The 226,342-nt window shown below is 71.7% G+C and carries 205 protein-coding genes, 2 tRNA genes and 1 pseudogene (2 of these 208 cut by a window edge); 98 read left to right on the top strand and 110 right to left on the bottom strand.

From position 1 onward, the window contains the following. The 3 genes from ACWEOH_RS06550 to ACWEOH_RS06560 form a co-directional block, all read right to left on the bottom strand. Window positions 1–1,160, bottom strand: the 5' portion of a protein-coding gene (locus tag ACWEOH_RS06550) for an ABC transporter substrate-binding protein (RefSeq protein WP_452029311.1). 199 nt of this gene lie to the left of the window's left edge; only the first 1,160 of its 1,359 coding nucleotides appear in the window; its start codon is at window positions 1,158–1,160; its stop codon lies off the left edge, out of view. Window positions 1,161–1,236: 76 nt separating this feature from the next. Beyond that, on the bottom strand, window positions 1,237–2,919 hold the full coding sequence (locus ACWEOH_RS06555; RefSeq protein WP_452031874.1) for a glycoside hydrolase family 13 protein: 1,683 nt from the start codon (window positions 2,917–2,919) through the stop codon (window positions 1,237–1,239). A 306-nt stretch (window positions 2,920–3,225) separates the two neighbouring features. Further along, window positions 3,226–4,233, bottom strand: coding sequence for a LacI family DNA-binding transcriptional regulator (locus tag ACWEOH_RS06560; protein WP_452029313.1), 1,008 nt, complete (start codon window positions 4,231–4,233; stop codon window positions 3,226–3,228). 102 nt (window positions 4,234–4,335) lie between these two features. Here ACWEOH_RS06560 and ACWEOH_RS06565 point away from each other — a divergent pair, with 102 nt between their 5' ends. From ACWEOH_RS06565 to ACWEOH_RS06590, 6 genes are all read left to right on the top strand, one after another. Then, a complete protein-coding gene (locus tag ACWEOH_RS06565) occupies window positions 4,336–4,824 on the top strand; it encodes a hypothetical protein (RefSeq protein ID WP_452029315.1) in 489 nt (162 codons plus the stop codon). Continuing rightward, window positions 4,821–6,050, top strand: a complete 1,230-nt coding sequence (locus tag ACWEOH_RS06570; RefSeq protein WP_452029317.1) for an Nramp family divalent metal transporter — start codon at window positions 4,821–4,823, stop codon at window positions 6,048–6,050. The genes ACWEOH_RS06565 and ACWEOH_RS06570 overlap by 4 nt, the downstream gene beginning before the upstream one ends. After that, window positions 6,047–6,463 (top strand): hypothetical protein, encoded by a 417-nt coding sequence (locus ACWEOH_RS06575; RefSeq protein ID WP_452029319.1) that lies wholly within the window; start codon window positions 6,047–6,049, stop codon window positions 6,461–6,463. Before ACWEOH_RS06570 ends, ACWEOH_RS06575 begins: the two co-directional genes overlap by 4 nt. Next, the gene (locus tag ACWEOH_RS06580) at window positions 6,450–6,800 is read left to right on the top strand and encodes a PRC-barrel domain-containing protein (protein WP_452029321.1); all 351 of its coding nucleotides are present in this window, start codon (window positions 6,450–6,452) and stop codon (window positions 6,798–6,800) included. Before ACWEOH_RS06575 ends, ACWEOH_RS06580 begins: the two co-directional genes overlap by 14 nt. Before the next feature lie 116 nt (window positions 6,801–6,916). Then, entirely contained in the window at window positions 6,917–7,189 is a 273-nt protein-coding gene (locus ACWEOH_RS06585; protein WP_452029323.1) for a hypothetical protein, read from the top strand. A 138-nt stretch (window positions 7,190–7,327) separates the two neighbouring features. Then, window positions 7,328–7,651, top strand: coding sequence for a DUF7882 family protein (locus tag ACWEOH_RS06590; RefSeq protein ID WP_148732755.1), 324 nt, complete (start codon window positions 7,328–7,330; stop codon window positions 7,649–7,651). Between the two features lie 47 nt (window positions 7,652–7,698). Here ACWEOH_RS06590 and ACWEOH_RS06595 read toward each other — a convergent pair whose 3' ends face one another. The 3 genes from ACWEOH_RS06595 to ACWEOH_RS06605 form a co-directional block, all read right to left on the bottom strand. Next, the gene (locus ACWEOH_RS06595) at window positions 7,699–7,914 is read right to left on the bottom strand and encodes a hypothetical protein (protein ID WP_452029325.1); all 216 of its coding nucleotides are present in this window, start codon (window positions 7,912–7,914) and stop codon (window positions 7,699–7,701) included. 63 nt (window positions 7,915–7,977) lie between these two features. After that, a complete protein-coding gene (locus ACWEOH_RS06600) occupies window positions 7,978–8,370 on the bottom strand; it encodes a DUF7882 family protein (protein ID WP_452029327.1) in 393 nt (130 codons plus the stop codon). A gap of 145 nt (window positions 8,371–8,515) precedes the next feature. Continuing rightward, window positions 8,516–8,680, bottom strand: a complete 165-nt coding sequence (locus ACWEOH_RS06605; protein ID WP_187432516.1) for a hypothetical protein — start codon at window positions 8,678–8,680, stop codon at window positions 8,516–8,518. A 268-nt stretch (window positions 8,681–8,948) separates the two neighbouring features. Here ACWEOH_RS06605 and ACWEOH_RS06610 point away from each other — a divergent pair, with 268 nt between their 5' ends. From ACWEOH_RS06610 to ACWEOH_RS06620, 3 genes are read left to right on the top strand one after another with little or no spacing between them, the layout of a single operon-like run. Continuing rightward, on the top strand, window positions 8,949–9,830 hold the full coding sequence (locus ACWEOH_RS06610) for an SDR family oxidoreductase (protein ID WP_452029329.1): 882 nt from the start codon (window positions 8,949–8,951) through the stop codon (window positions 9,828–9,830). Window positions 9,831–9,870: 40 nt separating this feature from the next. After that, entirely contained in the window at window positions 9,871–10,137 is a 267-nt protein-coding gene (locus tag ACWEOH_RS06615) for a DUF7218 family protein (protein ID WP_452029330.1), read from the top strand. A gap of 7 nt (window positions 10,138–10,144) precedes the next feature. Beyond that, window positions 10,145–11,122, top strand: a complete 978-nt coding sequence (locus tag ACWEOH_RS06620) for a DNA topoisomerase IB (protein ID WP_452029331.1) — start codon at window positions 10,145–10,147, stop codon at window positions 11,120–11,122. A 77-nt stretch (window positions 11,123–11,199) separates the two neighbouring features. Here ACWEOH_RS06620 and ACWEOH_RS06625 read toward each other — a convergent pair whose 3' ends face one another. Further along, window positions 11,200–11,541 (bottom strand): DUF7882 family protein, encoded by a 342-nt coding sequence (locus ACWEOH_RS06625; RefSeq protein WP_452029333.1) that lies wholly within the window; start codon window positions 11,539–11,541, stop codon window positions 11,200–11,202. A gap of 33 nt (window positions 11,542–11,574) precedes the next feature. Then, window positions 11,575–14,124 carry an ATP-dependent DNA ligase gene (locus ACWEOH_RS06630; RefSeq protein ID WP_452029335.1) on the bottom strand — a complete coding sequence of 850 codons (2,550 nt, stop codon included), beginning with the start codon at window positions 14,122–14,124 and terminating at the stop codon, window positions 11,575–11,577. A gap of 82 nt (window positions 14,125–14,206) precedes the next feature. Here ACWEOH_RS06630 and ku point away from each other — a divergent pair, with 82 nt between their 5' ends. Next, window positions 14,207–15,157, top strand: a complete 951-nt coding sequence (gene ku / locus ACWEOH_RS06635) for a non-homologous end joining protein Ku (RefSeq protein ID WP_452029337.1) — start codon at window positions 14,207–14,209, stop codon at window positions 15,155–15,157. A 78-nt stretch (window positions 15,158–15,235) separates the two neighbouring features. On the opposite strand, the gene ACWEOH_RS06640 is transcribed toward ku, so the two are convergent. Then, entirely contained in the window at window positions 15,236–15,664 is a 429-nt protein-coding gene (locus ACWEOH_RS06640; protein ID WP_452029339.1) for a hypothetical protein, read from the bottom strand. A 145-nt stretch (window positions 15,665–15,809) separates the two neighbouring features. Here ACWEOH_RS06640 and ACWEOH_RS06645 point away from each other — a divergent pair, with 145 nt between their 5' ends. Further along, window positions 15,810–16,172: a hypothetical protein gene (locus ACWEOH_RS06645; protein ID WP_452029341.1), complete on the top strand. Its 363-nt coding sequence runs from the start codon at window positions 15,810–15,812 to the stop codon at window positions 16,170–16,172. Window positions 16,173–16,175: 3 nt separating this feature from the next. Here the strand turns inward: ACWEOH_RS06645 and ACWEOH_RS06650 are convergent, their stop codons facing one another. The 5 genes from ACWEOH_RS06650 to ACWEOH_RS06670 all read right to left on the bottom strand — a co-directional run bounded on the left by ACWEOH_RS06650 (window position 16,176) and on the right by ACWEOH_RS06670 (window position 23,033). Beyond that, window positions 16,176–17,852: a dipeptide ABC transporter ATP-binding protein gene (locus tag ACWEOH_RS06650; RefSeq protein ID WP_452029343.1), complete on the bottom strand. Its 1,677-nt coding sequence runs from the start codon at window positions 17,850–17,852 to the stop codon at window positions 16,176–16,178. After that, the gene (locus tag ACWEOH_RS06655; protein WP_452029345.1) at window positions 17,849–18,709 is read right to left on the bottom strand and encodes an ABC transporter permease; all 861 of its coding nucleotides are present in this window, start codon (window positions 18,707–18,709) and stop codon (window positions 17,849–17,851) included. Before ACWEOH_RS06655 ends, ACWEOH_RS06650 begins: the two co-directional genes overlap by 4 nt. Next, window positions 18,706–19,644: an ABC transporter permease gene (locus ACWEOH_RS06660; protein WP_452029347.1), complete on the bottom strand. Its 939-nt coding sequence runs from the start codon at window positions 19,642–19,644 to the stop codon at window positions 18,706–18,708. The genes ACWEOH_RS06655 and ACWEOH_RS06660 overlap by 4 nt, the downstream gene beginning before the upstream one ends. A gap of 64 nt (window positions 19,645–19,708) precedes the next feature. Beyond that, window positions 19,709–21,361 (bottom strand): ABC transporter substrate-binding protein, encoded by a 1,653-nt coding sequence (locus ACWEOH_RS06665; protein ID WP_452029349.1) that lies wholly within the window; start codon window positions 21,359–21,361, stop codon window positions 19,709–19,711. Between the two features lie 16 nt (window positions 21,362–21,377). Beyond that, window positions 21,378–23,033 (bottom strand): amidohydrolase, encoded by a 1,656-nt coding sequence (locus tag ACWEOH_RS06670; RefSeq protein ID WP_452029351.1) that lies wholly within the window; start codon window positions 23,031–23,033, stop codon window positions 21,378–21,380. A gap of 191 nt (window positions 23,034–23,224) precedes the next feature. Here ACWEOH_RS06670 and ACWEOH_RS06675 point away from each other — a divergent pair, with 191 nt between their 5' ends. Then, window positions 23,225–23,959 (top strand): TetR/AcrR family transcriptional regulator, encoded by a 735-nt coding sequence (locus tag ACWEOH_RS06675; RefSeq protein ID WP_452029353.1) that lies wholly within the window; start codon window positions 23,225–23,227, stop codon window positions 23,957–23,959. Here the strand turns inward: ACWEOH_RS06675 and ACWEOH_RS06680 are convergent. Both ACWEOH_RS06680 and ACWEOH_RS06685 read right to left on the bottom strand, forming a co-directional pair. After that, entirely contained in the window at window positions 23,956–25,857 is a 1,902-nt protein-coding gene (locus ACWEOH_RS06680) for an adenylyl cyclase (RefSeq protein ID WP_452029354.1), read from the bottom strand. The two genes, ACWEOH_RS06675 and ACWEOH_RS06680, sit on opposite strands and share 4 nt — an antisense overlap. Before the next feature lie 90 nt (window positions 25,858–25,947). Further along, window positions 25,948–26,406 (bottom strand): Lrp/AsnC family transcriptional regulator, encoded by a 459-nt coding sequence (locus tag ACWEOH_RS06685; RefSeq protein WP_452029356.1) that lies wholly within the window; start codon window positions 26,404–26,406, stop codon window positions 25,948–25,950. A gap of 80 nt (window positions 26,407–26,486) precedes the next feature. On the opposite strand from ACWEOH_RS06685, the gene ACWEOH_RS06690 reads away from it, so the two are divergent. From ACWEOH_RS06690 to ACWEOH_RS06700, 3 genes are all read left to right on the top strand, one after another. Continuing rightward, window positions 26,487–27,254 (top strand): AzlC family ABC transporter permease, encoded by a 768-nt coding sequence (locus ACWEOH_RS06690; protein WP_452029358.1) that lies wholly within the window; start codon window positions 26,487–26,489, stop codon window positions 27,252–27,254. After that, window positions 27,247–27,585 carry a branched-chain amino acid transporter permease gene (locus ACWEOH_RS06695; protein WP_452029360.1) on the top strand — a complete coding sequence of 113 codons (339 nt, stop codon included), beginning with the start codon at window positions 27,247–27,249 and terminating at the stop codon, window positions 27,583–27,585. The genes ACWEOH_RS06690 and ACWEOH_RS06695 overlap by 8 nt, the downstream gene beginning before the upstream one ends. A gap of 160 nt (window positions 27,586–27,745) precedes the next feature. After that, window positions 27,746–29,866, top strand: coding sequence for a M1 family aminopeptidase (locus ACWEOH_RS06700; protein ID WP_452029362.1), 2,121 nt, complete (start codon window positions 27,746–27,748; stop codon window positions 29,864–29,866). A gap of 99 nt (window positions 29,867–29,965) precedes the next feature. Here the strand turns inward: ACWEOH_RS06700 and ACWEOH_RS06705 are convergent, their stop codons facing one another. Then, window positions 29,966–31,072, bottom strand: a complete 1,107-nt coding sequence (locus tag ACWEOH_RS06705) for a ThuA domain-containing protein (RefSeq protein ID WP_452029364.1) — start codon at window positions 31,070–31,072, stop codon at window positions 29,966–29,968. Window positions 31,073–31,323: 251 nt separating this feature from the next. Continuing rightward, window positions 31,324–33,918, bottom strand: coding sequence for an ATP-binding protein (locus ACWEOH_RS06710; RefSeq protein WP_452029366.1), 2,595 nt, complete (start codon window positions 33,916–33,918; stop codon window positions 31,324–31,326). Between the two features lie 64 nt (window positions 33,919–33,982). Here ACWEOH_RS06710 and ACWEOH_RS06715 point away from each other — a divergent pair, with 64 nt between their 5' ends. Continuing rightward, the gene (locus ACWEOH_RS06715; protein ID WP_452029368.1) at window positions 33,983–34,444 is read left to right on the top strand and encodes a methyltransferase family protein; all 462 of its coding nucleotides are present in this window, start codon (window positions 33,983–33,985) and stop codon (window positions 34,442–34,444) included. A gap of 34 nt (window positions 34,445–34,478) precedes the next feature. On the opposite strand, the gene ACWEOH_RS06720 is transcribed toward ACWEOH_RS06715, so the two are convergent. The 11 genes from ACWEOH_RS06720 to serS all read right to left on the bottom strand — a co-directional run bounded on the left by ACWEOH_RS06720 (window position 34,479) and on the right by serS (window position 43,994). Next, window positions 34,479–35,117 (bottom strand): DUF1345 domain-containing protein, encoded by a 639-nt coding sequence (locus ACWEOH_RS06720; RefSeq protein WP_452029370.1) that lies wholly within the window; start codon window positions 35,115–35,117, stop codon window positions 34,479–34,481. A gap of 53 nt (window positions 35,118–35,170) precedes the next feature. Further along, window positions 35,171–35,431, bottom strand: coding sequence for a hypothetical protein (locus tag ACWEOH_RS06725; protein ID WP_452029372.1), 261 nt, complete (start codon window positions 35,429–35,431; stop codon window positions 35,171–35,173). Window positions 35,432–35,555: 124 nt separating this feature from the next. Beyond that, entirely contained in the window at window positions 35,556–36,146 is a 591-nt protein-coding gene (locus ACWEOH_RS06730) for a dihydrofolate reductase family protein (RefSeq protein ID WP_452029374.1), read from the bottom strand. Between the two features lie 63 nt (window positions 36,147–36,209). Continuing rightward, complete coding sequence (locus tag ACWEOH_RS06735; RefSeq protein ID WP_452029376.1) at window positions 36,210–37,085, bottom strand: helix-turn-helix domain-containing protein; 876 nt, start codon at window positions 37,083–37,085, stop codon at window positions 36,210–36,212. A 74-nt stretch (window positions 37,086–37,159) separates the two neighbouring features. After that, the gene (locus ACWEOH_RS06740; RefSeq protein ID WP_452029378.1) at window positions 37,160–38,437 is read right to left on the bottom strand and encodes an ATP-binding protein; all 1,278 of its coding nucleotides are present in this window, start codon (window positions 38,435–38,437) and stop codon (window positions 37,160–37,162) included. Window positions 38,438–38,642: 205 nt separating this feature from the next. After that, window positions 38,643–38,731 (bottom strand) — tRNA-Ser (locus tag ACWEOH_RS06745). A gap of 215 nt (window positions 38,732–38,946) precedes the next feature. Continuing rightward, entirely contained in the window at window positions 38,947–40,251 is a 1,305-nt protein-coding gene (locus ACWEOH_RS06750; protein WP_452029380.1) for an LCP family protein, read from the bottom strand. Between the two features lie 37 nt (window positions 40,252–40,288). Beyond that, window positions 40,289–40,373: transfer RNA gene (locus ACWEOH_RS06755), tRNA-Ser, on the bottom strand. Window positions 40,374–40,558: 185 nt separating this feature from the next. Continuing rightward, window positions 40,559–41,779, bottom strand: a complete 1,221-nt coding sequence (locus ACWEOH_RS06760; protein WP_452029382.1) for an LCP family protein — start codon at window positions 41,777–41,779, stop codon at window positions 40,559–40,561. Between the two features lie 119 nt (window positions 41,780–41,898). Further along, on the bottom strand, window positions 41,899–42,723 hold the full coding sequence (locus ACWEOH_RS06765; protein ID WP_452029384.1) for an HAD family hydrolase: 825 nt from the start codon (window positions 42,721–42,723) through the stop codon (window positions 41,899–41,901). Between the two features lie 2 nt (window positions 42,724–42,725). Then, complete coding sequence (gene serS / locus ACWEOH_RS06770) at window positions 42,726–43,994, bottom strand: serine--tRNA ligase (RefSeq protein WP_452029386.1); 1,269 nt, start codon at window positions 43,992–43,994, stop codon at window positions 42,726–42,728. Window positions 43,995–44,115: 121 nt separating this feature from the next. On the opposite strand from serS, the gene ACWEOH_RS06775 reads away from it, so the two are divergent. After that, window positions 44,116–45,135, top strand: a complete 1,020-nt coding sequence (locus ACWEOH_RS06775) for a diacylglycerol/lipid kinase family protein (RefSeq protein ID WP_452029388.1) — start codon at window positions 44,116–44,118, stop codon at window positions 45,133–45,135. A gap of 51 nt (window positions 45,136–45,186) precedes the next feature. Here the strand turns inward: ACWEOH_RS06775 and ACWEOH_RS06780 are convergent, their stop codons facing one another. From ACWEOH_RS06780 to pheA, 5 genes are all read right to left on the bottom strand, one after another. After that, on the bottom strand, window positions 45,187–45,498 hold the full coding sequence (locus ACWEOH_RS06780; RefSeq protein ID WP_452029389.1) for a hypothetical protein: 312 nt from the start codon (window positions 45,496–45,498) through the stop codon (window positions 45,187–45,189). After that, window positions 45,495–46,073 carry a hypothetical protein gene (locus tag ACWEOH_RS06785; protein ID WP_452029391.1) on the bottom strand — a complete coding sequence of 193 codons (579 nt, stop codon included), beginning with the start codon at window positions 46,071–46,073 and terminating at the stop codon, window positions 45,495–45,497. The genes ACWEOH_RS06780 and ACWEOH_RS06785 overlap by 4 nt, the downstream gene beginning before the upstream one ends. A 106-nt stretch (window positions 46,074–46,179) precedes the next feature. Then, the gene (locus ACWEOH_RS06790; RefSeq protein ID WP_452029393.1) at window positions 46,180–48,024 is read right to left on the bottom strand and encodes a carboxypeptidase regulatory-like domain-containing protein; all 1,845 of its coding nucleotides are present in this window, start codon (window positions 48,022–48,024) and stop codon (window positions 46,180–46,182) included. Between the two features lie 142 nt (window positions 48,025–48,166). Then, entirely contained in the window at window positions 48,167–50,605 is a 2,439-nt protein-coding gene (locus ACWEOH_RS06795; RefSeq protein ID WP_452029395.1) for a carboxypeptidase regulatory-like domain-containing protein, read from the bottom strand. 135 nt (window positions 50,606–50,740) lie between these two features. Next, a complete protein-coding gene (gene pheA / locus ACWEOH_RS06800) occupies window positions 50,741–51,694 on the bottom strand; it encodes a prephenate dehydratase (RefSeq protein WP_452029397.1) in 954 nt (317 codons plus the stop codon). 79 nt (window positions 51,695–51,773) lie between these two features. Here pheA and ACWEOH_RS06805 point away from each other — a divergent pair, with 79 nt between their 5' ends. The 12 genes from ACWEOH_RS06805 (at window position 51,774) to treZ (ending at window position 72,703) form a co-directional block, all read left to right on the top strand. Beyond that, window positions 51,774–53,075, top strand: a complete 1,302-nt coding sequence (locus ACWEOH_RS06805; protein ID WP_452029399.1) for a DUF445 domain-containing protein — start codon at window positions 51,774–51,776, stop codon at window positions 53,073–53,075. Window positions 53,076–53,148: 73 nt separating this feature from the next. Then, entirely contained in the window at window positions 53,149–54,759 is a 1,611-nt protein-coding gene (locus ACWEOH_RS06810; protein ID WP_452029401.1) for an HD domain-containing phosphohydrolase, read from the top strand. A gap of 68 nt (window positions 54,760–54,827) precedes the next feature. Continuing rightward, window positions 54,828–56,219, top strand: a complete 1,392-nt coding sequence (locus tag ACWEOH_RS06815; protein WP_452029403.1) for an FAD-binding oxidoreductase — start codon at window positions 54,828–54,830, stop codon at window positions 56,217–56,219. A gap of 89 nt (window positions 56,220–56,308) precedes the next feature. Further along, a complete protein-coding gene (locus ACWEOH_RS06820) occupies window positions 56,309–60,028 on the top strand; it encodes a nitrate reductase subunit alpha (protein ID WP_452029405.1) in 3,720 nt (1,239 codons plus the stop codon). A gap of 74 nt (window positions 60,029–60,102) precedes the next feature. After that, window positions 60,103–61,863, top strand: coding sequence for a nitrate reductase subunit beta (gene narH / locus ACWEOH_RS06825; protein WP_452029407.1), 1,761 nt, complete (start codon window positions 60,103–60,105; stop codon window positions 61,861–61,863). After that, window positions 61,860–62,486 carry a nitrate reductase molybdenum cofactor assembly chaperone gene (gene narJ / locus ACWEOH_RS06830; protein ID WP_452029409.1) on the top strand — a complete coding sequence of 209 codons (627 nt, stop codon included), beginning with the start codon at window positions 61,860–61,862 and terminating at the stop codon, window positions 62,484–62,486. The genes narH and narJ overlap by 4 nt, the downstream gene beginning before the upstream one ends. Next, the gene (gene narI, locus ACWEOH_RS06835) at window positions 62,483–63,298 is read left to right on the top strand and encodes a respiratory nitrate reductase subunit gamma (RefSeq protein WP_452029411.1); all 816 of its coding nucleotides are present in this window, start codon (window positions 62,483–62,485) and stop codon (window positions 63,296–63,298) included. Before narJ ends, narI begins: the two co-directional genes overlap by 4 nt. Further along, window positions 63,295–64,515 (top strand): MFS transporter, encoded by a 1,221-nt coding sequence (locus ACWEOH_RS06840; protein ID WP_452029412.1) that lies wholly within the window; start codon window positions 63,295–63,297, stop codon window positions 64,513–64,515. Before narI ends, ACWEOH_RS06840 begins: the two co-directional genes overlap by 4 nt. An 86-nt stretch (window positions 64,516–64,601) precedes the next feature. Then, window positions 64,602–66,227: a phosphoglucomutase (alpha-D-glucose-1,6-bisphosphate-dependent) gene (gene pgm, locus ACWEOH_RS06845; RefSeq protein WP_452029414.1), complete on the top strand. Its 1,626-nt coding sequence runs from the start codon at window positions 64,602–64,604 to the stop codon at window positions 66,225–66,227. Window positions 66,228–66,302: 75 nt separating this feature from the next. Continuing rightward, window positions 66,303–68,558 carry a glycogen debranching protein GlgX gene (glgX, locus tag ACWEOH_RS06850; RefSeq protein WP_452029416.1) on the top strand — a complete coding sequence of 752 codons (2,256 nt, stop codon included), beginning with the start codon at window positions 66,303–66,305 and terminating at the stop codon, window positions 68,556–68,558. Window positions 68,559–68,585: 27 nt separating this feature from the next. Next, window positions 68,586–70,916 carry a malto-oligosyltrehalose synthase gene (gene treY, locus ACWEOH_RS06855; RefSeq protein ID WP_452029418.1) on the top strand — a complete coding sequence of 777 codons (2,331 nt, stop codon included), beginning with the start codon at window positions 68,586–68,588 and terminating at the stop codon, window positions 70,914–70,916. After that, complete coding sequence (gene treZ, locus ACWEOH_RS06860; RefSeq protein ID WP_452029420.1) at window positions 70,913–72,703, top strand: malto-oligosyltrehalose trehalohydrolase; 1,791 nt, start codon at window positions 70,913–70,915, stop codon at window positions 72,701–72,703. Before treY ends, treZ begins: the two co-directional genes overlap by 4 nt. Before the next feature lie 136 nt (window positions 72,704–72,839). Here treZ and ACWEOH_RS06865 read toward each other — a convergent pair whose 3' ends face one another. The 3 genes from ACWEOH_RS06865 to ACWEOH_RS06875 form a co-directional block, all read right to left on the bottom strand. Next, window positions 72,840–74,252, bottom strand: a complete 1,413-nt coding sequence (locus ACWEOH_RS06865) for an amidase domain-containing protein (protein WP_452029422.1) — start codon at window positions 74,250–74,252, stop codon at window positions 72,840–72,842. A gap of 384 nt (window positions 74,253–74,636) precedes the next feature. Further along, window positions 74,637–76,085, bottom strand: a complete 1,449-nt coding sequence (locus ACWEOH_RS06870) for an MFS transporter (protein ID WP_452029424.1) — start codon at window positions 76,083–76,085, stop codon at window positions 74,637–74,639. A gap of 4 nt (window positions 76,086–76,089) precedes the next feature. Further along, the gene (locus ACWEOH_RS06875; RefSeq protein ID WP_452029426.1) at window positions 76,090–76,902 is read right to left on the bottom strand and encodes a M15 family metallopeptidase; all 813 of its coding nucleotides are present in this window, start codon (window positions 76,900–76,902) and stop codon (window positions 76,090–76,092) included. Between the two features lie 342 nt (window positions 76,903–77,244). On the opposite strand from ACWEOH_RS06875, the gene ACWEOH_RS06880 reads away from it, so the two are divergent. The 6 genes from ACWEOH_RS06880 to ACWEOH_RS06905 all read left to right on the top strand — a co-directional run bounded on the left by ACWEOH_RS06880 (window position 77,245) and on the right by ACWEOH_RS06905 (window position 84,404). Next, entirely contained in the window at window positions 77,245–78,525 is a 1,281-nt protein-coding gene (locus tag ACWEOH_RS06880) for an ABC transporter substrate-binding protein (protein WP_452029428.1), read from the top strand. Window positions 78,526–78,609: 84 nt separating this feature from the next. Continuing rightward, window positions 78,610–79,746 carry a carbohydrate ABC transporter permease gene (locus tag ACWEOH_RS06885; RefSeq protein ID WP_452029430.1) on the top strand — a complete coding sequence of 379 codons (1,137 nt, stop codon included), beginning with the start codon at window positions 78,610–78,612 and terminating at the stop codon, window positions 79,744–79,746. After that, a complete protein-coding gene (locus ACWEOH_RS06890) occupies window positions 79,743–80,654 on the top strand; it encodes a carbohydrate ABC transporter permease (protein ID WP_452029432.1) in 912 nt (303 codons plus the stop codon). Before ACWEOH_RS06885 ends, ACWEOH_RS06890 begins: the two co-directional genes overlap by 4 nt. Further along, window positions 80,651–82,123, top strand: coding sequence for a GH1 family beta-glucosidase (locus ACWEOH_RS06895; protein WP_452029434.1), 1,473 nt, complete (start codon window positions 80,651–80,653; stop codon window positions 82,121–82,123). Before ACWEOH_RS06890 ends, ACWEOH_RS06895 begins: the two co-directional genes overlap by 4 nt. A 126-nt stretch (window positions 82,124–82,249) precedes the next feature. Next, entirely contained in the window at window positions 82,250–83,275 is a 1,026-nt protein-coding gene (locus ACWEOH_RS06900; RefSeq protein WP_452029436.1) for a LacI family DNA-binding transcriptional regulator, read from the top strand. Window positions 83,276–83,339: 64 nt separating this feature from the next. Further along, the gene (locus ACWEOH_RS06905) at window positions 83,340–84,404 is read left to right on the top strand and encodes a DUF418 domain-containing protein (RefSeq protein ID WP_452029437.1); all 1,065 of its coding nucleotides are present in this window, start codon (window positions 83,340–83,342) and stop codon (window positions 84,402–84,404) included. Between the two features lie 30 nt (window positions 84,405–84,434). On the opposite strand, the gene ACWEOH_RS06910 is transcribed toward ACWEOH_RS06905, so the two are convergent. The 3 genes from ACWEOH_RS06910 to ACWEOH_RS06920 all read right to left on the bottom strand — a co-directional run bounded on the left by ACWEOH_RS06910 (window position 84,435) and on the right by ACWEOH_RS06920 (window position 88,636). Further along, window positions 84,435–85,328: a DNA-methyltransferase gene (locus ACWEOH_RS06910; protein WP_452029439.1), complete on the bottom strand. Its 894-nt coding sequence runs from the start codon at window positions 85,326–85,328 to the stop codon at window positions 84,435–84,437. 90 nt (window positions 85,329–85,418) lie between these two features. Next, on the bottom strand, window positions 85,419–87,143 hold the full coding sequence (locus ACWEOH_RS06915; protein ID WP_452029441.1) for an amidohydrolase: 1,725 nt from the start codon (window positions 87,141–87,143) through the stop codon (window positions 85,419–85,421). After that, complete coding sequence (locus ACWEOH_RS06920) at window positions 87,140–88,636, bottom strand: APC family permease (protein ID WP_452029443.1); 1,497 nt, start codon at window positions 88,634–88,636, stop codon at window positions 87,140–87,142. The genes ACWEOH_RS06915 and ACWEOH_RS06920 overlap by 4 nt, the downstream gene beginning before the upstream one ends. Window positions 88,637–88,742: 106 nt before the next feature. Here ACWEOH_RS06920 and ACWEOH_RS06925 point away from each other — a divergent pair, with 106 nt between their 5' ends. Together ACWEOH_RS06925 and ACWEOH_RS06930 are read left to right on the top strand one after the other, a co-directional pair. After that, entirely contained in the window at window positions 88,743–89,345 is a 603-nt protein-coding gene (locus ACWEOH_RS06925; RefSeq protein ID WP_452029445.1) for a TetR/AcrR family transcriptional regulator, read from the top strand. 74 nt (window positions 89,346–89,419) lie between these two features. Next, window positions 89,420–89,899 (top strand): flavodoxin family protein, encoded by a 480-nt coding sequence (locus tag ACWEOH_RS06930; RefSeq protein WP_452029447.1) that lies wholly within the window; start codon window positions 89,420–89,422, stop codon window positions 89,897–89,899. Window positions 89,900–89,915: 16 nt separating this feature from the next. On the opposite strand, the gene ACWEOH_RS06935 is transcribed toward ACWEOH_RS06930, so the two are convergent. Both ACWEOH_RS06935 and ACWEOH_RS06940 read right to left on the bottom strand, forming a co-directional pair. Next, window positions 89,916–90,239, bottom strand: a complete 324-nt coding sequence (locus ACWEOH_RS06935) for a hypothetical protein (RefSeq protein ID WP_452029449.1) — start codon at window positions 90,237–90,239, stop codon at window positions 89,916–89,918. A 202-nt stretch (window positions 90,240–90,441) separates the two neighbouring features. Beyond that, complete coding sequence (locus ACWEOH_RS06940) at window positions 90,442–91,491, bottom strand: lipoate--protein ligase family protein (protein WP_452029451.1); 1,050 nt, start codon at window positions 91,489–91,491, stop codon at window positions 90,442–90,444. 100 nt (window positions 91,492–91,591) lie between these two features. Here ACWEOH_RS06940 and ACWEOH_RS06945 point away from each other — a divergent pair, with 100 nt between their 5' ends. Further along, on the top strand, window positions 91,592–92,233 hold the full coding sequence (locus tag ACWEOH_RS06945) for a histidine phosphatase family protein (protein WP_452029453.1): 642 nt from the start codon (window positions 91,592–91,594) through the stop codon (window positions 92,231–92,233). A 12-nt stretch (window positions 92,234–92,245) separates the two neighbouring features. On the opposite strand, the gene ACWEOH_RS06950 is transcribed toward ACWEOH_RS06945, so the two are convergent. Continuing rightward, complete coding sequence (locus ACWEOH_RS06950; RefSeq protein WP_452029455.1) at window positions 92,246–93,094, bottom strand: alpha/beta fold hydrolase; 849 nt, start codon at window positions 93,092–93,094, stop codon at window positions 92,246–92,248. A gap of 203 nt (window positions 93,095–93,297) precedes the next feature. Between ACWEOH_RS06950 and ACWEOH_RS06955 the strand changes: the two genes are divergently transcribed. Beyond that, window positions 93,298–97,122 carry an NPCBM/NEW2 domain-containing protein gene (locus ACWEOH_RS06955; protein ID WP_452029456.1) on the top strand — a complete coding sequence of 1,275 codons (3,825 nt, stop codon included), beginning with the start codon at window positions 93,298–93,300 and terminating at the stop codon, window positions 97,120–97,122. Window positions 97,123–97,200: 78 nt separating this feature from the next. Here the strand turns inward: ACWEOH_RS06955 and ACWEOH_RS06960 are convergent, their stop codons facing one another. Genes ACWEOH_RS06960 through ACWEOH_RS06970 form a run of 3 tightly spaced genes read right to left on the bottom strand, consistent with a single transcriptional unit; the run spans window position 97,201 to window position 100,684 of the window. Next, entirely contained in the window at window positions 97,201–98,046 is an 846-nt protein-coding gene (locus ACWEOH_RS06960) for a transglutaminase family protein (RefSeq protein ID WP_452029458.1), read from the bottom strand. Beyond that, entirely contained in the window at window positions 98,043–98,972 is a 930-nt protein-coding gene (locus ACWEOH_RS06965; RefSeq protein ID WP_452029460.1) for an alpha-E domain-containing protein, read from the bottom strand. Before ACWEOH_RS06965 ends, ACWEOH_RS06960 begins: the two co-directional genes overlap by 4 nt. Further along, window positions 98,966–100,684 (bottom strand): circularly permuted type 2 ATP-grasp protein, encoded by a 1,719-nt coding sequence (locus tag ACWEOH_RS06970; protein ID WP_452029462.1) that lies wholly within the window; start codon window positions 100,682–100,684, stop codon window positions 98,966–98,968. The genes ACWEOH_RS06965 and ACWEOH_RS06970 overlap by 7 nt, the downstream gene beginning before the upstream one ends. 113 nt (window positions 100,685–100,797) lie before the next feature. Between ACWEOH_RS06970 and ACWEOH_RS06975 the strand changes: the two genes are divergently transcribed. Both ACWEOH_RS06975 and ACWEOH_RS06980 read left to right on the top strand, forming a co-directional pair. Beyond that, complete coding sequence (locus tag ACWEOH_RS06975; protein ID WP_452029463.1) at window positions 100,798–101,220, top strand: MarR family winged helix-turn-helix transcriptional regulator; 423 nt, start codon at window positions 100,798–100,800, stop codon at window positions 101,218–101,220. Window positions 101,221–101,225: 5 nt separating this feature from the next. Next, complete coding sequence (locus ACWEOH_RS06980) at window positions 101,226–102,734, top strand: MFS transporter (protein ID WP_452029465.1); 1,509 nt, start codon at window positions 101,226–101,228, stop codon at window positions 102,732–102,734. Here ACWEOH_RS06980 and ACWEOH_RS06985 read toward each other — a convergent pair. Continuing rightward, complete coding sequence (locus tag ACWEOH_RS06985; RefSeq protein WP_452029466.1) at window positions 102,684–103,931, bottom strand: RNA polymerase sigma factor; 1,248 nt, start codon at window positions 103,929–103,931, stop codon at window positions 102,684–102,686. The two genes, ACWEOH_RS06980 and ACWEOH_RS06985, sit on opposite strands and share 51 nt — an antisense overlap. A 153-nt stretch (window positions 103,932–104,084) precedes the next feature. Between ACWEOH_RS06985 and ACWEOH_RS06990 the strand changes: the two genes are divergently transcribed. Both ACWEOH_RS06990 and ACWEOH_RS06995 read left to right on the top strand, forming a co-directional pair. After that, a complete protein-coding gene (locus tag ACWEOH_RS06990; protein ID WP_452029468.1) occupies window positions 104,085–105,725 on the top strand; it encodes a M20/M25/M40 family metallo-hydrolase in 1,641 nt (546 codons plus the stop codon). A 204-nt stretch (window positions 105,726–105,929) separates the two neighbouring features. Beyond that, entirely contained in the window at window positions 105,930–107,186 is a 1,257-nt protein-coding gene (locus tag ACWEOH_RS06995) for an FAD-binding protein (protein WP_452029470.1), read from the top strand. 283 nt (window positions 107,187–107,469) lie between these two features. Here ACWEOH_RS06995 and ACWEOH_RS07000 read toward each other — a convergent pair whose 3' ends face one another. The 5 genes from ACWEOH_RS07000 to ACWEOH_RS07020 all read right to left on the bottom strand — a co-directional run bounded on the left by ACWEOH_RS07000 (window position 107,470) and on the right by ACWEOH_RS07020 (window position 113,885). Beyond that, window positions 107,470–108,483, bottom strand: coding sequence for a LacI family DNA-binding transcriptional regulator (locus ACWEOH_RS07000; RefSeq protein ID WP_452029472.1), 1,014 nt, complete (start codon window positions 108,481–108,483; stop codon window positions 107,470–107,472). 98 nt (window positions 108,484–108,581) lie between these two features. After that, window positions 108,582–110,735, bottom strand: coding sequence for an alpha-L-rhamnosidase-related protein (locus tag ACWEOH_RS07005; protein WP_452029474.1), 2,154 nt, complete (start codon window positions 110,733–110,735; stop codon window positions 108,582–108,584). After that, a complete protein-coding gene (locus tag ACWEOH_RS07010) occupies window positions 110,732–111,562 on the bottom strand; it encodes a carbohydrate ABC transporter permease (RefSeq protein WP_452029476.1) in 831 nt (276 codons plus the stop codon). Before ACWEOH_RS07010 ends, ACWEOH_RS07005 begins: the two co-directional genes overlap by 4 nt. After that, the gene (locus ACWEOH_RS07015) at window positions 111,559–112,413 is read right to left on the bottom strand and encodes a carbohydrate ABC transporter permease (RefSeq protein WP_238476247.1); all 855 of its coding nucleotides are present in this window, start codon (window positions 112,411–112,413) and stop codon (window positions 111,559–111,561) included. The genes ACWEOH_RS07010 and ACWEOH_RS07015 overlap by 4 nt, the downstream gene beginning before the upstream one ends. A 149-nt stretch (window positions 112,414–112,562) precedes the next feature. Next, window positions 112,563–113,885: an ABC transporter substrate-binding protein gene (locus ACWEOH_RS07020; RefSeq protein WP_452029478.1), complete on the bottom strand. Its 1,323-nt coding sequence runs from the start codon at window positions 113,883–113,885 to the stop codon at window positions 112,563–112,565. 238 nt (window positions 113,886–114,123) lie between these two features. Between ACWEOH_RS07020 and ACWEOH_RS07025 the strand changes: the two genes are divergently transcribed. The 7 genes from ACWEOH_RS07025 (at window position 114,124) to ACWEOH_RS07055 (ending at window position 124,216) form a co-directional block, all read left to right on the top strand. Next, complete coding sequence (locus tag ACWEOH_RS07025; RefSeq protein ID WP_452029480.1) at window positions 114,124–115,155, top strand: LacI family DNA-binding transcriptional regulator; 1,032 nt, start codon at window positions 114,124–114,126, stop codon at window positions 115,153–115,155. A gap of 73 nt (window positions 115,156–115,228) precedes the next feature. Beyond that, window positions 115,229–117,895, top strand: coding sequence for a family 78 glycoside hydrolase catalytic domain (locus tag ACWEOH_RS07030; RefSeq protein ID WP_452029482.1), 2,667 nt, complete (start codon window positions 115,229–115,231; stop codon window positions 117,893–117,895). A 200-nt stretch (window positions 117,896–118,095) separates the two neighbouring features. Then, window positions 118,096–118,476: an L-rhamnose mutarotase gene (locus tag ACWEOH_RS07035; protein ID WP_452029484.1), complete on the top strand. Its 381-nt coding sequence runs from the start codon at window positions 118,096–118,098 to the stop codon at window positions 118,474–118,476. Between the two features lie 36 nt (window positions 118,477–118,512). Then, on the top strand, window positions 118,513–119,679 hold the full coding sequence (gene rhaI / locus ACWEOH_RS07040; RefSeq protein ID WP_452029486.1) for an L-rhamnose isomerase: 1,167 nt from the start codon (window positions 118,513–118,515) through the stop codon (window positions 119,677–119,679). A gap of 135 nt (window positions 119,680–119,814) precedes the next feature. Next, on the top strand, window positions 119,815–120,756 hold the full coding sequence (locus ACWEOH_RS07045) for an alpha/beta hydrolase (protein ID WP_452029488.1): 942 nt from the start codon (window positions 119,815–119,817) through the stop codon (window positions 120,754–120,756). Beyond that, a complete protein-coding gene (locus ACWEOH_RS07050) occupies window positions 120,753–122,789 on the top strand; it encodes a bifunctional aldolase/short-chain dehydrogenase (protein ID WP_452029490.1) in 2,037 nt (678 codons plus the stop codon). The genes ACWEOH_RS07045 and ACWEOH_RS07050 overlap by 4 nt, the downstream gene beginning before the upstream one ends. Beyond that, window positions 122,786–124,216: a rhamnulokinase gene (locus ACWEOH_RS07055; protein ID WP_452029492.1), complete on the top strand. Its 1,431-nt coding sequence runs from the start codon at window positions 122,786–122,788 to the stop codon at window positions 124,214–124,216. The genes ACWEOH_RS07050 and ACWEOH_RS07055 overlap by 4 nt, the downstream gene beginning before the upstream one ends. Window positions 124,217–124,232: 16 nt before the next feature. Here ACWEOH_RS07055 and ACWEOH_RS07060 read toward each other — a convergent pair whose 3' ends face one another. Then, on the bottom strand, window positions 124,233–124,823 hold the full coding sequence (locus ACWEOH_RS07060; protein WP_452029494.1) for a hypothetical protein: 591 nt from the start codon (window positions 124,821–124,823) through the stop codon (window positions 124,233–124,235). A 33-nt stretch (window positions 124,824–124,856) separates the two neighbouring features. Beyond that, window positions 124,857–125,354 (bottom strand): pyridoxamine 5'-phosphate oxidase family protein, encoded by a 498-nt coding sequence (locus ACWEOH_RS07065; RefSeq protein ID WP_452031876.1) that lies wholly within the window; start codon window positions 125,352–125,354, stop codon window positions 124,857–124,859. A gap of 96 nt (window positions 125,355–125,450) precedes the next feature. Here ACWEOH_RS07065 and ACWEOH_RS07070 point away from each other — a divergent pair, with 96 nt between their 5' ends. The 8 genes from ACWEOH_RS07070 to ACWEOH_RS07105 all read left to right on the top strand — a co-directional run bounded on the left by ACWEOH_RS07070 (window position 125,451) and on the right by ACWEOH_RS07105 (window position 134,805). After that, window positions 125,451–126,062, top strand: coding sequence for a TetR/AcrR family transcriptional regulator (locus ACWEOH_RS07070; protein WP_452029496.1), 612 nt, complete (start codon window positions 125,451–125,453; stop codon window positions 126,060–126,062). Window positions 126,063–126,091: 29 nt separating this feature from the next. Next, complete coding sequence (locus tag ACWEOH_RS07075) at window positions 126,092–127,018, top strand: 2-hydroxyacid dehydrogenase (RefSeq protein WP_452029498.1); 927 nt, start codon at window positions 126,092–126,094, stop codon at window positions 127,016–127,018. Window positions 127,019–127,109: 91 nt separating this feature from the next. After that, window positions 127,110–128,096 (top strand): serine hydrolase domain-containing protein, encoded by a 987-nt coding sequence (locus ACWEOH_RS07080; RefSeq protein ID WP_452029500.1) that lies wholly within the window; start codon window positions 127,110–127,112, stop codon window positions 128,094–128,096. Window positions 128,097–128,366: 270 nt separating this feature from the next. Further along, window positions 128,367–130,046: a CHAT domain-containing protein gene (locus ACWEOH_RS07085; RefSeq protein ID WP_452029502.1), complete on the top strand. Its 1,680-nt coding sequence runs from the start codon at window positions 128,367–128,369 to the stop codon at window positions 130,044–130,046. An 84-nt stretch (window positions 130,047–130,130) separates the two neighbouring features. Then, a complete protein-coding gene (locus tag ACWEOH_RS07090; RefSeq protein ID WP_452029504.1) occupies window positions 130,131–132,059 on the top strand; it encodes a CHAT domain-containing protein in 1,929 nt (642 codons plus the stop codon). Window positions 132,060–132,080: 21 nt separating this feature from the next. Next, on the top strand, window positions 132,081–132,488 hold the full coding sequence (locus ACWEOH_RS07095; RefSeq protein WP_452029506.1) for a CU044_2847 family protein: 408 nt from the start codon (window positions 132,081–132,083) through the stop codon (window positions 132,486–132,488). Window positions 132,489–132,495: 7 nt separating this feature from the next. Then, window positions 132,496–134,559, top strand: coding sequence for a CHAT domain-containing protein (locus tag ACWEOH_RS07100; RefSeq protein ID WP_452029508.1), 2,064 nt, complete (start codon window positions 132,496–132,498; stop codon window positions 134,557–134,559). A gap of 54 nt (window positions 134,560–134,613) precedes the next feature. After that, window positions 134,614–134,805 (top strand): hypothetical protein, encoded by a 192-nt coding sequence (locus ACWEOH_RS07105; protein ID WP_452029510.1) that lies wholly within the window; start codon window positions 134,614–134,616, stop codon window positions 134,803–134,805. Between the two features lie 73 nt (window positions 134,806–134,878). Here ACWEOH_RS07105 and ACWEOH_RS07110 read toward each other — a convergent pair. Continuing rightward, window positions 134,879–134,971: pseudogene (locus ACWEOH_RS07110) on the bottom strand (DUF1707 domain-containing protein); the annotation flags it as partial. Window positions 134,972–135,187: 216 nt separating this feature from the next. Between ACWEOH_RS07110 and ACWEOH_RS07115 the strand changes: the two are divergent. Next, complete coding sequence (locus ACWEOH_RS07115; protein WP_452029512.1) at window positions 135,188–137,302, top strand: CHAT domain-containing protein; 2,115 nt, start codon at window positions 135,188–135,190, stop codon at window positions 137,300–137,302. A 67-nt stretch (window positions 137,303–137,369) separates the two neighbouring features. Next, window positions 137,370–138,338: an NYN domain-containing protein gene (locus ACWEOH_RS07120; protein ID WP_452029514.1), complete on the top strand. Its 969-nt coding sequence runs from the start codon at window positions 137,370–137,372 to the stop codon at window positions 138,336–138,338. Window positions 138,339–138,363: 25 nt separating this feature from the next. On the opposite strand, the gene ACWEOH_RS07125 is transcribed toward ACWEOH_RS07120, so the two are convergent. Continuing rightward, complete coding sequence (locus tag ACWEOH_RS07125; RefSeq protein WP_452029516.1) at window positions 138,364–138,888, bottom strand: DUF1707 SHOCT-like domain-containing protein; 525 nt, start codon at window positions 138,886–138,888, stop codon at window positions 138,364–138,366. Window positions 138,889–139,017: 129 nt separating this feature from the next. On the opposite strand from ACWEOH_RS07125, the gene ACWEOH_RS07130 reads away from it, so the two are divergent. Together ACWEOH_RS07130 and ACWEOH_RS07135 are read left to right on the top strand one after the other, a co-directional pair. After that, window positions 139,018–139,800, top strand: coding sequence for a FadR/GntR family transcriptional regulator (locus ACWEOH_RS07130; RefSeq protein WP_452029518.1), 783 nt, complete (start codon window positions 139,018–139,020; stop codon window positions 139,798–139,800). 83 nt (window positions 139,801–139,883) lie between these two features. After that, window positions 139,884–141,257 carry an alpha-hydroxy acid oxidase gene (locus ACWEOH_RS07135; protein WP_452029520.1) on the top strand — a complete coding sequence of 458 codons (1,374 nt, stop codon included), beginning with the start codon at window positions 139,884–139,886 and terminating at the stop codon, window positions 141,255–141,257. On the opposite strand, the gene ACWEOH_RS07140 is transcribed toward ACWEOH_RS07135, so the two are convergent. The 6 genes from ACWEOH_RS07140 to ACWEOH_RS07165 form a co-directional block, all read right to left on the bottom strand. Further along, the gene (locus ACWEOH_RS07140) at window positions 141,247–141,759 is read right to left on the bottom strand and encodes a methyltransferase family protein (RefSeq protein WP_452029522.1); all 513 of its coding nucleotides are present in this window, start codon (window positions 141,757–141,759) and stop codon (window positions 141,247–141,249) included. The genes ACWEOH_RS07135 and ACWEOH_RS07140 overlap by 11 nt on opposite strands. Beyond that, window positions 141,756–142,097, bottom strand: a complete 342-nt coding sequence (locus tag ACWEOH_RS07145; protein WP_452029524.1) for a hypothetical protein — start codon at window positions 142,095–142,097, stop codon at window positions 141,756–141,758. Before ACWEOH_RS07145 ends, ACWEOH_RS07140 begins: the two co-directional genes overlap by 4 nt. 149 nt (window positions 142,098–142,246) lie before the next feature. Then, window positions 142,247–142,780: a hypothetical protein gene (locus ACWEOH_RS07150; RefSeq protein ID WP_352175273.1), complete on the bottom strand. Its 534-nt coding sequence runs from the start codon at window positions 142,778–142,780 to the stop codon at window positions 142,247–142,249. A gap of 5 nt (window positions 142,781–142,785) precedes the next feature. Next, complete coding sequence (locus tag ACWEOH_RS07155; protein WP_352175272.1) at window positions 142,786–143,133, bottom strand: hypothetical protein; 348 nt, start codon at window positions 143,131–143,133, stop codon at window positions 142,786–142,788. Window positions 143,134–143,315: 182 nt separating this feature from the next. Beyond that, window positions 143,316–143,939: a hypothetical protein gene (locus tag ACWEOH_RS07160; RefSeq protein WP_452029527.1), complete on the bottom strand. Its 624-nt coding sequence runs from the start codon at window positions 143,937–143,939 to the stop codon at window positions 143,316–143,318. A 188-nt stretch (window positions 143,940–144,127) separates the two neighbouring features. Next, window positions 144,128–144,814 (bottom strand): RraA family protein, encoded by a 687-nt coding sequence (locus ACWEOH_RS07165; protein WP_452029529.1) that lies wholly within the window; start codon window positions 144,812–144,814, stop codon window positions 144,128–144,130. Between the two features lie 124 nt (window positions 144,815–144,938). Between ACWEOH_RS07165 and ACWEOH_RS07170 the strand changes: the two genes are divergently transcribed. Together ACWEOH_RS07170 and ACWEOH_RS07175 are read left to right on the top strand one after the other, a co-directional pair. Then, on the top strand, window positions 144,939–145,514 hold the full coding sequence (locus ACWEOH_RS07170; RefSeq protein WP_452029531.1) for a TetR/AcrR family transcriptional regulator: 576 nt from the start codon (window positions 144,939–144,941) through the stop codon (window positions 145,512–145,514). A 185-nt stretch (window positions 145,515–145,699) separates the two neighbouring features. After that, entirely contained in the window at window positions 145,700–146,983 is a 1,284-nt protein-coding gene (locus ACWEOH_RS07175) for an ROK family protein (RefSeq protein ID WP_452029532.1), read from the top strand. A gap of 13 nt (window positions 146,984–146,996) precedes the next feature. Here ACWEOH_RS07175 and ACWEOH_RS07180 read toward each other — a convergent pair whose 3' ends face one another. Next, on the bottom strand, window positions 146,997–147,776 hold the full coding sequence (locus ACWEOH_RS07180) for a polyprenol monophosphomannose synthase (protein ID WP_452029534.1): 780 nt from the start codon (window positions 147,774–147,776) through the stop codon (window positions 146,997–146,999). 164 nt (window positions 147,777–147,940) lie between these two features. Here ACWEOH_RS07180 and ACWEOH_RS07185 point away from each other — a divergent pair, with 164 nt between their 5' ends. Further along, window positions 147,941–148,675 (top strand): DUF4097 family beta strand repeat-containing protein, encoded by a 735-nt coding sequence (locus ACWEOH_RS07185; protein ID WP_452029535.1) that lies wholly within the window; start codon window positions 147,941–147,943, stop codon window positions 148,673–148,675. A 15-nt stretch (window positions 148,676–148,690) separates the two neighbouring features. Here the strand turns inward: ACWEOH_RS07185 and rocD are convergent, their stop codons facing one another. Continuing rightward, entirely contained in the window at window positions 148,691–150,001 is a 1,311-nt protein-coding gene (gene rocD, locus ACWEOH_RS07190; RefSeq protein ID WP_452029537.1) for an ornithine--oxo-acid transaminase, read from the bottom strand. Then, the gene (ddaH, locus tag ACWEOH_RS07195; RefSeq protein WP_452029539.1) at window positions 149,998–150,858 is read right to left on the bottom strand and encodes a dimethylargininase; all 861 of its coding nucleotides are present in this window, start codon (window positions 150,856–150,858) and stop codon (window positions 149,998–150,000) included. The genes rocD and ddaH overlap by 4 nt, the downstream gene beginning before the upstream one ends. 344 nt (window positions 150,859–151,202) lie before the next feature. Here ddaH and ACWEOH_RS07200 point away from each other — a divergent pair, with 344 nt between their 5' ends. Continuing rightward, a complete protein-coding gene (locus tag ACWEOH_RS07200; protein ID WP_452029541.1) occupies window positions 151,203–151,991 on the top strand; it encodes a hypothetical protein in 789 nt (262 codons plus the stop codon). A 52-nt stretch (window positions 151,992–152,043) separates the two neighbouring features. Beyond that, complete coding sequence (locus tag ACWEOH_RS07205; protein ID WP_452029543.1) at window positions 152,044–152,541, top strand: hypothetical protein; 498 nt, start codon at window positions 152,044–152,046, stop codon at window positions 152,539–152,541. Window positions 152,542–152,555: 14 nt separating this feature from the next. On the opposite strand, the gene ACWEOH_RS07210 is transcribed toward ACWEOH_RS07205, so the two are convergent. The 3 genes from ACWEOH_RS07210 to ACWEOH_RS07220 all read right to left on the bottom strand — a co-directional run bounded on the left by ACWEOH_RS07210 (window position 152,556) and on the right by ACWEOH_RS07220 (window position 156,500). After that, window positions 152,556–153,356, bottom strand: a complete 801-nt coding sequence (locus ACWEOH_RS07210; RefSeq protein ID WP_452029545.1) for an LLM class F420-dependent oxidoreductase — start codon at window positions 153,354–153,356, stop codon at window positions 152,556–152,558. A 113-nt stretch (window positions 153,357–153,469) separates the two neighbouring features. Then, complete coding sequence (locus ACWEOH_RS07215; RefSeq protein WP_452029547.1) at window positions 153,470–154,831, bottom strand: APC family permease; 1,362 nt, start codon at window positions 154,829–154,831, stop codon at window positions 153,470–153,472. A gap of 13 nt (window positions 154,832–154,844) precedes the next feature. Further along, window positions 154,845–156,500: an amidohydrolase gene (locus ACWEOH_RS07220; protein WP_452029549.1), complete on the bottom strand. Its 1,656-nt coding sequence runs from the start codon at window positions 156,498–156,500 to the stop codon at window positions 154,845–154,847. Window positions 156,501–156,599: 99 nt separating this feature from the next. Here ACWEOH_RS07220 and ACWEOH_RS07225 point away from each other — a divergent pair, with 99 nt between their 5' ends. The 3 genes from ACWEOH_RS07225 to ACWEOH_RS07235 all read left to right on the top strand — a co-directional run bounded on the left by ACWEOH_RS07225 (window position 156,600) and on the right by ACWEOH_RS07235 (window position 158,190). Then, on the top strand, window positions 156,600–157,223 hold the full coding sequence (locus ACWEOH_RS07225; protein ID WP_452029550.1) for a TetR/AcrR family transcriptional regulator: 624 nt from the start codon (window positions 156,600–156,602) through the stop codon (window positions 157,221–157,223). A 119-nt stretch (window positions 157,224–157,342) separates the two neighbouring features. Next, a complete protein-coding gene (locus ACWEOH_RS07230) occupies window positions 157,343–157,780 on the top strand; it encodes an Lrp/AsnC family transcriptional regulator (protein ID WP_148732865.1) in 438 nt (145 codons plus the stop codon). A 2-nt stretch (window positions 157,781–157,782) separates the two neighbouring features. Continuing rightward, on the top strand, window positions 157,783–158,190 hold the full coding sequence (locus ACWEOH_RS07235; protein ID WP_452029553.1) for a GntR family transcriptional regulator: 408 nt from the start codon (window positions 157,783–157,785) through the stop codon (window positions 158,188–158,190). A gap of 158 nt (window positions 158,191–158,348) precedes the next feature. On the opposite strand, the gene ACWEOH_RS07240 is transcribed toward ACWEOH_RS07235, so the two are convergent. Then, window positions 158,349–159,542 (bottom strand): RimK family alpha-L-glutamate ligase, encoded by a 1,194-nt coding sequence (locus tag ACWEOH_RS07240; protein WP_148732866.1) that lies wholly within the window; start codon window positions 159,540–159,542, stop codon window positions 158,349–158,351. A 26-nt stretch (window positions 159,543–159,568) separates the two neighbouring features. Between ACWEOH_RS07240 and ACWEOH_RS07245 the strand changes: the two genes are divergently transcribed. Continuing rightward, entirely contained in the window at window positions 159,569–160,048 is a 480-nt protein-coding gene (locus tag ACWEOH_RS07245; RefSeq protein ID WP_452029555.1) for an ATP-dependent zinc protease family protein, read from the top strand. Here the strand turns inward: ACWEOH_RS07245 and ACWEOH_RS07250 are convergent, their stop codons facing one another. Further along, entirely contained in the window at window positions 160,049–161,620 is a 1,572-nt protein-coding gene (locus tag ACWEOH_RS07250; RefSeq protein ID WP_452029557.1) for an FG-GAP-like repeat-containing protein, read from the bottom strand. A gap of 162 nt (window positions 161,621–161,782) precedes the next feature. Beyond that, window positions 161,783–165,415: a proline dehydrogenase family protein gene (locus tag ACWEOH_RS07255; RefSeq protein WP_452029559.1), complete on the bottom strand. Its 3,633-nt coding sequence runs from the start codon at window positions 165,413–165,415 to the stop codon at window positions 161,783–161,785. Window positions 165,416–165,570: 155 nt separating this feature from the next. On the opposite strand from ACWEOH_RS07255, the gene ACWEOH_RS07260 reads away from it, so the two are divergent. Further along, window positions 165,571–166,539: a LysR family transcriptional regulator gene (locus ACWEOH_RS07260; protein WP_452029561.1), complete on the top strand. Its 969-nt coding sequence runs from the start codon at window positions 165,571–165,573 to the stop codon at window positions 166,537–166,539. 31 nt (window positions 166,540–166,570) lie between these two features. After that, entirely contained in the window at window positions 166,571–166,978 is a 408-nt protein-coding gene (locus tag ACWEOH_RS07265) for an META domain-containing protein (protein WP_452029563.1), read from the top strand. A 53-nt stretch (window positions 166,979–167,031) separates the two neighbouring features. Here the strand turns inward: ACWEOH_RS07265 and ACWEOH_RS07270 are convergent, their stop codons facing one another. Together ACWEOH_RS07270 and ACWEOH_RS07275 are read right to left on the bottom strand one after the other, a co-directional pair. After that, window positions 167,032–167,517 carry a glyoxalase gene (locus tag ACWEOH_RS07270; RefSeq protein ID WP_452029565.1) on the bottom strand — a complete coding sequence of 162 codons (486 nt, stop codon included), beginning with the start codon at window positions 167,515–167,517 and terminating at the stop codon, window positions 167,032–167,034. 58 nt (window positions 167,518–167,575) lie between these two features. Next, window positions 167,576–168,574: a helix-turn-helix transcriptional regulator gene (locus ACWEOH_RS07275; RefSeq protein ID WP_452029567.1), complete on the bottom strand. Its 999-nt coding sequence runs from the start codon at window positions 168,572–168,574 to the stop codon at window positions 167,576–167,578. A gap of 60 nt (window positions 168,575–168,634) precedes the next feature. Here ACWEOH_RS07275 and ACWEOH_RS07280 point away from each other — a divergent pair, with 60 nt between their 5' ends. Both ACWEOH_RS07280 and ACWEOH_RS07285 read left to right on the top strand, forming a co-directional pair. Beyond that, window positions 168,635–169,633, top strand: a complete 999-nt coding sequence (locus ACWEOH_RS07280) for an ATP-binding cassette domain-containing protein (RefSeq protein WP_452029569.1) — start codon at window positions 168,635–168,637, stop codon at window positions 169,631–169,633. 124 nt (window positions 169,634–169,757) lie between these two features. After that, window positions 169,758–170,576 carry an ABC transporter permease gene (locus tag ACWEOH_RS07285; RefSeq protein ID WP_452029571.1) on the top strand — a complete coding sequence of 273 codons (819 nt, stop codon included), beginning with the start codon at window positions 169,758–169,760 and terminating at the stop codon, window positions 170,574–170,576. 65 nt (window positions 170,577–170,641) lie between these two features. Here the strand turns inward: ACWEOH_RS07285 and ACWEOH_RS07290 are convergent, their stop codons facing one another. Beyond that, window positions 170,642–172,645 (bottom strand): adenylyl cyclase, encoded by a 2,004-nt coding sequence (locus ACWEOH_RS07290; RefSeq protein WP_452029573.1) that lies wholly within the window; start codon window positions 172,643–172,645, stop codon window positions 170,642–170,644. Window positions 172,646–172,862: 217 nt separating this feature from the next. Here ACWEOH_RS07290 and ACWEOH_RS07295 point away from each other — a divergent pair, with 217 nt between their 5' ends. The 3 genes from ACWEOH_RS07295 (at window position 172,863) to ACWEOH_RS07305 (ending at window position 175,570) form a co-directional block, all read left to right on the top strand. Then, complete coding sequence (locus ACWEOH_RS07295; RefSeq protein WP_452029575.1) at window positions 172,863–174,536, top strand: phytoene desaturase family protein; 1,674 nt, start codon at window positions 172,863–172,865, stop codon at window positions 174,534–174,536. Window positions 174,537–174,604: 68 nt separating this feature from the next. Continuing rightward, window positions 174,605–175,177 (top strand): TetR/AcrR family transcriptional regulator, encoded by a 573-nt coding sequence (locus ACWEOH_RS07300; RefSeq protein ID WP_452029577.1) that lies wholly within the window; start codon window positions 174,605–174,607, stop codon window positions 175,175–175,177. A 33-nt stretch (window positions 175,178–175,210) separates the two neighbouring features. Then, window positions 175,211–175,570 (top strand): DoxX family protein, encoded by a 360-nt coding sequence (locus ACWEOH_RS07305; RefSeq protein ID WP_452029579.1) that lies wholly within the window; start codon window positions 175,211–175,213, stop codon window positions 175,568–175,570. Window positions 175,571–175,595: 25 nt separating this feature from the next. Here ACWEOH_RS07305 and ACWEOH_RS07310 read toward each other — a convergent pair whose 3' ends face one another. Together ACWEOH_RS07310 and ACWEOH_RS07315 are read right to left on the bottom strand one after the other, a co-directional pair. Further along, window positions 175,596–175,973: a TfoX/Sxy family protein gene (locus tag ACWEOH_RS07310; protein ID WP_452029580.1), complete on the bottom strand. Its 378-nt coding sequence runs from the start codon at window positions 175,971–175,973 to the stop codon at window positions 175,596–175,598. A 64-nt stretch (window positions 175,974–176,037) separates the two neighbouring features. After that, window positions 176,038–176,433: a hypothetical protein gene (locus ACWEOH_RS07315; RefSeq protein WP_148732875.1), complete on the bottom strand. Its 396-nt coding sequence runs from the start codon at window positions 176,431–176,433 to the stop codon at window positions 176,038–176,040. A gap of 67 nt (window positions 176,434–176,500) precedes the next feature. Here ACWEOH_RS07315 and ACWEOH_RS07320 point away from each other — a divergent pair, with 67 nt between their 5' ends. Then, window positions 176,501–177,013 (top strand): SRPBCC domain-containing protein, encoded by a 513-nt coding sequence (locus tag ACWEOH_RS07320; protein ID WP_452029582.1) that lies wholly within the window; start codon window positions 176,501–176,503, stop codon window positions 177,011–177,013. A 117-nt stretch (window positions 177,014–177,130) separates the two neighbouring features. Next, a complete protein-coding gene (locus ACWEOH_RS07325) occupies window positions 177,131–178,255 on the top strand; it encodes an AI-2E family transporter (RefSeq protein ID WP_452029584.1) in 1,125 nt (374 codons plus the stop codon). Here ACWEOH_RS07325 and ACWEOH_RS07330 read toward each other — a convergent pair. The 5 genes from ACWEOH_RS07330 to prpB all read right to left on the bottom strand — a co-directional run bounded on the left by ACWEOH_RS07330 (window position 178,252) and on the right by prpB (window position 183,142). After that, window positions 178,252–178,830, bottom strand: coding sequence for a thioesterase family protein (locus ACWEOH_RS07330; protein ID WP_452029586.1), 579 nt, complete (start codon window positions 178,828–178,830; stop codon window positions 178,252–178,254). The genes ACWEOH_RS07325 and ACWEOH_RS07330 overlap by 4 nt on opposite strands. 145 nt (window positions 178,831–178,975) lie before the next feature. Next, complete coding sequence (locus ACWEOH_RS07335) at window positions 178,976–179,614, bottom strand: dihydrofolate reductase family protein (RefSeq protein ID WP_452029588.1); 639 nt, start codon at window positions 179,612–179,614, stop codon at window positions 178,976–178,978. A 4-nt stretch (window positions 179,615–179,618) separates the two neighbouring features. Next, window positions 179,619–180,782: a bifunctional 2-methylcitrate synthase/citrate synthase gene (locus tag ACWEOH_RS07340; protein WP_452029590.1), complete on the bottom strand. Its 1,164-nt coding sequence runs from the start codon at window positions 180,780–180,782 to the stop codon at window positions 179,619–179,621. Between the two features lie 61 nt (window positions 180,783–180,843). Further along, window positions 180,844–182,235, bottom strand: a complete 1,392-nt coding sequence (locus ACWEOH_RS07345; RefSeq protein WP_452029592.1) for an amidase — start codon at window positions 182,233–182,235, stop codon at window positions 180,844–180,846. Window positions 182,236–182,242: 7 nt separating this feature from the next. Further along, window positions 182,243–183,142 (bottom strand): methylisocitrate lyase, encoded by a 900-nt coding sequence (gene prpB, locus ACWEOH_RS07350; RefSeq protein WP_452029594.1) that lies wholly within the window; start codon window positions 183,140–183,142, stop codon window positions 182,243–182,245. 70 nt (window positions 183,143–183,212) lie between these two features. On the opposite strand from prpB, the gene ACWEOH_RS07355 reads away from it, so the two are divergent. Continuing rightward, complete coding sequence (locus tag ACWEOH_RS07355) at window positions 183,213–183,731, top strand: N-acetyltransferase family protein (protein WP_452029596.1); 519 nt, start codon at window positions 183,213–183,215, stop codon at window positions 183,729–183,731. On the opposite strand, the gene ACWEOH_RS07360 is transcribed toward ACWEOH_RS07355, so the two are convergent. The 3 genes from ACWEOH_RS07360 to ACWEOH_RS07370 form a co-directional block, all read right to left on the bottom strand. Beyond that, on the bottom strand, window positions 183,706–184,536 hold the full coding sequence (locus tag ACWEOH_RS07360) for an oxidoreductase (protein WP_452029598.1): 831 nt from the start codon (window positions 184,534–184,536) through the stop codon (window positions 183,706–183,708). The two genes, ACWEOH_RS07355 and ACWEOH_RS07360, sit on opposite strands and share 26 nt — an antisense overlap. Before the next feature lie 2 nt (window positions 184,537–184,538). Continuing rightward, window positions 184,539–186,077: an MmgE/PrpD family protein gene (locus ACWEOH_RS07365; RefSeq protein ID WP_452029600.1), complete on the bottom strand. Its 1,539-nt coding sequence runs from the start codon at window positions 186,075–186,077 to the stop codon at window positions 184,539–184,541. Window positions 186,078–186,154: 77 nt separating this feature from the next. Continuing rightward, entirely contained in the window at window positions 186,155–187,282 is a 1,128-nt protein-coding gene (locus tag ACWEOH_RS07370; RefSeq protein WP_452029602.1) for an enoyl-CoA hydratase/isomerase family protein, read from the bottom strand. 56 nt (window positions 187,283–187,338) lie between these two features. On the opposite strand from ACWEOH_RS07370, the gene ACWEOH_RS07375 reads away from it, so the two are divergent. Then, window positions 187,339–187,719, top strand: coding sequence for a VOC family protein (locus ACWEOH_RS07375; protein WP_452029604.1), 381 nt, complete (start codon window positions 187,339–187,341; stop codon window positions 187,717–187,719). Window positions 187,720–187,737: 18 nt separating this feature from the next. On the opposite strand, the gene ACWEOH_RS07380 is transcribed toward ACWEOH_RS07375, so the two are convergent. Then, a complete protein-coding gene (locus tag ACWEOH_RS07380) occupies window positions 187,738–188,427 on the bottom strand; it encodes a GNAT family N-acetyltransferase (protein WP_452029606.1) in 690 nt (229 codons plus the stop codon). Beyond that, complete coding sequence (locus ACWEOH_RS07385) at window positions 188,424–188,921, bottom strand: MarR family winged helix-turn-helix transcriptional regulator (RefSeq protein ID WP_452029608.1); 498 nt, start codon at window positions 188,919–188,921, stop codon at window positions 188,424–188,426. Before ACWEOH_RS07385 ends, ACWEOH_RS07380 begins: the two co-directional genes overlap by 4 nt. Before the next feature lie 86 nt (window positions 188,922–189,007). Here ACWEOH_RS07385 and ACWEOH_RS07390 point away from each other — a divergent pair, with 86 nt between their 5' ends. Continuing rightward, window positions 189,008–189,646, top strand: coding sequence for a LysE family translocator (locus tag ACWEOH_RS07390; protein ID WP_452029610.1), 639 nt, complete (start codon window positions 189,008–189,010; stop codon window positions 189,644–189,646). A gap of 61 nt (window positions 189,647–189,707) precedes the next feature. Further along, complete coding sequence (locus ACWEOH_RS07395) at window positions 189,708–190,034, top strand: PLD nuclease N-terminal domain-containing protein (RefSeq protein WP_452029612.1); 327 nt, start codon at window positions 189,708–189,710, stop codon at window positions 190,032–190,034. Window positions 190,035–190,180: 146 nt separating this feature from the next. Here the strand turns inward: ACWEOH_RS07395 and ACWEOH_RS07400 are convergent, their stop codons facing one another. Both ACWEOH_RS07400 and ACWEOH_RS07405 read right to left on the bottom strand, forming a co-directional pair. Beyond that, on the bottom strand, window positions 190,181–190,759 hold the full coding sequence (locus ACWEOH_RS07400) for a helix-turn-helix domain-containing protein (protein ID WP_452029614.1): 579 nt from the start codon (window positions 190,757–190,759) through the stop codon (window positions 190,181–190,183). 20 nt (window positions 190,760–190,779) lie between these two features. Continuing rightward, window positions 190,780–191,316: a YbhB/YbcL family Raf kinase inhibitor-like protein gene (locus tag ACWEOH_RS07405; protein WP_452029616.1), complete on the bottom strand. Its 537-nt coding sequence runs from the start codon at window positions 191,314–191,316 to the stop codon at window positions 190,780–190,782. A 175-nt stretch (window positions 191,317–191,491) separates the two neighbouring features. Between ACWEOH_RS07405 and trhO the strand changes: the two genes are divergently transcribed. Continuing rightward, entirely contained in the window at window positions 191,492–192,415 is a 924-nt protein-coding gene (trhO, locus tag ACWEOH_RS07410) for an oxygen-dependent tRNA uridine(34) hydroxylase TrhO (protein WP_452029618.1), read from the top strand. Here trhO and ACWEOH_RS07415 read toward each other — a convergent pair. Continuing rightward, complete coding sequence (locus ACWEOH_RS07415; RefSeq protein WP_452029620.1) at window positions 192,390–192,854, bottom strand: serine hydrolase; 465 nt, start codon at window positions 192,852–192,854, stop codon at window positions 192,390–192,392. The genes trhO and ACWEOH_RS07415 overlap by 26 nt on opposite strands. A 47-nt stretch (window positions 192,855–192,901) precedes the next feature. On the opposite strand from ACWEOH_RS07415, the gene ACWEOH_RS07420 reads away from it, so the two are divergent. Further along, window positions 192,902–194,008 carry a DNA glycosylase AlkZ-like family protein gene (locus ACWEOH_RS07420; protein ID WP_452029622.1) on the top strand — a complete coding sequence of 369 codons (1,107 nt, stop codon included), beginning with the start codon at window positions 192,902–192,904 and terminating at the stop codon, window positions 194,006–194,008. 42 nt (window positions 194,009–194,050) lie between these two features. On the opposite strand, the gene ACWEOH_RS07425 is transcribed toward ACWEOH_RS07420, so the two are convergent. From ACWEOH_RS07425 to ACWEOH_RS07440, 4 genes are all read right to left on the bottom strand, one after another. Then, window positions 194,051–195,244, bottom strand: coding sequence for a fumarylacetoacetate hydrolase family protein (locus ACWEOH_RS07425; protein ID WP_452029624.1), 1,194 nt, complete (start codon window positions 195,242–195,244; stop codon window positions 194,051–194,053). Window positions 195,245–195,374: 130 nt separating this feature from the next. Beyond that, complete coding sequence (locus ACWEOH_RS07430; protein WP_452029626.1) at window positions 195,375–195,911, bottom strand: hypothetical protein; 537 nt, start codon at window positions 195,909–195,911, stop codon at window positions 195,375–195,377. Then, complete coding sequence (locus ACWEOH_RS07435; protein WP_452029628.1) at window positions 195,908–196,846, bottom strand: LssY C-terminal domain-containing protein; 939 nt, start codon at window positions 196,844–196,846, stop codon at window positions 195,908–195,910. The genes ACWEOH_RS07430 and ACWEOH_RS07435 overlap by 4 nt, the downstream gene beginning before the upstream one ends. Window positions 196,847–196,907: 61 nt before the next feature. Next, window positions 196,908–197,993 (bottom strand): serine hydrolase domain-containing protein, encoded by a 1,086-nt coding sequence (locus tag ACWEOH_RS07440; RefSeq protein ID WP_452029629.1) that lies wholly within the window; start codon window positions 197,991–197,993, stop codon window positions 196,908–196,910. Window positions 197,994–198,071: 78 nt separating this feature from the next. On the opposite strand from ACWEOH_RS07440, the gene ACWEOH_RS07445 reads away from it, so the two are divergent. The 6 genes from ACWEOH_RS07445 to ACWEOH_RS07470 all read left to right on the top strand — a co-directional run bounded on the left by ACWEOH_RS07445 (window position 198,072) and on the right by ACWEOH_RS07470 (window position 203,516). Continuing rightward, complete coding sequence (locus ACWEOH_RS07445) at window positions 198,072–199,292, top strand: cysteine desulfurase-like protein (RefSeq protein WP_452029631.1); 1,221 nt, start codon at window positions 198,072–198,074, stop codon at window positions 199,290–199,292. A gap of 9 nt (window positions 199,293–199,301) precedes the next feature. Next, window positions 199,302–200,075, top strand: coding sequence for an isocitrate lyase/PEP mutase family protein (locus tag ACWEOH_RS07450; RefSeq protein WP_452029633.1), 774 nt, complete (start codon window positions 199,302–199,304; stop codon window positions 200,073–200,075). Between the two features lie 108 nt (window positions 200,076–200,183). After that, a complete protein-coding gene (locus tag ACWEOH_RS07455) occupies window positions 200,184–201,131 on the top strand; it encodes an ABC transporter ATP-binding protein (protein ID WP_452029635.1) in 948 nt (315 codons plus the stop codon). After that, complete coding sequence (locus tag ACWEOH_RS07460; RefSeq protein WP_452029637.1) at window positions 201,128–201,955, top strand: ABC transporter permease; 828 nt, start codon at window positions 201,128–201,130, stop codon at window positions 201,953–201,955. The genes ACWEOH_RS07455 and ACWEOH_RS07460 overlap by 4 nt, the downstream gene beginning before the upstream one ends. A 2-nt stretch (window positions 201,956–201,957) precedes the next feature. Next, entirely contained in the window at window positions 201,958–203,100 is a 1,143-nt protein-coding gene (locus ACWEOH_RS07465) for a winged helix DNA-binding domain-containing protein (RefSeq protein WP_452029639.1), read from the top strand. A gap of 35 nt (window positions 203,101–203,135) precedes the next feature. After that, the gene (locus ACWEOH_RS07470; RefSeq protein ID WP_452029641.1) at window positions 203,136–203,516 is read left to right on the top strand and encodes a DUF1304 domain-containing protein; all 381 of its coding nucleotides are present in this window, start codon (window positions 203,136–203,138) and stop codon (window positions 203,514–203,516) included. A gap of 57 nt (window positions 203,517–203,573) precedes the next feature. On the opposite strand, the gene ACWEOH_RS07475 is transcribed toward ACWEOH_RS07470, so the two are convergent. The 15 genes from ACWEOH_RS07475 to hemE form a co-directional block, all read right to left on the bottom strand. Further along, on the bottom strand, window positions 203,574–203,954 hold the full coding sequence (locus tag ACWEOH_RS07475; RefSeq protein ID WP_452029643.1) for a hypothetical protein: 381 nt from the start codon (window positions 203,952–203,954) through the stop codon (window positions 203,574–203,576). A gap of 98 nt (window positions 203,955–204,052) precedes the next feature. Beyond that, window positions 204,053–205,411, bottom strand: coding sequence for a glutamate-1-semialdehyde 2,1-aminomutase (hemL, locus tag ACWEOH_RS07480; RefSeq protein ID WP_452029645.1), 1,359 nt, complete (start codon window positions 205,409–205,411; stop codon window positions 204,053–204,055). After that, window positions 205,411–206,406: a porphobilinogen synthase gene (hemB, locus tag ACWEOH_RS07485; RefSeq protein ID WP_452029647.1), complete on the bottom strand. Its 996-nt coding sequence runs from the start codon at window positions 206,404–206,406 to the stop codon at window positions 205,411–205,413. The genes hemL and hemB overlap by 1 nt, the downstream gene beginning before the upstream one ends. Before the next feature lie 55 nt (window positions 206,407–206,461). Further along, a complete protein-coding gene (locus ACWEOH_RS07490) occupies window positions 206,462–207,271 on the bottom strand; it encodes a uroporphyrinogen-III synthase (RefSeq protein WP_452029649.1) in 810 nt (269 codons plus the stop codon). Beyond that, entirely contained in the window at window positions 207,268–208,227 is a 960-nt protein-coding gene (gene hemC / locus ACWEOH_RS07495) for a hydroxymethylbilane synthase (protein WP_452029651.1), read from the bottom strand. Before hemC ends, ACWEOH_RS07490 begins: the two co-directional genes overlap by 4 nt. Further along, a complete protein-coding gene (locus ACWEOH_RS07500; RefSeq protein ID WP_452029653.1) occupies window positions 208,224–209,489 on the bottom strand; it encodes a ferrochelatase in 1,266 nt (421 codons plus the stop codon). Before ACWEOH_RS07500 ends, hemC begins: the two co-directional genes overlap by 4 nt. Continuing rightward, on the bottom strand, window positions 209,489–210,226 hold the full coding sequence (hemQ, locus tag ACWEOH_RS07505) for a hydrogen peroxide-dependent heme synthase (RefSeq protein WP_452029655.1): 738 nt from the start codon (window positions 210,224–210,226) through the stop codon (window positions 209,489–209,491). The genes ACWEOH_RS07500 and hemQ overlap by 1 nt, the downstream gene beginning before the upstream one ends. Window positions 210,227–210,268: 42 nt before the next feature. Next, window positions 210,269–211,540 (bottom strand): wax ester/triacylglycerol synthase domain-containing protein, encoded by a 1,272-nt coding sequence (locus ACWEOH_RS07510; protein WP_452029657.1) that lies wholly within the window; start codon window positions 211,538–211,540, stop codon window positions 210,269–210,271. 117 nt (window positions 211,541–211,657) lie between these two features. Then, window positions 211,658–212,800, bottom strand: a complete 1,143-nt coding sequence (locus ACWEOH_RS07515) for a class I SAM-dependent methyltransferase (protein WP_452029659.1) — start codon at window positions 212,798–212,800, stop codon at window positions 211,658–211,660. A gap of 37 nt (window positions 212,801–212,837) precedes the next feature. Next, window positions 212,838–213,494, bottom strand: a complete 657-nt coding sequence (locus tag ACWEOH_RS07520; protein ID WP_452029661.1) for a GntR family transcriptional regulator — start codon at window positions 213,492–213,494, stop codon at window positions 212,838–212,840. A 21-nt stretch (window positions 213,495–213,515) separates the two neighbouring features. Continuing rightward, window positions 213,516–213,824: a hypothetical protein gene (locus tag ACWEOH_RS07525; RefSeq protein ID WP_452029663.1), complete on the bottom strand. Its 309-nt coding sequence runs from the start codon at window positions 213,822–213,824 to the stop codon at window positions 213,516–213,518. Then, the gene (locus ACWEOH_RS07530; RefSeq protein WP_452029665.1) at window positions 213,811–214,215 is read right to left on the bottom strand and encodes a phage holin family protein; all 405 of its coding nucleotides are present in this window, start codon (window positions 214,213–214,215) and stop codon (window positions 213,811–213,813) included. The genes ACWEOH_RS07525 and ACWEOH_RS07530 overlap by 14 nt, the downstream gene beginning before the upstream one ends. A 15-nt stretch (window positions 214,216–214,230) precedes the next feature. Further along, complete coding sequence (locus tag ACWEOH_RS07535) at window positions 214,231–214,713, bottom strand: hypothetical protein (RefSeq protein WP_452029667.1); 483 nt, start codon at window positions 214,711–214,713, stop codon at window positions 214,231–214,233. A gap of 112 nt (window positions 214,714–214,825) precedes the next feature. Further along, window positions 214,826–216,436: a protoporphyrinogen/coproporphyrinogen oxidase gene (locus tag ACWEOH_RS07540; protein ID WP_452029668.1), complete on the bottom strand. Its 1,611-nt coding sequence runs from the start codon at window positions 216,434–216,436 to the stop codon at window positions 214,826–214,828. Next, on the bottom strand, window positions 216,433–217,581 hold the full coding sequence (hemE, locus tag ACWEOH_RS07545) for a uroporphyrinogen decarboxylase (RefSeq protein ID WP_452029670.1): 1,149 nt from the start codon (window positions 217,579–217,581) through the stop codon (window positions 216,433–216,435). The genes ACWEOH_RS07540 and hemE overlap by 4 nt, the downstream gene beginning before the upstream one ends. 78 nt (window positions 217,582–217,659) lie before the next feature. Between hemE and ACWEOH_RS07550 the strand changes: the two genes are divergently transcribed. The 4 genes from ACWEOH_RS07550 to ACWEOH_RS07565 all read left to right on the top strand — a co-directional run bounded on the left by ACWEOH_RS07550 (window position 217,660) and on the right by ACWEOH_RS07565 (window position 221,442). Next, entirely contained in the window at window positions 217,660–218,202 is a 543-nt protein-coding gene (locus ACWEOH_RS07550) for an N-acetyltransferase family protein (protein WP_452029672.1), read from the top strand. Window positions 218,203–218,528: 326 nt separating this feature from the next. After that, entirely contained in the window at window positions 218,529–219,251 is a 723-nt protein-coding gene (locus tag ACWEOH_RS07555; protein ID WP_452029674.1) for a hypothetical protein, read from the top strand. A gap of 74 nt (window positions 219,252–219,325) precedes the next feature. Beyond that, a complete protein-coding gene (locus ACWEOH_RS07560) occupies window positions 219,326–220,750 on the top strand; it encodes a glutamyl-tRNA reductase (protein ID WP_452029676.1) in 1,425 nt (474 codons plus the stop codon). Further along, the gene (locus ACWEOH_RS07565) at window positions 220,747–221,442 is read left to right on the top strand and encodes a GNAT family N-acetyltransferase (RefSeq protein ID WP_452029678.1); all 696 of its coding nucleotides are present in this window, start codon (window positions 220,747–220,749) and stop codon (window positions 221,440–221,442) included. Before ACWEOH_RS07560 ends, ACWEOH_RS07565 begins: the two co-directional genes overlap by 4 nt. 107 nt (window positions 221,443–221,549) lie before the next feature. On the opposite strand, the gene ACWEOH_RS07570 is transcribed toward ACWEOH_RS07565, so the two are convergent. Continuing rightward, entirely contained in the window at window positions 221,550–222,167 is a 618-nt protein-coding gene (locus tag ACWEOH_RS07570; protein WP_452029680.1) for a hypothetical protein, read from the bottom strand. Between the two features lie 149 nt (window positions 222,168–222,316). Continuing rightward, complete coding sequence (locus tag ACWEOH_RS07575) at window positions 222,317–223,702, bottom strand: glycine--tRNA ligase (RefSeq protein WP_452029682.1); 1,386 nt, start codon at window positions 223,700–223,702, stop codon at window positions 222,317–222,319. A gap of 112 nt (window positions 223,703–223,814) precedes the next feature. Here ACWEOH_RS07575 and ACWEOH_RS07580 point away from each other — a divergent pair, with 112 nt between their 5' ends. After that, entirely contained in the window at window positions 223,815–225,116 is a 1,302-nt protein-coding gene (locus ACWEOH_RS07580) for an alpha/beta hydrolase-fold protein (RefSeq protein WP_452029684.1), read from the top strand. Then, window positions 225,113–226,342, top strand: the start of a protein-coding gene (locus tag ACWEOH_RS07585) for a rhomboid family intramembrane serine protease (protein WP_452029686.1). It continues 1,326 nt past the right edge of the window; only the first 1,230 of its 2,556 coding nucleotides appear in the window; the start codon lies at window positions 225,113–225,115; its stop codon lies beyond the right edge, outside the window. Before ACWEOH_RS07580 ends, ACWEOH_RS07585 begins: the two co-directional genes overlap by 4 nt.

The raw sequence follows: 226,342 nt of genomic DNA on the forward strand, positions 1-226,342 counted from the left end.
TTGACGTAGGGCGCGATCCACTCCTGCTGCTGGTCCCAGGTGTCCTTGTCGAGCACCGGCAGCACGGGGGTTCCGACGGCCTGGTCGGAGGCGGCGAGCGCCTTGGCGTCCGCGACCGCGGCATCCTCGTTCAGGAGCTTCTGCATGTAGTACCAGTCGATCCACTCGACGGCCGCGGCCTTGGTCTCGTCGTCGAGCGTCGGCGGCATCACGGCGATGTCGCCGCCGCCGAGCACCCCGCCGCCGTCCTCCGTCGGGATGACGGTAAGGCCGTACTGGGCGGGCTCCATGCCGAAGTCGCGCACGAGTGCCGTGTAGACGTCGGAGCCCGACGTGTACATGCCGATGTTGCCCGCGGCGAACTCCTGGTTGATGCTGCCCCAGTCGAGGTCGAAGTTCGCGCCCATCGAGTCGTCCTCCCAGCGGAGGTCGTGGAGGAACTCGAGCGTGGCCTTCGTGGCGTCGTTGTCGATCGTCGACGTGTAGGTGCCGTCGCCGTTGTCCTCCTGGAGCTGGGCGCCGCGCGAGTCGGCCTGCACCGAGAGCTGCCAGCCGCCCGTGTTGCCGGTCGCCATCGTCGCATACCCGGCCTTGCCGGTCTTCTCGGCGATGGTCTTCGCGGCCTCGCGGACCTCATCCCAGGTCGCCGGCGGCTGCTCGGGGTCGAGGCCGGCCTGCTCGAACAGGTCGCGGTTGTAGTGCAGGCCGTTCGCGTACGCTTGGCGCGGGAAGCCGTAGATCCGGCCGTCGGCGTCGGTGACCTCCGAGATGATGATCGGGTTGAACTTGTCGGCGTAGCCGAGCTCCTCCAGCTCGTCGGTCACGTCCATGAGCTGGTCGTTCTCGAGGAGCGTCTTCGAGTCGGTGAACGGCACCGTGAACACGTCGGGCAGGCTGCCGCCCGCGAGCTGCGCCGCGAAGGTCGGGGCGGTCCACTCGTACTCGAGACCGACGATGTCGATGTCGGGGTGCAGCTCCTCGAACTGCTGCTCCTGCTCGGCGAAGGCGTCGTAGGCGGCCTGGTCGGCTCCGGGCGGGAACGTGGCGACGCGCAGCTCGAGCTTCCCGTCGTCGGCGGCGCCCTGGCTGCACGCGGAGAGCGCGCCCACCATCGCGACGGCGGCGATGCCCGCGATCGCGATGCTGCGTGGTGACTTCATTGTCCAGTCCTTTCGGTGCTGTGTTGAGGTGTGGTGTGGGACTGCCGCGGCGTGGTGCGGGCCGCGGCCTCGACGGTCAGGCGGTTCGGTGGAGCCAGGCCGTGGAGTCGGGTGGCAGCAGCCCGCCGACGAGCGGGGTGCTTGCGAGGAGGATGCGGTCGTGGTCGGGCAGGGCCATCGGTTCGCTGCCGAGGTTCGTGACGTTCACCACGTCGGCGCCGCGCCGGAACACGAGCGCCGTGGGCTCGCTCGGGAGCCAGGTCAGCGTGCCGTCGCCGAGCGACGCCTCGCGCTTGCGGATGCGGAGCGCCTGCCGGTAGAGCCAGAGCATCGAGCCCGGGTCCGCCTCCTGCGCCTGCACGGTGAGGGCGGCCCACTCGGCCGGCTGGGGCAGCCACGGTGCAGCGACCCGGCCGTCGCCCTCGGATGCCGCAGCCGGGCTGAATCCGAAGGGCGGCTCCGTGCCCCGCCAGGGCAGGGGCACGCGGCATCCGTCGCGGCCCGGGTCGACGCCGCCGGAGCGGAAGTGCATCGGATCCTCGAGCACATCGCGCGGCAGCTCGACCTCGGGCAGGCCGAGCTCGTCGCCCTGGTAGAGGTAGAGCGAGCCGGGCAGCGCCGCGGTGAGCAGCGCCGCAGCACGGGCGCGGCGACGGCCGAGCTCGAGATCGGTCGGGGTGCCGAACCGCTTCCGCGCGAACGCGAAGCCGGAGTCCTCGCGCCCGTACCGCGTGACCGGCCGGGTGACGTCGTGGTTCGAGAGCACCCAGGTGCTGGGCGCGCCGACGGGCGCGTGCGCATCGAGCATGAGGTCGATCGAGGCGCGGAGCTCCGTGGCATCCCACGGCCGGGCCATGAAGTCGAAGTTGAACGCCGTGTGCATCTCGTCGGGGCGCAGGTAAGCCGCGAAGCGGGCGGCGTCGGGCACCCACACCTCGCCGACGAGCACCCGGCTGCCCTCGTACGAGTCGGCGACGCTCCGCCACGAGCGGTAGACGTCGTGCACCTCGTCGCGGTCCTCGGTGGGATGCTGGCCCGGCGCGACCACCTCTGGCACCTCGGGCAGCGCGGGGTCCTTGATGAGCAGTCCCGCCGAGTCGATGCGCACGCCGGCGACGCCGCGGTCGAACCAGAACCGCAGGATGTCCTCGTGCTCGGCGCGCACGTCGGGGTGGTTCCAGTTGAGGTCGGGCTGCTCGGGCGTGAAGAGGTGCAGGTACCACTCCCCCGGCGTGCCGTCGGGGTTCGTCGTGCGGGTCCACGTGTCGCCCTGGAAGTTCGAGACCCATTTCGTCGGCATCTCGTCGCCGCCCTCGCCCGTGCCCGGGTGGAACCAGAACCGGGCGCGCTCGGGGCTTCCCGGCCCGGCCGCCAGCGCCTGCCGGAACCACGGGTGCTCGCTCGAGACGTGGTTCGGGACGACGTCGATGATCGTGCGGATGCCGAGTTCGAGTGCCTCGCTGATGAGCTGTTCGGCGTCGTCGAGGGTCCCGAAGGTCGGGTGGATGCCGCGGTAGTCCGAGACGTCGTAGCCGCCGTCGGCGAGCGGCGACGGGTACCAGGGGGTGAACCAGAGCGCGTCGACGCCGAGCTCCTTGAGGTAGCCGAGCCGGCTTCGCACGCCGCGGAGGTCGCCCGTGCCGTCGCCGTCGGAGTCGGCGAAGCTGCGCACGTAGACCTGGTAGATCACGGCGTCCCGCCACCACAGTGGGTCCTCCACGAGTGCGGGGGGCACCGTGCCGGGTTCCGTGAGTGGCATGGTCACGCTGTCGTTCTCCTCGGTGCGGGGCGGGCGGCGCGCCGGTTCCCGGGGGACGACGGCGTCGATACCGGGAAACGTAATGAGAGCAACAGATTGATGCAACTTTTCAACAATCAAGCATCAGCTTGCGGTTGGTTTCGTGAAGTTGCGAGAGTGCCTTGCGCATTTCCGGCACGTAGCGCGCTTGTCATGTGCCTTCTGCAGGAAGAACCGGAGGACACGCCGTGGCGGAAGTGGCGGCACGCCGCGTTCGGCGCCGTTCTTCCTGCAGAAGGGAAGGGACGGTCTGAGGGCGAGGAGCGGTCAGCGCGGCGCGGGCGCCGTCGAGGCGCGCACCACGAGCTCGGGCGCGAAGAACACCTCGTCGCCGATCGCGCCCTCGCTCGACATCTGCCGCATGAGCAGCTCGATGACCATGCGACCCATCGCCTCGATCGGCTGGCGCACGGTGGTGAGCGGCGGCTCGGTGCAGTTCATGAGCGCCGAGTCGTCGTAGCCGATGACCGACACGTCCTCGGGCACGCGCATCCCGGCCCGGCGCACCGCGCGGATCGCGCCGAGCGCCATCGGGTCGCTCGCGCAGATGATCCCCGTGACGCCGGCGGCGAGCAGCTTGGTCGCCGCGGTCTGCCCCGACTCGAGGGAGTACAGCGAGTGCACCACCCGGTCTTCACCGAGCTCGACCCCGTGTCGCTCGGCCATGCGGAGGGCGGCGGCGTGCTTGCGCCGGGACGGGATGTGGTCGCTCGGCCCGAGGAGGATGCCGATGCGCTCGTGCCCGAGCTGCACCAGGTGCCCGAACGCCTGCTCCATCGACGTGACGTCGTCGCACGACACCGTCGCGAAGCCGAGGTCGTCGATCGGCGCGTTCACGAGCACCGTGGGGAGCTTCAGCTCGGTCAGCCTCGCGTAGTGGTCGTGGTTCACGTCGGCCTGCGAGTACGCGCCGCCGGCGAAGATCACGCCCGACACCTGCTGGTGCAGCAGGAGCTCGACGTAGTCCGACTCCGAGATGCCGCCCGCGGTCTGGATGCAGAGCACCGGCGTGTACCCGTTCTGGGCGAGCCCGCCGCCGATCGCCTCGGCGAGCGCCGGGAAGATGGGGTTCTGCAGCTCGGGCATCACGAGGCCCACGAGCCGGGCGCGCTCGCCCCGCAGCTTCGTCGGCCGTTCGTAGCCGAGCACGTCGAGCGCGGTGAGCACGGCCTCGCGCGTCGAGGCCGAGACGCCGGGCTTGCCGTTCAGCACGCGACTCACCGTCGCCTCGCTCACGCCGACCTTGCGCGCGACGTCCGCCAGCCTCCTCGACATGAGCGACATGCTACGGCAGGGAACGCAAGAACTCGACGATCCGTTGCGAGCATCGACGTCAAGCCCTTGCCGGTGCGGGATGCCGGGGCCAGCATCAGGAGCATGCAGGCGTCCGGTCGAGCACACGCGGCGCGCGTCGCGGCATCCGGCACCCTCGTGCTGGCCGCGGCGCTGCTGGCCGGCTGCACGAGCCCCGACGCGACCTTCGAGGCCGCCGTCGGCCAGGGCGTCGCCGCGATCGAGACCGCCCGGCTCGTGGTCGACCAGGAGCTCGACGGCCGCACGTTCCCGACGACCGCCCTCGCGACCCTCGGCGACGCGCGCCGCGAGCTCGTCGACGCGACCGACCAGGTCGCCGAGACGGATGCCGCGGCCCCCGCCGAAGCCGAGACCCGCACCGAGGTGCTCGACGCCCTCGACGCGGCGCTCGACGCGGTGAACGCGGCCCGCGACGCACTGGCCTCGGGTGTCGGATCCCTCGAGGCCGTCGTGCCGCAGCTCGACGCGGCCGCCGAGGGGCTCACAGCCCTTGAACCGACCGCCGATGCCGCCGAAGGCGCCGCCCGAGATGCGGCCGGGAGCGACGGATGAAGCGGCTCTTCGCCGTCGCGCTCGGCATCCTCACCGCCATCGGCGGGTTCGTCGACATCGGGGACCTGGTGACCAACGCGGTGGTCGGATCGCGATTCGGGCTGGGCCTCGCGTGGGTCGTGCTCGTCGGCGTCGTCGGCATCTGCATCTACGCGCAGATGTCGGGTCGGGTCGCCGCGGTGAGCGGTCGGGCGACCTTCGAGATCATCCGCGAACGGCTCGGCCCCCGGGCGGGGCTCGCGAACCTCGCGGCCTCCTTCCTCATCAACCTGCTCACCGTCACCGCGGAGATCGGCGGCGTCGCCCTCGCGCTCCAGCTGGCCACCAGCGTGGACCCGATGTGGTGGATCCCCGTGGCCGCGTTCGGCGTGTGGATCGTGATCTGGCGGGCGCGGTTCGAGCTGCTCGAGAACGTGACGGGCATGCTGGGGCTCGCCCTGATCGTCTTCGCGGTCGCGCTGTTCATGCTGTCGCCCGACTGGGGGCAGCTCGCCGGGCAGGCGCTGCAGCCCGGGCCGCCGTCCGACGAGCCGGTGGCGACGTACTGGTTCTACGCGATCGCCCTGTTCGGCGCGGCGATGACACCCTACGAGGTGTTCTTCTTCTCCTCGGGCGCGATCGAGGAGCGCTGGACGGAGAAGGACCTCGCGAAGTCGCGGCTCAACGTGCTCGTGGGCTTTCCCCTCGGGGGCCTGCTGTCGATCGCGATCGCCGGCTGCGCCGCAGTGGTGCTGCTGCCCCGGGCGATCGACGTGACGAGCCTCAGCCAGGTCGTGCTGCCCGTCGCCGAGGCGGGCGGCAAGCTCGCGCTGGCGTTCGCGATCGTGGGCATCCTCGCCGCGACGTTCGGCGCCGCCCTCGAGACCACCCTCTCGAGCGGGTACACGCTGGCGCAGTACTTCGGCTGGTCGTGGGGCAAGTTCCGCAAGCCCGCGAAGGCCGCGCGCTTCCACCTCGCGATGATCATCGGCCTGCTCATCGCCGTCGGGATCCTCGCCACCGGCGTCGACCCGATCCTCGTGACCGAGTACTCGGTCGTGTTCTCGGCCGTCGCGCTGCCGCTCACCTACCTGCCGATCCTCATCATCGCGAACGACCGCGAGTACATGGGCGACCGGGTGAACGGCCGCGTCATGAACTTCGTGGGCCAGGTCTACCTGGTCGTCATCCTGGCCGCGGCCCTCGCGGCCATCCCCCTGCTCATCGTGACGGGAGCCGGCGCATGAACGATGACCCGAAGGCATTCGAGACGGATGCCGCGCCCCCACCGGCGGGCCGCGTGCTCGACGCCCGCCTGCACGTGCTCGACCGGCAGGTGCTCGACCGCGACGAGGTGCCCGTGACCACGGCCGACGACCTCGAGCTCGACGGGATCGAGCTCGGCGCGCGCATCGAGCCCGGCTCGCCGCCGCCGACCGTGTCGGCGATCCTCACCGGGCCGCAGCTCATGATGCGCCTGTTCGGCGGTCACGCGCCGGCCGCGAGACGGGTGAGCATCCCCTGGCGCCTCGTGGCCGAGGTCGGCACCGTCATCCACCTGGGCGTCGCGGGCGACTCGCTCGACGCCGGCTGGGCCGAACGCTGGGTGAGCCGCCACATCATCGGGCGCGTCCCCGGAGGACGCCATGCTCCTGAGTGACCTGCTCGGATCCGACGCCGTCGACGCCGACGGTCGGCGGCTCGGCGCCGTCATCGACGTGCGGCTCGAGATCTCCGGCGCGCCCGGCCAGCTGCTCGCGGCCACGGTGGTCACGGGCGTGCTCGTGAGCCCGCACAGCCGGTTCTCGACGTGGGGGTACGAGCGACGCGACGAGGACGGCCCCAACCTCATCGCCCGGTTCCAGCGCTGGCTGCACCGCGGCACCTTCCTCGTGGCATGGGACGACGTCGCGCGGGTCGACGAGGGTCGGGTCGTATTCCGAAGCGGGCGCACGGCACGCGATGCCACGCTCCCGCGCGCGCCCCGGTCCCGCTGAGTCCGTAACCGGGCAGACTGGTGTCGTCAAGGGCTCGCCGCCGGACACCGCGCGGCGTAGCGTGAAGACGACGCGGATGCCCCGAAGCATCCGCGTGCACTGGAAGGAGCAACACCATGGATCAGTCGATCGGTCGCGTCGCCGCACCGACGACGGAGGCGGGCGCACCCGACGCCCCCGACACAGCATCAACCACCGACGAACCCGACGCGCCGACCCCCCCGCCCGGCGTGCTCGGACGCGTTCGGGACCTCCCGCCGTCGGGTCGCTACGACGACACCGGCATCACCGACCTCGACGAACTGCAGCGCGCGATGGATCCGCTGGACCCGCGCAAGCCGGGTCGTGAGAACGGTGATCCGCTCGATCCCGACGGTCACGTGATCTGACGATCGCTCCTCCATCGCATGGCGGATCCCGGCCGTCATGCCCGCTTGCGGCGCGCCCCGCATAGCACGAACGACCCGGTTGCGCGCCCCCTTCGGCCCGACGTTTCCCTCGCTGTCGACGGCGACTAGAGTCGCCGCATGGGCAAGCTCATCTACAACTCCTCGACACGCGAGATCGAGATCGACGATCGCACCCTCGCCCACCTGCGCGTCGCCATCCTGAACAAGCTGCGCCGCTCCGAGAGCTTCGCCATGACGTGGGAGCACGGGGTGGAGAACGGCAGCGGTCGAACGACGATGTGGCTGCACGAGTCCATCCCGCTGCAGTTCATCTTCAGCGGAAACCGCGCACCCAAGCTCAACCGGTTCTGGATCGAGCAGATGCTCCTGTCGGCGAACAGCACCGCGGGCCTGCAGTACGTGCCCGAGCCCGCGGAGGACGACCCTATGGAGGCCGAGTAGCGGCATCCGTCGTCGTCGACTCGACGAACGGGCGGATGCCGCTACGCTCAGTCGACCGGCTCGATCTGCGTGAGCACGTAGCGCTGCTCGGCCGGCGTGAGCCGGTCGGGTGCGGGCTCGCCCGTGATCGACTCGATCTCCGCAGCCGTCTCGGCATCGATCGGCGCCGTGAGCTCCGCGAGCAGGCGGTGCTTCCCCTCGATGGAGAGGTGAGGCCACCAGCGCTCGATGGCTCCGCGGTCCGTGTCATGCGTGGTGCTCATGACTCCTCCTCGTCCCGATCCCCACTTCCCGTTTAGCAGCCCGACGGAGGCGCGGCAAGCCCGTCAGGCGGGCTGCGTCTCGGTGGAGGTCTCGACCTCCTGCACATCGACGCCGACCTGCACCGGCTGGTCGGCCGACGTGGGGATGGGATCCGTGTCGAGGTGCTCGGGCACGAGCTGGATGCCGCCCGTGCTGTTGGCCGAGCGCATGAGGTCCTCGATCCAGCCACGGCTCAGCTCGGGGGCCTCGGGCTCGTCGAACACGAACCGCAGCGGGATGGACGGATGCAGCCACAGCGTGCTGCGGCCGCGCGGCTGGTCGTCGGTGTGACGCCACGACAGGGTGAAGCTCTCACCCCGGCGGAGCTTGGTGGTGATGGCGATCTTCAGGTGCGCCAGCGCCCGGTCCTCGATGCCGATGGGGGTGCCTGAATCCCCGTAGTACAGCGTTCCCACGGCATCAGCATACGTCGCAGTCGTCCATCGCGATGCACGTCTTCGGGACATCGGGAACGGCCCCCCGGCACGAGGTGCCGAGGGGCCGTGTGAGAGTGGGAGCGCGCGACGGGGGTCGCCCGTTCCCGTGGGGGGATCCCAGGGGTCAGACCGTCCGGTTCCCGCCGATGAAGCGCACGAGGAACACGATGGCCGCGATGATCAGCAGCGCGATTCCGACCCACAGCAGGAAGTTCAGCGTGGGCACCACACCACCGGTGATGAGCAGGATGATGGCGGCGATGGCGATAACGGCGACGAGGATGTTCATGATCTCTCCTTCACGGTGATCCGCACCCGTGTTCGACGAGGCGGATCCGCCCGACGGGTGCGGGCGGGGCATCCGGACGCAGGTACGTCCGTGTCTCCGACGGTAGGGGTCAGTGGCGACACCGGCCTAGGGGTTGACCCCCGTTCGAGGGGAGTGCTAGATCCGCGGGCGCGATCCCCATGATTCCGGGGTCCCGATGTCAACCCCGCGCGGCTCCCCTCGGCGCCGCGTAGCGTGGCAGGCCTGACCGAAGGGGGGCTTCATGGTCATGAACGAGCAACTGATCGATCCGACGACCAAGCACACGACCGATCCGTTCCCGAAGCAGGAGCAGGCTCCGCCCGGGCTCACCGAACCGATGACGCCGCAGCCCGACCACGGCGAGCAGAGCTACCGCGGCAGCGGGCGCCTGGTCGGCCGTCGCGCGCTCATCACCGGCGGCGACTCCGGCATCGGCCGCGCGGTCGCCATCGCGTTCGCGCGCGAGGGCGCACGCGTGGCGATCGCCTACCTGCCGGGCGAGCAGCACGACGCGGAGGAGACCGCGCATTGGATCACCGATGCCGGCAGCGACCCGCTGCTGCTCCCCGGTGACCTGCGCAGCGAGCAGCACTGCAAGGACCTGGTCGCGCACACGGAACAGGCGTTCGGCGGACTCGACCTCCTCGTGCTGAACGCGGCGCACCAGCGCAACCGGGGCGGTATCGACGAGATCCCGACCGCGGACTTCGAGGCCGTGGTGCGGGTCAACCTGTTCGCCCCGGTGTTCCTCGCGCGCGCTGCGGTGCCGCTCATGGACGCCGGGTCGAGCATCATCACCACGACCTCCATCCAGGGCTTCGACCCGTCGAGCGCGCTCGTGGACTACGCCATGACGAAGGCGGCGCTCGTCGCGTTCACGAAGGCGCTGGCCGAGGAGCTCGGGCCCCGCGGCATCCGCGTGAACGCCGTGGCCCCCGGGCCGATCTGGACGCCGCTCATCCCCGCGACGGGATGGCCCGACAAGCTGCCCGAGTTCGGGCACAACACCCCGCTCGGACGAGCGGGCCAGCCGGCGGAGCTCGCGGGCGCCTACGTGTACCTTGCGTCGGACGAGGCGTCGTACGTGTCGGGCGCCGTGCTGCCGGTGACGGGCGGCCGGGCGCTCTGACCGAGCGCGGCCGGACGCAGAGGAGAGGAAGGAGAACCGCATGCCGGGGCGCAGGAACGCATCGCTGAAGGATCCGGAGCTCTACGAGGAGCTGCGTGACGACGGCGCGTCGAAGGAGAAGGCCGCGCGCATCTCGAATGCGGCGGCGAACCGGGGTCGCAGCGCGGTCGGCCGCACGGGCGGCAAGGCCGGCGACTACGAGGACTGGACCGTCGAGCAGCTGCGAAAGCGCGCGAAGGAGCTCGGCCTCACCGGGTACAGCGGCAAGCGCAAGTCCGAGCTGATCTCGGCACTGCGCAACCACTGAGCCGCGGATGCCGCGCCTCAGGCGGGTCGAACCCTACGTGTCACCCGGGTTCACCCGGCTCCGGCGCGGCCGCGGGTTCGCCTACGTGCACTCCGGCGGCGGTGCGGCAGGACGCGCCGAGCGCGCCCGCATCGCCGACCTGGCCGTGCCGCCCGCGTGGGAAGAGGTGTGGATCTCGGACGCCCCGAACGCGCACATCCTCGCGGTGGGCGTCGATGCGGCGGGCCGACGCCAGTACATCTACCACCCGGTCTGGCGCGAGCAGCAGGATGCGGAGAAGTTCCTGCGGATGACGGCGCTGGCCGAGGTGCTGCCGGCGGCGCGCCGCACGGTCCGGCGCGACCTCGCGCGCGCGGAGCTGCCGCGCGAGCGCGTACTCGCCGCCGCGTTCCGCACGCTCGACCTCGGCGCGATCCGCATCGGATCGGAGGAGTCGCTCGCCGGATTCCGCAGCCGCGGGCTCACCACGCTGCTCGTGCGCAACGCGCGACTCGACGATGACGACGCCGACACCGTGCGCTTCCGCTTCCGGGCCAAGGGCGGCATCGCGCAGGACATCCGGGTGACGGATGCCGCGCTCGCGATGTTCGTGGAGCAATCGGGTGAGCGCTCGCCCGCGTCGCGGCTCTACGCCTGGCTCGACGGCCGGCGGATGCGCGCCGCGATCGCGTCCGACGTGAACGACGACATCCGCGAGCGCACGGGCGGCGACTTCACCGCGAAGGACTTCCGGACGCTGCGCGGCACGATCGCCGCGGCCGACCGGCTCGCCGAGCTCGGCGTCGCGGGCACGGCCCGGGCGCGAGCGACGGCCGTGCGCGACGCCGTCGAGTTCGCGAGCACGGTGCTGGGGAACACCCCGACGATCGCGAAGGCGAGCTACGTCGACCCGCGCGTGGTGGACGCGTACGAGCACGGGCGAACGATCAGCCTGCGTGGTGGGCGCGAGACGGCGCTGCTGGCGCTGCTCGTCGACGAGGCGTGAGGTCGCGACCGAGCTCGGCCGGGCGTTCGACCTCCGGCAAGGCCGGATGGCCGGCGCCGGGCGTCGCCGGCGGGCGGTCAGGCCGCGATGACGGGCGGCAGGTCGGGCTCGGGCTCCACGTCGACGTGCTCCTCGACGAGCGTGATGCCGCCGGTGCTGTTCGCCGAGCGCATCAGGTCCTCGACCCACTCCCGGCTCAGCTCGGCGGCCTCGGGCTCGTCGAACACGAAGCGCAGCGGGATGGTCGGGTGCACCCAGAGGGTGCTGCGACCGCGCGGCTGGTCGTCGGGGTGCTTCCACGACAGGGTGAAGCTCTCACCGCGGCGGAGCTTGGTCGTGATCGCGAACTTGAGGTGCGCCAGCGCGCGGTCCTCGATGCCGATGGGGGTGCCGGAATCGCCGTAGTAGAGTGTGCCCACCGACGAAGCGTACCCCGTCGAGGGGCCATCGGATTACGCTTCCCTCACGACCTCATCGGGGGATTTGTCGCTGCGGAGACCGCGCCACCTCGGGTGCCGCGCGACGCCCGTGCGGGTCCACTCGCCGAACTCGATCTCGCCGACGATCTCGGGTCGCACCCAGACCGCGTCCTTCGCGTCGATGGCCGGCACCGCCAGGAACGGCGGCGCGGGCTGCTCGAGCTCGCCGAGCCGCTGCAGGAGCCGGTCGAGCTCCACCTCGCGGAAGCCGCTGCCGACCCGTCCCGCGTACTCGAGCCCGTGGTCGCCCGGGATGCCCACGAGCAGCGAGCGGATATGCCCCGTGCGCGTGCCGACGCCCTTGCGGTAGCCGCCGATCACGACCTCCTGCGTGCGCGTGAGCTTCAGCTTCAGCCAGTCCTCCGAGCGAACGCCGGGCCGGTACGGCGAGTCGGGTCGCTTGGCCACGAGGCCCTCCAAGCCGAGGCGGCGGCTCTCCTCGAAGGCCTCGGCGGGTTCGCCCGGCGCGGCGGCCGGCACCTCCACGGGCACGCCGGCGCGCGGGCGAAGCAGCCGCTCGAGCAGCTCGCGCCGCCGACGATAGGGCAGCTGCATCACGGGCGAGCCGGCGATCTCGAGCACGTCGAACAGCAGCAGCCGCACCGGCACGGATGCCGCGAGCCGCTCGATCTCGCGGACGCGGGTCAGGTTCATCCGCTGCTGCAGCAGCTCGAAGCTCGGACGCCCCTCCTCGTCGAGCGTGACGATCTCGCCGTCGACGAGCGCATCGCCGCGCAGCACGGTCGGCAGCCCGGCGAGCTCGGGGTATCGCGCGGTCACGTCGTTCCCGTTGCGGCTGAGCAGGCGGAGTCCGCCGCCGTCGGTGCGGGCGAGCACGCGGATGCCGTCCCACTTCCACTCGAGCGCCCACTCCTCCCCCGTCAGGCGGCCGAGCGTGCCCGAGGTGGCGAGCATCGGGCGGACGAGGATGGGCTCGACGCCGTCGGTGGGTCGAGGAGCAGGCTCACCCGTTTGCGCGAGGGGGTTTCGAGACGTGTCCGGCCTCGCCGGGCGCTCCTCGACCACCGGAGTCTTCGCACGCTCCTCAACCCCCGGGGGGTCGTCCGCTTCGTCCGCGGCATCCGTTGCGACCGAGCTCGCGTGCCGCGCCTTCGACGACGGGCTCCAGTGCCCGGGGCGCTGGTCCTTCATGCGGTGCAGCAGCCACTGCGACTTCTCGCCCTCGCCCTCGGTGCGGATGAGCGCGAGCCGCACCTCGCCGAGCGGTCCGCCGGGCCGCCCCGTGAGCGTGAAGATGACCTCCTCGTCGCGCCACTTCTCGGTCTCGTAGGTGCCGGTGTCCCAGACCGTCATGCTGCCCGCGCCGTACTGCCCGCCGGGGATCGTCCCCTCGAACACGAGGTACTCCATCGGGTGGTCCTCGGTCTGCACGGCGAGGTTGTTGCGGTCGGTCCCCTCGGGAATGCCCCTCGGGACCGCCCAGCTCTTCAGCACGCCGTCGCGCTCGAGCCGCAGGTCGTAGTGCAGTCGCCGAGCGTGGTGCTCCTGTATCACGAACCGCGGCAGGCCCTCACTCGGCGCGCCCCAGGCCGACGAGGGCATCGGCTCGGGCGTCGCGCCGGCCTCGCGCATCGAGAGGTAGGTGGCGAGCGGGCCATGCGCGCCGCCGCCCGATGCCGCGAGCGGCGCGGTCGGGTCGATGCCTGCGGCGACGCGCTCCAGCACCTCGCGCGCCTCGAGGTGCCGCAGGTCGGGGTCCGCGAGCTCCTCCCACGTGCGCGGCGCGGCCACGGTCGGGCGGAACCGCCCGCGCAGCGAGTACGGCGCGATCGTGGTCTTGTTCCGGTTGTTCTGGCTCCAGTCGATGAGCACGCGTCGCTCGCGCAGCGTCTTGCGCATGCTCGACACGATGAGCTCGGGGTGGTCGGCTTCGAGGGCGCGGGCGAGCTCGTGCGCGACGGCCGAGATCTGCTCCGAACTCTGCGCGCCGTCGAGTGGGGCGTAGAGGTGGATGCCCTTGCTGCCGCTCGTCACGGGGTAGGCGTCGAGCGACATCCCGTCGAGGATCGCCCGCACGAGCCGGGCCACCTCGGCGCACTCGGCGAGGCCCATGCCCGGGCCGGGATCCAGGTCGAACACCATGCGGTCGGGGTTGCCGCGTTCGCCGTCGGGACGGAAGCGCCACTGCGGCACGTGCACCTCGAGCGACGCCTGCTGCGCGAGCCAGACGAGCGTCGCCCGGTTGGCGGCGATCGGGTAGGTCTTGGGCCCGTCGGAGTGCTGGATGACCCCGCGGCGCACCCAGTCGGGCGCATGCTCGGCGAGGTTCTTCTCGAAGAAGACCTGGCCCGGGGCATCCGGTGTGCCGACGCCCTGCACCCAGCGCTTGCGCGTGACCGGCCGGCCGGCCGTGAGGGGCACCATGACGGGGGCGACCTCCGCGTAGTAGGAGATCACCTCGCCCTTGGTCATGCCCGTCTCGGGATACATGACCTTGTCGAGGTTCGTCAGCCGGAGCCTCCGACCGTCGACCTCCACGAGCTGGCGCGTGCCCTCGGCCACGCGTCCATCCTCGCGCACCGCGGCGAGTCACCGCGAGGGCAGGGGCTTCCGCCCGCGCGGGGCGGGGGTGTGTACTTGAGGCATGCGAGCCGTCTGGAAGGGGGCGGTCACATTCGGCCTGGTCAATGTGCCCGTCAAGTTGTACAGCGCCACCGAGGACCACGACGTGTCACTGCACCAGGTGCACGACGCGGACGGCGGGCGCATCCGCTACCAACGCATCTGCGAGATCGACGGCAAGCCCGTCGACTACAAGAACATCGACAAGGCGTACGACGACGGCGAGCGCACGGTGATCATCACCGACGAGGACCTGAAGTCGCTGCCCGCCGAGCGCAGCCGTGAGATCGAGGTCGTCGAGTTCGTGCCGACCGAGCAGATCGACCCGATCATGTTCGACAAGAGCTACTACCTCGAGCCCGACTCCGCGTCGAACAAGGCGTATGTGCTCCTGCGGCGCACGCTGGAGTCGACCGACCGCACCGCGATCGTGCGCATGGCGCTGCGGCAGAAGACCCGGCTCGCGGCGCTGCGCGTCTACGGCGACGTGCTCATGGTGCAGACGCTGCTCTGGAGCGACGAGGTGCGCGAGGCCGCCTTCCCGTCGCTCGACGAGCCGGTGAAGATCTCGTCGCAGGAGCTCCAACTGTCGAAGCAGCTCGTCGAGAGCCTGGTCGCCGACTTCGAGCCGGCCCAGTTCGTCGACGAGTACCAGCAGGAGCTGCGCACCCTCATCACGGCGAAGCTCGAGCAGGGCGACGCGATCGACACGGCCGCGACCTTCGGCGAGCAGCCCGAGGAGGAGGCCGGCGGCGAGGTCATCGACCTCATGGAGGCGCTGCGCCAGTCCATCGCGTCGAAGCGGGGCGGGGCGGATGCCGCGACGTCGGGCGGCTCGTCGGGCTCGAAGACCGGCTCGGGCGCGAAGTCGGCATCGAAGTCCGCGTCAGGCGGCTCCAAGTCGTCGGGCGACGGCGCGAAGAAGAAGGCCCCGGCCAAGAAGGCTCCGGCGAAGAAGGCCGCGGCGTCCTGACGTCGCCCCGCGGCCGAACGACGACGGCGCGCGGCATCCGATGAGCGAATGCCGCGCGCCGTGCGCGTGGGGCGGGTGTCAGCCCGCGTCGCAGGAGTTGGTGACCTCGGTCGCCGCCTCGGAGATCGCGCCCTGCTGCTCGGCCACGGCCTCCGCGTCGACCTCCGCCTCGGGGTCGGCCGGGAGCGTCGACGCGAACTCGGACGCGGCGTCGATCTGCTCGCCGAGCACGCCGAGCGCCTCAGACGTGCCGGTGTCGGCGCCGTACTCCTCGTCGAGCGCGGTGACCCGCTCGCTGTAGCCGTCGAGCGAGTCCTGCATCTCGCTCGGGTCACCGCCGGCGGCGAGCACGTTCTGCGCGCCGTTCGAGATGTCGCGGACCTCCGAGCTGACCGCCTGGCACGGGTCGTCGGCGGCGGTCGTGGAGCCGCCTCCACCGGCGGTGCAGCCGGCCAGCAGCAGCGCGCCGGCGAAGACCAGCGCTGCGGACGTCATGATTCGTTGCATGGTTGCAATCCCCCTGATCGTGGTGTCGTCCAGCCTAGCCACGACCCTCCGACACCCGACGGGTTGCATGCGTCGGCATGGAGGCGGGCGGGCGGCGCATGTCAAGGGCCTGCCGGCGCGGCATCCGTCGACCTACGCTCGCGGCATGAGCACGCCAGACGACACCGGTTCCGGTCGCAACCCCGACGCGGGCCCCGAGGAGCGGGGAGCGCTCGATGACGCGGGGCAGACGCGCAAGGACGTGAGCTACAGCCCGGCGAGTGAGGCCGAGACCGCCGCGAAGCAGCACGATCCGCTCCCCGACGGGCTCGACGACGACCTCGACACGTCGCGCGTGCGGGCCGTGCCGGGCACGGGCGGTCCCGACGACGCCGGCGACGTCGACCTCGCCCGCGAGGAGGTCGAGGACGGACCGCTCCCTCGCTCGGGCCGCGACGGCTCCGAGGTGACGAGCGCGAGCGAGGGCGACCCGCTCGACGAGACGACGCCCGTCGACAACCTCGAGTAGTGCTCAGGCGGGCACGCGCTCGCCGGCACCGGCGACCGCCGGCTCGTCCCACGCGGGCCGCGGCACCGAGTCGAGCAGCAGCCGGGTGTACGGATGCCGCGGTGCGTCGAGCAGCTCGGCCGTGTGCCCCCGCTCGACGATCTCGCCTCGCCGCATCACGACGGTCTCGTCGCACACCCGCCGCACGACCGCGAGGTCGTGGCTGATGAACAGGACGGTGAGGCCGCGCTCCCGCCGGATGCGCGCGACGAGGTCGAGCACCTGCGCCTGCACCGAGACGTCGAGCGCGCTCGTCGCCTCGTCCATCACGAGCAGGTCGGGCTCGACGGCGAGCGCGCGGGCGATCGCGACGCGCTGGCGCTGGCCGCCCGACAGGGTCTTCGGCCGCGCGTTCGCGTGGCGGGCGTCGAGGCCGACCTGCTCGAGCAGGTCGAGCACCCGGGCTCGGGCGTCGGCGGTCGACAGCCGGGCGTGCAGCTTCAGCGCGTCCTCGATCGCGCGGCCCGCGGGGATCCTCGGGTCGAGCGAGAGGTACGGGTCCTGGAACACCATCTGCACCGATCGGGCGTGCGCCAGTCGCTCGGCCCGCGTGCGCGGCGCGGCGGTGCGTTCGCGTCCGTCGACCAGGATGTCACCGGCGTCGGCCTGCTCGAGGCCGACGATCATGCGCGCGAGCGTGGACTTGCCCGAGCCCGACTCGCCCACCACGCCGAGCGCCCCGCCGCGCGGGATCGCGATCGACGCGTCGGCCACGGCGCGCACGGGCGTCCGCCCGCGCGGGTGGTACGTCTTCTCGAGCGCGGTCACGACGAGCATCGGGTCGGGTGCAGCGGATGCCGCTGGCGCGGCGTCGCCCGCCGAAGCCGTGCCAGGCGCGGCATCCGTCGCCGCCGCGGCATCCGTCGCCGCCGCGATGGTCGGCGTCGCCGCGACGAGCCGCTTGGTGTAGTCGGTCTGCGGGGCTGACAGGACGCTGCGCGCGTCGCCGCGCTCCTCGATCCGACCCTGCCGCATGACGACGATCCGATCGCAGAGGGATGCCGCGAGGCTGAGGTCGTGCGTGATGAAGAGCATGCCCATGCCGCGGCGCGCACGCTGCTCGGTCAGCACGGTGATGATCTCGGCCTGGGTCGTGACGTCGAGCGCGGTCGTCGGCTCGTCGCAGATGAGCAGCGGCGGCGAGCCCATCAGGGCGCCGGCGATCATCACGCGCTGCAGCATGCCGCCCGACAGCTCGTGCGGATGCTGCGAGAGGTGCTCCTCCGGGCGCGGCAGGCGCACGGCCCCGAGGAGCTCGATCGCGCGGGCACGGGCCTCGGCGGCGGGACGCCGCTCGCCGATCCGCGCGGCCTCCGTGAGGTGGTCGCCGATCGTGCGCACCGGGTTGATGCCCGCGCGCGGGTCCTGGAAGACCATCGCGGCACTGCGACGGCGCAGGTTGAGGAGATCGCGCGTGGACGCGCCGAGCACCTGCCGGCCCTCGAGTCGCACGGACCCGCCGGTCGTCGCCCGGTCGGGGAACAGGCCGAGCACCGAGCGCGCGGTGAGCGACTTGCCCGAGCCCGACTCGCCGACGAGGCCGACCGTCTCGCCGGCGGCGACGCTGAGCGAGATGCCGTCGAGCAGCCGGGTGCCGTCGGGGAGGTCGAGCGTGAGGCGTTCGATGTCGAGGAGCGTCATGCGGGGACCCCTCCTCCGATGCGGTCGGACAGTTCCTCGCCGATCACGTTCACCGCGACCACGGCGACGACCACGGCGACCGCCGGCACGATGGCGGGCAGAAGGTAGCCGCCGATGACACCCGCCTGCGCCTCGTTGATCATGGCGCCCCAGTCGGCGGTGGGCGGCTGCACGCCGAGGCCGAGGAATGACAGCGCCGCCAGTTCGGCGAGCACGTAGCCGAAGTTCAGCGTCGACTGGGCGCCCACGATCGGGGTCACGTTCGGGAGCACCCGGCGGAACGCGATCCACGCGCCGCCGAAGCCCTGCACGCGGTAGGCCGCGACGTAGGGACGGCTCCGCTCGGAGGCGACCAGCGACCGCGTGAGCCGGGCCACGAACGGCGCGTACGCGATGCTCATGGCGATCACGGGTGCGACGAGGCCCTTGCCGAACAGCGCCACGGCCATGATCGCGATGAGCAGCGACGGGAAGGCGAACACGACGTCGAAGATGCGCCCGAGCACGGCGTCGAGCCAGCCGCCGCGCCATCCGGCGAGGAGTCCCAGCAGGATGCCGAGGATCGTCGACGCGACGACGACGAGGAGCGGTCCGAGCAGGGCGGTGCGCGCGCCGTAGATGGTCCGGCTGAGCAGGTCGCGGCCGAGCGCGTCGGTGCCGAGCCAGTGCGCCGAGCTCGGGCCCGCGTTGACGGCCGACAGGTCCACCTGGTCGGGCGGGTACGGCGCGACGAACGGGGCCAGGATCGCGGCGAGCGTCATGACGCCGAGGATGCCGACGCTGACGAGGAACGTGGCGTTCGCGCGTCGGGCGCGCGGTGCGCGCAGCACCTCGACGGCGAGGGTGGGGGTGGTCATCGGGCATCAGCTCCGGCGGCGGATCGCGGGTCGATCCAGGGTTCGAGGAGGTCGATGATCGCGTTCACCACGACGAACGCGGTGACGACGAGGAGCACGATCGCCTGCACGACGGGGAAGTCGAGCCGGTCGACCGACTGCACGAGGAGCGAGCCGATGCCCGCGAGGCCGAACGCGGACTCGACGATCGAGCTGGCCACGAGCAGGCCGGCGACGAGCACGCCGCTCACGGTGAGGATCGGGCCGATCGCGTTGCGGAACACGTGGCGTCGCACCACGGTGGAGCGCCGCAGCCCGCGACTCGTCGCCACCTCGACGTGCTCCCGGCCGAGCTGCTCGACCATCGAGGAGCGGGTCACCTTGGCGACGAGCACGATGAAGACGATCGCGAGGGCGATCGACGGGAGCACGAGGTGGTAGGCGGTGTCGAGACCGCCGTCGCCCGATCCGAACGACGGGAACCAGCCGAGCTGCACCGCGAAGACCGCGATGAGCACGATCGCGCCGACGAACGACGGGATGGCGCCGAGGACCGTGAGCCCGATGAGCACCGCCCGGTCGGCCACGCGTCCGCGGTTGAGCGCTGCGACCATGCCGGCGGTGAGGCCGACGATCGCGATGATCAGCCCCGCCATGACGACGAGTCCGAGCGTGACCGGCAGTCGCTCGCCGATGACCGTCGAGACATCCTGCCGGTATTGCAGGGAGCGCCCGAAGTCGCCCTGCAGCACGCCCGTGACCCAGTTCAGGTACTGCTGCCACGGCGGCAGGTCGAGGCCGTACTGCTCGGTGACCTGGGCCACCGCCTCGGGGCTCGGCTTCCGCCCGCGCAGGAGGAACCGCACGGGGTCGCCCGGCACGAGGAACCGGGAGAAGAACACGAGGAGCGACGCCAGGAACAGCGTCAGGAGCAGCGCGCCCAGCTTGCCGGCCACCCGGCGGAGCGTGGCCGTGCCGGCCCACGCTCCGCCGGTGCGGGCGGCGGCGCGCCCGGCGGGATCAGCGAGCGCCAATGGTCGCAGCCCACGGGTAGTAGAGGAACGCGATCGAAGGCGCGACGCCAGTGATCCGCTCGCCGACGAACACCGGCATCGGGCTCGTGTAGAGCGGGAGCCACGGCAGCTGCTCGTTGGCGATGCGCTGCGCCTCCGCGGTCTTCTCCGAGCGGGCGGCCGGGTCGTCGATGGCGATGGCCTCGTTGACCACCTCGTCGAACCCGGGGTCGCTCCACTCGCCGTAGTTGCTGAACTCGCCCGTGCGCAGCACGCTGTACATCTCGAGCGGGTCGGGGCTGGAGAGGTACCAGTTCGTGTAGAAGAGGTCGATGCCCTCGCGCGCGCTCGGGTCCGAGAACAGCGCCGTGTAGGCGTTCGGCGTCACCGTTTCGATCGTCGCCTTCAGACCGATGGACTCGGCCGCGGCCGCGGTGGCCTGCGCGATGATGTTGAACTCGCTGCCGATCGGCGCCGTCGCGTAGGTGATCTCCTCCCCGACCGCCCCGGCCTCCTCCACGAGCTGCTTCGCCGCCTCGAGGTCGTAGGGGTACTCCTCGAGTCCGCCGAACGCCGCGTCGAGCGCGGCGTCGCTCGCGCCCACCCAGACCGACTCGTTCGTGAGCACGTTCGACACGTCGCCGTAGCCCTTGAGCGCGGCATCCACGATGCCCTGGCGGTCGAGCGCCATGAGCAGTGCGGCGCGCACCCGCTGGTCGCCGAGCGGTCCGTCGAGGTTCGAGACGATGAGGCTCGAGACCGCGGAGCTCAGGCCGAAGAACACGTCGCCGGCTCCGGATGCCTCGAGCTGGTCGATCGCGTCGAACGGGATCATCCAGCCGCCGTCGACCTCGCCCGACTTCAGCGCGTTGACGCGGGCGTTGGCGTCGTTCATGAAGATGAACTCGACCTCGCCGGACTTCGCACGGAGCTCGTCGTCCCAGTAGTCGTCGTAGCGGGCCAGGGTGATGGACTCGCCCGACTTCCACTCCTCGAGCGAGAACGGGCCGGTGCAGTTCACGCCGCCGCTGGAGTTGCCGTAGTCCGCGCCGGCGGCTTCGAGCGTCGCGGCGGATTCCACGACGCCGGCCGAGCCGCCCATCGCGAGGTTGAACTGCGAGTCGGGCAGCGCCTCGGTGACCGTGACCTCGCGGTCGCCGGTCTGCTCGATCGAGACGACGTTCTGGTAGACGGAGTACCACGAGGATCCGACCGCGGGATCGAGGTGCCGGTTCATCGAGGCGACCACGTCGGCCGCGGTGAGCGGCGTGCCGTCGTGGAAGGTCACGCCGTCGCGGATCGTGTAGACCCAGGTCGTCGGGGTCGGATGCTCGTACGACTCCGCGAGTCCCGGCGACAGCGTGTAATCGGGGTTGAGGCGGAGCAGGGACTCGCAGACGTTGGCGAGCACCTGGTTGTCGGCGTAGTCGAACGCGTAGGCGTAGTCGAGCGAGTACGGCTCGGCGTAGCTCACCCAGGTGTAGGAGTCGATGTCGCCCGAGGGCGCGTCGGTCGCCGCGGTGAGCTCCCACTCGACCTCGGTGTCGGGCGAGGGCTCGGGAGTGCAGCCGGCGAGGACGAGGGCGGCGCCGAGGCCGCCGGCGACGATCGCGGTGGTGCGCCGGAACCGGCGCCGGGCGGGAAGGCGTGGCGTGGTCATGATGCTCCTCAGAGGGTCAGGTGGTGCGCGTGTAGACGAGCTCGCCCTCGATCCACGTGGACGACACGGTGGATCGGTGCAGCTCGTCGGCGGGGAGGGTGAACGGATCGGGGTCGAGTACGACGAGGTTGGCGAGGTAGCCCTCGTGGATGCGGCCGGTGTCGTGGTCGCGGTGGTTCACGTACGCGGTGCCCGAGGTGTAGGCGGCCATCGCGGTCGCGAGGTCGAGGCGCTGGTGGGCGCCGCCGAGCGGTTCGGCGTCGCGACCCGGCGCCACGCGCGTGACCGCGATGTGGATCGCGTCCATGGGGTCGGCGCTCGAGACGGGCCAGTCGCTGCCCGCCGCGAGGCGTGCGCCGTGGCGCACGAGGTCGCCGAACGGGTACTGCCGCGCCTCGGCGCCGTCCTGCAGGAACGGCAGCGTGAGGTCGTCGAGCTGGTCCTCGTGGGTGGCCCAGAGCGCCTGCACGTTCGCCACGGCGTCGAGCTCGGCGAACCTCGCGGTCTCGGCCTCCTCGACGACCTGCAGGTGCGCGAGGTGGTGGCGGCCGTCGCTCGGCCCGTTCGCGTCGCGGGCGGCCTCGATCGCGTCGAGCGCCTCGCGCACGGCCCGGTCGCCGAGCGCGTGGAAGTGCACCTGGAAGCCCGCCCCGTCGAGCTGCGTGACGATCTCGCGCAGCTGGTCGGGATCGATGAACGAGAGCCCGCTGTTGGCGGTGTCGTGCCCGTGCACGTCGCGGTAGGGCGTGAGCATGGCGGCGGTCTGGTTCTCGGCGACGCCGTCGACCATGATCTTCGTCGTGCCGAGCGTGAACCGGCCGTGGTCGAGCGCCGCGAACTCGTCGCGTCGCGCGATCATCTCGTCGACCTGCTCGAGCCCGCCGGAGCGCTCCCACCACTGGGCGCCCACGACGTGGGCGCGCAGCGTGCCCTCGGCGAGCGCGCGGCGGTAGACGGATGCCACGTCCTGCACGCCCCCGAGCCCGGTGCCGACCCACGCGTCCTGCCACCCGGTGATGCCGAGCGCGATGAGCTCCTCTTGCGCGCGGAGCAGTCCGGCGTAGGCGAGGTCGGCGCCGATCGCCGGGCGCACGTGATCGAAGAGGTCGCTCGCGCCCTCGTGGAAGGTGCCGGCCGGCGTGCCGTCGGGCTCGCGCTCCATGCGCCCGTCGGCCGGGTCGGGCGTCGACGCGTCGAGACCGGCGGCCGTGATCGCCGCGGTGTTCGCCCACGTCGAGTGGTGGTCGCGGCTCATGAGCACGACCGGGCGGTCGGGCACGACCGCGTCGAGCAGCGACCGCACGGGCGCCCCGCCCGGGTAGTGGTCCATCGACCAGCCGCCGCCCTGGATCCACGCCTCGTCGGGGTTCGCCTCGGCGTAGGCCTGCACACGAGCGATCGCGTCGGCGGCATCCGTCGTGCCCGAGAGGTCGCACATGAGCAGCTCGACGCCCGCGCTCACGGGATGCACGTGGGCGTCCTGGAAGCCGGGGCTCAGCAGTGCGCCGTCGAGGTGGACCACGCGGGTGCCCTCGCCGAGCAGGGCGGATGCCTCGGACTCGGGCACGATCGCCGTGATGCGGTCTCCCGCCACGGCGACCGCATGGCCGCGGAGGGGCTCGCCGGTTCCGGTGAACACGGCTCCGCCGGTGAACAGTACGTCTGCAGGCAACAGCGCCCCTCGCTTCCTCGTCGAACGGGTGGGATTCGGCGAGCGTAGTCGTGGCGCAACGCAGATGTCAACACTGTTGACAGCGCTGTTGTCCGTTTCGTTACACTGGAGCCCTGCCACGCCCGCACGTGTGCTGACATGGGGGTCGCGGGCGTGGCACCATGAAGGACCGACCGACGAGGAGGAGCATCATGACGACGACGAGCCAGGGGCGCGCGAAGGCGTCGCGCGCCGGCTCGGCGGGCAAGGCGCGGCTCGATCGCGGCACGATCATCGCCGCGGGCCTGGAGCTGGCCGCGGTGCCCGGCACGACCTCGATCTCCGTGCGCGACCTGGGCACGCGGCTCGGTGCCGACCCCACGGCGATCTACCGCCACTTCCGCAGCAAGGAGCAGCTCATGGAGGCGCTCCTCGACGAGCTGATCGGCCGGTGCGTCGCCGCGGTCACGGCCGACCCCGAGGACTGGCGGGCGCGCGTCCGCCAGCTCTCCGAGGTCACGCTGCGCGAGTTCTCGCGCTACCCCGCCATCGGTGTCGAGGCGACCGTGCTCACCACGCACGGCCCCGGCGAGCTCGACGCGGTGGAGCTGATGCTCGACGCGTTCTCACGTGCGGGTCTCGAGGGCGAGGACCTCGTGCGGCACTACGCCCTGCTGGCCTCGCACACGCTCTCGAGCGCGGCGGGCATCGCACGAGCGCACGGCGAGCGCGGTGACGCGTCAGGGGAGCCGGGCTCCTGGTTCGACGGGCCGCTCCTCGCCGACCCGCGCACGCATCCGCACATCGCATCGGTGAGCACGCAGCTCACCGACCTGCAGGACCGCGACCTGTTCCAGCTCGGCGTCGAGGCGGTCATCCAGTCGGCCGAGCGCACCGCCGCGGCATCCGCCGGCCGACCGACGGATGCCGCGACCGACGTCGACTAGGGCGCCGGGAAGTCCACCAGGTAGACCGGCACCCCGATCCTCGTCGTGTCCGCCGCGTCGCCGATGCCGTTCACCACGTGCCGGATCGTGCCCGCACTGAGGTTCACCGTCATGATGTGGTGCAGCGAGATGCCCTCGCCCTCGGGCGCCTCGAACCCGTTCTCGGTGAGGATCGTCGGGTTGTTCTGGTTGAACACGTACACGCCGCCGCCGTACAGCGTGTGCTCGGCGACGCTGTCGGCGACCTTGTAGCCGGCCCAGCCGAGCGTGCCGTCGGGCCTGGTCCAGTCGGCCTGGGTCGGCGGATCGTAGGGCAGCTCGTTCTGGTAGAGCACGGTGGTGCCGCGCTCGCCGTTCCAGACGGTGTTGAACCGCTGGAAGTGCTCGACGAACAGGCCCGTGGCCGTGACGTCGTCGCCGTTCACGACCACGCCGGTGCGCCCGGTGTTCGTGTTCCACCGGTCGGTGTCGCCGTTCACGCCCTGCGTGAAGCCCTCGATCCCGTGGTCGGCGCGCCAGACCCACGTGTGGTCGATGAGCACGTGGTCGCTGTTCACGACCATGGCCGTGTCGGCCCTGCCGACGTGCGGACCGCCGACCCGGAAGTACACGTCGGACAGCGTGATCGGATTCGCCGGGTCGATGTCCTTCGCGTGCCCGTTGCCCGGCTTGCCCACCTCGAGGAGCATCGGCGACTCGACGGTGCCCGCGTCGATCGTGACGCCCGCCACCACGATGCCGGGTGCATCGGCGACCTTGATCGGCACGGCCCCGCCGACGGCGGTGAGGGTCGCGTGTCCCATGCCGAGGACGACGGTGTCGGCGCGCTTCACCTGGATGCTGCTGGCGACGTCGTAGACACCGGGCGTGAGCAGCAGGTGCTTGCCCTTCGCGAGCTGCGCGTTGATCTTCCCGATCGAGTCGCCCGGCTTCGCGATGACGAAGTCGCTCAGCGGGATGCTGCGGCCGGGCGTCTCCCCGTCGGCCCACGTGATGCCGCTGGTGCCGGTCGCCGCCGCGGGCACGCGGACGAACCAGTCGCCGGCGTCGTCCACGAAGAGGTACGGCTTCTCGCGGCTGACCGGGGTCTCGTCGAGCGTCGTGTAGGGCGGGGTCGGGAAGGTCGCGTCATCCGGTGCGCCCTCGACGCCCGAGAAGACCTGGTTCCACACCGCGTTCGACCAGCCGCCGATCTCGCTGTTGCGGATGAGCCACTGCTGCTGCGATCCGTTGATCACGAACGGCAGGCGCGAGTCGGCGATGAAGCCGCCGCTGGCGTACTGCGGTCCTGCGGTGCAGTAGTCCATGAGCGACAGATTCGCCCCGCTGATGTCGAGGCGGCGCATCGACACCGCCTGCGACACCGCCCAGAAGTTCGCGGAGGCGCGGCATCCGTCCTGCCCCAGGGAGTTCACCTGCAGCGAGAGGTTCGAGAGCGTGCGCCAGAAGTTCACGAGTGCCAGGCAGTTCGAGGTGCCGCCGTCGGCGAGGCAGCGATTGTACACCTCGAGCTTCCCGTTCACCGCGACGTCGGTCGGGTGGGCGCCGAGTCCGGCGATCTCGGTGTAGTAGCCCACGCGCGCCTGCAGCGGGTTCTCCGCCGAGCCGTACGACCCCGGCAGGAACAGCACGCTGTGCCGGTTCGAGCCCATCTCGTCGTCGACCTGCGCCGCAGCGAGGCCGTCGAGGATCGCCTGGATGTCGTCGGTCGGCATCGACGGATCGAGGATGGTGACGTTCGGCCCGAGGTCGGGCGCGCCGGCGACGACCGCCGCGACGGGCCCGGGTGGCGCGGCATTCGCGACGCCGGCGCCGCCGACGACCATCGCGGACGACGCCGCGACGGCGAACAGGACGGCTCCCCATCGGCGCGGACGGATCGGGGTGGACTCGGGCATGCTGACCTCCTCGTCGAGGCGTTGCTCCAGTGTCGGCTCGGCGCCTCGGGCGGCCCCGAGCTGCGGGGATCCTGCTCCCCGCTGGTCAGGCTAGGGGCGCGCGGATGACGCGCGCAAGGACTTGATCCGCTTCATCGGGAACCGCGACGAGACCTTGAGCACGCCGGGGATCGTCATCACCCGATCGGTGAGGAACGCCTCGTAGGCGGGCAGGTCCGCCACCGCGACCCGGATGAAGTAGTCGGGCGCTCCGAACATGCGGTAGAGCTCGAGCACCTCGTCGTAGCCGGCCATCGTGCTCTCGAACCGATCGACGCTGTCGCGGTCGAAGTTCGTGAGCTCCACGTCGAGGATGATCTCGAACCCCTGGCCGACCGCCGCGGGGTCGACCTCGGCGCGATAGCCGACGATGACGCCGTCGGCCTCGAGGCGCTGCACGCGCCGCAGGCACGGCGCCGGCGTGAGGTTCACCCGGTCGGCGAGGGCGACGTTCGAAATGCGCCCGTCCTGGCGCAGCACGTCGATGATTGCTCGGTCCGTAGCATCCATACCTGATTATTGCTTGCTGTTCGCGTTTCTCGGCACACTTCGCCATCGGATGCCTCAGCCGTCGTGGAATCGTTGGGGACATGTCCGAGCTGACCCAGCGAGTGCCCGCAAGCGCCCCCGAAGCGACGGCCGCGACGCCGTCGACGCGTTCCGAGGTCGTCGCCGGCGTCCGAGCGTCGCTCTCGGCCGGACTCGGGATGTTCCCGCTCGGCATCGCGTTCGGCCTGCTCGTCGTGCAGGCCGGGCTGCCGTGGTGGGTGGCGCCGGCGCTCTCGCTCGCGGCCTTCGCCGGCTCGCTCGAGCTGCTCCTCGTCGGCATGATCGTGGTCGCCGCGCCGCTCGTCACGATCGCGCTGACCACGTTCCTCGTCAACTTCCGGCATGTGTTCTACGCGTTCTCGTTCCCGATCGGCGTCGTGCGCAACCCGCTCGCCCGCGCCTACTCGGTGTACGCGCTGATCGACGAGGCGTACGCGGTCACGGCCGCCTCGAAGGAGCGGTGGACCGCGCCGAGGCTCATCTCGATGCAGGTCGCGTTCCAGAGCTACTGGGTGGGCGGCGGGCTCGTCGGCGTGCTCGTGGCCTCGATGCTGCCCGCACCGATCGAGGGACTCGAGTTCGCGCTCTGCGCGCTGTTCGTGACGCTCACACTCGACGCCTGCCGGAAACGCGAGCAGGTGCCCTCGCTCGTGCTCGCGGGCCTCTCCTTCACGGCAGCCGTGCTCCTCGCACCCGAGTCGGCGCTGTTCGTCGCGCTCATCCTCTTCATGGGCGCGCTGCTCGTGCGTTATGCCCTGCGCACGCTCCGTTCCCGTTCCCGTGCCGGCATCCGGAGGACTCGTGCCTGAGACCTGGTACCTCGTGGCCGTGCTCGCGACGGTCTTCGCCATCACGCTCGCGCTGCGCGCGCTGCCGTTCGCGGCGCTCAAGCCGCTGCGCGAGTCCGAGCTCGTGCGTACGCTCTCGGTCTGGATGCCCGCCGGCATCCTCGCGATCCTGGCGGCGTCGACGTTGCGTGGCACGATCGCCGCCGGGGACGGCGACGGGCACGGCGTCGTCCTCGAGGCGGCGATCGCCGTCGCCGTGACGGTCGTCGTGCACCTGGCCTTCGGCCGTCGCACGCTGCTGAGCGTCGGGCTCGGCACGGCGACGTTCGTCGCGCTGGTCAACCTGCTCTGAACGGATGCCGCGGCATCCGTTGCCGAGCGGTATCGCGCATTGTGAGCGGCCGCGACCTGCGAGACCATGGGAGGGCGTCCCGGAGGCAACCGTTCGAAGGCACATCGTCGTGCGTGAGGAATCGGAGGAAGCCATGGCCGTCTCACATCCCCGGAGCTCAGTGGTCCGGAATTCAGCCCTCATCCTGGCGGCGACCGCCGCTCTCGTGGTCGCACCCGGAACAGCACAGGCCCAGGAGGTGTTCACGCCCGGCGCTCCGGGTGTCGGCGATCCGTACTTCCCCCTCGACGGCAACGGCGGCTACGACGTCGACCACTACGGCCTGCAGGTCGCCTACGATCCGACGACCGACGTGCTCACCGGCACCGCCACGATCGCCGCGCTCGCGACGCAGGGGCTGTCGAGTTTCAACCTCGACCTGGACGGCCTGAACGTGCGGTCGATCAAGGTCGATGGACGACCGGCGGATTGGAGCCGCGCCGGCGACGAGCTCACCGTCACCCCGCGACGGGGCATTCACGACAGTGCCGCCTTCACGACGGTCGTGCAGTACGACGGTGTGCCGAAGACCCTGCCCGACGGCTCGGGCTTCTTCCACACCGACGACGGCGCGCTCGCCCTGGGCCAGCCGCACGTCGCGGACCTGTGGTTCCCCGTCAACGACCATCCGATCGACAAGGCCTCCTACACGATCGCGATCACCGTGCCCGAAGGGCTCGAAGCCGTCTCGAACGGCGTGCTCGAATCGGAGCGGACCCGGAAGGGACTGACCACGTGGACCTGGGACGCCGTCGAGCCGATGGCCTCCTACCTGGCCATGATGGCGGTCGGCGAGTTCGAGGTCGACGCCTACGCCGCCGACGGGGTTCAGTACTGGGACGCGCTCGACTCCGACCTGGTGGAGCCGTTCGGCCCGCGAACGGGTGAGCAGTTCGCCTGGTCGCAGATCGCCGACACCACGTACAAGCGCCTGAGCCGTACGATCTCCGTACCCCAGGGCGGTGCCGAACTGTCGTTCTGGATCAACCGCGAGACGGAGCTCAATTGGGACTTCGCGTTCGTGGAGGCGCGCACGGCCGGCACGGGCGACTGGACGACCCTGCCCGACCTGAACGGACACACGAGCCAGGACACCGGTTTCGTCTGCCCGTACTGGTTCGGCCTGCACCCCTTCCTGCGCCATTACCAGTCGCAGGCTCCCGGCGGCTGCACGCCCACCGGCTCGACCGGCGAGTGGTGGGCCGCGAGCGGAGCGAGCAACGGCTACGAGCAGTGGGCCGTCGACCTGTCCGCCTACGCGGGCGCCGACGTCGAGGTCTCGATCGCCTACGCGAGCGACGACCTGTTCCAGTTCAACGGCGTGGTCGTCGACGACATCGTCGTGTCGACCGGCGAGGGATCGACCTCGTTCGAGGACGACGGGAACGCGCTGGACGGCTGGACGGTGCCCGGCTCACCGCCCGGAAGCGCGACGAACGCGAACGACTGGATCGTCGCCTCGGCCGCGGACGCGCCGACGCCCCTCGGAGCGATCGCCCAGTCGTCGATGGACCGCCAGCCCGAGATCATCGGGTTCCTCGAGGGCTTCTTCGGGCCGTACCCGTTCTCGTCAGCCGGCGGCGTCGTCGACGACCTGAACGAGCTGACGTTCGCGCTCGAGACCCAGACCCGACCGGTCTACTCGCGCCTGTTCTTCACCGACACGATCAGCGGCGACAGCGTCTTCGTGCACGAGATCGCCCACCAGTGGGTCGGCGACGACCTCGCCGTCGAGCAGTGGCAGCACATCTGGCTCAACGAGGGGTTCGCGACCTACGCCGAGTGGCTGTGGAGCGACGCCGAGGGCCTGGGAACCACGCAGCAGCTCTTCGAGTTCTACGACAGCATCTTCCCGGCCAACGACCCGATCTGGACCGTCACAATCGGCGACCCCGGACCCGACCACCTGTTCGACTTCGCGGTGTACTTCCGAGGTGCGATGACGTTGCAGGCGCTGCGGCTCACCGTGGGCGACGACGACTTCTTCCAGATCCTGCAGGAATGGGTCGCCTCCCAGGCGGGCGGACACGTCACGACCGACGAGTTCATCTCGTTGACCAAGGACGTCTCCGGCGTTCCCGATGCGCAGCTCGACGAGTTCTTCCAGACCTGGCTGTTCACTCCCGAGAAGCCCGACATCGACGAGCTGCTCGCCGCGGCCGCGGATGCCCCGGTCACGGAGCTCTTCCGCGTACCGTCGACGTTCAGCCCTCCGCTCGACCACCGCGGAGCCAAGCACTGATCCGGTCGCCTCGCCGCGCTTCCCCGAGATCGCGGCGACGGGCGGATCGACGAAGGGCCTCCGGCGTACCGCCGAGGGCCCTTCGGGCCAGCATCGCAACTAGGACGCCGCGAGCGCCTCCTGCCACTCGATGAGGTCGGCGATCTTCGCGACGAGCGTGTCGTCCTGGATGCCGTGCGCCTTGGCCCAGGCCTGCTGCAGCACGTGGATCGCGCCCGCGTGGTCGCCGGCGTCGGCGGCGGCCTCAGCGGCCTCGAGGTAGGCGGTGACGTCGCCGGTGAGCTGCTCGTTCTTCTTCGAGTCGCCCGCGAGCTCGGTCACGATCCCGTCCACCTCGTTGAACGTCACGCAGTCGCCGCCGCCCGTGACCTTGCCGGCGGTCCACTCGATGCCGCCGAGCACGTGCTCGAGGAAGAGCGGGTCGCTCCACGAGGCATCCGTGTGCCCTGCGCCCTCGTACCAGGAGCGGCCGCCCTCGAAGTTCTGGCACCACGCCAGCGGGTGGTCGGCACCCATCGCGCCGCTGCCCGGGTTGTAGGTCGACTCGTCGAGGGTAATGAGCACGTGCACCGACTCGCGCGGGTTCACCGTGAAGTTGTACCACTCGTCGAAGCGCTGCCACGCGGCGGGCAGCATTGTGGTCGACGGATGCCCCGGGCTCTCGACGCGCATCGTCGCCGTCTGCTGGGCGGGGTGGTTGCGGAAGCGCGCGCTGCCGCCGGTCAGCTCGCTGTACCAGGGCACGGTGTGCATCGAGTCGGTCGCCGCGTGGAGGCCGACGTAGCCGCCGCCCCCGCGGATGTAGCCCTGGAACGCCGCGAGCTCGGTGTCGTTGAGCAGGCGGGGCCGGTTCGGGTCGAGGTTGTTCGTCGCGTCGACGGGCGAGGCGAAGATGATGGTCGCGTACTTCGACAGGTCGGCGGCCGTCGTGAACGGCGAGGTCGGGAGCGTGAGGGCGGGCTGGCCGGGCGAGTTGCCCTGTGGCGGATCCCAGACGTCGACGCCGAACCCGTGCTCCTCGCCGAGCGCGATGATCGCGAGCGTCGTGTCGTCGATGTGCGAGTGGCGGAACCCGAGAGTCTCCCCCACGACGAGCACCTCGTACTCCTCGTCGGCGGCGTTCGCGGGCGCCGCGGCGATGCCGAGGCTGAGCGTGACCCCGACGGCGCAGAGCCCGGTGATCGCCCGTTGGACGTGTTGCTTCATCAGTCGTTTCTCCTCTTCGAGTGGACCGTGCGGAAGCCGCCTGCACCGGCGTGCGCGGTGAATATGTTGCCTCAGACGACATATTTACAGGCACGACCCTATTGCCGCGCGGTGACGGATGTCAACGGGTCGGATTGCTACTTTCGCCGATGTTCACGCAAAAGGGTGGATGCCGCGACTGGACGCGCGTGCTCGCGACTGCCGGTCCGCGGACGTGCTCGGATGCCCACGACACGAGCCCGCATGACGGGTCAGGCGAGCGGACCCCACTCTGCCCGTTGCCGTTCTACGGCGTCGAGGGTCGTCAGCTCGCGACCGCGCGATCGGGCCGCCTCGAACGCCTCGGCGTTCGGTCCCGACCGGATGGCCTCGACATACGGCAGGTAGAAGGTCGGCGCGTTCGTGAGTCCCGTCCGCTCCCGGAAGACCTCGGCCGCACCCAGCAGGGTTCCCGCTCGCTCCGCGTCGCCGGCGTATGCCGCCACCGCGGTCAGGGCCTCGAGCGCGTAGGCGAGACCCTCATCGTGCTCGAGGCGGATCGCCGTCCCGAAGGCCCCGTCGAAATCGGCCGCAGCAGCGGCCACGTCGCCGCGGATCAGCTCGCACCAGCCCCGGTGGTACAGGCCGTTCTGCAGGGCGAACCCGTCCCCCGTCCGCCGTGCCAGCTCGAGGATCCGACGCGCCAGCTCGGCGGCCGCATCGATGTCCTGCCGCAGGATCGCGACCCGGGTGGCGACGATCGTGAGCATCGACTCGGCCCATGGGCGGTCGGCATCGCGCAGGAGGCGGATCCCGGTCGACAGCATCTCGTCGGCGCGGTCGAGGTCGGCGTCGGGCACCGCGATGAGCTCGAACGCGATGAAGCCCAGGCACAAGGCCTCCCCGACCTGATCGTGCTCCGCCCGGAAGATCGCCATCGCCTCATCGAGCCCCGGCATGGGCGCCGTGGGGTCCTGCCAGAACACGATCGTCCTCGTGAAGTAGAGCGCGATCGCGCGGGCGTGGTCGCCCACCCGGTCGCCCGAGGCGAGCACCTCCTCCATCCACGTCCCCACCTCCGCGAGGTGCCCGCGGAGCCACCAGAACGCGTAGAGCCACCTCGCGACGTCGGCGACGACGTCCCACTGGCGGGTGTCGAGGAGGTACCGGATCGCCGCCCGCAGGTTCTCGAGGTCGTCGACGAGCCGGCGCATGCACTCGACCTGCGCCGCCCCCTCGACCCCGGGCCCGGCCCGCGCGGCCAGGTCGGCGAACCAGCGGGCATGGCGATCTCGCAGCGCGAACGCGTCCGGTCCGGCATCGAGCTCCTCCTGGGCGAACTCGCGCACGGTGACGAGCATGGTGAAGACCACCCGCTCGCCGCGTTCCTCCTGGTGCACGAGGCTGCCGTCCACCAGCGCGCCGAGGTCGGCGAGCGGATCCACGCCCTCGATTCCATCGGCGATCGCCTCCACCGCGTCGAGCGAGAACAAGCCGGCGAAGACCCCGAGCCGGGTGAGAAGCTCACGTGCGGTGGGCTCGAGCAGGTGGGCCGACCATTCGATCGTGGCGCGCATCGTGCGCTGCCGCTCGGGAAGGTCGCGCGCACCGCCGGCCAGCACCGGCAGGCGGTGGTGCAGGCGTTCGAGGAGCTCGTGTGGCGCGAGCACCCTCGCCCGTGCCGCTGCGAGCTCGATCGCGAGCGGCACGCCGTCGAGCGCGACGCAGATCCTTCGGACGTCGTCGAGGTTCTCGCTGAGAAGCCGGAAGTCCGGCTTGGCCGCACGGACCCGCTCGACGAACAGCTCGACCGCGGGATTGGCCGCGACCGCCGCGACAGCCGGATTGTCATCCAGGTCCGGCACGTCGAGCGGCCCGAGCTCGACGCCGTGCTCCCCCGAGACCCGCAGCAGCACGCGGCTGGTGACGAGCGCGGTCGCCATCGGCGCATCCGCAAGCATCAAGGCGATCGCGGGCGCCGAGTCCACGACCTGCTCGAGGTTGTCCAGGAGCAGGAGGATGTGGCGGTCGCGCAGTGCCGTGCGGAGCTGTTCCTCGACCCTGCCGCTGCTGTCGACGACGATGCCGAGCGCATCGGCGATCGCGGCGGGAACGACCGCCGGGTCGGTCACCGGGGCGAGGTCGGCGAAGACGACGCCGCCCGGAAAGCGATCACGGACCCGGTCGGCCGCAGCGAGCGCGAGCCGCGTCTTGCCGATGCCCCCCGGCCCGGTCAGCGTGATGAGGCGCGCCCCGTCATCGAGCAGGTCGACGAGGGCGGCGAGCTCGCGTTCGCGCCCGACGAGCGGGTTCAGCGCGGTCGGCAGCGGCGCCCGGGCGCCGTCGGGTTCGATGCCGGCTCCGCCGTCCGTGCGTTCTGCCGGCGCGGTGCCTGCGAAGCGCTCCGCGAGCAGCGTCGCCAGGTCCCCACGCACGAGTTCAGCGAGCTGCTGAGGGTCGGCGTAGTACGCGTACGCGGCACCGTCGTCATCGCGGATGTGGTCGAGGAGCGCATCGAGGCGCGGCTCCCGGACGACGCCCTCCTTCAGGTAGACGAGCTTCGGCATCCCCGGTGACGAGAGCCGGTACTCGTCCTCGAGCCCCGAGACGTCCTCCCCGGGCGCGACCCATCCGTACTGCGCGCCGTAGAGGCCGATGAAGGTGTCGCTCTGCTCCAGGTAGGCCCGGTAGAGATCGCGGGGAGGATGCGGCCTCGCGCCGAGCTCGAACATGACGGGCGCGAGCCGCAATCCCTCGATCGCGGCGCGGACGGCCCGCCGCTCGGGCGCGAGCTCCTTGAGCGTGGAGCTCACGAACACCCGGAGGCGCTGGTCCGGCGTGCGGATCTGGCCGCTGACCGGGGTCATGGGGACAGTCTGTTCCTGCGCGGTTCGGGTGTCCAGCGCTGCGGCCCCGGCTACACTGCGGGGCATGGCCGACGCGCCCGCCTACCGGATCTGGCCGCCGATCGCGCTCGGCGTGCCGCTGCTCATCGGGTGGGGCATCACGGCCATCGCAGCCGATCCCATCCCGCTGCCGGTCACGCTCTCCCGTTCGATCGCGGTCGTGCTCGTCGTGGCCTTCGCGATCTGGAACGGGTGGGCGATCTGGCTCATGGCGCGGCATCGGACGGCGTTGCTGCCGGGCGACTCGACGAGCACGATCCTCGACACCGGACCGTTCGCGGTGAGCCGCAACCCGCTGTACCTCGGCCTGATCGCCCTCGACGCGGCCCTCGCGCTGCTGTGGCCGTCGTTCTGGGCGCTCGTGCTCACGCCAGTCGGCGTCGCGGCACTGTGGTGGGGCGCCATCGTCCCCGAGGAGCGCTACCTCAGCGCGAAGTTCGGCGCCGAGTACGACGCCTATCGCGCACGCGTGCGTCGCTGGCTGTAGCCGCGGGCGCGGCATCCGTCGCCGGCCTCGTTGCTCACACGATGCCCGCGACGAGGTTGATGATGCTGGCGAGGATCACCGACCCGAACAGGTAGGCCAGCAGGGTCTGCGCGATCACGATCCGTCGTATCTCGTTGGTCCGCACGTTCGTGTCCGCGACCTGGTAGGTCATCCCGAGCCCGACGGCGAAGTACACGAAGTCCGTGTACTGCGGATCCTCGTCCTGGTTGAAGTCGATCCCCCCGACCGGATCGGCGTAGTACCGCGCGGCGATCCGCAGCATGTAGTCGACCTGGACCAACGCCCACGACGAGACCACGCTCACGACGGCGATCCCGGCGAGCAGGAACGCCTCGACCTCCGATCTGTTCCGCGTCTGCAGCAGCACGACGGCGACTGCGCCGAGCCCGACGAGCGACCCCACGAGGGCGATGAGTCGCGCGAGGCGCCGCCCCGGGTCCTCCCCCCTGGCGTGCTCGCGGGTCCGCGACGCATCCATCGGCCAGACCATGACGACCACCCAGACCACGCTGGTCAAGGCGAGCACCGACCAGCCGACGAGGAACCCGGCCACGTATCCCAGGAAGGGCGCGGTCGCCGCCGCGGCGATGGCCCCGGCGATGATCGCGACGATCGCGCGGACGAGGGTCGGTGGCGGCGATGAGCGACTCACGGCCCAATGCTTCCACGATCCCGGATGCCGCGGCAGTGCCGACGGGGCTCGGGTCACCCAGCCCGTGCGAGGCTCACCGGCTCGTCATCGGGCGCGATGGTGCGGCAGCGGGCCACGGGGTCGTCCACGACGAGGGCCATGTGGGTGTCGAGGTCCGAGATCGCGCGTTCCCAGCCGTCCGCACGGTGCCAGACCTCGACGACGTGTCCGGATGCGTGGTCGAACGACAGCACGCGCTCGACCTCATGACCGGCGTCGTACGCCGACACCGAGACCTCGACGAGCTCGTCCCATGGGATCAGGATCTCCGGCATCCCGGGGCCGATGATCCGGGCACCACCCGGCTCCAACACGATCGCTCCGAAGGGGGTGCTCCCGGTCGATTCCATTCCTCCATGATGTTCGCCAAGTGCGTCATGGCCGAAATCCCGGACGCGCTCAGACCGGTCGACGGCGCACTCGGTAGCGCAGGTGAAGCACCCGGTTGCCCTGGATCACCACGTCAGGATCCTCCAGCAGGTGCTGCGAGTCGACCGACCCGAAGTAGCGCTTGCCGGACCCGAGCACGACGGGTGCGACGTCCATGCGCACCTCGTCGACCAGACCTGCCGCGAGCATCTGGCCGCCGACGTCGCCGGCAGCGACCTCGACAGTGCGGTCGCCCGCGAGCTCCTTCGCCTTGGTCACGGCCGCCTCGATGCCGTCGACGAAATGAAACGGCGCGTCGAGGTCCCAGCCCTCGGGCGCCGGCCGGTGCGTCACGACGACGACGTGGTCGACCCCGCTCGGAGGCGTCCCGTCCCAGCCGTCCGTGATGTCGAAGACGTGGCGGCCGGCGATGGTCACTCCGATCTGATCCCAGTACGGCCGGATGTGGTCGTAGGACGCTTGCGACACGTTCAGTACGCCGCTGTCGTCCAACGGGACGTCACCGCTGACCAACCATTCGAACAGGGGGCCGGGATCGTCGTTCTCGGCCGCGATGAAGCCGTCCACCGAGACCGACGCGTTCATGACCACGTTTCCCATGAGTTCCTCCTCTGTTCGGAGTCCCAAGTCTCGTGTGTCGTGAGTGGTCGCTCTTGTAAGAAATCAATCGGCCGGCAGCGGCCAGCCTTCCAGCGCATGGTCGGGATGTTCGCGCAGGAAGCGTTGCCGGACTTCGACATACCTAGTCGGCGTGAGCCCGGTGAACTCCCGGAACTCGTGGACGAAGTGGGCCTGGTCGAAGTAGCCTGCGCCAGCGGCGACGTCGCCCCAGTCGATCGGTGCGGCTACGTCGATCGCCAGCACGGTGGCAGTGAATCGGTAGCTGCGCGCCAGCCGTTTCGGCGTCACGCCGATGACCTCCTTGAACCGCTTCGCCACGTACGTGCTGCTGGCGCGGGCTGCAACGCCGAGGTCGCTGATCGGCACCGCTCCGCCGGTCTCCGCGATGGCGCTGCTCAAGTGGCGGACGATGTCCAGGCCGTCGATCGCGTGCCGCCGTCGCACCAGTTCCTCCTCGAGCAAGGTCAGCATGTCGTGCGGTGCATCCGCCGAGGTCAGTCGGTGTCGCAACTCTGCGACGGCGGGCCGGCCCCAGATCTGCTCCACCGTCGCCGGTCGATCGCACAACTCGGCCGCGGGCATCGGAAGGAACGGTGCCAGGCCCCATGGCCTGAAGTGGACGCCCACGGACCGGGTCGGGGTCGGGTAGCCGAACTCCCACGCGCGGGTGGGCGTGGTGACCGCGCAGCCGTCGGCGTATTCCACGGCTCCGACGTCGGTGCCGGCGCGGATGAGGAACGGTGCCCCGAGGTTGACGATGAGCAAGGGCGCGGGCGCCGCCGGCAGCATCAACCGGGAGTACGGCGGGGCGCCCTCCAGGTAGTAGAGGTCGACGATCAGCCCGTCCAGTGGCGGACCGGGCACCCTCGAGACATACTCCACGCTGACATCATCGCCGACGTCGCCGTCTGGCATCATGCGCCGCTGCAAGCATCGAGCCGGCGCCGATCCTGACGGAGGCCCTGGCGCACCGAATCACGAATCGCGAACGACTAGGTTCGCCCGACTGCCTCGATGTCCTCGAGGAAGCCGGCGGCCACTTCAGGGGAGACGGTGGCACGCGTCGTGGTGATGGCGGCGATGTAGTCCACCATGAACGGACCCCTGCCGTCACCGGAGACCGACTGCACCGCCTTTTCCAAGGCCGCCTGCGAGGCCTTGCGTGCGGCGAACTCGATATCGGCCGGCGAGAAACCCTCCGTCATCGTCACGAGCGTCGGAATGTCGACGCCAACGGAGGCAGGCGGCACATAGCGCTCCCAGATCGCCGACCGAGCTTCGACGTCAGGCAGGCCGATCGGGATCACGTAGTCGAACCGGCCATGGCGCAGGAACGCGGCATCCAATGCCCGAATGAAGTTGGTCGCGCACACCAGGAGTCTGCCCGGCTGCTCACGGAAGGCCGGGATGATCTTCAGCAGTTCATTCGTCACGCCCTGCGTCGGCGAAGGCGGCTCGCCTTGCCGGTGCGACGCGATCTCTTCGACCTCATCGATGAAGACGACGGCGTGCTCGAGCTCCGAGATCGTCGTGAACGTCTCGCGCAGCGCACCGGCGAGGCCTCCCGGGTGGGCAGCGAGCCGCGACGGGAACACCTCGATGAACGACCACTCGAGCCGCGACGCGATCGCCTTCGCGAACGTCGTCTTGCCGGTCCCGGGGGGTCCGAACAGGATGATCGACCGGGGCGGCACGACGCCGAACCGATCGGCGAGCTCCGGGTTCGCGAGTGGCATGACCACCCTGCGCTCCAGCAGATCCTTCTCGGCCGCCATCCCGCCCACTGAATCCCACAGCCCGCGCGGCATGACGCGGCCGCCAAGCGCGGCAAGCTTTCTGAGCTCCTCCTGCTGCACAGGGATGTGACGCTCGAAGTAATGCAGATCGCGCTTCAGCTCGAAACCCTGGTGCAGGAACGCACCGACGCGCGTCTCGGCCATCGGCATGAGAGCCGAGAGCTTCGAGACGCCGTGCGCTGCCATGCGTGATTCAAGGGCAGCGAGGAGTGACGAGCCGATGCCCTGACCCTGTATGTGCGACGCGGTCGCGACGAAGACGACCCAACCCTGCGCGTGCGCCGCCCGCCCGACGGCAGCTCCCACGACGTCGTCGCCGACGACCGCGACGACTGCGTGGTCCTTCGCGCACGAGGCGAGGACGTCCGAGAGCCCGTAGACGGGCTCCGCGTTGGCGGCCAGCACCTGCTCCCACAGGCGCAGGATGCCGTCCACGTCGTCAGGGTGGTAGTCGCGGATCCGCCATCCAGCCATAGGGTCTCCTCGATCGAACTGCTTCGAGGGTGGCACGATACGCACCCGTTCGCGACTGCCCGTTCGCGCCGGTCGAGGACCCGATCGCCTCGACAGGCGCAGAAATACCGGGTCTGCAGACTCGAATCGAAGGAGCTGTGGCCAGAATGTGCCGATCACGCGAGTCTGGCGACACGAAACGCCGTTCGACCAGCCATTCATCGAGCGGAGACGGCGGGATTTGAACCCGCGGTCCCCTTACGGGGACTCCACCTTAGCAGGGTGGTGCACTCGACCGGACTATGCGACGTCTCCTCGCGATGCACTTGCGCGCACACGCGACAGCCATCATAACCCGCGGATGCCGCGAACGACGATTCGAGCGCCGGCGCCCGCACCGGCATCCGGCGAAGTGACGCGAAACGCCCTTCCCGAAGCGTGGGAAGGGCGTTTCGCGTCAGCGAGGAGCCCACGAGATCCGGAGAGCCGGAGAGCCGAGCGTCGCCGAGCGAACGGCGCACGGCGATCGGCTACTGGTCTTCGAGCGGGCGGCCCGCCGAGCATCGGGTCTCGGCCGCGGTCTGGCCCGAGACGTCGGAGGGCAGCGCCTCGACCGTCGGCGCCGGCGCGGCCGGGTCGGCGGGGACCCCCTCGGCAGGAGCCTCCTCGGCGGGCACCTCTTCGGCCGGGACCTCGGCGGGCGGGGCGGCGTTGGGGTCGCCGGCCGACGCGAACGAGGACGACTCGTTGTCGTAGTTGAACGTCACCGGTCGGTCCTCCTGGAGCGCCAGGTTGACCATCTCGGCGGAGTCGGTCGGCACGACGGCGCTGAAGCCCTCGGAGTACGCGGTCGGGTACTGGATGAACGCGATCGAGCCGAGGTCGGTGTCCTTCAGCGCCTTGGCGATCGAGATCATGCGGGTCGGGTCGGCGAGGCTCGACGAGAGCTGCATGTTGGCGAGCGCCGCCTTGGCGATCGAGTAGAGCCTCACCGGGTCGCTCAGGGTGCCGTCGGCCTGCAGCTTGCGGGCCAGCGACGACATGAAGACCTGCTGGTTCGAGATGCGGCCGAGGTCGCTGCCGTCGCCGACGCCATGGCGCGTGCGGAGGAACTGCAACGCGGCGACGCCGCTCAGGGTGTGGTTGCCCGCCTCGAGGAAGGTGCCGGTGTACTCGTCCTCGATCGGCTCGGCGACGCAGACCTCGACGCCGCCGACGGCCTCGGAGAGGCCGGCCACGCCCATGAACTGCACGATGCCCGCGAACGGGATCGATACGCCGGTGAGCGACTGCACGGTCTCGACGACGCAGTTCATGCCGCCGTGCGAGAGCACGGAGTTGATCTTCACGCCGTAGAGCTCGTCGAGCGTGCTCGACGGGTCGTTCGGGTCCTGGCAGGCGGGGACGTCGACGAGCATGTCGCGGGGGAAGCTGACGACCGACGCGTTGGTGTGGTCCTGCGAGATGTGCATCAGGATCGTCACGTCGTTGAGGACCGCGGTCTCCTCATCGGGGTCGCCGAAGCCGTCGCCCTGGCCGGCCCGGCTGTCGCTGCCGATGAGCAGCAGGTTGACGCCGCCCTCCATCGCGCCCACGTCGGGCACGCCCTCGAGCACCTTCTCGCTCTCGAGGGTGACCGTGGGCTTCACGGTGCTGGCGAGGTCCCAGGCGGCGTAGGCGGCGACGGCGGAACCGGAGATCAGGGTGACCGCGACGACGGATGCCGCGACCTTCGCCACCGTCTTCCACGCGCTGTGGGCCTTGAGCCGTCCGTGACGTGCGACCGACGAGGTCTTCGCAGCGCGACGTGAGCTGTGACGCAGGTCCTGATTCACCCGATGCCTCTCCTGTCGTGATCCGTGGTCGTGCGCGCGGAGGGCGTGGGATTCGAACCCACGAGGCATTGCTGCCCACTGGTTTTCAAGACCAGCTCCATCGGCCGCTCGGACAGCCCTCCAACCGGCGCGCCGAAGCCCCGTGAGGGGCCGCGTCGCACAGGCAGGCCCCGATTCTAGCCGAAGCGCATCCGCACGAGCCTCTCATCCCAGCCTGAGAAGGCGCTGATTCGGGTGCTCCGACGGATGCCGCGACCGCAGGTTCCCGCACGATGGCGCGACGCGCGAGCGGATGCCGCTCCCCTGGTCAGCCCGCGTTCGCGCTCGAGCAGCGCACGTCGGCGGCGGTCTGCCCGGTCACGTCGGGAGGCAGCGCGTCAGCCGGCGGCGTCGTCGGGGCGGCCGTGGCCGGGGCATCCGTCGCCGGCGCCTCGGGGGCGGGCGCCTCGGGCTGGGCCGGGGCGTTCGGGTCGGTCACGGTGCCGAAGTCGGAGTCGGTCGTCGCGTTGGGGTCGATGGCGACCGGGTGGTCGGCGACGAGTGCGGCATTGAGCACCTGGGCCGACTCGGCGGGCACGACCGCGGCGAACCCGTCGGTGTACACGGTCGGGTACTGCACGAACGCGATCTTCGAGAGGTCGATGTCCTGCAGCGTGCGTGCGATGGACATGAGCTGCGCCGGGTTCTGCAACGCGGTCGAGAGCGTCATGTTCGAGAGCACGGCCTTCGCGATCGAGTAGAGCTTCACGGGGTCGCCGAGCGTGCCCGAGCCCTGCATGGTGCGCATCAGCGAGGCGAGGAAGGTCTGCTGGTTGGAGATGCGGCCGAGGTCGCTGCCGTCGCCGACGCCGTGGCGCGTGCGGAGGAACGCGAGCGCGTCCATGCCCTGCAGGGAATGCGTCCCCGGGTCGATGTGCAGGCCGGTGTAGTCGTCGTCGATCCGGTCGACGACGCAGACGTCGACACCGCCGATCGCGGTCGAGAGCGCCGCCACGCCGTAGAACTCGACGATGCCGCCGACCGGGATCTGCACGCCGGTGAGCCGCTCGATCGTGGCGGCGACGCAACCGAAGCCGCCCCACGAGAGCACCTCGTTCATCTTCGTCCCGTAGAGCTCGGGCAGCCGCTCGCCCTCGGGGTCGTTCGGGTCGACGCACTCGGGCACGTCGACGAGCATGTCTCGTGGGAAGCTGACGACCTCGACGTGGCTGTGGTCCTGCGAGATGTGCAGGAGCATCGTCACGTCGTTGAGCACGGCCGACTCCTCCTCGGGGTCGCCGAACGCTCCGTCGTCGGGGCGCTTGTCGCTGCCGACGAGCAGAAAGTTCAACCCGCCCTCCATCGCGCCGATGTCGGGCACGTTCTCGAGGATCGTCTCGCTTTCGAGCTTCACGGGCGGCTTCACGGCGGCGGTCGCGAGGAGGTCCACCGCGGCGTAGCTCACGACGGCCGTCGCACTGATGGCGAGCACGGCGACGACGGCCGCCGCGATCTTGCCGTAGGTCTGCCAGGCGCCGTGCCGAGGCATCCGGCCGTGTCTCGGGACGGCAGGCTCGACGGGCCCCTCCGGTGCAGACCGACCGCTCATCGCGCCCCTCCCGACTCGCTGATGATAACCGGCGAGACCCCGAACAGGCGGGATGCGCGTCAGGGAAGCGAGTCGAGCACCGCCGCGAGGCCGGCGTGGTCCACGTCCTCGGCGGTCTCCCCGGCGGCCGCGCGCACCTCGGCGGGCGCCTGCCCCATGGCCACGGCGCGGCCGGCGGCGCCGGCCCACGAGAACATCTCGATGTCGTTGCGCCCATCGCCGACGGCGATCACCCGGTCGAGCGGGAGGTCGAGCCAGCCGCGCACGCGCTCGAGCGCGGTGGCCTTGCTCACGCCGTCGGGGGCGATGTCGAGCCACGCGGTCCAGCCGATCGCGTAGCTCACCTGGTGCAGGCCCATCTCCTCGACGATGCGCAGGAACTCCTCGAGCTCGTGGTCGGGCGACACCACCACGACGCGCGTCGCTCGCTGGTCGAGCAGCTCGTCGAAGTGCACCTCGCGGGCGTTCTCGAGGTTCCAGTCGGACATGCCCTGCGTGTAGAGGCGGTACCCGTCGGGCAACTCGACCATGAACCGCCCGCTCGGGAGGAACGAGCGTATGCGCGCGAGCACGGCCGTCGGGTCGAACGTCTCGACGTGCGCACGCGAGTAGCCGCCGGATGCCCCGTCGTCGCGTCGCATCGTGATGGCGCCGTTCGCGCACACCACGAACTCGGGGGTGAGGCCGAGGCGCTCGAGCACGGGCAGCGTCGTCGCCCACGACCGCCCGGTGGCGAGCGTCACCTCGTGGCCGCGCTCACGCGCGGCGAGGATCGCGTCGGCCACCCGCTCGTCGATCGACTCGTCTTCGTGCAGGATCGTGCCGTCGACGTCGAGCGCGACGAGCCACGGCTCCGCGGCTTCGGCGGGTCGGGGGGCCGGCATGCTCATGCGCGCTTGGGCTCCAGCACCTCGAGGCCGCCGAGGTACCCGCGCAGCGCCTCGGGCACCACCACCGAGCCGTCGGCCTGCTGGTGGGTCTCGAGGATGGCGACGATCCAGCGCGTCGTGGCGAGCGTGCCGTTGAGCGTCGCGACCGGCGCCGTCTTCCCGCTCTCGGTGCGATGGCGGATGTCGAGGCGCCGTGCTTGGAACGTCGTGCAGTTCGAGGTCGACGTGAGCTCGCGGTAGGCCTGCTGCGTGGGCACCCAGGCCTCGACGTCGAACTTGCGCGCGGCGCTCGAACCGAGGTCGCCGGCCGCGACGTCGATGACGCGATAGGTGAGGCCGAGCGACCGCAGCATGTCCTCCTGCCAGCCGAGGAGCCGCTCGTGCTCGGCCTCGGCATCGGCCGGGTCGACGTAGCTGAACATCTCGAGCTTGTCGAACTGGTGCACGCGGATGATGCCGCGGGTGTCCTTGCCGTGGCTGCCGGCCTCGCGGCGGTAGCACGTCGACCAGCCCGCGTAGCGGATCGGGCCGTCGGAGAGGTCGATGATCTCGTCGGAGTGGTACCCGGCGAGCGCGACCTCGCTCGTGCCGACGAGGTAGAGGTCGTCGGCGGGCAGGTGGTAGACCTCCTCGGCGTGCGCGCCGAGGAAGCCGGTGCCCTGCATGATCTCGGGACGCACGAGCGTGGGCGTGATGAGCGGGGTGAAGCCGTTGGCGATGGCCCGGTCGAGGCCCATGTTCATGAGGGCGAGCTCGAGCCTGGCGCCGACGCCCTTCAGGAAGTGGAAGCGCGCCCCCGAGACCTTCGCGCCGCGCGACATGTCGATCGCGTCGAGGAGCTCGCCGATCTCGAGGTGGTCGCGGGGCTCGAAGTCGAACGCGGGGATCTCGCCGACCTCGCGCAGGACGATGAAGTCGTCTTCGCCGCCGGCCGGGACGCCGTCGATGACGACGTTGCCGATGCGCTGCATCGCCGACGTGAACGTGGACTCGGCCTCGCCGGCGCGCTGGTTCGCGTCCTTCACCTTCGCGGCGAGCTCCTGCGCCTGCGCGACGAGCGCGGCCTTCTCCTCCTTGGGCGCCTTCGCGACCTGCTTGCCGAAGGCGTTCTGCTCGGCGCGGAGGGTCTCGAACTCGGAGATGGCCGTGCGTCGCGCGGAATCGGCGGCGAGCGCGTCGTCGACGAAGGCGGATGACTCGCCGCGCGACTCCTGCGATCGCTTGATCAGCTCGGGGTTCTCGCGGAGCAGCACGGGGTCGATCACGCGAGCCAGTCTAGCCCGGGGCCACCGACGGCTCGGGGCCCCGGCCGGCACCCCTGAACTGGGCTGGACGGCCGACGAGGGCGTGGGGCATCCGCTCGGCTCGAAGCGATACGGTTGCAGCGTGACCGGGGATGCGCATCACGCGGCGGCCGCCGGCGTCGACGGGGCCGGCGGGCAGCTCCGCGCGGCCGTGATCTTCAACCCGACGAAGAGCGGGATCGACCTGCTGCGCGCGGCCGTGAAATCGGCTGAGGAGCGGCAGCAGTACGCGCCCTCGCTGTGGCTGGAGACGACCATCGACGACCCTGGCAAGGGCATGGCCCGCGAGGCGATCGCAGCGGGCGTGGATCTGGTGATCGCGGCGGGCGGCGACGGCACCGTGCGCTCGGTGGCTGCCGCCGTGCGCGGCACCGGCGTGCCGCTCGGACTGGTGCCGCTCGGCACGGGCAACCTCTTCGCCCGCAACCTCGGCGTCCCCGTCAACGACCACGACGACGCGGTGGTGCTCGCCTTCGCCGGCGTCGATCGTGCCATCGACGTGCTCGTGGCCGACATCACCCGCGCCGACGGCACGAACGAGACGCATGCCTCCCTCGTGATGTCGGGCATCGGCATCGACGCGGCCATGATCTCGAACACCAACCCCGACCTCAAGAAGCGGGTCGGCTGGCTGGCCTACGTCGACGCGGGCCTGCGGGCCATTCCGGCCTCGAAGCCGTTCCGGGTCGTGCACCGCACGGATGCCGGTCGCCTGCACCGCTCGCGGGTGTCGAGCATCCTCGTGGCGAACCTCGGGTACCTGCCGGGCAACATCGAGCTCATCCCCGATGCGGAGCTCGACGACGGCAAGCTCGACGTCGTGGTGCTGCAGCCGCGCAACCTCATGGGGTGGCTGCTCGTGTGGCGGCGCGTCACCTGGGAGAACCGCGTGCTGCGCAAGAGCGCGCTCGGGCGGCAGTTCCTCGACCTCACGGGCGGCAGCCGCCGTCGCGAGATCGTCTACTCGCGCGGGCGGTCGGTCGACATCGAGATCGAGGCGGATGCCGAGGAGTTCGAGATCGACGGCGACGAGTTCGGCACCGTGGTCGCCGCGCGCTTCCGCGTGGACCCGGCCGCCCTCATCGTGCGCGTCGAGGACTGACGAGCGGGACGAGCGGCTCCCCGCCGAACACCGGCGACGAGACGGGTCGGGCTAGCGCCCGTCGATCGTCGATGAGCGGCGCCGATCGTGCTCGGCGTCGATCACGCGATTCGTCACGGCGCCCACGATGATGAAGCCGAGCAGCGCCACCACGCCCACGAGCGTCGCCGGCTGCGGGATCGCGTTGGCGATCTGGATGATGCGGTACTGCGCGATGGCCGCGTCGCTGGGATCGGGGTTGAGGAAGATCTCGCCGGTGTCCTCGACCACGACGCCCACGGCCCAGATGGTGAGCGCGGCCGCGACGACGACGACCAGCGCCAGTGCGATGGCCGCGGGGTTGCGGAGGAGCCGAGCGATCACGAGGGCTCCGAGCGTCGACGGGCCCAGCGGATGCCGGTCCACACGAGCATCGCGACGAGCCCGAGCAGGCCGCCCTGGATGAGCGACGGCGCCACGACCCAGCCGACGTACTGGAGCCAGCGGTCGGACTGGCTCACACCCGAGAACGGGTTGTCGGCCATCAGGCCCGCCCACCAGAACGCGCCGCCCACGACGATCGCGATGACGGCGACGCCCCAGGCTGCGAGGAACCACGGGTCGGCGGGCGACGGCTCGTCGTCGGCCTCCGCGAACTCGGACGGGAAGAGGACGTCGTCCTCCGCATCGAGGTCCCGTTCGGTCGAACGGACGTCCTCGTGCGGGTCGGCACGAGTCGGTCGCGGCCCCGCCGTCGGCTCCGGATCCGGCCGGCGCACCGGCGGCGCGGGTGCCGTCGCGGACGCTGTCGAGTCCTCCGGCGCCGAGCCGGCCGGCGCGATGACGATGCCGGGAGGCTGGTCGCCCTCATCGGCCGTCGCCGCGTCGGGCACGTATCCGCGCTGGTACCGCGGATCGAACCGTGGGTCGATCCCCGGCTCGGGACGTGTCTTCGTCATGGCGTCCTCCGTCGTGCCCACCAGCGCCACAGTACCGCGATCCCGTGCCGGGTGGCCCCGAACGCCTGCCGACTGGCTCGTCCGGCACGGGATCGCAGATCGCGATTCAGCTCACGAAGGAGAGGTGCCCCCACCCCGTGCCGACGACCGACGGGAGCTTGAAGAGGCCCCCCTCGCCCGGGTAGAGGTGGAGGTTGCCGCCCCGGTCACGGCCCATGATGTCGTCCCAGCCGTCGCCGTCGAAGTCGCCGGCGCCGAACACGGCGTCGAACATGTTCCAGCCGGTGCCCGCGCGGTACTGGCCGATCCAGTCGCCCCAGCCCGACGCCTGGTAGACCCAGAGGTCGCCGTTGGGCATGCGGCCCATGACGTTGGCCTCGCCGTAGCCGCCGAAGTCGCCCACGGCGAACACGGTGTCGAAGATGTTCCAGCCCGAGCCGACCTTCGACACGGCACCCCAGCCGCCCTTCCCGTCGCCCGGGTAGAGCCACAGGTCGCCGGCGCCGTCACGCGCCAGCACGTCCGCGTTCCCGTCGCCGGAGAAGTCGCCCGGGCTGAAGATCGCCGTCATGTGACCCCAGCCGGTGCCGACGACGCCCCAGCCGAGCCAGCCGCCGTTCCCGTCACCGCGGTACAGGTGCAGCCGACCCGCCGAATCGCGGGCCATCACGTCCTCGTGCCCGTCACCCGAGAAGTCGCCCGCGGCGAACACGTGGTTCATGATCGTCCACCCCGACCCGATCGTGGAGGCACCCTTCCAACCGGATACCCCGTCGCCGGTGTACATCAACATCGAACCGGAAGACGTACGGACCAGCACGTCGGGGTTCTCGTCGCCCGAGAAGTCCCGATCGAACTCCAGGAACTCCGCCGTCAGGTCGAGCGTCACCTTCGAGTCGTCCTCGACGGTCACCGCAGGCGAGACGTTCGCGCGGGTGCGCCAGCCCCAGTAGCCGCCGACCGTCGCCCGATAGCTGCCGGGAAGGAGTCCGTCCGCGGTGCTGAACGTGTACGTCGCAGCCCCGTCGGCCGCTTCGGTGGGCGTGGCCAGCACGCCGCCGGCGTACACCCACGCCGGCTCGGCCCTGGTCCCGACGTTCCGGTCGAACAGCACGTACATGCTCTCGCCGACCTCGGGTTCGTCGCATCTGTCGCACGTGATCGTGCCCGAGATGCTCCGGTAGCGCATCATCGCGGCGTCGACCCCGGTGCGCTGCTCGCCTTCGGCGAGCTCGAAGAACGGGATCCACGGGTTCACGTACCCGTCGGCGGTGACGTCGAGTTCGTACCCGGCGGCCGGAAGGCCGGCCAGCAGATACGTGCCGTCGGTCGTGGTGAACGCCTCGCCCACCACCTCGGTGCTCCAATCGATCGGATCCCAGGCGGTCGCGGTCACCTTCGCTCCGGCAATGGGCGTCCCAGCCTCCGTCCGAATGGTTCCGGCGATGGATGCGGTTCGCTGGGTCGGGGCCTCGACCGTGGGCGAAGGGTCCTCGGCAGAGACTTCCACCTGCGGCAGCGTGATGTCCATGCCCGCGAGCGACGCATCGCTCACCTCGACCACTGCGCTCATGTCCGCCGCCTCGACGCCGCCCCACCAGAGGGTCTGGTACCCCGGCGTCGACGGCGCGAATCGCAAGGTGTAGCTGCCGGGTTCGAGCGACAGCGAATAGCGTCCGTCGGCGTCGGTGCGAACGCCCTCTGCCGGACCGGGCACGTAGGCGCCGTCGACGTTCTGCTGCCACGTGACGACCGCGGAGACCCCGGCGGGATGGTTGCCGTCGGTGCCGAAGCTCACGGTGCCCGAGACGCTCTGGGGGGCCGCGACTGCGGGCGCCGCGGTCACGGCGAGGGAGGCGAACAAGGTCGCCACGATGGCCAGAATCGCGGCGAACGCCCGGCGGCGCGGGGCCTGACGGATGGACGGGATGCGGGTGACGGTTCGGGTCACGATGCACGTCGCTGGGGCATCGATGGGGCTCCATTCATGTAGGGATCGGGGGAACCTTCAGGTGCTGTCCGCAGGAAGTTATCAGCGCCGAAGAGCCACGCGCAATAGATGTGCACAGCGCGCGTGACAAACGCAGGATTCCTCAGCTCACGAAGCCGAGGTGACCCCAGCCGGTGCCGACCACGGCGGGACTTCCCCAGTCGAAGCCGCCCTGTCCCGGGTACAGCCACAGGCGGCCCGACCGGTCCCGTCCCATGACGTCGTCGAAGCCGTCGCCGTCGAAGTCGCCCGACCCGAACACCGCATCGAAGACTCCCCAGCCCGTTCCGACACGCGCGGGATCCGTCCAGCTCCCGGAACCGGATGCGGGGTAGGCCCAGAGGTCGCCGTTGGGCATGCGGCCCATGACGTTGGCCTCGCCAGAGCCGCCGAAGTCGCCCACGGCGAACACGGTGTCGAAGGCGTTCCAGCCCGAGCCGACCTTCGACACGGCACCCCAGCCGCCCTTCCCGTCACCCGGGTACAGCCACAGGTCGCCCGCACCGTCACGCGCCATCACGTCTGCGTTCCCGTCGCCGGAGAAGTCGCCCGGGCTGAAGATCGCCGTCATGTGACCCCAGCCGGTGCCCACGACACCCCAGCCGAGCCAGCCGCCGTTCCCGTCACCGCGGTACAGGTGCAGGCGACCGGCGCCGTCGCGTGCCATCACGTCCTCGTGCCCGTCGCCGGAGAAGTCCCCGGCCGCGAACACGTGGTTCATGATCGTCCAGCCCGACCCGATCGTCGAGGCACCCTTCCAACCGGAAGCCCCATCGCCGGTGTACATCAACATCGAACCGGACGACGTACGGACCAGCACGTCGGGGTTCTCGTCACCCGAGAAGTCCCGATCGAACTCCAGGAACTCCGCCGTCAGGTCGAGGACGGCGTCGCCACCGTCCTCCACGGTCACGGGGAGCGACCATCCGGCTCGAGTGCGCCATCCCCAGTCTCCGACCACGCGGGCGCGGTAGATGCCGGCAACGAGCCCCCAGTTGGTGTCCGTGGAATAGGCGGCCGTGTTCTCGACGGCGCGGGGCCAGACACCGGTGGACCCGGCAGAGACCCAGACGGGGTCGGCACGCGTGCCGACGTTCCGCTCGAAGACCACTGCGAGCTGGCGCGCGGGTTCGAGGTGGCAGCCCTCGCAGGTGATGGTGCCCGACAGTGTCGTGTACCGGTACACCGTCACGTCGTAGCCGGTGCGACGCTCGCCGGCATCGAGTCGGAGCCCGTCCGCACGGGTGACCGGGGAGAACGGGCTCTGCTCGGCCTCGGGGACGATGCGAATGCTGTAACGGCCCGGCGCGAGGTTCGCGAGCGAGTACGCGCCGTCGGCGTCCGTCGTCGTCGAGCCGACCTCCACCCCCGGTTCATGGCTGGCGTCGTCGAACGCCGAGGCGATGACGCGCATCCCGCCGATCGGAGCCGACGCGGCGTCGCGGACGGTGCCGGTGAGCGTTGCTCCGAGCGGCAGGGTCATGTCGCGCACGATGGGCGACTCGCCCAGCGTGAATCGCGTGCCGCTCACCGACGGGACCGGGTTGGCCGGCCACCACTGCGGGGCGAACCCGCCGGTTCCGACGTACGAGAACCGGAGTTCGTACGTGCCCCGCGGGAGCCCGGGGAACGCGTACCTGCCGTCCGCGCCGGTTGGAACGCTCGACTCCGTCCATCCGCTGGCGCCCGTGTCCGAGTGGCGACGCGCGGTGACGAGCACCTCTCCCGCGGCGGCCCGCACCTCGGCCGACCCGAGTGTCACGGTGCCCGCGATCGTGGCGGCCACCGGCATCGTGACGTCCTGCCCCGTGAACACCTGCGTGACGTTGTCCACGGTCACCACGACCGGGGCGATCGGCGATTGGAATTCGGGGCCGGCGAGGTAGGCGAAACGGATCGTGTAGACGCCGTTGAACAGCCCGCTGAAGGTGTACCTGCCCGAGGCATCCGTGAGTGCCGTGGGCTCTGAGCCGGAGACGCACCCGGATTGGTAGCACCGGTAGGCGGTCGCCCGCACCTGGCCGGCTCCCGCCACGCGCTCCGCGCCCCCGAGGTACACCGTGCCCGAGATGGACCCCCGGCGCGGCAACGTGAGGTCCATGCCAGTGATCGGTTGGTCGCCCACCGTCACATGATTGGCGTACTCGGCGGCCGACGGCCCGTTCCAGTAGAGGCCCTGGTAGTCGTTCGACGTCGGGGAGAACCGGATGCGATACGTGCCGGTCTCGAGCGAGAGGGTCCACCGCCCCGCTGCATCCGTGGCCAGGCCCTCGGGTGGCCCGGAATACCAGTTGCCACCGTCGTAGCGCTCCCAGTAGACCCTCGCGCCGACGCCGGCGGGATGTTCCCCGGCTGTGCCGAAGCTCACGGTTCCCGAGAGCGTCTGCGGTGCCGCCGAGGCCGCGGCGGGCGTGGCGCCCACCGCCTGCGTCACGAGGACGACCGCGAGCACCGACACGACGAGCGTTCGGATGCGGCGGTGCAGTGCGGTGCGGCGGTGCAGTGCGGTGCGGCGGACGAGAGGGGCAGGAGTGCGCGTCACGAGACGCGTCGCATGGGCAGGGCCATCGGCAGGGTCCGTTCGAGTCGGGTCAGGCGGACGCTACCAATCCCCTGTGTGCTCGCGCAATGCCCGCGTCACCCCAGTTCGAGGTCACCGACGTCAGGTCAGCCCGCGTCAGTCGGGCTCGCCGCTGAGCAGCCCCCGCAGCCAGTCGCGCGCCTCGATGAAGATCTCGTCATCGTACTTCGAGTGGTACGACACCTCGCGGCGATCGGCGCGGGGGTACGAGCCGAGGAAGATCACGTTCGGGCTGGTGCGACGCAGGCCGAGCAGGGCGTCGGCGACGCGCTCGTCGGCGATGTGCCCGTCGAGGTCGACGACGAACCGATAGCGGCCGAGGGCGTCGCCGATCGGGCGCGACTCGAGCAGCGAGAGGTTCACGCCACGGGTCGAGAACTGCTCGAGCATCGCGAGCAGCGAGCCGGGCTCGTCGTCGGGCAGCTCGACGATGAGGCTCGTCTTGTCGGCGCCCGTCGGCTCGGCGAGGATGCGCGAGCGCGAGACGAGCACGAACCGGGTGACCGCGTTGGGGTTGTCGCCGATGTCGCGGGCGAGCACCTCGAGGTCGAGGTGCTCGGTGATGCCGGGCGGGGCCACCGCGGCATCCGCCTGGCTGCCCTCGAACAGGGATGCCGCAGCCTGCACGTTGCTCGTCGCCGGGATGTGCCCGTGGTCGGGCAGCTCGCGCTCGAGCCAGCCGCGCGACTGTGCGTAGGCGACGGGGTGGGCGTTCACGATGCGGACGTCGCCGAGCGTGGTGCCCGGCCGGGCCACGAGCACGAAGTTCACGGGCACGAGGTACTCGCCGATGATCCGCAGGCCCGGCACGGTCGCCAGCGCGTCCTGGGTGGCGGAGACGCCGCCCTCGACGGAGTTCTCGATCGCGATCATCGCGGCGACCGAGCGTCCGCTCGTGACGTCGGCGAGCGCCTCCCCCACGTTGTTCACCGAGCGCCAGTGCTTGCCCGCGGCATCGGGTACCTGCTTCAGCGCGGCCTCGGTGAACGTGCCGGCCGGCCCGAGGTAGGAGTACGTCTCCTCAGGGGGCGTGGGGGCGGCATCCGTCATGGACGCAAGCCTATCCAGCGGCCTCGAGGGCACGCGCTACGGTCGAAACCGACGGACATCCGAGGCGAGGGGGTCGCGCATGACGACCATCGGGGAACGCGAGGCCGCGCCGGCGCCCGAGGCACGAGCGCTGCCGACGGATGCCGAGCGGCTCGCGGCGCTCAGGCGCATGAAGCGGGTGGCGACGAGCCTCCTGCTCGTGGCCGCCGTCGTGTTCGCAGTGTCGTTCGCGCTGCAGGACGAGGTGCCGTGGCTCGGCTTCGTTCGCGCGGCCGCCGAGGGCGCCATGGTCGGCGCGATCGCGGACTGGTTCGCCGTGACGGCGCTGTTCCGCTATCCGCTCGGGCTCAAGATCCCGCACACGGCGATCATCCCGACGCGCAAGGACGAGATCGGCGCGACGCTCGGCGCATTCGTCGAGCAGGAGTTCCTCTCGGAGGAGGTCGTGATCGGCAAGCTCCGCTCGGTCGGCATCGCGCGGCGGCTCGGCGAATGGCTCGCCGTGCCCGAGAACGCCGACCTCCTGACCTCCGAGGCGTCGGTCGCGGCCCGCGGCGTGCTGACGCTGCTCGGCGACGACGACGTCGAGGACGTCATCGAGCAGCTCGCCCGCAAGCACCTGTTCGAGCCCGAGTGGGGCCCCGCGATGGGGCGGCTCGGCGCCCGGCTCGTCGCCGCCGACCAGCAGCGAGCGGCGATCGACGCCGTGCTCGAGAAGGCCGAGGCGTGGCTCTTCTCGCACCCCGAGGCGTTCGGCTCCATGGTGTCCGACCGGCTGCCGAAGTGGCTGCCGGGCTTCGTCGACCGGCTCGTCGACGACCGGGCGCATCGGGAGGTGCTGGCGTTCGTGCGCACGGTACGGGCCGACCCGCGGCATCCCCTGCGCGGCGCCATCGACCGCTGGCTCGCAGAGCTCACCGACGACCTGCAGCACGACCCCGCCATGATCGACCGAGTCGAGCGGCTCAAGGCCGACCTGCTCGACAGCCCGCGCGTGCGCGAGTTCGCGGGCGAGGCGTGGGCGAGCGTGAAGGCGACGCTCGATCAGGCGCTGGCCGATCCCGACAGCGAGCTGCGCAAGGGCTTCCGCGCGGCCGTCATCGAGGTGGGCGCGCGCCTCGCGACCGACGAGGAGCTCGCCGCCAAGGTCGACGAGTGGGTGGCGGATGCCGCGGCCTACGTCGTGCGCAACTACCGGCATGAGATCGCCGGCGTGATCACCGAGACGGTCGAGCGGTGGGATCCGCGCGAGACGACCGAGAAGCTCGAGCTCCAGGTCGGCCGCGACCTGCAGTACATCCGCATCAACGGCACGGTCGTGGGCGCGCTCGCCGGGGTCACGATCTACGCGATCGCGACGGGGGTGCAGGCGCTGGTCTGAGGCACGAGCGCCGCGCACCCGGGCGGGCGCGGGGTCGGGTGCGGGCCCTCGTCGGGTGCGGGAGAATCGGCGCATGGCCACGGCCGATACCGTCGGAGAGCCGCACGTGCACAAGCACGAGCTGCTCGCGGCGCTGTCCCGCGGGATCGACCTGTGCATGGGGCAGCCCATGGGCCACACCCTCGGCCAGACCTACATCTCGCTGGTCCTCGCCGAGCGCGCGGGGCTCGACGCCGACGCGCGGCGCGAGGTGTTCCACACGTCGATGCTGTCGTGGGCGGGATGCCACGTCGACTCGCTCGAGCAGGCGCGCTGGTTCGGCGACGACCACCGAGCCAAGGCCGAGATCAGGATGGTGGACCTCGCCGATGAGCGGGCGGAGCAGGACTTCATCGCCCGGCAGGTCGGTGCGGGCCAGCCCTGGCCCCAGCGACGGCGCACGATCGCCGCCTTCCCCGTCGAGGGCATGCGCGACACCTTGGCGATGTTCGAGAACCATCGCCGTGCCGCGTCGGCCCTCGCCGAGGCGCTCGACGTGCCGGTGCGGCTCCGCACCGGCCTCGACCAGGTGTACGAGCGCTGGGACGGCGCGGGCGAACCCCGCGGCCTGCGTGGCGCAGAGGCGACCTTCTCGGCGCGCGCGGCGAACCTCGGCGACATCGTGATGGCGATGCACCGTGCGGGCGGGGCGGACGCCGCCGTCGCCGTGGCACGCGCCCGCCGCGGCACGCAGTTCGACCCCGACCTCGTCGACGCCTTCTGCGACGAGTCCGACGAGATCTTCGGCACCCTCGACGCCGTCGAGGCGTTCGACGCGGCGATGCGGGTGTGCCCGAGCCTCGACGACCTGCTCGACGATGAGGCGCTCGATCGGGCGCTCCTCGTGCTCGCGGACTACGTCGACCTCAAGTCGCCGACGACGCTCGGCCACCAGTCCGCTACGGCGGCGCTCGTCGACGCCGCGGCGGACGATGTCGGCCTCGGCGCGACGGAGCGGGCGGGCGCGCGACGTGCCGCGCTCCTGCACGACCTGGGCAGGATGGGGGTCCCCGCCGCCGTCTGGGAGTCGCCGGGTCCGTTCACGCCGGCGCAGACCCAGCAGATGCGGCTCCACCCCTACCTCACGGAGGCGATCCTCGAGCCCTTCCCGGGGCTGCGCGCGCACGGACGCCTCGCCTGCCAGCATCACGAGCGCCTCGACGGCTCGGGATATCCGCGCGGGATCTCGGCTCCCGAGATCACGCAGCCGGCTCGGCTGCTCGCGGCCGCGGACGTCTACGCCTCGAAGGCCCAGCCGCGACCGCATCGTCCGGCGATCCCCGCCACCGAGCTCCCCGGGGTGCTGCGTCGCGAGGTCGGCGAGGGTCGCCTCGACGCCGCGGCCGTCGAAGCGGTCCTCGTCGCCGCGGGTCACCACCGTCACCGTCGCCGGGAGTGGCCGGCGGGCCTCACCGAACGCGAGGTGGAGGTGCTCGGCCTCGCCGCCCGGGGCCGGTCGACGGCGGAGATCGCCGCCCTCCTGCACGTCTCGCCGAAGACGATCGGCAACCACCTCGAGCACATCTACACGAAGACGGGCGCTCGCAACCGGGCGACCCTCTCGATCTTCGCGATGCGGCACGGCCTGCTCGCCGACGAGGCCCCCCGGCCGGCGCGCGACGGAGATGGGGAGTTCACCCCATGAACCGACCCGATCCGCGGTCCTAGCCTGAGCGCATCCGCTGCGCACGCGGCGGGGAAGCGAGGGCGATCATGGCACTGCCGGAGGTCGCGCGAGCATCGCTGGTCGGTGACCTGCGCGCACGGATACGAGGAGCGGCGATCGACCGGGATCATCCGGAGTACGACGCCGCGAGGATGGTGTGGAACGGCCTGATCGACCGGCATCCCGAGGTCATCGTCCGGTGCGTCGACCTCGACGACGTGATCGCGTGCGTCGACGTGGCGCGGTCGCGGCGGCCGGTCGTGTCGATCCGCGGCGGCGGGCACCAGGTCGCCGGCAGCGCCGTCTGCGACGACGGGATGGTGATCGACCTCTCCGGCATGCGGGACGTGGTCGTCGATCCGGTCGCGCGCACGGCACGCGTACAGGGCGGTGCGCGATGGTCCGACGTGGATGCCGCGACGCAGCCGTTCGGGCTCGCCACTCCGGGAGGCGAGGTCTCCGAGACCGGCGTCGCCGGGCTCACGCTCGGCGGCGGGCTGGGCCTGATGCAGCGCATGCACGGCCTGAGCTGCGACAACGTCGTCTCGATGACGGTGGTGACGGCGGACGGCGCGGTGCGCACGGCGAGCGCCGACGAGAACGCCGACCTCTACTGGGCGCTGCGCGGGGCCGGCCGCGGACTCGGCGTGGTCACCGAGTTCACGTTCGCGCTGCATCCGCTCGGTCCCGACGTCGCGGCGGCCGTCTTCGCCTACCCGGCCGAGGACGCCGGTGCCGTCTTCCGCGCGTGGCGGCGGCTGGCCGCGGAGGCGCCACCGACCGTCGCGCCCCAGTTCGCGCTGTGGGCGCTGCCGCCCTTCCCGGGCCTGCCCGACGAGGTCGTCGGCGTTCCGCTCGTCCTCGCGCTCGGCACGTACATCGGCGAGCCCGCGGATGCCGCGCCGGTGCTCGAGCCGTTCGCCGAGCTGGGCGAACCGATCCTCGATCTCGGCGGCACGAGCACCTGGGTCGAGGCCCAGAGCGCGTTCGACTTCGCCATCCCCGACGGTGGCCGCTACTACTGGAAGTCGCACTTCATGGATGAACTGGACGACGCGACCGTCGAGCTCATGGTCGCGCACGCCGCGCGGCGACCTGACCCCCGCTCGGCGGTGATCGTGCGGACCCTGGGTGGCGCGATCGACCGGGTCGGCCCCGACGGGACGGCGTTCGCGCATCGCGGCGCGCGGTTCAACGTGAGCGTCGACGCGATCTGGAGCGATCCCGCGCTCGACGACGACGCGATCGCCTGGGCGCGAGGGCTCTGGAACGCGCTCGAGCCGGCCTCGCGCGGCATGTACCTGAACTTCGCGGGACTGGGCGAGGAGGAGGGCGCCGTCGGCGGCCTGACCCTCGGCGAGCACGAGCAGCGCGTGCAGCGGATCCGGCACTCCTACGACCCCGAGGGGGTGTTCGCGGCCGCCGCGGCTCGGCCCTGAGCGCCACGACCGGATCGGAACCGACTCGACCTCCGCGCTCCCCGCGCGTGCGCTGGCGAAGACGCCCACGCCTCGGTAGGGTCCGATCCATGACCCCGTCCATCGGTGTGGATGGTCCGGCGTCCGACGCGTTGCTCGCGGTCGGACGGTTCTTCACGCGGTGGGACGAGACGCCCGACCATCGCGCGGCGTTCCTGCAGGGAGGCCGCCAGGGCGACGCGTTCTACCGCGACCGCTGGAGCCACGACAAGGTGGTCCGCTCGACGCACGGCGTGAACTGCACGGGCTCGTGCTCGTGGAAGGTGTACGTCAAGGACGGCATCATCACCTGGGAGGCCCAGCAGACCGACTACCCGAGCGTCGGCCCCGACCGGCCCGAGTACGAGCCGCGCGGATGCCCCCGAGGAGCCGCCTTCTCCTGGTACACGTACTCGCCCACGCGGGTCCGGTACCCGTACGTGCGGGGCGTGCTGCTCGAGGCGTACCGGGAGGCGAAGGCGCGCCTCGGCGACCCGGTGCTCGCGTTCGGCGAGGTGTCGACGAACCGCGAGACGCGGCGGCGCTACCAGCAGGCCCGCGGCAAGGGCGGGCTCGTGCGCGCGTCGTGGGCCGAGGCGGTCGAGCTCGTCGCCGCCGGCTACGTGCACACCATCAAGGAGTACGGTCCCGACCGGGTCGCCGGGTTCTCGCCGATCCCGGCCATGTCGATGGTCTCGCACTGCGTCGGCACGCGGTTCACCCAGCTCGTCGGCGGCGTGATGACCTCGTTCTACGACTGGTACGCCGACCTCCCGGTCGCGAGCCCGCAGGTGTTCGGCGACCAGACGGATGTCCCGGAGTCGGGCGACTGGTGGGATGCCACGTACCTCATGATGTGGGGCTCGAACGTGCCCGTGACCCGCACGCCCGACGCGCACTGGATGGCGGAGGTGCGCTATCGCGGCACGAAGGTCGTCACGGTCAGCCCCGACTACGCCGACAACACGAAGTTCGCCGACGAGTGGCTGCCGTGCCAGGCCGGCACCGACGCCGCACTCGCGATGGCGATGGGCCACGTGCTGCTGAAGGAGCACTACGTCGACAGGCGGGTGCCGTTCTTCGTCGACTACTCGCGGAAGTACACCGACCTGCCGCACCTGGTGACGCTCGTCGAGCACGCCGACGGCGGGCTGGTGCCCGGCAAGTTCCTCACCGCGGCCGACCTCGACGCGGCATCCGCTGCGCCCGAGGCTGCGCCCGAGCAGGCGTGGAAGACCGTCGTGCTCGAGGCGGCGACGGGCGAGCCGGTGGTGCCGAACGGCTCGATGGGGTTCCGGTACGCCGAGTCGGGCGAGGGGCGGTGGAACCTCGACCTCGAGCTGACCCAGCCCGCGCTCTCGGTGCGCGACGCGCGGGTCACCGCTGAAGACGTCGAGGTGCTGCTCCCCCGGTTCGACGCCCCCGACGGAACGGGCGGCGTGCTCCGCCGAGGCGTCCCGGCCACGCGAGTCGGCGGCGCGCTCGTCACGACGGTGTTCGACCTGCTGCTCGCGCAGTACGGCGTCGGGCGCGAGGGCCTGCCCGGCGAGTGGCCGACCGGCTACGACGACCGGGAGACCCCGTACACGCCCGCCTGGCAGGAGGACATCACGGGCGTGCCGGCCGAGGCCTGCATCCGCATCGCGCGCGAGTTCTCGCAGAACGCGATCGACTCGGGCGGCCGATCGATGATCATCATGGGGGCGGGCATCTGCCAGTGGTTCCACGGCGACGCCACCTACCGGTCGATCCTCGCGCTGCTCATCCTCACGGGCTCGATGGGTCGCAACGGCGGCGGCTGGGCGCATTACGTGGGGCAGGAGAAGTGCCGGCCGATCACCGGATGGCTGTCGCTCGCGAACGCCCTCGACTGGTCGCGGCCGCCGCGCACGATGATCGGCACCGCCTACTGGTACCTGCACACCGACCAGTGGCGCTTCGACGGCTACTCCGCCGACGCACTCGCCTCCCCGCTCGCGGAGGGCCACCTCGACGGCATGCACACGGCCGACACGATCGCGCAGTCCGCCCGGCTCGGCTGGATGCCGTTCTACCCGCAGTTCGATCGCAACCCGCTCGAGGTGGCCGACGAGGCGGCTGCGGCCGTCGACGCCGGCGCGGCATCCGACCCCGCGTCGTACGTCGCCGGCGCCCTCGCCGACGGGTCGCTGCGCACCGCCATCTCCGACGTGGACGCCCCCGAGAACTGGCCGCGCCTGCTCACGCTGTGGCGGTCGAACCTCATGGGCTCGTCGGCGAAGGGCAACGAGTACTTCCTGAAGCACCTGCTCGGCACGCACAGCAACGTCATGGCCTCCGACGAGGCGGCCGTGCGGCCGCGCGAGATCGCGTGGCGCGACGAGATCCCCGAGGGCAAGCTCGACCTGCTCGTGTCGGCGGACTTCCGGATGACGTCCACCACGCTGCTGTCGGACGTGGTCTTCCCCGCGGCCACCTGGTACGAGAAGCACGACCTCTCGTCGACCGACATGCACCCGTTCGTGCACGCCTTCACCCCGGCGATCGACCCGCCGTGGGAGGCGAAGAGCGACTTCGACCTGTTCCACGCGATCGCGCGCGAGCTCTCGCGGATGGCCGAGACCCACCTCGGGACGCGCAAGGACCTCGTGTCGGTCCCCATGCAGCACGACACGGCCGGCGAGATCGCGCAGCCCGGCGGGATCGTGCGCGACTGGGCCCGAGGCGACGTCGCGCCGCTTCCCGGCAAGACGATGCCCGTGTTCGCCGTCGTCGAGCGCGACTACACCGCGATCGCCGACAAGCTCGCGACCGTCGGTCCGCTCGCCGAGCAGCTCGGCTTCACGATCAAGAACGTCACCTACGACGTGTCGCACGAGGTGGACCGACTGGCGAAGGCGCACGGCGTGCTGCCCGACGGCCCGGCCGCGGGGCGCCCCGCGATCGACACCGACGTGCGGCTCGCCGAGGCGATCCTCTCGTTCTCGGGCACCACGAACGGCGAGCTCGCGGTGCAGGGCTTCCGCAGCCTCGAGAAACGGGTCGGAAAGCCGCTCGCCGACCTCGCCGAGGGCTCGGAGGAGAAGCGCATCACGTTCGCGATGACGCAGGCCGCGCCCGTGCCGGTGATCACCTCGCCCGAGTGGTCGGGCTCCGAGACCGGCGGCCGCCGGTACGCGCCGTTCACCGTGAACATCGAGCGGCTGAAGCCGTTCCACACGCTCACCGGCCGCATGCACTTCTACCTCGACCACGACTGGATGCGCGACCTCGGCGAGGCGATGCCGATCTACCGGCCGCCCCTCGACCTGCACCGCCTGCTCGGCGAGCCGAAGCTCGGCTCCGACGGCGGGCAGCAGGTGGTCGTGCGCTATCTGACCCCGCACTCGAAGTGGTCGATCCACTCGGAGTACCAGGACAACCTGTTCATGCTCTCGCTCTCGCGCGGCGGGCCGACGGTGTGGATGAGTCCAGCGGATGCCGCAGCGATCGGCGCCGCCGACAACGACTGGGTCGAGTGCGTCAACTCCAACGGCGTGCTCGTCGCCCGCGCGATCGTCTCGCACCGGATGCCGGAGGGCGTCGTCTACGTGCACCACGCGCAGGAGCGCACGATCGACGTGCCCAAGTCCGAGGCGACCGGCCGGCGCGGCGGCATCCACAACTCGGTGACGCGGCTGCTCGTGAAGCCGACGCACCTCATCGGCGGGTACGCGCAGCTGTCGTACACGTTCAACTACCTCGGCCCGACGGGGAACCAGCGGGACGCGGTCGCGACCATCCGTCGCCGAAACCAGGATGTCCGGTACTGAGGAGGTGAGCCGTTCATGGATGCAGTTCGTGAGCGCAGTATGGCCCCTCGTGGGAAGCGCCGGGGGTGGAGCTGATGCGCGTGATGGCCCAGATGGGCATGGTGATGAACCTCGACAAGTGCATCGGATGCCACACCTGCTCGGTCACGTGCAAGCAGGCGTGGACGAACCGGGCCGGCACCGAGTACGTGTGGTTCAACAACGTCGAGACGCGGCCCGGACAGGGGTACCCCCGCCGCTACGAGGACCAGGAGCAGTGGCGCGGCGGCTGGGCGCTGAACGGTCGCGGCCGCCTCAAGCTGCGCACGGGCAGCCGGCTGAAGCGCCTGCTCACGATCTTCTCGTCGCCCGTGCAGCCGAAGCTCGAGGACTACTACGAGCCGTGGACGTACGACTACCAGACGCTCATCGATGCGCCGCTCGGCGACGACTTCCCCGTCGCGCGGCCGAAGTCGCTCATCACCGGCGAGGACACGAAGATCACGTGGTCGGCGAACTGGGACGACGACCTCGGCGGCGCGAGCGAGCTGGGTCACCTCGACCCGATCGTCGAGAAGGTCCGTCGCGAGAGCGAGGACGCGATCAGGTTCCAGTTCGAGCAGACGTTCATGTTCTACCTGCCGCGCATCTGCGAGCACTGCCTCAACCCGTCGTGCATGGCGTCGTGCCCGTCGGGCGCGATCTACAAGCGCGAGGAGGACGGCATCGTCCTCGTCGACCAGGACCGCTGCCGCGGCTGGCGGCAGTGCATCACCGGATGCCCCTACAAGAAGATCTACTTCAACCACAAGACGGGCAAGGCCGAGAAGTGCACGCTGTGCTACCCGCGCCTCGAGGTCGGCATCCCGACGGTGTGCTCGGAGACGTGCGTCGGACGGCTGCGCTACCTCGGGCTCTTCCTCTACGACGCCGACCGGGTCACCGAGGCCGCGTCGACGCCCGACGAGAAGGACCTCTACGAGGCGCAGCTCGACCTCATGCTCGACCCCGACGACCCCGAGGTCATCGCCGCGGCACGTGAGCAGGGCATCGCCGACGACTGGATGGACGCGGCCCGCCGCTCCCCCGTCTACGCGCTCGCGAAGAAGTACCGGGTCGCGCTGCCGCTGCACCCCGAGTACCGCACGATGCCGATGGTCTGGTACATCCCGCCGCTGTCGCCCATCGTCGACCTGCTGCGCGACCAGGGCCACGACGCCGAGTCGGCCGGCACGCTGTTCGGCGCGATCGAGGCGCTGCGGATCCCGGTCGAGTACCTCGCGGAGCTCTTCACCGCGGGCGACACCGACCTCGTCACGGGCGTGCTGCGCAAGCTCGCCGCGATGCGCGCGTACCTGCGCGACATCACCCTCGACCGCGAGCGCGACGAGTCGATCCCGGCGTCGGTCGGCACGACCGGGTCGATGCTGTACGAGCTGTACCGGCTGCTCGCGATCGCGAAGTACGAGGAGCGCTACGTCATCCCGACGGCGCACTACGAACAGGCGCACGAGCTCGAGGAGCTCGGCTGCTCGCTCGACTTCGACGGCGGCCCCTACGAGGTGGCGGGCTCCGGCCCGTTCGGCGAGGCGAGCGGTCGGCCGGCGCCGGTCGCGGTCGAGACGTTCCTCGCGCTGCGCGACCGGCAGACCTCGGGCGGCACGGCGGGCGACGAGACGCTGCGAGGCCGGGTCAACCTGCTGAACTGGGACGGCAACGGAACACCCCAGGGACTGTTCCCCGAGCGGGATGCGGGCGGCGGCGCGGCATCCGGTGGCGCGGGGCCCGGCCCGAGCGCGTCGGCGCCGCGCCCGGGCGGCTCGCCGCCCGACGACCGGGGCGGGGGTGCGCGGTGAACCGCCGGATCGTGTACCAGGCGGCATCCGTATGCCTCAGCTACCCCGACGAGACGGTGCTCGGGCTCGCCCCGGTGGTGCGCCGCGCGCTCGACGAGGCGGCTCGTCCGGCCGCCGCGTCGTTCGCCCCGCTGCTCGACTGGTGGGCGGCGACGCCCGCCGCCGAGGTGCGCCGCGCCTACGTCGACATGTTCGACATGTCGAAGCGCCACGCGCTCTACCTCTCGTACTGGACCGACGGCGACACCCGCCGCCGCGGCATGGCGCTCGGCGAGTTCAAGCGCCGCTATCGCGATGCCGGCGGCGAGCTCGGCGACACCGGGGAGCTGCCCGACTACCTGCCGCTCGTGCTCGAGTTCGCGCAGCACCGGCCCGACGCCGGTGCCGAGCTCCTGCAGGAGTACCGGGCGAGCCTCGAGCTCATCCGCCTCGCCCTCGCCGAGCGGGATTCGCCGTACGCCGGCGTGGTCGCGGCGGTCTGCGCGACGCTGCCCGGACGGTCGCCCGAGGACCGTCAGCAGGCGATGGCGCTGGCGGCGGCCGGTCCGCCGACCGAGTCGGTCGGGCTCGAGCCGTACGACCCGCGGCTGCTGCCCCTCGAGCCGATCGGCGGCGCGACATGAGCGTGCTGCTCTGGGGCATCCTGCCGTACGTCATGGTCGCGGTGCTCGTCGGCGGACTGATCTGGCGCTACCGCTACGACCAGTTCGGCTGGACGACGCGCTCATCGCAGCTGTACGAGTCGCGCCTGCTGCGGATCGGGTCGCCCCTGTTCCACTTCGGCATCCTCGTCGTGGTGATCGGGCACGTCGTCGGCCTGCTCATCCCCAAGGCGTGGACCGAGGCGGTCGGCGTCTCGGAGGACCTGTACCACGTGATGGCGCTCGGCCTCGGAACGATCGCCGGGTTCGCGACGCTCGTCGGCGTCGGCATCCTGATCTACCGCCGGCGCACGACGGGCCCGGTGTTCATGGCCACGACCAAGAACGACAAGACGATGTACGTCGTGCTCGTCGCCGCCATCGTCGCGGGCCTCGCGACCACGGTCATCAGCGTGTTCGGGCCGCACGAGGAGGTCACGTACCGGGACACGGTGTCGCCGTGGTTCCGGTCGCTCTTCGTCTTCCAGCCGGACATCCAGGCGATGTCGGAGGCGTCCCTCGCGTTCCAGGTCCACACGCTGATCGGCATGGCGCTGTTCATCATCTGGCCGTTCACCCGGCTCGTGCACGCGTTCACGGCCCCCGTGCACTACCTGTTCCGCCCGTACATCGTGTACCGGTCGCGCGACGGGCGCCCGAGCACGGCCGGCGGCATCCGGCGCGGCTGGGCCCCGGTCGGCACGCCCGACCGAGACGCCGACCGGAGCGGCCGTGCGACCACGCGCACCAACGGCCGCACCTCGAAGGACCGCGCAGGAAGGGGCACCAGATGACCGAGCCGGCCGCCGCGCCCGCGACGACCGCCGAGCTGCCCGGCCGCGGGCTCAACCTCGGCCTCGCGCTGCTCGCGTTCGCGATCACGTTCTGGGCGTGGAACATCATCGCGCCGCTGGCGGTGCAGTACGCCGACGACCTCGACCTCGACCCCACGCAGACCTCGCTGCTCATCGCGACGCCGGTGCTCGTCGGGTCGATCGGGCGCATCTTCACGGGCGCGCTCACCGACCGGTTCGGCGGCCGGATCATGTTCACGATCCTCACGGGCGTCTCGGCGGTGCCCGTGCTGCTCGTGATGTTCGCCGGCGAGATCGGCTCGTATCCCCTGCTGCTCGCCTTCGGGTTCGTGCTCGGCATCGCGGGCACCACCTTCGCGGTCGGCATCCCGTTCGTGAACGCGTGGTACGAGCCGTCGCGGCGCGGCTTCGCAACCGGCCTGTTCGGTGCGGGCATGGGCGGCACGGCGCTCTCGTCGTTCTTCACGCCGCGGATGGTGGCCTCGTTCGGGTACGTGGCCACGCACGTGATCCTCGCGGTGGCGCTCGTCATCGTGGCGATCGTCGTGTGGATGCTCATGCGCGACTCGCCACGGTGGACGCCGAACCGCGACCGTGTCGTGCCGAAGCTCGCGGCCGCGGGCCGGCTGGCCGTCACCTGGCAGATGGCGTTCCTCTACGCGGTGACGTTCGGCGGCTTCGTGGCGTTCTCGACCTACCTGCCGACGTACCTCAAGGAGGTCTACGGCTTCGGACTCGCCGATGCGGGCGCACGCACCGCCGGGTTCGCGATCGCGGCCGTCGTCGCCCGCCCGGTCGGGGGCTGGCTGTCCGACAGGATCGGCCCGGCGAGGGTCCTCATGATCTCGCTCGCGGGCGCGGCCGTGATGGCGATCATCATCTCGCTGAAGCCGCCGCCCGAGCTGCTCGCGGGCACGACGTTCGTGGTCATGGCCGTGTTCCTCGGCCTCGGCACGGGTGCGGTGTTCACGTGGGTCGCCCAGCGCGCGCCTGCAGAGCGCGTCGGCACGGTCACCGGCATCGTCGGCGCGGCCGGCGGCCTCGGTGGGTTCTTCCCGCCGCTGGTCATGGGCGCGACCTACGACGCGGCCACGCACAGCTACACGATCGGCCTGCTGCTGCTCTGCGCGACGGCGATCGTCGCGCTCTTGTTCACGGTGTTCCTCGCGCGGCGCGATCGGTCGCGCGCGGCCTGAGCGGGTCACTACCACGGGGGCGCGATCGAACGGCAGCCCGTCCCGAGGGGGTGTCGCCCGCCGGGCATGCGCGGCAGACTGTGAGGATGCACGAGCGAGCGGGAACCCCGGCGACCGAATCCGATCTCATCGACGTCGAGGCTCTCGTCAGGGCCTACTACGACCTCGAACCCGACGTCTCGATCCCCGAGCAACGCGTCGCGTTCGGCACCTCTGGCCACCGCGGCTCGTCCTTCAACCGCAGCTTCAACGAGAAGCACATCCTCGCGATCACCCAGGCGATCGTCGAGTACCGCACCGCGCAGGGCGTCACCGGGCCGCTGTTCATCGGCGCCGACACGCATGCGCTGAGCGCCCCCGCGCAGACCACGGCGCTCGACGTGCTCGTGGCCAACAACGTGCGCGTGCTCACCGACCAGTACGACGACTACGTGCCGACGCCGGCGCTCTCACACGCGATCCTCACGTGGAACAACGACCCCGCGAAGCGCGCCGAGGGCGAGGCCGACGGCATCGTGATCACGCCGTCCCACAACCCGCCCCAAGACGGCGGCTTCAAGTACAACCCGCCGCACGGCGGCCCGGCCGACTCCGACGCCACGACCTGGATCGCGAACCGCGCGAACGAGCTCCTCGCCGACGACTGCCGCGAGGTGAACCAGGCCGAGCCGAGCGCCGTCGAGATGTTCGACTTCCGCTCGAACTACGTCGACGACCTCGGCAGCATCATCGACTTCGAGGCCATCCGCGAGTCGGGCATCCGCATCGGCGCCGATCCGCTGGGCGGGGCATCCGTGCACTACTGGGCCGCGATCCGCGACACGTACGGCATCGACCTCACGGTCGTCAACGAGCGCGTCGACCCGGCCTGGTCGTTCATGACGCTCGACTGGGACGGCAAGATCCGCATGGACCCGTCGAGCCCGTCGGCCATGGCCTCGGTGCTCGCGAACGCCGAGGGCTACGACATCCTGACCGGCAACGACGCCGACGCCGACCGGCACGGCATCGTCACGCCCGACGACGGCCTCATGAACCCCAACCACTACCTCGCCGTCGCGATCGAGTACCTCTACACGCATCGCCCCGAGTGGCGGTCGGATGCCGCGATCGGCAAGACCCTCGTGTCGAGCTCGATGATCGACCGCGTCGCCGAGTCGCTCGGCCGCCGCCTCTGGGAGGTGCCGGTCGGCTTCAAGTGGTTCGTCCCGGGCCTCATCGACGGGTCGGTCGCGTTCGGCGGCGAGGAGAGCGCGGGCGCCTCGTTCCTCCGCAAGGACGGCACGGTCTGGACGACCGACAAGGACGGCATCCTGCTGTGCCTGCTCGCGTCCGAGATCCGCGCGGTCACGGGCAAGTCGCCGTCGCAGCTCTACGCCGAGCTCGTCGAGCGGTTCGGCGACCCGGCCTACCAGCGCACGGATGCCGCGGCCACCCCCGCGCAGAAGGCCGCACTCGGCAAGCTCGACGGCGACGCGATCGCGGCGACCGAGCTGGCCGGCGAACCCATCACCGCGAAGCTCTCGCACGCGCCCGGCAACGACGCGGCGATCGGCGGCGTGAAGGTGCAGACGGCCGACGCGTGGTTCGCGGCGCGGCCGAGCGGCACCGAGGACGTCTACAAGATCTACGCCGAGTCGTTCAAGGGACCCGAGCACCTCGCGGTCGTGCAGGAGGAGGCCAAGCGCGTGGTCGACGCAGCCCTCGGCTGACCGCCTCGATCCGCGACGATTCCCCACCCCATCCCGGGTGCGACGATGCACGCGACCGACCTCCAGAGGAGTCCCATGGAAGCCTGGCCCGGCACCGCCTACCCGCTCGGTGCGACCTTCGATGGCAGCGGCACGAACTTCGCGATCTTCAGCGAGTCGGCCGAGCGCGTCGAGCTGTGCCTGTTCGGCGAGGACGGCACCGAGACCCGCGTCGAGCTGCAGGACGTCGACGCCTTCGTCTGGCACGCCTACCTGCCGCAGGTGCAGCCCGGCCAGCGCTACGGCTACCGGGTGCACGGCCCGTACGACCCCGAACACGGGAACCGGCACAACCCGAACAAGGTGCTGCTCGATCCCTACGCCAAGGCGATGGCCGGGTGGTTCGACTGGGACCAGTCGCTGTTCGGCTACGACTTCGGCGACCCCGACTCGCGCAACGATGACGACTCCGACGCACACGTGATGCACTCCGTGGTCATCAACCCGTTCTTCGACTGGGCGGGCGACCGGCACCCGAACACGCCCTACTCGGAGTCGATGATCTACGAAGCGCACGTGAAGGGCCTGACGGCCCTGCATCCCGACGTGCCCGAGGAGCAGCGCGGCACCTACGCGGGCGTGGCGCACCCGGCGATCATCGAGCATCTGCTGAAGCTCGGCGTGACCGCCATCGAGCTCATGCCCGTGCACCAGTTCGTGCAGGACTCGACGCTCGAGGAGAAGGGCCTGCGCAACTACTGGGGCTACAACACCATCGGGTTCTTCGCGCCGCACAACGAGTACTCGTCGACCGGCGAGCTCGGCCAGCAGGCGCAGGAGTTCAAGAGCATGGTGCGCGCCCTGCACGAGGCGGGCATCGAGGTGATCCTCGACGTGGTCTACAACCACACCGCGGAGGGCAACCACCTCGGCCCGACGATCGGCTTCCGGGGCATCGACAACGCAGCGTACTACCGCCTCGAAGAGGACGACAAGCGCTACTACACGGACTACACCGGGACCGGCAACTCCCTCAACGTGCGGAACCCGCACGCGCTGCAGCTCATCATGGACAGCCTGCGGTACTGGGTGCTCGAGATGCGCGTCGACGGGTTCCGGTTCGACCTCGCCGCCACCCTCGCCCGGGAGTTCTACGACGTGGACCGCCTGTCGAGCTTCTTCGAGCTCGTGCAGCAGGACCCGGTGGTCTCGCAGGTGAAGCTCATCGCCGAGCCGTGGGACGTCGGCCCCGGCGGCTACCAGGTGGGCAACTTCCCCCCGCAGTGGACCGAGTGGAACGGCAAGTACCGCGACACCGTGCGGGACTTCTGGCGCGGCGAGCCCTCGACGCTCGGCGAGTTCGCCTCCCGCATCACGGGGTCGGCCGACCTCTACGAGAACAGCGGGCGACGACCGGTGGCGTCGATCAACTTCGTGACCGCGCACGACGGCTTCACGCTGCGCGACCTCGTCTCCTACAACGAGAAGCACAACGACGCCAACGGCGAGGACGGCAACGACGGGGAGTCGCACAACCGGTCGTGGAACTCCGGGGTCGAGGGCGACACCGACGACCCCGACGTGCTGACGCTGCGCGCACGGCAGCAGCGCAACTTCCTGGCGACGCTGCTGCTCTCGCAGGGCGTGCCGATGCTCCTGCACGGCGACGAGCTCGGCCGCACGCAGCGCGGCAACAACAACACCTACGCGCAGGACAACGAGCTGAGCTGGGTGCACTGGGACGAGGCCGACCGCCCGCTCGTCGAGTTCACTGCGGCCGTCTCGCAGCTGCGCAAGGACCACCCCACCTTCCGGCGCAGCCGCTTCTTCGACGGCCGGCCGGTCGAGAGCGAGGAGGTCCCCGAGGGTCCGGAGGGTCCGCTCCCCGACATCGTATGGCTGCGTCCCAACGGCACGCAGATGCGATCGAAGGACTGGGATGCTCCGCTCGGACGCGCCGTGGGCGTGTACCTGAACGGTGGCGGCATCCGGCAGCGCGACGCCCGCGGCGAACCGATCACCGACGTCGACTTCCTGCTCTTCTACAACGCCGAGCCCGAGCCGGCGCAGTTCACGATCCCGCAGCGCACGCAGCAGCAGTGGGACGTCGTGATCGACACCGCCGGGCGCACCGCGGACTCGCCGCCGAAGGGCGCCGGGGAGACGTTCGAGCTCGAGGCGCGCTCGATGCTCGTGCTTCGGGCGCACTCCGAGCCCGAGACCGAACCCGACCACTCGGTGGCGGCGTCGCTCGCCGTGCGCACCTCGCAGTCCGAGCAGGTGCCGGGCACCACCCGCGGGCCGACGGTGTCGGGCCGCCGGCAGTCCCCGACCGCGAAGCCCGTCGAATAGCCGTCACGACGCATTGGGGGAACATCGTTGAAGGCGCCCGTCTCCACGTACCGCATCCAGGTCCGTCCGTCGTTCGACCTCGACGCCGTCGCCGGCATCGTCGACTACCTCCACGACCTCGGCGCGGACTGGCTCTACCTGTCGCCGCTGCTCGAGTCCGAGTCGGGGTCCGACCACGGCTACGACGTCGTCGACCACTCCCGCGTCGACGCCGCTCGCGGCGGACCCGGAGCGCTCGAGCGCGCGGCGGCCACCGCCCACGCGCACGGCATGGGCGTGCTCGCCGACCTCGTGCCGAACCACGTCGGCGTCGCGACGCCCGCGGCGATGGCCTGGTGGTGGGACGTGCTGGCGAACGGGCGCGGCTCCCGGTACGCCGAGGCGTTCGACATCGACTGGGACTTCGGGGGCGGACGGCTACGGATCCCGGTGCTCGGCGGCGCCGGTGACGTCGACGCACTGCGGCTCGTGGCGGCCGACGGCGGCGGCCTCGAGCTGCACTACTGGGACCATCGGTTCCCCGTGGCATCCGGCACCGCGATGCCGGGCGACGACCCGGTGGCCGTGCACGATCGCCAGCACTACGAGCTCATCGACTGGCGGCGCGCCGACTTCGACCTCAACTACCGCCGCTTCTTCGCCGTGAACACGCTCGCGGCCGTGCGCGTCGAGGTGCCGTGGGTCTTCGACGAGAGCCACGTCGAGGTGCTGCGCTGGCTGCGCGACGGGCTGGTCGACGGGCTGCGCGTCGACCACCCCGACGGGCTGCTCGACCCGGGCGCGTACCTCGAGCGGCTCGCCGAGCGCACGTCGGGCGCGTACGTGCTCGTCGAGAAGATCCTCGAGGGGCCCGAGCGGATGCCGCCGAGCTGGCCGACCGAGGGCACGACCGGGTACGACGCGCTCGCCGATGTCGACCGCGTCCTGGTCGATCCCGCGGGCGAGGCGCCGCTCACCGAGCTCGACATGCGACTGCGCGGCGGGGAGCCCGTCGACTGGGCCGTCATGATCCACGGAACCAAGCGCGCGATCGCCGACGGGATCCTGCGGTCGGAGGTGCTGCGGCTCGACCGCACGCTCGTCCACGCCGCATCCGGCGAGGAACCCGGCGCGATCGCCGACGCCGTCGCCGAGCTGCTCGCGTGGTTCCCCGTGTACCGCTCGTACCTGCCGTACGGCGTCGAGCACCTGCACGAGGCGGCGGAGCGCACCGTGCAGCACCGACCCGAGCTCGGCCCGGTCGTGGAGCGCCTGCTGCCGATCCTGTCGGATCCGGGGCATCCGGCGGCGCAGCGGTTCCAGCAGACGAGCGGCATGGTCATGGCGAAGGGCGTCGAGGACACGGCGTTCTACCGGAACACCCGGCTCACGAGCCTCACCGAGGTGGGCGGCGACCCGGCCGAGTTCGCGATCGGGGTCGACGAGTTCCACGCCCGGGCGCGCGACCGGCACGAGCGGATGCCGCGGTCGATGACCACGCTGTCGACGCACGACACCAAGCGCGGCGAGGACGTGCGGGCCCGGATCGACGTGATCGCCGAGCTGCCCGGCGAGTGGACCGCGATCCTCGACGAACTGCGCGAGCTGGCGCCGCTCGGCGACGGACCCCTCGAGCACCTGCTCTGGCAGGCGATCGTCGGCGCGTGGCCCGCGAGCCGCGAACGCCTGCACGCCTACGCGGAGAAGGCCGCGCGCGAGGCGGGGAACTCCACCACGTGGTATGAGCCCGACGCCGACTTCGAGGCGCGCATGCACGCCCTCGTCGACGCCGTGTTCGACGACGAGCGCGTGGCAACCCTCGTCGGCCGGGCCGTGGCGATGCTCGAGCGGCCGGGCTGGTCGAACTCGCTGTCGGCGAAGCTCATCCAGCTGACCGCGCCGGGCGTGCCCGACGTCTACCAGGGCAGCGAGCTCTGGGAGCAGTCGCTCGTCGACCCCGACAACCGGCGACCCGTCGACTTCGACCTGCGCCGGCGCATCCTCGCGATGCTCGACGCCGGAGCCCTCCCCCAGGTCGGCGCGGGCGGGGCCGCCAAGCTCCTCGTCACGAGCCGCGCCCTGCGGCTGCGCCGCGACCGGCCCGAGCTCTTCACGGGATACGAGCCGCTCGCGGCATCCGGCCCGGCGGCGGAGCACCTCGTGGCGTTCGACCGGGGCGGCGCGATCACGCTCGCGACCCGGCTGCCGGTGGGCCTCGCCGCCCGCGGCGGGTGGGGCGACACCGCGATCGAGATCGGCAGCGCGCCCGTGGTCGACGTGATCACCGGGGTTCGGCACGCCGGCGGCGAGCTGCAGCTCGCCGACCTGCTCGATCGCTATCCGGTGGCGCTGCTCGCCGAGGAGGGGGGCACGGCATGAGCGCGTCCGACAGCGGTGGCCCGACCGAGTTCCGGGTGTGGGCGCCCCGGGCCGAGCGGATGACGCTGCAGCTCGACGGCACGCGGCATCCGATGACCGCGGAACCCGGCGGCTGGTGGAGCGCCACCGCGTCGGGCCGCGACTACGGCTACCTCATCGGCGACGCCGAGACCCCGCGCGCCGATCCCCGCTCGCGGTGGCAGCCCGACGGCGTGCACGGCCTCTCGCGGGTGTTCGACCCGGGCGCGCACGAGTGGCACGACGAGGCGTGGACCGGCCGACCGCTCGCCGGCGGCGTGATCTACGAGCTCCACCTCGGCACGTTCACGCCCGAGGGCACCCTCGATGCCGCGATCGGCCGGCTCGACCACCTCGTCGAGCTCGGCGTGGACTTCGTCGAGCTGCTGCCGGTCAACGCGTTCAACGGCGAGTGGAACTGGGGGTACGACGGCGTGCTCTGGTACGCGGTGCAGGCGTCGTACGGCGGACCGGCGGCCTACCAGCGCTTCGTCGACGCCTGCCACGCCCGCGGACTCGCGGTGATCCAGGACGTGGTCTACAACCACCTCGGGCCGAGCGGCAACTACCTGCCCGAATACGGCCCCTACCTGCACGAGGGGCGCGCGAACACGTGGGGCGCGTCGCTCAACCTCGACGGGTGGGACTCGGACCAGGTGCGCGAGCACATCATCGGGAACGCGCTGATGTGGCTCGATGAGTACCACGTCGACGGGTTGCGGCTCGATGCGGTGCACGCGCTCGTCGACCACCGTGCCGTGCACCTGCTCGAGGAGCTCGCCGAGCGGGTCGACGCGCTCTCGGTGCACGTGCGCCGACCGCTGACGCTCATCGCCGAGAGCGACCTCAACGATCCGCGCATGATCCGGCCGCGCGAGGCGCACGGGTACGGCGTCACGGCGCAATGGAGCGACGACTTCCACCACGCCGTGCACGTGGCGGTCTCGGGCGAGACGGTCGGCTATTACGAGGACTTCGCGCCGCTCGCCGCGCTGCGCGAGGTGTTCGAGCGCGGGTTCTTCCACGCGCGCACGATGTCGACGTTCCGGGGGCGGGTGCACGGACGCGGCATCGACGAGGAGCGCACGCCGGCGTGGCGGCTCGTGGTGTTCGACCAGGACCACGACCAGGTCGGCAACCGCGCCACGGGCGATCGGCTCGCGGCATCCGTCGACGACGGCGGCCTTGCGATCGCGGCCGCGCTCACGCTGCTCTCGCCGTTCACGCCCATGCTGTTCATGGGCGAGGAGTGGGCGGCGTCGACGCCGTGGCAGTTCTTCACGTCGCACCCCGAGCCCGAGCTCGGGCGGGCGACCGCCGAGGGGCGCATCGCGGAGTTCGAGCGCATGGGCTGGGATCCGGCGGTCGTGCCCGACCCGCAGGACCCCGAGACGTTCCTCCGCTCGAAGCTCGACTGGGCCGAGCCCTATCCCGACGGCGGCGCGGTCGACGACGATCCTGCGAGCCGTCACACGCGGATGCTGCGATGGTACCGGTCGCTCATCGCCCTGCGGCGTTCGCGACCCGAGCTCACCGACCCGCGGTTGACGCTGACCCGCGTCGAGGTCGACGAGGACGCGCGCACGGTGCTCGTGCACCGCGGATCGCTCGTCATCGCGGCGAACCTCGGACCCGCCGGCGCGGCGACGACGCTCGCCGGACGCGTGCTGCTGCACTCCGGCGGGCTCGCGGGCGACCACGTTCCCGAGGCGGCCGACGCGCTCGTGCTGCCCGCGCGCTCGGTCGTCGTGGTCGACACTGCGGGCTGAGCCGACGCTCCTCGGGACCCGTCTGCCCGTCTGCAGGAACTCCTGCCCGGCCGTCGGCGTGTCGACGCGGCGCGGCGGCGTGTCGCCAGGTTCTTCCTGCATTCGCGACCGACCGCCGCGACACCGGCCCCGCCGGTTACCGGATCGAGAAGTAGCTCACCGAACCGCCGCCCGTGGCGAGGGCCGTGTCGACGTCCCAGAAGTCGGCGTCCTTCGTGTGACCGCCGACCCAGACCTTCGTGCCGGCGTCGGTGTGCTCGACGCGGGTCACGATGGCGGTGTGGTCGCGGTCGCCCGAGCCGTCCCAGTCGAACTGGGCGATGTCCCCCACCTTGACCTGTGCGCGCTGGGAGTCGTCGAGCTCGGTCGCACGGTCGGTGCGGGTGCGGAGGTAGTCGCGCAGCGCGGTGGAGCTGGCCCAGCTCGGCGACATCGCGCCGGTGCCGCCGTCGAGGTACCAGCCGCCGTCCATCGACCAGCCCCGCGCGATGAGCGACTGGCTGGCGAAGTTCGCGCAGTCGTAACCGTCGATGACCGGGTACTGGGCCGAGTTGTAACTGCTCCAGTAGGTGAGCACGTAGGCGACCTGCGCATCGATGCCGGGGTCGCTCGTGTAGGTGAGCGTCAGCGTCCTGGGCGTGGTGGGCACCGCGGCCTCGGGCCGGCCGGTGAGCTCGCCCTCGAGCGGCTGCACCACGGAGGTGCCGGCGGCGACCACGGCGGTCGGCATCTCGACGTCGATCGGCTGGCCCGAGGCATCCGCGAAGTGCACCTCGGCCGTCGAGCCCGTCGCGGTGTCGGCGACGGCGGGCACGGCGAACGTGACCTGGCCGTCGTCGGCCGAGACGATGGTCGCGGCGGCGTCGCCCACGCTGACAGCGGCGACCTGGTCGAGCTCCTCGCCCGTGACCGTCACCTGCGTGCCGCCGGTGAACGGCGCCGACGTGACCGAGAGCTCCCCCGTGACGGACGGGCCCTCGTCGACCTCGATCGCGGGCTCGGCGGCGATCGTGTCGGTCGGGGTCGCGCGGTCGGCCGCGTTGGCCGAGACCACGGTGCCGACCGAGGCGTCGTCGTTCGCGGCCGCCGCGACCGCGCCGAGCGCGGTCACGCCCATGATGGCCGACGCGCAGCCGAGGGCGACGGTCCGGCGGAAGGCGGCGCCTGGCGCTCGGCGGTTGCGCACGCGCTCGGCGCGGTGGCGCGGGCCCGTCGGGCGCGGCGCGGAGGTCGCCGGCTGCTCGCGCTCGTCAGCCGCCTCGGGCTCGAGCGCCGTCGTCGGCGCGGTCGCGGCGGAGTCGGAGGCGTCGGCGAGGGCGGCGAGCATCGCGGCGGGCTCGTCGGACTCGATGGCCGGTTCATCAGGTGCCGGGATCGCATCGAACTCGGATGCCGCACCCGGCTGCCAGTCCGCGCCGAGCTCGCCCGTCGTGGTCCCGGTCGGGTCGACGGCAGCGGCCGCAGCCGTGACGTCGTACGGGGAGGACGGAACGCGGAAGGTGGTGCGGAAGCGCACGGGAAGCTCAGGGGTATCGGGGGTCTTTGGCACAGCGAGGATCCGGGGGTGTCGGCATTCAGGGGGACACGACACCCCATCACGCGTGTTTGTGAGGGTCCCGCTCGCTTACTGGGAGAAGCGTGAGAGCGCGATCACGACCACGGCTCGGGATTGGGCGCCGCCTGCGGCCACGGCGCCGCGTCCACAACGGCGAGCAATCCTCGCTTGGGACCCAGCGACCCTACGCCCGCTCACCTGAACGGTCGCTGGGATTCGATGCGTGCGCATCGGTCCCCAGGCGGGCCGTACGCCGCAGCGCGCAGCGTTTCACCCGACGGAATCCCGTTCGCGTGCCCGAATCCCGCCCGTACGGGATTCCCGCGCACGGCCCGGATTCCCGCTGACGGGCGGGTCCGCTCATGCGCGCGGGTCCGCTCAGGCGGGCGCCTGGCGGTGGATCATGCGCAGGCGCAGCGCGGCGATCGCGAGCGGCACGAGCACGAAGATGGCCACCACGTTGACGGCCGCGAATCCGCCGGCACCGAGCACGACGCCCGAGATCGCGGCGGCGCCCGCCGCGGCGACGTTCATCGCGGCATCCGTCGCACCCTGCAGCGGCACCCGGATGCGCTCGTCGACCGTGGTCGTGAGCAGCGTCGAGCCGCCGATGAGGCTGGCCGACCAGCCGAGGCCGAGGAGGCCCAGCGCGAGCGGGAGGAGCAGCACGTCGTCGGGCGGCGCGAGGATGCCGATCACCGTGGCCGTCACGAGGATCGCCGCGCCGATGCCGATCACCCGGATCGAGCCGATGCGGTCGGACAGCCAGCCCATGATCGGGCTCGCCCCGTACATGCCGAGGATGTGGATGCTGATCACCACGCCGACGAGCGACAGCGACAGGCCGTGCTCGGTCATGTGCACGGGCGTCATGACCATCACGCAGATCATGACGGTCTGCGAGCAGACGATCGCGAGGATCGCCACGAGCGCCCGTGGCTCCCGCACCGCGATGCGCAGGGCCTGCCACGAGCCGACCCGCCTGGCCGGCGAGGCGGTGGTGACGGATGCCTCGACCTCGGCGGATGCCGCAGCGGCCTCGGGCGTGGCGGCCGGGTCGACCGCAGCGGCATCGACGGCGGCCGGCGCGACCGCGGACTCGCGCGCGGGGCGGCTCGCGGCCCCCACTGGCGGAGCGGATTCGACCGCATCCGCGGCCGTCGCGGCATCCGCCGACGCCTCGGTGTCGACGGCGAGGTGCCCCGCCTTCGGGATGCGCAGCAGGGTGCCGACGAGCAGCGTGGAGATCGCGAACGCGACCGCCGAGAACACGAAGGGACCCACGAGCGGCGGCAGCCCGATGGCCTGCCCCACGGCGTCGCCGGTCTGCGAGAGCAGCGGGCCGGCGACCGAGCCGATCGTGGTGGCCCACAGCACGAGCGACATCGAGCGGGCCTCGAACCCCGGCGCGGCCACCTCGGTCGCGGCGAACCGCGCCTGCAGGCCGGCCGCGGCGCCCGCGCCGAACGCTGCGAGGCCGAGGAACACGAGCGGCGCCCACGCGCTCGCGGCCGCGACGATCACGAGCAGGGCGCCGACGCACGCGAGCGCGTAGCCGGTGGCGAGCGCGACATGGCGGCCCGAGCGCACGGCGAGCTTGGCGAGCGGGATCGCCACGATGGCCGCGCCGAGCACGCTCGACGACTGCGCGAGCCCGCCCATGGCGAGGGTACCCGTGAGGTCGGCGGTCAGGATCGCGGCGAGCGCCATGCCCGTCGCCACGCCGACGCCGGCGAGCAGCTGGTTGACGATGAGCACCGTGAGGCCGAGGCCGCGCCGCGACATCCGCGTGCCCTCGGTCGTCGTCGCGTCGGTGCGAGCCGTCATCGGATCACCCGTAGTCGGGTGCGGGCGGGAGACCGAAGAACTCCTCGAGCGTGGTCACGCCGGTGTCGCGCATCTCGGCGGCGAGCTCGGGGCCCACGTAGCGGAAGTGCCACGGCTCGAAGGTGTAGCCCGTGACCGGGGTCTTGTCGGCGGGGTACCGCAGGACGAACCCGAACCGGTAGGCGTTGTCGCGCAGCCAGGCGCCCTCGGGCGTGTCGGCGAAGCAGACGTCGAGCGAGCACTCCCCCGAGAGCGCGCCGATGTCGATCGCGAGCCCGGTCTGGTGCTCGCTGAACCCGGGCCGGGCGGTCGTGGCGTCGTCGCCGTCGTAGACGTTCTCCTGCGAGGAGAACGAGCGGTAGGCGCTGTTCGAGGCGAGCTCGAGGCCGGCCTCGCCCCTGGCCGTATCGAACATGGCGACGACCGCGTCGGATGCGACCTGGCGCAGCTCGGGCTCGTTCGTGTACTCGACCGGCACCTCGACGAGGTCGGGCGGCTCGAAGTCCTGCGGATTGATCGGACGGAGCTTGTTGACCACGACCCAGATGCTGTTCGGGTCGTCGATCGAGTTCGCGGCGCGGTTGAACGTGTCGATGCTCGCCGGAGCGGGCGCCTCGCCGGGCGAGGGCCGCGGCGTCGGCGTCTCCGTCTCCTCGGCGCCCGTCGACGACTCGTCGCCCGACGACGGGAGGCCGGTCACGTAGCCGATGACCATCACCGCGATGGCGAGCAGGACCAGGCTCAGCGATCCCGCGATGACCAGCCGACGGCGCTGGCGCACCCGATCGGACGGTCCTTGCCGCTGGCTCGAAGACACCCGACGAGTCTACGCCGCGGATGCCGCGCATCCTGGGCAGGTGCTCGTGATCGGGTCCGACCGAACGTCCCGTTCCCGACGCCTCGGGTACCCGTGACGGGTCCGACCGAACGTCCCGTTCGCGACCGCGCGCACGCCCCGAGGATGTTCCGATGCAGCGCATCCCCGCCGCGGAATACATCACGGCTCGGTAACGAAACGAATTCGTGAGAGCGCTCTCTTGACATTCGTGAGAGCGCTCTCGTAGCATCATGCCTTGCATCGTGAGAGCGCTCTCACCCCAGGTGGGAGCGCGTCCTCACGTGACCATTCCGATCCCATCATCCACACGCACACAAGGGAGTGACCGTGAAGCTTTCACGACGCACCACGGTGATCGCGGCCGCCGCAGGCGCCGCCTCGATCGCCCTCATCGCCGCCGGCTGCGCACCGTCGTCCGACTCCGGTTCGGACGACGGCGGCAAGGTCGAGCTGACCGTCGCGACGTTCAACGACTTCGGGTACACCGACGAGCTCCTCCAGGAGTACATGGACGAGAACCCGAACGTCACCGTCGTGCAGAACAAGGCGGCGACGTCGAACGACGCTCGCGCGAACTACTTCCAGAAGCTCGGCAAGAAGGGCCTCGCCGACGTCGAGGCGATCGAGGTCGACTGGCTGCCCGAGGTCATGCAGTACTCCGACCTGCTCGCCGAGGTCCCCTCCGGCACGGCCGACCGCTGGCTCGACTGGAAGGTCGACGCCGCCACCGACGCCGACGGCCGCCTGATCGGCTACGGCACCGACATCGGCCCCGAGGGCGTCTGCTACCGCTCCGACCTGTTCGCCGCGGCCGGCCTCCCCACCGACCGCGAGTCGGTCGCCGCCCTGCTCGAGGGCGACTGGGCCAAGTACTTCGAGGTCGGCGCCCAGTACACCGCCGCCACGGGCAAGGCCTGGTTCGACTCGGCCGGCGGCACGTACCAGGGCATGGTGAACCAGGTCGAGGCCGCCTACGAGGACCCCGACTCGGGTGACATCATCGCGACCGACAACGGCGAGGTCGAGGACATCTACAACCAGGTGCTCGACGCGAGCGCCACGCAGTCCGCCCACCTCGGCCAATGGAGCGACGACTGGTTCGCCGGCCTCTCGAACGGCGCCTACGCGACGATGCTCTGCCCGGGCTGGATGCTCGGCGTCATCTCGGGCAACGCCGAGGGCGTCACCGGCTGGGACGTCGCGAACGTCTTCCCGAACGGCGGCGGCAACTGGGGCGGCTCGTACCTGACCGTCCCCGCCAACGGCGCTCACGTCGAGGAGGCCCAGAAGCTGGCCGACTGGCTGACCGCTCCCGAGCAGCAGATCAAGGCGTTCGTCAACGCGGGCACCTTCCCGAGCCAGAACGACGCCTACACCGACGAGGCCCTCACCGGCTTCGTGAACGAGTACTTCAACAACGCACCGGTGGGCCAGATCTTCACCGACCGCGCGAAGGCCGTCTCGGTCGCGCCGTTCAAGGGCGAGTTCTACTTCCAGATCAACGACGCGATGCAGAAGGCGCTGACCCGCGTCGAGGACGGCACGCAGGACAAGCAGGCTTCGTGGGACCAGTGGGTCTCCGAGGTCGAGGCCATCGGCTGACCTGAGGCGACGCCTCGCGTGGCGGGTCGGGCACGTCCCGGCCCGCCACGCCCCTCGCACCCGACCGGAACGCAAGGAACGACCGTGACCACGACTGCAACGCCCGAGACGGCCCCGCCGTCCTCCCCGAGCCGCCCCGACCCGGCTCGGCCCGATCGTCCCCGACGCGAACCGCGACGCATCGCGTTCGGGCACCGGCTCAGCCGGTGGGACCTGAAGCTGTCGCCGTACCTCTACGTCTCGCCGTTCTTCATCCTCTTCATCGTCGTCGGCCTGTTCCCCATCGCGTACACCGCGGTCATCTCCTTCATGGACTGGGACCTGGTGCGGAACTCCGGCGAGTTCATCGGCTTCGACCAGTACGTCTACGTGCTCACGCAGCCGAAGTTCTGGATCGCCCTGCGCAACACGTTCAGCATCTTCCTGCTCTCGAGTGTTCCGCAGCTGATCCTCGCGATCTTCATCGCCGCCATGCTCGACCAGAACATCCGCGCGAAGACCTTCTGGCGCATGGGCGTCCTGCTCCCCTACGTCATGGCGCCCGTCGCCGTGGCCCTCATCTTCAGCAACATGTTCGGCGACAAGTACGGCCTCGTGAACACGACGCTCGCCGACCTCGGCATCCCGCCGATCATGTGGCACAGCGACGCCTTCGCCAGCCACATCGCCATCGCCACGATGGTGAACTTCCGCTGGACGGGCTACAACACCCTGATCCTGCTCGCGGCCATGCAGGCGATCCCGCGCGACTACTACGAAGCCGCGGCCATCGACGGCGCCTCGAAGCTGCGCCAGTTCTTCGCGATCACGGTTCCGAGCCTGCGTCCCACGCTCATCTTCGTGATCATCACGTCGACCATCGGCGGCCTCCAGATCTTCGACGAGCCGCGCATGTACGACCAGTACGGCACGGGCGGCGCCGACTCGCAGTGGCTGACCATCACGCTGTACCTCTACGACATCGGCTGGGGCCAGTGGAACTTCGGCCGCGCCGCAGCCCTCGCGTGGATCCTGTTCCTCATCATCCTGGCGATCGGCATCATCAACCTGCTCGTCACTCAGCGGGTGGTGCGCGACGAGGGCTCGCGCGGCAGCCTCGGCCGCAGGGAGCACCGCGCCGCCGCCCGCGCGGCGCGTCGCGACCTGCGTCGCGCCACGTCGTCGGGCACGCTCGCGGATGCCCCGGACCCCACCATCGACACCCCGGAGGCCGCGCGATGAGCGTCCTGAACCCCGCACCCCTCGCCGTCGTCGAGGAGGGCATGCCGAACGCCTCGAAGGAACGCCGCCGTCCCCGCCGCGTGCAGGGCTCCCGGCCCGGCTGGTTCGTCTACACGAGCCTCGTCATCGTGCTCGGCGCGGCGATCTTCCCCTTCTACTGGTCGTTCCTGATCGGCTCCGGGGATGCCTCGACGATCCGCGACCCGAACATGTCCTGGCTCCCCGGGGGCAACTTCCTCGAGAACGCGGCATCCGTCATCAACGACCCGGCCGTGAACTTCTGGCGCGCGCTGTGGAACTCCATCTACAGCTCGGCGCTGATCGCGGCATCCGTCGTCTTCTTCTCGACGCTCGCCGGCTGGGCGTTCGCCAAGCTGCGCTTCCGCGGCTCGAAGTGGCTGCTCGTCTTCGTGGTCGCCACGATGGCCGTGCCGACGCAGCTCGGCGTCGTTCCGCTGTACATCCTGTTCAGCGACCTCGGCTGGACGGGGAACATCGGGGCGATCATCATCCCGGCGCTGACCAGCGCGTTCGGCGTGTTCTGGATGACCCAGTACCTGCAGCAGGCGGTGCCCGACGAGCTCATCGAGGCGGCGCGCGTCGATGGCGCGAGCTCGTTCCGCACCTTCCTCACGGTGGGCCTGCCCGCCGCGCGGCCCGCCGCCGCGATGCTCGGCCTGTTCACGTTCGTCTCGGCCTGGAACAACTTCTTCTGGCCGTTCATCGTGCTCGACCGCAACGACCCGACCCTGCCCGTCGCGCTCTCGCTCCTGCAGTCGAACTACTTCGTCGACTACTCGATCGTCCTCGCCGGCGTGCTGTTGTCGACCATCCCCCTGCTCATCCTGTTCGTGTTCGCGGGCAAGCAGCTCGTGAGCGGCATCATGGCGGGAGCCGTGAAGGGATGACCATCGATCTCCGAGAGGACCGCACCCACGTGACCGACCTGGCCACCGCCACCATCGCCCCTGCACGACCCTTCCCCGCCGATTTCCTGTTCGGCACTGCGACCGCCGCCTTCCAGATCGAGGGCGCCGCGTTCGAGGGCGGCCGCACGGCATCGATCTGGGACGCGTTCTGCCGCGTGCCGGGTGCCGTGATCAACGGCGACACCGGCGACGTCGCGTGCGACCACTACCACCGGATGCCGCAGGACGTCGCGCTGATGCAGGACCTCGGCCTGCAGACCTACCGGTTCTCGACCTCGTGGGCGCGCGTTCGGCCCGACGGCGGACCGGTGAACCCGACTGGCGTCGACTTCTACTCCCGACTCGTCGACGAGCTGCTCGGCGCGGGCATCAAGCCGTGGCTCACGCTCTACCACTGGGACCTGCCGCAGGCGCTCGAGGAGCGCGGGGGCTGGGCGAACCGCGACACCGCGGAGCTGTTCCGCGATTACGCGCTCTCGGTGCACGACGCGCTCGGCGACCGGGTCGGCGTGTGGACGACGCTCAACGAGCCCTGGTGCTCGTCGTTCCTCAGCTACACGGGCGGCGCGCACGCGCCGGGCCGGCAGGATGTCGCGGCCGGCCTCGCGGCGGGCCACCACCTGCTGCTCGCCCACGGGCTCGCGGTGCAGGCGCTGCGCGAGCGGGACCCCGACCTCGAGCTCGGCATCACGCTGAACCTCGCCCCGGTGCATCCGGTCGACCCCTCGGACGCCGGCGACGTCGACGCGGCCCGCCGCATCGACGGGCAGTTCAACCGGTTCTTCCTCGACCCGATCTTCCGCGGGGCGTACGCCGACGACCTGCTCGCCGACGTCGGCCCGCTCGGACTCGACGCCGTCGTGCGTCCGGGCGACCTCGAGGTCATCTCGACGCCGATCGACACGCTGGGCGTGAACTACTACCACGGCGAGCACGTCAGCGCCCGGCCCGCACCGGTCGAGCTGCAGGGCAGCGCGCCGACCGACCGGCCGACGCGCTCGCCGTTCCCGGCCGCCGAGGGCGTGCACTGGCACCCGCAGGGCCTGCCGACGACGGCGATGGACTGGGAGGTCGAGCCCGACGGCCTGCGCGAGCTGCTCGTTCGCGTGCATCGCGAGTACGCGGATGCCGCAGGCGTGAAGCTCTACGTCACCGAGAACGGCGCCGCCTACGACGACATCGTCGCGGCCGACGGCGCCGTGCACGACGACGAGCGCGCCGAGTTCCTGCGCGGCCACCTCGGGGCGATCCTCGACGCGATCGACGAGGGCGCGCCCGTGCACGGCTACTTCTACTGGTCGCTGCTCGACAACTTCGAGTGGGCCTGGGGCTACGACAAGCGCTTCGGTCTCGTGCGGGTCGACTACGACACGCAGGTGCGCACGGTGAAGGACAGCGGGCTGGCGTACTCGGCGATCATCCGCGATCGAGCGCTGCCGGGTCGCTGACGCGGCATCCGGGGTCTCCGCGGCATGCGCGGAGGCCCTGGATCCCCGTGGGGCCGCGGAAGTCCGCTGGAGACCCGCACCGCAAGCCCGCGGCGGAAACGACGGCGCGGAAATAGACTGGACGACATGCAGGGGGGTGGTGGCATCAAGACACGACCCACCGCGCCGACCCTCGAAGAGGTCGCGCGCGAGGCCAATGTCTCCCGTGCGACCGTCAGCAGGGTCGTGAACGGCTCCCCCAAGGTCAGTCCCGACGTCGTCACCGCCGTCAACGCGGCGATCGCGAAGCTGAACTACGTGCCGAACCGCGCCGCGCGCTCGCTCGCCAGCCGCACGTCGGGGGCGATCGCGCTCATCGTGCCCGAGGACACCACCATGTTCTTCGGCGACCCGTACTTCGCGGCGATCGTGCAGGGCATCACCCGTCGGCTCGACGAGAGCGAGTTCCTGCTCAACCTGCTCGTCGCGTCGACGGATCCGAGCCACAAGACGCTGCGCTACCTGCGCTCGGGCGTCGTCGACGGCGCGCTCGTCATCTCGCACCACGAGGGCGACGACCTGCAGCGGGAGGCAGGGCTGGCGCTGCCGCTCGTGTTCGGCGGACGCCCGTCGCAGGCCGGGGACCACATCTTCGTCGACGTGGACAACGTCGAGGGCGGGGCGACGGGGACGTCGCACCTCGTCGACATCGGCCGGCGACGCATCGGCACGATCTCGGGTCCGCTCGACATGCCCGCCGGCGTCGACCGGCTCGAGGGGTACCGTCGGGCGATGGATGCCGCGGGCATGCCGTCGGATGCGTACGAGGTGGCCGACTTCACCGCGGCCGGCGCCATGGAGGCGACCCGGCGCCTGCTCGATCGGTTCCCCGATCTCGACGGGCTCTTCGTCGCGAGCGACCTGATGGCGACGGGCGCGTTCGCCGCACTCGCCGAGCGCGGCCGCTCGGTGCCCGACGACATCGCGGTGGTCGGCTTCGACGACAGCCCGGCGGCGCTCTCGGGCCCGATGCCGCTGACGACCGTGCACCAGCCGTCGGAGCAGATGGGCTTCGAGATGGCCGACCTGCTGCTGCGGCATCTCGCCGGCGACCCCGACGTGCCGCACCGCAACATCATGCCGACGCACCTCGTGAAGCGCGCGTCGGCGTAGCGCCCCGACGGGAAGCACCCGAACCGCCGCGCGCGGCGACCGGGCAGCGCGATACGGTGGCGGCATGACCGCCAGGCTCACGTGGCTCGACCTCGCACGCGGGTTCGCGGTGATCTCGATGATCGTCGCGCACACGAGTCCGTGGGGCGGCATCCTGAACGCCAGCGAGTACGTGACCGCGCCATGGTTCGCCATGCTGATCGGGATCTCGCTGCTGCTCGCCTGGCAGAAGTCCACGGGGTGGGTCGTCTTCGTGTTCGGCAACGTGGCCCGCGGCGTGCTGCTGATCCTGCTCGGCGAATGGCTGCAGCTGCTGTACTGGCAGATCGACATCGTGCTGCAGACGCTCGGCCTGCTCATCATCGTGTTGGCGCCCATCGTGGCCTTGGTCGGCAACCGGCCGGCCGTCTGGGCGGGGTTGGGGCTGGCGATGGCGCTCGTGAGCCCGATCGTGATGGACGCGACCCGGCAGTGGCTCGGCCGAGGGCCGGCGAATCCCTGGCTCGTGCAGTTCCTCGACCTGGCCGCCGCGGGTTCGCACTACCGGGTGTCGTCGTTCATCGCGATCTGCGCGATCGGCATGGCCGCCGTGCCGCTGCTCCTCCGAGGGCCGGCCGTCGCCGGCTGGCGTGGCGCCCTGACGACCGCCGGACTCCTGGCCGGCGCGGCCGTGTCCTACGCGATCGGCCGACTGGGTCCGTGGGGTGCTGCCGCGTACTCGGGCACCACGTTCGAGATCATCGGCGCGTCGCTGCTGAGCCTGTCCGCGACGTGGGCGTGCGCGTGGCTCGTCGCCGCACTGGGCGAGCGACGGGTGCGCGCCTGGCTCGGCGCCGTGGTCGACACGGGACGCATGGCGCTGACGGCATACACGGTGCAGGTGCTCGCGCTCGCGCTCATCACGCGCTGGATCCTGGCCGGTGCGAGCGACGACCACTGGGCGGTGCTGCTCGGCGTGATCGCGCTGTGCGTCGGGTTCAGCTGGGCGTGGCTGAAGGTGTTCGACATCGGTCCCCTGGAGTGGATCCTGCGCCTCCCGGCTCGGGCGATGGCCTCGAAGGCCACGCCGCGACCGCGCACCGACGTGGCCGGTGGCGCCGACGTGCCACGAAGGCCGCCGCCGCCGTAGCAGCGGTCGGCGCGGGCGCGCGGCATCCGCTCAGCCCGCGGAGGCGGGCACGCCCACCTCGAAGCGCACGCCCGCGATGCCCGCGAAGCGCGCGCGCATGACGTCGATCGCCTCGGGATTCTCGTCGACGAGCACGAAGCGGCGGCCGAGCGTCGCGGCGACCGCGCCCGTCGTGCCCGATCCGGCGAAGAAGTCGAGCACCCAGTCGCCCTCGCGTGTCGACGCCTGCACGATGCGGCGCAGGATCCCCTCGGGCTTCTGCGTCGGGTAGCCCGTCTTCTCGCGGCCGGTCGGCGACACGATCGTGTGCCACCACACGTCGGTGGGCAGCTTGCCGAGCTCGGCCTTCTCGGGCGTCACGAGCCCCGGCGCCATGTACGGCTCGCGGTCGACCGCGGTCGAGTCGAACCAGTAGCGGTCGGGGTCCTTCACGTACACGAGGATCGTGTCGTGCTTCGTCGGCCAGCGTCGCTTCGCCTTCGCGCCGTAGTCGTACGCCCAGACGATCTCGTTGAGGAAGCACTCCCGCCCGAACAGCGCGTCGAGCAGCACCTTCGCGTAGTGCGCCTCGCGGTAGTCGAGGTGCAGGTAGAGCGTGCCGTCGTCGGCGAGCAGCCGCCACGCCTCGGCGAGCCGGGGCTCGAGGAACGCCCAGTAGTCGTCGAACCGATCGTCGTAGCGCAGAAGGTCGCCGCGGATGCGCTCGTACCGCTTGCCGGCGAAGCCGGTGATGGTCCCCGATGCCGGGGGCGGCGCGGCATCCGACCCGGTCACGCGCACGTGGCGGGTGGACTGCCGCGCCTGCGACCGGCCGGTGTTGAACGGCGGGTCGAGGTAGACGAGCGTGAAGTACCCGTCGGGCAGCGACGGCAGCACCGCGAGGTTGTCCGCGTGGATGATGCGGTCGGGGTCGTCGGATGCCACGGCCACCAGTCTGCCAGCCGACCCCGCCTTCGGTGGTCGAGTAGCGCCCGACGGAGTCGGACGCGTATCGAGACCCCTGAACCGGCGCGCTCAGTGCACGTGCACGTGCGCGTCGGCGGCACCGCCCCCGACCACCACCGGATCCTCGCCCACGGGCGCCCCGACGACCTCCGCGACCGCACCCGCCGAGTGCACGACCCGACCGCCCACGACGGTGACCTCGGCGTGCTCACCGAGCAGTCCCGCAGGGTCGTGCTCGTGCCGGTACAGGTCGTCCGACCACACGACGATGTCGGCGTCCATGCCCGGTACGAGCCTCCCGCGCGACGCCTCGAGGTGCCACGCCCGCGCGCCGTGAACGGTGTACGCCTCGAGCGCGCGATCGAGGCCGACGCGCTCGTCGGTGGTCCACGCGTCACTCCCGTCGAGCCCGGCGCGAGTGGCCGCCGAGTAGAGCCCGACGAGCGGATCCATCTCGCCGACCTGCCAGTCGCTCGAGAACGCGACGGTCGCGCCCGAGCGGAGCAGGCTGTCGAACCGCCACGCTCGGCTCCAGCGCTCCTCCCCGACGTTGTCCATCCACGTGCCGGCCACGAGGTCGGGCGAGCAGTGCCGCGGCTGCATCGCGGCGGTCACCCCGAGCGCCCGAAACCGCGGCAGGTCGTCGGGGTGCAGGCACTCGACGTGCACGATGCCGTGCCGGCGGTCGCGCGTGCCGTTCACGCGAGCGGCGTGCTCGATGGCGTCGAGCGCGAGTCGGATGCCGCCGTCCCCCGTCGCGTGGGTGTGGGTCTGGAAGCCCATCCGGTCGAGCTCGCCGATGACGCCGATGAGCTCGCGGTCGGGGTAGCTCGGTCGTCCGCGCACGCCGGGACGGTTCGCGTAGTCCTCGAGCAAGAGTGCGGTGTGCGGCTCGATCACGTCGTCGGCGTAGAGCTTCAGCGGGCCGAGGCGCAGCAGCCCCGCGGCATCCGGAGCGGCGGCCGCCCGGTCGACCGCGTCGCGCAGCCGGCGGCGGAACGCGGCATCCGCCCCCACCGGATGGAACAGCGCGGTGATCACCCGCGACGTGAGGGCACCCTCGGCGAGCGCGCGCTCGAAGAGCGGCAGCTCGGCCAGCGGCACCTGCGGCTCGACGACGGTCGTGATGCCGAGTGCGGTCGCCATGCGCATGCTCGAGCGCAGCTTGCGGTAGCGGCGCTCGGGCGAGTACATCGGGATGTCGCGCTGGAGCGCCGCGAGCCCGGCGACGGTCATGGCGCTCGTGTAGAAGTCGGTCACCCAGCCGGTCGGCTCGCCGGTGACGGGGTCGCGCTCGGCCCGTCCCCAGGCCAGGTCGCCGCCGTCGGCGACGCCGAGCGCGCGGAGCGCGGCACGGTTGAGCCAGACCGAGTGCTGGTCGTACGTCGTGACGAAGGTCGGTCGCCCGGCCGCGTCGAGCCCGTCGAGGTCGGCGGCATTCGGCCGGCGGCCCTCGACGATCGAGTAGACGGCGTTCTCGGCGCAGATCCAGTCGAGGTCGGGCCGTCGGGCGGCGAACCCCGCGATGCGACGGCGCACCTCGGCGAGGTCGTGGGCGCCCTCGAGCGAGACGGCGTCCTCGTCGAAGCCGAGCAGCAGGTGGTTGTGGCTGTCGATGATGCCGGGAGTCACCAGCCGGCCGTCGGCCTCGATGCGGCGGCGCGCGTTCGGGGCATCCGCCGCCGGCCCGACCCAGGCGATGCGGTCGTCGACGATGCCGACGGCCTCGGCCCAGGGCGCCGCGGGATCGAACGTGCGCACGCGGGCGCCGGTGATCAGCGTGTCGAGCATCATCCCGAGAACTCCTCGTCGTCGTCGCCGTGCAGCAGGTGAAGCGCCGCGGGGCTGCGCCGCAGGTACAGCGCGTAGTAGGCGAACCCGGCGGCGACGATGCCGAACGCGATGCCGAGGCTCAGCCACTGGCCGGGGTCGAGGATGCCGATCACGAAGATCGCGCCGATCGCGAGCAGGGCGATCGCCGGCGGCAGGGGCCAGAGCGGCATCCGGTAGCCGTCGGTGCGTGCGGATGCCGCGGCGGTCGCGTCCCCGTCGACGGATGCCGCGGTATCCATCGCCTTCGTGCGCCGCACGGCGAACGCCGCGAGCGCGATGAACCCGTAGCTGAAGGCGAGCGTCGAGCCGGTGGCGTTCAGCAGCACGTCGAAGGGGATGAAGCACGCGGCGAGCGCGAGCACGCCCATGACGATCGTGGCTGCGACGGGCATCTTCGTGCGCGCCGACACCACGGCGAGCGGCCTTGCGATCGCGTCGGGCATCGCCCGGTCTCGTGCCGCGGCGAAGAGCAGGCGGCCCGACTGCAGGGCGATCGCGATGATCGCGTTGACGATCGCGAGGGCGATCGCGATGAGCACGACGACCGAGACGGCCTCGCCCGCGCTCGCCGAGAGGAACGACTCGACGGGCAGGGCCGCGCCGAAGAGGTCCTCGAGCGAGTCCGCACCCATGAGGATCGCGGTCAGCGGCACGAGCTCGGCGAGCACCGTGATGCCCGCGCTCCAGAGCACCGCCTTCGCGATCGCGCGGCGGGCGTCCTTCGTCTCCTCGGCGAAGTACACCGCGCCGCCGTAGCCGTTGTACGAGAAGATCCCCTGCGTCACCGCGAGCACGAGTCCGGCGATGCCGAGCGGCGCGAGCCCGCCCGTCGCGGCGTCGTGCGCCTGCGGATCGAGCAGGTCGGTGATCGGCCGCTCGACGTGCACGAACCCGAGCAGTGCGAGCAGGGCGAGCGCCGCCATCTCGACGAAGAGGAACGCACCCGTGACCCAGGTGTTCGTGCGGATGTTGAAGCATGCGGTCACCACGGCCAGGGCGATGACGATGAGGGCCGTCGCCAGCGGGTCGAGTCCCGCGATGGCGACGCCGAGGTAGTCGGCGACCCCGAGCGCGAAGATCGCGACGATGAGCGGCAGGCTCACGAGGCCGATGAAGAACACGGCCGCGCCGGCCGCCGGTCCGAGCACCCGGCTGACGAGCGAGTAGTCGCCGCCGGCGATCGGATGCCGCGACGCGAGCTCCGCGTAGCAGAACGCGATGAGGATGCTGATGACGCCGGCGAGCAGGAAGCCCCAGAACACGCCGGTGCCGTAGCCGGCGAGCGCGGCGCCGCCGAGGATGAACACGCTCGAGGCGGGCGAGATGCCCGAGAGCGTGATGAGGACGTTGCCGCCGACGCCGAGCGATCGCGAGAGGTGCGCGCCGTGCGTGGTGGTCGACGCCGTGTCGAGCGTCGGTGCTGGTCGATTCGGTGCTGGTCGATTCGTGGCCATGGGAGGTCTTCCTCGGTCGGGGGTCCGAAGTCCCGGATGAATTCTTCGACATCAGTGTCGAAGAATGCCGAGGAGTCTGACACGGCGGCTCGGGTAGTGTCAACACATGGCACGACCGAAGCGGCAGGAGGCGCGTCGTGCCGCGCTCATCGAGGCGACGTATGCCGCGGGGCGCATGCACGGGCTTCGGTCGCTCTCGCTCACGGATGTCGCGGAGCAGGCCGGGCTCAGCCGCGGCGCGGTGCTCTACTACTACGAGGATCTCGACGCCCTGCTCGTCGAGGCGCATGCCGCCGGCGTCGAGCGCTTCTGCGACGAGCGCGACCGGCTCGTGGCCGAGCTCGACGATCCCCGCGACCGGCTCGGCGCCGCCATCGACGCCGGGCTCCCCACCGGACCCGACGACGCGCTCATGAGCCTGCTCTACGAGTTCGACGTGCTCGCCGGCAACTCCGAGCTGCACGACGAGCTCGTGCAGACCATGTACGTGCGCCAGCTCGCGACGTACCGCGGCATCCTCGCGGCCGGCCGCCAGGCGGGCGTCTTCTCACCGCGCCTCGTGGACGACGAGCTCGCGATGACGTTCGTCGCCCTCGAGGACGCGTACGGGCTGCACATCGTGGGCGGCAACGCGCTCATGACGGTCGACGGGGCCGCCGCGGCCATGCGCGCGGTCGCCCGCGACCTCGGCTGCCCGACGAGCAGCTGATCGGTCCTTCCCATCGGGCCGCGCTCGGCGTAGGTTGCGGAGCGGGGGTGGTCGCTGTGCGCACGCTCATCGTGGTGGAATCCATCTTCGGCAACACCGAGGCCATCGGTCGCGCGATCGCGGCGGGCATCGGCGGCGACGTCGAGGTGCTGGGCACGGATGCCGCGCCCGACCGCATCCCCGACGACGTCGACCTGGTCGTGGTCGGCGGTCCGACCCACGCGTTCTCGATGTCGACGCCCGCGACCCGCAAGTCGGCGAAGGAGCAGGGCGCAGAGGAGGTCCCGATCCGCGGCATCCGCGAATGGCTCGACGGCCTCGCCACGCCGACGCGGCCGCCGCGCGTCGCGACGTTCGACACCCGCACGGTGTCGCCGCGGCTTCCGGGTTCCGCGGCGAAGAAGGCGATCAAGCACCTCGTGCGCCGTGGGATGCAGCCGATCGCGAAGCCCGAGACGTTCGGAGTGCACGGCTACTCGGGTCCGCTCGCCGACGGCGAGACCGCGCGAGCCGAGCAGTGGGGCCGCGAGCTCGCGGCCGCCTTCGGTGGTTGAGAGGCCGCGAAGCGGCTCAGCGGTGGTCGATGTCGAGGCGGATGCGACCGCGGAACCGGTCGGGATCGTCGTCGTCGGCGTCACTCGCCGCGAACGCGATGCCCTTGTCGCCGTCGCCGGGCAGCGGCGCGGGCGCGGGAAGCCGGCTCTGGCGGTCGAGCTCGACCGCCGCCTCGTGCTTGCGCGGCGCGAACACCTCGTCGCCGATCATCATGATGCCGCCGCCACCGCCACCGCCGCGGCGCGTCTTGTCGGAGAGGTCGATCCAACCGCGCCGCACGGCGAACACGCCGAAGGCCACGACGAGCACGGCGATGCCGACCCAGATCCACCAATCCACCCGGCGAGTCTAGCGGCTGTCGCTGAGCCTTCCTCGACGGGGGTCCCTCCGCGGCGTCCGTCACGTGCGGTCGAAGCCTGCGGAGATACGATCCGACACGCCGCATTCCGGGCTTCGCCGGCGGAGTGTCCGATCGTGTCTCCGCAGCGTTCGACGAGGCATCGGCCGGGAGCAGGCGAGTCGGGGCATCCCCGACCACGCGTCAGGGCACGCGGTAGAGCCACTCGCGCGTCGAGAACTTCGACTCCACGAGGGCCTCGGCCTCGGCGCGCTCGTCGTCGGCGATCTGCCCGCGCGTCGCGCCGTAGAGATCGGTGAACGTCTGCTTCAGGCTCTCGATGATCGCGCCGCGGCTGAGGCCCGTCTGCGAGCGCAGCGGGTCGACGCGCTTGGCCGCCGACGCGATGCCCTTGTCGCTGATCTTCTCGCGGCCGATGCGCAGCACCTCGAGCATCTTCTCGTTGTCGAGGTCGTACGCCATGGTCACGTGATGCAGCACGCCGCCCGAGCCGAGCCGCTTCTGCGCTGCGCCGCCGATCTTGCCGAGCGGGCTCGCGATGTCGTTGAGCGGCTGGTAGGTCGCCTCGATGCCGATCGCGCGCAGGCCCTGCAGCACCCAGTCGTCGAGGTACGCGTAGGAGTCGGCGAAGCTCATGCCCTGCACGAGCTCCGAGGGCACGTACAGCGAATAGGTCACGACGTTGCCGCGCTCCATCATCATGGCGCCGCCGCCCGAGATGCGGCGCACCACGTCGAAGCCGTAGCGCTCGGCACCCTCGGGGTCGACTTCGTTCTTCACCGACTGGAAGCTGCCGATCACCACGGCCGACTCGTCCCACTCCCAGAAGCGCAGCGTCGGCTTGCGGCGGCCCTCGCCGACGCGCGTCGCGAGCACCTCGTCGAGCGCGAGATGCAGCCGCGGCGGCACGGCGGGCTCGTGCACGATCTCCCACTCGTAGTTCGCCCAGCTCGTAGCATCCGTCATCGCCCGGCGCACCGCCACGGCGACCGCATCGGCCGAGAAGCCGAGCATCACTGCGCCGGGCCGAAGACCCGCGGTGATCGCGGCCGAGAGCTGCTTGGCATCGGATGCCGCGGGCAGTCCCTCGAGCGCCGCGTCGATGTCGGCGAGCGCCTCGTCGGGCTCGAGGAAGAAGTCGCCCGCCACGCGGGGATTGCGGATGACGCCGTCGACGACGTCGAAGTCGACGACCACGAGCTTGCCACCGGGCACCTTGTACTCACCGTGCATGGGCTACAGCCTACGGATGCCGCGGGGCTCGTCGAGCGGGTTTCGCCCATGGCGAGAGCGGGCCCCGCCCGCGCGGGGCCGGCACTGCTAGCGTGCCGCCATGACCACGTTCTTCCTCGCCCGGCATGGCGAGACCGTGTGGCACGCCGAGCACCGCTACGCGGGCAACTCGGATGTCGCGCTGACCCGCCACGGGCTCGGGCAGGCCGCCGCGCTCGGCGCCTGGGCGGTCGACGCGCAGCTCGACGCGATCGTCGCCTCGCCGCTCAGCCGGGCGCAGCGGTCCGCCGCGCCATCGGTGGAGACGACCGGTCTCGAGCTCCGCGCAGACGAGCGGCTCGTCGAGATCGACTTCGGCGTCGCCGAGGGACTCACGCCCGACGAGATCGCCGAGCAGTACCCCGAGGAGTGGGCGGCGTTCCGCATGGCGCCCGCGACGAATCCGCTGCCCGGCGGCGAGAGCGGACGTGCGGGTATCGCCCGAGCGCTCCCCGTCTTCGACGACCTCCACCGCGAGTTCCCCGACGGACGGGTGCTGATCGTCGGGCACGCGACGCTCATCCGGCTGCTGTTCAGCGAGCTGGCGGGCATGGACCCCGACGGCTACCGCGACCTGTTCCCCGTCCTGGGCAACTGCCACCTCACGACGATCGTCTACCCGTGGGCGACGGAGTCGCGAGCGATGCACCACCCGCGAATCCGCCTGCTCGGGTTCGACGTGCCGCCCGCCCAGGCGCACTGACGAGCGTCGGGCTCAGTCGACCGCGAAGCGCTCGTCGAGCCAGCGGATGAGGTCCTCGCGGACCTCCTCGCGGTTGATCTCGTTGAAGAGCTCGTGCCGCGCGCCCTCGTAGACGATGAGCTGGGCGTCGACGAGGCCGACCCGCCCGATGTAGTCCTTCAGGAGGGCCTTCGCGCTGCGCTCGCCGGCGACCGCGTCCTCCGAGCCGACCATGATGAGCACCGGCAGCTCGCTTGGGATGTCCTTCGACGGCCGACGGATGAGGGACAGCGAACCCGGCCAGCCGAACAGCTGCTGCATCGTTCGCTCGGTCGTGTACGGGTCGGCCATGAACGCCTTCGGGACCTCGGGGTCGCGGCTGAGCCACTCCATGGGCGTGCCGCCCGGCCGCGCGAACTTCCGGTTGAGGTCGCCGAGGTTGGCATAGCCCAGCTGGAGGTAGGCGGTGCCCGTGAGCACGAGCCCGTCGTAGCGGTCGGGTCGGCGGTTCACGACGTGCTGCGCCATGAACGAGCCCCACGAGTGCCCGAGCAGCACGAGCGGCACGTCGCCGCCCTCGGCGTCGCGGATCACCTCGCCGAACCGCTCGACGCCGGCGACCGCCGCGCTCATGCCACCCGGGCCGGGCCGGCCCATACGCGTCAGGTCGCCGCCGTGCTGCTCGAAGCCCGTCTGGCCATGGCCGCGATGGTCGTCGGCCCACACCGAGTATCCGACGTCGTTGAGTGCCGCGATCAGCTCGCCGTAGCGTCCGCTGTGCTCGCCGATGCCGTGCGCGAGCTGGATGACGGCGTTCGGGTCGGGCACGCGCCACGACTCGTAGTGGATCCGGACCCCGTGGTCGTCGGTGAACGTCGGCATGCCGACATCATGTCAGGCGCGGCACGCCTGAGACGCTGCGGGCGCGTGCGCGGGCGCGCCGCAGACACCGCGGGGCTCGCACGGATTCGCTCATCGAGATCCGCGGAATTCCTTGACTGCGGTGAAACCAGACTGATTCTATGTGACTGTTTTGCTGGGTTTCAAATCACATTCGATCAGTTCAACGTGGAAAGTGAGAGAAGATGATCCATCACCGGACACCCCGTCGGGGCCTCGTCGCGAGGACCTGCGGGATCGGTCTCGCCGCCCTCCTGGCGGCCACCGGCGTCGGCGTCGCACCGGCGTTCGCGGCCGACGCGACGAGCACGACCACTGCCGCGCCGGCGGTGACCACCGCCGCGCCGACCCCGATCCCGGTCGAGCAGGTGAACCCCGAGGTCCCCGTGGATGCCGCGGGCGCCACGCTCGGCGCCATCACCGCGGTGACGCAGGACGGCGGTCAGGTGACGCTGTCGGCCGAGCACGGCGCGGCGCGCGTGACATTCCTCGAGGACGGGACGTTCCGGATCGAGGCCGATCCGAGCGGCGCGTTCACCGACCCCGCGAACACCCCGCAGGGCGACCCCGCGCGCACCGCGGACATCGTCGTCGGGCGCGACACGTTCGACGACGCCGACGTGACCGTCACCGAGGGCGACGCGATCCGGATCGCCACCGGGGCGGTCGCCGTCGAGGTCGACCGGGCCACCGGCGCGTTCCGAGCCGTGCGATCCGACGGCTCCGTCGTCTTCGCCGAGTCGGCCCCGATCACGTTCGGTGCGGCATCGGCCACCCAGCACCTCGCGCTCGGCGACGGCGAGCAGTTCCTCGGGGGCGGCATGCAGAACGGCCGCTCGGTGCACACCGGTGCCACGATCAACATCGCCCGCAACTTCGACTGGGATGACGACGGCTACCCGAACGCCGTGCCGTACTACATGTCGTCGAACGGGTACGGCGTGCTCCGCAACACCTTCGCCAGGGGCAGCTACGACTTCGCCACGGGCACGACGACGCACGAGGAGCGGCGGTTCGACGCGTACTACTTCCTCGGCGACTACGGACAGGCGCTCGAGTCCTACACCCAGCTCACCGGTCGGCCGATGATGCCGCCGGTCTACGCCCTCGAGTACGGCGATGCCGACTGCTACAACCGCTCGAGCCCGACCTACAGCTCCTCGGGCTTCGGCGACCCCGAGAACACGAAGCAGCGCACGCCACAGGCGCTGAACATCGCGAAGCAGTTCGTCGAGCACGACATGCCCGCCGGCTGGATGCTCGTGAACGACGGCTACGGCTGCGAGTACCAGGAGCTCCCGGCCACCGTGGACTCGATCGAGGAGCAGACCGGCCTGAAGGTCGGCCTCTGGACGCAGCGCTCGCTCACGAACCAGGAGTACGAGGTCGGCGAGGCGGGCGTCCGCCTGCGCAAGCTTGACGTCGCCTGGGTCGGCTCCGGCTACCGCCAGGCCCTCACCGGCTGCGAGGCCGCCCACGACGGCATCGAGCAGTACTCCGACGCGCGCGGCACGTCGCTCATGGTCGAGGGCTGGGCGGGTTCCCAGCGCTGCGGCATGCAGTGGACGGGCGACCACACGGGCAACCTCGACGCCGTGCGCTGGCAGGTCTCCGCGCTGACGGGCGCCGGCAACTCGGGGCTCCCGTTCACGACCGGCGACGTCGACGGCATCTTCGGCGGCTCCGCCGAGAGCTACGTGCGCGACCTGCAGTGGAAGGCGTTCGCGCCGGCGCTGTACTCGATGAGCGGCTGGGCGCGCACCGACAAGCGGCCGTGGCTGTACGGCGACGAGGCGACCGAGATCAACCGCTCCTACCTGCAGCTGCGCCAGCGGCTCATGCCGTACATCTACACGCTCGCCGAGGAGTCGCACCGCACGGGCCTGCCGATGATGCGGTCCGTGGCGCTCGAGTACCCGACCGATCCCGGCGCCTACAGCGTCGAGGCGAACAACGAGTTCCTGCTGGGTGAGGACTTCCTCGTGGCGCCGGTCTTCAGCGACACCGACGTGCGCAACGCCATCTACCTGCCCGCGGGAGACCAGTGGGTCGACTTCTGGACCGGACAGGTGCACGAGGGCGGCACCGTGCTGAACGGACATCCCGCACCGCTCGACCGCCTCCCGGTGTTCGTGCGCGCGGGCGCCGTGGTGCCCCAGGGCATCGTCGCGCGCAATGCGTCACTCGTGCCCGAGGACTCCCCCGTCACGCTCTCGGTGTACCCGCAGGGCGACTCGGAGTTCACGCTCTACGAGGACGACGAGGTCACCCGCGGCTATGCCGACGGCGAGTCGAGCCGGCAGGCCTTCACGGTCGAGGCGCCGAAGGCCGGGAAGGCCGGCACCGTGATGATCGGCATCGGCGAGCGCGACGGCGACTACGACGGCAAGGCCGAGGCCCGCGCCTACCGCGTGGAGGTGCACACCGGCTCCGAGCCGAACACCGTGAAGCTCGGCTCGACGACCCTCCAGCGTGTCGACGACGCGAGCTCGCTCGACGGCGACGCCGGATGGGCGTGGCTCCCCGACGCGACCGGCGGCGTGGTCGTCGTCGCGACGGGCTCGATCGGGTCCGAGGCATCCGCACGCCTGGTGCTCACCGACACGAGCGCGGTGGGCGGTCAGGATGCGGATGCCGCCGCGGCCTCCGTCGACGTCGCACTCGCCGACCGTGTGTTCCAGGGGGAGCAGACCACGGTCGCCGCGACGTTCACGAACACGGGGGCGAAGGCGAAGGACGACGTCGTGCTGACGCCGGTCGCGCCCGAGGGCTGGACGCTCGTCTCGGCGGCGGGCGACCGCGCCGCCACGGTGAAGAAGGGCGAGTCCGTCACGGCCGAGTTCGTCTTCGAGGTGACGGATGCCGCGGCCGCCGATGCGCAGACGGTCACCGTGGTCGCGGGCTACACGTCGGGCTCGAAGCAGCAGCGCGAGGTGTCGGGCGCGAACCAGCTCTACGTCGCCTACGGATCGCTGCAGGGCGCGTTCAACGCGGTGTCGATCACGGATGTCGCCACCGCCGCCGCGGGGAACTTCGACGGCGGCGGGGCATCCTTCTCGAAGGCCGCGCTCGAGCAGGCGGGCGTGGTGCCGGGCGGCACCGTGACCGTCGGATCGGGCGACCCCGCCGTCTCCTACCGCTGGCCCGAGCCGGTCGGAGCGCCGAACTCCGTGGCGCTCGGCGGCCAGACGATCGCGATGCGCGGCCAGGGCACGCACCTCGCGATCCTCGGCTCCGCGGCGGCGGGCGGCGGGGTGAGCCCCGAGCTCACGCTCACCTACACCGATGGGACCGTGACGAAGCAGCCCGTGTTCTTCCCGAACTGGGTGTTCGCGTCGAACCTCGGCGGGGCGAAGGTCGCGGTCAGCTCGAAGGGCCGTAACAGCGCCTCGAACCCGAACGTGTACGAGTACTCGCAGTACGACTACCAGGCGTTCTCGAACCTCGTGCGGCTCATCCCGTCGAAGGAGCTCGCGTCGGTGACGCTGCCCACCGAGGGCCGGGCGAAGTTCTTCGACTGGCAGGTCGTGTCGCAGCCGCTGCCGCCAGCGCCGACGGCGTCCGCCTGGGCGTCCGACCTGCCGTGGATCAGCGCGTCGAACGGCTGGGGCGTCATCGGCAAGGACGTCGCGAACAAGGACGCGGCGAACTCGCCTGACCTGCCGCTGAAGGTCAACTACATCGACCCGGGCACGGGCCAGTCGCCGGTGTACGCGAAAGGCCTCGGCGTGCATGCGCAGTCGAAGATCACGTACTACGTCGGCGGCGAGTGCCAGGCGTTCACCGCGCAGGTCGGACTCGAGTCCGGCTTCGGCGGGAATGTGATCTTCAAGGTCGACGCCGACGGGGCGAACCGGTACCAGTCGCGCACCTTCACCCCGGGCTTCGCGCCCGAATCGGTGGACGTCGACCTGACGGGCGTGCAGTACGTCGACCTCGTGGTCGAGGCGCCCGGCAGCATCAACGGCGCGCACGGCATCTGGGGCGACGCCCGTTTCACGTGCGAGTGACCCGACGCCGGTGATCGCAGGGGCCCGTCCCGCCGTCGGCGGGGCGGGCCTTCCCGCGTGCTCGCGAGCTGCCGCGGGTCAGGCGACGCGGGTGACCTCGACCGAGACGAACAGCTCGGATGCCCCGGGGCCGGCGTACACGCCCCGCAGCGGCGTGACGTCGCTGTAGTCGCGGCCGCGGCCGACGAGCACGTGCAGCTCGCCGACCTCCTTGAGGTTGGTGGGGTCGTAGCCGCGCCACTCCCCTGCGAACCACTCGACCCAGGCGTGCGACTCGCCGACCACGGTCTGCCCGAGGTCGGCCTCGGGGTCGGGGTGCAGGTAGCCCGAGACGTAGCGGGCCGGGATGCCGACCGAGCGCAGCGCGCCGAGCGCGACGTGCGCGATGTCCTGGCACACGCCCTTGCGCTCGGCCCACGCCTCGGCTCCGGTGGAGTGCACGCCCGTGACGCCGCGCATGTACTCCATCGCGCCGCCGACGGCGCGGCTGATCTCGAGCGCGGTCTCGCCCACGGGCGCGCCCTCGGCCTTGATGTCGCGGGCGAGCTCGACGACCTCGGGCGGCGGGGTCGTGGCATCCGAGAACGACGACGCTTCGACGAGCCCGACGGTGGAGCCCGCAGCGACCTCGAGCTCGTCCCACGACAGCTCGGAACGCGGCACCGGCGACGGTCGCACCTCGACGAGGCTCGTGGCCGTGACCGAGAGCTCGCGGTGCGGCGTGAGCACCTCGAACGTCGACACGCGCGTGCCCCAGTAGTCGAGGTACGAGTGCTGCGTCGCGCCCGGGCGGATGTCGAGGCCGGCCTGCAGCACGAACTGCTCGCCGCCCGAGTGCGGCAGCATGCGGGCCTCGTTGTACGACGCGGTCGCGGGCTCCTCGTAGGTGAATCCCGTGCGGTGCACGATGCGGATGCGGCTCACGAGACCTCCCCGATCCAGACCGGTGCGACGCTCGCGGGGAAGTACCGCTGCCGGATCGCCTCGCTCGCGCCCGAGACGACCTCCTGCACGTGCTCCATGTTGCCCGACAGGTCGGTGAGGATCTCGGCGATCGGGCGGTACTCGAACTCGGAGCGGATCTGGCCGAGCAGGCGCCGGGCCTGGTCAGTGACGCCGACGCGGCCGGCGCGCGGGTCGATCTCGCGCAGCGAGTCCTCGGCGCGGATGACGCTCGAGATGATCGAGCGCGGGAACAGCCGGTCGAGCAGCAGGAACTCCGCCGCCGACTGCGTCGACGGGACGCCGCGATAACTGCGCAGGTACGCCTCGTACCCGCCGCAGCTGCGCAGGATCGTGGTCCAGCTCGGGCCGCTCGCCTCGGTCAGCGAGCGGGTGGCGAGGAGGCGCGCGGTCATGTCGGCGCGCTCGATCGAACGTCCGAGGGAGAAGAACTGCCACGCCTCGTCACGGCTCGTCGCGGAGTCGACGACGCCGATCGCGAGCGCCGAACGGTCGCGGACCCAGCGGAAGAACTCGTGCGTCTTGTCGTGGGCGACGCGCCGCGGCATCCGTGCGTTCGTCTGGTTGAGGGCCTCCCAGAGCTCGGTCGAGACGATCTCGCGGGCGCGCCGCGCGTTTTCGCGGGCGGCCGCGATCGAGTGCGCGATCGAGGCGGGATGCGTGCGGTCGACGGCGAGGAGCGTGATGACGTCGTCGCGAGTGAGGCTGGTTCCCGGCTCGGCCTCGGAGCCCATGACCGAGAGCAGGGAGCGGCAGGCGGTGTCCTCGTCGATCCACGGGTCCTCGAGGAGCAGCTGCAGGTGCACGTCGAGGATGCGCGCGGTGCCGTCGCTGCGTTCGATGTAGCGGCCGATCCAGAAGAGGGATTCGGCGATGCGGCTCAGCATCGGGGCACCTCCGCTCGACCACCGGGAGACTGCTGCTGTTGTTGCTGCTGCTGCTGGCGCACCGGGGCGTCCTCGTCCTGCGGGGATGCCTCGGGGCGATGACTGCGATGCGGGGCGGCCCGCTCGGCCTCGACCACGGGCGTCGACCCGGTCGGCGGCCGGGCGGCGGGCGCCGTCGCCTGGTCGGCGACGACCGAGCCGGGCGCATGCCGCGCCGGCACGAGCCCCGCGATCGGACCGGTGATCGTGGTGTCGTCGAGCACCCAGGTGTCTTTCGAGCCGCCGCCCTGGCTCGAGTTGACCACGAGCTGGCCCTCGGGCAGCGCGACCCGGGTGAGGCCGCCGGGCAGCACCCACACGTCCTCGCCGTCGTTCACCGCGAACGGGCGCAGGTCGGCGTGCCGCGGGCGCATGCCGTCCTCCACGAGGGTCGGGATCGTCGAGAGCTGCACGACGGGCTGCGCGATCCAGCCGCGGGGATCGGCGAGGAGCCGGGCGCGCAGGTCGGAGAGCTCGTCGCGAGAGGCATCCGGACCGACGACGAGCCCCTTGCCGCCCGAGCCGTCGACGGGCTTCACGACGAGCTCGTCGAGGCGGTCGAGCACCTCGACGAGCGCCTCGGGCTCCTCGAGCCGCCAGGTGTCGACGTTCGGGAGGATGGGGTCTTCGCCGAGGAAGTAGCGGATGAGGTCGGGCACGTAGGTGTAGACGAGCTTGTCGTCGGCGACGCCGTTGCCGACGGCGTTCGCGATGGTCACGTGGCCCAGGCGCGCCGCGAGCATGAGCCCGGGCGCGCCGAGCACGGAGTCGGGCCGGAACTGCTGCGGGTCGAGGAACTCGTCGTCGACCCGGCGGTAGATCACGTCGACGCGGGTCGGGCCGGCCGTCGTCCGCATCCAGACGCGGCCGCCCGAGCAGAACAGGTCGCGGCCCTCGACGAGCTCGACGCCCATGAGCCGCGCGAGCAGCGTGTGCTCGTAGTAGGCCGAGTTGTAGACGCCCGGCGTGAGCACGACCACGGTCGGGTCGTCGACGCCCTCGGGCGCGCTCGCGCGCAGCGCCTGCAGCAGCCGGTTCGGGTAGTCGCCGACCGGTCGCACGCGCATCGACGTGAACAGCTCGGGCAGCGTCTGCGCCATGACCCTTCGGTTCGAGATGACGTAGCTCACGCCGCTCGGCACGCGCACGTTGTCCTCGAGCACCCGCCACGCGCCCTGCTCGTCGCGGATGACGTCGATGCCCGAGACCTGGATGCGCACGCCGTTGGCGCTCTCGATGCCCGTCGCCTGCCGGTGGTAGTGCGTCGACGAGCTGATGAGCGCGGCCGGGATCACGCCGTCGCGCACGGCGAGCTGCGGTCCGTACACGTCGGCGAGGAACCGCTCGAGCGCGCGCACCCGCTGGGCGACGCCGGCCTCGACCATGTTCCAGTCGGATGCCGCGATGACGCGTGGCACGGCGTCGAGCGGGAAGGGCCGCTCCTCGCCCGCGAAGTCGAACGTGACGCCCTGCGCGAGGTAGGAGGTCGCGAGCGCCTCGGTGCGCCCGCGGAGCTCCTCCTGCGTCATGGCGGCGAGCGCCGGGTAGAGCTCGCGGTAGGGCTCGCGCACGGCGGCCGCCTCGGCGGGGAACATCTCGTCCCATGGCTGCGTCGCGCGCTTCCGGGCCCGTTCCGCGCGGGTCGCGGTGTAGCCGTCGAAGAGCGTTCCCATGACGGAAGGCTTCCACCAGACGATTACCGGGATGTTTCCGACACGCGACAGGCGCGGCATCCGCTCGCTCTCAGACTTTGATTAGCAAGGCTAATGAGCTAGGCTAAGGATCCATGGCCACGATCGCAGAGCAGAGCAGCGAGCTGCGCCTGGCGACCTTCCGGCTGAGCCGGAGGATCCGCGCCGAGAAGTCCGACGAGGCCCTCTCCGACGGCCAGATCGCGGTGCTCGGCAACCTGTACCGCAACGGCACGCAGACGCTCGGCCAGCTCGCCGAGCGAGAGCGCGTCTCGGCGCCGTCCATGAACCGCACCGTCAACTGCCTCGAGGAGGGCGGCCACGTGACCCGGGTGGCCGACGACGTCGACCGTCGCAAGGTCAACATCGCCCTCACCGAGGCCGGCCGCGTCGTCGTCAAGGAGACCATCTCCAAGCGCGACGCATGGCTCACCACGCGCCTTCGCGAGCTCTCCCGGGAGGACCGTGAGGTGCTCGCCCGTGCCGCCGAACTGATGGGAGGACTCGCCACCCTGTGAGTGCCATGTTCCGATCCCTCGCCAGCGCCGACTACCGAATCTGGTTCGTCGGCGCACTCGTCTCCAACATCGGCGCCTGGATGCAGGCCACCGCCCAGAACTGGGTGGTCCTCACCGAGCTCACCGCGAACGACGCCCTCGCCGTGGGCATCACCATGGCGCTGCAATTCGCCCCGCAGCTGCTGCTCGTGCCCATCACCGGCCTCATCGCCGACCGGTTCGAGCGGCGCAGGATCCTCATGGTCACCCAGAGCTGCCTCATGCTCCTCGGCCTGGCGCTGGGGCTCCTCCTCATCCTCGGCCACGCGGAGCTCTGGCACCTCTACGGCTTCGCCCTCGCGCTCGGCATCGTCAACGCCGTCGACACCCCGGCGCGCCAGACCTTCGTCGCCGACCTCGTCTCGGGCTCCGACATGTCCAACGCGGTCGCGCTCAACTCGGCGTCGTTCAACGCGGCGCGCATGATCGGCCCGGCCGTGGCGGGCCTGCTCATCGTGCTCGTCGGCTCGGGCTGGGTCTTCGTCATCAATGCCGCGACGTTCCTCGCGGTGCTCGTCGCACTCCGGCTGCTGCGCGACATGAAGCTGCGACGGATGCCGCGGGCGAGCTCACGCGGCCAGTTCGTCGCCGGGTTCCGCTACGTCGCCGGCCGTCCCGACCTCGTGATCGTGTTCGTGATCGTCTTCATCATCGGAGCGTTCGGCATGAACTTCCCGATCTTCTCGTCGACCATGGCGGTCGAGTTCGGGCGCGGCGCCGGCGAGTACGGCCTCCTCAACTCGATCATCGCGATCGGCTCGCTCACGGGAGCGCTGCTCGCCGCCCGGCGCGAGCGAGCGCGAATGCGCGTGATCATCCTCGCGTCGGGGTTCTTCGGCGTCGCCGCCCTGGTCGCGGCGCTCATGCCCACGTTCTGGACGTTCGCCGCCTCGACCATCCTCATCGGCTTCGGCGCGGTGACGATCCTCACGACCGCGAACGGCTACGTGCAGACCACCACCGAGCCCGACCTCCGCGGCCGGGTCATGGCGCTGTACATGGCGATCCTCGTGGGCGGCACGCCCGTGGGCGCGCCCATCGTGGGCGCCGTCGCCGTGGAGTGGGGCCCCCGCTGGGCGCTCGGCGTGGCCGCGATCGCCGCGGGCGTCGCCGCGCTCATCGGCGTGGGCTGGCTCGTGTTCGCCCGGGGCATGCACCTGGCGCGGCATCCGCAGGTCAGGTGGCGGCCCGTGCTGCAGTTCGCGGATGCCCCGACGGCGGCCATCGCGGTCGTCCCGACGCGGCCCGTGCACGTCGTGCGCGCCGAGCCGCGGCCCGTGCCCGAGGACTTCTCCGAGCAGGTGGCGCTCACGTCGCCCATCGCGCTGCCGCGGCATCCGCACGCCGAGCGCGAGGCGACGAACCACGCGCCGTCGCAGCACGACCCGTCGCGGCATGTCGCCGCCCCGCGGCATCCGCCGGCCCTACCCCGCGAGCTGTCCGCGGCGCCGGATGAGGTACGCCCGCTCCGCTGAGTTGCCGGCCAGGTCGATCGCCCGGTCGTAGGCCGCGCGGGCCTCGGCCGAGCGTCCGAGACGCCGCAGCAGGTCGCCGCGCGCGGCATGGAAGGCGTGGTACCCGTCGAGCGGCTCGCCGAGGCGATCGATCGCGTCGAGACCGGCCGCAGGGCCCTCGAGCTCGGCGACCGCGATCGCCCGGTTCAGGGTGACGATCGGGCTCGGGTCGAGGGCGGCCAGCTGGTCGTAGAGGGCGACGACCTGCGACCAGTCGGTGTCGCGCGCGTCGGGCACCGACGTGTGCACCGCGCTGATCGCGGCGAGCACCTGGTAGCGGCCGGGCACCGCGTCGCCCCGAGCGACGACGGCGAGACGCTCGCGCACGATGACGAGGCCCTCGGCGAGCATGGCCCGGTTCCATGTGCTTCGGTCCTGCTCGTCCAGCGTCACGAGTTCGCCCGACGCCGAGACCCGCGCCCCGGCCCTCGCCTCGGTGAGCAGCATGACGGCGAGGAGTCCGGCGACCTCGCCGTCGTCGGGCAGCAGGGAACGGACCAGCCGCGTCATCCGGATGGCCTCGGACGTGAGGTCCTGACGCACGGGATCGGACGCCTCGCCCGAGGCGAGGTATCCCTCGTTGAAGACGAGGTAGAGCACGGCCAGGACGCCCGCGACTCGCGCCGGCAGGTCCTCGGCCTCGGGAACCCGGTACGGGATCCGGGCGGCCTTGATCTTGCCCTTCGCGCGGGTGATGCGCTGGCCCATGGTGGTCTCCTGCACCAGGAACGCGTGGGCGATCTCGGGCACGGTGAGGCCGCCGACCATGCGCAGGGTCAGCGCCACGCGTGCCTCCATCGACAGCGAGGGGTGGCAGCAGGTGAAGAGCAGCCGGAGCCGGTCGTCCTCGACCGCGCCGACCGGCTCGGGCGGGCTGTCGTCGTGGAGCATGAGCGCCTCCTGCTGCTTCGAGGCCCGCCGTGCCTCCCGTCGCAGCCGATCGATCGCCTTGTGGGTGGCCGTCGTCGTGATCCACCCGCCGGGATTCGGCGGCACGCCGTCGCGCGGCCACCGCTCGACCGCGGTCGCGAAGGCCTCGGCGGTCATCTCCTCCGCCAGGTCGAGATCACCGAACCGGCGGGCGAGGGAGGCCACGACCCGCGCCCACTCCTCACGGTGGACGCACGTGATGGCCGCCTCGACGGTCGCCGGATCCATCCGACCAGACTGCCGCAGATCGGTCCGCGCGGCTGCAACCCCTTGACCTCGAAGCCGAGGCATGCTCGGCTGGGCGGGGTCGGCGTACCACGATTCCGCCGGCGAGCCGGGGCGCACCCACGTCCCGGTACTGCAACGAAGCAGGGAGAACCCGTGAAGAAGCACACCAGAGCGGCGATGGGGATCGCAGCGGCCACGGCCGCCATCACCCTCGCCGCAACGGGCACGGCATACGCGGCCGTGCCGACCGACACGAGCGCACTGCGCAACGCCGTGACCGCCGACGAGATCATGCAGCAGCTCGCCGGACTCCAGGCGGTCGCCGACGGCAACGGCGGCACGCGAGCGAGCGGCACCCCCGGTTATGACGAGTCCATCGAGTTCATCCAGACCCAGCTCGAGGCCGTGGGCTACGAGGTGACGGTCCAGCCCTTCGAGTTCAACTCGTTCCGCGAGCTGTCCGATCCCGTGTTCGAACAGGTTTCACCGAACCCCACGAACTACGTGCAGGGTGAGGACTTCTTCACCGCCGAGTACTCCGGCAGCGGCAGCGTCACCGCTCCGCTCGAAGCCGTGGACCTCGTCCTGCCGCCCGGCGCGGCGGCCAGCACGTCGAACAGCGGCTGCGAGCCCGAGGACTTCGCCGGCTTCACCGACGGCAACATCGCGCTGATCCAGCGCGGCACGTGCGACTTCTCGGTGAAGGCGCACAATGCGGCCGAGGCCGGCGCCGCCGGCGTCATCATCTTCAACGAGGGCCAGGAGGGGCGCCAGGAGACGCTCAACCCGACGCTCGGCGACCAGTTCAGCGACGACCTGCCGGTGATCGGCACGTCGTTCGCCATCGGCAACGACCTCGCGGCGCTGCTCGACCAGGGCGAGGTGGTCATCCACCTCGAGACCGAGACGGAGATCGAGCTCGACGTGCCGACCGCGAACCTCATCGCGGAGACGCCGACCGGGCGTGACGACCGCGTGGTGATGGCCGGCGCCCACCTCGACTCCGTGCCAGACGGCCCGGGCATCAACGACAACGGATCGGGTTCGGCAACCCTGCTCGAGATCGCGCTGCAGATGGCGGAGCTCGACATCGCGCCGCGCAACACCGTGCGTTTCGCGTGGTGGGGCGCCGAGGAGGCCGGCCTCGTCGGCTCGCAGTTCTACGTCGACTCGCTGAGCAAGAAGCAGGCGCAGGACGTCCAGCTGTACCTCAACTTCGACATGATCGGTTCGCCGAACTACGGCCGCTTCGTCTACGACGGCAACGGCGACGCGTTCGGGATCAAGGGCCCGACCGGCAGCGGCAACATCGAGCGGGTCTTCGAGGAGTACTTCGCCTCGCAGGAGCTCGCCTCGGAGCCGACGGCCTTCGACGGTCGCTCGGACTACGACGCGTTCATCACCCGCGGCATCCCGGCCGGCGGCCTGTTCACCGGAGCCGAGGACGCCAAGGAGGCGGACGAGGTGGCCCTCTACGGCGGCCTGTCCACCTTCGACGGCCAGCCGGTGTCGTACGACCCGTGCTACCACCAGGCGTGCGACAGCATGGACCCGGTGGCTGACGGCGCCGACGCCGACCTCTACGAGGCGCTGAACGACGCCTACGACGGCGCGCTCGAGTACGGCGGCACGATCACCAACGTCAACCAGACCGGACTCGAGGAGATGGCGGACGCCACGGCGCACGCGATCCTCACGTTCGCGATGTCGACGAGCTCGGTGAGCGGCACGGCGAAGGCCTCGTCGACCGCGATGGAGCACGGCGAGCGGATGGGCGCGCACTTCCGGCGCTGATCCCCTCCCACCATCGGTCGGCCTCCCGCACATCGCGTGCGGGAGGCCGATCCACTGCGTGCCGGGCGAGCGGATGCCGCAACCGCGCGGGCGCGTGATGCGGCGACGCACACGGCGGCACGCGGCATCCGCGGCGGTACGCTGGCACGCACGTGCCCGCAGGCCCAGGGCCGGCGACCGCCGCGCGATGAGGAGGAGCGACGCATGACCGAACGCAACTGGGCGGGCACCTACGCCTACCGTGCGCCCATCGTGCAGGCCGGCACGATCGAGGACGTGCAGGCGCTCGTGCGGGCCGGCGGTCGCATCCGCGCGCTCGGCACCCGGCATTCGTTCAACGACCTCCCCGACACCGACGGAACGCTCGTCTCGGTCACCGGCATCGACCCCGGGTTCGTGCTCGACGAGGAGGCGCGCACGGTCGAGGTGGGCGCGGGCACGCGGTACGGCATCCTCGCCCGCTGGCTGCACGAGCGCGGCTGGGCGCTGCACAATCTCGGCTCGCTGCCGCACATCTCGGTCGGCGGCGCCACGGCCACCGGCACGCACGGCTCGGGCGACCGGAACGGCGTGCTCACGACGGCGATTCGCGCGATCGAGTACGTCGACGCGACGGGCGAGCGCGTCAGGGTCGCGATCGGCGAGGCGGACTTCGCCGGCCGGGCCGTCGGGCTCGGCGCCTACGGGATCATCGTCCGGCTGACGCTCGCCGTGCAGCCCGCGTACCGCGTGCGCCAGGACGTGTACACCGACCTGCGCTGGGATGCCGCGCTCGAGGACCTCCCCGCGATGACCGGCGCCGGCTACAGCGTGAGCCTCTTCACGCGATGGGCCGGTGATGCCGCCGGCCAGCTGTGGGTCAAGACGCGCCTCGACCGCGACGACGCCCCGGTGGTCGACGACGTGCTCGGCGCTCGCCGGCTGCTGACCTCGGCGAACTCGATCGGCGACGCGATCGCCGACAACCTGACGGAGCAGGGCGGGGTGCCCGGCCCGTGGCTCGAGCGACTGCCGCACTTCCGCCTCGACGCGACGCCGTCGAACGGCGACGAGATCCAGAGCGAGTACTTCGTGGCGCCTGCCGATGCGCCCGATGCGCTGCGCGCCGTGCGCGCGCTCGCCGACCGCATCGCGCCGCACCTGCTCGTGAGCGAGCTGCGCACGGCGGCGCCCGACGACCTCTGGCTGAGCGGCGCCTACGAGCGCGGCCTGTTCGCGATCCACTTCACGTGGGCCAACGAGCCCGAGGCGGTGCTCGGCGTGCTGCCCGAGATCGAGTCGGCGCTGGCGGACTTCGCCGCGCGTCCGCACTGGGGCAAGGTGCACACGCTCGGCCGCGAGGACCTCGAGCGCACGGTTCCCCGGCTCGCCGACGCACGCGCGCTCTACGAGCGGCTCGACCCGGAGGGCGTGTTCACGAACGCGCACCTCGAGCGCGCCGGGGTGCGCGAGGCGCGCTGACGCGGCATCCGCGCCCCGGACGCCCTCGAGGCGAACCGTGACTCCTGAGCGTCACGACGCCCTGAGGACCTCGACGACGGCTGAACAAACCGCGACTCCTGGAGGCAAGGACATCCTGGGCTCCTGAAAGCAAGGACGTCCTGGCGCCGTGCACGCCGTCCTTGCTTCCAGGAGTCACGGACGGGCCGCCCGTCCTTGCTTTCAGGAGTCGCAGAGCGACACGCCCGTCGGTGGATCCTCGTCGGGATCCGCCGGGCGACCACAGACGACGCGCGGACGTCGGCTACGCGCGCACCCGGGTCGAGTCGCGCACCACGAGCTCGGGCTGGAACACCACCTGCTCGGCGGTGAACCCCTCGCCCGACGCCGCCTCCTTGAGCAGCAGGTCGACCGCCGTGTAGCCGATGAGCGATGCGGGCTGCCGGATCGACGACAGCGGCACCACGGCCGCCGACGCGAAGTCGATGTCGTCGTAGCCGATGAGGGCGACATCGTCGGGCACGCGCACCGAGCCGAGCATGTTGAGCGCCTGCAGCACGCCCATGGCGAGCAGGTCGTTCGCGGCGAAGACCGCGTCGGGGCGCTCGTCGGCCGCGCGCTCGCGGATCGCCTCGCCCGCCGCGCGACCCTCCAGTACGGTGAGCGACTCGGTCTCGATCATCTCGAGCGTCGCGTCGGGCTCGGCCTCGACCGCCCGGCGCGCGCCCTCGAGTCGGTCGGCCACCTGGCGGATGGTGATGGGTCCGCCGACGAACGCGATGCGCCGGCGCCCGGTCTCGATGAGGTGGCGCACGGCGAGCTCGCCGCCCACGACGTCGTCGACCGACACCGACGAGAGGGTGCGGTCCTCGGAGACGCGGTCGACGAGCACGACGGGCGTGTCCCTGCCCCGCAGGCGCTGCAGCCGCGTCTCGTCGTCGCCGAGCGGCGAGATGAGCACGCCGTGGACGCGCTGCTCCTCGAAGAGGTCGAGGTACGCGCGCTCGCGGTCGACGTTCTCGTCGCTGTTGCCGAGCAGGATGGTCATGCTGTCCTCGGCCGCCCGATCCTCGGCGCCGCGCGCGACGTCGGTGAAGAACGGGTTGCGCACGTCGAGCACCACGAGCCCGATGCTGCGGCTGCGCCCCGCCCGCAGCTGCCGCGCGGCGTCGTTGCGCACGAACCCGAGCTCGTCGATCGCCGCCATGACGCGCGCGACGGTGTCGGGCGCGACCTTCTCGGGTCGGTTGAGCACGTTCGAGACCGTGCCCACCGACACGGATGCCGCGGCCGCCACGTCGCGGACACTCACTGCCATCTGCTGCCTCCCCTGACGGCCCGCGCGCGCGGACCCCGCCCAAGCCATGATCGCAGCCCGCCCGCCCCCGACGGGCCGATCCGAATGAAACGTTCGCATCATCCCGCGGATGCCGCGGCGCCGTCGGTTCCCCCGCCGAGGTCCGCCGAAGGCGGCCGCACCCACTCGACGGTCGCCGGGCCGGGCACGGCGTGCCCCTCGCGCACGAGCACGGTGCCCGCGGGCACGTGCACGGTCACCGTCGACGCGTCGGCCACGACGACGATGTCGCCGCTCGGGGCGGGCACCACGGCCGACGCCCACGCGAGGTCGCCGAGCTCGGGCCGCACCGCGAACCGCGACCAGCCGTCGCCGAGCGGCCGCAGGCCGAGCACCGCCTCGGGGAGGATGGCGGCCGGGCCCGACGCCCACGCGTGGCACAGGCTGCGCCCGAACGGGCGCCCGTACATCGCGAGGGGCTCGTCGTCGATCGTCGCCTCCTCCCAGAACGTGCCGGGTCCGCGCTCGAGCATCGCGCCCCACGTGGCGCGCACCTGCTCGAGCACCGCCTCCGCCTCGCCGGCGGCGAGCAGCGCCCGCAGCCGGAAGGCCGTCATGAACGGGGTCCCCGCGACGCCGACGCGGATGGCGTCGGTGACGCCGGGCGGCACGTCGACGCCGTCGTGCATGCCCGCGAGCACCGCGAGGAAGTTCGCGTACCGCGCAGGCCGTCGAGACTCGCGGGCATCCAGGTAGTCGGCCCATCGCCCGTGCCGCCCGAGCCACGCGCGCTCCCGGAGCGTCGCCTCGAGCGTGTCGGCGAGTGCGTGCCAGCGATCGGCACCCGGATGCCCCGAGCGCGCGAGGACCCGCTCGGCGCTGCGCAGCGCCCAGTACCAGAGCATCTGCAGGGCGACCGGGTCACGACCGTGCTCGAGCGCGAGCCCCCAGTCGAGGAACACCGAGCCGGGTCCGGAGTCGACGAACCCGCCGCGCTGCGCGGCCGGCCGGAACACGCCGTCGTGGCCCGCATGCTCGGCGAGGTCGGCCACGAAGCGGTCGAGCCGATCCGCCTCCGCCCGCGCGAACGCCTCGTCGCCGAAGCAGCGCAGGCGCAGGTCGGCGTTCACGACCTGCCAGAGCGAGTAGTCGGCGATGCCGTTCACGTAGCCGTGCTCGGGCCGGCCGAGCGCGACCAGGCCGTCGGCCACGACGCCGCCCTCGCCGAGCGCGAACGCGTTGGCGAGCGTGCTCAGGGCCTGGTCGCCGGCCCACGGCATGCGGTCGCGCTTGATGCCGTCGACCATGAGGCCCTGCATGCACAGGCGGAGCGTGTACTGCGCGGCCGCCCAGATCCGCGTGAGTTCGTCGTCGGAGCAGGCGAACGCGCCGGGCCGTTCGACCACGGGCACCCACGCGCGCACCGCGACTCCCTCGGGCAGCGGGGCATCCGAGCGCACGACGAGGTACCTGAAGCCCAGCGGATGCCGCGTGGTCCACCCGCCGTCGGGCAGCTCGACCACGTCGTGACGGGTCTCGTGCGTCCCGGGGTCGGCCAGCGCCTCGGCGATGCTCTCGCCGCTGGACACGACCGGCCGCGGCCCCGGCGGCAGCACCGGCCGGCCGAGCACGGGCGCGCCCACGTCGTAGAGCGCACCCTCGGCGTCGAGCCCGCCACGGATGCCGCGGGCGACGACCTCGACCGTGCCCACCGGGGCCTCGTGCGGGGGCACGTCGCCGCCGGGCCTCGGGCGGACCTCCTCACCCCGGCCGTCGTCGACGCTCGCGCGCCAGCCCCGGAGCGGTGCGCCGGGGTCGACCGCGATCGCAGGCGCCCGGCCGCCGGCCGCCGCGACGTCGATCCGCACCTCGGTGCCGGGGCGCGGCAGGGCGAGCTCGACGACCGATCCGCCGCCGTCCCCGCCGGGCGCGACCACCGACGCCTCGACGACCTGCCCGTCGAGCGTGACGGCGACGAGCGTGCCCGCGATGCGCAGGCCGGCCGTCGCGGCATCCGTCGCCGTCGCCGTGAACGCGACCCGATCGGCGACCCGCCCGTGGTTGCGCGGGTAGTGCACGTGCCGGTTCGCGGCGAAGCCCTCGTCGACGAGACGGGCCAGCAGGGCGAGCTCGTACTGGCCCGGCCCGTAGAGCCAGGTGGAGCCGTCCGGCGGCGGCACCACGTCGGCGTCGGCGAAGGGCTGGGGCGAGCGGTCCCGCACCCACCGCCGCACACCGTCGGCGGTGCGCGGCGGCTCGGGGTCGGCGTTCACCCCTTCACGGCGCCCGAGGTCATGCCGGCGACGATCTGCCGCTGGAAGAAGATGTACATGATCAGCGGGGGGATCGTGATGATCAGCACGTTCGCGAAGAGCAGGTTGTCGGCGGTCACGGCCTGCGAGATGTAGTTGAACGTCGTCAGCTGCACGGTCGCGTTCTCATCGCCGGGCGCGAAGTACAGGGCGTAGGCGAAGTCGTTGAACACCGCCACCGACTGCACGACGATGACCGTGACGATCACCGATCGCAGCAGCGGGAAGACCACGCGGAAGAACAGCTTGATCGGCCCGGCACCGTCGATGATCGCGGCCTCGTCGAGCTCGCGCGGGATCGTCGCCACGAAGGCGCGGAACAGCAGGATGCAGAACGACAGCCCGAAGGCGACGTGGACCGCGATGAGTCCGGGGATCGACTTGAAGAGCTCGATGCCCTGCAGCACCCAGATCGTCGGGACGACCGCCGGCGGGATGATCAGTCCGGCGAGCACGAAGGCGTTGACGACGGGGTTCCACTTGGACTTGCGCCGCTGCAGGACGTAGCCGACCATCGCGCCGAGGACGACCATGATCGCGACCGCGGAGACCGTGAGGACGGTGCTGTTGACGAACGCGCGCACCAGCAGGAAGTCGCGATTCTGCAGCACGGTGACGATGTTGTCCCAGATGACCCATTCGGTCGGCCACGTGAACTGGAGTGCGGCGGCCTCGGCCTGGGTCTTGCCCGCGGTGAACACGATGAACGCGAACGGCACCACGAAGACGACGACCGTGACGAGGATGGCGACGCTCCCGGCGCCCCACCTCCAGACGGTGTTCCTCATCGCTCGTCCTCCTTGCGGTTGAGCCACCATGACAGCGGGAAGATGATCGCCGCGACGACGACGAAGAGCACGACGTTGCCCGCGGTGGAGAGACCGAAGAATCCGGCCTGGTACTGCTTGTAGACGACCGACGCGAGGACGTCGCTCGAGAACCCCGGACCGCCCCCGGTCATCGTCCAGATCAGGTCGAACCGGCGAAGGCCGCCGATGAGCGAGAGCAGCACCACGGTCACCGTCGCCGGCCGCAGGAGCGGCAGCGTGATGTGCCGGAAGGTGCTCCACGCGCTCGCGCCGTCGACCTTCGACGCCTCGAAGTACTCCTGCGGGATGGCCACCATGCCGGCGATGTAGATGAGGGTGGCGAGCCCGACGCCCGCCCAGATGTCGACGATCGCGACGGAGACGAGCGCGAGCGACGGGTCGGTGTACCAGCCGGGTCCGTCGATGCCGATCGCGGCGAGCCCCTCGTTGATCGGGCCGTCGAACGGGTCCATCAGCACCTTGAAGAGGATGCCGACGCCGATGACGCTCACGAGCACCGGGAAGAAGACGACCGACCGGAGGAAGCCGCGCGCGATGATCTGCGAGCTGAGGAACACGCCGAGCAGGAGCCCGAGCACGACCTTCGCACCGGAGGTCAGGAACGCGTAGATGAAGGTGTTGATGAAGCCCTGGACGAGCTGCGGCTCCTGGAAGAACCGCACGAAGTTGTCGAAGCCGATGAACTCGACGCTGAACAGCGTCCAGCGGGTGAGCGAGAAGTAGAACGACGCGATGGTGGGGACGAGGAAGAGGACGAGGTAGAACACGCCGGCCGGGATGAAGAACCACGTCGGATACGGGCTCTTCATCGACCGACGCTTCGTCGGACCGTCGTTCCTGATCGCTTCCGGCGACGTCGAGGTGCGGCCTTGGGCCGTCGCGGTGGTCATGGTGGATCTCCCGGGTGTGGCTGCGGGGTCGGGCCTGGCGACCCGACCCCGCAGGCGATCAGTGCGGGTTACCAGCCCTCGATGCCGAGCTGCTGGGCCTGCTTCTTCACATCCTCGTCGTACTGGGCGGCGCCGTCAGCAGCGGACGTGATGCCCGAGCCCACGGCGACCGTGATCTGCTCGAGCGCCGGGCCCTTGATGGGCGAGAGGAACTCGAGCGCGAGGTTGGTCTTGCCCTCGTCGAAGTAGGGCTGCAGGTCGGAGACCATGGCCGGCACGTCGTCGGGCAGCTCGCAGCCGTCGACCACGAACGGACCCTGGGGGGCGTTCGCCTCCGACTGGATGTCGCAGCTCTCGGGCGTCGTGAGGAACTCGAGGAACTTCTTCGCGGCTTCGAGCTTGTCGCCCTCGGTCGACTTGGGGATGTAGACCGTGTTGGTCGGCATCCACACCGTGAGGCCGTTGGTCGAGGCATCCGGACCCGGCAGCGGGAAGGTACCGACCACGTCGGCCGCCTCGGGGTTCGTGGTCATGAGCTGCCCGGCCGCGAAGGTGAGGATCGGGTACTGCGCGCCCGCTCCGGTCGCGACCATGGTGACGCCGTCGGCGTACTTCGCCGACGCGAAGTCCTCGTTGAAGAGGTCCTTCTCGAACGCCTCCTGCAGGTGCTCGAATCCGGCCAGCGCCGGCTCGTCGACGTACTTGGCCTCGTTGTTCGTGTACTCCTCGGCCCAGTCGGGGTTCTCGGCCAGCACGTTGTTGAAGTCGCCGAGCACGAAGAGCTGCGAGGTCCAGGTGTCGCCGTACGTCTGCACGATCGGGGCCGCGACGCCGGCCTGCTTGATCGCCTCGCTGTTCGCGATGAACTCGTCCCAGGTCGTCGGGATCTCGAGGCCGAGCTGCTCGTAGATGTCCTTGTTGTAGATGACGGCGCCGGCCATCGACTGCCCCATCGGGACGCCGTAGAGGCCGTTGTCCGTGGAGACGCTCTGTACGAACCGGTCGTCGAACTTGCCGACGTAGTCCTCGTCAGCGAGGTTGACGAGGGTGTCGTCGGGGCTCAGCGCCTGCATCAGCGAACCGGAGTTGTACTGGAAGATGTCGTCCATCTCCCCGGTGGCGAGGCGAGTCTTCACGACGTTGTCGCCGTCGGCGCCCTGCGGACGCGTCTCCACCTCGATGCTGATGTCGGGATTCTCCGCCACGAACGCATCGACGAGCGCCTGGGCGGTGGCGACGGTCGCCTCGCCGTTGTCGACGAGGAACGTCAGGGAGGTCGCACCTCCGTCGGAGTCGGACCCGCCGGCGGTGCATCCGGCGAGCGCGAGCGACAGGGCGAGACCGCCTGCGCCGATTGCGACGAGCGAGCGTCGCGGGGTACGGGGGACCATGTTCTTTACCTCCATGTAAAGCAACTGCGCTGTTGAGTGCTCCGATGGTCTCGGTGCTGTGGCGTGGCCCACGTTACGAGCGTCGGAGAAAGTTTGTCAACCGATCTACACAAATTCCTTGAAACGATTTACGATCGAACCCACGCCCTGACGTAGATCGGTCTATTCCGCTCGACGGCTCGGTGTATCGTGACACCCAGTCGGCACGCCCGACCATCGAAGGCGAGAGGGGGAGACCGTGGCGCAGACGAGAGCAGCGACCATCGAGGACGTGGCCCGCGAGGCCGGCGTCTCGCGCGCGGCGGTCTCCAAGGTCATCCGCAACGCCTACGGCGTGAGCCCCGCCATGCGGGAGCGCGTCACGGCCGCCATAGAGGCCCTCGACTATCGCCCGCGGGTCGCCGCCCGGGCCATGCGCGGATCGAGCTTCACCCTCGGCATCGAGATGCCGCACATCGGCAACCCGTTCTTCACGAAGATCGTCGCCGGCGCCAATGCAGCGCTGGCGGGCACCGACTACCAGCTCATCATCGCGCCGGCCGACGTCGACGGCGAGGAGGGCGTGCGCGCCATCGGCGCCCTGGCGGACCGCCAGGTCGACGGCATCGTCGCGATCTCGCCGCTCGTCTCCCCCGACTGGCTCGAACGCCTCGCCGGCCGCGTGCCCGTGGTCATGCTCGGCCGCCACGACCGGTCGACGGCCTACGACACCGTGACGGGTGACGACGCCGAGGGCACGCGACTCGTCATGGAGCACCTCTTCGAGCTCGGACACCGCCGCATCGTGCACCTCACCCGCAGCGAAGAGGTCACGCGACCGGGGTCCGGCAATCCGCACGCGATCCGCCTCGAGCAGTACCTCGCGCACATGCGCGCGGCCGGTTTCGCCGACGACATCCGCGTCGTGCGCACGGGGATCGACGAGGAGGCCGCCCGCCTCGACACGCTGGCCCTGCTCGACGAGCGCGTGCCGACGGCGATCTTCGTCGGCAACGACGAGCTCGCGTTCGGCGCGCTCCGAGCGCTGAGCGAGCACGGGCTCTCCTCCGCAGAGGTCTCCGTGGTCGGCTACGACGACGTCGACATCGCCAGCTACCCGGCCATCTCGCTCACCAGCGTGAACCAGGCCGGCGAGGCGATGGGCGAGCGGGCGATCCGCCTGCTGCTCGAGCGCATCGAGGGCCGGTCCGAGCCGATCCACTTCTCCGTCGAGCCGTCGCTCAAGGTGCGCGACTCGACCCGACCCGCACCGGCGGAACCGACCGGCTGAACGAACCGAACCACACGAACCGCCGGCACGACCTCGATCCGCTCATGCCGGGCACCACCACGGAAGGACGCGGATGTCCACGCAACTCCCTGCCCCCACGACCGCCGACCCCGGCGCGCACGTCGTCGCGCTGCGGTCCCAGTACCCCGATGACCTGCTCGGCGTGCCGCGCACCGGCCTCCGTCTGACCTGGCGGGCCGACGCGGCATCCCCCCAGCTCGGCTACCAGGTGCGCTGGCACGGCACGCACGCAGGCGTCGCCGAGCCGGTCGCATCGGGTGCCGCGATCGGCGTCATCGCGCCGGGTCCCCACCTCGAGCCGGGCGAGGAGCGCCGTTACGCGGTGCGCATCGCGACCGCGGCCGGATGGTCGGACTGGAGCGACGACCTCGTGGTCGAGGCATCCGTCGACCCGGCCTCGCTCGAGGCGCGCCCGATCGGCGGCTCGCAGCCGACGGAGGGCCCGGTCATGTTGCTCCGCACCGCGGTCGCGCTGCCCGCGGCGCCCGTGCGTGCGCGGCTCCGTGCGACGTTCTGGGGAATCGGCGAGCTGCGGATCAACGGCCGCCGCGCGACGGAGGAGCACCTCACCCCCGGCTGGACGGCGTACCAGGATCGCGTGGTGCTCGGCACCTGGGACGTGACGGACCTGCTGCACTCGGGTGAGAACGCCCTCGGCGTGCTCCTCGGCGACGGCTGGTACCGCGGGCGGCTCGGATGGGACGACGGGACCGAGCAGTACGGCACCGAGCTCGCCGCGCTCGTGCAGCTCGACGTGGAATGCGCCGACGGCTCGCACGTGCGCGTCGCGACGTCGCCCGAGTGGACGACCTCGGTGGGCGGCATCCGCTCGGCGAGCCTCTACGACGGCGTGGAGATCGATCTCCGCGACGAGCCCGCCGGCTGGGACGCGCCCGGCTTCGACGATTCGGGCTGGGCTGCTGCACGTGCCGTCGCGGTCGACACCGCCGTCGTCGAACCGCGGATCACGACCGGCGTCCGCACGATCGGCGAGTGGGACGTCGCCCTGCAGCCGCGCGACGGCCACGTGTTCCTCGACGCCGGCCAGAACATCGCGGGCTGGCTGCGGCTCGTCGTCCGGGGCCGCGCGGGCGACCGCATCGAGGTGCGGCATGCCGAGGTGCTCGAGCCCGACGGCTCCATCCATACGAAGTCGCTGCGCACCGCACGGGCGGCCGACGGCTACGTGCTCGCCGACGACGGCGAGACCACGCTCGAGCCGACCTTCACCTTCCACGGCTTCCAGTACGCCGAGGTGACCGGCGGCGAGGTCGTCTCGGCCACCGCCGTCGCGGTCTCGAGCGCCGACCGGTTGCGCTCCTCCTTCGAGAGCGCCGACCCCCGGCTCGACCGCCTGCACTCGAACGTCGCCTGGTCGCAGCGCGACAACTTCGTGTCGCTGCCGACCGACTGCCCCCAGCGCGACGAGCGCCTCGGCTGGACGGGCGACGCGCAGGCCTTCGCGCCCACCGCGTCGACGCTCTTCGACGTCGAGGCGTTCTGGATGTCGTGGCTGCGTGACCTCGAACTCGACCAGGACGCCGATGGGGCGGTCGCCGCCGTCGTGCCGAACATCCTCCAGGACGACGCGATCGCGGGCGGGAACTGGATCACCATGGGCCGCGCCGGCTGGGCGGATGCCGCGACGATCGTGCCGTGGGCGGTCTACGAGTCGTACGGCAGCGACGAGGTGCTCGTGCGGCAGCTCGACAGCATGCGCCGCTGGGTCGCGAGCCTGGAGCGCCGCGCGGGCGACGGCCTGCTGCCGACCGAGTTCCAGTTCGGCGACTGGCTCGACCCCGACGCCCCGGGCGACCAGCCGTGGGCGGCGAAGGTCTCGTCGGACTACGTGGCGAACGCCTTCTTCGCGCACAGCGCGCACCTCCTCGCCGACGCCGAGCGGCTCGTGGGCGACCCCGCGCGCGAGGAGGCCGCCGCGCGGCTCGGCGACCGCGTCGCGCGCGACACCTGGGAGCGCTGGGGCGAGGACGCCGTCGAGACGCAGACCGGCGCCGCGATCGCGCTCGAGTTCGGCATCGCACCCGAGTCCGAGCGCGAGGGCATCGCCGAGGGCCTCGCCCGCAACGTGCGCGAGGAGCGCGGCCGCATCGCCACGGGCTTCCTCGGCACGCCCCTCGTGCTCTTCGCGCTCGTGCACCACGGGCATGTCGACGAGGCGTTCCTCATGCTGCTGCGCCTCGAGCCGCCGTCGTGGCTCTACCAGGTGGAGATGGGCGCGACGACCGTGTGGGAGCGGTGGGACGCGCTCGCGCCCGACGGCTCGATCCACTCGGGTGAGATGGCCACGGGCGACAGCTCGGGCATGCTCTCGTTCAACCACTACGCCTACGGCGCCGTCGTCGACTGGATCTACCGCTACGTCGGCGGCCTCGCACCGACGCCCGAGCGCCCGGGCTACCGGCGGATCGTCGTCGCCCCGCACCCGTCGACGGCGATCCCGTGGGCGCGCGCGTCGGTGGAGACGCGGCTCGGCGCGGCATCCGTCGACTGGCGCCTCGCCGGCACCGACCTCGAGCTCGACCTCGTCGTGCCGTTCGGCGCCGACGCCGTGCTCGACCTGCCGCTCACCGACGTGTCGACCGTCGAGGTCGACGGCGTGCCGCACGCAAGCGCACCACTCGGCCCCGGTTCGCACCGGATCGTCGCCACTGCCGTGCGGGTCGCCGACCCGGCCGCGCTCGTCGCGCCGACGCGATGACGCGGTGACGCGCCGGCCCGGGGCCCGCCGCCGACTCGGCCGGTCCCGGGCCATGCGAGGACTCGCCGGCACGCCGACGCGGCGATACGATGGAAAACGCATTCCACACTTGCGCACCATCGCTCGACCGCTTACGCTTGAAACGATTCATAAGGAATCGGACACCGACCGACCGGCACCACGAGACGGAGAGCTCGACGATGAGCACAGCACCCCGACCAGCTGAACGGGTCTGCTTCCAGCTGCAGGTCGACGCCGCCCGGCTCGACGAGTACCGCGAGCGCCACGCCGCCGTCTGGCCCGACATGCTCCGGGCCATCGAGGCGTCGGGCCGCCGCAACTACTCGCTCTTCCTCCGCGAGGACGGCCTGCTCATCGGCTATTACGAGACCGACGACGACGCGGCATCCCAGGCCGCGCTCGAGGCCGACCCGCGCACCGCCGCCTGGGAGGCCGAGATGGCGCCGTTCTTCGTCGCCCTCGACGGCCGCCCCGACCAGGGCGCACCACGACTTCCCGAGGTCTTCCACCTCGAGGACCAGCTCGCCGCGCTCGACGCCGATGCCGACGCCGAGCGCTGAGCTCCCACCGACCACCAGCACAGAAAGCAGCGACCAGTGAGCACCCTTCCCGCCGCCATCCTGTCCGAACTCGAGCTCCAGTCGATCGAACTCCCCTCGTGGGCGTTCGGCAACTCGGGCACCCGCTTCAAGGTCTTCGCGACCCCGGGCACGCCGCGCGATCCGTACGAGAAAATCGCGGATGCCGCGCAGGTGCACCGCTACACCGCGCTCGCACCGACCGTGGCGCTGCACATCCCGTGGGACAAGGTCGACTCCTACGACGACCTGCGCACGCACGCCGAGGACCTCGGCGTCTCGCTCGGCACCATCAACTCGAACACGTTCCAGGACGACGACTACAAGTTCGGCGCCCTCACGCACGAGGATGCCGCGGTGCGGCGCAAGGCCATCGACCACCACTTCGAGTGCATCGACATCATGCACGCGACCGGCAGCCGCGACCTGAAGATCTGGCTCGCCGAGGGCTCGAACTACCCGGGCCAGGCCGACCTGCGCGGCCGCCAGGACCGCCTGCACGAGTCGCTGCAGGAGATCTACGCGCGACTCGGCGACGACCAGCGCCTCGTGCTCGAGTACAAGTTCTTCGAGCCGGCGTTCTACCACACCGACGTCCCCGACTGGGGAACGAGCTACGCCCAGGTCGCCGCGCTCGGCGACAAGGCCATGGTCTGCCTGGACACCGGCCACCATGCGCCGGGCACCAACATCGAGTTCATCGTCATGCAGCTGCTGCGCCTCGGCAAGCTCGGCTCGTTCGACTTCAACTCGCGGTTCTACGCCGACGACGACCTCATCGTGGGCGCGGCCGACCCGTTCCAGCTGTTCCGCATCATCTTCGAGGTGATCCGCGGCGGCGGCTTCAACCACCCCGACGTCGCGTTCATGCTCGACCAGTGCCACAACGTCGAGGACAAGATCCCCGGCCAGATCCGCAGCGTGCTCAACGTGCAGGAGATGACCGCCCGGGCGCTGCTCGTCGACACCGAGGCGCTGCGCGCCGCGCAGGTGTCTGGCGACGTGCTCGAGGCGAACCGCATCTTCATGGACGCGTTCTACACCGACGTGCGTCCGGCCCTCGCCGAGTGGCGCGAGTCGCGCGGCCTGCCCGCCGACCCGATGGCGGCGTTCGCGGCATCCGGGTACCTGCAGCAGATCGCGGCCGACCGCGTCGGCGGCGTGCAGGCCGGGTGGGGGGCGTGAGGTCAGCGCGGCGCGAAGCGACGCGCTTCCTCACGAAAGGCGGAGCAGGAGTCAGACGACGCGCCAGCGTTGGCTGACGTCTCCGGCAGACCGCGAAACGCATCCAGTCACGACAGCCACGAGAGGAGCGAGCGGATGACGCAGCAGACGCCCTGCGGCGCGGCCGACGGCCTCGTCCGGGTGTACCCGGCGGATGCCGCGGCGCTCCGTCCGGTGCCGGGGCTCGTCTGGGCGCACGGCGGCGGCTTCGTCGCGGGCGACCTCGACATGCCCGAGGCGGACTGGGTCGCGCGCGCGCTCGCCGCCCGCGGCATCACGGTCGTCTCGATCGACTACCGCCTGGTCGGCGACGGCTCCGGACGATACCCTGCCGGCTCCGACGACGTGCTCGCGGCCTGGACCTGGACGCTCGACCATGCCGACGAGCTGGCCCTCGACCCGTCGCGCATCGCGATCGGCGGCGCGAGCGCGGGCGCCAGCCTCGTGACCGGAGCAGTGCTGCGGCTGCTGGATCCCCATCGGTGGTCGAGTAGCGCCGCCGAAGGCGACGCGTATCGAGACCCGGGGCCACGTCGCGATTCGGCTGCTTCGCGGCCTACTCGACGGACGATGCCGTCCGGCGTGTTCCTCGCCTACCCCACGCTGCTCGCCGTGCAGCCGGCGCCGGATGCCGCGCTGCGAGCGCTCCTCGACGCGAACCCGGCCGCCGACCGCTTCTTCCCGGCCGCCGTACTCGCGATGTACGAGGCCTACCTCGGCGGGCCCGTCGACGACGCGCCGCTGCCCGCCGTGCCGGGCCGCGCCGAGGCATCCGACCTCATCGGCTTCCCGCCGGTGCTCATGGTCAACGACGAAGCCGACGAGCTCCGCGTCTCGGGCGAGCTGTTCGCCACGACGCTCGCGACCGCGGGCGTCCCCGTCGACCTCCTCGTCGAGCCCGGCACCCAGCACGGCCACCTGAACCGACCCGACGAGCCCGCGGCATCCGCCTCGATCGAGCGCGTGGTGCTCTGGATCGCGTGGCTCGCGACCCACCACCGGACCACCCTCCGCATCACCGAAGGAATCACCCCATGACGAACCAGGCAGCTGCCGACCTCATCGCGCGGTCGAACCGCCTCGGCGCCGACCCGAAGAACACGAACTACGCCGGCGGCAACACGTCGGCGAAGGGCACCGAGACCGATCCGGTCACGGGCGAGCCCGTCGAGCTGCTCTGGGTGAAGGGCTCGGGCGGCGACCTCGGCACGTTGAAGGAGTCGGGGCTCGCGGTGCTGCGCCTCGACCGGCTCCGCGACCTCGTGGAGGTGTACCCGGGCGTCGAGCGCGAGGACGAGATGGTCGCCGCCTTCGACTACACGCTCCACGGCAAGGGCGGCGCGGCGCCGTCGATCGACACGGCCATGCACGGCCTCGTCGATGCGGCGCACGTCGACCACCTGCACCCCGACTCGGGCATCGCGATCGCGACGGCGGCCGACGGCGAGGCGCTCACGAGTACGATCTTCGGTAACAGGGTGGTATGGGTGCCGTGGCGTCGCCCGGGCTTCCAGCTCGGCCTCGACATCGCCGAGATCAAGTCGCAGAACCCGCAGGCGATCGGCTGCATCCTCGGCGGCCACGGCATCACCGCATGGGGCGACACGTCCGAGGAATCCGAGCGCAACTCGCTCTGGATCATCGACACCGCCGCCGCCTACATCGCCGAGCACGGCAAGGCCGACCCGTTCGGGGCGGTGGTGCCCGGCTACGAGCCGCTGCCCGAGGCCGAGCGCCGCGCGAAGGCCGCCGCGCTCGCGCCGACGATCCGCGGGCTCGCGTCGTACGACCGGCCGCAGGTGGGCCACTTCACCGACGCCGACGTGGTGCTCGAGTTCCTGAGCCGCGAGCAGCTCGCCCCGCTCGCCGCGCTCGGCACGAGCTGCCCCGACCACTTCCTGCGCACCAAGGTCAAGCCGCTCGTGCTCGACCTCCCGGCCGACGCGTCGATCGAGGGCTCCATCGCGCGCCTGAAGGAGCTGCACGAGCAGTACCGCGCCGACTACCAGGCGTACTACGACGCGTACGCGACGCCCGAGTCCCCCGCGATCCGCGGCGCCGACCCGGCGATCGTGCTCGTGCCGGGCGTGGGCATGTTCTCGTTCGGCGCGAACAAGCAGACCGCACGCGTCGCGGGCGAGTTCTACGTGAATGCCATCAACGTGATGCGCGGCGCCGAGTCGCTCTCGACGTACGCGCCGATCTCCGACGAAGAGAAGTTCCGCATCGAGTACTGGGCGCTCGAGGAGGCCAAGCTCCAGCGCATGCCGAAGCCGAAGACGCACGCGACCCGCATCGCGCTCGTGACCGGCGCGGCATCCGGCATCGGCAAGGCCATTGCCACCCGCCTCGCCGCGGAGGGCGCCTGCGTCGTCATCGCCGACCTCGACCTCGAGAAGGCGCAGGCCGCAGCAGCCGAGCTCGGCAACACGGATGTCGCGATCGGCGTGCAGGCGAACGTGACGGATGCCGCGGCGATCCAGCGCGCGATCGACGACGCGGTGCTCGCCTTCGGCGGCCTCGACCTCGTGGTGAACAACGCCGGCCTGTCGCTGTCGAAGCCGCTCCTCGAGACCACCGAGGCGGACTGGGACCTGCAGCACGACGTCATGGCCAAGGGCTCGTTCCTCGTGTCGAAGGCCGCGGCGAAGGTGCTCATCGAGCAGGGCCTCGGCGGCGACATCATCTACATCTCGTCGAAGAACTCGGTGTTCGCAGGCCCGAACAACATCGCCTACTCGGCGACGAAGGCCGACCAGGCGCACCAGGTGCGCCTGCTCGCGGTCGAGCTCGGCGAGTACGGCATCAAGGTCAACGGCATCAACCCCGACGGCGTCGTGCGTGGCTCGGGCATCTTCGCCTCGGGCTGGGGTGCGAACCGCGCGAAGACCTACGGCATCGAGGAGGAGGACCTCGGCAAGTTCTACGCCCAGCGCACGATCCTCAAGCGCGAGGTGCTCCCCGAGCACGTCGCGAACGCGGTGTTCGTGCTCACCGGCCCCGAGCTGAGCCACACCACCGGCCTGCACATCCCGGTCGACGCGGGCGTGGCCGCGGCCTTCCTGCGATGACCGGCGGGTCGGTCGCCGCGGTCGACCTCGGCGCGACGAGCGGACGCGTCATCGTCGGCCACGTCGACGCCGCGGCGGGCCGGCTCGAGCTCGACCAAGTCGCCCGGTTCCCGAACGGGCCCGTGCGGCTCGCGTCGGGCCTGCACTGGGACCTCACCGGCCTCTACCGGGACCTCACCCGCGGGCTCGCCGACGCGTTCCGCCGCGATCCCGGCGTCGCGTCGATCGGCGTCGACTCCTGGGCGGTCGACTACGGCCTGCTCCGCGGCGACCGGCTGCTCGGCGAGCCGTTCCACTACCGCGACGACCGCAACGAGCGCGCGGTCGAGCGGGTCCACGCCGTCGTGCCGTTCGAGGAGCTCTACCGCCGCAACGGCCTGCAGTTCCTGCCGTTCAACACGGTGTACCAGCTCGCCGCCGAGCAGTCGGGCGGACTGCTCGGCCTCGCCGACTCGATGCTCCTCATCCCCGACCTCATCGGCTTCCAGCTCACGGGCACGCGCGTCGCCGAGCTGACGAACGCGTCGACGACCGGCCTCGTCGGGGTGGAGACGGGCGAGTGGGACTACCAGCTCATGGAGCGGCTCGGGCTGGAGGCATCCGTGCTGCCCCGCCTCGTCTCGCCGGGTGCATCGCTCGGGGGCCTGCGGCCCGACGTCGCGGCCGAGCTGGGCGCCCCGGCGGGCGTCGAGGTGGTCGCGGTCGGCTCGCACGACACCGCGTCGGCGGTCGTCGCCGTGCCGATGCGTCCCGAGTCCGCCGCCTACATCTCGTGCGGCACGTGGGGCCTCGTCGGCGTCGAGCTCGAGCAGCCGGTGACCACGGATGCCGCGCGCGAGGCCAACTTCACGAACGAGGGCGGCGTAGACGGACGCGTGCGCTTCCTGCACAACGTGATGGGGCTCTGGCTGTTGTCGGAGTCGGTGCGCTGGTGGGAGCGCGACGGATCGACGATCGACCTGCCCGAGCTGCTCGCGCAGGCGGCCGCGGTCACGACCGACGTCGAAGTGTTCGACGCGAACGACCCGTCGTTCCTCGCCCCGGGCGACCTGCCCGGGCGCATCGCGGAGTGGTGCGCCGAGCGCGGCGTACCCGCACCGCAGAGTCGCGCCGAGTTCGCCCGCTCGATCATCGAGAGCCTCGCCGAGGCGTTCGCGGACGCGGTGCGCACGGCGTCGATCCTCTCGGGCGTCGACGTCGAGACGATCCACGTCGTCGGCGGCGGCGCGCTCAACGAGCTGCTCTGCCGGCGCACGGCCGACCGGTCGGGCATCCCCGTGCTCGCGGGCCCGGTCGAGGCGACCGCGGTCGGCAACGTGCTCGTGCAGGCTCGCGCAGCCGGCTTCGCCGGGGCCGACCTCGAGTCGCTGCGCACGCTCGTGGCGGCGTCGTTCCAGCCCGTCCGCTACGAGCCGTCGGCGCGCTGACCGGGCCGTTCGGCGATCAGTGCCCGTGCGCGAGCTGCTGCAGGCCGATCACGCCGGCGCCGAGCGCGAGCAGGATCCCGAGCGCGACGAGCTGCTTCCACCACGACACGTGCGTGCGACGCACGGCGAACCAGCCGATGAGGCCGAGCGTCACGAGGTAGACGATGGATGCCGCGCGCAGGGCTCCCTCGAGCTGGAACACCCCGAGCACCGCGAGCACGAGCAGGATGAGCGGCACGCCCGCCGACGCGATCGCCGACCCCGAGACGCGCGCCATGCGTCCGAGCTGGCCGCCGTCGGGGAACGCCTGGTGCACCGCGAGGTGCGCGATGACCTCCGCCACGAAGCCCGCCGCCGAGATCGCGACGATCCCGACGAGCAGGGTGAGCGTCGCGCGCGTCGCCGTGATGTGCTCGACGTTGTTGATCTGCACGAGCACGATCGCGAGGCCCGTGAAGGTGGCGTAGACGCGTTCCTTCAGAGCCTCGGCCCGCTCCTCGGTGGGCCGGTCGGGATGGTCGGGCGGAAGGCCCGGCGGTCTGCCGGGCCCGCGTCCGCGCACTCGCTCGCGGTCGCCTCGGTCGTCGGCTGCAGCGGCCTCGTCCATGGCGGCCACGGTAGCAGCCGGGGCGCCGGCCGCTCAGGCCATGACGAATGCTGCGGCGGGCGCCCGCCCGCGCGCCTGCTCGGTGTCGCGCATCCCGAGCACCGAGACGCCCACGCCGTAGGTCACGAAGTCGCCGCGCGGACGGACCCCCACCCCCACGAGGGCTCCTCGCTCGCCGCCGTCGGTCACCTCGAGCCCGTGGAGGAGCGCCTCGCTCACGACGGGCGGAAGGTCGGCGGCGGGCACGGTCTCGGCGTCGCCGCAGAACGTGATGGTCGCCGCCGGGATCTTGATCCACGGCATGAACGGGACCCGCTTAGCGATCGGCACGGTCACCGACACCGACGGATTCGCGGCGATGTGCCGCGCCTTCCACTCGCGGTCGTTCGTCGTGAACCACAACCGCCCCTCGTGCACGTGGTGCATGACGCCGGCCGTGCGCGCCTCGCCGCGCGCCGACACCATGCCGATCACCATGAAGTTCTCACCGGCGATGGCGTCCCAGACGGCCTCGCTCGTGATGTCGACCATTCCGATCACCCGCTTTACATTGTCAAGGCTTTACGATGTCAAGTAGGCTACGACGCTCAACTTGACAATGTCAAGGGCTTCGCGAGAGGACATCGGATGACGGACACGGCGACCACCGGCGCATCGGGACGTTCGGCGCTGCTTCGAGCTTTGGAGGAGCTCGCCCGGGAGCAGGGCGTGAGCAACGTCGGGCTCCGCGAGGTCGCACGCCGCGCCGGGCTCTCGCATGCGGCGCCGACCCACTTCTTCGGCAGCCGCGAGGGGATGATCCGAGCCCTCGCGCTCGAGGGCCTCGACCTGCTCATGGAGGACCTTGGCAGCGCCCAGGAACGCGCCGCGCACCTGCCCGGTCGCGAGCGCCTCATCGCCGACTCGCTCGAGTACGTGGCCTTCGCGCAACGCCACCCCGCGCACTACGACGCGATGTTCCGCACGCCGTCGACCTCGCCCGACGACGACACCCTCGACCGCGTGCGGATCACCGCACTCGACTGCCTCCGCGAACTCGTCGTCGACGTGCACCGCTCGGGCGCCATCGGCGGCGATGTCGAGACCGCGTTCCTCCAGATCTGCGCGATGTGCCACGGCATCGCCTCGCTCGCGATCGACGGGCTGCTGCACGGCTTCCACGAGATCGTCCGCTCGCCCGACGACACGGCCCGCATCGTCGAGGGCATCGTCCGCGCCCAGGTGGAGCAGCTGCCGTGAGCCGCCCGCCGCTCTGGAAGGATGGCCGGATGAGCGAACCCCACCTCCTCGTGACCGTGCCCGGCGAGACCCTGCGACGTGCGATCGGCGCGCCGCCCGAGGGCGTCGACATCGAGCTCTGGGACTTGGACTCGCCCGCGCCGGCCGACCACATCGACCTCGTCGTGCCGCCGTACATGGGCGCCGCCGAACGGCTCGGCGCGCTCGAGGGCGTCTCGGCGCGGCTGGTGCAGTCCCAGTCGATCGGCTACGACGACGTGCCCGACGTGCTGCCGGCGGGTCAGGTGTTCGCGAACGCGGCATCCGTGCACGAGACCTCGACGGCCGAGCTCACGCTCGCGCTGGTGCTGGCCGCCCAGCGCGGCATCCCCGACTTCGTGCGCGCCGCCGAGCAGGGCCGCTGGGCGCCCGCGCGCCACGAGAGCCTCGCCGATCGGCGCGTGCTGCTGCTCGGCTACGGCGGCGTCGGGCATGCGATCGAGGACCGGCTCGCGCCGTTCGAGGTCGAGCTCGTCCGCGTCGCCACCCGTGCACGCGACGACGAGCGCGGACGCATCCACGGCATCGACGAGCTGCCCGCACTGCTGCCCACCGCCGACATCGTGATCGTCGGCGTGCCGCTCACCGACGCGACGACGGGGCTCGTGGACGACGCGTTCCTCGCCGCGCTGCCCGACGGCGCCCTCGTCGTCAACATCGCGCGCGGCAGGGTCGCCGACACCGACGCGATCCTCGACCACGCCACGCGCGGCCGCCTGCGCTTCGCGCTCGACGTCACCGATCCCGAGCCGCTGCCGCAGGGGCATCCGCTGTTCGCGCTGCCGAACGTACTCATCTCCCCGCACGTGGGCGGCGCGTCGACCGCCATGATGCCGCGCATGGCGCGGCTCGTGCGCACCCAGATCGAGCGGATGCTGCAGGGCGACGAGCCCCTCAACGTCGTGCTGCGCACCTGATCCCAGCCCTGCGCGCATCCCGAGACCCCCAGCCCCGACCGCGACCCGCCCCGCAACGCCCGACCCCGAACTCACCCGAGAGGACTCCCCCATGCCGCAGTTCGACGCCGCCTTCGACTGGGTCCGCCGCAACGTGCACGACGGCCCGCTGCCGTCGGCCGTGCTCGGCGTCGCGACGGCGGAGGGGGTCGTGGCGCTCGAGGCCTTCGGCGCGACCGGCGGGCACGCGGCATCCGTCGACGACCACTACCCGCTGTTCTCGATCACGAAGCCGATCGTGGGACTGGCGGCGCTGCACCTCGTGGAGCAGGGGCGGCTCACGCCCGAGACGCCGCTGACCCGTGCCGTGCCCGAGTTCGGCGGCTGGCGCGACGACGTCGTGCGGCTGCGCCACCTCGTGAGCCACACGTCGGGCATCAGCGAGCCGCCGCTCGACGTGCCCGGCGGCCTCCGTCCGTCGCTGCTCGTGGCGTCGCGCGACTTCCCCGCGGGCGCCGCCTCGCGCTACTCGTCGATCGCGTTCGAGGGCATCGCCGCGCTCATCGAGGACGCCTCGGGCGCGCCTTGGGAGCAGGCGGTCGCGAAGGTCGGCGAGCGAGCGGATGCCCCGGGCCTCACGTTCGACGCCGACTCCACGCCGCACCTGCCGGTCGACGTCGTCGAGCAGGGTCTCGACTGGGCCCGGTTCGCCTCGCTGCGGCATCCGGGCGCCGGATTGTTCGCCCGCGCCGCCGACCTGCTCGCCATCGGCAGCGCGTTGCTGCGCAACGACGGGTCGCTCGTGGCGCCAGTGACCTTCGAGGCGATGCGCCGCCCGCTCACCGCCGGGCTGCCGAAGCTCGAGCCCTACGTCGAGTCGCGCGGCCAGGACTGGGGCTTCACGTGGAACCTCCGGCACTCGGCGCCGGGCCTGCTCGCGCGCGACACGTTCGGCCACGGCGGCTGGGCCGGCACGGAGTTCTGGATCACGCCGTCGCTCGACGTCTGCTTCGTGCTGCTCACGAACATCGGCGGCGGGTTCGGCCGCTTCGGCGTCGACGCCGACGAGCTGCACAACGCGGTGGCCGCGGGGGCCTGACCGCACACGCGACCCTTCACCCTCTCTTCTCTCACACGCCGAGAGTGCTCGAGATGTCGCAACTCGCGGTCGGATGCGGCATTCCGAGCACTCTCGGCGGCGGGGGAACCCGCCCAGCGCGAACGGCCGCGCCTGTCCGGGATCCCGGATCGGGAGTACCCTGAGCATTGACCGAACGTTTGCGGAGCGTCCTCGGGGCGGACGCGCACGCGGCGCGAGGTCAGTGGTGACCCGGTGGGAGACGGGCCACCAGCGGACGAGGATGCGCGCATGGACGCCGTCATGGAGCTTGAGATCGGTCCCGGTCCCGACCCGGGAACGTATGTCTCGCGCGTGCTCCGATCGGTCGGCGGCGGCGAGCCGAGCGCGGAATTCCGGCTCGACGTCGATCGACTGCTCAGGCGACGACCCGACCTCGAGGCGAGCGTGCTGCTGTCCTCCGTCTCCGCGCGACGCATCATGTCGGACACCGAAGCGAGCCTGCAGGCCGTCGGACGCGAACTGTTCGAGGCCGCGTTCACGGGCGACGTGTACGCCGCCTATCGCACGAGCGCAGCCGTCGCATCCGAGCGAGGATCGGGGGTGCAGCTCGCTCTCCGTCTCACCGCACCCGGTCTCGCGGCGCTCCCGTGGGAGGCCCTGTACGACCCGGCGACGGAGACCTACCTCTGCCGCAAGGAGCCGCTCGTGCGGCAGGTGCCCGCTCCGCATGCGCCGGCACCGCTCGCGATCGACCTGCCCCTGCGCGTGCTGGCGATGGTGTCGTCGCCGCGCGGCCTGCCGCCGCTCGACGTCGAGCACGAACGCGAGCTGCTGGAGGAGGCGCTGCGACCGCATCTCGACGCCGGGCGCGTGCAGGTCGAGTGGCTCGAACCCGTGACGTGGTCGGGCGTGCACGACAAGCTCCTCGAGCAGGAGTGGCACGTGCTCCACTTCATCGGGCACGGCACGTTCGACATCGACACCGACGAGGGCGTGCTCGCATTCGTCGGACGCGACGGCCGCGCCGACTACGTCGCGGCCTCGGCGCTCGCCGACCTCCTCGCCGAGGCGGAGCCCACGCCGAGGCTCGTGCTGCTCAACTCGTGCCGGTCGGCCGCGGGCGGACCCGACGACCTCTTCTCGGGCACCGCGGCCGCGCTTGCGCACAGCGGCATCCATGCGGTGGCGGCGATGCAGTTCTCGATCAGCGACACGGCCGCCATCGAGTTCTCCCGTGGGTTCTACTCCGCGCTGGCGCATGGCCGCGGCATCGATGAAGCCGTGCGGAGCGGCCGCATCGGCATCCTCGGCCTCGGCCGCGGGACGCTGGAGTGGGTGACCCCCGTGTTGTACCTGCGCGGCGCGGACACGCGCCTGTTCGACGTGGCGCAGCGGGCCAGGAGCGCCGACGCTGACGCGCCGCCCGCCCGATCTCCACGCCCTCCCGAAGCCGACCGCCCGCCGCGAACGCCGACCGAGGACGCGAACGCCCGCCGACGGCGGCCGTGGCTCATCGGCGGCCTGGTCGCGGTCGGTGCCGCCGTCGCACTGGGGGCGGCACTCCTCGTGCCGCAATGGATCGACGGCGGGGCGGGCGGCGCCTTGGACGCGAACGAAGTCTTCGTCCGGATGGACAAGGCGTGGACGAGTACCGGCGTCTCGTGCGCCCAGGGCGACCGGATCCGCATCTCCGCACGGGGTGAGGGGGTCTACGACGAGACCGAGGCGGCCGTCGGGCCCGCCGGGCTGGCCACGGGTGAGTCGCCCGAACCACGCGTCTACCGGAACATCGACTCGTTCGCGCTCATCGGGGTGCTGGACAACCGGAGTGATGCCTTCTTCGTGGGGTCCGAGCAGGTGTACGTGTGCCCGTCGCCCGGCGAGCTGCTGCTCGGGCCGAACGACAACCAGCTGGACGGGAACCGCGGTGGATTCACCGCGACGGTCGAGCTCCTTCCGGCGGAATGAACCGGTCATGTCCGGGACATCCCGCAGCAGAGGTTCAGTGGCCGCACGCTGGCCACGGACACCCCGCACGACGAGGATTCGCGCATGGACGCCGTGATGGAGCTGGAGATCGGGCCCGGACCCGAACCGGGCTCCTACGTGGTGCGCGTCCTCCGTTCGGTCGGAGCCGGAGAGCCGGCTGAGACCGTGACCATCGACCTCGACGACCTGGTCGATCGCCGTCCGCACCTGGAGGCGAGCGTGCTGTCGTCGTCGGTGTCGGCTCGTCGCATCATGTCGGACACCGAGGTGGCGATCCAGGACGTGGGCCGCCGGCTCTTCGACTCGGCATTCACCGGCAGCGTCGAGAGCGCTTACCGCACGAGCATGGCCGTGGCATCCGAACGCGGCAAGAGCGTGCAGATCTCGCTGCGGCTCACCGCGCCGGGCCTGGCCGCGCTGCCGTGGGAGACGCTCTACGACTCGCAGACGCAGACCTACCTCTGCCGCAAGGAGCCGCTCGTGCGGAACGTGCCGGCGCCGTACTCGTCGGCACCGCTCGCGCTCACGCCACCGCTCCGCATCCTCGCCATGATCTCGTCGCCGCGCGGCCTCCCCGCCCTCGACGTCGAGGACGAACGGGAACGTCTGGAGCGCGCGCTCGGGCCGCACCTCGAATCCGGTCGGGTGGAGCTCCACTGGCTCGAGGATGCCTCGTGGGAGGGTATCCACGGCAAGCTGCTCGAGCGCGAGTGGCACGTGCTGCACTTCGTGGGGCACGGGGCGTTCGACACCGCCACCGACGAGGGCGTGCTCGCGTTCGTCGGTCGCGACGGCCGTGCGGACTACGTCCCGGCCTCCGCCCTCGCCGACCTGCTCGACGAGGCCGAGCCCACGCCCCGGCTCGTCGTGCTCAACTCGTGCCAGTCGGGGGCCGCCGGCACGTCCGACCTCTTCTCGGGCACCGCGGCCGCGCTCGCGCACAGCGGCATTCGCGCCGTCGCCGCCATGCAGTTCTCCATCAGCGACATCGCCGCGATCGCGTTCGCGCGCGGCTTCTACACCGCGCTCGCCTACGGCCGCGGCATCGACGAGGCCGTGCGCAGCGGGCGCATCGGGATCCTCGGCATCGGACGCGGGACGCTCGAGTGGGTCACGCCCGTGCTCTACCTCCGCGGCGAGGACGCCCACCTGTTCGACGTGGCCGCGTCGCCGCTGCCGCCACCGCCGATGCCGCCGGCGCCGGTCCCTCCGGCCGCGGGCCCCTCTCCCGCGGTCACGGACGAGACCGAGGTGCCGACCGACGTCTCCATCGAGGTCGGCGGCGGCGTGGAGCCGACGACGACGGATGTGCCGGACGGGACGCCGACGGTCGCTCCGAGTCCGCCGGACTCACCGACCGATCCGACGTACCCGACGCCCGAGTGGCAGCGCCCGCCGCCCCGCGACGTGCCGCCCGAACCCGTCCGCCGGGACACGTTCGTGCCCGTGCCGCCACCGCCTGGACCGATCCGCACCGCACCGCGCGCGACACCCCGTCCGGTGAAGCGCTCCTCGCGCGTCCTGCCGTGGATCATCGTCGCGATCATCGCTGCGGTCGTGATCGGTGGCGCCGTGTACGCGCTCAACCTGCTGCGCCCGTGGGAGGCGAACGGCGGAGGCGGATCGTCGACCACGGCCGACGTCACGATCCCGATGTCGACCCCCTGGACGAATGTCGGCCTGAGCTGCGAGCAGGGCGACGAGTTCGTCATCTCGGTCACGGGAACGGCCTTCCACGACGCGTCGGCCGAGTCCGAGGTCGGCCCCGACGGCATCACCAGCGGTTGGGGGGCGGAGTACCGCGTGCTCCCCGAGGCCAACACCGCGTCGGTGATCGGCGCGCTCGACACGAGCAGCGCGATGTTCCCGGTGGGAACGGGGACCACCTACGAGTGCCCCGTTCCGGGTGGGCTGCGGCTCGGCATCAACGACAACGGGTTCGCGGGCAATCACGGCGAGTTCCACGCGACGGTGGTCCTCAACGAGAAGTGACGTACGGCGACGGGGGAAGCCATGGAACGGATCGCGATCTTCACGACGGCCGACGGCGACGAGGTCGCCATCCAGGTCGCCGACGCCGGGCTGCTCCCGTCGGTGGCCGTCGACGAGGCCGCGGACGCCGCTGAGCCGGTGCCCGGCCTCACCGTGCGCGGCATCCCCGACGCGGCATTGTCGACCCGCGGCATCCCGAGCGGTCGACTCGTGGAGCGGACGCAGCAGAGCCTCGACGACGTGCTCGCCCACGCCCGCCCCGCGGTCTCGGCGCTCCTGCGCCAGGTCCGGGAGCAGGAGGACGCGCCCGACGAGCTCGAGGTGGAGTTCGGCGTGCAGGTGAGCCTCGAGGTCGGGGCGTACATCGCCGCGGCGAGCTCGCAGGCGAACTTCCGCGTGACCATGCGCTGGCTCGCGCGGAGGACGTGAGGTCGCCATGGACGCCGTGATGGAGCTGGAGATCCGGACCGGCCCCGAGCCGGGGACGTACCTGGTCGAGGTGCTGCACTCCGTGGGCGGCGGCGAGCCGAAGGCCACGTTCGAGCTCGACCTCGAAGAGCTCCTCGACCGCCGGCCTGCGCTCGAGGACAGCGTCCTCTCCTCGTCGGTGGCGGCGCGGCGCATCATGTCGACGACGGAGGCCGCAATCCAGGGCGTCGGGCGCCAGCTCTTCGACGCCGTCTTCCGCGACGACGTGGGCACCGCCTACCGCACGAGCCTCGCCGTGGCATCCGACCGCGGCTCCGGCGTGCAGATCGTGCTCCGACTCACCGCGCCGGGCCTCGCCGCACTCCCGTGGGAGGCGCTCTTCGACTCGGAGACCGGCACGTACCTGTGCCGCAAGGAGCCGCTCGTCAGGTACGTCCCTGCTCCGTACTCGCCCCCGGCGCTCGCCGTCACGCCGCCGCTGCGGGTGCTCGCCATGATCTCGTCGCCGCGTGGGCTGCCGCCCCTCGACGTCGAGGGCGAGAAGGAGCTGCTCGAGAAGGCGCTCCGCCCGCACCTCGATGCCGGTCGCGTGCGGATCGACTGGGTCGACGAGGTGACCTGGGCGAGCGTGCACGACAAGCTGCTCGAGCGCGAGTGGCACGTGCTGCACTTCATCGGCCACGGCACCTACGACAGCGAGACCGACGAGGGCGTGCTGGCGTTCGTCGGCAGGGACGGGCGCGCCGACTACGTCGCCGCGTCGAGCCTCGCCGACCTGCTCGCCGAGGCCGATCCGTCGCCGCGGCTGGTGCTGCTCAACTCGTGCCGGTCGGGAACGGGCGGCGCCGACGACCTCTTCTCCGGAACGGCCGCGGCGCTCGTGCACAGCGGCATCCACGCGGTCGCGGCGATGCAGTTCTCCGTCAGCGACGTCGCGGCGATCGAGTTCTCCCGCGGCTTCTACGCCGCGCTCGCGCACGGCCGCGGCATCGACGAGGCCGTTCGCAGCGGCCGCATCGGGATGCTGGGACTCACCCGGGGCACGCTCGAGTGGGTCACCCCCGTCCTCTACCTCCGCGGCGAGGACACTCGCCTCTTCGAGGTCGCGCCCATGGCTGAAGCGCCCGCCGACCACGCGGGAGCCCCGGTCGATGAGCGCAAGGCGGATGGTCCGGATGCCGCGGCGAAGGCGGTTCCGGAAGCCACGGCGAAGCCGGCGCCGACCACCGTGCCGGCGCGGCCACCCGGTCCCAGCGCGGCACCGCCACCCCCGGGGCGACCCCGGCAAGCGGACCTGCCCCCGCCGACGGCCGGGCAGCTTCGAGCCGCGACGATTCCGAGCGCGCCGCCGCCGCCGCGGGGTGCGCCGAGCGCGCCGCCGATCTCGGATGCCCCGCAGTGGCGGACGTCGCAGCCGACAGCGAGGCCTACCGCGCCATCGCGTCTGCCGCGCGGGCCCGGCTCGACCCGTCCGCAGCCGACTCAGGTGAGGCCGGATCCGAGGCCTCGCCGGAAGGCGTGGCTCATCGTGCCGATCCTCGCGCTCGTGGCGATCGGCGGCGGGTTCGCCGCGTGGCAGTTCCTCGGGTCGACCGGTACCGCGCCAGAGGGCGACCAGGAGCAGACCTCGGGCTCCGGCACGGGGTCTGGCACCGGGACGACGACCGCTCCCCCGGCGCCCGCGATCCCGCCGACCGCGGAGGTCACCATGCTCGGCAGTGACGCCGAGGAGTGGACGGGGCTGAGCTGCGTCGCGAACGACACGTTCGAGCTCACGGCGACCGGCTCGGTGCTGCTCAACGGCAGCGAGGAATCGGCCGTCGGCCCGGCCGGATACCTCGGACCGGAGATCGGCTACCTCCCCGAGTACCCGGCGTTCGGCCCCGGACAGCTGATCGTCGGACTGGACACCGTCGTCGTCGAGACGTATTCCGGCTTCGCCGAGGACGGGACGGCCACCTATATCTGCCCGAACGCCGGCGACTTGTGGCTCGCCATCAACGACTCGGACACCTCGGACAACGGCGGCACGCTGAGCGTCAAGGTATGGAAGAACCCGCCGATCGAGTGAGAAGACCAAGCGCGGCGTGACCGCGTGTCCTCCGAGCCTGGGCCGTAGATCACGATGCCCACGATCGGCACCAGCAGGAACCAGAGCCACGACCAGGCGAAGCTGCCGGTGAAGCCGGTGATGAAGAAGAGCGCGACAGCGATGAACGGCGTGAGCGCCATGATCGTCGCGCCGATGCATCCGCCGAGCGCTCGGCTCCCGCGTCCCATGTCGGCGGCGGGCGCCGAGGGCAACGGGGTGCCATAGGCCGCGGGGGCGGCGGCGGCATCGGGCCTGGCTCCCCCGTGACGGGTGGCACCTGCTGCTCGGGAGCAGGGCCTCAGGCAGGTCGGCGAGGCACGAGGTCGCCGCGGGTTACCGCCCGACGTGCGGTTGCCGATCGCTCTCCGTACTCCTCGGTCGAGAGGCGTCCCTCCGCGTGCGCCTACGGAAGGCGCCCGACAGCCTCGTCGCGCTCGGCGTCGCGGGCGGAAGCCGAGCGTGCCCCGCCGCTTGCCAGGTTGGCTGATCAGGGCCAGAATGCGGAATGGGGGGTCCCTTGGAATCGGCCTGACTCCGGACGCGCCCGGATCGACGGGTCGGTGCTGTCCCGCTTGGGGCGACACGAGGCGAGGACGACGATTCGCCTATGGACACAGTGATCGAACTGGAGATCCTACCCGGACCGGACTCGGGTTCGTACACCGTCCATGTCCTGCGGTCCGTCGGCGGCGGCGAGCCGACGTCGACCTTCACGCTCGACCTCGATGAGCTCGTCAATCGCCGGCCGCAGCTCGAAGAGAGCATCCTCGCCTCCGCGGTGATGGCGCGACGTGTCGTCCCGACGACGGAGGTCGCGATCCAAGACATCGGGAGGCAACTGTTCGACGCCGTGTTCCAAGGCGACGTGCAAGCGGCCTATCGCACGAGTCTCGCAGTCGCCTCGGACCGCGGAAAGAGCATCCAGCTCGTTCTCCGATTGAGCGCGCCGGGCCTGGTGGCGCTCCCGTGGGAGACCCTGTTCGATCCGGAGACCGCCACCTACCTCTGCCGGAAGGAGCCGCTCGTGAGGCGGGTTCCCGCCCGGCACGCGCCGGCGGTGCTCGCGATCGATCCACCGTTGCGCATCCTCGGAATGGTGTCCTCGCCACGGGGACTTCCGGCCCTCGACGTCGAGGCCGAGAGGAAGCTCCTCGAGGACGCGCTCCGCCCACAGATCGACGCGGGTCGCGTGAAGATCAGCTGGGTCGAACCCGTGACATGGTCGGCGGTGCACGACCGGCTCCTCACTCGCGAGTGGCACGTCCTGCACTTCATCGGCCACGGCACCTACGACCCCGCGACCCAGGAGGGCCTGCTCGCGTTCGTCGGCCAGGACGGCCGAACCCACAATGTGCCGGCGTCGAGCCTCGCCGACCTGATCGACGAGGCGGATCCGTCGCCGCGCCTCGTCCTGCTCAACACGTGCAGCTCCGGGACCGGCGGAAGGGATGACCTGTTCTCCGGAACGGCCGGCGCTCTCGCCCACAGCGGCATCCACGCGGTTGCGGCCATGCAGTTCGAGATCAGCGATCGTGCCGCGATCGAGTTCTCGCGCGGGTTCTACACAGCGCTCGCCCACGGTCGTCGCATCGACGACGCCGTTCGCAGCGGCCGCATCGAGATCCTTGGGATCGGCCAGGGCACTCTCGAGTGGGTGACCCCGGTGCTCTACCTCCGCGGTGACGACACTCGGCTCTTCGACGTCGCGCCGGTGGCGGAGACCGGGGTCTCCACGACGGCGGATGCCGTCTCCCGGTCTCTCTCGACGGGGACGCCCCCATCCGGGCAGGCCGATCGGCCGCCCACGTTCCATGCGGCGGACTCCGGTGACATTCCGAGCACCATCATCCCGATCATCCGGCCGAATACCGATTCCCCGACGATGCCAGTTAGCACGGGTGCGACGACAGCGCCGACGGACTCGGACGAAGCGATCGCCGCCCCACCCGTCACGCCGTGGTGGGCCGAGGAGGAAACGGCGAGAGCTGCCACGACTAAACCAATCCCTATTCCACGGGAGACCGTGTCGCCTATCGGCGGCAATCCGCCCATCAGACCTGTATCGTCGAACGGTCCTGAACAGTCGCGTCGTACAAAACCGCGCAAAGCGCGGCGCCTCGGCGCGCTGCTTTCGCTTCTAGTCATCGTCATCGTCATCGTTATCGTTATCGTCGCGATCTCAAATTCTGGCTCGCCGCAGGTACCGGTCTCGGTGGCATCCTCCGGCCCCAGCGCGACGCCCTCCGTTGACGCAGAAGACGACGGCAGCGGCGTGAGCAATGGCGACGGGGACCCGTCGAACACCGAAGGGGAGCCGGTCGCCGTCCCCGCAGTCAGTGGTAAAACAATTGACGCGGCAAGATCAGACGTAGAGGCAATGAATCTCACGCCCGCGACCGGCCCCGAAATTTCCGAAAACCACCCGAAGATTCCGCAAGGCTACGTAATCCGGACAGTCCCAGCCGAAGGGGACTCAGTCGCGCCCGGTTCGACGGTCCAGTTCATTGTCTCGACGGGGCAGGTCACCGTGCCAGATCTCGTTGGCAGTAACTGGCAAGAGACGACGGCCAAGGCTCAGGAGGTAAGCCTCACCCTTGGCCCGGAGACCGGGCCGATCGCAACGTGCAAGTTCTGGGCTCCGGACCGGACCGTCGACCAGGAGCCCGACGCGTATGCCTCGGTTGATCAGAACTCTGTCATCACGGTGACCTACTGCCCATGAATAAGTGCCCGAGTATCGGGTGGAGCGTTCTAGCATCGGGAACAACGCCCAACGACGGAAGGTCGACATGCCCGCCTCGGCAGAACCCCGCGTGGCCCTCTACTTCGACTTCGACAACATCGTCATCTCGCGCTACGACCAGCTGCACGGCGACGGCGCGTATCGCAAGGACACCTCGCGCAGCAAGGCGCCCGCTTCGGGCACGCAGGCCGCGGCGCGGCTGCTCGAGGCCACGGTCGACGTCGACGCGGTGCTCGACTATGCGTCGACGTTCGGCACGATCGCCCTGGCCCGCGCGTACGCCGACTGGTCGACGCCAGTCAACGCGAGCTACCGCGGCCAGCTCATCGACCGCGCGGTCGACCTCGTGCAGCTCTTCCCGCTCGTGAAGTCGATGAAGAACGGCGCGGACATCCGGCTCGCCGTCGACGCCGTCGAGGACCTGTTCCGCCTCGACGGGCTCACGCACATCGTCATCGTGGCGGGCGACTCCGACTACGTGCCGCTCGCGCAGAAGGCGAAGCGCCTCGGCGCCTACGTCGTGGGCATCGGCGTCGCCGGCGGCACCAGCCGGGCGCTGAGCGCCGCGTGCGACGAATTCGCCGACTACGACGCCCTGCTGTCGACGGATGCCGCGGTCGACGACGACGAGAACGCATCCGCTCCGTCCGAGCCGGCATCGAAGCCGTCGCGCAGCCGGTCGAAGAAGTCGACGGATGCCGCCCACGACGCCGGGCAGTCGGCGAAGTCGGGTGGCGCGGCATCCGCACCCGCCGAACCCGCGCCGGCTGCCGCGCCGCCGACGCGCAACCCCGGCCGCCTGCTGCTCAAGGCCCTCGAGCTGCTCCGCGCGCGGAACGACCAGGAGTGGCAGCCCTCGGGAGCCGTGAAGAACCAGATGCAGCGCATGGATCCGTCGTTCCAGGAGCGCAAGCTCGGGTTCGGCTCGTTCAGCGACTTCGTGAAGTCGCGCGCCGGCGTCGTCGAGCTCGACGAGGCGGGCAACCGCATCCGGATCCGCCCGAAGAAGGGCTGAATCAGCGCGTAGGCGCCGAATGTGGTCAGCGCCGCGAGCGGCGCCCGTCCGAGCCCGGGCCGTAGATCACGATGCCCGCGATCGGCACGAGCAGGAACCAGAGCCACGACCAGGCGAAGCTGCCCATGAATCCGGTGATGAAGAACAGGGCGACGGCGAGGAACGGGACCAGGGCCATGATCGTGGCGCCGACGCGTCCGCCGAGGGCACGACTGCCGCTGCTTCGATCACGGTCGACGTCCACGGGCTGCGACGCCGGATACGCGGTGCCGGTGCCGTAGCCCGGAGCGGGCGGGGGCGGCGGTACTGGCCCCGGTGTCGCGGCGATAGGCACCGCCTGCTCGGCACCGGGCGATTCGGGCAGGTCCGCGAAGAGGGGCACGAGGTCGGCGCGGGTCACCGCACGTCGCGCCGACGCTGACCGCTCGCCGTACTCCTCGGTGGTGAGCCGGCCTTCCGTGTGCGCCTGCCCGAGTCGGCCGACGGCCTCGTCGCGCTCGGCGTCGCTCAGGCGCTGGTCGGGTCGATCCGGGGACGCGTATCCGCTCATGCGTCCAGCGTGCCGAATGCGGCCGGGCGGCGGAAGGGTTTCGGAGGATTCCGTCCGATCCGACTGTGGTCTGACCACATGTGCTAGTGTGGTCAGACCACACTGGAGCGGGCGAGAGGAGCGAGCAGCATGGCCGCTGCGGCATCCCACGCGCCCGAGGCATCCGAGGCACCGGTCGCCACCGTCGCGCCCGACACCCCCCGCGCGTGGCAGCTCGTGATCGAGCACGTCGAGCGGCAGCTGCTCGAGGGCTCCCTCTCGGTCGGCGACCACCTCCCCGGCGAGCGCGCCCTCTCCGCCGAGCTCGGCGTCGGCCGGTCGAGCGTGCGCGAGGCGCTGCGGGTGCTCGAGGTACTCGGCCTGGTCCGCACGCAGGCGGGGTCGGGCCCCACCGCGGGTGCCATCATCATCGCGACGCCGGGCGGCGGTATGAGCGCGCTCATGCGCCTGCAGGTCGCCGCGCGCGGCTTCCCCGTCGCCGACATCGTGCGCACCCGACTCCTGCTCGAGACGTCGGTGGCGGGCGACCTCGCCGAGGCGCCGCACGCCGACCTCGCCCCGGCCAGAAACCTGCTCGACGCCATGGACTCCCCGGGCCTGTCGCCCTCGGAGTTCCTCGCGCTCGACGCGGCCTTCCACTTGGCGCTCGCCGAGGCATCCGGAAACCAGGTCATCACCGCCACCATGGCCGGCCTGCGCAGCGGCATCGAGGGCTACGCGCTCGCGGGCCTCGCGAACATCGCCGACTGGGGCGTCACGTCGGCCCGCCTGCGCCACGAGCACCGCGGCATCGTCGAGGCCATCGACGCAGCGGATGCCGCGACCGCACGCTCGCGCGTGCACGACCACATCTCGGGCTACTACGCCGAGACCCTCCCCGACCCGACCACTACCCAGACCGTGCCGAGGTGACGCGATCCGCCCCTTCGCATGAGCGGGGAGGGCGGATCGCGTCACCTCGACGACCAAGACCAGCAACGAGAGAGAGCGACACCATGGTGCAGCGCCAGTTCCCGAACCCCAAGGAGCTCGCCGAGCTCATGCGGTTCAAGAAGCCGACGATGAACCCCACCGACCGCCGGCTCGAGAAGGCCCTGACGATCTGGGACCTGCGCGACATCGCGAAGCGGCGCACGCCCAGGGCGCCGTTCGACTACACCGAGGGCGCCGCCGAGGGCGAGCTCTCGCTCGCGCGCGCCCGCCAGGCGTTCCAGGACGTCGAGTTCCACCCGTCGATCCTGCGCAACGTGCCCGTGGTCGACACGAGCCGCGAGGTGCTCGGCGGCCCGAGCGCGCTGCCGTTCGGCATCGCCCCCACGGGCTTCACGCGCATGATGCAGACCGAGGGCGAGATCGCCGGCGCGGGCGCTGCCGGCGCCGCGGGCATCCCGTTCACGCTCTCCACGCTCGGCACCACGTCGATCGAGGACGTGAAGGCCGCCAACCCGAACGGCCGCAACTGGTTCCAGCTCTACGTGATGCGCAAGCGCGAGATCTCCTACGAGCTCGCGAAGCGCGCGGCATCCGCGGGCTTCGACACGCTGTTCTTCACGGTCGACACCCCCGTGGCCGGTGCCCGCCTGCGCGACAAGCGCAACGGCTTCTCGATCCCGCCGCAGCTCACGCCCGGCACGGTCATCAACGCGCTCCCGCGGCCGGCCTGGTGGATCAACTTCCTCACCACGCCGAAGCTCGAGTTCGCGTCGCTCTCCTCCACGGGCGGCACGGTCGGCGAACTGCTCGACTCGGCCATGGACCCGACCATCTCGTTCGAGGACCTCGACATCATCCGCGAGATCTGGCCCGGCAGGATCGTGGTCAAGGGCGTGCAGACCGTCGAGGACGCGAAGCTCCTCGCCGATCGCGGCGTCGACGGCATCGTGCTCTCGAACCACGGCGGCCGGCAGCTCGACCGTGCGCCGATCCCGTTCCACCTGCTCCCCCACGTGGTGCGCGAGGTCGGGAACGACCTCGAGGTCCACATCGACACCGGGATCATGAACGGCGCCGACATCGTGGCCTCCGTCGCGCTCGGCGCGCGCTTCACGCTCATCGGGCGCGCGTACCTCTACGGCCTCATGGCCGGCGGACGCCGTGGCGTCGACCGCACGATCTCGATCCTGCGCACCGAGGTGGAGCGCACCATGAAGCTGCTCGAGGTCGCCACGCTCGACGAGCTCGGCCCGCAGCACGTCACGCAGCTCGCCCGGCTCCAGCCCATCGCGAAGCCGGTGGCGGATGCCGCGGAGGCCGCGGTCGCGTCGAAGCCCACGACCGTGCGCGCGCCGCGCCCGTCCTCCAGCACGAAGAAGCCCGCAGCCGCCTCCTCGAACGGGCGGGCGGGATCGCGGGCGAAGGTCACGCCATAGCGCGCCCGCGTCGTCGCGGCCATCCCGCGTACCGCGGCACCCGCTCGCGGTAGTCCGCCCATTCCTCGCCGAAGGCGCGGCCGAGCGCCCGTTCCTCGGCGAGCGCGCCGAGGTGCTCGGCGAACGCACCCACGGGCAGCGTCACAACGACCCAGCCGGAGCCGCGCAGGGCGCCGATGCCCAGGTGGATGAGCCAGCATCCGACGTACATCGGGTGACGGCACCAGGCGTACGGGCCGGTCGTCACGAGCGATTCCGGTTCCTCCAGCCGGAACTCGCCCGCGGTCCGGCGTCGCCGCTCGAGCAGCGCCCAGACGGTCAGCGCGGAACCACCGGCGAGTGCGACGAGGCCGGCCGCACGGTGGAGCGCGCGCGGACCGGGAAGGAGCATCGGACGGACGCGGTCGAGCACCGGATCCAGGGCGAGCCCGACGGCCTGCCCCTCCGGGAACGGGATGTTGCCGTAGACGGCGGCGACGCGCCTGATCAGGCTCGGAGTCACCGCACCCTCGCCTTCATCACGGCCACTCCGCTCGTGCCGGGTTGGCCGACGTCGTCGTGCCGGACCCGCCCTCCCCGGGACGTCGTCCGGTAGCGGAGGAACCACACGAGCATGAGCGCGGAGGCCACGAGGTAGAACCCGTGCAGCAGCCAGATCGGCCCGAACGGGAGCGCGAACACGTACACGGAGTGCACGAGGTTGCCGGCGTTCGTGATCGCGAGGTTGCCGAGGCTGTACGACGAGAGGTCCTTCGTGCGCGCGGCCTTCACCAGCATGGGCAGGTAGCTCATGGCGAAGAGGCCGGTCGACACGACGCCGGCGAACACGGCGAGGTCCATGACACCGAAGCTAGGCGCAGCGCCCGGCCGCGGCATCGGGAGAATCCCCCATTCGGGCGCGCCGAACGGAGCCCGTCGACGCGCCGTCAGGAGCGATGCACCGGCGACGGGCCGGTGCCGGTGCATCGTGCCATGACGCCTTCGCTGGATCAGCGCGCGATTCGGCGGGTGCGGCGGCGGCCGCCGGCGAGCTCGACCCGCTTCGCACGCCGATGCAGGTCCTTCATGTCCTGCTTCGCCTGCTCCTTCTCCGTCGGCGTCGTCACGGACTGCACGACGGTATGCAGGGCGACGGACTTCGCCATCTTCTGCACCTGCTTGGCCTGCTTGCGACGACGCTTCAGCGTCTTCGCCCGGGCCTTGGCCCGCGCCTCCGCATCGGTGTCCTTCGGCGTCGCCTTGGCCCTGCCGACGTCGCCGCTCGGACCCATCCGCAGCGAGGCGCGCTCGAGCTTCGCCGATGCGCGGGCGGCCTGCCGCGCGGCACGGCGCGGGTCTGCGTCGCGACCCGCCTCAGCGGCACGGCGGGTCGTCGCGGCATCCGCCACCACGGCCTCGAACTTCGCCCGCGGGGCGCCCTTCGGCAGCTGCTTCGCGAACTTGGCGGCCTCCTTCTCCGCCTTGCGGGCGGCGCGGATGGCCGACTTCGCCTGCTTGCGGTCGTCGCGCTGCGTGGTGGCCATGTCGATCAGTCCTCGTCGATGAGGTCGAGCAGCTTCTTCGCCTCATCGCGGATCTCGTCGTGGTCGAACTGCCCCGCGCGGCTCTCGGCCGAGATCACGGCGCAGCGGTGCACCTTCGCGAAGTCGCCGTAGGGGAAGCTGTAGTGCCCCTTGGTGTCGCGATCCATGTCGTCGTCGACCCCGAGGTGCCACTTGCTGTAGTCGCCCCAGCCGTGCTGGTCGATGAAGTCGTTCTCGTCCTCGGCGCTCGGGGCGTCCTCGCTCCAGGCGTCGCGCTCGTCGCGCACGACCTTGCCGTCGCGCACGAGCGAACGGGCATGCCGGAGTCCGGTCTGGTTCAGCTTCACGGCCATCCGTCGGCTCCCTTCGTCGGATCGCGGGCGCGATGCGATCACTCCCCGGTCTACGGGGAGCCGTCGCGGGCGTCAACGGGTTGCGGGAACACGCGGATGCAGGAAGAGACCCGGCCGACACGCGGCATCCGTCGACCGCGACACGCGGCGGATGCCATGTCGTTCCTGCTTTCGCGCGAGGTCTAGGACCTGACGACCGCCGGCACGCCCGCGTCGGGGAGATCGGCGTCCGCCGGGAGGACGGCCGGCTCGGACGGCGCATCCACGAAGCGTTCCGTGTCGGACACGGCGGCGGCGAGCAGGGCGACGAGTCGATCGTCGGGATCCGCGACGCACGCGCGGGCGATCCCGTCGACGGCGCCCGTCACGATGCCCCGGCACTGCCGCGCGGTCATGCCCGGGCGGCGGGCCCGACCGACGTCGGCGATGAACCGGGTGGCCCACTCGTCGGCGGTGGGGGCGACGCGCAGGGCGCCCTCCGCCAGCTCCCGCGCGTCCGCGGCGAACTCGTCGTCCCGGTCGGCGAGGATCTCGAGCGCGATGCGCAGCCCCACGGCCTGCGAACGCTGGCGTTCCTCGGCGGCGATGGGCAGGGCGGCGCTGGCGGCGCGCACCGCGAGCACCACGTCGAGCATCGGGTCGTCGCTCGTCAGGCCGATGACCCTCGGGATGAGCGGCGTCAGCTGCGCTCGGCCCGCGTCGCTCGTGCGATCGTTCACCAGGCGGGCGAGGTGCGCGAGCGTGCCGTGCGTGCAGGCGGGATGGTCGCTCCAGCGTTCGCCCGCGAGGTACGACGCGAACTCCATGAAGCAGGCCCCGCGCCGTGCTGAGTGGTGCCGGCCCGGGGAGAGGATCGGCATGACATCCGGGTGAACCATCGAGTCGCGCATGGGACCTCCCTCGCTCCTTCCACTGTGCGCTCGTCGCCGCCGGGATACAAGGGGGTGTGTCGGATGACGCGCGGGGCTGCGCGACCGTCGAGTCGACGCTCCCGCTAGACCTCGATCGCGCCGCCGCGTTCGGTGAGGTGCCGGCGCAGGGTGAGCTCGGGGTCGGCCGCCTGCCGGGCATGGTAGCCCGCGAAGTCGAGCTGGGCGCGCAAGCTCTCGCCATGGCGCATCCGATCGGCCTGCGCGGTCTCCGTCCGCTGGATCGCGAGCGCGGTCTCGACCAGTGCGTCGACGTGCACGGATGCCACGACGAGCACGCCGTCGTCGTCGGCGAACACGTGGTCGTCCTCCCCCACCGCGACGCCGTCGAGCACCGCGGACGCCATCCGCCGGCCGGCCGGCGGGACCCGACGCGGACCGTACGGGCACGCGCCGAGGCTGAACACGGGCAGCCCGATCTCGCGCAACTGCGCGGTGTCGCGATGCAGGCCCCAGATCACCATGCCCGCGAGCCCGGCGCGCTCGGCCTCGAGCACCATGAGGTCGCCGACGCACGCCTCGTCGAGCCGGCCGCCGTTGTCGACGACCATGATCGCGCCGGGCGGCGCATCGTCGATCGTCTCGAGCAGCACGTCGACGCTGCCGAGGTGCGTCACGGGCCGGGCGGGCCCGGCGATCGGCGCGGTCGCAAGCAGGGGCCGGAGCGACACGGGCGCCAGGCGCGCCTCGACGCCGAGGCGGAGGGCGGCGTCGGCGACTGCGGCGGTGGGCGGCACGATCTCGATGGGCATGCGGCGATGCTACTGAGCGAGTCCGTGGCGGCAAGGTGCGCGCCTGCCGAGCTGCGTCGCCTTCCCGCCATCGGCACTGGCGCACGATCCTCACAACGCAGCGGCGAGTCCGTACCATGCAGGTATGGCACGCAGGGGTTCGTATGCGAAGGGCATCGCGAAGCGCGAGGAGATCCTCACCGCGGCGCTCGACGTGATCGCCCGCAACGGCTATCGCCGCACCTCGGTGCGTGAGCTCGCCGACGCGGTGGGCCTCAGCCAGGCCGGACTCCTGCACTACTTCTCCTCGAAGGAGGAGCTCTTCCAGGAGATCCTCCGCAAGCGCGACGAGGTCGACGCCTCCGCGTTCGAGAGCAGGTACGAGACGCCGATCGAGGGCTTCTTCGCCGTGATCCGGCACAACTCCGAGGTGCCCGGGCTGGTGCAGCTCTACGCGCAGGTGTCCACGGAGGCCGGCGATCCCGACCACCCGGCACGCGAGTTCTTCATCGAGCGCTACGACCAGTTCCGGGCGATGTTCTCGGAGCTCATCCGCGACGAGCAGGCCGCGGGTCGCATCGACGCCGACCTCGACGCCGATCGCATCGCCAACCTGTTCCTCGCCGCCGCCGACGGCCTGCAGACCCAATGGATGCTCGATCCCTCGATCGACATGGCCGACCACGTCGCCTACCTCTGGCAGCTCGTCACCCGGGCCTGAGCTCGCGACCCGGACCAGCACCGAGACCCTCGTAGAGGTCGACGCAGCGCGGGTCATCCGCGTGTGGGACGAGCCCGAGATCGTCGACCGCCGCGACGGCTACGCGGAGGTCGCGGCGCTCCTCGACGCCTGACCCCTGAACGGGGTACGTGACCGGCGACGACACGCGGCTGCATGCTTGCGACATGACGAACGTCGGCGAGACATCCGTTCCCACGTCGACCGGCCCCCTGGGCGTGCACCGGGAGCACTCCACCCTCGTCCTCGAGCACCTCGTGACCCACGGCAGCGCCACGCGCAGCGAGCTCGCCCACGCGACGGGCCTCGGGCGCGGCGCGATCGCCGGGCTCACCGCCCGACTCATCGAGGCCGGCATCCTGCGTCCAGCCGAGCACGACCCCACGGGCGACGGTCGCGCGACCCCGCTCTCGCTCGCCGCGGCCGACCATCTCGTCGTGACGACGGTGCTGCGGGTCGACGAGGCGGTGGCGACCGTCGCCAGCCTCTCGGGAGACGAGCTCGCCCGGTTCGACGTGCCGATCGTCTTGGTCGACGACGTCGCCATCCCGGACGACGCGCCGCCCGCACCCCCTGCGCCCTCGGCCTCGGCGCTCGCTCTCGACGCGGACGGCATCGCCCTCGCCCGTGCCCTCGCCTGGGCCGAGCGCGCCGACCGCCCGATCGCCGACGTCACGGTGCTCGTCGACGGCGCGGTCGCGGGCACCCCGCCGGTGGTCCTGAACGACGGCCGGCTCGGCGCGGAGCCCGTCGACGTGCTCGGCGAGCTGCGCGCCCGCGTGCCCGTCCTCGGAAGGGTCGAGTCGGCGCTCCTCCTGCCCCTCACACTGCAGTCCGCGGCCGTCGCGGCCGCGGTCGCCGAACACGCCGAGCTGCCCGGCGTCGACGACGTGCTGTACGTCTCGGGCGACACGGGCGTGACCGCCGCGGTCGTCGCGGGAGGCGTCCCGCTGCGCGGCGCACACGGACTCGCCGCGACCTTCGGACACCTGCCCGTGCTGCAGGACGGCGTGCGCTGCGAATGCGGCCAGCGCGGATGCCTCGCGACGGTCGCCGCGGCCGACGTCGTGCTCGAGCGCGCGGGCCTCGACCACCTTGCCGCCACGCACGGGCACACGGCGGCGCTCGAGGAGCTCGTCACGCGCATCGCCGCGGCCGAGGATCGGGCGCGCTGGTCGTGGCTCGACGCCGCGCACTGGATCGGCCGCGCGCTGCAGCTCGTCACGCCGACCGTGGATCCCGCCGTGGTCGTGGTCGGCGGCTACTGGGGCCGGCTCGTCGCCGACATCGACACGGCGTACCGCTCGAACCGGCCCACCATCGGCGGCGGCGCGCTCGAGGCGATCCCCGCCATCGCAGCGGCGCGCGTCGGCGCGGACGCCGCGCTGGTGGGCGCGCGCTGGCAGGCGCGCGAGCGGCTGCTCGCCGAGCCGCTCCTGCTGGCGGGCTGACGCGGAGCGCGCGTCAGGTGCGCGAGCGCCCAGCCGATCCGCTGTTGTTCGCGGGTTGCGGCCGGTGCCCGAACAGCGACCGCAGGCCCCATGCGGTGACGCGCAAGGTCGCTTCGATCACGATCGCCGGGCTCATCTTCGAGCGCCCGTGCCGACGCTCGACGAACGTCACGGGCACCTCGACGACCGTGAGGCCCGCCTCGCGTGCGTGCCAGAGCATGTCGACTTGGAACCCGTAGCCGCGGGTGTGCACGTCCTCGAGGCGGATGCGACGCAGCGCGTCGGCGCGGAACGCCCGGTACCCGGCCGTGGCGTCGCGCGTGTCGAGCCGCAGCACCATGCGTGCATACGCGCTTCCCCATCGCGAGAGCAGTTCGCGGTGACGCGGCCAGTTCTCGATGGACCCGCCCGGGATCCAGCGCGATCCGATCACGAGGTCGGCGCCGCCCGCGGCATCCGTCGGCTCGAGCGCCGCGAGCAACCGGGGCAACTGCTCTGGCAGGTGCGACCCGTCGGCATCGAGCTGCACGATCGGGTCGAATCCACGCTCGAGCGCCCAGCCGAACGCCTCGAGGTAGGCCGCGCCCAACCCGTCTTTCGTGCGCCGGTGCAGCACGTGCACGGCGACGTCGGCGGCGGCGAGCTCGTCGGCCAGCTCGCCCGTTCCGTCGGGCGAGCTGTCGTCGACCACGAGCACGGATGCCTCGGGCACGGCCGCGCGCACGCGGGCGATCGTGTCGGCGAGGCTCTCGCGCTCGTTGTAGGTCGGTATCACGACGAGTGTGCCGGCCATTCGCTCCCTCACCTCGGCGGGCGTGTCCGCGCTATCGTAGCCGCCCGCGGCATCCGCTCGCTGACCGCCCAGCGGCCGAGGGCCCGCGCCGGTGGTCGACGACGCGCCCGCGCGGTACCATCGGCACGTCGGGGGGAGTCGCCGACGAGCCCGAGGGGGGCCTCATGAACCGGATGCTCCGTGCTGCCGTGGCGGCAGCAGCCACCGTCCTCGTGGCGGGCGCGCTCGGCGGGTGCGCGTTCCTCACCCCGGCCAAGCAGTTCAGCGACACCACGACCGTCGAGGACGCGATCGCCACCATCCAGATCGCCGACAACCAGGGCAGTGTCACCGTGCGCGGGGTCGAGGGCGCGACGCAGACGACCGTGGCGCGCCAGGTCTCGTACCGCGGCGAGCGGCCCGAGGGCGAGACCCACGCCGTGCAGGGCGACACGCTCGAGCTCCGCGGCTGCGGGCGCCGGTGCTCGGTCGACTACACGATCGACGTGCCCGCCGGCGCCGTCGTGCGGGGGCAGACCTCGAACGGCGCCATCAAGGTGCAGAACGTCGGCGCGGTCGAGGTCGGCACGAGCAACGGCCGCATCGAGCTGGAGGACGTGCAGGGACGCGTCGACGTCGAGACGTCGAACGGCCGCATCGAGGGCGAGAGCCTGAACGGCGACGGCATCCGAGCCGAGACGTCGAACGGCGCCATCGACCTCGAGCTCGGCACGGCGCAGGACGTGGAGGCCCGCACCTCGAACGGCTCGATCGAGCTCAGCGTGCCCGCCGACAGCTACCGGATCACCACCGAGACGTCGAACGGCGGCACCGACATCGGCGTCGCGAACGATCCCGACGGCCGATTCACGCTCGACCTGCGCACCTCGAACGGGTCGATCACCGTCGAGGAGGACTGACTCCGGCCGCTCTGGTCAGGCGCCCCGCAGGTCGGCGAGTGCCGCCTCGAGCTGGTCGACCGCCCAGTCGAGGTCGGCGGGCTCCACGACGATCGGCGGCGCGAGCCGGATCGTCGAGCCGTGCGTGTCCTTCGCGAGCACGCCGCGGCGCATGAGCGCCTCGCACGCCTCCCGCCCGGTCGCGACGGCGGGGTCGATGTCGATGCCCGCCCAGAGCCCCGCCCCGCGCAGCGCGACCACGCCGTGCCCGATGAGGCGCTCGAGTCGTGCATGCAGGTGGTCTCCCAGCTCGCGGGCGCGCGCCTGCGGCTCACCCGTCGCGAGCATCCGCACGACCTCGAGGCCGACCGCCGCGGCGAGCGGGTTGCCGCCGAACGTCGATCCGTGCTGGCCGGGCTGCAGCACGCCCAGCACGTCGCGATCGCCGACCACGGCTGAGACGGGCACGATGCCGCCGCCGAGCGCCTTGCCGAGCAGGTAGAGGTCGGGCACGACGCCGACGAGGTCGCACGCGAACGTGGCGCCGACGCGCCCGAGGCCGGACTGGATCTCGTCGGCGATGAGCAGCACGTCGCGCTCGCGCGTGATGCGCCGCACGTCGGGGAGGAAGTGGGCGGGCGGCACGATGATGCCCGACTCGCCCTGGATCGGCTCGACGAGCACCGCGACGGTGCTGTCGTCGATCGCCGCCTCGATCGCGGCCGCGTCGCCGTAGGGCACCATCCGGAATCCCGGGGTGTACGGGCCGAAGTCGTCGTGCGCGTCGGGGTCGTCGCTGAACGAGACGATCGTGGTCGTGCGCCCGTGGAAGTTGCCGGCCATCACGATGATGTTCGCGGCATCCGGCGCCACGCCCTTCACGCGGTAGCCCCACGCGCGGGCGACCTTGATCGCCGACTCGACGGCTTCGGCGCCGGTGTTCATGGGCAGCACCATGTCCTTGCCGCAGAGCGCGGCGAGCTCGGTGACGAACGGCCCGAGCCGGTCGTTGTGGAACGCACGGCTCGTGAGCGTGATGCGATCGAGCTGCTCGCGCGCCGCGGCGACGAGGCGCGGGTTGCCGTGCCCGAAGTTCACCGCCGAGTAGGCCGCGAGGCAGTCGAGGTACCGGCGGCCCTCGACGTCGGTCACCCAGGCGCCCTCGCCCTCGGCGACGACGACCGGCAAGGGGTGATAATTGTGGGCCGCGTGCTCGTCCTCGACGTGGATGGCCGCGGCCGTCCGAGCCGAAGGCTCCGCCCGTAGACGCCCGGCCGCACCCGAGCCTTCGGCTCGGACGGCCGCGTCCGCGTCGTCGATCAAGCGGTTGTGGGTGGTGGTCTTCATCGGCGCAGCTCCAGGGTGCAGCACTTGACGCCGCCCCCGCCGAGCAGCAGCTCGGAGAGGTCGACGCCGATCGGGTTGTAGCCGTGCTCGCGCAGCTGCCGCTCGAAGTCGGTGGCGCGCGAGGCGATCACGACGTTGTAGCCGTCGCTGTACGAGTTGAGGCCGAGCACCGCGGCATCCGTCTCGTTCACGATGATGGCGTCGGGGAAGCGCTCCTGCAGCACGGCGAGGGATGCCCCGTCGAACGCGCTGGGCAGGTAGGCGATGTGCTCGCGGCCGGGCGTGCCGTCGAGCACGGCGACCGCGGTGTCGAGGTGGTAGAAGCTCGGGTCGACGAGGCGGAGCGTGACCACCTCGCGGCCGAAGATGCCCTCGAGCTCCTGGTGCGACTGCGAGTCGCTTCGGAAGCCCGTGCCGGCGAGGATCACGTCGCCGACGAGGAGGAAGTCGCCCTCGCCCTCGTTCACCTCCTCGGGCTCGCGCACGTCGAAGCCCTGCTCGCGGAACCACTCCATGTACGCGGGTCCCTCGGGCTGGCGCTCGGGGTGGGTGAACTTCGCCCCGTACGCGATGCCGTCGATCACGAATCCGCCGTTCGCCGCGTAGACCATGTCGGGCAGCCCCGCGATCGGGTCGATCAGGTGCACGTCGTAGCCGAGCTCGAGGTACGTGTCGTAGAGCACCTGCCACTGCGCCAGCGCGACCTCGGTGTCGGTCGGCTCGGCGGGGTTCATCCACGGGTTGATCCGGTAGACGACCGTGAAGTGCTCGGGGCGGCACATCAGCACGCTGCGCCCGGTGGGGCGCCGATCGGGCCGCGCGGCCGCCTGTTCCTCGGTCTCGATCACCGTCGACATCTCACTCCTCAGGGCTCTGCGGATGTCGCGGCGCACCGTTGCGGGGCGACATCAGCACTCTTGTCAATGCCGGCGGACCAGGTCGCTCTTGCGAGCCCCGACGACGATGTTCGGGTTGCACCGCCGTCGGGACGCCTCTCTCAGTGTGACGCCGAAGTCGCCGAAGTTCCGGGCGTCGCGCGCAATGTTCCTGCTCGTTCCGAGTCGATTCGCCGCTTTCGTGCGTGAATCACGCGACGGATGCCGCGGGCGACGCGTGAGAGCGGTTGCTCACGAGGCGAGAGTGGTGCATCCTGTTGGGCGACCCGGCACCCGTCGGCCGGGCGGACCGATGGAGGCCGCACTTGGACGATCCCGCCCACGACGAGCGGCTGCGCCGGCTCCAGCGGATCGCGTACGGCGCCGTCGCGAGCAGCACCGAACGCGCTGCGGCCCTGGCAGAGCTCGACGGGATGCGGCGGGATGCGGCCGCGGCGCAGGCGCCCGACGACGCAGCATCCGATCCGACCGGGCCGACGCCCGTGGTGGAGAAGACGCCGACCGGGTCCACGCGAGCCGTGTCCGAGTGGATCGCGGCATCCGACGCGGCATCCGTGCGCCGGTTCCGCTGGGCGGTCGCGGCGGGCACGGCGGCGCTGCTCGTGGGCATCGCCGTCGGGTGGCAGCTCGGCACGCGCACCGAACCCTCGGAGCCCGCGGCCGGCGGCCAGCCCCTCGGCGCGGCCTCGTCGTTCGCGGTGGGCACGCCCGACGTCATGTCGAAGGTGGTCGAGTCCCCCGCGTACGCCGTGTTCGACCGACCGGCGCAGCCCTCGGACATTCCCGCGACGGCGCAGGGGGACTGGTCCGACGGCTGGATCGACACGTCGACCCTGCGCCTGCTGGCGACCACGGCGGAGGGGGTCGGCGTCTACGGTGCCAAGGCGCTGCCGGGCGGCCTCTCGCCCGAGATCGGGCCCGACGACGTGTGCATGGTGGTCGTCCGTTCCGGCGGGACGAGCGGGACCTGCACGCAGCAGGGCGTCTTCCGCGACGGGGAGCTCTGGACGGAGTCCTACCTGGAGGGCGACGGCCTCGTGCGCGCCGAGTGGCACGCCGACGGCGCCGTGCTGGTGACCGTGCCGGTCGACTGACTCGGTCCGGATGCCCCTTGCCGCGGTTCGGCGTGCGAGGCATCCTGAGCGCATGGCCGGTTCCTTCACCGGTCGGATCGACCGGCGAAACAAGGACGGGGCGAGGCCACCGGGCTGGGCGATCGCCGTGCTGATGGCGGCGCTGGTGCTCGGGGCGATCTGGGGGTGGACGGTGTCGCACTCGACCCCTCCCGATCGGGACGCCGCCGCCGTCCCGATCGCCGCCACCGCCGTGCTCAGCGCCTATGACACGGCGCCCACGCCGGCGGACGTACCCCGGGACGCGTATCCGCGCGACCCCATCGCGCCGACGGAGTACCGGCTGCTGCGCACGCGCCCCGACGGCGTCTCGCTGTACGTCGCACGGCTCCACGGCGGCTCGGCGGTCTGCGCCGTTCTCGCGCGGCCGGGCCGGTTCACCACCTCGAGCTGCACGCACCACGGACTGTTCCCCGTGCAGGGGCTCGAGGTCGTGGCATCCGTGCCCGGCGACGGCCTCGTGCGCGGGGTCATCCGGCCCGACGGCAGCGCCGAGCTGTCACCGATGTAGGCCGCGGGCGCCGGTCAGCCGTTCTTCGCGTCGCGCCATGCGAGCCACTCGGGCACCGCCGACAGGTCGTAGCCGGGACCCGAGATGCCCAGCGTGAACAGCCGCACGCCGGCGTCGTACAGCGCATCGGCGTAGTCGAGGTCGACGTGGCGGCGGGTGAGCTCGTTCGACACCGTGATCTCCGACACGTCGCGGCCGACCTCGTCGCCCCAGCGCTTCAGCACGTCGAGCTTGTGGCCGAGCTGGTCGGGCGAGACGAACGAGTGCCAGATGTCGGCGTGCCGCGCGACGATCTTCAGGGTCTTCTGCTCGCCCTTGCCGCCGATCATCACCGGGATCTTGCGGGTCGGCACGGGGTTCAGCTTCGCCCAGCGGGCCTCGACCCGGGGCAGAGCCTCGGCGAGAGCGTTCAGGCGCGTGCCCGGCGTGCCGAACTCGTAGCCGTACTCGTCGTAGTCGCGCTCGAACCAGCCCGAGCCCGTGCCGAAGATGAACCGGCCGACGCCGTCCTTCGCCGAGATGTGGTCGAGGGTACGGGCCATGTCGGCCTGCAGGTCGGCGTTGCGATACGAGTTGCAGCTCACGAGCGTGCCGAACTCCACGCGCTCGGTCTGCTCGGCCCACGCGCCGAGCATGGTCCACGCCTCGAAGTGCAGGCCCTCGCGGTCGCCGGAGAGCGGGAAGAAGTGGTCCCAGTTGAAGACGATGTCGACGCCGAGGTCCTCGAGGCGCAGGACGGTGTCGCGGATGGCGGGATAGTGGGCGTGCTGCGGCTGCACCTGGATTCCGAGGCGCACGCGGGAGTCGTCGGGCATGCCTTCCAGCCTAGGCGTGTTCGGGAAAGCGGATGCCGCACGGCGTCATGCCGGCACGCGGATGCCGCGGGCACGCATCGGCCCGCGGCATCCGTCCCCCGCTTCCCCCGGGTCTACTCCTTCAGGTCGAGCATCGGCGTCGGACGCCGGAACCCGCGCGTCACGATCGCGAGGAGCACCACGCCGATCGCCAGCCACGAGAGGCCCACGATGAACGTCTCGACCGAGAGGCTCGTCCAGAGCCAGACGGTGAGCGCGAAGCCGATGAGCGGAAGCACCAGGTTGCGCAGCACCTGGATGCCGGCGCGCTCCTTGCGGTCGACGTAGTAGTGCTTGATGACCGAGAGGTTCACGACCGAGAACGCGACCAGGGCACCGAAGCTGATCATGCCGGCGAGGAGGCCGAGGTCGATCCAGATCGCGAGCAGCGAGACCACCGAGACGCACAGCACGGCGACGACCGGGGTCTTGAAGCGTGCCGAGAGGCGACCGAAGACGCGCTTCGGCAGCACGCCGTCGCGGCCCATCGCGTAGATGATGCGCGACACCGACGCCTGCGAGGTGAGCGCCGAGCCCGCCGCGCCCGCGACGTACGCCGCCGTGAAGAACACCGCGAGGAACTCGCCGCCCGCCGTCTGCATGACGTCGAGCGCGGCCGAGTCCACGTCGGTGAAGGCGTTCGACGGGAACACGAGCTGCGCGAGGTACGACAGCCCGATGAAGATCACGCCCGCCGAGATCGTGGTGATCATGATGGCGCGGGGCACGGAGCGGGTCGGCTCCTTCGCCTCCTCGGCGAGCGTCGAGACCGAGTCGAAGCCGAGGAATGAGAGGCACAGCACGGCGGCGCCCGCGAACAGCACGCCGGGACCCTCCACGGATCCGTCGCCGACGAACGGGGCGAGCGGGTCGACCTGCTGCCCCGAGAGCGACGCGAGCCCGAACACGACGAACGCGCCGATGAACACGGCCTGCACGGCGATGATCACGACGTTCGCGCGCGCCACCGAGACGATGCCGATGACGTTCAGCACGGTGACGATGACGATCGACGCGAGGATGAACACCCACGCGGGCACGGCCGGGAAGGCCGCCTCGAGGTAGATGCCGATCACCAGGTAGTTGATCATCGGCAGGAACAGGTAGTCGAGCATGAGCGACCAGCCCGCGAGGAAACCCACTGCGCCGCCGAAGCTGCGCTGCGTGTAGACGTAGGCCGAGCCGGCGTAGGGGTAGGCGACCGACATGCGGGCGTAGGAGCGCGCCGTGAACAGCATGGCGACGAGCGTGATGACGTACGAGACGGCGACGCGGCCGCCGGTCAGCTCGGTGACGATGCCGTAGGTGGTGAACACCGTGAGCGGCACCATGTAGACGAGTCCGAAGAGCACCAGCGACGGAACGCCGAGGACTCGCTTCAGCTTGGGCGCGGCATCCGTTCCGACGTCGGTGGCGGGGATCGCGGCCTGGGACATGGGCGGTGACCTTTCAGGGGGTCGGGAGGCGTTCGCCTCGGTATCGGGGGATCCCCGCGAGCCAGGTCGCGCGCACGGGGAGGTCGGGGAGGTCGGCGGGATCGAGCTCCCGCGGATCGGCTGCGAGGTGCACGAGGTCGGCGGCGGCGCCGGGCTCGATGCGGCCCCACGGGGCATCCGTCGCGTCGGCGAACGCCTGGTGGGCGACGGCGGCACTGTAGGCGTCGAGTGCGAGCGCGAGCGGCAGGATCTCCTGCGGCGTCCAGCCGCCGACCGGGTCGCCGGCGGGCGTGCGGCGGCTCACGGCGACCGCGATGCCCGCGCGCGGGTCGCCCGACGAGACGGGCCAGTCCGAGCCGAACGCGAGGCGGGCACCGGATGCCTCGATCGAGCGCATGCGGTACTGCCTGTCGGCGCGATCCGCGCCGAGCCGCGGCACCGTCAGCACGGTCATGAGCGCGTCGAGCTGCGCCCACAGCGGCTGCATGTTCGGGATGATCCCGAGCCGCGCGAACCGGTCGAGGTCGGCGTCGTCGACGAGCTGCGCGTGCGCGATGACGGGGCGTCGGTCGCGAGGGCCGTTCACCTCGACGGCGTGCTCGATCGCGTCGAGCGCCTGGCGCACGGCCGCGTCGCCGATGGCGTGGATGTGCACCTGGAATCCGGCCGCGTCGACGGCGCACACGGCCTCGGCGAGGTCTGCTGCGCCCCACACCGACATGCCGTGCTTGTGCAGCGACGAGCAGTACGGCTCGAGCAGCGCGCCGGTCTCGTTCTCGACGACGCCGTCGGCGAAGAACTTCACGGTGTTGGCGGTGAGCATGGGCGACGCGGCATCCGCGACCCGGCGGCGCGACTCGACGAACGCGGGCAGCTGGGTCGCGAAGCGGCGCGGGTCGGCGTAGAGCGCGAGGTTGAACCGGATGCGCAGCCGGTCGCGCGCCGCGGCCTCGAGGTAGACGTCGAGCTCGGCGGGCTCGACCCACGCGTCCTGCACCCAGGTGACGCCGCGCGCGAGGTAGTACTCGGCGGCGCGCTCGAGCGACCGCAGGCGCTCCTCGACGGGACGTGGCGGGGCGACGTCGGTGACGAGCTCGACGGCGCCCCACTCGCGCAGCGTGCCGAGCGGGGAGCCGTCGTCGCGGCGCGGGATCTCGCCGAGCACGGGGTCGGGGGTGTCGGCGTCGATGCCGGCGAGCTCGAGCGCCCGCGAGTTGCACCACACCGTGTGGTAGTCCCAGGCGCGCAGCACGACGGGCCGGTCGGGCACGGCATCGTCGAGCCAGCGCGCATCGAAGAGCCCGCCGTCGGCGAGGCTGCCGTCGTACGACGCGCCCTGGATCCACGCGACGTCGGGGTGCGCCTCGGCGTAGCGCCGCACCTCGTCGACGATCGCCCGGATCGACGTGCACGAGCGCACGTCGGGGCCTTCGGCCTCGAGCCCGCCGAACAGCGGGTGGGCGTGCCCGTCGCCGAACGCGGGCATGAGGAAGCCGCCGTCGAGGTCGATCCGCTCGAGGTGCTCCCCCGCCGCCTCGGCCGCGGACGCGAGCCGGAGCGCGGCGGCGTCGAGCGCCTCGACGAACCCCTCGCGCACGAACAGCGCCGTCGCCGTCGGCTCGTCGGCTCCGCGCCAGATCGTGCCGCCGTGGAAGAGGGTCGAGGTCACTGCACCGGGTCCTTCGCATTCATACGAACAGTGTTCGTATTCGGGTGAAGGTGACTGTACACTCTCGCCACAAGCGAGGGAAGACCGAGGATGGAATTCGTGACACGTGTCAACCGCGACCAGCTCGTGACCACGGCGCTCGAGCTCATCGACGAGGAGGGCGGCGCGGCGCTCTCGATGCGCGCGCTCGCCAAGCGCGTCGACCGCCAGGTCTCGTCGCTCTACAACCACGTCGAGAGCCGCGGCGACCTCATCGAAGCCGTGCGCGCCCGCATCGTCGAGGAGATCGACACGGCGGCCTTCCTGGCCGAGCCGTGGGATGCCGCGCTCGAAGCCTGGGCCCGCTCGTACCTCGCGGCGTTCGCCTCCCACCCGAACGTCATCCTGCTGCTCGCGACGACACCCATCCGCGACGTTTCGACGCTCGGCATGTACGACCGCGTCATCGGCGCGCTCGTCGAGGCGGGTTGGCCCGTCGGCGACGCGGTCGCCGTGATGCGCACCGTCGAGGCGCACGTGCTCGGATCGGCCATCGACATCGTGGCGCCCGGCGACCTGCTCGAGCAGGGCTCGGTGCCGCCCGAGCACGCCGCGTTCCGGGCGGCGCTCGATCCGTCCCTCGGCGACGCGTTCGGCGCACGCCGTGCGTTCGAGATCGGCCTCGCGGCGCTGCTCGCCGGGCTCCGGGTGCGGCACGCCGCGGGCGCGGGGCTCAGGGGCTGACCTGGGCATTCGCGTCCGACCCGCGCCGACACCGCTCGGCAGCCGCTTTCCCACAGAGCACGCAGGAATTCGGCGTCAACCCCTGTGTGTGCGCAACGAATCGGCGTACACTCCGAAGCATGGACAACCTCGACCGCGCCATCCTCGACCTGCTCCGACAGAACGCGCGAGCGGGGTACGGCGACATCGGGTCGTCCGTGGGCCTCTCGGCGTCGGCCGTGAAGCGCCGCGTCGACCGCCTCGTCGCCGACGGCGTCATCCGCTCCTTCACCATCCAGGTCGACCCCACCGTCGACGGCATGAGCACCGAGGCCTACGTCGAGCTGTTCTGCCGCGGCACCGTCGCGCCCGACGAGCTGCAGCGCATCCTCCAGGGCGTGCCCGAGGTCGTCTACGCCGGCACCGTCACGGGCAGCGCCGACGCGATCGTGCACATGCGCGCCCGCGACATCACCTCGCTCGAGGACGCGCTCGAACGCGTGCGCATCGCCCCCAACGTCGACCACACGCGCAGCGCGATCGTCCTGTCGCGACTGGTGAACCGCAACCGGGACTGACGGTGACCGCTCTAGGGCCGCAGGGCACGGATGCCGCGGGCCGGTCGATGCGGTTCACGATCAGCCACGACGACGAGACGCCGCCCTTCGAGCAGCTGCGGCGTCAGGTCGTCGACGCCGTGGCATCCGCGACCCTCACCCCCGGCACCCGGATGCCCACCGTTCGCGCCCTCGCGGCCGAGCTCGACCTCGCCGTGAACACCGTCGCGAAGGCCTACCGCGCGCTCGAGACCGACCACGTCATCGAGACCCGCGGACGCGCCGGCACCTTCGTCGCCGCCACCGGCGACCCCACCACCCAGGAGGCCCAGCTCGCCGCGCTCGCCTATGCCGACCGCGTGCACCACCTCGGCCTCGACCGCGAGACCGCGCTCTCCCTCGTCGAGTCGGCACTCGACGCGCCGCGCTGAGCGCCCGCTCGTCGCCCAGCGCACGCCGTCCGTGGCATGCGTGCGCAACTCCGGATCGCGCGCGCGGCACGCCGCGCCCGGGTGCCCGACACGCCAGGAGCACGCGGCGTGCTCCGGAGTTGTGCACGACGCGCGAACGCGGGGGCCGCGGCATCCGCTCAGACGGCCTCGGGGATCGGCTCCTTCGGGAGCTTGCGCACCTTGGCGCGGCGGCGGCGCCGCTCGGGGATCATCGAGCGCATCTCCTCGAGCCTGCCGAAGCAGAGCAGGCGGTCCTCGGCTTCGAGCACGACGCCCTTGCGCGGGTTCGGGATGACGGTCGTGCCGCGATGCAGCGTGAGCACGGTGATGTCGCGATCCCAGAGGCCCGACTCGCCGAGCGTCTTGCCGACGAGGTCGGCCGCTCCGTGCACCAGGAGCTCGGCGACGCCGTAACCGGTCGAGACGGTGAGCCGCTGGCGCACGTCGATCTCGGGGAACGCGACCTGGTTCGCGATGTAGTCGATGATCGCGCCGGCCACGTCGAGCTTCGTCGCCGTCTCGATGCCCTGCAGGCCGGGCGACGAGTTGACCTCCATCACGAGGGGGCCGTCGTTGCCCTCGAGCATGTCGACGCCCGCCACCTTGAGGCCCATGATCTGCGCAGAGCGCACGGCGGCCTGCTCGTAGGCGGGCGTGAGCTCCACGGGCTCGACGGTGCCGCCGCGGTGCACGTTGGAGCGGAACTCGTCGCCGCTCGCGACGCGACGCATGGCCGCGACGACGCGGTCGCCGATGACGAGCGCACGGATGTCGCGACCGCGGCTCTCCTTCACGAACCGCTGGATGAGCACGTTCTGCTTCGTCGAGTGCAGGGTCTCGATGATCGCCTCGGCGATCTTCACCTCGGGCGCGAGGATCACGCCGATGCCCTGCGTGCCCTCGAGCAGCTTGATGACGACGGGCGCGCCGCCGACGAGCTCGATCGCCGGACGCACGTCGGCGCGGTTCCGCACGAACGCCGTCGCCGGCATGCCGATGTTGTGGCGGCTCAGGATCTGGTTCGCGCGGAGCTTGTCGCGCGCGTTCGTGATGCCGTTCGCGGTGTTCGGCGTGTAGACGTCCATCTGCTCGAACTGGCGCACCACGGCGGTGCCGAAGTACGTGATCGAGTTGCCGATGCGCGGCAGGATCGCGTCGTAGTCGGACAGCGGACGGCCGCGGTACTGCAGGTCGGGCTCGGTACCCGAGAGGTCGATCGCGAAGCGCAGCGTGTTGAGCACCTTCACCTCGTGCCCCCGTTGCTGCGCCGCCGCCCGGAGTCGCTGGGTGGAGTACGCCTGCGGGGCGCGCGAGAGGATCGCCAGTTTCATCCTTGAGTCCCTGCGAAGATGTTCGGGTGACAGAGCCCCCCTATTCAACCACCATCGTCGGATGGCGCGAATGGGTGACCCTGCCCGGTGCGGGAGTCCCATGGATCAAGGCGAAGATCGACACGGGCGCCCGTACGTCGTCGCTGCACGCGTTCGAGGTTGAGGAGTTCCGAGCCGACGACGGCACGGATTCCGTGCGGTTCGGCGTGCGTCCGTGGCAGGACAGCGACGAGGACGCGGTCGTCGTCGAGTTCCCCGTGCACGACCGCCGCACGGTGCGCAGCTCGTCGGGCCACTCCGAGGAGCGCATCGTCGTCCTCATGGACGTGACGCTGCACGGACGCACGCAGACGGTCGAGATGACGCTGTCGAACCGCGACGAGATGGGCTTCCGCATGCTCATCGGCCGCGAGGCGCTGCGCGATGGGTTCCTGGTCGCCGCCGGCGAGTCGTTCCTCGGCGGACGCGCCCCCCGACGCGTCCGCCGACAGAACCGCGGTCGCTGATCACCACCCGGTGGCGATGAGCCGCTTCGTGGGGAACGTCCCGTCGCCCTTCCCCGAGTACAGATACAAGTCTCCGGTCGCGTCGTCCCGGCCGACGATGTCCGCAGCCCACTGGACGTTCAGTCCGGTGTCCGGGTCGGTGTAGCCATCGATGTCGGCGCCGGCGGCGAGCGTATAGGTCCCCCACCCGTAACCGACCTGCCGTCGATCCTGGAAGGTACCGTCGCCGTTGCCCGGGTACAGGTACAGGATGCCACTGGGATCGACGGAGAGGATGTCCTTCCGCCCGTCCTGGGTGAGGTCTCCGGCGGCGTACAGGTCGAAGCCGATCCATCCCCAGCCGACCTGCGGGTACGGCGAGAAGAAGCCGCCCTTCCCGTCGCCGCGGTAGAGCTTGAGGTACCCGTTGGGGTCGATGGCGAGCAAGTCGAGGTGGTGATCGCCATCGAGGTCGCCGGAGGGTATGACGCGGTAGCCGTTCCAGCCCCAGCCGATGAGCCGAGGCTCTCGAAGGTGTCCTGCGCCGTCGCCTTCGTAGAGATACATGTCGCCTCGCTGATCGACGGAGATGATGTCATCGCGATACTCGAAGTGCGACGATTCCGGGTTTTCGTTCAGCAACCAGTCGAGGGGGACCCCGCCCCAGTCGCCCGGCGCATACACTCGCTCGTCGTCGAAGCCGACGCGGATCGCCTCCGGCCGGGTGAGCACTCCGTCCTCGAAGGAGAACACCGACAGCGTCCCGTCACCGACCGCCATGATCTGCCCGGGCGGGCCACCCGGGCTTCCACCCTTGTACGGGGCGATGCGGGGGCCGAGGATGATCTGGTCGGCGGGAAGCTCGACTTCGGGAAGGGTGACGTTCAGCCCGGTGATCTCGTCTGGTCCGGGCTGGAGCCGTCGTGCAGCATCGATCGGTACCAAGCCGACCGATGCATCCACGCCCACGTATCCGGGGTACTTCCCAGGAGCATCCACCCGCACGACGTAGGCGTCCACCTCGTCGCCCACGTACTCGAGAGCGGCGACCCGGAAGGTGCCATCTTCGGCCGTGTACGCGACGCTCGTCGGAATCACCCCCTGCCGGGTGCCGATGTCGTTGTACCCGGCAGAGGTGTACACGTACACCTGGATACCTGCTACCGCGGAGCCGCTCGCAGACGTCACACGCCCAGACACCGCCGTGCCCGCCTCGAGCTGGAGGCGCAGTCCGGTCAGTCCCATCGGCCCGGGCACGAAGAGCGCGGCCTCGAGCGGGTCCTGCGTCATCCGGTCGACGGGATCGTCAGTCAGGAATCCCGCGAAGGACGGTGCGACCCGTGGACTCGAGCAGCATGACGACCAGTTCACGAACAATCGGTACTCACGGCCCGCTTCTAGTCCGTCGATGCTGAACGTCCCATCGACAGAGGCAAGGTCTTGGCCCGCGTACGTTCCCTGGCCTGGACCCTCGACGGCGTACGCGTGGACGTCCACCCATGACGCCGATGCGCCCGTCGAGTCGACGAGGACGCCCGCGATGGACACCGGAGCGGTCGCGGAGGCCGGGGAGGCCGGCGAGACCAGCGTCATGGCGAGCGTGAGCGCAGCGACGAGAGCGACCGGCCCATGCGTGCGAGGGAATGGGCGGCGGACAGGGGCCACGGGCAGCTCCATCGGGTTCGGGTGGTCCGAAGATAGCGCGAAGGCGGCCGCCGGTGCGACCGCCTTCGCGCGTGATTCGTTCGCCGACCCCTAGATCACGCCGTCGGTCAGCGTCGTCGGGTTGCCGAACCGATGGTTCGTGATCGACACGGCCTGCTCGTGCAGGAACGGCAGCAGCTCCACGCGACCCGAGGGCGTCACGGGGTGCGACCACACCGCGACATCCGGGGTACCGCCGAGCGCCGCCGCGAGCTGGGACGCGCCGCCGCCGACGAGGCGGACGCGGGTCGAGCCGACGCCCTCCTTGCCGACGCGCACGAGCCACGCGGCATCCCCCTCGCGGATGACCCGCGTGTCGCGGGCCTCGAGGATCGTGCGCACGCCCTTCGGGAGCTCGAATGCGGTCGACACGGTGAGGTGCGACTTCGCGAGCAGGCCGGCGGCGATGACGCGCAGGCCCTCCGCGAGCGTCGACGCCTCGCCGATGCGCACGGTGACGGGAAGCGCGCGGTAGCGGAACAGGTTCCGCTCGACGCCGACGCCCGAGACGTCCTTCACGGTGCCGTACTCCTCGGCCCAGGCGACCTCGTCGGACAGCGCCGACCGGCGCAGCACCTCGAACGCCTCGTACTCGAGCGCCGGCTGCGACGCCTCGATGAGCTCCGACACGCGCTTCTCGAGCCCGCGCAGGTGGAGCGTGCTCGACACGGGGCCGTGCTGCGGCACCCACTCGCCGAGGCCGAACAGGTAGTTCGGGCCGCCCGCCTTGGCGCCGGCGCCGACGGCCGAGCGCTTCCAGCCGCCGAACGGCTGGCGCTGCACGATGGCGCCCGTGGTGCCGCGGTTCACGTAGAGGTTGCCCGCCTCGACGCGGTCGAGCCAGTGCGCGACCTCCTCGGAGTCGAGCGAGTGCAGGCCGGCGGTGAGGCCGTAGTCGACGGCGTTCTGCAGGCGGATGGCCTCGTCGAGGTCCTTGGCGTGCATGACGCCGAGCACCGGGCCGAAGAACTCGGTGAGGTGGAAGTACGACCCGGGCGCCACGCCGTCGCGGATGCCGGGCGACCAGAGCCGGCCGGTGCCGTCAAGCTGCTTCGGCTCGACGAGCCACTCCTCGCCGATGCCGAGCTGGGTGAGCGCGTGCAGGAGCTTGCCGTTCGCGGGCTCGATGATCGGGCCCATCACGCTCTGCGGGTGCTCGGGGTACCCGACGCGCAGCGACGTGGCGGCGTCGACGAGCTGGCGGCGGAATCGCTCCGACTTCGCGACCGAGCCGACGAGGATCACGAGCGACGCGGCCGAGCACTTCTGGCCGGCGTGGCCGAAGGCGCTCTTCACGACGTCGGATGCCGCGAGGTCGAGGTCGGCCGACGGCGTCACGATGATCGCGTTCTTGCCACTCGTCTCCGCCAGCAGCGGCAGGTCGGGGCGGAACGAACGGAACAGCTGCGCGGTCTCGTACGCGCCGGTGAGGATGACGCGGTCGACGGCGGGGTGGGACACGAGCTCGCGGCCGAGCTCCCGCTCGCCGATGTCCACGAGGGCGAGGAGCTCGCGCGGCACGCCGGCCTCCCAGAGCGCCTCGACCATGACGGCGCCCGAGCGCTGCGCGAGCTTGGCCGGCTTGATGATGACGCCCGAGCCCGCGGCGAGCGCGGCGAGCACGCCGCCGGCCGGGATCGCGACCGGGAAGTTCCACGGCGGCGTCACGACGGTGAGCTTCGGCGGCACGAAGACGGCGCCCTGCACGTGGTCGAGCTCGCGTGCGCGCTCGGCGTAGTAGTGCGCGAAGTCGATGGCCTCCGAGATCTCGGGGTCGGCCTCGGCGATGGTCTTGCCGGTCTCGGCGGCCATGACCTCGATGAGGCGGTCGCGGTTCGCGGCGAGCGCGAGGCCCGCACGGTGCAGCACGGCGGCGCGCTCGGCGCCGGGCAGCTCGCCCCAGGCGCGTCCGTTCGCGGCAACTGTCGAGATGATCGACTCGAGCGTGGCCGCGTCGGCGACGCGGGCTCGGGCGATGGTCTCGAGGCCCAGGCGCGTCTCGGGCACGCGGGCGAGGATGCGGCGGCCCCACTCGCGGTTCGCCGCGAGGGCGGGGTCGGTGTCGGGCTCGTTGCGGAATCCGGGGGTCGCGCCCGGGCCGCCCACGGCCGGCGCGACGAGCTCGCCCTCGATCTCGCCCGTGTCGCCGAACAGGCCCGGCTCACGGCGCGAGCCGCGCGTGAGCTCGAGCACGGTGCTCGTGAGCGACGCGTCCTCCTCGTGCTCGCTGCCCGGCGCCGGGGCGTCGGGCACGGCCACTGCCGCTGCGAGCGACTCCTGCGACCACTCGGAGCGGCGGTTCTGCGTCCGGTTCGGCGTGGGGACGCGACCCGAGTCGACCTCCAGCGCGGCGAGCGATCGCTCGTAGCGGACGCGCTCGCGCTTGAAGAGGCCCTGGTCGCTGTCGAGCTCGAACACGGCCGACATGAAGTTGTCCTGGCTCGCGTTCTCCTCGAGCCGGCGGATCAGGTAGGCGATCGCCACGTCGAACTCGGTCGGGTTCACGACGGGCGTGTAGAGCAGCAGGTTGCCGACATCGCGGCGCACCGCCTCGGCCTGGCCGGTGGCCATGCCGAGGAGCATCTCGAACTCGACGCGCGACTCGACGCCGCGCTGGCGTGCGGTGAGCCAGGCGTGCGCGACGTCGAACAGGTTGTGACCGGCGACGCCGAGCTTCACGGCGTCGGCGCGCTCGGGCGTCATCGACCAGTGCAGCACGCGCTTGTAGTTGGTGTCGGAGTCCTGCTTGGTGCCGTAGGTCGCGACGGGCCAGCCGTGGATCGCGGCGTCGACGTGCTCCATGGCGAGGTTCGCGCCCTTCACGACGCGCACCTTGATCGGCGCCCCGCCGGCCTGGCGCCGCGCGATCGCCCACGCGGTGAGCTCCTGCATCGCGCCGAGCGCGTCGGGCAGGTACGTCTGCAGCACGATGCCGGCCTCGAGTCCGCGCAGCTGCGGCTGGTCGAGCAGCGTCGTGAACACCGCGATGGTGAGGTCGAGGTCGCGGTACTCCTCCATGTCGAGGTTGATGAACTTCGGCGTGGGGCTCTTGGCGGCGAGCTCGTAGACAGGCGTGAGCTTCGAGACGACCTTCGCGACCGCCTCGTCGAACGACCACATCGAGAGCTGGCTCACGACGCTCGACACCTTGATCGACACGTAGTCGACGTCGTCGCGCGCGAGGAACTCGTAGGTGCCGCGCAGTCGCCGGTCGGCCTCGTCCTCGCCGAGCACGGCCTCGCCGAGCAGGTTGAGGTTGAGGCGGTTGCCCGACTCGCGCAGCATCGCGATCGACGGGCCGAGCTTCGCCGGGGTGGCGTCGAGCACGAGGTGTCCGACCATCCGGCGCAGCACGCGGCGCGCGATGGGGATCACGACCCACGGGAGCACCGGGGCCACGACGCCTCCGACGCGGATGGCCGCGCGCAGGTACCAGGGCAGGAACTTCGGCGTGAGCTTCGCGACCTGCTCGAGGTTGCGGCCGGCGACGCCGAGGTCCTCGGGGCGCATCACGCCGTCGACGAAGCCGACGGTGAAGGCGAGGCCGTTCGGGTCCTTCAGCACGCCGGCGAGACGCTCGGCGGCGGGGTCGACGGGGTGCTCGGCGCTCTCGGCGAGCCAGCGGCGCACCAGTGCGACGACGTGGTCGGTGGCCGGCGCGAGTTCCGTGGCGGCGTTGGTCATGGTCACGAGGCTAGTCTCCGTTGCTCAGGGTGCGCCGAGGGTTGACGCACCTTGCCTCCCCCAGTGTGCGCCGTCGCATCCGTTCGGTACAGCGAATGAATCCGACGCATACTGTTCAGTAGAGCCGAATGGTTCACGGATGCCTGGAGGACGCGATGCTCGACGTGCGACGCCTGCGCCTGCTGGTCGAGCTCAGCCGGCGCGGCACGCTGGCGGCGGTCGCCGACGCGTTGTCGTACAGCCCCTCGTCGGTCTCGCAGCAGCTCGGCCTGCTCGAGCGCGAGGCCGGGGTGCCGCTCCTCGTGCAGGTGGGCCGGCGCGTGCAGCTCACGCCGCAGGCGCTCGTGCTCGTCGAGCACGGCAAGGCGGTGCTCGACCGGCTCGAGGAGGCGGAGGCCGACGTCGCGCGCTCGCTCACGTCGGTCGGCGGCACCGTGCGCATCGCGGTGTTCCAGTCGGCCGCGCACGCGGTGATGCCGCAGGCGCTCACGCTGCTCGCGGCCGGGCATCCCGACCTGCGCGTCGAGGTCACCGAGCGCGAGCCCGAGGCCGGCCTGTTCGAGGTGGCGGCCCGCGACTTCGACCTCGTCGTGGCCGAGCAGTATCCGGGACACGCGCGGCCGCGGCATCCCGAGCTCGATCGCGTGCCGCTCGCCTCGGACGCGATCCGGCTCGCCGTTCCGTCGTTCCCGAGGGTCGAACAGCGCCCGGCGAAGCCGGACGCGTCTCGAAATCCGGCGCCAGAACTCTCGTCGACGGCTCACCGCCCGTGGGTGATGGAGCCGGCCGGCACCGCATCGCGGGTCTGGGCCGAGCAGCTGTGCCGAGCCGCGGGGTTCGAGCCCGACGTGCGCTTCGAGACCGCCGACCTCATGGCCCACATCCGGCTCATCCGCTCGGGGAACGCCGTGGGACTGCTGCCCGACCTCGTGTGGGCCGGCGAGCGGCCGAGCGTGCTGCTCGCGCCGCTGCCCGGCGATCCCCACCGCGAGGTGTTCTCCTCGGCCCGCCACGCGGCGGCGGGGCGTCCCGCCGTGGTCGCCGTGCGCGACGCGCTCGCGCGTGCCGCGGCCCGCACCGGTCCGCCCCGGAATGGGGACGACGCCGCTGCGGACGACACGTGACGTCGAGCCCCTGCGGGTCTACGCTGCGAGCATGGCCAGCAAGCGGAAGATCATCGGGGCCGGCATCGCCGTGCTCGCCGTGCTCACGCTCGCGGGCTGCCTGGGGGAGCAGGGGTCCGCTCGCGGCGGCTCGGTCGACGCGGCCGGCACGTGGGGGGATCCGACGGAGGACGGGTCGCCGTACCTCGAGCTCGAGGACGACGGCAGCTTCAGCGGCAGCGACGGATGCAACAACCTGACGGGTTCGTGGTCGGTCGACGAGGCCGAGCAGGTGCTGTTCGAGGACGTCGCGTCGACCTTGAAAGCGTGCGAGGACGTCGACGACTGGCTCGCCCACCTCAGCGCCGCGACGGTCGCGGGCGACACCATGACGGTGCTCGGCCAGGACGGCGCCGAGATCGGGCAGCTCGAGCGGAGCTCGGACACGCCCTCCACCTGATCCGGCGGGTGCTCGTCGCAGCTCGAACGGACCTCCGAGACGCCCGCGACGAACTAGGCGTGGCCGAGGCCCGTGCCGCCCTCGTCGAGCTCGGGGTCGTAGCCGATCATCACGTTGCCCGCGGGCTCGACGTCGTGCATCCACGGCGTGTAGCTCACGCCGACGAGCAGGCCCTCGGGGCTCATCAGGCGCGACGTCGTCTGCCCCCACGGCTCCTCGTGGGCGCCGACGAGGATCTCGTGCCCGCCCGCGCGGAGCTCCTCCACCGCCTCGCCCACCGCTGCCGGCGAGGCGACGTCGAACTCGATCCACGCCTGCGGCACCGTGCGGTCGGCGGGCCACTCGGTGGTGCCGAAGGTCGCCTCGGCGGCCTGGCTCAGCGGCCAGATCGCGAAGGCGTTGACACCCCCGAGGGCTTCGGTGTGGAAGTAGCCGCCGTCCTCGCTGAACGGGATCCCGAACGCGCCGCGCCAGAAGTCGGCCGACGACGAGTCGGCACTGCCGATGGGGCCGAAGCCCGCCACGAATGCGATGTCCATGCGGCCAGCCAACGCCCAGCCGCCGACATCCGCAAGACATGTCGGCCGACGAGCGAGGTCAATCGGATGCCGCGGCCGCCGCGAACCGCCCTGCCTGCTCCTCCAGGAAGGCCAGCACCTCTGGCGGCCCCTCGACACGGTAGGCCGCGCCGCGCGGCAGCCACATGAGGGCCATCACGAGGTTCTCGACGGCGTCGGCCTCGAGCGGCCAGACGCAGCGGTCGGGTCCGTCGGCCACGACGTCGCGGCCGTACCAGCCGAGGCGATCGACGAGCTCGGCCCGCGACAGCTCCACCACGACCCTGGCGCGCACGGTGCGGTCGCGGTAGCGGATCGCGGACTCGACCCGGGCGCGGGCCGCCTCGTCGGTCATCGGCCTCGGCTCGAAGCGCACGCGCGTCTGGAACACGTCGCTGATGCGGTCGAGCCGGAACGTGCGCCAGTCCTCCCGCTGGCGGTCCCAGGCGAGCAGGTACCAGCGGCGGGCGACGGGCACGAGCCGGTACGGCTCGACGACGCGGGAGGTCGACTCCCCCGCGGCATCCGTGTAGCTGAAGCGCAGCCGCTCGGAGTCGCGGCAGCCGAGCGCGAGGAGGCCGAGCAGCTCGGTGTCGACCTCGGGCGTCGGGCGGGTGCCGCCGCCGCCGCGGCCCGGTCCGCGGCCGACCGCGTCCGTCGCGTGCGACTGCAGCGCGTCGATGCGGCGGCGCAGCGCGGGCGGCAGCACCTGCTCGATCTTCGCGAGCGCGCTCAGCGTGGTGTGCTCGGCGCCGCGGAGCCCGGCGGTCGCCTGCGAGCGGAGGCCGACGGCGATGGCGACGCCCTCGTCGTCGGTGAGCAGCAGCGGCGGGAGCCCGGTGCCGGCCTCGAGCCGATACCCGCCGGTGCTCCCCCGCATGGACTCGATGCCGTAGCCGAGCTCGCGCAGGCGCTCGACGTCACGGCGCAGCGTGCGCTCCGAGACGCCGAGGCGGTCGACGAGTTCGCGAGCCGACCAGTGCCGGTGACTCTGCAGCAGGGAGAGGAGTTCGAGGGTCCTCGAGGTGGTGGCGGCCATGTTCCGAGTATCTCGCGCATCAGGTCAGGAAGTGACCGGATGGGTCGGAAGACTGGCTGCATGACCGAACGAACGAACCAGATGATCACCGCCCGAGGCCTCACGAAGACGTTCCGCTCCAAGGGGCAGGTCGTCGAGGCCGTCCGAGCCGTCGACCTCGACGTGGCCGACGGCGAGCTCGTCGCCTTCCTGGGCCCGAACGGCGCCGGCAAGTCGACGACCCTCCGCATGCTGACGACGCTCCTCCCGCCGACGGCCGGCGAGGCGACGGTGGCCGGCTGCGACATCCGCCACGATCCCGCCGGGGTGCGCCGCCGCATCGGGTACGTCGGCCAGGGCAGCTCGGGCGGGCACACCCAGCGGGTGCGCGACGAGCTGCACGCGCAGGGCGCGTTCTACGGACTCGGTCGTCGCGAGACGCGCGCCAGGGCCGCCGAGCTCATCGAGTCGCTCGAGCTCGGACAGGTCGCGAACCGCCAGGTGCAGTCGCTGTCGGGCGGCCAGAAGCGCCGGCTCGACATCGCGCTCGGCCTCATCCACCGGCCCGAGCTGCTCTTCCTCGACGAGCCGTCGACGGGCCTCGACCCGCACAGCCGCGCCAACCTCTGGGAGCACATCGTGGACCTGCGCCGCAGCACCGGCACCACGATCTTCCTCACCACCCACTACCTCGACGAGGCCGACCAGCTCGCCGAGCGGGTCATGGTGATGGACCACGGTGCGGTCATCGCCGACGACACGGCATGGTCGCTCAAGGAGTCGCTCGCGGGCGACCGCGTCACGCTCGCGTTCGACTCGGCGACGGATGCCGCGGACGCCGCGGCCCGCATCGGCGGGTCGGTCGACGGCGCCGTCGTCACCCTCACCGCACCGGGCGGCGACCGCGCCCTCCCCCGCTGGATCCGCGAGCTCGGCGACGCCGGACTCGACGTCGTGGCGGCGACGCACCGCCAGCCCACCCTCGACGACGTCTTCCTCGCGCTCACGGGCCGCAGCCTCCGCGAAGAGGCCGCCGCGCCCGAGCCCGAGCCCGCCGCTGCCGAAGCCGCCGCCGCATGACGCCCCCATCCACCACCGACTGCACCGCACTCCATCGAGTCACGTGTTCCGGTCGCTCCACTCGGCACCATCCGACCATTTCCCGTGACTCGACGACTGACGACCAACGAAGGAGCACACCCTCATGAACACCATCAGCCCCGCCGCCGAGCCCGCCGCGATCGAGCGGCCCGCGGCATCCGCCCGCCCCACCGGCTTCGTGCGCGACACCGCGACCGTCTTCGCGCGCGAGTCGCGCCCGCTCGTGCGCGACCCGTTCAGCGTGATCTTCTCGCTCGTGCAGCCGCTCGTCTTCCTCGGCCTGTTCGGCCCGCTGCTCGTCGGCGCGGCGGGCGGCGACGTCGCCGGGACGCTGCAGTGGTTCGTGCCCGGCATCCTCGTGATGGTCGCGCTGTTCGGCACCGCGTCGACGGGCGCGAACCTGCTCTTCGAGATGCAGACGGGTTCGCACGAGCGCACGCTCGTCGCCCCGCTCTCGCGCAGCGCGCTGCTCGTCGGCCGTGCGCTCAAGGAGGTCGTGCCGCTCGTGATCCAGGGCACGATCGTCGTACTCGTGGCCGTGCCCTTCGGGTTCCGGCTCGACGTGCCGGGGCTCGTCGTCGGCCTGGCCGTGCTCGCCGTGTTCGGCATCGGGTTCGGCGCCCTGAGCTACACGCTCGCGCTCGCGTGCCGCAACCGCGACTGGATGTTCTGGATGGTGCACCAGACGCTGCTGTTCCCGCTCATGATCCTGTCGGGCATGCTGCTGCCGCTCGAGGACGGTCCCGACTGGATGAAGGTCGCCGCCGCGGTCAACCCGCTGAGCTACCTGGTCGCGGCCGAGCGGGCCCTGCTCGCCGGCGACCTCGGCAGCCCCGCGGTGATCGGCGGCGCCATCGCCGCGGTCGCGACCTGCGCGATCGGCGTGTTCGTCGGCGTGCAGGCCATGCGCCGCGCGAACTGAGGCGAGACGGCGGATGCCGCGACCCACCGCACGAGCGGGGGCCGCGGCATCCGTCGTCACCTGCGCTACGGCGTCGGGTAGCTCACCACCGGCGACGTGCCGAAGCCGCCGACGACCGGCGCACCGGTGTCGTTGATGGTGTGCTCGATGCCGCCCGAGCCGCTGAGGAACACCGAGATCAGCGACTCGAACCGGATGCCCGGGCCGACCGGGGTCTGGATGCCGCTCTCGGCGCGGATGTCCTGGCCCTGGTTGAAGTACGAGTACACGCCCATGCCCGTCGCGTGGTGCTCGGCGACGTCGTCGGCCACGCGGTAGGACGCGTAGCCGAGGCGGTCGCCGTCCATCCACTCGGCCTGGCTCGGCACCTCGTAGGGGATCTCGGACTGGTAGAACACGGTGCGTCCGCGCTCGCCGTTCCAGATCACCTGGTTCTGCTGGTAGTGCTCGACGAACAGGCCGGTCGCGGTGACGTCGTCGCCGTTCACGATGACGCCGTGGGCGCCGGTCGAGCCGGTCCACGTGCCGCTGCCGTCGAGGCCGTGGTCGCCGCGCCAGGCCCAGATGTGGTCGAGCAGCACGTCGTCGCTGTTCACCTCGATGGAGGTCACGGCGTCGCCGGCCCACGGTCCGCCGACGCGGATGAACACGTCGGACAGCGTCGTCGGGTCGGACGGGTCGGAAACCGCGGCATCCGTCGGCCCGACCTGGACGAGCACGTCGGACTCGACGAGCCCGGCGTCGATCGTGATGCCGGCGATCTTCACGCCCGGCACGTCGTCGACGACGAGTGCCGCATTGCCCTTCGTGGGCGTGAGCGAGGCGTAGCCCATGCCGAGCACCACCGTGCCTGCGCGCTTGACGTTGATGGGCTTGTCGAGCCGGTACACGCCCGGGGTGAGCAGCACGTGCTGCTTCTTCGAGATCGCACGGTTGATCGACGTCGCGGTGTCGCGGTCGGCGTGGGCGATGTAGAAGTCGCCGATCGGGATGGAGGTGCCGACCGAGGCATCCGTCGACCAGTCGACGCCCGCGCTGTCGGCGCGGGCGTTCGGCACGAACACCGTGTAGGCGTCTCCGTCGAGGTAGAGGAACGGCGCCGGGCGGCTGACCGGCGTGGTGTCGAGCGTGGTCTTGTTGCCCACCGTGCCGTCGGGCTTCGGGCCGAAGTCGGTCGCCGGGGCGCCCTCGACGCCCGAGAACACCATGTTCCAGACGCCGCCGTTCCACGTTCCGACGCTCGAGTCGCGCGTGTACCACTGCTGCTGCGAGCCCGAGACGACCTCGCCGTCGATCACCGAGTCGGCGAGGTAGCCGCCCGACGAGTAGCCGCCGAAGCGCGGCATGAGCGTCAGGTCGCCCTGCACGTGCACCCGGCGCATCGGCGCCGCCTGCGACACGGCCCATCGCAGCTGGCCGGGGTCGGCCACGCCCTCGGGGAGCATGATGCCGCCGGGGTTCTCGGGCGTCGGGAAGCAGACCCCGTAGACGCCGGTGTCGCCCTCGACGGGCCGCTGGATCGGGTTGATCGACACGTTCGACAGCGAGCGCCAGAAGTTCGTGAGCGCGGTGTCGGCCTCGCCGCCGCCGTCCCACGGGCAGGAGGTCGCGGGCGGGCGCCCCTCGGCGTGGATCGCGCCGTTGATGACCACGTCGTCGGGCGACGCGCCGAGGCCCGAGACCTGCGTGTAGTAGCCGACCTGCCCGTTCACGATGTCGGGCGCGGTGGCCGGGTCGGCGGCGCCCTCAGCGCTGCCGTAGACGCCGGGCTTGAACAGCACGGCGTGGCGGTTCTGGCTGAACTCGGGCTCGTTGTCGATGGCGGCGAAGATCGCGTTGATCTCGTCGGTCGGCATCGACGGATCGAGCACGACGACGTTCGGGCCGAAGTCGGGCTCGTCGGCGGCGACGGCGGGGGTCGCGGTGATGGCGGCTCCTCCGAGGGCGAGTGCGGCGATGGCGGCGCCGGCGCCGAGGCGGCGGCCGGGGTGTGCGGGTCGGGCGCGCCGAGCCGCGCTGCGAGCCTCTGGTCGGGCGGGCGGATGCTGCGCCCTGGTGCGGTGGGTCACGGGTTCTCCTTCGAACGTGGCCGGCCGGGGCGCATCACGCCTCCGGCCGGTGACCGGATCAGTGCGGATGGTGCACGCCCGACGCCGTCATCGGCGCGGTCGCGAGCGCCAGCATAGCGAACGCTTACTTACATGTCAGTAACTTTCTTGCGATCGGTCGGATGCCGCTAGCGGGCGCCCGTCCGGACGGCACCCGCCCATCACGTACGCTCGTGTGATGCCCCACGACGTCGTGATCATCGGCGGCGGCCACAACGGCCTCACCGCCGCCGCCTACCTCGCCCGCGCCGGACGCTCCGTGCTCCTCCTCGAGCGCGACGACCACCTCGGCGGCGCGGCGGTCTCGGCGCAGGCGTTCGACGGCGTCGAGGCGCGACTCTCGCGCTACTCCTACCTCGTGAGCCTCCTGCCCCAGCGCATCATCGACGACCTCGGGCTCGACATCCGGCTCGCCCGCCGCCGCTACTCGTCGTACACGCCCGACCCCGCCGACCCGTCGCGCGGCCTGCTCGTCGACCGCGAGGCCGACGCCGAGGCATCCGCCGCCGCGTTCGGGCGGGTCGACGCCGAGGCCGATGCGGCCGCGTGGCACGCGTTCTACGGCGAGACGACGCGCCTCGCCGAGCGGCTCTTCCCGACCCTCACCGAGCCGTTGCTCACCCGCACGGAGGCGCGCGAGCTCGTGGGCGACGACCGCATCTGGACCGACGTCGTCGAGCGCCCGCTCGGCGAGGTCATCGACGAGCGCTTCGCGAGCGACCTGGTGCGCGGCGTCGTCGCGACCGACGGACTCATCGGCACGTTCACCGATCTCGACGACCCGGCGCTCGATGCGAACCGCTGCTTCCTCTACCACGTCATCGGCGGCGGCACGGGCGACTGGGACGTGCCGATCGGCGGCATGGGCGCCGTGAGCGGCGAGCTCGAGCGGGCCGCGCGCGAGGCGGGCGCCGAGCTGCTCACCGATGCCGAAGTGGTCGCGGTCGAGCCCGACGGCCGTGTGCGCTACACCCGCGGCGGCGAGGACCACGTGGTCGAGGCCGCCACCGTGCTCGCGAACGTCGCACCCGTCGTGCTCGATCGCCTGCTCTCGGCCGGGGCGACGGATGCCGCGGCGCGCGCCGCCGCGCCGTCGGTCGCGCCGCGCGACGAGCGCCCGTTCTCGCACGACGGACCCGTCGCCGTGCCGCCCGTCGTGCGCGAGCGCCTGCGCCGGCTCGCCGAGCCCGAGGGCGCCCAGGTCAAGGTGAACCTCATGCTCACGCGGCTCCCTCGCCTGCGCGACACCGAGGTCGCGCCCGAGGCGGCGTTCGCCGGCACGTTCCACATCAACGAGCTCCAGACCCAGCTCGACGCCGCCTTCGCGACGGCCGCGCGCGGCGGCATCCCCTCACCGCTCCCCTGCGAGATCTACTGCCACACGCTGAGCGACTCGACGATCCTCGATCCCGAGCTCGCCGCGTCGGGCGCGCACACGCTCACGATCTTCGGCCTGCACGTGCCGCACCGGCTCGTCGAGCGCTTCGGCAACGACGAGCTGCGCACCCGCCTGCAGGAGGCGGTGCTCGCCTCGCTCGACTCGGTGCTCGCCGAGCCCATCGCCGACGTGCTCGCGACGGATGCCGCGGGCCGCCCCTGCATCGAGGTGAAGACCACGCTCGACCTCGAGCACGCCCTGCGCATGCCCGGCGGGAACATCTTCCACGGACCGCTCTCCTGGCCGTGGGCCGAGGACGACGCGTCGCTCGCGACCCCCGCCGAGCGCTGGGGCGTGGCGACGCAGCACGCCCGGATCCTGCTGTGCGGCTCGGGCGCCGTGCGCGGCGGCGCCGTGAGCGGCATCGGCGGGCACAACGCGGCGATGGCGGTGCTCGAGTCGGCGGAGGACTGAGCCGCCCGAGCGACCCCCGCGGGACGGTCGCGCGCCGGCCCGACCATACCGTCGAGTACGGTATGACCATGCGGATCACGCGCACGCGCTGGCTCGACGAGGGACTCGTCGTGCTCGCCGAGGACGGGCCGTCTGGCCTGAGGATCGACAAGCTCTCCGCCCGGCTCGGCGTCACGAAGGGCTCGTTCCACCACCACTTCGCCGGCGCGCCCGGGTTCAAGACCGCGCTCCTCGCCCACTACGAGGAGCAGGCTCGCGCCGCACTCGACGAGGCGATCGCCGCCCGATCCGGGGAGGGCACTCGCGCGACGCTCGCCTCCCTCACGGAGCTCGCGACCGCCGACGGCGACGGCGGGCTTCGGCGACCGCGGCTCGACACCGCCGTGCGGGCGTGGGCGCAGTCGGACCCCGAGGTGCGCGAGACCCAGGCGCGCATCGACGCGGCGGCGGTCGGCGCGCTGCAGGCGGCCTGGCGTCCGCTCGTGGCATCCGACGCCGAGGCGCGCGCGGCCGCACTCGTGCCCTACCTCGTGTCGCTCGGAGCGGAGGTCACGGTGCCGCCGATCCAGCCCGGCGAGCTCCGGCGGGTCTACGAGCTGCTCCTCACGCTCGTGCCCGCGCCCCTCCACGGACGAGACTGACTGCAATTCCATACCATGCGGTATGGTATGGACATGACCGTCCTCCACGACCCCGTCTGGCCGGTCGTCGTGCTCGCCGTGATCCAGTTCGTCGACGGCATCATCAGCTGGAAGCCCGTCGCCTTCGTGGCGAAGTGCTTCGACGACGTGCACTTCCCGCGGAAATGGTGGTGGATCTTCACGCCGATCAAGTTCGCGGCCGCCGCGGGGCTCATCGCGGGCATCTGGATCCCGTACCTCGGCCTCGTCACCACGACCGCGCTCGTGCTCTACTTCCTCGTCGCGATCGGCATGCACGTCCGGGCGCGCGACTTCGGCCGGAACCTCTTCGTGAACGCCACGGGGATGCTCGTCATCTGCGTCGCGACGCTCGTGTGGTGCTTCCTGGCCTGACGTGCGAGCGCCACGGCGCCATCTGTCAGCTGCGCGTCCTCGGCGGCTTCCGCGTCTTCGGCGCCTTCGGCGGCAGCGCCGCGACCTCCTCGAACGCCCGCGCCACCTGCTCGGCGATGCGGTCGGGCTCGTCGTCCCACGCGGCGGGCACGGCGACGTAGCCCCCCATCGGCCGCTCGTCGGGTCCGAACGGCCCGGCGCCGTCGACCGCTGCGAGCTCGGCGCGCGCGGACTCGTCGAGCACGCGCACGCCGATGCGGTCGCCGAAGAGCCCGGCGAACATGTTGCCGTTCACGAACGCGCCGAGGTTGCCGAACATCGGCTTGACGACGACCCGTGGATCGTCGGGCACCACCGACGTGAAACGCGCCTTCGCGGCATCCGAGGCCTTGGGCACCTGCATGGCACCACCTCCCTGATCAGTTCCGATTCCGATCAGGACCGGCCGGAACCGGTTCAGGACCGGATCAGAAGACGAACAACTGCCCCAGCACGAGCACGGCGATCACGAACAGCGCGACCACCGCACCGAAGATCGCCAGCGCTCGACCCGAGAGCCGCGCAACCGCATAGCCGACGAGGAACGGGAGCACGAAGAGGAAGATCGTGACGATCCACCAGAACGCCTGGTAGCCGCCCTGCGTCGCCTCGGAGAGCCGCCCGCCGAAGAGCTGCTGCGTGCGCGGGTTGGTCGCGAACGCGAACGACGCCGACAACGGCACCGCGATGAGCGCGAACGTGAAGAGGCCCGCGAGCGCCCCCCAGAGGCCGGACTTGCCCTCGGTGACGTTCATCGTCTCCTCGTGGACCTGCCCGCCGGACGGATGATTCGGCTTGCGCTTCGCGCCCCCACTCGATCCCATGGCGCCAACTCTAGTGGTTTGGCGTTGACCGGGTTTAGCCTGATTTCACGACGAGCGGGGGTAGAAGATGACCGCGAAAGCGACTGGCCACTACACGCTGAAGCCCGACGGGCTCTACCTGCAGTACGACCGCCTGTTCCATTCCCCGATCGAGGAGGTCTGGTTCAGCCTGACCAATCCGACGGCCATGCAGGGTTGGATCGGCACGTACACCGGACGCCCCGAGACCGGCGCCGTCCGGTTCCGCATGACGTTCGAGGGCGAGGGCTCCGAGTGGATGAACGTGGGCATCCTCGAATGCGACCCACCCCATCGCTTCCTCGCCCACTCGGGTGAGGGCGCGACGGCCATGCGCGTGTTCGCGCACCTGCGCGAGGCCGGCGGAATGACGACGCTCACGTTCGGCCAGCGACTCTCGAACCCGGCGGATGCCGCGACGATGGGCCCCGGCTGGGACTATTACCTCGACCGGCTCGCCGCCATGCGCCTCAGCCGGCCGCTCCCCGAGTGGGAGGCCTACTACCCCGCCCTCGCCGACCACTACAAGGAGCTGCACGTCCCCGAGGGCGCCCGCAACTGACGACGTCTCCCGGCCGGTTCGCGTCGGCGCGGGCTCGTGGAGCGCGGCCCGCCACGGCGCGGGCCGCTCCGGCGCGCTTCCCGTGTGCGAGGCATCCTCAGCCCTAGGCTGGCGCCCGTGAAGAGCATCGAGCGGCGCGCCCGCGAGCACGCCACGAGCACTGCCGGCGGCCCCGACGGCGGGCGCGGGCGAGGCAGGAACTTCATGTCGGAACGCCCCCTCGTATGGTCGTTCATCGCCACGCTCGGCGTGCTCCTGGGCCTCGCGCTCGCGTGGACGCTGCTCAGCCTGTCGGGCGTGCTGTTCTCGGTGTTCGCCGCCATGTTCATCACGCTCGGCCTCGACCCGCTCGTCCGGTGGTTCCAGCGGCGGGGCATGAAGCGGGGCGTCGCGATCCTGACCGTGATCATCCTGTTCATCCTCGTGATCGCCGGCCTGCTCTGGCTCGTGCTGCCCCTCGTGATCACCCAGGCGGTCGCCCTCGTCGAGGCGCTGCCGCAGATGTACGCCAATCTGCAGGAGCAGCAGTGGTTCATCGACGCCTCGTCGGGCTCGGGCGGCGTGCTCACGACCGTCTACAACTGGGTCGTCGGCGTCATCAGCGACCCGAACACCTGGGCCACCATCGGCGGCGGGGCGCTCAACATCGGCCTCGCGATCGTCGGCGGGATCTCGTCCGCGTTCTTCATCTTCATCCTGACGATCTACTTCATCGCCACGCTCGACGCGTCGAAGGCCGCGATCTACACGCTCATCTCGGCCTCGCACCGGGCGCGGGTCGTCGACTACGCCGAGCGGATCATGCAGAACGTCGGACGCTACCTCAGCGGCATGGTCATCCTCGCGTTCTTCAACGCGACCTTCAGCTTCATCATCCTGCTCATCGCGCAGGTGCCGTTCGCCCTCGTGATCGCCGTCGCGGCGTTCTTCATCACGCTCATCCCGCTCATCGGAACCGTGCTCACCACGATCGTGATGACGGTCCTCGCGCTCTTCGTCTCACCGCTGTCGGGCATCATCGTGCTCGGCGCGATGCTCGTCTACATGCAGGTGGAGGCGTACATCCTCACGCCCCGCGTCATGTCGAAGGCCGTGCAGGTGCCCGGCTCGATCGTGCTCATCGCGGCCCTCGCGGGCGGCACGCTCGCGGGCCTGCCCGGCGCGCTCGTCGCGATCCCGGTGGCGGCCGGCATCCTCCTGATCATCAAGGAGGTCGTGGTCCCGGCGAAGGCGCGATCCTAGCGAGCGGATGCCTCGCGGTCATGCCAGATCGACGGCGCCTCCGCGCGCGTGGCCGGCAGCGCGACATCCTCGCCCCACCGCTCGATCCACTCGGGGATCCGCTCCCCCTCGAGCGCGCCGAACTCGGCGATGAGCTCGGACACGGGCACGGTTCCGCCCGACTTCCGCAGGAAGCGCGCCCGGATGAACCCCTGCGCGTACACCTCGGGGGCGCCGTCGGGTCGGGGGCGCACGAACCGCTGCTCGACGTAGACCGCCTTGTCGTCGTAGCCGACGAGCTTCGACTCGATCGTGAACCGCTGCCACAGGCTCAGCGACTTGCGGAACGTGATGGTCTCGCTCGCGACGACCGGGTACCAGCCCTTGTCGCGGAACGCCCGCCACACGCCGTTGCGCACGAGCATGTCGAACCGTGCGACATCCATGATCGAGAAGTACACGCCGTTGTTCATGTGCCGGTTGATGTCGAGGTCGGTCGGCAGGGTGATGAAGTTCGTGCGCGCGACGTCGTAGTGGCCGAGGTCGGGCTTGCGTCGCGCGAGGAAGAGCACGTGCAGCAGCGTGCGGAACAACATGTGCATAGTCCACGACTGTAGGCGCGATCCGTGGTCGATCCTCCATCGTTGGGGGGTCGCCACAGGTCGGCAGCGGATGCCGCGCGCCTGCGTTGTGCGGTTGCGTGAAGCCGCTGCGGGAGGCCGAGGGCGTCAGCGCGCGGCGTCAGCTGCCGCGCTCGACGCGGTAGCGCAGGTGCATGGCGAGCGCGCCCTGCTCGGCACCGAGCGGCTCGAGCTCGATGCGACGTCCGGCCGCGTCGGGGAACAGCCGCGTGCCGCCGCCGAGCAGGATGGGCACGAGGTGCAGCCGCACCTCGTCGACGAGGCCCGCGGTGAGCGACTGGCGCGCGACATCCGCCCCGCCCATGATGCAGACGGATGCCGCGTGCGCGACCGCCTTCGCGCGGTCGACCGCCTCGCCCACGCCGCCCGTGACGAACTCGAAGCGGGAGCCGCCGCGCTCGATCGGCTCGCGCTCGCGGCTCGTGACCACGAAGACGGGGCGTCCCTCGAACGCCTCGTCGTCGCCCCACGGCACCTCGCCGACGTCGAACGTGCGCCGGCCGATGACGAACGCGCCCGTGGTGTCGAACATGCGGGCGGCCACGCTGAGGTCGATCTCGTCGGGCGACGCGTCGGCGGCGCCCTCGGGTCCGAGCCCGTCGGCGCCCGGGCCGTCGCCGCCGCGCAGCCAGTCGTGCACGCGCTCCCCGCCGATGCCGAGCGGATGCTCGAGGCTCACGCCCGGTGCGGCGGTGAAGCCGTCGAGCGTCATCGTCATCTCGAGGAAGACGTGCGACATCCGCTCAGCCCTTGACGGGAACGTGCCGTTCGTCGGGCCCGTTGTACACCGACAGCGGACGGATGAGCGCGTTCGAGGCGAGCTGCTCCATGATGTGCGCCGTCCATCCCGTGACGCGGCTCGCCACGAAGAGCGGCGTGAACATCTCAGTGTCGAAGCCCATGAGGTGGTAGGTCGGGCCCGCCGGGTAGTCGAGGTTCGGCTTGATGTTCTTGCGCTCCGCCATGGCGTCCTCGAGCGCGACGTAGAGCTCCATCAGGTCGGGCCGGTCGTAGTACTCGACCATGCGCTCGAGTGAGTCGCGCATGGTCGGCACCCGCGAGTCGCCGTGCTTGTAGACGCGGTGGCCGAAGCCCATGATCTTGCGCTTCTCGGCGAGCGCCGAGTCGAGCCAGGCGACTGCCCGCTCGGCGCCGCCGTCGCCGGGACCGATCTCCTCGAACGCGTGCATGACGGCCTCGTTGGCGCCCCCGTGAAGAGGGCCCTTCAGCGCGCCGATCGCACCAGTGACGGCGGAGTACAGGTCGGAGAGCGTCGACGCGATCACGCGAGCCGTGAACGTGGACGCGTTGAACGAGTGCTCGGCGTACAGGATCATCGACACGTCGAAGGCGTTCACGACGGGCAGCTCCTGCACCTCGCCGAACGCCTGCCAGAGGAAGTTCGCCGAGTAGCCGAGGTCGTCGCGGGGCTCGACGAACTCGAGGTCGTGCCGACGGCGCTGGTCGTAGGTCACGATCGAGGGCAGCTTCGCGAACAGGCGGATGGCCTTGTCGAGGTTCGCCTCGGGCGAGTCGTCGGGCGTCATCGGATCGCTCGCCCCGATGACGCTCACGGCGGTGCGCAGCACATCCATCGGATGTGCCGTGACCGGCACCTCGTCGACGATGCGCTTCGTCCCGTGGTCGAGGCCGCGGAGCGAGCGCTCGCGCTCCTCGAACGCGGCGAGCTGGTCGTCGTCGGGCAGCTCGCCGTACCAGAGCAGGTACGCGACCTCCTCGAAGGTGACGGATGCCGCGAGCTCCTGCACCGGGTAGCCGCGGTAGAGCAGCGAGTTGGTCTCGGGGTTCACCTTCGAGATCGCGGTGAAGTCGACGGGCACTCCCGCCAGCCCCTTGTAGATGACCGGCTGCTGCGGTTGCGCGGCCTGCGTCTGGACGTCGCTCATCGTGCTCCTCATGGGATCTGCGGTTCGCACCAGCGCGTCCGCCCCCCAAGCCTACGGCGCGTCACGGGAAGACGGGCACCGCGGAGCCGGGGCGCGTCGCCTCCCACCACGACGTGAGGGCGAGCACGTGCCGGTCGGCGAACCGCGGGCCCGCGATCTGCAGGGCGATCGCCCGCCCGTCGGGGGCGAACCCGGCGTTGATGCTCGAGGCCGGCTGGCCCGACATGTTGTAGGGGACGGTGAACGCGATGTGCGCCATCCCGCGGTCGTCGTGGCCCCACGGCATCGGCCAGTCGGCGGGGAACGCGAGCATCGGCGCGACGGGCGAGAGCACCGCGTCGAACGGCGCCGTCGCCAGCACCGTGCGGCGGCGCAGCTCGCCGATCGCCTCGTACGCCTCGAGCGCTCGCGTGCCGCTCACGTCGGCGCCCCTCGCGACCCACTCCGCGATGTACGGGAGCACGAGCGCTCGTCGTGCGGCGCCGAGCTCGGCGTACGTGCGCCAGAACCGCACGCGCCAGAACGTGTCGACGTCGTCGAGCACGCCGTCGTCGATGAAGGCGGCCAGCTCGACGATCTCGGCGCCCGCGTCGGCGAAGCGGTCGGCGGCCGCCACCACGGCCGAGCGGATCGCAGGGTCGACGGGCATCCCAGCGCCGGCGTCGAGGTGCAGGGCGATGCGCAGCCCGGCGGGGTCGATATCGAGGTCGTCCCACGCGATGTCGGCGGGCGGGAGCGAGGTGTAGTCGCGCACGTCGGGCCGCGAGACGACCGCCATCCCGGCGGCGAGGTCGGCGACGGTGCGGGCGATCGGTCCCGCCGCGCGACCGAGGTACGGCGTGTCGATGGGGATGCGCCCGGCGCTCGGCTTCAGCGCGGCGAGCCCGAGCCAGGCCGCGGGGAACCGGACCGACCCGCCGATGTCGGTGCCGAGGTTCACGACGCCGAACCCGGCCGCCGCGGCCGCGCCGGCGCCGCTCGACGAACCGCCGACGGTGAGGTCGAGGTCGAGCGGGCTCCGGGTGACGCCGTGCAGGCTCGAGACGCCCGACGAGAGCATGCCCCAGTCGGGCATGGTCGTGGATCCGACGATCACGGCGCCGCCCTCGAGCAGGCGCGCGACGATCGGCGAGTCCGCCTCGGGCACCACCGGACTCGAGCCCGCGGTGCCGCCACGCGCCGGGACGCCGGCCCGGTGCATGTTCTCCTTCACGGTGACCGGCACGCCGTCGAGCGGACCGAGCGCCTCGCCCCGGCGCCACCGGGCGGCGCTGGCACGAGCGGCCGCGCGCACGGATGCCGCGTCGAACTCGGCGAACGCGTTCACCTCGTGCTCGCGCGCGGCGACGCGGGCGAGCACCGCCTCGGCGACCTCGACCGGACTCGTCGAGCCCGACGCGTACGACGCCGCGAGCGCACCGGCCGTCTGCGGGAGCGGTGCGGCGCCGGTCATGTCGGGCTCAGCGGGCGACGTCGAAGTTGAAGATCGAGGTGTCGAACCGGTTGTAGCCCTCGTAGTCGATGAGCTCGTAGAGGTCGGCTCGGTGCTGCATCTCGTCGAGCTTCGCGTCGAGCGATCCCGTCGCATGGAGCTCGTCGAGCGCACGCACGGCGGCGCCCATCGCGAGCCGCAGCAGCGACACGGGCCAGATGACGATGTTCATGCCGATGTCGGCGAGCTGCTCCACGGTGAAGAGGTCGCTCTTGCCGAACTCGGTCATGTTGGCGAGCAGCGGCACGTCGACGGCCGCGCGGATCGCGGCGAACTCCTCGAGCGAGGCCATCGCCTCGGGGAAGATGGCGTCGGCCCCCGCGTCGGCGAGGCGCTTCGCCCGGTCGACCGCGGCCTGCAGCCCGTCGACGGCGCGCACGTCGGTGCGCGCCATGATGAGGAAGTTCGGGTCGCGGCGCGCATCGACGGCGGCCCGCACGCGCTGCAGCGCGGTGTGCTCGTCGACGACCTGCTTGCCGTCGAGGTGGCCGCAGCGCTTCGGGTTGACCTGGTCCTCGATGTGCAGGCCGACGAGTCCGGCGTCTTCCATCTCCTGCACGGTGCGGGCGACGTTCATGGGCTCGCCGAAGCCCGTGTCGGCGTCGACGATCGCGGGCAGCTCGGTCATGCGCGTGATCTGCTTCGCGCGCCCGGCGACCTCGGTGAGCGTCGTGAGGCCGATGTCGGGCAGGCCGAGGTCGGCCGAGAGCACGGCGCCCGAGATGTAGACGCCCTCGAAGCCCTTCTGCTCGATGAGCCGCGCCGACAGCGGGTTGAACGCGCCGGGGAAGCGCATGATCCGACCCGTGTCGAGCCGCTCTCGGAAGAGGCGGCGCTTCTCGGCAGGGGACTTCTGGGCGTAGAGCATGGTTGGGCCTCCTCCGCTCCACCCTAACCGCGTGCGAGCGGCGCCCTGCCGCCGTCGGTAGGGTTCGCACATGAGGCCCCCGGTGACGGTGCGCCGAGCGCGTCCCGAGGACGCGTCGGAGATGGCGCGGGTGATCGTGCGCTCGTGGCGCGAGACCTATCGCGGCGTCGTGCCCGATCGCGTGCTCGACGAGCCGGGATTCCAGGCGGCGCGCGAGCGCTTCTGGACGGCGGCGCTCACCGACCCCCGCTATCGCCGGAACCGCATCGCGGTGGCCGAGCGCGACGGCGAGCTGATCGGCGTCGCCATGTCGGGGCCGGTCGACGACCGGGCGCTCGGATGGCGCCTCCACCTCTACGTGCTCTACGTCGTGGCGGCGGAGCACGGCTCAGGCGCCGGGCCCGCCCTGCTCGAGGCGGTCGTGCGCCCCGACGAGGACGTCGCCCTGTGGGTGGCCGACCCGAATCCCCGTGCGCAGGCGTTCTACCGCAGGCACGGGTTCGTCGCCGACGGCGCCGAGCAGGTCGACGAGAACGGCGTCCGGGACATCCGGATGCTGCGGCTCAGCGCGGACCGTAGGCGCGCATGATCGCCCAGTCGAACGCCCGGTCGGTGAAGAGCCAGCGCAGGGTGAGGAGCGCCTTCGCGCCGAACGGCACCGCGTAGCGGATGCGCGGCCGAGGGTCGGTCGCGGCCTTCGCGATCGCCAGCGCGACCACGCGCGGCGAGGCGCCGACGCTCGGACGGTCGGCGAGCTCGTACACCTCGGCGAGCCGCTTCGCCTGTCGCGCGTAGGCCGTGCCGCCCGACCTGGCGACCGCGCTGTCGGCCGCGATCCCGCCCCACTCGGTGCGGATCGTGCCCGGCTCGATGACCACGACGTGGATGCCGAACGGCCGCAGCTCGAGCCGGAGCGAGTCGCTCAACCCCTCGACCGCGAACTTCGTGGCGTGGTACCAGGCGCCGAGCGGCTCGTAGAACTTGCCGCCGATCGACGAGATGTTGATGACCCGGCCGCTGCCCTGCGCCCGCATGGTCGGGAGCACGAGCTGGGTGAGCCGCGCGAGCCCGAACACGTTCACCTCGAACTGCCGGCGCGCCTCCTCGAGCGGCACGTCCTCCAGCGCCCCGTACGACCCGTACCCGGCGTTGTTCACGAGCACGTCGATGCGGCCCTGCTCGCGGAGGATCCGCTCGACGCCCGAGGTCATCGACGCGTCATCCGTCACGTCCATCTCGAACACGTGCACGCCGTGCGCGGTCAGGCGGGCCATGCGGTCGACCCGCCGGGCTGCGCCGTAGACGGTGAGGCCGCGGCGGGCGAGCTCGAGCGCCGTCGCCTCGCCGATGCCCGAGGATGCCCCGGTGATCAGCGCGACGCCGCCTTCGGTCATGGCTAGAACAGGCCGGTCGGGATGTCGACGCCGACGAGGGCGCCGGGGGCCGCGGTGAAGGTGAGGCCGCCGAGCTCGTCGGGGCCCACCTCGGGGAGGCGCTGCGCGAGGTCGAGGAAGCGCTCGATCTCGGCCTCCTCGAGCACCCACTCCGCGAGCGTGCGGAACTTCTGCACGTACTGCTCGCGCGCGAACGGGCGGGCGCCGAGCGGGTGCGCGTCGGCGACGGCGATCTCGTCGACGATCTCGCCGCCGTCGGAGAGCTTGATGACGACCTTGCCGCCGAACGCCTTCTCCTCGATGTCGTTCGAGTGGTAGCGGCGCGTCCACTCGGGGTCCTCGACGGTCGACACCTTCTTCCACAGGTCGACGGTGTCGGCGCGGTGCGCCCGCTCCGGCGTGTAGGAGTCGTGGTGGTGCCAGGCGCCGTCCTGCAGGGCGACCGCGAAGATGTACGGGATGGAGTGGTCGAGCGTCTCGCGCGAGGCGTCGGGATCGTACTTCTGCGGGTCGTTCGCGCCCGACCCGATCACGTAGTGGGTGTGGTGCGACGTGTGCAGGGTGATCGACTCGATGCGGTCGGGGTCGTCGAGGATGAGCGGGTACTCCTCGTGCAGCTTGCGCGCGAGGTCGATCCACGCCTGGGCCTGGTACTCCGCCGAGTGCTCCTTCGTGTAGGAGTCGAGGATCGCGCGCTTGGCCTCACCGGACTCGGGCAGCGGCACCTCGTAGGTCGCGTCGGGCCCGTCGAGGAGCCACGCGATCACGCCGTCCTCGCCCTCGTAGATCGGCACGGGGCTCGTCTCGCCGCGCATCGCGCGGTCGACCGCCTCGACGGCCATCTTGCCCGCGAACGCCGGGGCGTGCGCCTTCCACGTGGAGATCTCGCCCTTGCGCGACTGCCGCGTCGCGGTCGTGGTGTGCAGCGCCTGGCCGATGGCCTGGAAGATCGTCTCCTGGTCGAGGCCGAGGAGCGTGCCGATGCCCGCCGCGGCCGACGGCCCGAGGTGGGCGACATGGTCGATCTTGTGCTTGTGCAGCGAGATGGCCTTCACGAGATCGACCTGGATCTCGTAGCCGGTGGCGATGCCGCGCACGACGTCGCGGCCGGTGAGCCCGCGACCGGCGGCCAGATGCTGGGCGACCGCGACGATCGGCGGGATGTTGTCGCCGGGGTGCGAGTAGTCCGCGGCGAGGAACGTGTCGTGGAAGTCGAGCTCGCGCACGGCGACGCCGTTCGCCCAGGCGGCCCACTCGGGCGACGTGCGCCGCGCGGCATCCGCACCGAAGACCGTGGCGCCGTCGCCGCCGATCGAGACCGGGTGCGCGAGCGCCTGGCTGCGGGCGGAGACGACCGGCTTGCGGGCGAGCGAGGCGGCCGCGACCGCCGCGTTGTCGATCACCCGGTTGACGACCATGTCGACGACCTCGTCGTCGAGCTCGACGGGATCGGTGGCGACCCCAGCGAGCTGCCAGGCGAGCTGGCCCTCGCGGGCGAGGTGCTCGTCACTCCGGTGGGTACGCAGGTGGTGGCTCTTCACGCCCCCAACCGTATCGAATGGCGGGTGCGGATGCCCCTGAGCCACGGGGGGCTTGCGCATCGCGGCCCGGTCGGGCGCTACTCGACCACCGGGGTGCGGTCGGGCCAGACGCCCTCGTGCACCTGCGCCGTGATGACGTCGGAGGCGAGGTGCGGGTCGACGCCCTCGAGCGTCGACGGACTCCACTTGGGCGAGCGGTCCTTGTCGATCACCTGGGCGCGGATGCCCTCGCGCAGGTCGTGCTGCTCGATGAACCACGACACGAGGCGGAACTCCTGCTCGAGCGCGTCCTCGAGGCTCGGCAGCGTGCGGGCCCGACGCACCGACTCCAGCGTGACCGTGAGCGCCGTCGGCGACAGGGTCTCGAGCTCGTCGGCGGCCGCGGCGGCGTAGGCGGATGCCGCGGGGTCGAGCGGATGCGCCGGGAACGAGCTCGACGCCGCATCCGGAGCGCCTTCGGCGAACGCCCGCAGCCGCGTGATGATCTCGCGCACGGTGGGCGCGGAGTAGCAGGCGTCGACCCAGTCGCGCGCGAGCGCGAGCCCCGACGGGCCGGGCGTCTCGTCGAAGAGCATCACCATCTCGGCGGGGGTGCCGGGGTCGGCGCGCTCGGCGAGCGCCTGCAGCAGGTGCGGCAGCCGCTCCGACGGCACGAACGCGTCGGCGAAGCCGGCGTGCAGCGCGTCGGCGGCGTCCATAGTGCGGGAGTTGAGCGCGAGGTGCACGCCGAGCTCGCCGGGCGCCCTCGCCAGCAGCCACGAGCCGCCCACGTCGGGCGTGAAGCCGATGCGCGTCTCGGGCATCGCCACGCGTGAGCGCTCGGTGACGACGCGGATCGCGGCGTGGCCGGCGAGGCCGATGCCGCCGCCCATGGTGATGCCGTCCATGATGGCGACGACGGGCTTCGGGTAGCGCGCGATGAGGGCGTCGAGCCGGTACTCCGCCCGGAAGAAGTCGCGTGCCTCGCCCGCGTTGCCGTCGACCGCGTAGGAGTAGAGCTCGCGGATGTCGCCGCCGGCCGAGAAGCCGCGCTCCCCCGCGCCGTCGAGCACCACGAGCCCGACCTCGGAGTCGTCGATCCACGACTCGAACACCTCGGTGAGCTCGCGGATCATCTCGTAGCTCAGGGCGTTGAGCGCCTGGGGGCGGTCGAGGGTGACGTGTCCGACCCCGTCGTCCACCGTCACCGAGATCTGGTCGCTCACGGTGCCACCGTAGCCGCATCCCCGCCGGTCGCGTAGCCTCCAGTTCAGGAGGAGTCATGATCGAATCCGCGTTCCCGATCCTCGAGGTCTCCGACGTCCGGGCTGCGCTCGCGTTCTACCGCGACGCGTTCGGCGGCGTCGTCACGTACGAGTTCCCCGGCGAGGACGGCACGCCCGTCTACGTCTCGCTCGCGGTCGGGTCGTCGTCGCTCGGCATCGGACTCGCCGAGGATCCGCCCGCGCCCGGAAACGTGCTGCTCTGGTTCTACGTCGACGACGTCGACCGGATGACGCGAGAGCTCGAGGCGGCCGGGGCATCCGTCGTCGAGGAGCCGCTCGACCAGCCGTGGGGCGAGCGCACCTCGCTCGTGACCGACCCGTTCGGCACGCGCATCCGGCTGGGCGCGGCGATCGCGCCGCCGCCCGAGGAGGAGTAGCCCGGCGCCCCCGACGCTTCAGCCGTCGGAGTCCGACACCAGTCGCACGACGCCGACGTCGGTGCGCAGGCGGAAGCCGAGTCGTTCGTACAGCGCGATGGCGGCGGAGTTCGACGCGTACGCGTGCAGGAACGGGACCTCGCCGCGCGCGAGGACCCGCTCCGTGACCGCCGTCGAGAGCATCGCCGCGTAGCCGTGTCCGCGATGGTCGGGATGCGTGCAGACACCGCTCACCTCGGTGAACCCCTCGGGCTTCATGCGCTCGCCCGCCATGGCGACCAGCCGGCCGTCGACCTTCACCCCGAGGAATCCGCCGAGCTCGTGCGTGCGCGAGCCGAACGGGCCGGGCTTCGTGAGCGTCGCGAGCGCGAGCATCTCGGGCGCGTCGGCGGCGCCGAGCGGCACGAGGTCGACGGATGCCGCGACCGGCGCCAGGCGGTCGAGCACGAGCTGCACGCCCGGGGCGTCGATCGTCGTGCGGGTGCCGGACGGGCGCGGGATGTCGCCGCGTTGCAGCAGCACCACCGGCCCGTGCACGTCGACCAACGCCGACAGCGCGTCGAGGTGCGCGGCGTCGTCCTCGCCGATCGCGGCGAACGGGCCGACCTCGGGGTCGAAGCGGCGGGCGAGGGCGTCGCCCGCCGAGAACCCGGCCTGCCGTGTGGTGAGCGCGCTCCAGATCGGGCGGTCGAGCGGATGCCGCGTCATCGCGCCACCCCCTCCGCGAGCCGTGCCGCGCGGCGGTCGATCGGCTCCGCGTCGAGCCGGGCTTCGAGCTCGGCGAGCTGCGCGAGCAGCGGACCCTCGAGCCCGGCACATGCCTCGGCGACCGCCGCCTCGACGTGCGGCCAGACCGCCGCGCGGGCTCGGGACACCACGTCGTCGCCGACCTCCGTGAGCCGCACCGACCGCCGCCGCCGGTCGGACGCCTCGCTCGCCACGGTCACCAGCCCGTCGTGCGCGAGTCGCGTGACGCTGCGGGTCACCGCGGGCTGGCTCACGCCGACGGCGTCGGCGAGCTCGCCCACCGTCAGGCCGCCGGGGCGGTCGAGCGCAGCGAGCAGCGGGAACGCGCTCGCGGGCACGGCCAGGCCGTCGGCGGCGATGAACCGGGTCGTCTCGCCCTGCAGGCGCTCGCCGATGCGCTTGAGGCGGGTGCCGAGCGCGAGGTGGCCCAGCTGCTCCACGACGTCGTCGACCATGCCGCATCCTCTCGCTGGTCCGAAATTACATAACACGTTATATACCCTGTTATTCGAATGCAAGGGTGCGGGCGTACCATGCTCGGGTGGTCCCCCTCGAGAACCTGGGTGCGTTCGTCCTCGCGTCGATCGTGCTCATCGTCATCCCCGGCCCGAGCGTGCTGTTCGTGATCGGGCGCTCGCTCGCGCTCGGGCGCCTCGGCGGCCTGCTCAGCGTGCTCGGCAACGCCCTCGGCATGCTGCCCCTCGTGGCAGCGGTCGCCCTCGGCGTGGGCGCCATCGTGGCGCAGTCGGTGGTGCTCTTCACGATCATCAAGTTCGCTGGCGGCCTCTACCTCGTCTACCTCGGCATCCAGGCCATCAGGCACCGAGCGGATGCCGCGGCCGCCGTGAACGGCGACGTCCCGACGCGATCGCACTGGCGCCAGCTCGGCGAGGGATTCGTCGTGGGCATGACCAACCCGAAGACCATCGCCTTCTTCGTCGCGGTGCTGCCGCAGTTCGTCGACTTCCACGCCGGCTCGATCCCGCTGCAGCTGTTCGAGCTCGGCGTCGTGTTCGTCGTGCTCGCCCTTTTGTGCGACTCGATCTGGGCGATCGCCGCGAGCGCCGCGCGCGACTGGTTCGCGCGGTCGCCGAAGCGCGCCGCCCACCTCGCCGCGACCGGCGGCGTCATGATGATCGGGCTCGGCGGCGTGCTCGCCCTCAGCGGGAACAAGCACTGAGCAGGAACACGCACGGACCGACGACGGCCACTGAAGGACTGAACCACGGGAGGGAGTGGTCATGACCGACTCCGAACAGCAGGTCCCCGCACTCGGCGAGAAGGCCGGGCAACTCGGCGAGAAGGCCGGGAGGAAGGCGAAGCGGACCTGGAAGGACCTCACGCCGCAGGAGCGGACCGGCTCGATCCTCACGGGGCTGATCCAGCTCACGCTGGCGGCGATCGCGTGGACCGACCTCGCCCGCCGGCCCGCGAAGTACGTGCGCGGCCCGAAGCCGCTGTGGGCGCTCGCCATCACGATCAACTTCGTGGGGCCGATCTCCTACTTCGTCTTCGGACGGTTGCCCGACCGCGCCGCCCAGCGGCGCAAGCGTCGCGCGAAGCGCTGAGCCCGCCGCTCCGGTGGTCGAGTAGCGCCCGGCGAAGCCGGACGCGTATCGAGACCCGTGCTGCGTCTCGATACGCGTCGCCTGCGGCGGCGCTACTCGACGACCGGGCACGCGTCGCCTGCGGCGGCGCTACTCGACGACCCGGGTCAGGAGCTCCAGAGGGCGGGCACGAGCACCCAGATGACCTCGGCCCCGCCGTCGCCGGCGACGCGCCAGCTGTGCGGCTCGTGGCCGTTGAAGGTGAGGCTGTCGCCGGGGCCGAGCTCCCAGTCCTGGTCGGAGAACCGCACCTCGATGCGGCCCGAGAGCACGTGCAGCACGTCGACGTCGGCGGCGACCGCGTAGAGCTCCTCGCCCCCGTGCCCGCCGGCCTCGATGACCGAGCGGATGACCTGCACGCGCGACTCCGAGCGCGGCGAGAGCAGGCGCTCCTCGGTGGCGACGCCGCCGAGGTTGATGCGGGGACCCGTGCCGGCCGGCACGAACTGCACGTCGGGCGCCTCGAAGAGCGATCCGACCGAGATCGAGAGCACGTCGCACAGCGTGATGAGCGACGAGACGCTCGGCGAGGTCATGTCGCGCTCGACGCGCGAGAGGAACCCCTTCGTCAGCCCGGTGATGCGGGCGACCTCGTCGATCGTCAGCTGCTGCGCCTTGCGCGCGGCGCGCAGGCGGGAGCCGATCGCCACGCGGCGGGTGTTCGGTTCCAGCGGCATCGGGCGCATGATGCTGCCACGCTATCGGGTCAGTCGCGCGTGGCGGTGGGCGTCAGGATGCCGCGGGCCAGCCCGTGGAAGAAGCACCGTGCGCCGAGCACCGCCGACGTGGCATCCGGGTCGAGGTCGAGGCTCGGCACATCGAGCGCGTGCACGACGAAGTGGTACCGGTGCACGCCCGTGCCGCGCGGCGGCGCCGCGCCGATGAAGCCGCGCGTGCCGTCCTCGTTCCGCAGCACGATGACGCCGTCGGGGAGCGCCGGCCCGCCGGGCGACCCCGCACCCGACTCGAGGCTCGTGATCGACACCGGGATGTTCGCGACAGCCCAATGCCACCATCCCGAGCCGCTGGGCGCGTCAGGGTCGAGGCACGTGATCGCGAAGCTGCGTGTGCGTTCGGGGAACCCCGACCACGACAGCTGCGGCGAGCGATCGACGCCGCCTGCGGCCGCGCTCCACTGCGGACGAGCGAGCGGCTCCCCCTCGGCGACGTCGGTGCTCGTCACCGTGAACGACTCGACCGGTCGCAGTCGCTGGAGTGCCTCGTAGGGATGGACGTCGAGCATCGCGATCCTCCTCGTCGGATGGGCGGGTGCCGTCGTCGCCAGCCTACGTCGCCCGTTCCGCGACCGGGAGGCGGGTCCGGCGGGTCGGCGGATTCGCCGCGGGATCGGGTCGGGCGCGCGTGGGGCACTCGGGGACACTCGGGCGGCTCGCGGCATCCGCTCGTATGATCGCGGGATGCCCGTCGCCAAGATCCTGCTGTACTACGCGTTCACGCCGCTCGCCGACCCCGAGGCCGTGCGGCTGTGGCAGCGCGACCTGGCCGAGTCGCTCGGGCTGCGCGGGCGCATCCTCGTCTCGAAGGACGGCCTCAACGGCACGCTCGGCGGCGAGCTCGGCGCGCTCAAGCGCTACGTGCGCCGCACCCGCGACTACCCCGCGTTCAAGCACGTCGACTTCAGGTGGAGCGAGGGCACGGGCCTCGACGAGGCCGGTGCGAGCCTCGACTTCCCGAAGCTCAGCGTGAAGGTGCGCGACGAGATCGTCTCGTTCGGCGCACCCGGCGAGCTGCGGGTCGACGACGACGGCGTGGTCGGCGGCGGCGCACGCCTGTCGCCCGACGAGCTGCACGAGCTCGTGGCGACGCGCGGCGACGAGGTCGTGTTCTTCGACGGACGCAACGCGCTCGAGGCGCAGATCGGCCGGTTCCGCGGCGCGATCGTGCCGCCCGCCGACACGACGCGCGACTTCGTGGGCCTGCTCGACGCCGGCGCATACGACCACCTCAAGGCGCGACCGGTCGTCACCTACTGCACGGGCGGCATCCGCTGCGAAGTGCTCTCGAGTCTCATGGCGAACCGCGGCTTCGGCGAGGTGTACCAGCTCGAGGGCGGCATCGTGACGTACGGCGAGCGCTTCGGCGATCGCGGCCTCTGGGAGGGCTCGCTCTACGTGTTCGACGGCCGCGGCTCCGTCGACTTCAGCGACGACGCCGCGGTGATCGGCCGATGCGCGGGCTGCGACGAGCCGACGAACCGCACCGCCAACTGCCCGGATGCCGCGTGCCGCCGCCAGTTCGTCGTGTGCGCGTCGTGCGACGCGGTCGCCTGCGAGGAGCACGCGGCCGTGCACGCCGTCACTGCAGCGGCCGCCGCCGTCTGATTCCCTGGCTCAATCGTCCCGTGAACCTCACCAGGTAGCGCAGCGCCGGCACCATCGGATCGGTGATCATGTTCACGAGCACGATCGACGCCGTCCCTGCCTCCCGATCGATCATCAAGGCGCCCGAGTGACCACCCGACTGGCCGGGATGCATGGTGATGGTTCGAGGGGGGTGCTCCTCCAGGCACCAGAAGTACCCGAACCGGATGTCCTTGTCCCAGCCCGGTGCAGCCGGCTCGAGGGCGGCGCTGTCGCTCAACCTCCCGTCGAGCACCGCCTGGGCGTAGGCGACCAGGTCATCCAGCGTCGCGTCGAATCCGCCGGCCGGTCCGTAGGCTCCGGTCGCCCACGCCTCCACCGGTTGCCCGCCTGGACGGTGGCCGCCCGCGTGGGTCGCGGGGACGTCCTCCGGTGCCTCGACGAGGACGGCGCCGTCCATCGGATGCCGCGGGGCGAGCGACGGTCGTCGTCGGTAACATCGCCCGCATGGTCGTGGAGCTGACCGTCGAGCAGGCACGGCGCATCGCGGTGCGCGCCCAGGCACTTGAGGCGGAGCGCCCCGGCGGCGTGCTCGACGCGATCGGGCGGCTCACGTTCGTGAAGGTCGACCCCGTCTCGGCCATCGCGCCGAGCGCCGACGTGGTGCTCTGGAGCCGACTCGGCGAGGCGTACGACCCGGCCGAGGTGACCGCCGGGCTCGAGGTCGACCGCACGCTGTTCGAGCTCGACCTCATGGTGCGGCCGATGGCCGACCTCCAGATCTTCCGCCCGATGATGCGCCGGTGGCCCAAGCACGAGCGCACCCGCAACTGGATCGAGGCGAACGACGCGTTCCGCCGCGACATCCTCATCCGGCTGAGCGGCTCGGGTCCGCTGCCCGCGTCCGAGATCCCCGACACCTCGGCCGTGCCGTGGTCGTCGACGGGGTGGACGAACGATCGCAACGTCACGATCATGCTCGAGTGCCTCATGATGCGCGGCGACGTCGCGATGTCGGCCCGTCGCGACGGGCAGCGGCTGTGGGACCTCGCCGAGCGCGTCTACCCCGAGGTCCCCGAGCTCGAGGCATCCGACGCCTACGTGCAGCGGAACGAGCGGCGGCTCGCGTCGCTCGGCATCCTGCGCGAACGTAAGGCGGGCGGGTCGCCGGCGGAGCCCATCGACACGCGCGGCATCGGCGAGCCGGCGCACGTCGAGGGCCTCCGGGGAACCTGGCGTGTGGACCCCGCTGCGCTCGAGCACGTCGACGAGCCGCTCGCCGAGCGCACCGCGCTGCTGTCTCCGCTCGACCGCCTCGTGTTCGACCGCAAGCGCCTCGAGGAGCTCTTCGGCTACGAGTACGTGCTCGAGATGTACAAGCCGCGAGACCAGCGCCGGTGGGGGTACTGGGCGATGCCGATCCTGCACGGCGACCGGCTCATCGGCAAGGTCGACGCGACCTCCGACCGGGCCGCCGGGATCCTGCGGGTGGACGCGATCCATGAGGACGAGCCGTTCACGCGCGACCTCGTCGAGGCGGTGTTCAGGGAGCTCGACTCGCTGGCCGGGTGGCTCGGGCTCGAGATCGGCGGCCGCGCGGTGGGGCTCGCATAGCCGCGGCCTCCGGTCACCGCATCCGGTCGCGGCATCCGTCGGTCAGCCCAGCAGCCCCCTGGCGGCCAGGTTCCGGTAGAGCGCGTCGATGCCGAACGTCCACGGCGCCGCGGCCTCGCTCGAGCGCACGCGGTTGACGAGCGCGCCGAGCCTCGGCTCCGAGATGCGCACGAGGTCGCCGTCGTGGTGGGTGAAGCCACGGCCCGGCGCGTCGCGGTCGTCGACGGGCGCGAACATCGTGCCGAGGTAGAGCACGAATCCGTCGGGATACTGGTGGTGCGCGCCGATGACGTGCCGCGCCAAGTCGGCCGGATCGCGGCTGATCCGGCCGAGCTCGCTGACGCCCTCGAGGCGGAAGGCGTCCTCGCCGTCGATCTCGAGCCGAACGACGGATCCGCGAAGCGCGTCGAGGTCGTAGGTGTCGTCGAAGAGCCGGATGAACGGCCCGACGGCGGCGGAGGCGTTGTTGTCCTTCGCCTGGCCGAGCAGCAACGCGCTGCGCCCCTCGACGTCGCGCAGGTTCACGTCGTTGCCGAGCGTCGCGCCGACGATGCGGCCATCGGATGCCACGACGAGCACCACCTCGGGCTCGGGATTGTTCCACTCCGACACCGAGTGCACGCCGACGTCGACCAGGGTGCCGACGGTCGAGAGCACAGGCGCCTTCGTGAACACCTCCGCGTCGGGGCCGATCCCGACCTCGAGGTACTGGCTCCACCAGCCGCGCTCGACGAGGAGCGCCTTCAGCTCGGCCGCCTCGGGCGACCCCGGCCGGAGCGCGTCGAGCGACCCCCCGATCGTCGCGCCGATCTCGTCGCGGATCGCCGCCGCGGCATCCTGGTCGCCGCGGGCGCGCTCCTCGATCACGCGCTCGAGCATCGAGACGGGGAACGTGACGCCCGCGGCCTTCACCACGTGCAGGTCGATCGGGGAGAGGAGCCAGGGCCGGTCGGGGCGGCGAAGCTCGGGCGGCGTGTTCGTTGCGAGCTCGTCGAGTGAGCCGAGCACCGGGCCGTCGGCGGCGCGTGCCGCAGCTGCCGGATCCGCCAGCTCGGTGAGGCTGCGCATCGTCGGGAACGCGGCGGAGACGTCGACCACGCCCGACTCGCGCACGACGACGACGCTCGGGCCCGCGGCATCCGGCACCCAGGCGCGCCCGACGAGCGTGCCGGACACGCCGTCGAGCGGGAGGAGCTCGGCTCCCGACGGCCACGCGGTGGTCGAGGGCGTCGTCATCGTCGTCTCCGTTCGTCGGGCCGCTCCGGGCCGCTTCGGCTCTCGCCGGATCGAGTCTGCCAGACATCCGATCAATCGCACGCGCAACAGCCGCGGACACACCCGATCGGGGCGGCGAGACCCGGAATGGTCAGGCCGACGCCGGCACCCGCGGCAGCCGTCGGTCGTTGCGGCGCGCGTAGTCGCGAGCCGCCCGACTCGAGAGCGCCAGCATGATGAGGATGTCGAGCGCGAGCGTGAACAGCGTCTGGTCGAGGGCGATGTTCTGGTCGCCGGCCCACCAGGCCGCGAACGTGCCGCTGATGCTGAGTGTCGAGAACACCATCACGACGATCCGCGGCCAGTTGAAGCCGAGGTAGATGAGCAGGGCCATCACGAGGTCGAACAGCAGCAGCACGCCGCCGAAGGCCAGGACGACCCACAGCGCGGCGCCGACGGCCGGGTCGTCGGGGTCGATCGGCACGTCCTCGAACTGCTCGGCGATGAGGTCGTTCCACTGCGCGGCGAGCGCGATGAGCCAGACGATGCCGGCGAACACCCGCAGCAGCACGAGCGCGGCGCCCATCGACGTCGGGACCGGCCGGCGCATCCGCGGGTCGCGTGGTCCCGCCTGCGCGAGCTCCGACGCCGGCTCGAAGGCCGGCCGCTTGGTGGTGTCGCGACTCACGGGGTCCCCCCGGTGACGGATGCCGCGGACGGCACTCCCCCGTCGACGGATGCTGCGGCGGCCGGACGCGCGCCCGCGGCATCCGTCACCGCGACCGCGCGCAGGTCGACGACGGGCAGGTCGCCGTCGGTGCGGATCGTGTCGCCGCCGCCGTTGCGGGAGTGGTATCCCGTCGAGAAGTCCGTCAGCACCGTGACCGCGACCGCGGGATCCGCCGCGCGGAGCGTGGCGATGATGTGATCGCGCTCGATGTCGGTGTCGGCGTCGATCTTGTGGGTGACCTGCAGGGTGAACAGCGAGAGCCCGACCGCGCGGTCGAACGTGCCGGCGGCGAGCCAGTCGACGCGGGCGCCGCCGGGCAGGAGCCACCCGTCGGGGCAGCGCCAGAAGCGCACGTGGTGGCGCTTGGCCGGGTTGCCCTCGACCTCCTGCTGGAACGCGTGGTCCTGCATGCGGCCGAAGAGGAAGAGCGGGCTGACGGGCGCCTCGTCGTAGCTGCGCCGTGTGATGGTGGACCTCACGATGCGCCAGCTCGACCGCAGGGTCACGTCGTCGGCGCGCGTCCACTTCGCGGCGGCCATCGCCGCGAGCAACTGCTCGTCGTCGCCGAGCAGGGCGAGGTTCACGGGATCGCCGAGCAGCCCGTCGCTCGTGCGCGTGCGCCCCATGAAGTAGTCGGGCACGTAGATGGTCGTGAGGATCCGGTGGATGCGCGGCAGCACGAGGTAGGCGAGCACGAGCCAGAAGGCGAGGAACACGAGGATCCCCCACCAGCCGAACGCGAACGACTCGCTGAGCAGGAGGTAGGCGAGCCAGAGCGACGCGAGACCGGCGAACACGAAGAAGAAGCCGTCGAGCATCGCGTTGATCGAGAACCGGCGCCGCTGCACCGGTTCGACCGTCGCGCCGTTCCCCTCGGCGCCCGCCCCGCCCATGCCTGCATCGTAGCCCCACCCGTTCTCACGGACCCCGCGGCCGACCGACCCGGGCGGGCGCTCAGCCGAGATGCGCGAGGAGGTCGTAGCCCACGTCGTCGACGCTCTCCGAGCGGTTGGCGAGCACGATCGCGGCGGTGCCCGCGGTGCGGTCGATGACCATGATGCTCGTGAAGCCGCCGGTCATGCCGTTGAGGGACAGGATCACGTGGTCCCGGTCGTCGTCCGCACTCCAGAAGTAGCCGATGCGCGTGCCCCCGCCGCCGCCCTCGACGGTGTCGGTCTGGGCGGCGCTGTCGGTCAGCGGTCCGTCGATCACGGCGGACGCGAACGCGACGAGGTCGTCGACGGTCGCGTGGATGCCGCCGGCCGGCGCGAAGGCGCCGAGCGACGAGGGTTCAGCGGGCGAGCCGCCGGCCCCGAAGCCGCCGGCGTGCTGCGGGTCGACGTCCCCGTCGTCGATGGGCACCGAGGCGCCGTCGAGCCCGAGCGGGTCGAGCAGGCGCTCCGAGAGGAGCGTGGGGTAGTCGGTGCCCGCCGCCTCCGCGAGGGCCTGCCCCACGAGCGCGGCGCCGAGGTTGCTGTAGCCGAAGCCCTGCCCGGGCTGCACCTCCACCGTCCGCGTGAGCTCGAGCAGCTCGTCGACCGTCTCATCGACGCCGTCGCCGCCGGCGTCCACGTCGGCCTGCGCTCGCTCCACCCACTCGGGGTCGGTCGGGAAGATCGGCAGGCCGCTCCGGTGCGCCGCGAGGTCGCGCAGGGTGACGGATGCCGCGGGCGCATCGCCGAGGTCGAGATGGTCGCCGAGCTCGTCCTCCAGCTCGACCTCGCCGCGCTCGACGGCCTCGGCGAGGAGTTCGCCCGTGAAGACCTTGGTGATGGATCCGATCTCGAACACGGTCGTCTCGTCGGCGTCGAGGAACGCCCGACGCACCTCGTCGCCGTCGATCACCGCGACCGCCACCCGGTCGGTCTCGGTGAGGAACGACGGCCGGATGAGCCGGAGGAGCTCGGCATCGCCGGTGGCATCCGTCGACGGCACGTCGGCAGCCGGATCGGACGTGCCGGCGCACGCCGTGAGGGCGAGGCATCCGATGACGACGAGCACCGGGAGCGTGCGCCTGGCGGCGGATCGACGGGATCGCATCGCTTCATCGTAGGAAGCGGCGGCGATCGTGCGCCGACCCCAGTCCGCGGGGGCCGGCCTCGTCGTAGGCTCTCGCCCATGGCCTACGACGTCGCGCGCATCCGATCCCTGTTCCCGTCGCTCGAGAGCGGCTGGGCCCACTTCGACGGACCGGGCGGCACGCAGACCCCGCGCCCCGTGGGCGACGCCGTGGCATCCGTGCTCACCGGGCCGCTCTCGAACCGCGGCACCGTGGGCGAGTCCGAGGAGCGCGCCGAGGCGGCGGTGCACGGCTTCCGGCTCGCGATGGCGGACCTGCTCGACGCGCACCCGCGCGGCATCGTGCACGGGCGCAGCGCGACCCAGCTGATCTACGACTTCTCACGGAACCTGTCGCGCGACTGGGCAGAGGGCGACGAGGTGATCGTGACCCGGCTCGACCACGACGCGAACGTGCGGCCGTGGGTGCAGGCCGCCGAGCGCCGCGGTGCCACCGTGCGCTGGGCCGAGTTCGACCCGGCCACGGGCGAGCTGCCGACGGATGCCGTCGCCTCCCTGCTCTCGGACCGGACACGTGTGGTCGCCGTCACGGGCGCGTCGAACCTCATCGGCACGATGCCCGACATCCCCACGATCACCGCCGCCGCGCACCAGGCCGGCGCGCTCGTGTTCGTCGACGGCGTGCACCTGACCGCGCACGAGCTGCCCGACGTCGAGGAGCTGGGCACGGACTTCTTCGTCTGCTCGCCGTACAAGTTCCTCGGGCCGCACTGCGGCGTGCTCGCAGCGCGCCCCGAGCTGCTCGAGGGCATCATGCCCGACAAGCTGCTGCCCGCCACGAACGTCGTGCCCGAGCGCTTCGAGTTCGGCACGCTGCCCTACGAGCTGCTCGCGGGCGTCACCGCCGCGGTCGACGTGCTCGCGGGGCTCGACCCCGAGGCCGCCGAGGCGGCGGAGTCGCGGCGCGAGCGCCTGGCGGCGTCGTACGCGGCGCTGCACGAGCACGAGGAGACCCTGCGCGCGCGGCTCGAGGCGGGCCTCCGCGAGCTGCCCGGCGTGGAGATCCGCTCGCGCGCCGCGCGGCGCACGCCGACCCTGCTCGTCACGTTCGACGGTCTCGACGCGTCCGAGGTCACCCGCTCGCTCGCGGCGGGCAAGGTCCTGGCTCCGTCGGGCAACTTCTACGCGCTCGAGGTGTCGCGGCACCTCGGCCTCGGCGACGAGGGCGGACTGCGCATGGGCCTCGCGCCGTACACCGACGCGTCAGACGTCGACCGGCTGCTCGAGGGGCTCGCCGCCGCCGTCGGGGGCGCCGCCTAGGCTGTGCGGATGACCATCGCCGAGACCGCCGAAGCACTCCGCCGCCTGCACGCCGAACCCGAGCTGCTGCAGGTCGTCAACGTCTGGGACGTGGCGACCGCCCGCGCCCTCGCCGCCCTGCCGGGCACGCGCGCGATCGCGACCGCGAGCCACTCGATCGCGGCCGCGTTCGGGTACCCCGACGGCGAGCAGATCCCGGTCGACCTCATGCTCGACATGGCGGGGCGCATCGCGCGCGCCGTCGACGTGCCCGTGAGCGCCGACCTCGAGGCTGGGTACGGCGACGCGGGCGAGACCATCCGTCGCGCGGTCGGCGAGGGCATCGTCGGCGGCAACCTCGAGGACCAGTTGAAGCCGATCGCCGAGTCGGTGGCCGCGGTCGAGGCCGCCGTCGCCGCTGCGGAGGCCGAGGGCGTGCCGTTCGCGCTCAACGCGCGCACCGACGCGTTCGTGCACGGCCGCGACCGTGGGCGCGACGTCTGGATCGCCGACGCGATCGAGCGCGGGCGCGCCTACCTCGACGCGGGCGCGACCACCGTGTTCGTGCCGGGGAACTTCGGCGAGGACGTCGTCGTCGAACTCGTCGCCGGCCTCGGCGAGCAGCGGGTGAGCCTCATCGGGCTGCCCGACATCCCCGCGCCCGCACGGCTGCAGGAGCTCGGCGTCGCACGCGTGTCGTACGGGCCCCTCCCGCAGCGCGTCGTGCTCGCCGAGCTGCAGGACCTCGCGAGCTACCTCTACGACGGCGGCACCCTGCCGCTCGCACCCCGTCCGCGCGGCTGAGGCCCGCGGCATCCGCTCGCCCTGCTCGCCCGCTCGGCGGAGGCGAGCTTCGGCTCTCCCCCACGCGGCGGATGCCCCATGCCCGCGCCCCTCGCTAGGGTGGCGTGCATGGCGGCGGGAATCCCAATCGAGATCACGGGGCTCAGCAAGCGATTCGGACCGGTGACCGCGGTCGACGATCTCAGCTTCACGGTCCAGCCCGGACGCGTCACCGGGTTCCTCGGGCCCAACGGCGCGGGCAAGACCACGACCCTGCGCGTGCTGCTCGGCCTCGTGCGCCCGAACTCGGGCACCGCGACGTTCGGCGGCACCCGGTATCGCGACCTCGCCCGCCCGCTCGAGACGGTGGGCGCCGCGCTCGACGCGAACTTCCACCCCGGTCGCTCCGCGAAGCAGCACCTCGCGGTCTACGCGACCGCGGCCGGCATCCCGAAGTCGCGTGTGCCGGCCGTGCTCACCATGGTCGGGCTCTCGGAGTTCGCGCGCCGCCGGGTCGGCGGGTTCTCGCTCGGCATGCGCCAGCGCCTCTCGCTCGCCTACACGCTGCTCGGTGACCCGGGTGTGCTCGTGCTCGACGAGCCGATCAACGGGCTCGACCCCGAAGGCATCCGGTGGATCCGCGGCTTCCTGCAGAGCCTCGCGAAGGAGGGGCGCACGGTGCTCGTGAGCTCCCACCTGCTCAGCGAGGTGCAGCAGAGCGTCGACGACGTCGTGATCATCTCGCGCGGACGGCTCGTGCGCAGCGGGCCGCTCTCGAGCCTCCAGATCGGCGCCGCGCCGCGCACCATCGTGGAATCTCCCGACCTCCTCCGCCTCGCCGCCGCGCTCGACCAGGCCGGCCTCGAGTACACCGAGGAGGGCGCGGGGTTCATCGTGGAGGAACCCGACCCCGGCCGGGTCGGGCACGCCGCGTTCGTCGGCGGCGTCGAGCTCAGCGCCCTGCACCAGGTTGCGGCGGGGCTGGAGGACTCGTTCCTGTCGCTCGTCGGCGACGACGGGTCGGAGGGCACGCCGGGACTCGAACCCGTGCACGTCGGCGGGAGTGAGGGGCGATGACCGTGTTCCGCTCGATCGGCTCCGAGTTCCAGAAGGTCTTCACCACCCGCATGTGGTGGCTGCTCGCGATCCTGCTCGTCGCGTACGTGCTGTTCCTCGCGGGCGGGTTCGGCGCATTCCTCGGGTGGGCCGTCGAGAATCCCGATGCCGCGGAGAACGTCGGCAACACGCAGCTGCCGCCCGGCATCCAGCTCGGACCGCTGCTCTACAGCTTCGCCTCGTCGGTCGGCTACGTCTTCCCCGTGCTGCTCGGCGCGCTCGCCGTCACGGGCGAGTTCCGGCACAAGACGCTGACGCCGACCTTCCTCGCCGTGCCGCGCCGCTCGGTCGTACTCGGCTCGAAGTACGTGTCGGAACTCGTGCTCGGCGCGGGCTTCGGCGTCATCGCGTTCGCGACGTCGGTCGCCGGCGGGGCCGCGGCCCTCTCGGCGTTCGGGCTCGACACCGGCCTCGACGAGACCGACACGTGGGCGCTCATCGGCCGTGGCGTGCTCGCGATGGCGCTCTGGGCCACCATCGGCGTCGGCCTCGGTGCGCTCGTGCCGAACCAGGTCGCGGCGATCGTGATCGTGCTGGCGTTCACGCAGTTCGTCGAGCCGATCCTTCGGCTCGGGGCATCCCTCAACGACGTCACGGCGCAGATCGGGCAGTACCTGCCCGGCGCGGCGAGCGATGCGCTCGTCGGCGCCTCGTTCTACACGATCGCCTCGGTCGGCTCGTCGGAGATGCTCGAGTGGTGGCAGGGCGGGCTCGTGCTCTTCGCGATCGGCGCCGTGGCGACGATCCTCGGCGGTGCGACCACCTGGCGGAGGGACGTGACCTGATCGTGGACCTCGCCGAGCTGCGGACCCTCCGGCTCCACGTGCAGGGCCTCCGGGCGCCGTTCGACGCCTCGGGTCCCGAGGTCGTGCGCCGGTTCGCGGCCGTGCAGGCGCAGGAGTTCCTGCCGGCGCAGTGGGGTCTCGCCGCCCGTGTCCCCGACGATCGGCGACCGGATGCCGCGACCCTCGCCGCGGCGCTCGACGACGGCGCGATCCTCCGCACGCACGTGCTCCGGCCCACGTGGCACTTCCTGCATCCCGACGACGCCCGCTGGATCATGGAGGTCTCGGCCGAGCGCGTCTACGGCGCGAGCCGCACGTACATCCGCCGACTCGGGATCGAGGGCGAGACGGCGACCCGCGGCCTCGAGCTCGTGGCGGCGGCCCTGGCGGGCGGCCACCGCACGCGAGCGGAACTGGGTGCGGCGCTGGAGGCCGGCGGGCTGCCGCTGACGGGCCTGGCGCTCACGTACCTGGTCATGCTCGCCGAGCTCGAGCGCGTCGCCATCAGCGGCGCCAACGCCGGCAAGCAGCGCACCTACGCCGCCTTCGACGAGCGGGTGCCGCCGTCGGCGCCGCGTCCGCGCGAGGAGGCGCTGGCCGAGCTCGCCGCGCGGTTCATCGCCTCGCGCGGACCAGTGACCGAACGCGACTTCGCCGCATGGTCGGGCTTCACGCTCGGCGATGCGCGTCAGGCGTTCGCGGATGCGGCCGACCCCGAGGGCCTGGGCGGCGGACGCATCGAGGAGCTCGACGTCGACGGCGTCGTGCACGTGCTCGACGCGGCATCCGTGGCCTCGTTGGAACCGGCCGAGCCGGTGTCGGATGCCGCGGCGCCGGTCGTCGACCTGCTGCAGGCGTACGACGAGTACATCATGGGCTACGCGCCGCCGCGCTCGTACCTGCAGCCGCCGGGCCGCTCGGATCCGGTGCACCCCGAGTTCCCGCTCCACGCCCTCGTGATCGACGGCACCATGGCCGGGCGCTGGGCCCCGGTCGTCGAGGCGAAGCGCGCACGGGTGCGGATCGTGCCGTGGCGCGAGTTCACCCCTGCCGAGGAGCGCGCGCTCGCGGCGTCCGTCGCCGAGGTCGAGCGCTTCCTCGGGCAGCCGGTCGCGGTCGAGCGCGAGCCGATCCCGTCGGCCTGACCCGTCGCGGGCCACGCGCCCGCTACGATCGCGCCATGGCCGTCATCGGGAGCATCTTCGTCGCCCTCGCCGCGCTGCTGCACGGCTACATCTTCCTCATGGAGAGCGTGTGGTGGACGCGCCCCTCGACCTGGAAGCGCTTCGGCGTCGCCGACCAGGCGGCCGCCGACACGACGAAGCCGATGGCCTACAACCAGGGCTTCTACAACCTGTTCCTCGGGATCGGCGCGACGCTCGGCCTGGTGCTCTACTGGGCCGGCGCGATCGCCCCGGGCAAGACGCTCGTGCTCTTCACGACGGCGTGCATGGTGCTCGCGGCGGCGGTGCTCACCACGACGGGGCGCGGCTACATCCGGGCGGCGCTCATCCAGGGCACGCTGCCGCTCATCGGGTTCGTGCTGTTCGTCTTCGCCTGACGCCGCCGCCGAAGCCGACGCCGCCGAGCTCGCGGGGCGCCGCCTGCGACTCGCGGTTCAGTCGCGCGACGCGTCGGCCTCGGTCGGCGGCTCGGTGAGCTTGAGGCGATCGATGAGGCGCGCCGACTGGTTGGTGCTCAGGATGATGCGCGTGAACTCGCCCGCCGCGAGCTCGAGCACGACCGCCTGCCGCTTGCCCTTGATGATGACGAAGTCGGTGCCGCCGTGGTACTTCCACACGCCTACCGCCACGACGAGCGGGATCTCGGAGCCGCGCCGGCGGATGCCGCGGATCCACACCCAGGGATCGTCGGTGATGGTCGCCGAGCGGATGTCGTCGCGTTGCACCACCAGGTCGTCCGAGCGGAACGCGAGCGCCTTCTCGGCCGGAGTGAGGTGAACCTCGATCCGGTCGCTGTGCACGCGAAGCTGGGCCATGCCTTCCATCCTGCCCGAGCCGACCGACGCGCGCCGTGTCGCCACCCCACAATGGCGTAACGGTTTCGTACCCCGTTCCGGCCAACCCCCGAAGACGGTTACGCGGGTCGGGCGGATGCCGCGGCTCGCGCAGCCGCGGGCAGCGCGTCCACGATGCGCCCGATCGCCGCGTCGTCGTGTGCGGCCGTGACGAACCAGGCCTCGTACACCGACGGCGGCAGCGAGACGCCCGCGTCGAGCATCGCGTGGACGAAGGGCGCGTACCGCCAGCCCTCCTGCCGCTGCACGCCCGCATAGTCGGTGACGCCGGATGCCACGCCGTCACCGAACACGAAGCTGAAGAGATTGCCGGCCCGCTGCACGGCATGCGCGACGCCCTCGGCCGCGAGCGCGTCGGACACCGCCGAGCTGATCGTCGCGGCGGTGGTGTCGAGGTGCGCGTACACCGCGGCATCCGCTGCCCTGAGCGTCGCGACGCCCGCGGCGACCGCCACCGGGTTCCCCGAGAGGGTGCCGGCCTGGTACACGGGACCGACGGGCGCGAGCTGCTGCATGATGTCGGCGCGACCGCCGAGCGCGGCCACGGGCATGCCGCCGCCGATGACCTTGCCGAACGTCAGCAGGTCGGGCGTGTACTCGCCGTCGGTGCCGCGTTCGACGCCCCACCATCCGGCCTCCGAGACGCGGAAGCCCGTGAGCACCTCGTCGGAGATCACGAGCGCGCCGTGCGCGTGCACGAGGTCGACGAGCGCGCGGTTGAAGCCGGGCAGCGGCGGAACGACGCCCATGTTCGCCGCGGCGGCCTCGACGATCACGGCCGCAATGCGCTCGCCGTGCTCGGCGAACGCGGCGCGCACCGCGTCGAGGTCGTTGTACGGCAGCACGAGGGTGAGCGCCGCGATGTCGGCGGGCACGCCGGCCGACCCCGGGAGCGCGAACGTCGCGAGCCCCGAGCCCGCCTCGGCGAGCAGGCCGTCGGAGTGGCCGTGGTAGTGGCCGGCGAACTTCACGAGCAGGTCGCGGCCGGTGAAGCCGCGCGCGAGGCGGATGGCGCTCATGGTCGCCTCCGTGCCGGTCGACACGAGGCGGAGCTGTTCGACCGGCGCGACGCGCTGCTCGACGAGCTCGGCGAGCTCGGTCTCGGCGGGCGTCGACGAGCCGAACGAGAGGCCGCGGCGCGCGGCATCCGTCACCGCCTCGATGACGCGCGGGTCGGCGTGGCCGAGGATCGCGGGACCCCAGCCGGCGACGAGGTCGACGTACTCGCGACCTTCGGCGTCGGTGACGTACGGGCCGCGCGCGGACACGAGGAATCTCGGCGTGCCGCCCACCGAGCGGAACGCGCGCACGGGCGAGTTCACGCCGCCCGGGATCGCGGCCTGCGCGCGGGCGAACAGGTCGGCGTTGGTAACCGGTGATCGAGTAGGCAGCGAAGCAGCCGTATCGAGATCCGTCATCAGTCGATCCCCTCCCGGATCCAGCCGGCGAGCTCGGTCGCCCAGTACGTGAGCACCGCGTCGGCGCCCGCGCGGCGGATGCCCCGCACGGACTCGATCACGGCGCGCCTGCGATCGATCCAGCCGTGCGCGGCGGCGGCCTCGACCATCGAGTACTCGCCCGACACCTGATAGGCCCAGACCGGCACCTCGGATGCCGCGGCGACGTCGGCGAGCACGTCGAGGTAGCTGCCCGCCGGCTTCACCATGACGACGTCGGCGCCCTCCTCGATGTCGATCATCGCCTCTCGGAGGCCCTCGCGGCGGTTGCCCGGATCGAGCTGGTAGGTGCGGCGATCGCCCTCGAGCGTCGACTCGACGGCGTCGCGGAACGGCCCGTAGTAGGCCGACGCGTACTTCGCCGAGTAGGCGAGGATCGCGACATCCGTGCGCCCCTGGTCGTCGAGCGCCTCGCGCACGGCGGCGACCTGGCCGTCCATCATGCCCGAGAGGCCGAGCACCTGGGAGCCGGCGCGGGCCTGCTCGAGGCCCATCGCCTGGTAGCGCTCGAGCGTGGCGTCGTTGTCGACGCGGCCGTGCTCGTCGAGCACGCCGCAGTGCCCGTGGTCGGTGAACTCGTCGAGGCACAGGTCGGTCTGCACGACGAGCCGGCCCGCGGATGCCTCGACGGCCACGCGCGTGGCCACGTTGAGGATCCCGTCGGGATCGGTCGCGCCCGACCCGCGTGCGTCGCGCACCTCGGGCACGCCGAACAGCATCACGCCGCCGACGCCGGCCGCCGCGGCCTCGTCGATCGCGTCGGGCAGGCTCTCGAGCGAGTGCTGCACCACGCCCGGCATCGACGCGATCGGCATCGGCGCGGCGACGCCCTCGCGCACGAACAGCGGCAGCACGAGCTCGGCCGGGTGCAGGCGCGTCTCCGACACGAGTCGCCGCAGCGCGGGGGTCTCGCGGAGGCGGCGCGGACGGACGCGGGGAAGGGGCGTGGAAGTCACCCGAACAGCCTACGTCGCGGCGGCTGGGCGCTCGCCCGGCGGGAATCGGGCGGCGTCAGGCGCGGGCGGTGGCCGCCTCGACGAGCGCGTCGATGAGCGACTCGGCGCTGCGCTCGCGGGCGATGACGTCGACGCGGAGGCCGATCTGCGCGGCATCCCGCTGCGTCTGCGGCCCGATGGCCGCGACGAGGATCGACTCGGGGATGGGGCCGAGCTGCTGCTGCACCTGCTCGGCGACGCTGCCCGACGTGACGAGCACGGCGTGCACGTTGCCGGCGCGCACGTCGTCGACGACCTTCGCCGCGACCGGCACGCCGACCGTGCGGTAGGCGACGACGGCCTCGACGTGGTGGCCGATGCGTGCGAGGCCGATCGAGAGCACCTGCTTCGCGATCGCCGAGCGCAGCGCGAGGACGCGCAGGCCCTTCTGGCCCTCGGTGGCCGCCTCCCACTCCTCGAGCAGGCCGCGAGCGGAGTTCTCTTCGGACGGGACGATGTCGGCGTGGTAGCCGGCCGCGACGAGGGCGGCCGCGGTGGTCTCGCCGACCGCGGCGACCTTCGTCGAGGCCGGAATGACCGCGCCGTACGACGCGAGCACGTCGACCGTGGTGGCGCTCGTCACGGTGACCCAGTCGAACCCGCCGGCGGCGAGCTTCGCGAGGGCCGCCTCGAGCGCGGGCTGGTCGTCGGTGGGCGCGAAGTTGATCATGGGCGCGACGATCGGCGTCGCGCCGCGCGCGCGCAGCGCAGCGGCCACGCCATCGCCCCAGGGGCCGCCCCTGGGCACGAGCACGCGCCATCCGGCGAGCGGCTTGCCGTCGTGGAACGGCAGTCCGATCGCGCCGGTCCATTCGAATTCGCTCACGGCGACTCCTCACGAGGTGCAAGATCGGCGGCGCCGTTGCCGAGGAGTTCTGCGACGACGCGATCGGCGACGTCACGGGCCGCGCCCGCCAGATCGGCGGCCGAGCGGCTGTCGGGGGTGGCGGCATGCGAGCTGGTCAGCTGCCGCGTCCCGTCGGCACTGTACACGCTCGCGGACAGGAACAGAAGTTCGTCCTCGATGAACGCGCTTGCACCCACGGGGGCCGAGCAACCGGCCTCGAGGCCCGCGAGCACGAGGCGCTCGGCGAGCACCGTGGCACGCGTCGTGGCGTGGTCGACGGCCTCGAGCGCGCGCTCGAGCGCGCGGTCGCCGCGCTCCCGGCGCACCTCGATCGCGAGTGCGCCCTGGCCCGGTGCCGTGGGCCACGTGGCGAGCGGGAGCAGCTCCGTCGCGGCATCCGATCGCCCGAGTCGGCCGAGGCCCGCTGCCGCGAGCAGCACGGCGTCGAGCTCGCCCGACGCGACCTTGCCGAGGCGGGTGTCGACGTTGCCGCGGATGTCGACGGCGACGACGTCGGGGCGCGCGGCGGCGAGCTGCGCGATGCGGCGCGGCGACCCGGTTCCGACGCGGGCGCCCTCGGGCAGGTCGGCGAGCACGAGGCCGTCGCGGGCGCAGAGCGCATCGCGGGCGTCGGCGCGCTTCGGAATCGCTCCGATGCGCAGGCCCGGGTGGTCGGCCGTGGGCAGGTCCTTCAGGGAGTGCACGACCACGTCGACCTCGCCGCGCAGCAGCGCCTCGCGCAGGGCCGCGGCGAACACGCCCGTGCCGCCGAGCGACGCCAGCGACGCGCGCGAGGTGTCGCCCTCGGTGGTCACCGGCACGAGCTCGATGTCGGCCTTGGCGGCCTTCGCGATGCGCTCGGCGATCTGCGTCGTCTGCGCCATGGCGAGCGCGCTCGCCCGGGTGCCGACGCGGATGACGTTCGACCCGGTCACGGCGCGATCCCCGCCAGCGCCGGGCGGAACCCGAGGCGCACGTTCTCGCAGCATCCGGGGCGGCACACGTCGTACCAGGGACCGAGCTCGGTCACGGCCGGACGGTCGGCGACGGGCGTGCCCTGCACGCGCTCGAGCACGAGGTCGACGAGCCCGGCGACGTACGCCGAGTGGGTGCCCGGCGTCGGCACGCGCACGGCGGCGAGGCCCTGCTCCTGCGCGGTCTCGAGCGCCTCGTTGTCGAGGTCCCAGAGCACCTCCATGTGATCGCTCACGAACCCGAGCGGCACGATCACGACGGCCTTGCGACCCGCGGCCGGCAGCTCCTCGATGGCGTCGTTGATGTCGGGCTCGAGCCACGGCATCGACGGCGGACCCGAGCGCGACTGGTAGACGAGCTGCCACGGCACGTCGGACGCGCCGGCCTCGCGCATGACCACCTCGGCCACGGCGCGGTGCTGGGCCGCGTAGGCGCCGCCCTCGCCGAACCCGCGCTCGGCGGGGCCCGACTTCGCGGCATCCGTCGACGGGATGGAATGCGTCGCGAACAGCACCTCGATCTCGGTCGTGCGGTCGAGGCCCGGGTGGTCGGCCACGAGGCCGGCGATGCCGTCGCGCACGCCCTCGATGAACGGCTGCACGAAGCCCGGGTGGTCGAAGAACTGGCGCACCTTGTCGATCTGGATCTCGTCGCCCGTGCCGGTGTCGGCGAGCGCGTCGGCGAAGTCCTCGCGGTACTGGCGGCAGCTCGAGTACGAGCTGTAGGCGCTCGTCGCGATCCCGATGAGCTTCGTGAAGCCGCGTTCCTTCGCCTCGGCGAGCGCGTCGTTGAGGTAGGGGTCCCAGTTGCGGTTGCCCCAGATCACGGGAAGGTCGACGCCGCGCCGCGCGAGCTCGGCCTCGAGTCCGGCCTTCAGCCGCCGGTTCTGCTCGTTGATCGGGCTGACGCCGCCGAAGTGGCGGTAGTGGTGCGCCACCTCTTCGAGCCGCTCGTCGGGGATGCCGCGACCGCTCGTGACGTTGCGCAGGAACGGGATGACGTCGTCCTGGCCCTCGGGCCCGCCGAAGCCGGCGAGGAGGATCGCGTCGTAGGCGACGGGTTCCGTCACGTGCTCGGGGCCGGACTGCGCGGCGGGCGTGGCTCCGGGCACGATCGCTCCGGGCGCACAGGGCGCGGATGCCGCGGGGGCGGGCTTGCGACCGCGATGCGCGGTGCCCGGGGCATCCGCCGCGCCCGTGGAGCCGAGGTTCGCCGCCGCCATTACTGCAGCACCTCGACGAGCTCGGCCGTGGAGACGCGACGGCCCGTGTAGAACGGGACCTCCTCGCGCACGTGGCGGCGCGCGTCGGTGGCCCGCAGGTCGCGCATGAGGTCGACGAGGTCGGTGAGCTCGTCGGACTCGAGCGGCAGGAGCCACTCGTAGTCGCCGAGCGAGAACGACGCGACCGTGTTGGCGATGACGCCCGTGAACGCGGCGCCCTTGCGGCCGTGCTCTGCGAGCATGCGCCCGCGCTCCTCGGGCGCCAGCAGGTACCACTCGTAGCTGCGCACGAACGGGTACACCGTGAGCCACTGCTTCGGCTCGAGGCCGCGCAGGAAGCCGGGCACGTGCGCCTTGTTGAACTCGGCGTCGCGGTGCACGCCCATGGCGTTCCACGTCGGCAGCAGGGCGCGGAACAGGCGCGCACGGCGCAGCTCGCGGATGGCCCACTGCAGGCCCTCGGCAGTGGGGCCGTGCAGCCACAGCATCACGTCGGCGTCGGCGCGGAGGCCCGACACGTCGTAGATGCCGCGCAGGGTGACGCCCTCGTCCTCGACGAGGGCGATGACCCCGTCGAGCTCCTCGACGAAGCGAGGAACGTCGTGGCCGTCGAGGTCGTCGGGTCGTGCAGGGTCCTTGCGGAGCACGACGAACACCGTGTAGCCCTCGGGAGACTGCTCGGCGTCGGAATCGGTCTGGAGCGCGTCGGCTGCCGCTTCGGCAGCGGGGGAAGACATGCCTCCAGTCTCCCCCTTCCTGCCCCATCGGCCAAAAAGGGGTCAGGTGCCGAGCTCCTCGAGCGCGGCGGCGATCCGGTCGGCCACATCGGATGCCGCGACGACGTGCTCGGCGTCCGTCACGACGCCGACCCAGAGGCGCCCGTCGTACGACGCGGCGGTGACGCCGATGCGCACGTTCCCCGCGAGCGGGGCGAGCGGCAGCAGTTCGACGAGCGGAGAGCCCGCGAGCGACAGCCGCCTGCTCGGTCCGGGGACGTTCGACACGACCGCGGCGATGAGCCGCTGGTGCCGCGCGAACGCGTCGAACCCCCGGGCGGCGGCCGGCGAGCGGATGACGGTGCCCGACGCCCGGGCGGCGGGCTTCGCCGCCCGCGTCGTGCGCGAGATCCGCTCGACGGCGTCGCGCAGGCTGTCCCCGAGCGGAACGGGCACGAGCATGACGCCGACCGCGTTGAGCTGTCCGTCGCGCGAGGCCAGGCGCACGGGCTGCGACACGGTGACCGTCGGGGGCACCCGCTCGCCTCCGGCGCGCATCGCATGCGCCAGCCCCCGTCCGACCGCGGCGAGGAACGCGTCGCCGATCGTGCCGCCGGCAGCGTGCGCCGCGTGGTGCAGTCGGCCCAGGTCGACGGATGCCCCGGCCGCATCCCGTCGCGGTCCGAGCGGGCCGAGCAGCACCCGCGAGCGGATCCACGGGCGCGCGAACTGCCGGATGCGGTAGGCGAGCACGGCGGCTCGGGACGGCGTGACTGGCGGTCGCGCCGCCGGCCTGCCGGACGGGCCCGCCGCCGGACTCGCGGGCACGGCCGCCGGACGACGCTCGACCTCGGACGGGTCGAGGAGCCCCTCCACGAGCGCGACGGCGTGCGCGCCATCGGCGATGACATGGTGGAACCGCACGACGATGCCGCACCCGGCGGGGCGGGCGCCGGGCACCAGCACGATCTCCCACAGCGGTCGATCGGACGGCAGCGGGCGCATCAGGAGGCGGGCGCACACCGCCTCGAAGCCGCGGTCTCCCGCGCCGGGGTCCTCGACCAGCACGTGCGCGGCGAGGTCGGGCTCCTGCGGCTCCCACCACCACGCGCCCTCGCGGCGCACGGCACGCTGTGCGAGCACGGGGATCGCCCCGATCCGGCGAGCCAGCAGGCGACGGATCGCCGCGGCATCCGGTCGCCCGGCCGCGTCGACGTGCTCCCCCGGCCCGAGGACGCCCGCCAGCGTGATGAGGTACGGCTGACCGCCGTGCACGCTGATGCCCAGCGTCGCCGCGTCGATCGGCGAGATGCGCGCCGCCTCCTCGCTCCCCACGCGCCGGAGCCTACTCCGGCGGTACCGGGCCCGCCGCTGCCCCACTTGTGCGTCCGTCGCGCCACTCGTGCCGGCGCAGACCGCGCCGAAGTGGCGCAGCGGATGCCGCGGCCGCCGTCAGTGCACGAGCCGCGTGAAGCGGAACATCGCGAAGTCCTCGATCGGCAGCTCCTCGATGCGCGAGAACCCGGCCTCCGTCGCGTACCGCTCGAGCGTCGACTGCCGCATGACCGTGCCCGTGCCGACCGAGCCCGGCGTCGCGAGGCTGTCGGGCAGGCAGATCAGGATGCTGTAGCCGTACATGAGCCGCTCGACGTCGTCGCCGCCGGGGGCGAACCCGGGTGCCACCGCCTCGTCCATGATCACGATGGCGCCGTCGTCGCGCACCGCCCGCCGCATCGCATCGAGCACCTCGACGGGCCGCGGCATGTCGTGCAGCGCCTCGAACACGAACGCCGCGTCGAACGCACCCGGTTCGGCCAGCTCCTCGCCGCCCGCCAGGCGGAACTCCGCCCGGTCGGCGAGGCCGGCGGCCTCGGCGTTCTCGCGGGCGGCCGCGATCGAGGGCTCGTCCACGTCGATGCCGACGACCCGCGCCGACGGGTACGCCCGCGCGAGCGCCAGCGTCGACCAGCCGTGCCCGCAGCCGACGTCGGCGATGCGCGCGCCGGGGCGCGACAGCACGGCGTCGAGCTCCTGGACCGAGGCGACGGCGTCGCCGAGGCGCCGCTCGAACCACGGCCGGTTGACGTCGCCCTGCGACTCGCGGGCGTCGTCGCCGAACTGGTCCCACGAGACGCCGCCGCCGCCGCGGTACGCCTCCACGAGCGAGGCGGCGCGCATCGCGGCCGCCGTGATCATGCGCGCGACGGGGGCCATGTAGTCGAGCGACGCGGCGTCGGCGAGCACCTCGGCGTGCGCTGCGGGCAGCGCGAAGCGGCGGTCGGACGCGGGGGCCGCGGCATCCGCCTCGTCGACGGTGAGGATGCCGCTCACGGCCTGCTGCTCGAGCCATTCGCGGGCGTACCGCTCGACGGTGCCGGTGCGCGCGGCGAGCTCGGCCGACGACAGCGGGCCCGACTCGGCGAGTGCGCGGTACCAGCCGAGCCGATCGCCGAGGTGGATGCTGAGCAGCTCGATCGCACCGAGCACCGAGCCGAAGACCCGGTCGGCGAACGCCGCGGTCGTGCCGCCGGAGGGCCCGGTTCCGTCGAGCGCGCCGCCGGGCGCGGCCTCGGGTGCCGTTGCGGAATCCGTCATGTCGATCTCCTTCGATCGGGGCCGCCCAGGTGCGGCCTCACTCCCCCACGAGCAGGCGCGTGGAGTGCTCGAGGTGCCGGCGCAGCGCCTCGGGTCCCTCGGCCTGCACCGCGTCGAGCAGCTCGCGGTGCTCGGCCACGAGCGACTCGAGCGTGTAGTGCGGTCGCACGTGCAGCAGGAACAGCAGCAACTCGCTGCCGAGTGCGGCGTGCGCTTCGATGATGCGCGGGCTCCCGGATGCCGCGACGAGCGCATGGTGGAACTCCGCGTGCACCCGCTCGGCCTCGAGCCAGTCGGCGGATGCCGCGAGTCGATCGAGCGCGTCGCGGGCGGGTGCCAGCGCGGCATCGGGCCACTCGTGCCCGTGGCGATGCCGCGCGATGCGCACGGCCTCGACCTCGAGTGCGGCCCGGAGCTGCTGCAGCGCGACGATCGTCTCGCGGTCGAAGCTCGCCACCCGCACCCCGCGGTACGGCAGCGCGACGGCGAGCCGCTCGGCCACGAGCCGCTGGAACGCGGCGCGTACGGTGTGCCGCGAGACGCCGTAGCGGGCGGCGGCGGCCTCTTCGCGGAGCGGCGCGTCGGCCGCGAGCTCGCCGCTCAGGATCTCGGCGCGCACCTCATCGGCCACGCGCTCGACCGCGGTCGGCGCGGGGTGCACGGCCTCAGCGCCCGTGGCGTCGAGCGGCGACATCGCGGCATCCGCTCGCCGGGGTCACGTGTCGGAGACGACGGCGCGCACGATCAGCCAGACCGTCACGCCGACGACCGCTGCGACGGTCACGCCCGTGGCGATCGCCGCACCCGGCTGCTCCTTCGCGAAGCGACGGAACTCGACCTTCGCCCGCTGGGTCTTGATGCGCACCTGCTTGGGCACGTTCAGCTTGTCTTCGAGGGCGTCGAGCGTGCCCGCGAACTCCTTGCGCGCGCGCTCGGAGTTGGCCCGCGCCTCGAGGCGCGTGAGGTTGCGCTGGCGCGTCTTGGCGTCGCGCCCCCTGACCTTGCCGGCGTCAGTCGCGGTCATACTCGCCCGTTCCCTTCACCACGTCGAGGTCCTTGCGCAGGCTCTCGATGGACTCGAGCGGCTCGCTGCCGCGCTTGAAGTTGACGACGCCGATCCACACGAGGATCGCGATGATCAGAACCAGGATGCCCGAGACCGTCAGCGCCGCGGCCCAGCCCGGCATCACGAGCGCGAGGGCGAAGATCGCGGCGACGATGAGCGTGAAGAGCAGGAAGATCCCGACGACCGCCGCGCCGGCGAAAAGGCCCGAGCCGATGCCGAAGTGCTTGAGCTTGTAGCTGATCTCGGCCTTGATCTGGTCGAGCTCGGCACGGACGAGGTCGGACACCCGGTCGGGCAGCTCGCCGACGAGGGTGAACAGCGAACGATCGTCATTCGACGGTGCTGGCATGGTCGCCTCCGGGGGTCAGGAGCCGGACGTGGTCGACCCGCGCGACGATGAGCCGCCCTTCCCGGTCGACTTCGAGCTCGACGAGCTCGACTTCGAGGAGCCCGACGCCGCGGACTTCGACGCCACGTCGGCGGCGCCGTCGACGGCGTCCTCGAGCTTGGACGCGGCGTCGTCGACCGCCGAGCGGGCGGCGGTGGCGGCCTTCGAGATGTTCGCCTTCGCGCTGCGCGCCGCGCGGTTCACGTCGGCCTTCGTGGCGCCCGAGCTCTTCGTGGCGTTGCCGATGAGGCCCTTGACGTTGTCGAGCACCGTGTCGCTGAGATCGCCGACGCGGCTCATCGCGAACTCCTTCGCGGTGCCGACGCCCTGCTGCACCGCCGGCGTGTTCCAGACGTTCTCGGCCGCGCGCTTGATCTGCTCGTAGCGCTCACGGCCGGCGCGCGTGCCGAGCACGTAGCCGACGCCGAGCCCGACGACGAAGAGGATCTTGCCCTTCATGTGCACCCCATCTCCCCCTGTGGCCGGCCGGTGGATGACCACAGCGACCCCTCCAGCGTAGACCCCGTGCGAAGTGGCGCAAGGGGGTTGCGGAGAAAGTATGCCGTTGCGGCTATGCGTCGTCGGCCGGGGCGTCGGTCGACGCGCCGGGGCCCGTGCCGGGCACGTCGTCGGGGCTCACGGCGAGGTGGCGGATGCGGTGTGCCGCTTCGAGCGCGTGCGGGACCACCGATGCCAGCCCCGTGCCCGCGACCCACGAGCCGGTCGCCTCGATGCCGGGCTCGGCGGCGAGCACGTCCTCAAGCGCCCGCACCCGGTCGCGCTGCCCGATCGTCGCCTGCGAGAGCGCGTCGCGCCAGGCGCTTCGGCCGGAGGCGCGGAGCATCGAGCCGTCGAGCGGCGTGCCGAGCAGTGCGCTGGCGTCGGCGAGTGCGAGCGCCGCGACCTCGTCGTCGGTGCGGCCGTCGAGGGGGTTCGACTCGCCCGCGCGCCCGTAGGAGAGGCGCACGACGTGCCGGCCGCCGGCGAGCTCCGCGAGCCACGACCACTTCGCGGTCGAGTGCGTGAGCGCCTTCGCGGTCACGCCGGGGGTGCCGGCGGCGACGAGCACGCCGGTTCCGCGCGGAGCGGCGTCGAGCGCGGGCGCGTCGAGCACGAGCGTCACGAGCTCGACGGATGCCGCACTCGGCCAGTCCGCGGCATCCGACCAGCCGAGCGCCGCCTCGTCGAGCAACCGGCGCGAGGCGTCGGCGGGGGCCGCGAGGATCACGTAGGGAGCCTCGAACCCGAGTTCGCGCGGCTCGTCGTCGGCGGGCTCGCCCGCGACCAGGGCCTCCCCGGTCGCCGGGGGCTCGGCGGGTGCGGCGACCCGGGTCGCGCTCACGCGCCATCCGCTCGCGGGCGCGCCCGCGCCGTCCTGCGCCGGCCGAGCGTCCGCCTCGGCACGCCGGCCGAGCCGTTCGAGGTTCGTCGCCTCCGTGCCGGTGAGCACCTCGACGCCGAAGCGCTCGAGCTGCACGGCGAGCACGTCGACGAGCGTGTGCATCCCGCCGCGGAGGCCCTGCACGGCGCCGCCGGCGCGGCGCTCCTCGACGAGTTGGCCGACGCCGCCCGACAGCGAGCCGGTGCGCGTCATCGCCTCGTTGAGGCCGGGCGCGACGACGTCCAGGTCGAGATCGTCGGGGTTCGTCGAGTACACCCCCGCCGAGATCGGGGTGACGAGCCGCTCGAGCACGGCGTCGCCCATGCGGCTGCGGACGAGCTTCCCGAGGCTGTGCGCACGTCCGATGGTGAGGATCGGCATGAGGCGGTCGGCATACGCGCGCCAGGCGCCGCGCCAGCCGATGATGCGGCGCACGTCGTCGCCGAGCGGGTTGGCGGGGATGCCGAGCATGCCGGTGCGCGGCAGCGGCGCGGCGTCGAGGCGGCGGCCCGATCCGGGCCAGACGAGCCAGGCGCCGGCGGCGTTCGGCGACTCGACCGCGTCGGCGAGTCCGAGCGCGTCGACGAGCTCGGCGACCGTGCCGCCGCGGGTCGCGAACGACTCGGCGCCGCTGTCGAGCAGGAGCCCGTCGAGCTCGATGCGGCCGACGCATCCGCCGATCGACTCGCGCCGCTCGAGCACGGTGACGCGCAGGCCGACCTTCGCGCACTCGAGCGCGGCGACGAGGCCGGCGACGCCGCCGCCGACGACGATGACGTCGGTGCGGTGGGCGTCGGTCATGCGCCCGCCTCGTGCACGAGCTCGACGACGCGGGTGAGCACCGTGGGGTCGGTCTCGGGCGGCACCCCGTGGCCGAGGTTGAAGACGTGCGCGGGCGCGACCCGGCCTCGGGCGAGCATGTCGCGCACAGCGGCCTCGAGCACGGGCCACGGCGCGGCGAGCAGCGCCGGGTCGAGGTTGCCCTGCAGCGGCACGTCGGCGCCGACGCGCCGCGACGCGACGTCGAGCGGCACGCGGTAGTCCACGCCCACGGTGTCGACCCCGATGCCGTGCATGGCGGCGAGCAGCTCGCCGGTGCCGACGCCGAAGTGCACGACGGGCACGGCCCGGGTCATGGCGGCGCCCGCGGCATCCGCGGTCTCGTACTCGAGGTCGTGCACGTGGGCGAGGGCCTTCGCCGACGCGGGCGCCACGTGGGTCTCGTAGTCGGCGAGCGAGAGCGCGCCCGCCCAGGAGTCGAAGAGCTGCGCGGCGGAGGCGCCGGCGAGCACCTGGGTCCGCAGGAAGCGGCCGGTGAGCTCGGCCGTCCAGTCCATGAGGGCCCGCCACGCGCCCGGGTCGGCGTGCATGAGCGTGCGGGCGGCAAGGTGGTCCTTCGAGGGGCCGCCCTCGGCGAGGTACGCGGCGAGCGTGAACGGCGCGCCCGCGAAGCCGATGAGCGGGGTCGCGGTGCCCGATCCGTTGTCGGTGCGATTCAGCTCCGCGACCGTGCGCGCGACGGCCTCGGTGATGGGGCCGGATGCCTCGTCGAGGCGGGCGGGGTCGACAGCCGTCAGCTCGGCGACGCCCGCGGCATCCTCGTACCCCCGGCCGAAGACCGGACCGCGACCGGGCTGGATCTCGACGTCGACGCCGACGAGCTTCAGGGGCACGACGATGTCGCTGAAGAAGATGCCAGCGTCGACCTTGTGGCGACGTACGGGCTGCAGCGTGATCTCGCTTGCCATCGCCGGGTCGAGGCACGCGTCGAGCATCCGCGTGCCGACGCGCAGGTCGCGGTACTCGGGCAGCGAGCGCCCCGCCTGGCGCATGAACCACACGGGCGTCGTGTCGCTGCGCTCCCCTCGATAGGCGCGCACGAGGCGCGAATCGCCCGTGAGGCCGGCGGACAGGGGATGCTGGGGCGAGAGGATCACGCGTGACATTGTCGCGTATCGGGCTGGGCGTGCCGCCCGCCAGTCGCTCGGGGTGTGCTCCGCCGGGCCCGGCTGGGAGGATCGAGCATGGCCCGCGAACCACGGATGCTGCAGCCGCCCATCGAGCTCCCCGCCGACGCCGCGCTCCCACCCGGCACCGTGCTGCGCCGGCCGCGCGTCGCCGACCACCCGGCCGTCGTCGACGCGATCCCCGAGTGGTGGGGCATGCCCGGCACGCCCTTGCCGTTGCTCCTGCCGCCGCTGTTCTTCCAGCACTTCAGCGACACGAGCCTGCTCGGCACGGATGCCGCGGGGCTCGCCGCGTTCCTCATCGGATTCCGCTCGCACGCGCAGCCCCGTGTCGCGTACATCCACTTCGTCGGCGTGCGTCCCGACCTGCGGGGGCACGGCCTGGCGCGGACCCTCTACGAGGTGTTCTTCGCGGAGTCGCGCGCGGCCGGATGCCACCGCGTCGACGCGATCACGGGCGTGCCGAACCGCCGCTCGCAGGCGTTCCACGCGGCGCTCGGGTTCGCGGCATCCGGCGACACCGACTTCGACGGCGTGCGGGCGTGGCGCGACTACGACGGCCCCGGCGAGCACCGGGTCGCGTTCTCGAAGGAGCTCTGAACCTCCGAAGTCCTCGCCGGTCGACCGGGCGGCCCGCCGCCCCGGCGCATCCGGGCGACGACGCTGAGGCTTCCTCGCGGACTACGGAATCACGCGTCGATCGGCGCGATGACACGCGATTCCCCCCTGTTGCGTGAGAGCGCTCGCACGATACAGTCGATGACGTCGTGTCTCCCCGCACGACGACGTGCCAGCGCTGGCGCGCCTCCGCCCCCGACGGAGAAGAAGAACGACGTGTCCCCGATCGTTTCGAACACCAGGTCCATCATTCGCCGTGCCGACCCGACGCGGCGAAGGCACCCGGCTCCGCGGGGCGGAGGGGGCCGATGAATCCCGCCGCCCATCGCGTCAGCCTCACCGTCCTCGTCGCGCTCGCCGCCGTTGCAGTGGTCGCCGGCATCATGGCGGGCAGCCCGATGCTCGAGCGGTACCTGCCGAGCATGCCGGCCGTTCCCACCACGCAGGTCGCGACGGTCTTCGTCGGGGTCGGCGTGATCGTGTTCGTCGTCTGGGCGATCGCCCGGCTCGGCCGCTCGGCCCGCGCCCGTTCCCGTGGCGCCGCCCTCGCGTCGTCGGTTCGCGGAGAGCTCAGCTGCGGCATCCGGAGCCGGCTGCTCGAGCAGCGCATGAACGAGCTGCTGCCCGACGAGCGCGTGCGCCTCGGCGCACGCTACTCGATCGTGGTCGACGAGCTCGGCATCGCCTTCTTCAACGGCGGTCGCCGCCCGCGCAGGGCCGCGCACTTCCCGTGGCGCGAGGTGCGCACGATCCGCGCCGACTCGATGGTCGTCGGCGACGCGAAGGTGCCCGTCGCCGTGCTGCGCATCCGCCACCACGGCCACAGCGTCGAGCTGCCGATCATCCTGTCGGCCGGCAGGGTGGGCCGGTACGCGCTCGCCGACGCGCCGTTCTACGCGACCGTCCGGAGCTGGAAGGCCATGCACCGGGCGGCCCTCGCGGCCGAGGGCCTCGAGCTCCCGCCGCTCACGGCGCCGATCCCGATCATCACGCCCGCGATGCAGGCCGCCGCGGCCGCCGGCCGCCGCTGAGGAGTCCTCGGCTCCTGAGTCGCCCGGCGTCCACTCGATTCGAAGCGCCGTTCGACGGCGGGTAGAATCCCTTCGTGCTCATCTGCCTCACCGCGAGTCACAAGAACGCCGGGTTCGACATGCTCGAGCGTCTTTCGGCGAACGCGGAGCACGCCGCACCCCGCATCCTCGACGGGCACGATTCGCTCCAGGGGGCGGTCGTCGTCGCGACCTGCAACCGCTTCGAGGCGTACCTCGAGCTCGACACCCCCGAGGGCGCGTCGCCCGTCGCCGCGGTGCACGAGGCGATCCGCGCCGTGGGCTCGGTCGCCGGGCTCGAGGCCGAGGAGCTGCGCACCACGTTCGGCTTCGTGCACGGCAACGCCGTCGCGGGACACCTCTTCTCCGTGGCCTCCGGACTCGAGTCCGTCGTCGTCGGCGAGGGCGAGATCGCCGGGCAGGTGCGCCGCTCGCTCGAGCAGGCGCGCCACGAGGGCACCACGACGCCCGAGCTCGAGCGCCTGTTCCAGCGCGCCTCGCAGACCTCCCGCCGCGTGAAGAACGAGACCGGCATCGGCGGCGAGGGCCGCTCGCTCGTGCGCCTCGCCCTCGACCTCGCCGAGAGCCGCGTCTCCGACTGGGCGCAGACCCGGGTGCTGCTCGTCGGCACGGGCCGCTTCGCGGGCGCGTCGCTCGCTGCCCTGCGCGACCGCGGCGTCACCGACGTGCGCGTGCACTCCCCCTCGGGCCGCGGCGCGAGGTTCGCAGCGAACCACGGCATCGAGGCCGTGACGCGCGGCGCGTTCGCCACGGCGGCCGCCGACGCCGACATCATCGTGACCTGCACCACGGCCGAGCACCACGTCGTCGACCGCGCGCTCATCGCCGTCGGGCGCGAGGAGCTCGCGGCATCCGCCGGCACCGTCACGGCGCTGCCTGGCGTCGCGTCGCCCACCGGCCCCGCCTCGCCCGGCGAGCAGCGCCAGCTCGTGATCGACCTCGGGCTCCCCCGCAACGTCGCCCCCGACGTCGTCGAGCTGCCCGGCGTCGAACTGCTCGACCTCGAGACCATCAAGATCCACGCGCCGCTCGAGGAGCTCGGCGCCACGGATGCCGCGCGCGCGATCGTGAACCGCGACGCCCGCGCGTTCGGGGACATCGCCGAGGAGCGCGACCTCGCGCCGGCCGTCGTCGCCCTGCGCCGCCACGTGTTCGACCTCATGGACGCCGAGATCGAGCGGGCGAAGTCCCGCGGCGATGATGACGGGCGCACCGAGGCGGCGCTGCGCCACATGGCCGGGGTGCTGCTGCACACCCCCATGGTGCGCTCGCGCGAGCTCGCGCGAGCCGGCGAGCAGGCCGCGTGGATCGACGGGCTCGAGGCGCTCTTCGGCGTGAAGCCCGACGCGACCGCGCAGGCGGTGCGCGAGTCCTCGACGCCGTCGGTGGCGGGGTCGGGTTCGACCGATGCCGCGTCGACGGATGCCGCGGGGCGGGCCGAGCAGGCCGACGCCTCGTGACCGGGGCACCGTCCACCTCCGACCTGCTCCACGATCCCGGGCGCCCCGCCGCCGCGGCCGCCGACGGTCCGCCTGCGCTCCGCTTCCCCTTCGACGCCGCACCGCTGACCGAGCAGCCGCTTCGCACCGAACGCCTCGTACTCCGTCCGCTCGAGGCATCCGACGCGGCCGAGGTGTACGAGTACCAGCGCATCCCCGAGGTGCTCCGCTACCTCCCGTGGCCGATGCGCGAGCGGGCCGAGGCCTACGCGCACACCGCGCGGCGCGCGGCCGGCCGGGTGCTCGCCGCCGACGGCGACTTCGTCTTCTTCGCCGCGATCCTGCCGGGGTCGCCGGCCGACGATTCGGCGCCGGCCGCCCATGATCGCCTGATCGGCGACTTCATGATCCGCGTCTCGAGCGTCCAGCACGCGCAGCTCGAACTGGGCTGGGTGCTGCATCCCGACTTCCAAGGCCGCGGCTACGCGCGCGAGGCGGCCGCCGCCCTGCGCGACTTCGCGTTCGAGCACCTGAACCCGCACCGGGTGCAGGCCTTCCTCGACGCGCGGAACGCGGCATCCGCTTCGCTGTGCGAACGCCTCGGGATGCGTCGCGAGGCGAGCCTCCTCGAGGAGGAGTACAACGACGGCGAGTGGCAGGACACCGCCGTCTACGGGATCCTCCGCCGCGAGTGGGCGGCGCGCCGCGCGTAGGCGTCTTTGCGCGTGGCTCGCGATTCAGGCGGACGTGCGCTGCTCAGGCGGGAATCGCGGATCTCGGCTTGAATCGGGCGCGATCGCCGGCATCCCGAGCGAGATCCTCACGGCCACAGCGGCCGCGCGGGCGGCGCGGACTGCAGCAGGTCGGCCGGGATGCGCACGCTCGTCTCGCCGAGGCCGATGGCGCGCCACTGCAGCACGACGTCGAGGTCGCCCGCAACGGGTCCGCCGAGCCAGAACCACGCATTGACGGTGCCGTCGTACTGGTCGAGGCCGCCGCCGCCTCCCCCGCCCAGCACCGTCAGCGTCGGCGGGATGCGCTCGACGTCGGGCTGCCAGGCACGGCGCATGCCGATCGGCAGCACCCGCGCGCCGTCGGAGAGTCGCACGCCGATGTGCAGGTCGTCGGGCTCCGCGTCGTCGGACGGCGGCACCATGTGCCGCTCCTGGATCCAACGGTGCCATTCCCGCTCGGTCTCGCCCCGGCGCCGCCGTACCCACCGGATCCGGAACTCGGCGCCCTCGGGATACAGGCGGACCTCGCGCAACAGGAGCACCGTTGCGTCGTCGCGGTGCACGATCTCGTCCAGCACGACTCGGCCCGGGATCACGTGCTGCGGCGGCTGCAGCCACGGCGGGGTCTGGGGAACCTCGACCGTGCGCTCGGACTCGGAATCTTCGGGGCCGACGTCGAAGAAGCCGGCGGATGCCACGTGCATGATCGCGATGCTATCGGCCGCGGCCCCGCGGCCTCCGCGGCAGTCGACCTCGATCGGTGGAATCCCGATCGTGCGGTGGAATCCCACTGGATCGGGATTCCGCAGCGCAAACGGGATTCCGCTGCGAATCGGCAGCGTCGCGAGCGGCGTTACGCGCCGATCAGGCGCGCCGCGAGGTACCCCTCGAGCTCCGCGATCGGCACGCGGTCCTGGCCCATGGAGTCGCGCTCGCGCACCGTCACCGCGTTGTCGTCGAGCGAGTCGAAGTCGACCGTGACGCAGAACGGAGTGCCGATCTCGTCCTGGCGGCGGTAGCGACGGCCGATCGCGCCGGCGTCGTCGAAGTCGACGTTCCAGTGCTTGCGCAGCGAGGCGGCGATGTCGCGGGCCAGCGGCGAGAGGCGCTCGTTGCGGCTCAGCGGGAGCACGGCGGCCTTGACGGGCGCGAGGCGCGGGTCGAGGCGCAGCACGGTGCGGCTGTCGGTGCCGCCCTTCGCGTTCGGCACCTCCTCGACGTCGTACGCGTCGACGAGGAACGCCATGAGCGAGCGTGTCAGGCCCGCCGCGGGCTCGATGACGTAGGGGACCCAGCGCTCGTTCTTCGACTGGTCGAAGTACGAGAGGTCCTTGCCGGAGTGCTCGGTGTGCGTCGACAGGTCGAAGTCGGTGCGGTTGGCGACGCCCTCGAGCTCGCCCCAGTCGCCGCCCTGGAAGCCGAAGCGGTACTCGATGTCGATCGTGCGCTTCGAGTAATGCGAGAGCTTGTCCTTCGGGTGCTCGAAGAGCCGCAGGTTCTCGGGGTCGATGCCGAGGTCGATGTACCAGTTCCAGCGCTGGTCGACCCAGTACTGGAACCACTCGTCGTCGGTGCCGGGCTCGACGAAGAACTCCATCTCCATCTGCTCGAACTCGCGCGTGCGGAAGATGAAGTTGCCCGGCGTGATCTCGTTGCGGAACGACTTGCCGATCTGGCCGATGCCGAACGGCGGCTTGAGCCGCGACGCCTGCAGCACGTTCGCGAAGTTCGTGAAGATGCCCTGCGCGGTCTCGGGGCGCAGGTAGTGCAGGCCCGACTCGTCCTGCACGGGGCCGAGGAACGTCTGCAGCATCATGTTGAAGTCGCGCGGCGGCGTCCACTGACCGCGGGTGCCGCAGTTCGGGCACACGATGTCGGCCATGCCGTTCTCGGGGGTATGGCCCTTCTTCGCCTCGTAGTGCTCGAGGAGGTGGTCCTCGCGGAACCGCTTGTGGCAGTGCAGGCACTCGACGAGCGGGTCGGTGAAGACGCCGACGTGACCGGATGCCACCCACACCTGCTTGGGGAGGATGACGCTCGAGTCGAGGCCGACGACGTCGGCGCGGCTCGTGACCATCGTGCGCCACCACTGGCGCTTGATGTTCTCCTTCAGCTCGACGCCGAGGGGTCCGTAGTCCCACGCGGACCGGGAACCGCCGTAGATCTCGCCGGCCTGGAAGACGAAGCCCCGGTGCTGGGCGAGGGCGATGACGGACTCGAGACGGCTGGGTGCGGCCACGGTGGCTCCAATGGTGCGGGGATCGGGCGAATTGCCCGGAGACGACACGGTCCCACCATCCTACGGGCGCTACGCTGTGCCCCATCACGGCCGCTGTCCGAGGGGGGCGAGGGTGTGGAACTTCCTGCTTGACGTCAACATCGTCGACGGACCGTTCCTCTACACGGTGTACGCCATCGCCGCCGCCGTGTTCATCTACCTGCTCGGCCGCGGCCCCGGCTGGTCGTGGGTGCTCACCGCCATCGTCGTCCTGATCGTCGGCGCCCTCGTCGGCGCGGGGATCCTCTGGGTCAGCGTGAACGTGCTGGGGGCGATCCCCGGGCCGATCCTGCCCGAAGTGTGGTTCTGGGTGGCCGGTGCCTTCGCGGGCTGCGCGCTCGCCATCTGGAACCTCTGGTACTCCCGTTGGTGGCGCAAGCTGATCGCGATCCTCGCGGTGCCGATCTTCTCGCTCACGGCGCTCTTCGGCATCAACGCCGCCTACGGCATCGACCGCACGCTCGGCGCCCTGCTCGGGATCTCGACGGCGGGCACGATCGACCTCGACGACCCGAGCGCCAGCCCGGCGGCCGACCCCACCGAACCGCTCTACCTGACGTGGACGCCGCCGGCCGGCATGCCGGAGCAGGGGCGCGTCGGCACGCCCGAGGGCGGGGTGCCGAACACGCAGTCGGGGTTCTCCGCGCGCGACGCGGAGCTGTACCTGCCGCCCGCTGCACTCGTCGACGATCCGCCGCGCCTGCCGCTCGTGATCATGATGATGGGCCAGCCCGGCGATCCCGACGCCTCGTTCATCGCGCAGGTGCTCGACGACTTCGCCTCGCGGAACGAGGGCCTCGCGCCGATCGCGCTCGTGGTCGACCAGCTCGGCGACCCGAACGTGGATCCGCTCTGCCTCGACACCTCGATGGGGAACGTCGAGACCTATGTGATGCAGGACGTGGTGCCGTGGGCGAAGTCGCACCTCAACGTGCTGCAGGGCCCGCAGTTCACGACCGTGGCCGGGTACTCGAACGGCGGGCAGTGCGCCGCGTACTTCGGCGCGAAGTACCCCGAGGTGTTCGGCAACATCCTGGCCGTGTCTCCCACCGAGTACCAGGGCGCCGAACAGCCCGCGAACGTGCTGGCCTCCGTCTTCAACGGCGACCAGGCGGCCTACGACGCCGTGAAGCCGACGACGATCATGGCGCAGAAGGCGCCGTACCCGAACACGGTGGCGATCTTCACGATCGGCGCGAACGACGGCACCTTCGCGCCGGGCGCGCAACGGCTGTCGGATGCCGCGGCGCAGGCCGGCATGCAGACGACGTTCTACGTGGTGCCCGACGCCGACCACGGCGTCAGCGGCCTGCTCGGCGGACTCGAGAAGGGATTCGAGGTGCTCTACCCACGACTCGGATTGGCGGCCCCGTGACCGACACCGATCCCGCGATCACCGACGTCGAGCCGAAGGGCCGACTCCGCACCACGGGCGAGACGCTCGCGGGCTTCGCCCGGCGGGTGCCGTTCAGCATCGCGTTCGCGGTGCTGCTGCTCGTCACCTCCATCGTGACCGGCACGATCGTCGGCGAGGCATCGGATGCCACGGCGAACACCTGGGCGGCCGGAGTCGTCACGACGATCGACGGGGCGCAGTGGTGGACCGTCGTCACGGCCCTGTTCATCCCCTTCGACCCGTTCCAGCTCGTGTTCGGCGTCGTCCTGTCGTTCCTGCTGCTCGGCATCGCCGAGCGGCGCATGGGCACGTGGCGCGCGATCGTCGCGTTCCTCGTCACCGGCGTGCTCGGGGTCGCGATCGGCACGTGGCTGCAGTGGTTCGGGTCCCTCTTCGGCGAGTGGTGGGCGACCGGCACGGCGGCCGACCTCACGCTCGACCCGCTCGCGGGCATCGTCGGCGCGCTCATCACCTCGACGGCGTTCATGGGCGTGCTGTGGCGTCGCCGCATCCGCATCGTGACGTTCGCGTTCATCCTCGTGTTCGTGCTCTACGACGGCGACTCCTCGAACGTCTACCGGCTCATCGCGGCGATCGTCGGCCTGTTCCTCGGGGCGCTGCTCGCGCGCGACGCGTCGACCCTGCGGGCCCGCCGCAGCTCGCACGCCGAGACCCGCACGCTCGTCGCGGCCGTCGTCGCGGTGACGGCGATCGGCCCGATCGTCGCGTTCGTCAACCGCACGGAGCTCACGCCCTTCGGGTTCGGCTCGTACCTCTACGACGACGACCCGGTGGACATCGACGTGGTCATCTCGCAGTGCGGGGCCGCGGCATCCGCCGTCGGCGACGAGTGCCTGAAGCAGCTCGCGGTGCTGAGCTCGCAGGGCTTCGGGATGTTCCTGCTCTCGTTCGTGCCGGTGCTCCTGCTCCTGCTCGCGGCGTGGGGCCTGCGCTCCGGCCGCCGGTTCGCCCGCTGGCTCGCGATCTCGGTGAACGTGGCGATCCTGCTGTTCGCCCGCACGGCGTTCGACGTCACGGTGACGACCGCCGACGTGGAGAGCGGCGCCTGGACGGTGTTCGACATCGGCGAGCTGATCGTCTGGGCGCTGGCCGTGCTCGCGCTGCCGATCGGCATCATCGTGATGCTCACGGTGACCCGGCGGCACTTCCAGGTCCGCTCGCCGCGCGGTTCGTTCGCGCGATTC

The organism is Agromyces sp. NPDC004153 (assembly GCF_053603635.1).

Coding starts and splice junctions, on each gene's coding strand:
- rocD (WP_452029537.1), bottom strand. CDS start 150,001: ATGAAGACCACCACCCACAACCGCTTGATCGACGACGCGGACGCGGCC.
- ACWEOH_RS07175 (WP_452029532.1), top strand. CDS start 145,700: ATGACGAACGTCGGCGAGACATCCGTTCCCACGTCGACCGGCCCCCTG.
- ACWEOH_RS07085 (WP_452029502.1), top strand. CDS start 128,367: ATGGACGCCGTCATGGAGCTTGAGATCGGTCCCGGTCCCGACCCGGGA.
- ACWEOH_RS07355 (WP_452029596.1), top strand. CDS start 183,213: ATGAGGCCCCCGGTGACGGTGCGCCGAGCGCGTCCCGAGGACGCGTCG.
- ACWEOH_RS06680 (WP_452029354.1), bottom strand. CDS start 25,857: ATGCCCGAGTCCACCCCGATCCGTCCGCGCCGATGGGGAGCCGTCCTG.
- ACWEOH_RS06730 (WP_452029374.1), bottom strand. CDS start 36,146: ATGGGAAACGTGGTCATGAACGCGTCGGTCTCGGTGGACGGCTTCATC.
- ACWEOH_RS06980 (WP_452029465.1), top strand. CDS start 101,226: ATGTTCCGATCCCTCGCCAGCGCCGACTACCGAATCTGGTTCGTCGGC.
- hemQ (WP_452029655.1), bottom strand. CDS start 210,226: ATGTCTTCCCCCGCTGCCGAAGCGGCAGCCGACGCGCTCCAGACCGAT.
- hemL (WP_452029645.1), bottom strand. CDS start 205,411: ATGACGGATCTCGATACGGCTGCTTCGCTGCCTACTCGATCACCGGTT.
- ACWEOH_RS07065 (WP_452031876.1), bottom strand. CDS start 125,354: ATGGTCGACATCACGAGCGAGGCCGTCTGGGACGCCATCGCCGGTGAG.
- ACWEOH_RS07455 (WP_452029635.1), top strand. CDS start 200,184: ATGGCGGCGGGAATCCCAATCGAGATCACGGGGCTCAGCAAGCGATTC.
- ACWEOH_RS07460 (WP_452029637.1), top strand. CDS start 201,128: ATGACCGTGTTCCGCTCGATCGGCTCCGAGTTCCAGAAGGTCTTCACC.
- ACWEOH_RS07425 (WP_452029624.1), bottom strand. CDS start 195,244: ATGACGACGCCCTCGACCACCGCGTGGCCGTCGGGAGCCGAGCTCCTC.
- ACWEOH_RS07385 (WP_452029608.1), bottom strand. CDS start 188,921: ATGGTCGACGACGTCGTGGAGCAGCTGGGCCACCTCGCGCTCGGCACC.
- ACWEOH_RS07185 (WP_452029535.1), top strand. CDS start 147,941: ATGAACCGGATGCTCCGTGCTGCCGTGGCGGCAGCAGCCACCGTCCTC.
- ACWEOH_RS07305 (WP_452029579.1), top strand. CDS start 175,211: ATGACCGTCCTCCACGACCCCGTCTGGCCGGTCGTCGTGCTCGCCGTG.
- ACWEOH_RS06765 (WP_452029384.1), bottom strand. CDS start 42,723: ATGCCGGCCCCCCGACCCGCCGAAGCCGCGGAGCCGTGGCTCGTCGCG.
- ACWEOH_RS06555 (WP_452031874.1), bottom strand. CDS start 2,919: ATGCCACTCACGGAACCCGGCACGGTGCCCCCCGCACTCGTGGAGGAC.
- ACWEOH_RS07045 (WP_452029488.1), top strand. CDS start 119,815: ATGACGCAGCAGACGCCCTGCGGCGCGGCCGACGGCCTCGTCCGGGTG.
- ACWEOH_RS07240 (WP_148732866.1), bottom strand. CDS start 159,542: ATGAAACTGGCGATCCTCTCGCGCGCCCCGCAGGCGTACTCCACCCAG.
- ACWEOH_RS06815 (WP_452029403.1), top strand. CDS start 54,828: ATGGCACTGCCGGAGGTCGCGCGAGCATCGCTGGTCGGTGACCTGCGC.
- ACWEOH_RS06970 (WP_452029462.1), bottom strand. CDS start 100,684: ATGGGAACGCTCTTCGACGGCTACACCGCGACCCGCGCGGAACGGGCC.
- ACWEOH_RS06710 (WP_452029366.1), bottom strand. CDS start 33,918: ATGACCCCGGTCAGCGGCCAGATCCGCACGCCGGACCAGCGCCTCCGG.
- ACWEOH_RS07260 (WP_452029561.1), top strand. CDS start 165,571: ATGCTCGACGTGCGACGCCTGCGCCTGCTGGTCGAGCTCAGCCGGCGC.
- ACWEOH_RS07215 (WP_452029547.1), bottom strand. CDS start 154,831: ATGTCCCAGGCCGCGATCCCCGCCACCGACGTCGGAACGGATGCCGCG.
- ACWEOH_RS07445 (WP_452029631.1), top strand. CDS start 198,072: ATGGCCTACGACGTCGCGCGCATCCGATCCCTGTTCCCGTCGCTCGAG.
- ACWEOH_RS07280 (WP_452029569.1), top strand. CDS start 168,635: ATGACCGAACGAACGAACCAGATGATCACCGCCCGAGGCCTCACGAAG.
- ACWEOH_RS07055 (WP_452029492.1), top strand. CDS start 122,786: ATGACCGGCGGGTCGGTCGCCGCGGTCGACCTCGGCGCGACGAGCGGA.
- ACWEOH_RS07255 (WP_452029559.1), bottom strand. CDS start 165,415: ATGACCAACGCCGCCACGGAACTCGCGCCGGCCACCGACCACGTCGTC.
- ACWEOH_RS06580 (WP_452029321.1), top strand. CDS start 6,450: ATGCTCCTGAGTGACCTGCTCGGATCCGACGCCGTCGACGCCGACGGT.
- ACWEOH_RS06740 (WP_452029378.1), bottom strand. CDS start 38,437: ATGGCTGGATGGCGGATCCGCGACTACCACCCTGACGACGTGGACGGC.
- ACWEOH_RS06985 (WP_452029466.1), bottom strand. CDS start 103,931: ATGGATCCGGCGACCGTCGAGGCGGCCATCACGTGCGTCCACCGTGAG.
- ACWEOH_RS07170 (WP_452029531.1), top strand. CDS start 144,939: ATGGCACGCAGGGGTTCGTATGCGAAGGGCATCGCGAAGCGCGAGGAG.
- ACWEOH_RS06760 (WP_452029382.1), bottom strand. CDS start 41,779: ATGCCTCGGCACGGCGCCTGGCAGACCTACGGCAAGATCGCGGCGGCC.
- ACWEOH_RS06650 (WP_452029343.1), bottom strand. CDS start 17,852: ATGACGCTCCTCGACATCGAACGCCTCACGCTCGACCTCCCCGACGGC.
- pheA (WP_452029397.1), bottom strand. CDS start 51,694: ATGACGGATGCCGCCCCCACGCCCCCTGAGGAGACGTACTCCTACCTC.
- glgX (WP_452029416.1), top strand. CDS start 66,303: ATGGAAGCCTGGCCCGGCACCGCCTACCCGCTCGGTGCGACCTTCGAT.
- ACWEOH_RS07340 (WP_452029590.1), bottom strand. CDS start 180,782: ATGAGCGACGTCCAGACGCAGGCCGCGCAACCGCAGCAGCCGGTCATC.
- ACWEOH_RS06590 (WP_148732755.1), top strand. CDS start 7,328: ATGGGCAAGCTCATCTACAACTCCTCGACACGCGAGATCGAGATCGAC.
- ACWEOH_RS07135 (WP_452029520.1), top strand. CDS start 139,884: ATGGTGCAGCGCCAGTTCCCGAACCCCAAGGAGCTCGCCGAGCTCATG.
- ACWEOH_RS07030 (WP_452029482.1), top strand. CDS start 115,229: ATGTCCACGCAACTCCCTGCCCCCACGACCGCCGACCCCGGCGCGCAC.
- ACWEOH_RS06640 (WP_452029339.1), bottom strand. CDS start 15,664: ATGCAACGAATCATGACGTCCGCAGCGCTGGTCTTCGCCGGCGCGCTG.
- ACWEOH_RS07075 (WP_452029498.1), top strand. CDS start 126,092: ATGAGCGAACCCCACCTCCTCGTGACCGTGCCCGGCGAGACCCTGCGA.
- ddaH (WP_452029539.1), bottom strand. CDS start 150,858: ATGTCGACGGTGATCGAGACCGAGGAACAGGCGGCCGCGCGGCCCGAT.
- ACWEOH_RS06820 (WP_452029405.1), top strand. CDS start 56,309: ATGACCCCGTCCATCGGTGTGGATGGTCCGGCGTCCGACGCGTTGCTC.
- ACWEOH_RS07540 (WP_452029668.1), bottom strand. CDS start 216,436: ATGACCGACGCCCACCGCACCGACGTCATCGTCGTCGGCGGCGGCGTC.
- narH (WP_452029407.1), top strand. CDS start 60,103: ATGCGCGTGATGGCCCAGATGGGCATGGTGATGAACCTCGACAAGTGC.
- ACWEOH_RS07105 (WP_452029510.1), top strand. CDS start 134,614: ATGCCCACGATCGGCACCAGCAGGAACCAGAGCCACGACCAGGCGAAG.
- ACWEOH_RS07000 (WP_452029472.1), bottom strand. CDS start 108,483: ATGGCAGTGAGTGTCCGCGACGTGGCGGCCGCGGCATCCGTGTCGGTG.
- ACWEOH_RS07050 (WP_452029490.1), top strand. CDS start 120,753: ATGACGAACCAGGCAGCTGCCGACCTCATCGCGCGGTCGAACCGCCTC.
- ACWEOH_RS07515 (WP_452029659.1), bottom strand. CDS start 212,800: ATGACGGATTCCGCAACGGCACCCGAGGCCGCGCCCGGCGGCGCGCTC.
- ACWEOH_RS07345 (WP_452029592.1), bottom strand. CDS start 182,235: ATGACCGGCGCCGCACCGCTCCCGCAGACGGCCGGTGCGCTCGCGGCG.
- ACWEOH_RS06570 (WP_452029317.1), top strand. CDS start 4,821: ATGAAGCGGCTCTTCGCCGTCGCGCTCGGCATCCTCACCGCCATCGGC.
- ACWEOH_RS07180 (WP_452029534.1), bottom strand. CDS start 147,776: ATGGCCGGCACACTCGTCGTGATACCGACCTACAACGAGCGCGAGAGC.
- prpB (WP_452029594.1), bottom strand. CDS start 183,142: ATGCTCTACGCCCAGAAGTCCCCTGCCGAGAAGCGCCGCCTCTTCCGA.
- ACWEOH_RS07270 (WP_452029565.1), bottom strand. CDS start 167,517: ATGGACATCGCATTCGTGGCGGGCTTCGGCCCCATCGGCAGTGCCGAC.
- ACWEOH_RS06645 (WP_452029341.1), top strand. CDS start 15,810: ATGAGCACGCCAGACGACACCGGTTCCGGTCGCAACCCCGACGCGGGC.
- ACWEOH_RS06950 (WP_452029455.1), bottom strand. CDS start 93,094: ATGCCGACGTTCACCGACGACCACGGGGTCCGGATCCACTACGAGTCG.
- ACWEOH_RS06565 (WP_452029315.1), top strand. CDS start 4,336: ATGCAGGCGTCCGGTCGAGCACACGCGGCGCGCGTCGCGGCATCCGGC.
- ACWEOH_RS07160 (WP_452029527.1), bottom strand. CDS start 143,939: ATGGAGTTCGCGTCGTACCTCGCGGGCGAACGCTGGAGCGACCATCCC.
- ACWEOH_RS07440 (WP_452029629.1), bottom strand. CDS start 197,993: ATGCGATCCCGTCGATCCGCCGCCAGGCGCACGCTCCCGGTGCTCGTC.
- ACWEOH_RS07165 (WP_452029529.1), bottom strand. CDS start 144,814: ATGCCCATCGAGATCGTGCCGCCCACCGCCGCAGTCGCCGACGCCGCC.
- trhO (WP_452029618.1), top strand. CDS start 191,492: ATGCCCGTCGCCAAGATCCTGCTGTACTACGCGTTCACGCCGCTCGCC.
- ACWEOH_RS06685 (WP_452029356.1), bottom strand. CDS start 26,406: ATGGATGCTACGGACCGAGCAATCATCGACGTGCTGCGCCAGGACGGG.
- pgm (WP_452029414.1), top strand. CDS start 64,602: ATGCACGAGCGAGCGGGAACCCCGGCGACCGAATCCGATCTCATCGAC.
- hemE (WP_452029670.1), bottom strand. CDS start 217,581: ATGTCACGCGTGATCCTCTCGCCCCAGCATCCCCTGTCCGCCGGCCTC.
- ACWEOH_RS06870 (WP_452029424.1), bottom strand. CDS start 76,085: ATGACGGCTCGCACCGACGCGACGACGACCGAGGGCACGCGGATGTCG.
- ACWEOH_RS07150 (WP_352175273.1), bottom strand. CDS start 142,780: ATGGCCACCACGCAGCGCGACGACCGCAAGCAGGCGAAGTCGGCCATC.
- ACWEOH_RS07300 (WP_452029577.1), top strand. CDS start 174,605: ATGCGGATCACGCGCACGCGCTGGCTCGACGAGGGACTCGTCGTGCTC.
- ACWEOH_RS06690 (WP_452029358.1), top strand. CDS start 26,487: ATGTCCGAGCTGACCCAGCGAGTGCCCGCAAGCGCCCCCGAAGCGACG.
- ACWEOH_RS07435 (WP_452029628.1), bottom strand. CDS start 196,846: ATGGGCGGGGCGGGCGCCGAGGGGAACGGCGCGACGGTCGAACCGGTG.
- ACWEOH_RS07375 (WP_452029604.1), top strand. CDS start 187,339: ATGATCGAATCCGCGTTCCCGATCCTCGAGGTCTCCGACGTCCGGGCT.
- ACWEOH_RS07015 (WP_238476247.1), bottom strand. CDS start 112,413: ATGAAGAGCCCGTATCCGACGTGGTTCTTCATCCCGGCCGGCGTGTTC.
- ACWEOH_RS06705 (WP_452029364.1), bottom strand. CDS start 31,072: ATGAAGCAACACGTCCAACGGGCGATCACCGGGCTCTGCGCCGTCGGG.
- ACWEOH_RS06785 (WP_452029391.1), bottom strand. CDS start 46,073: ATGACGAAGACACGTCCCGAGCCGGGGATCGACCCACGGTTCGATCCG.
- ACWEOH_RS07285 (WP_452029571.1), top strand. CDS start 169,758: ATGAACACCATCAGCCCCGCCGCCGAGCCCGCCGCGATCGAGCGGCCC.
- ACWEOH_RS07535 (WP_452029667.1), bottom strand. CDS start 214,713: ATGAAGGGCAAGATCCTCTTCGTCGTCGGGCTCGGCGTCGGCTACGTG.
- ACWEOH_RS06605 (WP_187432516.1), bottom strand. CDS start 8,680: ATGAACATCCTCGTCGCCGTTATCGCCATCGCCGCCATCATCCTGCTC.
- ACWEOH_RS06945 (WP_452029453.1), top strand. CDS start 91,592: ATGACCACGTTCTTCCTCGCCCGGCATGGCGAGACCGTGTGGCACGCC.
- ACWEOH_RS07415 (WP_452029620.1), bottom strand. CDS start 192,854: ATGGACGGCGCCGTCCTCGTCGAGGCACCGGAGGACGTCCCCGCGACC.
- ACWEOH_RS06610 (WP_452029329.1), top strand. CDS start 8,949: ATGAACGAGCAACTGATCGATCCGACGACCAAGCACACGACCGATCCG.
- ACWEOH_RS07265 (WP_452029563.1), top strand. CDS start 166,571: ATGGCCAGCAAGCGGAAGATCATCGGGGCCGGCATCGCCGTGCTCGCC.
- ACWEOH_RS07360 (WP_452029598.1), bottom strand. CDS start 184,536: ATGACCGAAGGCGGCGTCGCGCTGATCACCGGGGCATCCTCGGGCATC.
- ACWEOH_RS07100 (WP_452029508.1), top strand. CDS start 132,496: ATGGACGCCGTGATGGAGCTGGAGATCCGGACCGGCCCCGAGCCGGGG.
- ACWEOH_RS06840 (WP_452029412.1), top strand. CDS start 63,295: ATGACCGAGCCGGCCGCCGCGCCCGCGACGACCGCCGAGCTGCCCGGC.
- ACWEOH_RS07020 (WP_452029478.1), bottom strand. CDS start 113,885: ATGGTCCCCCGTACCCCGCGACGCTCGCTCGTCGCAATCGGCGCAGGC.
- ACWEOH_RS07035 (WP_452029484.1), top strand. CDS start 118,096: ATGAGCACAGCACCCCGACCAGCTGAACGGGTCTGCTTCCAGCTGCAG.
- ACWEOH_RS07090 (WP_452029504.1), top strand. CDS start 130,131: ATGGACGCCGTGATGGAGCTGGAGATCGGGCCCGGACCCGAACCGGGC.
- ACWEOH_RS07230 (WP_148732865.1), top strand. CDS start 157,343: ATGGACAACCTCGACCGCGCCATCCTCGACCTGCTCCGACAGAACGCG.
- ACWEOH_RS06735 (WP_452029376.1), bottom strand. CDS start 37,085: ATGATGCCAGACGGCGACGTCGGCGATGATGTCAGCGTGGAGTATGTC.
- ACWEOH_RS07080 (WP_452029500.1), top strand. CDS start 127,110: ATGCCGCAGTTCGACGCCGCCTTCGACTGGGTCCGCCGCAACGTGCAC.
- ACWEOH_RS06595 (WP_452029325.1), bottom strand. CDS start 7,914: ATGAGCACCACGCATGACACGGACCGCGGAGCCATCGAGCGCTGGTGG.
- ACWEOH_RS06905 (WP_452029437.1), top strand. CDS start 83,340: ATGACCGCCAGGCTCACGTGGCTCGACCTCGCACGCGGGTTCGCGGTG.
- ACWEOH_RS07330 (WP_452029586.1), bottom strand. CDS start 178,830: ATGTTGTTCCGCACGCTGCTGCACGTGCTCTTCCTCGCGCGACGCAAG.
- ACWEOH_RS07275 (WP_452029567.1), bottom strand. CDS start 168,574: ATGGCCGCCACCACCTCGAGGACCCTCGAACTCCTCTCCCTGCTGCAG.
- ACWEOH_RS07500 (WP_452029653.1), bottom strand. CDS start 209,489: ATGGCGGCGGCGAACCTCGGCTCCACGGGCGCGGCGGATGCCCCGGGC.
- ACWEOH_RS06900 (WP_452029436.1), top strand. CDS start 82,250: ATGCAGGGGGGTGGTGGCATCAAGACACGACCCACCGCGCCGACCCTC.
- ACWEOH_RS06925 (WP_452029445.1), top strand. CDS start 88,743: ATGGCACGACCGAAGCGGCAGGAGGCGCGTCGTGCCGCGCTCATCGAG.
- narI (WP_452029411.1), top strand. CDS start 62,483: ATGAGCGTGCTGCTCTGGGGCATCCTGCCGTACGTCATGGTCGCGGTG.
- ACWEOH_RS07525 (WP_452029663.1), bottom strand. CDS start 213,824: ATGACCGCGACTGACGCCGGCAAGGTCAGGGGGCGCGACGCCAAGACG.
- ACWEOH_RS06940 (WP_452029451.1), bottom strand. CDS start 91,491: ATGCACGGTGAGTACAAGGTGCCCGGTGGCAAGCTCGTGGTCGTCGAC.
- ACWEOH_RS07125 (WP_452029516.1), bottom strand. CDS start 138,888: ATGAGCGGATACGCGTCCCCGGATCGACCCGACCAGCGCCTGAGCGAC.
- ACWEOH_RS07095 (WP_452029506.1), top strand. CDS start 132,081: ATGGAACGGATCGCGATCTTCACGACGGCCGACGGCGACGAGGTCGCC.
- ACWEOH_RS07400 (WP_452029614.1), bottom strand. CDS start 190,759: ATGCGCCCGATGCCGCTGGAACCGAACACCCGCCGCGTGGCGATCGGC.
- ACWEOH_RS06965 (WP_452029460.1), bottom strand. CDS start 98,972: ATGCTGAGCCGCATCGCCGAATCCCTCTTCTGGATCGGCCGCTACATC.
- ACWEOH_RS07550 (WP_452029672.1), top strand. CDS start 217,660: ATGGCCCGCGAACCACGGATGCTGCAGCCGCCCATCGAGCTCCCCGCC.
- ACWEOH_RS06715 (WP_452029368.1), top strand. CDS start 33,983: ATGGCCGACGCGCCCGCCTACCGGATCTGGCCGCCGATCGCGCTCGGC.
- ku (WP_452029337.1), top strand. CDS start 14,207: ATGCGAGCCGTCTGGAAGGGGGCGGTCACATTCGGCCTGGTCAATGTG.
- ACWEOH_RS07205 (WP_452029543.1), top strand. CDS start 152,044: ATGGCCGGTTCCTTCACCGGTCGGATCGACCGGCGAAACAAGGACGGG.
- ACWEOH_RS07310 (WP_452029580.1), bottom strand. CDS start 175,973: ATGCAGGTGCCCAAGGCCTCGGATGCCGCGAAGGCGCGTTTCACGTCG.
- ACWEOH_RS07320 (WP_452029582.1), top strand. CDS start 176,501: ATGACCGCGAAAGCGACTGGCCACTACACGCTGAAGCCCGACGGGCTC.
- ACWEOH_RS07295 (WP_452029575.1), top strand. CDS start 172,863: ATGCCCCACGACGTCGTGATCATCGGCGGCGGCCACAACGGCCTCACC.
- ACWEOH_RS07405 (WP_452029616.1), bottom strand. CDS start 191,316: ATGCTCGACGTCCATCCCTACGAGGCACTCCAGCGACTGCGACCGGTC.
- treZ (WP_452029420.1), top strand. CDS start 70,913: ATGAGCGCGTCCGACAGCGGTGGCCCGACCGAGTTCCGGGTGTGGGCG.
- ACWEOH_RS07395 (WP_452029612.1), top strand. CDS start 189,708: ATGACCGACTCCGAACAGCAGGTCCCCGCACTCGGCGAGAAGGCCGGG.
- ACWEOH_RS06585 (WP_452029323.1), top strand. CDS start 6,917: ATGGATCAGTCGATCGGTCGCGTCGCCGCACCGACGACGGAGGCGGGC.
- ACWEOH_RS06805 (WP_452029399.1), top strand. CDS start 51,774: ATGACGACCATCGGGGAACGCGAGGCCGCGCCGGCGCCCGAGGCACGA.
- ACWEOH_RS07335 (WP_452029588.1), bottom strand. CDS start 179,614: ATGTCGCACGTCTTCCTCGAGATGACGATGACGCTCGACGGCTTCACC.
- ACWEOH_RS07570 (WP_452029680.1), bottom strand. CDS start 222,167: ATGCACGTGGCATCCGCCGGCTTCTTCGACGTCGGCCCCGAAGATTCC.
- ACWEOH_RS06620 (WP_452029331.1), top strand. CDS start 10,145: ATGCCGCGCCTCAGGCGGGTCGAACCCTACGTGTCACCCGGGTTCACC.
- ACWEOH_RS06560 (WP_452029313.1), bottom strand. CDS start 4,233: ATGTCGAGGAGGCTGGCGGACGTCGCGCGCAAGGTCGGCGTGAGCGAG.
- ACWEOH_RS06915 (WP_452029441.1), bottom strand. CDS start 87,143: ATGATGCTCGACACGCTGATCACCGGCGCCCGCGTGCGCACGTTCGAT.
- ACWEOH_RS07555 (WP_452029674.1), top strand. CDS start 218,529: ATGAATCCCGCCGCCCATCGCGTCAGCCTCACCGTCCTCGTCGCGCTC.
- ACWEOH_RS07315 (WP_148732875.1), bottom strand. CDS start 176,433: ATGGGATCGAGTGGGGGCGCGAAGCGCAAGCCGAATCATCCGTCCGGC.
- ACWEOH_RS07210 (WP_452029545.1), bottom strand. CDS start 153,356: ATGCCCGACGACTCCCGCGTGCGCCTCGGAATCCAGGTGCAGCCGCAG.
- ACWEOH_RS07070 (WP_452029496.1), top strand. CDS start 125,451: ATGACGGACACGGCGACCACCGGCGCATCGGGACGTTCGGCGCTGCTT.
- ACWEOH_RS07420 (WP_452029622.1), top strand. CDS start 192,902: ATGGTCGTGGAGCTGACCGTCGAGCAGGCACGGCGCATCGCGGTGCGC.
- ACWEOH_RS07520 (WP_452029661.1), bottom strand. CDS start 213,494: ATGTCGCCGCTCGACGCCACGGGCGCTGAGGCCGTGCACCCCGCGCCG.
- ACWEOH_RS06615 (WP_452029330.1), top strand. CDS start 9,871: ATGCCGGGGCGCAGGAACGCATCGCTGAAGGATCCGGAGCTCTACGAG.
- ACWEOH_RS06725 (WP_452029372.1), bottom strand. CDS start 35,431: ATGCCGGAGATCCTGATCCCATGGGACGAGCTCGTCGAGGTCTCGGTG.
- ACWEOH_RS07380 (WP_452029606.1), bottom strand. CDS start 188,427: ATGACGCGGCATCCGCTCGACCGCCCGATCTGGAGCGCGCTCACCACA.
- ACWEOH_RS07060 (WP_452029494.1), bottom strand. CDS start 124,823: ATGGACGAGGCCGCTGCAGCCGACGACCGAGGCGACCGCGAGCGAGTG.
- ACWEOH_RS06675 (WP_452029353.1), top strand. CDS start 23,225: ATGACGACGACGAGCCAGGGGCGCGCGAAGGCGTCGCGCGCCGGCTCG.
- ACWEOH_RS07470 (WP_452029641.1), top strand. CDS start 203,136: ATGGCCGTCATCGGGAGCATCTTCGTCGCCCTCGCCGCGCTGCTGCAC.
- ACWEOH_RS07145 (WP_452029524.1), bottom strand. CDS start 142,097: ATGGACCTCGCCGTGTTCGCCGGCGTCGTGTCGACCGGCCTCTTCGCC.
- ACWEOH_RS06810 (WP_452029401.1), top strand. CDS start 53,149: ATGGCCACGGCCGATACCGTCGGAGAGCCGCACGTGCACAAGCACGAG.
- ACWEOH_RS07010 (WP_452029476.1), bottom strand. CDS start 111,562: ATGAGGAACACCGTCTGGAGGTGGGGCGCCGGGAGCGTCGCCATCCTC.
- ACWEOH_RS07450 (WP_452029633.1), top strand. CDS start 199,302: ATGACCATCGCCGAGACCGCCGAAGCACTCCGCCGCCTGCACGCCGAA.
- ACWEOH_RS06890 (WP_452029432.1), top strand. CDS start 79,743: ATGAGCGTCCTGAACCCCGCACCCCTCGCCGTCGTCGAGGAGGGCATG.
- ACWEOH_RS06920 (WP_452029443.1), bottom strand. CDS start 88,636: ATGGCCACGAATCGACCAGCACCGAATCGACCAGCACCGACGCTCGAC.
- ACWEOH_RS07475 (WP_452029643.1), bottom strand. CDS start 203,954: ATGGCCCAGCTTCGCGTGCACAGCGACCGGATCGAGGTTCACCTCACT.
- ACWEOH_RS06665 (WP_452029349.1), bottom strand. CDS start 21,361: ATGACCACGCCACGCCTTCCCGCCCGGCGCCGGTTCCGGCGCACCACC.
- ACWEOH_RS07130 (WP_452029518.1), top strand. CDS start 139,018: ATGGCCGCTGCGGCATCCCACGCGCCCGAGGCATCCGAGGCACCGGTC.
- ACWEOH_RS06975 (WP_452029463.1), top strand. CDS start 100,798: ATGGCCACGATCGCAGAGCAGAGCAGCGAGCTGCGCCTGGCGACCTTC.
- ACWEOH_RS07155 (WP_352175272.1), bottom strand. CDS start 143,133: ATGGCCGTGAAGCTGAACCAGACCGGACTCCGGCATGCCCGTTCGCTC.
- ACWEOH_RS06955 (WP_452029456.1), top strand. CDS start 93,298: ATGATCCATCACCGGACACCCCGTCGGGGCCTCGTCGCGAGGACCTGC.
- ACWEOH_RS07250 (WP_452029557.1), bottom strand. CDS start 161,620: ATGACGCTGGTCTCGCCGGCCTCCCCGGCCTCCGCGACCGCTCCGGTG.
- ACWEOH_RS07120 (WP_452029514.1), top strand. CDS start 137,370: ATGCCCGCCTCGGCAGAACCCCGCGTGGCCCTCTACTTCGACTTCGAC.
- ACWEOH_RS06575 (WP_452029319.1), top strand. CDS start 6,047: ATGAACGATGACCCGAAGGCATTCGAGACGGATGCCGCGCCCCCACCG.
- ACWEOH_RS06655 (WP_452029345.1), bottom strand. CDS start 18,709: ATGACCACCCCCACCCTCGCCGTCGAGGTGCTGCGCGCACCGCGCGCC.
- ACWEOH_RS06895 (WP_452029434.1), top strand. CDS start 80,651: ATGACCATCGATCTCCGAGAGGACCGCACCCACGTGACCGACCTGGCC.
- ACWEOH_RS06995 (WP_452029470.1), top strand. CDS start 105,930: ATGACCGAACGCAACTGGGCGGGCACCTACGCCTACCGTGCGCCCATC.
- ACWEOH_RS07530 (WP_452029665.1), bottom strand. CDS start 214,215: ATGCCAGCACCGTCGAATGACGATCGTTCGCTGTTCACCCTCGTCGGC.
- ACWEOH_RS07115 (WP_452029512.1), top strand. CDS start 135,188: ATGGACACAGTGATCGAACTGGAGATCCTACCCGGACCGGACTCGGGT.